This is a genomic window from Arenibacterium halophilum (assembly GCF_005938225.1).
Taxonomy (GTDB): domain Bacteria; phylum Pseudomonadota; class Alphaproteobacteria; order Rhodobacterales; family Rhodobacteraceae; genus Arenibacterium; species Arenibacterium halophilum.
In genome coordinates, this window is record NZ_VCPC01000002.1 from 1 (window position 1) to 227,087 (window position 227,087).

205 protein-coding genes, 1 tRNA gene, 1 pseudogene and 1 riboswitch (1 of these 208 running past the window's edge) are annotated in these 227,087 nt (G+C 63.6%); of the genes and pseudogenes, 130 read left to right on the forward strand and 77 right to left on the reverse strand.

The annotated features are described in order from the left end of the window. The 5 genes from FGK64_RS06890 to FGK64_RS06910 all read left to right on the forward strand — a co-directional run. A partial coding sequence (locus FGK64_RS06890; RefSeq protein ID WP_171054001.1) for a winged helix-turn-helix domain-containing protein occupies positions 1-233 on the forward strand: 233 nt, incomplete at its 5' end. A 144-nt stretch (positions 234-377) separates the two neighbouring features. Continuing rightward, on the forward strand, positions 378-626 hold the full coding sequence (locus FGK64_RS06895; RefSeq protein ID WP_138863091.1) for a hypothetical protein: 249 nt from the start codon (positions 378-380) through the stop codon (positions 624-626). A gap of 940 nt (positions 627-1,566) precedes the next feature. Beyond that, positions 1,567-2,010, forward strand: coding sequence for a GNAT family N-acetyltransferase (locus FGK64_RS06900; RefSeq protein ID WP_138863092.1), 444 nt, complete (start codon positions 1,567-1,569; stop codon positions 2,008-2,010). A 276-nt stretch (positions 2,011-2,286) separates the two neighbouring features. After that, a complete protein-coding gene (locus FGK64_RS06905) occupies positions 2,287-2,697 on the forward strand; it encodes a hypothetical protein (RefSeq protein WP_138863093.1) in 411 nt (136 codons plus the stop codon). A gap of 164 nt (positions 2,698-2,861) precedes the next feature. After that, complete coding sequence (locus FGK64_RS06910; RefSeq protein ID WP_138863094.1) at positions 2,862-3,401, forward strand: hypothetical protein; 540 nt, start codon at positions 2,862-2,864, stop codon at positions 3,399-3,401. A 1,060-nt stretch (positions 3,402-4,461) separates the two neighbouring features. On the opposite strand, the gene FGK64_RS06915 is transcribed toward FGK64_RS06910, so the two are convergent. Continuing rightward, positions 4,462-6,939 carry an AAA family ATPase gene (locus FGK64_RS06915; protein ID WP_210236550.1) on the reverse strand — a complete coding sequence of 826 codons (2,478 nt, stop codon included), beginning with the start codon at positions 6,937-6,939 and terminating at the stop codon, positions 4,462-4,464. Continuing rightward, positions 6,932-7,159 (reverse strand): hypothetical protein, encoded by a 228-nt coding sequence (locus FGK64_RS06920; RefSeq protein WP_171054002.1) that lies wholly within the window; start codon positions 7,157-7,159, stop codon positions 6,932-6,934. Before FGK64_RS06920 ends, FGK64_RS06915 begins: the two co-directional genes overlap by 8 nt. Positions 7,160-7,809: 650 nt before the next feature. On the opposite strand from FGK64_RS06920, the gene FGK64_RS06925 reads away from it, so the two are divergent. From FGK64_RS06925 to FGK64_RS06965, 9 genes are all read left to right on the forward strand, one after another. Continuing rightward, positions 7,810-8,490: an HAD family hydrolase gene (locus FGK64_RS06925; protein WP_138863097.1), complete on the forward strand. Its 681-nt coding sequence runs from the start codon at positions 7,810-7,812 to the stop codon at positions 8,488-8,490. A 29-nt stretch (positions 8,491-8,519) separates the two neighbouring features. Next, positions 8,520-9,479, forward strand: coding sequence for a sugar-binding transcriptional regulator (locus FGK64_RS06930; RefSeq protein ID WP_138863098.1), 960 nt, complete (start codon positions 8,520-8,522; stop codon positions 9,477-9,479). Between the two features lie 335 nt (positions 9,480-9,814). After that, entirely contained in the window at positions 9,815-11,131 is a 1,317-nt protein-coding gene (locus tag FGK64_RS06935) for an ABC transporter substrate-binding protein (protein ID WP_138863099.1), read from the forward strand. A gap of 114 nt (positions 11,132-11,245) precedes the next feature. After that, positions 11,246-12,118, forward strand: coding sequence for a carbohydrate ABC transporter permease (locus FGK64_RS06940; protein WP_138863100.1), 873 nt, complete (start codon positions 11,246-11,248; stop codon positions 12,116-12,118). Between the two features lie 3 nt (positions 12,119-12,121). Continuing rightward, positions 12,122-12,952: a carbohydrate ABC transporter permease gene (locus FGK64_RS06945; protein ID WP_138863101.1), complete on the forward strand. Its 831-nt coding sequence runs from the start codon at positions 12,122-12,124 to the stop codon at positions 12,950-12,952. Between the two features lie 11 nt (positions 12,953-12,963). Further along, positions 12,964-13,968, forward strand: a complete 1,005-nt coding sequence (locus tag FGK64_RS06950) for an ABC transporter ATP-binding protein (RefSeq protein WP_138863102.1) — start codon at positions 12,964-12,966, stop codon at positions 13,966-13,968. Between the two features lie 39 nt (positions 13,969-14,007). Further along, positions 14,008-15,489: a mannitol dehydrogenase family protein gene (locus FGK64_RS06955; protein WP_138863103.1), complete on the forward strand. Its 1,482-nt coding sequence runs from the start codon at positions 14,008-14,010 to the stop codon at positions 15,487-15,489. 264 nt (positions 15,490-15,753) lie between these two features. Further along, positions 15,754-16,107 (forward strand): MmcQ/YjbR family DNA-binding protein, encoded by a 354-nt coding sequence (locus tag FGK64_RS06960; protein WP_138863104.1) that lies wholly within the window; start codon positions 15,754-15,756, stop codon positions 16,105-16,107. 139 nt (positions 16,108-16,246) lie between these two features. Next, a complete protein-coding gene (locus tag FGK64_RS06965; protein ID WP_138863105.1) occupies positions 16,247-16,771 on the forward strand; it encodes a YHS domain-containing (seleno)protein in 525 nt (174 codons plus the stop codon). A 2-nt stretch (positions 16,772-16,773) separates the two neighbouring features. On the opposite strand, the gene purD is transcribed toward FGK64_RS06965, so the two are convergent. After that, complete coding sequence (gene purD, locus FGK64_RS06970; protein ID WP_138863106.1) at positions 16,774-18,039, reverse strand: phosphoribosylamine--glycine ligase; 1,266 nt, start codon at positions 18,037-18,039, stop codon at positions 16,774-16,776. A gap of 155 nt (positions 18,040-18,194) precedes the next feature. On the opposite strand from purD, the gene FGK64_RS06975 reads away from it, so the two are divergent. Together FGK64_RS06975 and xseA are read left to right on the forward strand one after the other, a co-directional pair. Beyond that, a complete protein-coding gene (locus FGK64_RS06975; protein ID WP_138863107.1) occupies positions 18,195-18,755 on the forward strand; it encodes a type 1 glutamine amidotransferase domain-containing protein in 561 nt (186 codons plus the stop codon). Between the two features lie 37 nt (positions 18,756-18,792). Then, on the forward strand, positions 18,793-20,343 hold the full coding sequence (gene xseA, locus FGK64_RS06980; RefSeq protein WP_138863108.1) for an exodeoxyribonuclease VII large subunit: 1,551 nt from the start codon (positions 18,793-18,795) through the stop codon (positions 20,341-20,343). 120 nt (positions 20,344-20,463) lie between these two features. Here the strand turns inward: xseA and FGK64_RS06985 are convergent, their stop codons facing one another. Continuing rightward, the gene (locus tag FGK64_RS06985) at positions 20,464-20,862 is read right to left on the reverse strand and encodes a hypothetical protein (protein ID WP_138863109.1); all 399 of its coding nucleotides are present in this window, start codon (positions 20,860-20,862) and stop codon (positions 20,464-20,466) included. A 192-nt stretch (positions 20,863-21,054) separates the two neighbouring features. Continuing rightward, positions 21,055-21,480, reverse strand: a complete 426-nt coding sequence (locus tag FGK64_RS06990) for a hypothetical protein (RefSeq protein ID WP_425456606.1) — start codon at positions 21,478-21,480, stop codon at positions 21,055-21,057. Between the two features lie 299 nt (positions 21,481-21,779). Between FGK64_RS06990 and FGK64_RS06995 the strand changes: the two genes are divergently transcribed. Then, positions 21,780-23,462, forward strand: coding sequence for an NAD(P)H-dependent oxidoreductase subunit E (locus FGK64_RS06995; RefSeq protein ID WP_138863110.1), 1,683 nt, complete (start codon positions 21,780-21,782; stop codon positions 23,460-23,462). Positions 23,463-23,546: 84 nt separating this feature from the next. Continuing rightward, the gene (gene ftsY / locus FGK64_RS07000) at positions 23,547-24,854 is read left to right on the forward strand and encodes a signal recognition particle-docking protein FtsY (RefSeq protein ID WP_138863111.1); all 1,308 of its coding nucleotides are present in this window, start codon (positions 23,547-23,549) and stop codon (positions 24,852-24,854) included. A gap of 5 nt (positions 24,855-24,859) precedes the next feature. Here the strand turns inward: ftsY and FGK64_RS07005 are convergent, their stop codons facing one another. Next, positions 24,860-25,360 (reverse strand): MgtC/SapB family protein, encoded by a 501-nt coding sequence (locus FGK64_RS07005; RefSeq protein ID WP_138863112.1) that lies wholly within the window; start codon positions 25,358-25,360, stop codon positions 24,860-24,862. A gap of 140 nt (positions 25,361-25,500) precedes the next feature. Between FGK64_RS07005 and FGK64_RS07010 the strand changes: the two genes are divergently transcribed. Further along, positions 25,501-26,403: an EamA family transporter gene (locus FGK64_RS07010; protein WP_138863113.1), complete on the forward strand. Its 903-nt coding sequence runs from the start codon at positions 25,501-25,503 to the stop codon at positions 26,401-26,403. A 4-nt stretch (positions 26,404-26,407) separates the two neighbouring features. Continuing rightward, a complete protein-coding gene (locus FGK64_RS07015) occupies positions 26,408-27,025 on the forward strand; it encodes an inner membrane-spanning protein YciB (RefSeq protein ID WP_138863114.1) in 618 nt (205 codons plus the stop codon). 90 nt (positions 27,026-27,115) lie between these two features. Here FGK64_RS07015 and FGK64_RS07020 read toward each other — a convergent pair whose 3' ends face one another. After that, positions 27,116-27,808 carry a glutathione S-transferase N-terminal domain-containing protein gene (locus FGK64_RS07020; RefSeq protein WP_138863115.1) on the reverse strand — a complete coding sequence of 231 codons (693 nt, stop codon included), beginning with the start codon at positions 27,806-27,808 and terminating at the stop codon, positions 27,116-27,118. A gap of 23 nt (positions 27,809-27,831) precedes the next feature. After that, positions 27,832-28,764, reverse strand: a complete 933-nt coding sequence (locus FGK64_RS07025; protein ID WP_138863116.1) for an alpha/beta hydrolase — start codon at positions 28,762-28,764, stop codon at positions 27,832-27,834. Between the two features lie 144 nt (positions 28,765-28,908). Next, a riboswitch (SAM riboswitch) is annotated at positions 28,909-28,987 on the forward strand. Positions 28,988-29,046: 59 nt separating this feature from the next. Between FGK64_RS07025 and metZ the strand changes: the two genes are divergently transcribed. The 7 genes from metZ to FGK64_RS07060 all read left to right on the forward strand — a co-directional run bounded on the left by metZ (position 29,047) and on the right by FGK64_RS07060 (position 36,347). Next, complete coding sequence (gene metZ, locus FGK64_RS07030; RefSeq protein WP_138863117.1) at positions 29,047-30,234, forward strand: O-succinylhomoserine sulfhydrylase; 1,188 nt, start codon at positions 29,047-29,049, stop codon at positions 30,232-30,234. A gap of 139 nt (positions 30,235-30,373) precedes the next feature. Further along, entirely contained in the window at positions 30,374-31,057 is a 684-nt protein-coding gene (locus FGK64_RS07035) for a hypothetical protein (RefSeq protein ID WP_138863118.1), read from the forward strand. A 151-nt stretch (positions 31,058-31,208) separates the two neighbouring features. Further along, complete coding sequence (gene folE2, locus FGK64_RS07040; RefSeq protein ID WP_138863119.1) at positions 31,209-32,318, forward strand: GTP cyclohydrolase FolE2; 1,110 nt, start codon at positions 31,209-31,211, stop codon at positions 32,316-32,318. Positions 32,319-32,423: 105 nt separating this feature from the next. Beyond that, positions 32,424-33,872, forward strand: coding sequence for a TrkH family potassium uptake protein (locus FGK64_RS07045; protein WP_138863120.1), 1,449 nt, complete (start codon positions 32,424-32,426; stop codon positions 33,870-33,872). 91 nt (positions 33,873-33,963) lie between these two features. Beyond that, positions 33,964-34,671: a DUF484 family protein gene (locus FGK64_RS07050; RefSeq protein ID WP_138863121.1), complete on the forward strand. Its 708-nt coding sequence runs from the start codon at positions 33,964-33,966 to the stop codon at positions 34,669-34,671. After that, a complete protein-coding gene (locus tag FGK64_RS07055) occupies positions 34,668-35,588 on the forward strand; it encodes a tyrosine recombinase XerC (protein WP_138863122.1) in 921 nt (306 codons plus the stop codon). The genes FGK64_RS07050 and FGK64_RS07055 overlap by 4 nt, the downstream gene beginning before the upstream one ends. A 57-nt stretch (positions 35,589-35,645) precedes the next feature. Continuing rightward, positions 35,646-36,347, forward strand: a complete 702-nt coding sequence (locus FGK64_RS07060) for a CDP-alcohol phosphatidyltransferase family protein (protein ID WP_138863123.1) — start codon at positions 35,646-35,648, stop codon at positions 36,345-36,347. 140 nt (positions 36,348-36,487) lie between these two features. Here FGK64_RS07060 and FGK64_RS07065 read toward each other — a convergent pair whose 3' ends face one another. Then, a complete protein-coding gene (locus FGK64_RS07065) occupies positions 36,488-36,964 on the reverse strand; it encodes a methylated-DNA--[protein]-cysteine S-methyltransferase (protein ID WP_425456631.1) in 477 nt (158 codons plus the stop codon). A 233-nt stretch (positions 36,965-37,197) separates the two neighbouring features. On the opposite strand from FGK64_RS07065, the gene FGK64_RS07070 reads away from it, so the two are divergent. After that, positions 37,198-37,488, forward strand: coding sequence for a hypothetical protein (locus tag FGK64_RS07070; protein WP_138863124.1), 291 nt, complete (start codon positions 37,198-37,200; stop codon positions 37,486-37,488). Positions 37,489-37,529: 41 nt separating this feature from the next. Here the strand turns inward: FGK64_RS07070 and fsa are convergent, their stop codons facing one another. Continuing rightward, on the reverse strand, positions 37,530-38,183 hold the full coding sequence (gene fsa, locus FGK64_RS07075) for a fructose-6-phosphate aldolase (protein WP_138864242.1): 654 nt from the start codon (positions 38,181-38,183) through the stop codon (positions 37,530-37,532). A 162-nt stretch (positions 38,184-38,345) separates the two neighbouring features. On the opposite strand from fsa, the gene FGK64_RS07080 reads away from it, so the two are divergent. Continuing rightward, positions 38,346-40,538 carry a primosomal protein N' gene (locus FGK64_RS07080; protein WP_138863125.1) on the forward strand — a complete coding sequence of 731 codons (2,193 nt, stop codon included), beginning with the start codon at positions 38,346-38,348 and terminating at the stop codon, positions 40,536-40,538. A 153-nt stretch (positions 40,539-40,691) separates the two neighbouring features. Here the strand turns inward: FGK64_RS07080 and FGK64_RS07085 are convergent, their stop codons facing one another. Beyond that, on the reverse strand, positions 40,692-41,204 hold the full coding sequence (locus tag FGK64_RS07085; RefSeq protein ID WP_138863126.1) for a hypothetical protein: 513 nt from the start codon (positions 41,202-41,204) through the stop codon (positions 40,692-40,694). Between the two features lie 133 nt (positions 41,205-41,337). Between FGK64_RS07085 and FGK64_RS07090 the strand changes: the two genes are divergently transcribed. The 4 genes from FGK64_RS07090 to FGK64_RS07105 all read left to right on the forward strand — a co-directional run bounded on the left by FGK64_RS07090 (position 41,338) and on the right by FGK64_RS07105 (position 45,403). Then, positions 41,338-42,588 carry an MFS transporter gene (locus FGK64_RS07090; protein WP_138863127.1) on the forward strand — a complete coding sequence of 417 codons (1,251 nt, stop codon included), beginning with the start codon at positions 41,338-41,340 and terminating at the stop codon, positions 42,586-42,588. Then, positions 42,585-44,006 carry an MATE family efflux transporter gene (locus tag FGK64_RS07095; RefSeq protein WP_246057698.1) on the forward strand — a complete coding sequence of 474 codons (1,422 nt, stop codon included), beginning with the start codon at positions 42,585-42,587 and terminating at the stop codon, positions 44,004-44,006. The genes FGK64_RS07090 and FGK64_RS07095 overlap by 4 nt, the downstream gene beginning before the upstream one ends. 64 nt (positions 44,007-44,070) lie before the next feature. Continuing rightward, positions 44,071-44,943, forward strand: coding sequence for a 50S ribosomal protein L11 methyltransferase (locus tag FGK64_RS07100; protein WP_138863128.1), 873 nt, complete (start codon positions 44,071-44,073; stop codon positions 44,941-44,943). Positions 44,944-45,049: 106 nt separating this feature from the next. After that, a complete protein-coding gene (locus FGK64_RS07105; protein ID WP_138863129.1) occupies positions 45,050-45,403 on the forward strand; it encodes a hypothetical protein in 354 nt (117 codons plus the stop codon). 265 nt (positions 45,404-45,668) lie between these two features. Here FGK64_RS07105 and FGK64_RS07110 read toward each other — a convergent pair whose 3' ends face one another. Beyond that, positions 45,669-45,887, reverse strand: coding sequence for a DUF1127 domain-containing protein (locus FGK64_RS07110; protein ID WP_138863130.1), 219 nt, complete (start codon positions 45,885-45,887; stop codon positions 45,669-45,671). 324 nt (positions 45,888-46,211) lie between these two features. On the opposite strand from FGK64_RS07110, the gene ruvC reads away from it, so the two are divergent. The 13 genes from ruvC (at position 46,212) to ftsH (ending at position 58,146) form a co-directional block, all read left to right on the forward strand. Further along, positions 46,212-46,715 carry a crossover junction endodeoxyribonuclease RuvC gene (gene ruvC / locus FGK64_RS07115; RefSeq protein ID WP_138863131.1) on the forward strand — a complete coding sequence of 168 codons (504 nt, stop codon included), beginning with the start codon at positions 46,212-46,214 and terminating at the stop codon, positions 46,713-46,715. Further along, complete coding sequence (gene ruvA, locus FGK64_RS07120; protein ID WP_138863132.1) at positions 46,712-47,401, forward strand: Holliday junction branch migration protein RuvA; 690 nt, start codon at positions 46,712-46,714, stop codon at positions 47,399-47,401. Before ruvC ends, ruvA begins: the two co-directional genes overlap by 4 nt. A 9-nt stretch (positions 47,402-47,410) precedes the next feature. After that, complete coding sequence (ruvB, locus tag FGK64_RS07125; RefSeq protein ID WP_138863133.1) at positions 47,411-48,427, forward strand: Holliday junction branch migration DNA helicase RuvB; 1,017 nt, start codon at positions 47,411-47,413, stop codon at positions 48,425-48,427. A gap of 178 nt (positions 48,428-48,605) precedes the next feature. Continuing rightward, positions 48,606-49,238: a hypothetical protein gene (locus FGK64_RS07130; protein WP_246057699.1), complete on the forward strand. Its 633-nt coding sequence runs from the start codon at positions 48,606-48,608 to the stop codon at positions 49,236-49,238. Beyond that, a complete protein-coding gene (ybgC, locus tag FGK64_RS07135; protein ID WP_138863134.1) occupies positions 49,235-49,639 on the forward strand; it encodes a tol-pal system-associated acyl-CoA thioesterase in 405 nt (134 codons plus the stop codon). The genes FGK64_RS07130 and ybgC overlap by 4 nt, the downstream gene beginning before the upstream one ends. A 105-nt stretch (positions 49,640-49,744) precedes the next feature. Beyond that, complete coding sequence (gene tolQ / locus FGK64_RS07140; protein WP_138863135.1) at positions 49,745-50,440, forward strand: protein TolQ; 696 nt, start codon at positions 49,745-49,747, stop codon at positions 50,438-50,440. 2 nt (positions 50,441-50,442) lie between these two features. Continuing rightward, positions 50,443-50,922, forward strand: coding sequence for a protein TolR (tolR, locus tag FGK64_RS07145; protein WP_138863136.1), 480 nt, complete (start codon positions 50,443-50,445; stop codon positions 50,920-50,922). 7 nt (positions 50,923-50,929) lie between these two features. Further along, positions 50,930-52,087 (forward strand): DUF2339 domain-containing protein, encoded by a 1,158-nt coding sequence (locus tag FGK64_RS07150; RefSeq protein WP_138864245.1) that lies wholly within the window; start codon positions 50,930-50,932, stop codon positions 52,085-52,087. Beyond that, on the forward strand, positions 52,087-53,415 hold the full coding sequence (tolB, locus tag FGK64_RS07155; protein WP_138864246.1) for a Tol-Pal system beta propeller repeat protein TolB: 1,329 nt from the start codon (positions 52,087-52,089) through the stop codon (positions 53,413-53,415). Before FGK64_RS07150 ends, tolB begins: the two co-directional genes overlap by 1 nt. A gap of 90 nt (positions 53,416-53,505) precedes the next feature. Continuing rightward, positions 53,506-54,018: a peptidoglycan-associated lipoprotein Pal gene (pal, locus tag FGK64_RS07160; RefSeq protein ID WP_138863137.1), complete on the forward strand. Its 513-nt coding sequence runs from the start codon at positions 53,506-53,508 to the stop codon at positions 54,016-54,018. Between the two features lie 3 nt (positions 54,019-54,021). Further along, positions 54,022-54,852 carry a tol-pal system protein YbgF gene (gene ybgF, locus FGK64_RS07165; protein ID WP_138863138.1) on the forward strand — a complete coding sequence of 277 codons (831 nt, stop codon included), beginning with the start codon at positions 54,022-54,024 and terminating at the stop codon, positions 54,850-54,852. Beyond that, positions 54,849-56,090: a tRNA lysidine(34) synthetase TilS gene (gene tilS / locus FGK64_RS07170; RefSeq protein ID WP_246057700.1), complete on the forward strand. Its 1,242-nt coding sequence runs from the start codon at positions 54,849-54,851 to the stop codon at positions 56,088-56,090. Before ybgF ends, tilS begins: the two co-directional genes overlap by 4 nt. 136 nt (positions 56,091-56,226) lie before the next feature. Beyond that, positions 56,227-58,146 (forward strand): ATP-dependent zinc metalloprotease FtsH, encoded by a 1,920-nt coding sequence (gene ftsH, locus FGK64_RS07175; protein ID WP_138863139.1) that lies wholly within the window; start codon positions 56,227-56,229, stop codon positions 58,144-58,146. A 52-nt stretch (positions 58,147-58,198) separates the two neighbouring features. On the opposite strand, the gene FGK64_RS07180 is transcribed toward ftsH, so the two are convergent. Beyond that, entirely contained in the window at positions 58,199-58,609 is a 411-nt protein-coding gene (locus FGK64_RS07180) for a winged helix-turn-helix transcriptional regulator (RefSeq protein ID WP_138863140.1), read from the reverse strand. Positions 58,610-58,712: 103 nt separating this feature from the next. Here FGK64_RS07180 and FGK64_RS07185 point away from each other — a divergent pair, with 103 nt between their 5' ends. Further along, positions 58,713-59,459: an SDR family oxidoreductase gene (locus tag FGK64_RS07185; RefSeq protein WP_138863141.1), complete on the forward strand. Its 747-nt coding sequence runs from the start codon at positions 58,713-58,715 to the stop codon at positions 59,457-59,459. A 353-nt stretch (positions 59,460-59,812) separates the two neighbouring features. Here FGK64_RS07185 and FGK64_RS07190 read toward each other — a convergent pair whose 3' ends face one another. Further along, the gene (locus tag FGK64_RS07190; RefSeq protein WP_138863142.1) at positions 59,813-60,781 is read right to left on the reverse strand and encodes a 2-hydroxyacid dehydrogenase; all 969 of its coding nucleotides are present in this window, start codon (positions 60,779-60,781) and stop codon (positions 59,813-59,815) included. Positions 60,782-60,784: 3 nt separating this feature from the next. Then, positions 60,785-61,633 (reverse strand): fumarylacetoacetate hydrolase family protein, encoded by an 849-nt coding sequence (locus tag FGK64_RS07195; RefSeq protein WP_138863143.1) that lies wholly within the window; start codon positions 61,631-61,633, stop codon positions 60,785-60,787. A 138-nt stretch (positions 61,634-61,771) separates the two neighbouring features. On the opposite strand from FGK64_RS07195, the gene denD reads away from it, so the two are divergent. Then, positions 61,772-62,752, forward strand: coding sequence for a D-erythronate dehydrogenase (gene denD / locus FGK64_RS07200; RefSeq protein WP_246057701.1), 981 nt, complete (start codon positions 61,772-61,774; stop codon positions 62,750-62,752). Here the strand turns inward: denD and FGK64_RS07205 are convergent. Further along, entirely contained in the window at positions 62,746-62,940 is a 195-nt protein-coding gene (locus FGK64_RS07205; protein WP_138863144.1) for a SlyX family protein, read from the reverse strand. The two genes, denD and FGK64_RS07205, sit on opposite strands and share 7 nt — an antisense overlap. A 132-nt stretch (positions 62,941-63,072) precedes the next feature. Here FGK64_RS07205 and hisS point away from each other — a divergent pair, with 132 nt between their 5' ends. Genes hisS through hisG form a run of 3 tightly spaced genes read left to right on the forward strand, consistent with a single transcriptional unit; the run spans position 63,073 to position 66,334 of the window. Continuing rightward, positions 63,073-64,557, forward strand: a complete 1,485-nt coding sequence (hisS, locus tag FGK64_RS07210) for a histidine--tRNA ligase (protein ID WP_138863145.1) — start codon at positions 63,073-63,075, stop codon at positions 64,555-64,557. Further along, positions 64,557-65,642 carry an ATP phosphoribosyltransferase regulatory subunit gene (locus tag FGK64_RS07215; protein ID WP_138863146.1) on the forward strand — a complete coding sequence of 362 codons (1,086 nt, stop codon included), beginning with the start codon at positions 64,557-64,559 and terminating at the stop codon, positions 65,640-65,642. Before hisS ends, FGK64_RS07215 begins: the two co-directional genes overlap by 1 nt. Further along, the gene (gene hisG, locus FGK64_RS07220) at positions 65,639-66,334 is read left to right on the forward strand and encodes an ATP phosphoribosyltransferase (RefSeq protein ID WP_138863147.1); all 696 of its coding nucleotides are present in this window, start codon (positions 65,639-65,641) and stop codon (positions 66,332-66,334) included. Before FGK64_RS07215 ends, hisG begins: the two co-directional genes overlap by 4 nt. A gap of 140 nt (positions 66,335-66,474) precedes the next feature. Here the strand turns inward: hisG and kynA are convergent, their stop codons facing one another. The 3 genes from kynA to FGK64_RS07235 all read right to left on the reverse strand — a co-directional run bounded on the left by kynA (position 66,475) and on the right by FGK64_RS07235 (position 69,389). Beyond that, entirely contained in the window at positions 66,475-67,308 is an 834-nt protein-coding gene (gene kynA / locus FGK64_RS07225) for a tryptophan 2,3-dioxygenase (protein ID WP_138863148.1), read from the reverse strand. Then, positions 67,305-68,498: a kynureninase gene (gene kynU / locus FGK64_RS07230; protein WP_138863149.1), complete on the reverse strand. Its 1,194-nt coding sequence runs from the start codon at positions 68,496-68,498 to the stop codon at positions 67,305-67,307. Before kynU ends, kynA begins: the two co-directional genes overlap by 4 nt. A 138-nt stretch (positions 68,499-68,636) precedes the next feature. Beyond that, positions 68,637-69,389, reverse strand: coding sequence for an SDR family NAD(P)-dependent oxidoreductase (locus tag FGK64_RS07235; RefSeq protein ID WP_138863150.1), 753 nt, complete (start codon positions 69,387-69,389; stop codon positions 68,637-68,639). Between the two features lie 332 nt (positions 69,390-69,721). Between FGK64_RS07235 and FGK64_RS07240 the strand changes: the two genes are divergently transcribed. Together FGK64_RS07240 and FGK64_RS07245 are read left to right on the forward strand one after the other, a co-directional pair. Then, the gene (locus FGK64_RS07240; RefSeq protein WP_138863151.1) at positions 69,722-71,296 is read left to right on the forward strand and encodes a Re/Si-specific NAD(P)(+) transhydrogenase subunit alpha; all 1,575 of its coding nucleotides are present in this window, start codon (positions 69,722-69,724) and stop codon (positions 71,294-71,296) included. 15 nt (positions 71,297-71,311) lie between these two features. Next, positions 71,312-72,745, forward strand: coding sequence for an NAD(P)(+) transhydrogenase (Re/Si-specific) subunit beta (locus FGK64_RS07245; RefSeq protein WP_138863152.1), 1,434 nt, complete (start codon positions 71,312-71,314; stop codon positions 72,743-72,745). Positions 72,746-72,952: 207 nt separating this feature from the next. On the opposite strand, the gene FGK64_RS07250 is transcribed toward FGK64_RS07245, so the two are convergent. Next, positions 72,953-73,387 carry a DUF1489 family protein gene (locus FGK64_RS07250; protein WP_138863153.1) on the reverse strand — a complete coding sequence of 145 codons (435 nt, stop codon included), beginning with the start codon at positions 73,385-73,387 and terminating at the stop codon, positions 72,953-72,955. Positions 73,388-73,519: 132 nt separating this feature from the next. Between FGK64_RS07250 and FGK64_RS07255 the strand changes: the two genes are divergently transcribed. The 4 genes and pseudogenes from FGK64_RS07255 to FGK64_RS07270 all read left to right on the forward strand — a co-directional run bounded on the left by FGK64_RS07255 (position 73,520) and on the right by FGK64_RS07270 (position 79,240). Next, positions 73,520-76,015, forward strand: a complete 2,496-nt coding sequence (locus tag FGK64_RS07255) for an adenosylcobalamin-dependent ribonucleoside-diphosphate reductase (RefSeq protein ID WP_138863154.1) — start codon at positions 73,520-73,522, stop codon at positions 76,013-76,015. 357 nt (positions 76,016-76,372) lie between these two features. Continuing rightward, positions 76,373-76,604, forward strand: a pseudogene (locus FGK64_RS07260) (sigma factor-like helix-turn-helix DNA-binding protein); the annotation flags it as partial. A 141-nt stretch (positions 76,605-76,745) separates the two neighbouring features. Then, on the forward strand, positions 76,746-78,596 hold the full coding sequence (locus tag FGK64_RS07265; RefSeq protein ID WP_138863155.1) for a heavy metal translocating P-type ATPase: 1,851 nt from the start codon (positions 76,746-76,748) through the stop codon (positions 78,594-78,596). 568 nt (positions 78,597-79,164) lie between these two features. Next, a tRNA-Thr gene (locus FGK64_RS07270) sits at positions 79,165-79,240 on the forward strand. A gap of 20 nt (positions 79,241-79,260) precedes the next feature. On the opposite strand, the gene FGK64_RS07275 is transcribed toward FGK64_RS07270, so the two are convergent. The 13 genes from FGK64_RS07275 to FGK64_RS07335 all read right to left on the reverse strand — a co-directional run bounded on the left by FGK64_RS07275 (position 79,261) and on the right by FGK64_RS07335 (position 96,773). Next, positions 79,261-79,464, reverse strand: a complete 204-nt coding sequence (locus FGK64_RS07275; RefSeq protein ID WP_138863156.1) for a helix-turn-helix domain-containing protein — start codon at positions 79,462-79,464, stop codon at positions 79,261-79,263. 1,528 nt (positions 79,465-80,992) lie between these two features. Continuing rightward, entirely contained in the window at positions 80,993-81,631 is a 639-nt protein-coding gene (locus FGK64_RS07280) for a hypothetical protein (protein WP_138863157.1), read from the reverse strand. After that, the gene (locus FGK64_RS07285) at positions 81,624-81,845 is read right to left on the reverse strand and encodes a helix-turn-helix transcriptional regulator (RefSeq protein ID WP_138863158.1); all 222 of its coding nucleotides are present in this window, start codon (positions 81,843-81,845) and stop codon (positions 81,624-81,626) included. The genes FGK64_RS07280 and FGK64_RS07285 overlap by 8 nt, the downstream gene beginning before the upstream one ends. Positions 81,846-81,911: 66 nt before the next feature. Beyond that, positions 81,912-82,526, reverse strand: a complete 615-nt coding sequence (locus FGK64_RS07290; RefSeq protein ID WP_138863159.1) for a hypothetical protein — start codon at positions 82,524-82,526, stop codon at positions 81,912-81,914. A 201-nt stretch (positions 82,527-82,727) separates the two neighbouring features. Further along, a complete protein-coding gene (locus FGK64_RS07295; RefSeq protein ID WP_138863160.1) occupies positions 82,728-83,891 on the reverse strand; it encodes a tyrosine-type recombinase/integrase in 1,164 nt (387 codons plus the stop codon). 207 nt (positions 83,892-84,098) lie between these two features. Beyond that, positions 84,099-85,856, reverse strand: a complete 1,758-nt coding sequence (locus FGK64_RS07300) for a type I restriction-modification system subunit M (protein WP_138863161.1) — start codon at positions 85,854-85,856, stop codon at positions 84,099-84,101. Beyond that, on the reverse strand, positions 85,853-87,085 hold the full coding sequence (locus FGK64_RS07305; RefSeq protein WP_138863162.1) for an AAA family ATPase: 1,233 nt from the start codon (positions 87,083-87,085) through the stop codon (positions 85,853-85,855). The genes FGK64_RS07300 and FGK64_RS07305 overlap by 4 nt, the downstream gene beginning before the upstream one ends. Beyond that, complete coding sequence (locus FGK64_RS07310) at positions 87,082-88,377, reverse strand: restriction endonuclease subunit S (protein WP_138863163.1); 1,296 nt, start codon at positions 88,375-88,377, stop codon at positions 87,082-87,084. Before FGK64_RS07310 ends, FGK64_RS07305 begins: the two co-directional genes overlap by 4 nt. Next, positions 88,367-91,408: a type I restriction endonuclease subunit R gene (locus FGK64_RS07315; protein ID WP_138863164.1), complete on the reverse strand. Its 3,042-nt coding sequence runs from the start codon at positions 91,406-91,408 to the stop codon at positions 88,367-88,369. The genes FGK64_RS07310 and FGK64_RS07315 overlap by 11 nt, the downstream gene beginning before the upstream one ends. Positions 91,409-91,537: 129 nt before the next feature. Beyond that, entirely contained in the window at positions 91,538-91,735 is a 198-nt protein-coding gene (locus FGK64_RS07320; protein ID WP_138863165.1) for a type II toxin-antitoxin system Phd/YefM family antitoxin, read from the reverse strand. A gap of 922 nt (positions 91,736-92,657) precedes the next feature. Then, positions 92,658-95,231, reverse strand: a complete 2,574-nt coding sequence (locus tag FGK64_RS07325) for an HWE histidine kinase domain-containing protein (protein ID WP_138863166.1) — start codon at positions 95,229-95,231, stop codon at positions 92,658-92,660. Continuing rightward, the gene (locus tag FGK64_RS07330) at positions 95,228-95,896 is read right to left on the reverse strand and encodes a biliverdin-producing heme oxygenase (protein ID WP_138863167.1); all 669 of its coding nucleotides are present in this window, start codon (positions 95,894-95,896) and stop codon (positions 95,228-95,230) included. Before FGK64_RS07330 ends, FGK64_RS07325 begins: the two co-directional genes overlap by 4 nt. 118 nt (positions 95,897-96,014) lie before the next feature. Beyond that, on the reverse strand, positions 96,015-96,773 hold the full coding sequence (locus FGK64_RS07335) for a DeoR/GlpR family DNA-binding transcription regulator (RefSeq protein WP_138863168.1): 759 nt from the start codon (positions 96,771-96,773) through the stop codon (positions 96,015-96,017). 136 nt (positions 96,774-96,909) lie between these two features. Here FGK64_RS07335 and FGK64_RS07340 point away from each other — a divergent pair, with 136 nt between their 5' ends. Continuing rightward, positions 96,910-99,333, forward strand: coding sequence for a GcvT family protein (locus tag FGK64_RS07340; protein ID WP_138863169.1), 2,424 nt, complete (start codon positions 96,910-96,912; stop codon positions 99,331-99,333). 27 nt (positions 99,334-99,360) lie between these two features. After that, positions 99,361-100,299: a choline/ethanolamine kinase family protein gene (locus FGK64_RS07345; RefSeq protein ID WP_138863170.1), complete on the forward strand. Its 939-nt coding sequence runs from the start codon at positions 99,361-99,363 to the stop codon at positions 100,297-100,299. On the opposite strand, the gene FGK64_RS07350 is transcribed toward FGK64_RS07345, so the two are convergent. Beyond that, positions 100,296-101,072, reverse strand: a complete 777-nt coding sequence (locus FGK64_RS07350; RefSeq protein WP_138863171.1) for an inositol monophosphatase family protein — start codon at positions 101,070-101,072, stop codon at positions 100,296-100,298. The two genes, FGK64_RS07345 and FGK64_RS07350, sit on opposite strands and share 4 nt — an antisense overlap. A gap of 182 nt (positions 101,073-101,254) precedes the next feature. On the opposite strand from FGK64_RS07350, the gene FGK64_RS07355 reads away from it, so the two are divergent. The 6 genes from FGK64_RS07355 (at position 101,255) to FGK64_RS07380 (ending at position 109,196) form a co-directional block, all read left to right on the forward strand. Beyond that, a complete protein-coding gene (locus FGK64_RS07355; RefSeq protein WP_138863172.1) occupies positions 101,255-102,199 on the forward strand; it encodes an ABC transporter substrate-binding protein in 945 nt (314 codons plus the stop codon). 86 nt (positions 102,200-102,285) lie between these two features. Then, positions 102,286-103,317, forward strand: a complete 1,032-nt coding sequence (locus FGK64_RS07360) for a quaternary amine ABC transporter ATP-binding protein (protein WP_138863173.1) — start codon at positions 102,286-102,288, stop codon at positions 103,315-103,317. Continuing rightward, on the forward strand, positions 103,314-105,356 hold the full coding sequence (locus tag FGK64_RS07365; RefSeq protein ID WP_138863174.1) for an ABC transporter permease: 2,043 nt from the start codon (positions 103,314-103,316) through the stop codon (positions 105,354-105,356). The genes FGK64_RS07360 and FGK64_RS07365 overlap by 4 nt, the downstream gene beginning before the upstream one ends. Next, positions 105,356-106,237, forward strand: coding sequence for a phosphotransferase (locus tag FGK64_RS07370; RefSeq protein ID WP_171054004.1), 882 nt, complete (start codon positions 105,356-105,358; stop codon positions 106,235-106,237). Before FGK64_RS07365 ends, FGK64_RS07370 begins: the two co-directional genes overlap by 1 nt. 7 nt (positions 106,238-106,244) lie before the next feature. Next, entirely contained in the window at positions 106,245-108,695 is a 2,451-nt protein-coding gene (locus FGK64_RS07375) for a GcvT family protein (RefSeq protein ID WP_138863175.1), read from the forward strand. A gap of 72 nt (positions 108,696-108,767) precedes the next feature. Then, positions 108,768-109,196, forward strand: coding sequence for a VOC family protein (locus tag FGK64_RS07380; RefSeq protein ID WP_138863176.1), 429 nt, complete (start codon positions 108,768-108,770; stop codon positions 109,194-109,196). 18 nt (positions 109,197-109,214) lie between these two features. Here the strand turns inward: FGK64_RS07380 and FGK64_RS07385 are convergent, their stop codons facing one another. Together FGK64_RS07385 and FGK64_RS07390 are read right to left on the reverse strand one after the other, a co-directional pair. Continuing rightward, positions 109,215-109,991 (reverse strand): DeoR/GlpR family DNA-binding transcription regulator, encoded by a 777-nt coding sequence (locus tag FGK64_RS07385; protein WP_138863177.1) that lies wholly within the window; start codon positions 109,989-109,991, stop codon positions 109,215-109,217. Between the two features lie 86 nt (positions 109,992-110,077). After that, positions 110,078-110,587, reverse strand: coding sequence for a MarR family winged helix-turn-helix transcriptional regulator (locus FGK64_RS07390; RefSeq protein WP_138863178.1), 510 nt, complete (start codon positions 110,585-110,587; stop codon positions 110,078-110,080). Between the two features lie 227 nt (positions 110,588-110,814). Between FGK64_RS07390 and ectA the strand changes: the two genes are divergently transcribed. Genes ectA through FGK64_RS07410 form a run of 4 tightly spaced genes read left to right on the forward strand, consistent with a single transcriptional unit; the run spans position 110,815 to position 114,547 of the window. Next, positions 110,815-111,366, forward strand: coding sequence for a diaminobutyrate acetyltransferase (ectA, locus tag FGK64_RS07395; protein ID WP_138864250.1), 552 nt, complete (start codon positions 110,815-110,817; stop codon positions 111,364-111,366). 34 nt (positions 111,367-111,400) lie between these two features. Further along, entirely contained in the window at positions 111,401-112,687 is a 1,287-nt protein-coding gene (gene ectB / locus FGK64_RS07400) for a diaminobutyrate--2-oxoglutarate transaminase (RefSeq protein ID WP_171054005.1), read from the forward strand. Between the two features lie 31 nt (positions 112,688-112,718). Further along, entirely contained in the window at positions 112,719-113,114 is a 396-nt protein-coding gene (locus FGK64_RS07405) for an ectoine synthase (protein ID WP_138863179.1), read from the forward strand. Between the two features lie 8 nt (positions 113,115-113,122). Continuing rightward, positions 113,123-114,547: an aspartate kinase gene (locus FGK64_RS07410; protein WP_138863180.1), complete on the forward strand. Its 1,425-nt coding sequence runs from the start codon at positions 113,123-113,125 to the stop codon at positions 114,545-114,547. Positions 114,548-114,565: 18 nt separating this feature from the next. On the opposite strand, the gene FGK64_RS07415 is transcribed toward FGK64_RS07410, so the two are convergent. The 4 genes from FGK64_RS07415 to FGK64_RS07430 all read right to left on the reverse strand — a co-directional run bounded on the left by FGK64_RS07415 (position 114,566) and on the right by FGK64_RS07430 (position 119,154). Then, the gene (locus tag FGK64_RS07415) at positions 114,566-116,182 is read right to left on the reverse strand and encodes a long-chain-fatty-acid--CoA ligase (protein WP_138863181.1); all 1,617 of its coding nucleotides are present in this window, start codon (positions 116,180-116,182) and stop codon (positions 114,566-114,568) included. 20 nt (positions 116,183-116,202) lie between these two features. Next, the gene (locus tag FGK64_RS07420) at positions 116,203-117,513 is read right to left on the reverse strand and encodes a TRAP transporter large permease (RefSeq protein WP_138863182.1); all 1,311 of its coding nucleotides are present in this window, start codon (positions 117,511-117,513) and stop codon (positions 116,203-116,205) included. Beyond that, complete coding sequence (locus FGK64_RS07425; RefSeq protein ID WP_138863183.1) at positions 117,510-118,031, reverse strand: TRAP transporter small permease; 522 nt, start codon at positions 118,029-118,031, stop codon at positions 117,510-117,512. Before FGK64_RS07425 ends, FGK64_RS07420 begins: the two co-directional genes overlap by 4 nt. Before the next feature lie 73 nt (positions 118,032-118,104). Then, positions 118,105-119,154 carry a C4-dicarboxylate TRAP transporter substrate-binding protein gene (locus FGK64_RS07430; protein ID WP_138863184.1) on the reverse strand — a complete coding sequence of 350 codons (1,050 nt, stop codon included), beginning with the start codon at positions 119,152-119,154 and terminating at the stop codon, positions 118,105-118,107. A 223-nt stretch (positions 119,155-119,377) separates the two neighbouring features. Here FGK64_RS07430 and FGK64_RS07435 point away from each other — a divergent pair, with 223 nt between their 5' ends. Beyond that, on the forward strand, positions 119,378-120,277 hold the full coding sequence (locus tag FGK64_RS07435; protein ID WP_138863185.1) for an MBL fold metallo-hydrolase: 900 nt from the start codon (positions 119,378-119,380) through the stop codon (positions 120,275-120,277). A gap of 3 nt (positions 120,278-120,280) precedes the next feature. Here the strand turns inward: FGK64_RS07435 and FGK64_RS07440 are convergent, their stop codons facing one another. Genes FGK64_RS07440 through FGK64_RS07450 form a run of 3 tightly spaced genes read right to left on the reverse strand, consistent with a single transcriptional unit; the run spans position 120,281 to position 122,716 of the window. Continuing rightward, the gene (locus tag FGK64_RS07440) at positions 120,281-121,063 is read right to left on the reverse strand and encodes an SDR family NAD(P)-dependent oxidoreductase (RefSeq protein ID WP_138863186.1); all 783 of its coding nucleotides are present in this window, start codon (positions 121,061-121,063) and stop codon (positions 120,281-120,283) included. Between the two features lie 21 nt (positions 121,064-121,084). Further along, positions 121,085-122,107: a LacI family DNA-binding transcriptional regulator gene (locus FGK64_RS07445; protein ID WP_138863187.1), complete on the reverse strand. Its 1,023-nt coding sequence runs from the start codon at positions 122,105-122,107 to the stop codon at positions 121,085-121,087. A 6-nt stretch (positions 122,108-122,113) separates the two neighbouring features. Then, on the reverse strand, positions 122,114-122,716 hold the full coding sequence (locus FGK64_RS07450; protein ID WP_138863188.1) for a carboxymuconolactone decarboxylase family protein: 603 nt from the start codon (positions 122,714-122,716) through the stop codon (positions 122,114-122,116). A gap of 248 nt (positions 122,717-122,964) precedes the next feature. Between FGK64_RS07450 and FGK64_RS07455 the strand changes: the two genes are divergently transcribed. The 6 genes from FGK64_RS07455 (at position 122,965) to FGK64_RS07480 (ending at position 128,400) form a co-directional block, all read left to right on the forward strand. Continuing rightward, positions 122,965-123,873 carry a LysR family transcriptional regulator gene (locus FGK64_RS07455; RefSeq protein ID WP_171054006.1) on the forward strand — a complete coding sequence of 303 codons (909 nt, stop codon included), beginning with the start codon at positions 122,965-122,967 and terminating at the stop codon, positions 123,871-123,873. Between the two features lie 19 nt (positions 123,874-123,892). Further along, positions 123,893-124,651 (forward strand): SDR family NAD(P)-dependent oxidoreductase, encoded by a 759-nt coding sequence (locus FGK64_RS07460; RefSeq protein ID WP_138863190.1) that lies wholly within the window; start codon positions 123,893-123,895, stop codon positions 124,649-124,651. A gap of 124 nt (positions 124,652-124,775) precedes the next feature. Further along, a complete protein-coding gene (locus tag FGK64_RS07465) occupies positions 124,776-125,297 on the forward strand; it encodes a VOC family protein (RefSeq protein WP_138863191.1) in 522 nt (173 codons plus the stop codon). Positions 125,298-125,312: 15 nt separating this feature from the next. Next, complete coding sequence (locus tag FGK64_RS07470) at positions 125,313-126,413, forward strand: acetoin dehydrogenase dihydrolipoyllysine-residue acetyltransferase subunit (protein WP_138863192.1); 1,101 nt, start codon at positions 125,313-125,315, stop codon at positions 126,411-126,413. Between the two features lie 9 nt (positions 126,414-126,422). Continuing rightward, the gene (locus tag FGK64_RS07475; protein WP_138863193.1) at positions 126,423-127,388 is read left to right on the forward strand and encodes a thiamine pyrophosphate-dependent dehydrogenase E1 component subunit alpha; all 966 of its coding nucleotides are present in this window, start codon (positions 126,423-126,425) and stop codon (positions 127,386-127,388) included. Between the two features lie 10 nt (positions 127,389-127,398). Beyond that, the gene (locus FGK64_RS07480; protein ID WP_138863194.1) at positions 127,399-128,400 is read left to right on the forward strand and encodes an alpha-ketoacid dehydrogenase subunit beta; all 1,002 of its coding nucleotides are present in this window, start codon (positions 127,399-127,401) and stop codon (positions 128,398-128,400) included. Positions 128,401-128,517: 117 nt separating this feature from the next. Here the strand turns inward: FGK64_RS07480 and FGK64_RS07485 are convergent, their stop codons facing one another. From FGK64_RS07485 to dctP, 3 genes are all read right to left on the reverse strand, one after another. Beyond that, on the reverse strand, positions 128,518-129,819 hold the full coding sequence (locus FGK64_RS07485; protein WP_138863195.1) for a TRAP transporter large permease: 1,302 nt from the start codon (positions 129,817-129,819) through the stop codon (positions 128,518-128,520). A gap of 16 nt (positions 129,820-129,835) precedes the next feature. After that, entirely contained in the window at positions 129,836-130,360 is a 525-nt protein-coding gene (locus FGK64_RS07490) for a TRAP transporter small permease subunit (RefSeq protein ID WP_138863196.1), read from the reverse strand. 92 nt (positions 130,361-130,452) lie between these two features. After that, a complete protein-coding gene (dctP, locus tag FGK64_RS07495; RefSeq protein ID WP_171054007.1) occupies positions 130,453-131,553 on the reverse strand; it encodes a TRAP transporter substrate-binding protein DctP in 1,101 nt (366 codons plus the stop codon). A 280-nt stretch (positions 131,554-131,833) separates the two neighbouring features. Between dctP and FGK64_RS07500 the strand changes: the two genes are divergently transcribed. Beyond that, positions 131,834-132,586, forward strand: a complete 753-nt coding sequence (locus FGK64_RS07500) for an SDR family NAD(P)-dependent oxidoreductase (RefSeq protein WP_138863198.1) — start codon at positions 131,834-131,836, stop codon at positions 132,584-132,586. On the opposite strand, the gene FGK64_RS07505 is transcribed toward FGK64_RS07500, so the two are convergent. Together FGK64_RS07505 and FGK64_RS07510 are read right to left on the reverse strand one after the other, a co-directional pair. After that, the gene (locus tag FGK64_RS07505; protein WP_138863199.1) at positions 132,583-133,377 is read right to left on the reverse strand and encodes a 2-keto-4-pentenoate hydratase; all 795 of its coding nucleotides are present in this window, start codon (positions 133,375-133,377) and stop codon (positions 132,583-132,585) included. The two genes, FGK64_RS07500 and FGK64_RS07505, sit on opposite strands and share 4 nt — an antisense overlap. Beyond that, positions 133,374-134,153, reverse strand: coding sequence for a hydroxypyruvate isomerase family protein (locus FGK64_RS07510; protein WP_138863200.1), 780 nt, complete (start codon positions 134,151-134,153; stop codon positions 133,374-133,376). Before FGK64_RS07510 ends, FGK64_RS07505 begins: the two co-directional genes overlap by 4 nt. Before the next feature lie 110 nt (positions 134,154-134,263). On the opposite strand from FGK64_RS07510, the gene ilvD reads away from it, so the two are divergent. The 8 genes from ilvD (at position 134,264) to FGK64_RS07550 (ending at position 142,260) form a co-directional block, all read left to right on the forward strand. Further along, positions 134,264-135,973, forward strand: a complete 1,710-nt coding sequence (ilvD, locus tag FGK64_RS07515; protein ID WP_138863201.1) for a dihydroxy-acid dehydratase — start codon at positions 134,264-134,266, stop codon at positions 135,971-135,973. A gap of 14 nt (positions 135,974-135,987) precedes the next feature. Next, a complete protein-coding gene (locus FGK64_RS07520; RefSeq protein WP_210236552.1) occupies positions 135,988-136,875 on the forward strand; it encodes an NAD(P)-dependent oxidoreductase in 888 nt (295 codons plus the stop codon). Between the two features lie 54 nt (positions 136,876-136,929). Beyond that, entirely contained in the window at positions 136,930-137,976 is a 1,047-nt protein-coding gene (locus tag FGK64_RS07525; RefSeq protein ID WP_138863203.1) for a TRAP transporter substrate-binding protein, read from the forward strand. A gap of 85 nt (positions 137,977-138,061) precedes the next feature. After that, positions 138,062-138,565, forward strand: a complete 504-nt coding sequence (locus tag FGK64_RS07530) for a TRAP transporter small permease (RefSeq protein ID WP_138863204.1) — start codon at positions 138,062-138,064, stop codon at positions 138,563-138,565. Then, positions 138,565-139,866, forward strand: a complete 1,302-nt coding sequence (locus FGK64_RS07535; RefSeq protein WP_138863205.1) for a TRAP transporter large permease — start codon at positions 138,565-138,567, stop codon at positions 139,864-139,866. The genes FGK64_RS07530 and FGK64_RS07535 overlap by 1 nt, the downstream gene beginning before the upstream one ends. Positions 139,867-139,914: 48 nt before the next feature. Next, positions 139,915-140,454 carry a MarR family winged helix-turn-helix transcriptional regulator gene (locus FGK64_RS07540; protein ID WP_138863206.1) on the forward strand — a complete coding sequence of 180 codons (540 nt, stop codon included), beginning with the start codon at positions 139,915-139,917 and terminating at the stop codon, positions 140,452-140,454. A 57-nt stretch (positions 140,455-140,511) separates the two neighbouring features. Beyond that, positions 140,512-141,189, forward strand: coding sequence for a Crp/Fnr family transcriptional regulator (locus tag FGK64_RS07545; protein ID WP_138863207.1), 678 nt, complete (start codon positions 140,512-140,514; stop codon positions 141,187-141,189). 186 nt (positions 141,190-141,375) lie between these two features. After that, positions 141,376-142,260, forward strand: a complete 885-nt coding sequence (locus tag FGK64_RS07550; protein ID WP_138863208.1) for an MBL fold metallo-hydrolase — start codon at positions 141,376-141,378, stop codon at positions 142,258-142,260. 15 nt (positions 142,261-142,275) lie between these two features. Here FGK64_RS07550 and FGK64_RS07555 read toward each other — a convergent pair whose 3' ends face one another. From FGK64_RS07555 to FGK64_RS07575, 5 genes are read right to left on the reverse strand one after another with little or no spacing between them, the layout of a single operon-like run. Then, a complete protein-coding gene (locus tag FGK64_RS07555; RefSeq protein ID WP_138863209.1) occupies positions 142,276-143,145 on the reverse strand; it encodes an amidohydrolase family protein in 870 nt (289 codons plus the stop codon). A gap of 13 nt (positions 143,146-143,158) precedes the next feature. Continuing rightward, positions 143,159-143,545 carry a RidA family protein gene (locus tag FGK64_RS07560; protein WP_138863210.1) on the reverse strand — a complete coding sequence of 129 codons (387 nt, stop codon included), beginning with the start codon at positions 143,543-143,545 and terminating at the stop codon, positions 143,159-143,161. 11 nt (positions 143,546-143,556) lie between these two features. Then, positions 143,557-144,360: a 2-oxo-hept-4-ene-1,7-dioate hydratase gene (gene hpaH, locus FGK64_RS07565; protein WP_138863211.1), complete on the reverse strand. Its 804-nt coding sequence runs from the start codon at positions 144,358-144,360 to the stop codon at positions 143,557-143,559. A gap of 3 nt (positions 144,361-144,363) precedes the next feature. Then, positions 144,364-145,224 (reverse strand): fumarylacetoacetate hydrolase family protein, encoded by an 861-nt coding sequence (locus tag FGK64_RS07570; protein WP_138863212.1) that lies wholly within the window; start codon positions 145,222-145,224, stop codon positions 144,364-144,366. Beyond that, positions 145,221-145,850 (reverse strand): flavin reductase family protein, encoded by a 630-nt coding sequence (locus FGK64_RS07575; protein ID WP_138863213.1) that lies wholly within the window; start codon positions 145,848-145,850, stop codon positions 145,221-145,223. The genes FGK64_RS07570 and FGK64_RS07575 overlap by 4 nt, the downstream gene beginning before the upstream one ends. A gap of 193 nt (positions 145,851-146,043) precedes the next feature. Between FGK64_RS07575 and FGK64_RS07580 the strand changes: the two genes are divergently transcribed. The 3 genes from FGK64_RS07580 (at position 146,044) to FGK64_RS07590 (ending at position 149,024) form a co-directional block, all read left to right on the forward strand. Continuing rightward, positions 146,044-147,003: a Bug family tripartite tricarboxylate transporter substrate binding protein gene (locus tag FGK64_RS07580; protein ID WP_138863214.1), complete on the forward strand. Its 960-nt coding sequence runs from the start codon at positions 146,044-146,046 to the stop codon at positions 147,001-147,003. Positions 147,004-147,069: 66 nt separating this feature from the next. After that, positions 147,070-147,522 (forward strand): tripartite tricarboxylate transporter TctB family protein, encoded by a 453-nt coding sequence (locus FGK64_RS07585; RefSeq protein WP_138863215.1) that lies wholly within the window; start codon positions 147,070-147,072, stop codon positions 147,520-147,522. Beyond that, on the forward strand, positions 147,519-149,024 hold the full coding sequence (locus FGK64_RS07590; protein ID WP_138863216.1) for a tripartite tricarboxylate transporter permease: 1,506 nt from the start codon (positions 147,519-147,521) through the stop codon (positions 149,022-149,024). Before FGK64_RS07585 ends, FGK64_RS07590 begins: the two co-directional genes overlap by 4 nt. On the opposite strand, the gene FGK64_RS07595 is transcribed toward FGK64_RS07590, so the two are convergent. After that, positions 148,990-149,790 carry an IclR family transcriptional regulator gene (locus FGK64_RS07595; protein ID WP_138863217.1) on the reverse strand — a complete coding sequence of 267 codons (801 nt, stop codon included), beginning with the start codon at positions 149,788-149,790 and terminating at the stop codon, positions 148,990-148,992. The genes FGK64_RS07590 and FGK64_RS07595 overlap by 35 nt on opposite strands. Next, the gene (locus FGK64_RS07600; protein ID WP_171054008.1) at positions 149,783-150,700 is read right to left on the reverse strand and encodes a LysR family transcriptional regulator; all 918 of its coding nucleotides are present in this window, start codon (positions 150,698-150,700) and stop codon (positions 149,783-149,785) included. The genes FGK64_RS07595 and FGK64_RS07600 overlap by 8 nt, the downstream gene beginning before the upstream one ends. 93 nt (positions 150,701-150,793) lie before the next feature. On the opposite strand from FGK64_RS07600, the gene FGK64_RS07605 reads away from it, so the two are divergent. The 7 genes from FGK64_RS07605 (at position 150,794) to FGK64_RS07635 (ending at position 158,892) form a co-directional block, all read left to right on the forward strand. Then, positions 150,794-152,053 (forward strand): NAD(P)/FAD-dependent oxidoreductase, encoded by a 1,260-nt coding sequence (locus FGK64_RS07605; protein ID WP_138863219.1) that lies wholly within the window; start codon positions 150,794-150,796, stop codon positions 152,051-152,053. A gap of 83 nt (positions 152,054-152,136) precedes the next feature. Beyond that, entirely contained in the window at positions 152,137-153,114 is a 978-nt protein-coding gene (locus FGK64_RS07610) for a Bug family tripartite tricarboxylate transporter substrate binding protein (protein ID WP_138863220.1), read from the forward strand. 62 nt (positions 153,115-153,176) lie between these two features. Further along, the gene (locus FGK64_RS07615; RefSeq protein WP_138863221.1) at positions 153,177-153,650 is read left to right on the forward strand and encodes a tripartite tricarboxylate transporter TctB family protein; all 474 of its coding nucleotides are present in this window, start codon (positions 153,177-153,179) and stop codon (positions 153,648-153,650) included. Continuing rightward, positions 153,650-155,164 carry a tripartite tricarboxylate transporter permease gene (locus tag FGK64_RS07620; protein WP_138863222.1) on the forward strand — a complete coding sequence of 505 codons (1,515 nt, stop codon included), beginning with the start codon at positions 153,650-153,652 and terminating at the stop codon, positions 155,162-155,164. The genes FGK64_RS07615 and FGK64_RS07620 overlap by 1 nt, the downstream gene beginning before the upstream one ends. Then, positions 155,161-155,649: an ureidoglycolate lyase gene (locus FGK64_RS07625; RefSeq protein WP_138863223.1), complete on the forward strand. Its 489-nt coding sequence runs from the start codon at positions 155,161-155,163 to the stop codon at positions 155,647-155,649. Before FGK64_RS07620 ends, FGK64_RS07625 begins: the two co-directional genes overlap by 4 nt. After that, positions 155,646-157,337: a hydantoinase/oxoprolinase N-terminal domain-containing protein gene (locus FGK64_RS07630; protein WP_138863224.1), complete on the forward strand. Its 1,692-nt coding sequence runs from the start codon at positions 155,646-155,648 to the stop codon at positions 157,335-157,337. The genes FGK64_RS07625 and FGK64_RS07630 overlap by 4 nt, the downstream gene beginning before the upstream one ends. Continuing rightward, the gene (locus tag FGK64_RS07635) at positions 157,330-158,892 is read left to right on the forward strand and encodes a hydantoinase B/oxoprolinase family protein (RefSeq protein WP_138863225.1); all 1,563 of its coding nucleotides are present in this window, start codon (positions 157,330-157,332) and stop codon (positions 158,890-158,892) included. The genes FGK64_RS07630 and FGK64_RS07635 overlap by 8 nt, the downstream gene beginning before the upstream one ends. A gap of 6 nt (positions 158,893-158,898) precedes the next feature. Here the strand turns inward: FGK64_RS07635 and FGK64_RS07640 are convergent, their stop codons facing one another. From FGK64_RS07640 to FGK64_RS07675, 8 genes are read right to left on the reverse strand one after another with little or no spacing between them, the layout of a single operon-like run. Continuing rightward, positions 158,899-160,068: a M20 aminoacylase family protein gene (locus FGK64_RS07640; protein WP_138863226.1), complete on the reverse strand. Its 1,170-nt coding sequence runs from the start codon at positions 160,066-160,068 to the stop codon at positions 158,899-158,901. A 3-nt stretch (positions 160,069-160,071) separates the two neighbouring features. Continuing rightward, positions 160,072-160,578, reverse strand: coding sequence for an L-2-amino-thiazoline-4-carboxylic acid hydrolase (locus tag FGK64_RS07645; protein WP_246057702.1), 507 nt, complete (start codon positions 160,576-160,578; stop codon positions 160,072-160,074). A 12-nt stretch (positions 160,579-160,590) separates the two neighbouring features. Then, positions 160,591-161,892: an NAD(P)/FAD-dependent oxidoreductase gene (locus tag FGK64_RS07650; protein WP_138863227.1), complete on the reverse strand. Its 1,302-nt coding sequence runs from the start codon at positions 161,890-161,892 to the stop codon at positions 160,591-160,593. After that, positions 161,889-163,514 carry an aminotransferase class V-fold PLP-dependent enzyme gene (locus tag FGK64_RS07655; protein WP_138863228.1) on the reverse strand — a complete coding sequence of 542 codons (1,626 nt, stop codon included), beginning with the start codon at positions 163,512-163,514 and terminating at the stop codon, positions 161,889-161,891. The genes FGK64_RS07650 and FGK64_RS07655 overlap by 4 nt, the downstream gene beginning before the upstream one ends. Before the next feature lie 9 nt (positions 163,515-163,523). Then, a complete protein-coding gene (locus FGK64_RS07660; protein WP_138863229.1) occupies positions 163,524-165,179 on the reverse strand; it encodes an ABC transporter ATP-binding protein in 1,656 nt (551 codons plus the stop codon). Then, positions 165,176-166,054 (reverse strand): ABC transporter permease, encoded by an 879-nt coding sequence (locus tag FGK64_RS07665; RefSeq protein WP_138863230.1) that lies wholly within the window; start codon positions 166,052-166,054, stop codon positions 165,176-165,178. Before FGK64_RS07665 ends, FGK64_RS07660 begins: the two co-directional genes overlap by 4 nt. After that, positions 166,051-167,040: an ABC transporter permease gene (locus FGK64_RS07670; protein WP_210236553.1), complete on the reverse strand. Its 990-nt coding sequence runs from the start codon at positions 167,038-167,040 to the stop codon at positions 166,051-166,053. Before FGK64_RS07670 ends, FGK64_RS07665 begins: the two co-directional genes overlap by 4 nt. 54 nt (positions 167,041-167,094) lie before the next feature. After that, positions 167,095-168,684: an ABC transporter substrate-binding protein gene (locus FGK64_RS07675; protein ID WP_138863231.1), complete on the reverse strand. Its 1,590-nt coding sequence runs from the start codon at positions 168,682-168,684 to the stop codon at positions 167,095-167,097. A 185-nt stretch (positions 168,685-168,869) separates the two neighbouring features. On the opposite strand from FGK64_RS07675, the gene FGK64_RS07680 reads away from it, so the two are divergent. Genes FGK64_RS07680 through FGK64_RS07690 form a run of 3 tightly spaced genes read left to right on the forward strand, consistent with a single transcriptional unit; the run spans position 168,870 to position 170,972 of the window. Further along, entirely contained in the window at positions 168,870-169,580 is a 711-nt protein-coding gene (locus tag FGK64_RS07680; RefSeq protein WP_210236554.1) for an SDR family oxidoreductase, read from the forward strand. A 22-nt stretch (positions 169,581-169,602) separates the two neighbouring features. Next, positions 169,603-170,463: a VOC family protein gene (locus FGK64_RS07685; RefSeq protein WP_138863233.1), complete on the forward strand. Its 861-nt coding sequence runs from the start codon at positions 169,603-169,605 to the stop codon at positions 170,461-170,463. After that, the gene (locus tag FGK64_RS07690; protein WP_138863234.1) at positions 170,460-170,972 is read left to right on the forward strand and encodes an Lrp/AsnC family transcriptional regulator; all 513 of its coding nucleotides are present in this window, start codon (positions 170,460-170,462) and stop codon (positions 170,970-170,972) included. Before FGK64_RS07685 ends, FGK64_RS07690 begins: the two co-directional genes overlap by 4 nt. On the opposite strand, the gene FGK64_RS07695 is transcribed toward FGK64_RS07690, so the two are convergent. Further along, positions 170,941-171,897 carry a LysR family transcriptional regulator gene (locus FGK64_RS07695; RefSeq protein ID WP_138863235.1) on the reverse strand — a complete coding sequence of 319 codons (957 nt, stop codon included), beginning with the start codon at positions 171,895-171,897 and terminating at the stop codon, positions 170,941-170,943. The two genes, FGK64_RS07690 and FGK64_RS07695, sit on opposite strands and share 32 nt — an antisense overlap. An 89-nt stretch (positions 171,898-171,986) precedes the next feature. Between FGK64_RS07695 and FGK64_RS07700 the strand changes: the two genes are divergently transcribed. Next, positions 171,987-173,657 (forward strand): GMC family oxidoreductase, encoded by a 1,671-nt coding sequence (locus tag FGK64_RS07700; protein ID WP_138863236.1) that lies wholly within the window; start codon positions 171,987-171,989, stop codon positions 173,655-173,657. Between the two features lie 12 nt (positions 173,658-173,669). On the opposite strand, the gene FGK64_RS07705 is transcribed toward FGK64_RS07700, so the two are convergent. The 3 genes from FGK64_RS07705 to FGK64_RS07715 all read right to left on the reverse strand — a co-directional run bounded on the left by FGK64_RS07705 (position 173,670) and on the right by FGK64_RS07715 (position 178,915). After that, positions 173,670-176,579 carry an FG-GAP repeat protein gene (locus FGK64_RS07705; protein ID WP_138863237.1) on the reverse strand — a complete coding sequence of 970 codons (2,910 nt, stop codon included), beginning with the start codon at positions 176,577-176,579 and terminating at the stop codon, positions 173,670-173,672. Between the two features lie 56 nt (positions 176,580-176,635). After that, entirely contained in the window at positions 176,636-178,234 is a 1,599-nt protein-coding gene (locus tag FGK64_RS07710; protein WP_171054009.1) for a caspase family protein, read from the reverse strand. 237 nt (positions 178,235-178,471) lie between these two features. Next, a complete protein-coding gene (locus tag FGK64_RS07715) occupies positions 178,472-178,915 on the reverse strand; it encodes a MarR family winged helix-turn-helix transcriptional regulator (RefSeq protein ID WP_246057703.1) in 444 nt (147 codons plus the stop codon). Positions 178,916-179,007: 92 nt separating this feature from the next. Here FGK64_RS07715 and FGK64_RS07720 point away from each other — a divergent pair, with 92 nt between their 5' ends. From FGK64_RS07720 to FGK64_RS07755, 8 genes are all read left to right on the forward strand, one after another. Continuing rightward, on the forward strand, positions 179,008-180,126 hold the full coding sequence (locus tag FGK64_RS07720; RefSeq protein ID WP_246057704.1) for a substrate-binding domain-containing protein: 1,119 nt from the start codon (positions 179,008-179,010) through the stop codon (positions 180,124-180,126). Between the two features lie 129 nt (positions 180,127-180,255). Continuing rightward, a complete protein-coding gene (locus FGK64_RS07725; RefSeq protein WP_138863240.1) occupies positions 180,256-181,866 on the forward strand; it encodes a flotillin family protein in 1,611 nt (536 codons plus the stop codon). A gap of 40 nt (positions 181,867-181,906) precedes the next feature. Beyond that, positions 181,907-183,127, forward strand: coding sequence for an urea ABC transporter substrate-binding protein (locus tag FGK64_RS07730; RefSeq protein WP_138863241.1), 1,221 nt, complete (start codon positions 181,907-181,909; stop codon positions 183,125-183,127). A 56-nt stretch (positions 183,128-183,183) separates the two neighbouring features. Beyond that, on the forward strand, positions 183,184-184,050 hold the full coding sequence (locus tag FGK64_RS07735) for an ABC transporter permease subunit (RefSeq protein WP_138863242.1): 867 nt from the start codon (positions 183,184-183,186) through the stop codon (positions 184,048-184,050). Next, complete coding sequence (locus FGK64_RS07740) at positions 184,050-185,093, forward strand: branched-chain amino acid ABC transporter permease (protein ID WP_246057705.1); 1,044 nt, start codon at positions 184,050-184,052, stop codon at positions 185,091-185,093. The genes FGK64_RS07735 and FGK64_RS07740 overlap by 1 nt, the downstream gene beginning before the upstream one ends. After that, on the forward strand, positions 185,086-185,802 hold the full coding sequence (locus FGK64_RS07745) for an ATP-binding cassette domain-containing protein (RefSeq protein WP_138863243.1): 717 nt from the start codon (positions 185,086-185,088) through the stop codon (positions 185,800-185,802). Before FGK64_RS07740 ends, FGK64_RS07745 begins: the two co-directional genes overlap by 8 nt. Beyond that, the gene (locus FGK64_RS07750) at positions 185,799-188,141 is read left to right on the forward strand and encodes an amidase (protein WP_138863244.1); all 2,343 of its coding nucleotides are present in this window, start codon (positions 185,799-185,801) and stop codon (positions 188,139-188,141) included. Before FGK64_RS07745 ends, FGK64_RS07750 begins: the two co-directional genes overlap by 4 nt. A gap of 37 nt (positions 188,142-188,178) precedes the next feature. Further along, positions 188,179-189,951 carry an AMP-binding protein gene (locus tag FGK64_RS07755; RefSeq protein WP_138863245.1) on the forward strand — a complete coding sequence of 591 codons (1,773 nt, stop codon included), beginning with the start codon at positions 188,179-188,181 and terminating at the stop codon, positions 189,949-189,951. A gap of 148 nt (positions 189,952-190,099) precedes the next feature. On the opposite strand, the gene FGK64_RS07760 is transcribed toward FGK64_RS07755, so the two are convergent. Continuing rightward, complete coding sequence (locus tag FGK64_RS07760; protein ID WP_138863246.1) at positions 190,100-190,546, reverse strand: MarR family winged helix-turn-helix transcriptional regulator; 447 nt, start codon at positions 190,544-190,546, stop codon at positions 190,100-190,102. 128 nt (positions 190,547-190,674) lie between these two features. Here FGK64_RS07760 and FGK64_RS07765 point away from each other — a divergent pair, with 128 nt between their 5' ends. From FGK64_RS07765 to FGK64_RS07785, 5 genes are all read left to right on the forward strand, one after another. Beyond that, entirely contained in the window at positions 190,675-192,540 is a 1,866-nt protein-coding gene (locus tag FGK64_RS07765) for an FAD-binding monooxygenase (protein WP_138863247.1), read from the forward strand. Positions 192,541-192,769: 229 nt separating this feature from the next. Then, positions 192,770-193,840 (forward strand): extracellular solute-binding protein, encoded by a 1,071-nt coding sequence (locus FGK64_RS07770; RefSeq protein ID WP_138863248.1) that lies wholly within the window; start codon positions 192,770-192,772, stop codon positions 193,838-193,840. A gap of 96 nt (positions 193,841-193,936) precedes the next feature. After that, complete coding sequence (locus FGK64_RS07775) at positions 193,937-195,037, forward strand: ABC transporter ATP-binding protein (RefSeq protein WP_138863249.1); 1,101 nt, start codon at positions 193,937-193,939, stop codon at positions 195,035-195,037. Continuing rightward, positions 195,037-195,906: an ABC transporter permease gene (locus FGK64_RS07780; RefSeq protein ID WP_138863250.1), complete on the forward strand. Its 870-nt coding sequence runs from the start codon at positions 195,037-195,039 to the stop codon at positions 195,904-195,906. Before FGK64_RS07775 ends, FGK64_RS07780 begins: the two co-directional genes overlap by 1 nt. A 4-nt stretch (positions 195,907-195,910) precedes the next feature. Further along, a complete protein-coding gene (locus FGK64_RS07785) occupies positions 195,911-196,774 on the forward strand; it encodes an ABC transporter permease (RefSeq protein ID WP_138863251.1) in 864 nt (287 codons plus the stop codon). Positions 196,775-196,779: 5 nt separating this feature from the next. Here FGK64_RS07785 and metG read toward each other — a convergent pair whose 3' ends face one another. From metG to FGK64_RS07810, 5 genes are all read right to left on the reverse strand, one after another. Next, complete coding sequence (gene metG, locus FGK64_RS07790; protein ID WP_138863252.1) at positions 196,780-198,492, reverse strand: methionine--tRNA ligase; 1,713 nt, start codon at positions 198,490-198,492, stop codon at positions 196,780-196,782. A gap of 139 nt (positions 198,493-198,631) precedes the next feature. Beyond that, positions 198,632-199,225: a lectin-like protein gene (locus FGK64_RS07795; protein WP_138863253.1), complete on the reverse strand. Its 594-nt coding sequence runs from the start codon at positions 199,223-199,225 to the stop codon at positions 198,632-198,634. Between the two features lie 167 nt (positions 199,226-199,392). Beyond that, a complete protein-coding gene (locus FGK64_RS07800; RefSeq protein WP_138863254.1) occupies positions 199,393-200,628 on the reverse strand; it encodes an MFS transporter in 1,236 nt (411 codons plus the stop codon). 90 nt (positions 200,629-200,718) lie between these two features. After that, positions 200,719-203,091: a mechanosensitive ion channel domain-containing protein gene (locus tag FGK64_RS07805; protein WP_138863255.1), complete on the reverse strand. Its 2,373-nt coding sequence runs from the start codon at positions 203,089-203,091 to the stop codon at positions 200,719-200,721. A gap of 36 nt (positions 203,092-203,127) precedes the next feature. Beyond that, positions 203,128-203,838, reverse strand: coding sequence for a hypothetical protein (locus tag FGK64_RS07810; RefSeq protein WP_138863256.1), 711 nt, complete (start codon positions 203,836-203,838; stop codon positions 203,128-203,130). A gap of 174 nt (positions 203,839-204,012) precedes the next feature. Between FGK64_RS07810 and FGK64_RS07815 the strand changes: the two genes are divergently transcribed. The 4 genes from FGK64_RS07815 (at position 204,013) to FGK64_RS07830 (ending at position 208,131) form a co-directional block, all read left to right on the forward strand. Continuing rightward, a complete protein-coding gene (locus FGK64_RS07815) occupies positions 204,013-205,056 on the forward strand; it encodes an aldo/keto reductase (RefSeq protein ID WP_138863257.1) in 1,044 nt (347 codons plus the stop codon). 160 nt (positions 205,057-205,216) lie between these two features. Continuing rightward, positions 205,217-206,125: a 3-dehydrocarnitine:acetyl-CoA trimethylamine transferase BcoG gene (gene bcoG / locus FGK64_RS07820; RefSeq protein ID WP_138863258.1), complete on the forward strand. Its 909-nt coding sequence runs from the start codon at positions 205,217-205,219 to the stop codon at positions 206,123-206,125. Beyond that, the gene (locus FGK64_RS07825) at positions 206,122-206,628 is read left to right on the forward strand and encodes a lipocalin/fatty acid-binding family protein (protein ID WP_138863259.1); all 507 of its coding nucleotides are present in this window, start codon (positions 206,122-206,124) and stop codon (positions 206,626-206,628) included. The genes bcoG and FGK64_RS07825 overlap by 4 nt, the downstream gene beginning before the upstream one ends. Before the next feature lie 30 nt (positions 206,629-206,658). Continuing rightward, on the forward strand, positions 206,659-208,131 hold the full coding sequence (locus FGK64_RS07830) for a carnitine 3-dehydrogenase (protein WP_138863260.1): 1,473 nt from the start codon (positions 206,659-206,661) through the stop codon (positions 208,129-208,131). Between the two features lie 84 nt (positions 208,132-208,215). On the opposite strand, the gene FGK64_RS07835 is transcribed toward FGK64_RS07830, so the two are convergent. After that, positions 208,216-209,076, reverse strand: a complete 861-nt coding sequence (locus FGK64_RS07835) for a helix-turn-helix domain-containing protein (RefSeq protein ID WP_138863261.1) — start codon at positions 209,074-209,076, stop codon at positions 208,216-208,218. A gap of 104 nt (positions 209,077-209,180) precedes the next feature. Between FGK64_RS07835 and FGK64_RS07840 the strand changes: the two genes are divergently transcribed. Together FGK64_RS07840 and FGK64_RS07845 are read left to right on the forward strand one after the other, a co-directional pair. Next, a complete protein-coding gene (locus tag FGK64_RS07840) occupies positions 209,181-210,101 on the forward strand; it encodes a fatty acid desaturase (RefSeq protein ID WP_138863262.1) in 921 nt (306 codons plus the stop codon). Positions 210,102-210,121: 20 nt separating this feature from the next. After that, complete coding sequence (locus FGK64_RS07845; RefSeq protein ID WP_138863263.1) at positions 210,122-211,021, forward strand: EamA family transporter; 900 nt, start codon at positions 210,122-210,124, stop codon at positions 211,019-211,021. Position 211,022: 1 nt separating this feature from the next. On the opposite strand, the gene FGK64_RS07850 is transcribed toward FGK64_RS07845, so the two are convergent. The 3 genes from FGK64_RS07850 to FGK64_RS07860 all read right to left on the reverse strand — a co-directional run bounded on the left by FGK64_RS07850 (position 211,023) and on the right by FGK64_RS07860 (position 213,181). Continuing rightward, positions 211,023-211,709 carry an NUDIX hydrolase gene (locus tag FGK64_RS07850; protein WP_138863264.1) on the reverse strand — a complete coding sequence of 229 codons (687 nt, stop codon included), beginning with the start codon at positions 211,707-211,709 and terminating at the stop codon, positions 211,023-211,025. Between the two features lie 29 nt (positions 211,710-211,738). Then, a complete protein-coding gene (locus tag FGK64_RS07855; RefSeq protein WP_138863265.1) occupies positions 211,739-212,152 on the reverse strand; it encodes a DUF983 domain-containing protein in 414 nt (137 codons plus the stop codon). A gap of 219 nt (positions 212,153-212,371) precedes the next feature. Next, on the reverse strand, positions 212,372-213,181 hold the full coding sequence (locus tag FGK64_RS07860; protein WP_138863266.1) for a helix-turn-helix domain-containing protein: 810 nt from the start codon (positions 213,179-213,181) through the stop codon (positions 212,372-212,374). 166 nt (positions 213,182-213,347) lie between these two features. On the opposite strand from FGK64_RS07860, the gene FGK64_RS07865 reads away from it, so the two are divergent. From FGK64_RS07865 to FGK64_RS07920, 12 genes are all read left to right on the forward strand, one after another. After that, a complete protein-coding gene (locus FGK64_RS07865; protein WP_138863267.1) occupies positions 213,348-214,898 on the forward strand; it encodes an ABC transporter substrate-binding protein in 1,551 nt (516 codons plus the stop codon). A gap of 70 nt (positions 214,899-214,968) precedes the next feature. Beyond that, positions 214,969-215,913, forward strand: coding sequence for an ABC transporter permease (locus FGK64_RS07870; RefSeq protein WP_138863268.1), 945 nt, complete (start codon positions 214,969-214,971; stop codon positions 215,911-215,913). Beyond that, complete coding sequence (locus FGK64_RS07875; protein WP_246057706.1) at positions 215,894-216,811, forward strand: ABC transporter permease; 918 nt, start codon at positions 215,894-215,896, stop codon at positions 216,809-216,811. Before FGK64_RS07870 ends, FGK64_RS07875 begins: the two co-directional genes overlap by 20 nt. Continuing rightward, positions 216,808-218,901 carry a dipeptide ABC transporter ATP-binding protein gene (locus tag FGK64_RS07880; RefSeq protein WP_138863269.1) on the forward strand — a complete coding sequence of 698 codons (2,094 nt, stop codon included), beginning with the start codon at positions 216,808-216,810 and terminating at the stop codon, positions 218,899-218,901. The genes FGK64_RS07875 and FGK64_RS07880 overlap by 4 nt, the downstream gene beginning before the upstream one ends. Next, positions 218,898-220,322: a C69 family dipeptidase gene (locus tag FGK64_RS07885; RefSeq protein ID WP_138863270.1), complete on the forward strand. Its 1,425-nt coding sequence runs from the start codon at positions 218,898-218,900 to the stop codon at positions 220,320-220,322. The genes FGK64_RS07880 and FGK64_RS07885 overlap by 4 nt, the downstream gene beginning before the upstream one ends. A gap of 281 nt (positions 220,323-220,603) precedes the next feature. Then, positions 220,604-221,542 (forward strand): LysR family transcriptional regulator, encoded by a 939-nt coding sequence (locus tag FGK64_RS07890; protein WP_138863271.1) that lies wholly within the window; start codon positions 220,604-220,606, stop codon positions 221,540-221,542. A 127-nt stretch (positions 221,543-221,669) separates the two neighbouring features. Further along, positions 221,670-223,199, forward strand: coding sequence for an amidase (locus FGK64_RS07895; protein WP_138863272.1), 1,530 nt, complete (start codon positions 221,670-221,672; stop codon positions 223,197-223,199). A gap of 11 nt (positions 223,200-223,210) precedes the next feature. Next, positions 223,211-224,494, forward strand: coding sequence for a TRAP transporter large permease (locus FGK64_RS07900; RefSeq protein WP_138863273.1), 1,284 nt, complete (start codon positions 223,211-223,213; stop codon positions 224,492-224,494). A 22-nt stretch (positions 224,495-224,516) separates the two neighbouring features. Beyond that, positions 224,517-225,491 carry a TRAP transporter substrate-binding protein gene (locus FGK64_RS07905; protein ID WP_138863274.1) on the forward strand — a complete coding sequence of 325 codons (975 nt, stop codon included), beginning with the start codon at positions 224,517-224,519 and terminating at the stop codon, positions 225,489-225,491. A gap of 66 nt (positions 225,492-225,557) precedes the next feature. Next, positions 225,558-226,097, forward strand: a complete 540-nt coding sequence (locus tag FGK64_RS07910; RefSeq protein ID WP_138863275.1) for a TRAP transporter small permease — start codon at positions 225,558-225,560, stop codon at positions 226,095-226,097. A 316-nt stretch (positions 226,098-226,413) separates the two neighbouring features. Then, positions 226,414-226,920 carry an EF-hand domain-containing protein gene (locus FGK64_RS07915; protein WP_138863276.1) on the forward strand — a complete coding sequence of 169 codons (507 nt, stop codon included), beginning with the start codon at positions 226,414-226,416 and terminating at the stop codon, positions 226,918-226,920. Positions 226,921-226,957: 37 nt separating this feature from the next. Further along, positions 226,958-227,087, forward strand: the beginning of a protein-coding gene (locus tag FGK64_RS07920; protein WP_138863277.1) for an RNA polymerase sigma factor. 479 nt of this gene lie beyond the right edge of the window; only the first 130 of its 609 coding nucleotides appear in the window; its start codon is at positions 226,958-226,960; its stop codon lies beyond the right edge, outside the window.

Genomic DNA, 227,087 nt, shown 5'->3' on the forward strand with positions numbered 1-227,087 from the left:
CAAAGTCGGAGAGCCGGGTCGCCAGGGCCTTGATGGATGCGGCCGGCGCTACCGTCTCGGTCGAGCGGCTGCATAGCGCCTGCTACGTCAACGCCATCCCCGGCGACGGGCTGCCGAAGCGGGGAATTGTCAGCGTCTACGTCTACAATGTCCGCAAGAAGATGCCGGCCGGGGCGGGGGAGATCGTTACAGTCTGGGGCGAGGGGTATCGGTATGAGGTGGGGAAGGGGTAAGGCGCTTGCTTATAACGGGCCTACAGGCCTATCTGGCCTTTGATTCTTTCTATCCATGGCAGTGCGGCATCGCGAGCACGCCAGCGGCAGCGCCGGGAAGCGTCGGTCAGCTTGCGGACGTCGGCAATGCGGACGGAGCCGCCATTGGCATATGTAAAGTCAATGGCGGCTTTGAAAAAAGAGAATTATTCAATTCCGTATGAGAGCACCTCAACGCCACATGTCTCGGCCATAGAAATTGCCAAAGAAGCAGCATCATTGCCTTTGCAGCTCCTCGTAAACCCGCAAATCGCGGCAGAAACGCTTATGTTGGAACAGTTAGAAGCGGAGCCACCTAACGCACGACAAATTCCTTCACCAAGATCATCGTGGCCGATACTACTGCACTGGTAGAGAGAATTTCCGCCCGCCATACAAATGGCGGTGCCAAGGCTCATCTCTGAGGAGCATTCGTAAGAAGCGTTTCCACCAGAAATGCAAACTCCCTGAGCATATTTCATCGTTGAGGGGCATTCATAAGAAGCACCCCCGCCTGCGATACAGATGCCAGCACCAAGACTCATTGTAGATGGGCATTCATAAGAAGCGCCTCCGCCTGCGATGCAGACCCCAGCACCGAGACTCATTGTAGATGGGCATTCATAAGAAGCACCTCCGCCTGCGATGCAGATCCCAGCACCGAGACTCATTGTCGTCGGGCATTCATAAGAAGCGCCTCCGCCTGCTTCGCACACCGCGCGGCCCTCAATATTTCCACCCCGTAAAAAAATTGGCGCTAACATCTGTGATACTTGGCAGAAGTTTACTAATTCATCATGCGACGGCCCGAAGCCGAGGCCGAAGCCGTGCGTGGGCAAAGCTATGGCCAATACTATGCTGATTGAGCACGTTTTATTCTTAGGCATTCAAGAACCTCAAAACTGAATCGGCTTGCACATATCGAGCTCACCACCCTTGGAGGCATGATAGAGAAAGTGGCGTTCTACAACACACGGTTTTGGGGTGTGCGCCAGGTATCTCGCTCAACGCTACCGTTATCATCGGCTTTTTTGAAAGCGGCTATCCGCAAAATGCCCCATTCGGCAAGCAGGGCTTGAGGCGGTCATGCGGAGTTGAGGCGACCTGAGGCACCACCCAAGGTTAGCAATATGACAATTGCGACCCGAAGTTGCCGTTCTATCCCTATGATCATCGATGCGGTGCAGCTTACTCGAACCGGCCGTTCGTGTGTCGCGCAGCATTCTCCTACGCCTAAGGGTAAGGTGAGCGAAAAACACTGATGTTGCGGGCAAACGCGGCATAGGTAAGCTACCGTCAGCGAGAGTTAGGAAGCATGATTAAGATCAGGGACGCAATGGCTGCCGATGCTGCTGAGGCGGTGAATGCCCTTCGCCGCTCAATCACCGAACTCTGCGTGGAAGATCATCAGAACGATCCAGCCGAAATTGAAAGTTGGCTCAGCAACAAGACCGTCGAGACTTGGCGCCAGTGGATTGCGCGAGATGATTCCGTGGTGCTGGTCGCCGAGCGGGATAGAGCGATTATTGGAGTTGGGATGGCTGCTCTGAGCGGCTACATCCTTTTAAACTATGTCCATCCCGAGGCCCGTTTTAGTGGCGTCAGCAAAGCTATTCTCTCAAGCCTCGAGGAGGTCTTACGCATCCGAGGCATCCGGTGCTGCCGTCTGGACAGCACTATTACGGCCCAATCTTTCTACGAAAGCCGCGGATTCCAGTCAGCAAGCTGTGATAGGCTCTCGCTTTCAAAGTCCTTGTAGTTGCGAGCTTATCAGGGCTCAGGGCAGTCAGGCGGTAGCCCGCCGATCAGCACCCGCAACTTGATTTGGTCTTCGTTGCAACCGGCCCAGAGCGGACCTTCTGGCCACCAACGGATGCCGCAGCGTAGCTTCCCCGAAGCGGACACACGCGGTTGCCCGCAGCATCGGCTGGCACCGGAGGTCCCCATGCGGAACCATTCTGTCTTTCGCCGCGCGCGCTGGATTCTCGCCGCAGCTGTAGACACCATTGAAAGTCGGCCGTAAAGAGAAGGTACGATGGCAACCAAAGCGCAGATAATCGCTAACCTCGACTGGCTTACCGAACGCATCTCTAACCGCGTTTGGACAATATCGGCCGGCATTGTTGTGATCTCGCTCGCCTATGTTGTTGAAGGAAGTGGTTCAAATGGCGTTGCCTTTTTAGAACCCGAGCAAGTTTCACTCCCAGCCGCAATCGCGCTTCTATCGTTGCTGTTCGATATGCTTCAATATGTTTTTGGTACGAAGTCGCATACACGCATCTTGGTAAGGATGGAGGCTGAAGACCAAGTGGACGCGAAATTTGATACTACTGAAATCTACTATCGAGCGCAAAAATTGAGCTTTTTCGCGAAGATTGGCTGCTGTATCACTGCGTCCGTCTGGATGATCCTGCTCATCTTCATTCGAGTTTTGGAGCTGATGTGATTCTGGCCTTGAACTTAAGAGCTCTTCCGAATTTCCAGTGGGCAATACTCGGCTGCGCTTGCATCTTGATTGTATCGGGATCTCCTGACCCGGCCCGAAGTCAAGGTGACACGGATTGGGGAGGGCCGAGGGATTTGCTATCGCTAGAGGACATTAAAGGGAGAATGGAAGAGCAAGCCGCGACGCTCAACCCTTATGCTTCACTACTAAACGATCCCGACCCAGCACGCAGCTTGGCGGCGATGCAAATCCTGATGGAAAGCGGAGACGAAGCACTTGTAAACATCGCTCTCGAGTTCGGCTTGCTGTCGGCAGACACAAATGTCCAGAAATTAGCATTGGACTCCTATTTGGCGACTGAACCTGTATTGTCGATAGTATTAGATGGCTCTAGCGTGAATGTGAGTGATTTCTCGGAAGCTTTGACTGGTGGTCGTGCCGGTGGCCATTTGAGTGGAGCTGTCGATGCCAATGGGATCGGAACTTTCGAAGTTCGAGTCGGGGAATATGATAGTTCACAGAACTGCTTCTTGCTAGGAGGACTCGACACCTGTCTGCTAATTACCACTCCGAGTAACGTAAATTTTACGCACCCTTTGATTAGGGGAAGTCTTTCGATTACGCCTGAGGGCACCTTGGCCGGCGATGTCCGCATCGGAGATTTTGGCGAAAACATCCCGATGGTAATCAATATTCTGGATTAGTTTACTCGGCTGAGAGCTCTTCTTATCTGTGTCCGGGGCAGCATTGTATCGTGCGTCCGAAAATTTCGGTTGACAAGCTGAACTCTCCTACGAGAGATTTTTTGTTAAACGCGCCCGAGGTCCGGTCTGGGCGGTCCTCGATGGCACGCACTTCGCTGCACTTGCGAACGGCGAATTCGGCGACACGGTCGGTAGGGCTCGAAGCGGTCATGTGGCGACGCAGCGGTTTGAGCGCCGTGCCGACAGCGTCGGCCGTTGCTCCCGACCCTTGGCGGACCTTCGGTCCTGGCGCAGCAGGTGGTCGGTTTCGGCCCATAGGCGACGTTCATCTTGGTTGCGGTCGCTGCGGTGCAGCTTCCGGAGAGCTGACCTTCGTATGGCCTACGCCGGCTCATTGGCGGCATACTTCGCAGCGCTTCAAAAAGCCCCCAATAGTCAATATTTGGTGGGGAGATACCATCCGGGGCTGACCAGCCTGAAGCGGATATGATCTGCATTTGCGGCGACGGATGTTGGTGAGGTGAGCAAGCGGTTGGCTGTCTCTTCCCTAAATGCGTGCAAACGAGTAAACCTAACCCTTCGGCTCCTACCGCGATTGGCTTAGGATGTAATTTCATCGGCAGAGAGGTCAAGTACTTGTCACATAACGGTAAATTCTGGATAGACGGTGGGTATATCTATGGCCCCGAAATGTCTGGTAAGTTTTGGATTGATGATGGGTGGATCTGGGGTCCAAAAAATAGCGGAAAATATTGGATTGACGACAACTGGATCTGGGGACCAAAAAACGGGGGCAAATTCTGGATCGCCGACGGGTGGATTTGGGGGCCGAGCCACCTCCGCATTCCGTGGCTTGATTGACTTCTCTCTCCCAACACGGTCTCGTCCATTGGACCCAAATGACGAGGTAGTCGTCCCGCTTCCATGGCAAACGGAACATGTTATTCGGACCTGACCTGCCTTTCTTCGGGTTGGTTGACCCTGGTGTACGGCTTGCTCAAACCGGCCATTGGTGAGACCTTGCAGCATGGTCTGGAAAGCCAAAGTCGGAAGAGCAGCCTCACTGAGCCGCTGCCGCCGCGAACTCAAATTGAGCCTCGCAGCCGTCATGAGCGCAGACTGGCTTTTTCAGCGTGAAGGGCCGCTGGAATTTCGTTCGGCTACACTTCTTGCATGCAAACTGGCTGCGGAAATTTTTGAACTCCTCCCAGCGCGCTTTCTCGTCACCCATCGAACCGTCCCCGTAGGGCCCGTCTTGGAAGTGGCTGCCAAAGTTCTCGATCTCACCTTTCACCAAACTGTCGAGGAACCGGTTGTTGACGCCCGGCACCAGCGTCGGCACTAGCTTGGCATCCTTGAGCAGGCCTGCAAGCGCCGAAGCCAACTCGCTGCGTTCGTATGAGTAGGCCCTCTCTAGCGGTCGGATGCGGACGCTGACACCGAAATCCCGACAGATGCCGAGAAGCCATTCCTCCTCGGCCTGGCGCATCTCGTTGGCTGCCGACTCGCCCTCCGCCCAACGCGCCTCAATCATCTCATCACTGACCTTATGATCGGCGAAACGCGGCCCGTAGGCCGGGTCGAGACCAATGATTCGGGTGAAGTGCCACGTCTTCGCTTCAAGCTGATCCTTCAGATAATTGAAGAACCGCTCGTCGTGAGTGGTGATCAGGATCTGGCAGTCACCGAACATAGTGGCGATGAGTCCGGCGATAGTGCGCCTGTGATCCGCATCATAGGAGGTTACGATGTCGTCGAGCGCGATGATGGGCGCGCGTGCATTAAATTGCTTGATCGCCGCCATGCGCAACGCGAGCGCCACCGAATGGATCTGTGAGTCGCTCAAGTAGCCGCCCGGCTGCACGCCCGTGCGGTTCTTGGCGAAATCGATCAGGAGGTTGAGCCGCTGCTGGTTTGTGTCTTCTTCCGCCGGCAGCTCCAGCCGGATCAGTGTGGCGCCAGCGCCCTGGATCAGCTTGTAAATATCGTTCATCGGCGCCTGAAGCTTGTCGAGCAGGGCCTGTACCTTCTTGCGGATCTCGGCCGAGACAGTCGTCGCCTGCGCCATCAAAGCGCCGGAGAGTTTCCCCAGTTCATCTTGCGTCCGCAGCGCGAGGTCCCGCTCGGTCTGTAACTCCAGAAACCGATCGATCTTCGCTTTGGCCTTGATGTAAGTGTGGTCGCCTTGCTTCGACTCGATGTCCGCTATAGCCTGATCGAGCGTGACGAGCAGCTTGGCAATCGCCGCGACAATATCAGTCGAGGCCGGAATGGCGCTCTCAGGCCAGCTGGCGATGGCTGCTTGATAGGCGGTAAGATCAGCTTTCAGTGCCGCCTCGTTGTCGCCGAGGTGTCCAATCAACCCCGGTAGCGCCGCTACCAACTGGGTATGGGCCTTGGTCGCCGCAGTCTTAGCCTCGTCGAGCGCCTTCTTGGCGGCAGCGTAGTCAGCCAACTCCTCAAGATGCTTGGTGATGTGATCTCGGATCGTCTCAGCGCTACCAGCCGCCGTGTCCGCGACAGGTGTCGAGCAGATGGGGCAACTGTCAGGTGCCGACACCCCTTCGGCAAAAAGCGGCTCCGCGGCTTTCCACAAAACTTGAAACACGGTGCTCGCCGCCTTGCCGCGCTCTTCGGTTTCTTTACTCTCAGCCGCCGCCAGGACCGCGACAGCCGCGTCAAAGGTCGGAATCGCACCACTGACGACTGCCTCGCCGCTCTCCGTGTCCGTCGTCTCCGCCCGCAAAGCGGCAGCCGCATTGCGGATCTGGCGCAGGCCTGCAAGCCCGATCTTGTTTTCCTCAGCCTTGGCGCGCGATTCCAGTTCGAGATAGGCCAGATCGCCGGCCGCCAGCGCCGCCAGCACTAGCGACGGATCGAGTGGCGCCAGCACCAGCGTGTTGGCGTGGGAGAGCATTGCCGCCGCATCCCAGGTTTTCACCGCCTGGGCCGTCTCCTTGGCTAGCTGGGTGTCCACGCGCCGCAGCGCCGTCTCGTCCTCGGCGGCGGCCTTCACCTGCGTGCGCAGCGAGCGAATGTTCTTCTGCACCTCAACTAGCGGGCCGAGCTGCAGCCAATTGGCGACATCCGTGTAGCGCTGTTCGGGAGTGTGGATTTCGACGAACGTGCGCAGCGTATGCCCGCGGATGATCGGCGGCACCGCGAAGCAGTCGTTCACAGTCGCGGCCACCGCCGGTATAGGTCGTTTCGCCCCCGTCGCCGCTCGGCTGCCGTTGGTGACTTCCTTGCCCAAGACCGCGCCGATCGTAACCGCCGCCACAATCTTCGCCTCCTCAGCCAGATTGTGCGCCAGCGCCACGGGTCCAGCCTGGTTGTTGATTGCGCGCTTCCCGAGCCTTTCGAGCGTGCCGTCCTTTGAGAACATGAATTCCAGCGCATCGATGACGCTGGATTTGCCGCGCCCGTTCGGCGCGAAGATCGCTAGGCAACGCTTCTTGCTGAAATCGAACGTCTTCGGTTGGAGATATGCGCGAAACCCAGAAAGGCTCAAGGATTGAAGGAAGTAAGGATCAGTCATTCGCCACCTCAGGTTTGGGAGGATTGGCACGTTCGCTCGCAAGTTTCAGGATCGCATCCTTGGCGTGAGTTACGGCATTCTGCGCTGGCGCCGCTTTCAGGATGTGAGACCCCAGGATGTCCGCCAATTCGACATCGACACCTTCATTTGCCTTAAGATTCTCTCCTAGTGCTATAAGAAATACGTCCGGCGTATCCGCCGTTTCTGCCCGGTCTTCCACGCGCACGTCCCCCAAGTTATTGCGCTCGAAGATACAGTCAGAACGTCCGCACAAGAAATGAAATTTTCTCCTCATTCGGGTCGATCTCAATTCGCTAATGCCGCGAGGCAATCGAACGGCCGAAATCACAGGACATGCGGCTGCCACGCCGCATTGCCTTTCGTCTGATTTCAGCCCTGCGACTAATTTCGGGGCAGGTCTACGTGGCTACCAATGTCCGCTTCCGCCGAAGACCGGCGGCTTCTTTGCGACCGCAATGAAAGTCCGCTTTCCGCCCATAGTAGGCGCTCATCTCGGAAGCTGCGGATTCTTCGTAGACGACTGCCAAAGAACACAGAAACCACAGTGTCTGAAGGGTGCACTAGGTCTCACGCTTTCAGTCGAGCGGGTGAGATCACCTGAGGCCAGTACTCCTTCTGAGCGCGGGTAGCTCAGTGGTGGCGGCCCAATCGATATGAGGCTTGAGTTGCAATGAAATTTTAAGGGGCAGTTTTACGCATAAATCTGTTGGCACTTGAAGCTCTAACTCATTGATTAATATAATGCAGTATGTTGACGCTTTTGTGGTGTAAGTATTTGAAATATAACAGATGTGGTGTTTCTCAAGGGATCGCCAGAATCGAAACGGCCCCTTGGCCAAGAGGCATACGATGGGCCCATTTGATCTCGTTATTTTCGACTGCGACGGCGTGCTGATCGACAGCGAGTTGATCAGCGCGCGCCAGTTGGTTGCTACACTGGCCCGCTTCGGCGTGCAGATTGACCTGCCATATGTCGCGAAACACTTTCTGGGGCGCAGCTATGGCGTGGTGCTCAGTCAGATTCGTGGCGATTTTGGTATCGACCTGCCCGAAGGGTTCGAGGCCACGTATCGTGAAACCCTGCTGGCTGCCTTCGCTCGCGACCTAAAGGCCATGCCCGGCGTGCGCGAAACAGTGACGCGTCTTGCAGTGCCCTATTGTCTTGCCACCAGCTCCAGCCCGCCTCGGGTGGAACGCTCGCTCCAGATCACCGGGCTGACCGATCTGTTCGCAGACCGGATCACCACCGCCGCCGAAGTCCGCGCCGGCAAACCCGCGCCCGATCTGTTTCTGCTGGCCGCGCAGAAACACGGCGCGGCCCCGGCCCGCTGCCTCGTCATCGAAGATAGCGCCATGGGCATCCGCGCCGGTCTGGCGGCGGGCATGACCGTGCTGCGCTTCACCGGAGGCGGGCATCTTGCCGGAGCGCCGGCGGATGCGCCCGGAGCGCAAGAGGCACACGGGACATTTGCATCCTTCGCGGAATTCTTTCACCTTGTCCCCCAACTGGAACGCCGCCCCGCGCGGTAAGGGCGCGGCGCAGGCCGACTGGAAGACAGATGAACCGACACCTCCCAAAAGAAGCAGACCCCTCGTCGCTGGATGAAGCGGCCAGGGCGGGATGGCTCTATTACGTCGGCGGCATGACGCAGGATCAGATCGCGCGCGAATTGGGCGTGTCGCGGCAACGGGCGCAACGGCTGGTGGCGCGGGCGATCTCCGATGGGCTGATCCGCGTGCGCATCGATCACCCGATCAGCGCCTGCATGGACCTGGCGCGTGCACTGCAACAGCGTTATGGACTCGACCTCTGTCGCGTGGCGCCGGGGCTTCCGGATGGCGCCGATCCGCTGGTCACGGTGGCGCCGGTGGCGGCGGCGGAACTTGAACGTATCTTCACCACACCCGATCCGCTGGTGGTGGCCTTCGGCACCGGTCGGACTCTGCGCGCCGTGATCGAAGAGATGCAATTCGTCGATGCGGCGCAGCACAGGGTGGTGTCTCTGATCGGGAATGTCGCGCCGGATGGCTCGGCCTCGTTCTACGAAGTCATCATGCGGGTGGCTGACAAGCTGCGCGCGCCGCATTACCCGATGGCGGTGCCTGTCATAGCCACCGACCCGGCCGATCGCGATCACTATCAACTGCTGCCCCACGTCAAGAACACCCGCAGCCTGGCCGCGCGCGCCGACGTAACCGTCGTGGGGATCGGGCAGATGGAAGACGACGCGCCATTGCACGTTGACGGCTTTATTTCCAAGGCGGAGCTCGACCACCTGCGCGCCGCTGGGGCAGCAGGCGAAATCGCAGGTCGCGCCTTTGACGGCGATGGGCGCTATATCGAGGACGGAACAAACCTGCTGTTGACCAGTGTGCAGGTGCCGGTGAACGACAATCCCGTCATCTGCATCGCCTCGGGTGAACGCAAACAGCCCGCCCTGCGCGCGGCGCTGCGCGGGCGCCTGATCACCGGGCTGATTACCGACGAACACACTGCGATGGCGCTTTTGTCGCGATAGTTTTGCGGTTCGCGCATTGTTTCGCGCTGCGCGCGAATGCCTCCGGCGGGGATATTTCGGGCCCAAAGAAGCCGGGGAATCAGGAATTCTTTGGGGTCAAATATCCCGGGGGAGGCCGGCGTAGCCGGGCGGGGGCAGAGCCCCCGCTACATCCGTCGAATGCTGCGTTGCAGCGGCGATTTATCGCAGGTGAGGCCCCAACGAGGTTGACACGACTCATGCCTGTGTGTGAGTAAATGCTCACAGTGCGGTCAAATGCTCATATTGGGCAGTGCGATCATCACGACGGAGATCGGGGGCAAGCCTCGGCTTCGGGACTTGTTTGGGAGGAAGTCATGAAAGGTTTTGGAACGGCCGCGTCCGTCGCGGGCCTGATTGCGGCCGGTGTTCTGGCAACGCCGTTGGCCGCGGAAAAGATCACCATCGCAACGGTGAACAACGGGGACATGATCCGGATGCAGGGTCTGACCGACGCCTTCACCGCGGCACACCCCGATATCGAGGTCGAGTGGGTCACGCTCGAGGAAAACGTCCTGCGTCAGCGCGTCACCACGGACATCGCCACCAAGTCGGGGCAATACGACGTGATGACCATCGGCACCTACGAGGTTCCGATCTGGGGCAAGCAGGGCTGGCTGCTGTCGCTGAACGATCTGCCCGACAGCTATGACGCCGGCGACATCCTGCCCGCCATCCGTGGTGGTCTGACCGTCGACGGCGAGATGTATGCAGCGCCGTTCTATGGCGAAAGCTCGATGGTCATGTACCGCAAGGACCTGATGGAAAAGGCCGGGCTGACCATGCCCGAGGCCCCCACCTGGGACTTCATCAAGGAAGCCGCCGCCGCGATGACGGACAAGGACGGCGAGGTCTATGGCATCTGCCTGCGCGGCAAGGCCGGCTGGGGCGAGAACATGGCCTTCCTGTCGGCCATGGCCAACAGCTATGGCGCGCGCTGGTTCGACGAGAACTGGAACCCGCAGTTCGATGGCGAGGCCTGGAAGGCGGCGCTGACCGACTACCTCGATCTGATGAACAACTACGGCCCTCCGGGGGCCTCGTCGAACGGCTTCAACGAGAACCTCGCGCTGTTCCAGACCGGCAAGTGCGGCATGTGGATTGACGCAACGGTTGCGGCCTCTTTCGTGACCAACCCGACCGACAGTCAGGTGGCCGATCAGGTCGGGTTCGCGCTAGCGCCCGACAAGGGGCTGGGCAAGCGCGGCAACTGGCTCTGGGCCTGGGCGCTGGGCGTTCCGGCAGGCACCGACAGCCCCGAGGCGGCCAAGGCCTTTGTCGAATGGGCGACCTCGAAAGAGTATCTCGAGCTGGTCGCCGAGAAGGAAGGCTGGGCCAACGTTCCTCCGGGCACGCGCACCTCGCTCTATGAAAACGAAGAGTACCAGAAGGTGCCCTTTGCCAAGATGACGCTCGACAGCATCAACTCGGCCGACCCGAACAACCCCACGGTCGATCCGGTGCCTTATGTCGGCGTCCAGTTCGTGGCGATCCCCGAATTCCAGGGTATCGGCACCGCAGTCGGACAACAATTCTCGGCAGCCCTTGCCGGCAATGTCAGCGCCGAACAGGCCCTGAACAACGCCCAGCAACTGGCGAAACGGGAAATGACCAAGGCTGGCTATATCAAATAGTCTCCTCCTGGGCGGGGCTGTGCCGAAAGGCCGGTCCCGCCCCCTTTGACCGCGCTGCTGCACGCTTGACCCGCAGCGCTACGCCATTTTCTTACCGATAGTTCGGGGGTCCCCATGGCCACGCAACATTCGCGCCTTGCCGCCCGCGTGATGATCTCGCCCGCCGTGATCCTTCTGCTGGGCTGGATGCTGATCCCGCTGTGCCTGACGATCTATTTCTCGTTCCTGCGCTACAACCTGCTGATGCCGGGGATGGAGGAATTCACCGGCTGGACCAATTACCGGTATTTCCTGACCGACCCTGCCTTCTTCGCCGCGATCGCCAATACGCTGGCGCTGGTTCTGGGTGTTCTGTTCATCACCATCGTGGGCGGCGTGCTGCTGGCGCTGCTGCTGGATCAGCCGATGTGGGGGCAGGGGATCGTGCGGATCCTCGTGATCGCGCCCTTCTTCGTGATGCCGACCGTCTCTGCGCTGGTCTGGAAGAACATGTTCATGAACCCGGTGAACGGGCTGTTTGCGCAGCTGTTCAAGGCGGTGGGGCTGCAACCCTTCGATTTCCTCAGCCAGGCGCCGCTGATGTCGATCATCGGCATCGTCAGCTGGCAGTGGCTGCCCTTTGCGACGCTGATCCTGCTGACCGCGATCCAATCGCTGGACAGCGAACAGTTGGAGGCCGCCGAAATGGACGGCGCCGGTCCGCTGTCGCGGTTCTTCTACATTATCCTGCCGCATCTGGGCCGGGCCATCACAGTGGTGATCCTGATCCAGACCATCTTCCTGCTGTCGATCTTTGCCGAAATCCTCGTCACCACCAATGGCGGCCCCGGCACGGCGACGACGAACCTGACCTACCTGGTCTACGTCCAGTCGCTGCTGCAATTCGACGTGGGCGGCGGCTCCGCCGGTGGCGTGATCGCCATCATCCTAGCCAACATTGTCGCGATCTTCCTGATGCGGATGATCGGCAAGAACCTGGATGCTTAAGCCATGTCGCGTGCCGTAACCCCGCAGCGAAAATTCGCCGTCACCCTTCTGGCCTGGGCGATCGGGCTGCTGATCTTCTTTCCGATCCTGTGGACCATCATCACTAGCTTCAAGACTGAGGCCGAGGCCATCGCATCGCCGCCGTCGTTCCTTTTCTTCAATTGGACGACCGAGGCCTATGAAGCGGTGAACCAGCGGTCGGACTACCTAAAGCACTTCATGAACTCGGTCATCATCTCGTTCGGGTCGACCGCGCTGGGGCTGTTGATCGCCATTCCGGCCGCATGGTCGATGGCCTTCGTGCCGGGGCGGCGGACCAAGGACGTGCTGATGTGGATGCTGTCCACCAAAATGCTGCCCCCGGTCGGCGTGCTGATCCCGATCTACCTGATCTTCCGTGACACCGGGCTGCTGGATTCGCGCATCGGGCTGGTGATCGTGCTGACGCTGATCAACCTGCCGATCATCATCTGGATGCTGTTCACCTACTTCCGTGAAATTCCGGGAGAAATCCTGGAAGCCGCGCGGATGGACGGCGCCACGCTGCGCGAGGAGATTGTCTATATCCTCACGCCGATGGCGGTGCCGGGCATCGCCTCGACGCTGCTTTTGAACGTGATCCTGTCGTGGAACGAGGCGTTCTGGACGCTGAACCTGACGGCGGCCAAGGCGGCCCCGCTCACGGCCTTCATCGCCAGCTTCTCCAGCCCCGAGGGCCTGTTCTACGCCAAGCTCAGCGCGGCCAGCACCATGGCCATCGCGCCGATCCTGATCATCGGCTGGTTCAGCCAGAAACAACTTGTCCGCGGCCTGACCTTCGGCGCGGTGAAATAGGGAGAGGGCGCATGGGACGTATCTCGCTTAACCAGGTCACCAAATCCTTTGGCGATGTGAACGTGATCCCGCCGCTGGATCTGGACATCAACGAAGGCGAATTCGTCGTCTTCGTCGGGCCGTCGGGATGTGGCAAATCCACCCTGCTGCGGCTGATCGCCGGGCTCGAGGATGTAACTTCGGGCGAAATCCGCATCGACGGGCAGGACGCCACGATGGTGCCCCCGGCCAAACGCGGGCTGGCAATGGTGTTCCAGTCTTACGCGCTGTACCCGCATATGTCGGTGGCCAAGAATATCGCCTTTCCGCTGCGCATGGCGGGAATGAACAAGGCGGAACAGGACAAGCGCGTGGCCCATGCGGCCAAGGTGCTGAACCTTGCCGACTACCTCGACCGCCGCCCCGGCCAGCTGTCGGGCGGGCAACGCCAGCGCGTCGCCATCGGCCGCGCCATCGTGCGCGAACCGGCCGCCTTCCTGTTCGACGAACCGCTGTCGAACCTTGATGCCGCGCTGCGGGTGAACATGCGGTTGGAAATCTCCGAACTGCATAACACGCTGAAAACCACGATGATCTATGTCACCCACGATCAGGTCGAGGCGATGACCATGGCCGACAAAATCGTGGTGCTGCAAGCCGGGCGGATCGAACAGGTCGGCTCTCCGATGGAGCTGTACCGCACCCCGCGCAACACCTTTGTCGCAGGCTTCATCGGCTCGCCCAAGATGAACCTGATCGAAGGGCCCGAGGCCGCGCGCCACGACGCCCACACCATCGGCATCCGCCCCGAACACCTGGCGATTTCGACAACCGAGGGCGCATGGAAAGGCGTGGTCGGCGTGTCCGAGCACCTGGGCTCCGACACCTTCCTGCATGTGCACCAGACAGGGCTGGCCGAAACCATCACGCTGCGCGCGCCCGGCGAGCTGGAGCTGCGCCACGGCGACACCGTTTACATGACCCCCGAGGCCGACAAGCTGCACCGCTTCGGCCCCGATGGGCTGCGGCTGGCCTGACCCTCAGGGCCGCCGCGCCCCGCGCAAGGAGACGATATAATGACCATCCGGCTGTCGCTTGACACGCTCGACCGGCTTCCCGAGGGCGTCGGCCGCCCCGGCTATTCCCGTGCCGACCTGAGCCCCGGCATCCTGCACATCGGCCTGGGCAACTTCCACCGCGCGCATCAGGCGTGGTATCTGGACCGGCTGTTTTCGACGGGGCAGGGGCATGACTGGGCCATCGTGGGCGCCAGCGTGATGCCGAATGATGCCAAGGGGCGCGAGGTGCTGGCGGCGCAGGATTTCCTGACCACCGTGGTCACGCAAGAGGCCGACAGCAGCGCCGCGCAGGTCACCGGCGCGATGATCGGCTACATCACGCCCGGCGACGGGCCTGCGCTGGTGGCGGCCATGGCCGATCCGGCTATCCGCATCGTGTCGCTGACCATCACCGAAGGCGGCTATTTCCTTGATTCCGATGGCCATTTCGACCCCGCGCACGCGGCCATTGCGGCCGATGGTGCCACGCCCGACGCGCCGAAAACCGTCTTTGGCCTGCTGGTCGCCGGCATCCGCGCCCGCCGCGCGGCAGGCCACGCGCCGTTTACCGTGATGTGCTGCGACAACATCCCCCACAACGGCGATGTCACCCGTGCGGCCGTCACCGGCACCGCGCGCCTGTCCGACCCGGCACTGGCCGACTGGATCGCGGATCACATGGCCTTCCCGAACGCCATGGTCGACCGCATCACCCCCGCCACGACCGACCGGGAACGCCGGCTGCTGGCCGAGGAGTTCGGCGTGGAAGACGGCTGGCCCGTCTTCGCCGAGGATTTCGCGCAATGGGTGCTGGAAGACGATTTTCCCCAGGGACGCCCCGCGCTGGAACAGGTCGGGGTGCAATTCGTGCCCGATGTGACGCCCTACGAGCTGATGAAGATCCGCATCCTGAACGGCGGCCACGCGGTGATCGCCTATGCGGCGGGCCTGCTTGACATCGAATATGTTCACGAGGCAATGGCGCACCCGCTGGTCGCAGGCTTCCTGCGCCGGGTCGAGCAGACCGAGATCCTGCCCCACGTCCCGCCCGTGCCAGATACCGACCTGCACGACTACCTCGCTTTGATCGAAACGCGCTTTGCCAACCCCAAGATCGGCGATACCGTCCGGCGGCTGTGCCTGGACGGCTCGAACCGGCAGCCGAAATTCATCATCCCCTCGATCCGCGCGGCCCTCGCCGCCGGCGCCCCGGTCGAAGGTCTGGCGCTCGAAAGCGCCCTCTGGTGCCGCTACTGCGCCGGAATCACGGACAGCGGCGCCGTGATCGCCGCGAACGACCCCGACTGGAACAGTTTGCAACAGCGCGCAACAAGGGCCAAATCCGACCCCGCCGCTTGGCTCGCCATGCGCGAGGTCTATGGCGATCTCGCCTCCGATGCCCGCTTCGCCCGAGCCTTCGCCACCAGTCTCACCGCGCTCTGGCAGGACGGCACGGCTGCGGTCCTGACCCGCTACCTCGATCACGATCAAAACGTCTGATCGGCGCCGTTGCTTCGGCCGGGTCACGGCCTTCGGTGGGCAATCTGGACAGGTAGGAAGGGGGCGCTGCCCCCTCTTGGCCTGCAGCCAATTCACCCCCGGGATATTTGTGGCCCAAAGAATGGGATCATTCTCGCTTCATTATTCCAAAAATACTCCGGGGGAGTCCCGAAGGGACGGGGGCAGAGCCCCCAAACTTCCTGTCTGCCCATCGATTTGGCCGCTAGGATTGCCTTATCAGATCCCCGGACAAGGTTCACGTCGATGACACGCGATGACTTCAATAGCTTTTGCGCCGCGCTGCCAGCCGTGACCCATGTGGTGCAGTGGGGTGGCGCCGACGTGTGGAAAGTGGGCGGCAAGGTTTTCGCCATTGGTGGCTGGGCCGATGGGCACGATGCATTCACCTTCAAGGTCACGCCACTTGCCTACGAGGTTCTTCGCGACATGGAGGGGCTGCGGCCTGCGCCCTATCTTGCCTCGCGTGGGTTGAAATGGATTCAGCATCACGGCACGCCCGGATTGTCGGATGACGAATTGAAGGTGCACTTGACTGCCTCCTACGACATGATTGTTGCAGCCTTGCCGAAGAAGCACCGCGCGGAGCTGGATATCTGAAACAATCCGGGCCCAATAGGCTCGGTTTCATCACGCCGCGCTGGCGCGCTGTCACGGTTGCGCGACAGGCGTATCATGCGGCTCGGGCTTGGGTATTCTGGCTTTATTGTCCCGCCCAATTCACATCCGAGGAGCCCTGATGAAACGCGCCATTCACACCCTGTCAGCACTTGCCTTTGCCATTTTCCCCGCCGGAGCGGCCTTTGCCGGGCCGCAGTTTGTCGATGCCACCGGGTTTGCCGTGTCGGGCTATGATGTCGTGGCCTATCGCGACCTGGATCAGTCCGCCCCGGGTGACGAGCAGCCCGCCGCCGTGCCCGGCCGCGCCGATATCACCGCCGACTACAACGGCGCGACATTTGCCTTTGCGAATGAGGCAAACCGCGACGCCTTTCTGGAGAACCCCGAATTCTACGCGCCGCAATATGACGGCCATTGCGCCTATGGTGTGTCAAAGGGGGGCAAGGTGCCGGGCAATCCGAACCTGTGGCGCATCGTCGATGACAAGCTCTACCTGAACATCACCAAGAACGTTGTGACCTTCTGGGAAGAAGATATTCCGGGGAATATCAACCTGGCCGAGGGCAACTGGCCGGGGATCGAACCCGATGCAGCCTCGACCAACCCGATCCCGAATTTCAGCTCGCCCGCACCTGAAAAATAGGGTCAGCCCAGCGCGCGCCATCCGATGTCGCGGCGAAAGACGCCTTCTGGCCAGTCGATCGCATCCGCCATCGCATAGGCGCGCGCCCGCGCTTCGGCCAGAGTCGCGCCGCGTGCGGTGACGTTCAGCACCCGGCCCCCTGTCGCCAGCGTGCGCCCGTCCTGGCGGGTGGTTCCGGCGTGGAAACACATCTGGGTGCTGGTTTCGGGCAACGCCTCGAGCCCCTTGATCTCGGTGCCTTTCACATAGCTGCCGGGATAGCCCTTTGCCGCCAGAACCACCGTCATCGCGTGATCGTCGGCCCAGTTCACCTGCATCTCAGACAGCCGACCCTCGGCGGCGGCGTGCATCAGGTCCAGCGCCTGCGCGCCCAGCCGCATCATCAGCACCTGGCATTCCGGATCGCCAAAGCGGACGTTGTACTCCACCAGACGCGGCGCGCCGTCCTTGATCATCAGCCCGACGTAGAGCACCCCCTGATAAGGCGTGCCGCGGCGGGCCATCTCGGCCACCGTGGGGCGCACGATCTCGTCCATGGCGCGGGCCACCACGTCATCGGTCATTACCGGGGCGGGCGAATAGGCGCCCATGCCGCCGGTGTTGGGGCCGGTGTCGCCTTCGCCGATGCGCTTGTGATCTTGCGCGGTGCCCACGGGCAGCACGGTGTCGCCGTCGCAGAGGACGAAGAACGACGCCTCTTCGCCCTCCATGAATTCCTCAATCACCACCTCGGCCCCTGCGCTGCCGAATTCGCCCCCGAACATATCGTCTATTGCAGCCAGTGCCTCGTCTTCCGTTATGGCAACGATCACGCCTTTGCCGGCCGCCAGCCCGTCGGCCTTCACCACGATGGGGGCGCCGTTGGAGCGCACATGGGCGCGGGCCGCTTCGGCATCGGTGAAATGGCCATAAGCGGCGGTTGGCGCGCCTGCCGCATCGCAGATTTCCTTGGTGAAGGATTTTGACGCCTCCAGCCGGGCGGCCGCGGCCGATGGCCCGAAGACCAGCACGCCGGCGGCGCGCAGATCGTCAGCGACCCCGGCGGCCAGCGGCGCCTCGGGGCCGACGATCACCAGGTCGATGCTGTTCTCGCCGGCGAATTCCACCACGGCCCCGCCATCGTTCACATCCAGCGATGCGCAATCGGCGATCCCTGCGATCCCGGCATTGCCCGGGGCCACGATCAGCTTGTCGCATTTCGGGTTCTGCATCACCGCCCAGGCCAGCGCGTGTTCCCGCCCGCCGCTGCCGAGAATAAGAATGTTCATTGCGCGGCTCCTTGCTGCCCGGGTTCGATGTCGCCGCCTCAATAGGCCGCAGACCGCCAACTGACAAGAGAGCGCCCCGGCAAGAGCATGTCGTGATGGAACATCGCCTGCCACTCCGCGTTCCTGCCCCAGACACAATGATAAGGAGTGAAGATATGTCCCGTCTGAATGGACAGAAGATCGCGATTCTTGCCACCCATGGGTTCGAGCAATCCGAACTGGAACACCCGCTGAAAGCTCTGCGTGAGGCAGGCGCAACCGTGCATGTCGTGTCGCCGGAAGAGGGCGAGATCAATGGCTGGGATGATAAGAACTGGGGCCGCGCGGTGCCTGTGGATGTAGTGCTGAGCGATGCCCAGCCAGGCGATTATGACGCGCTGGTGCTGCCCGGTGGGCAAATCAATCCGGACATCCTGCGCACGATCCCCGAGGCCGTGAGCTTCGTGAAATCGTTCTGGACCGAGGGCAAGGCCATCGGCGCCATCTGCCACGCGCCTTGGTTGCTGGTCGAGGCGGAGATCGCCAAGGGCCACAAGCTGACCTCGTACCACTCGATCCGCAAGGATGTGGAAAACGCCGGTGGTCTCTGGGAAGACAGCGAAGTGGTGACCGATCAGGGGCTGGTGACCAGCCGCAACCCCAACGATCTGCCCGCGTTCTGTGACAAGCTGATCGAAGAAATCGCCGAAGGCCGCCACACCAAGCGCGCGGCGTGATCTTCCCCTCGGCGGCGGGATCGGGCATTGATGGGTCATGACCGATCTGCTTGACGATCCCGCCCCGGGGGCCAATACGCCCGAATTCACCGTCTCCGAGGTGTCGGGGGCGGTCAAACGCACGCTCGAGGGCGAATTTGGCCGCATTCGTGTGCGCGGCGAGGTCGGGCGCGTGTTCCGCGCACGTTCGGGCCATCTGTATTACGACATCAAGGACGACCGGAACGTGCTGGCCTGCACCACGTGGAAGGGCCAGATTTCGCAGTTGTCTGTCGAGCCCGAAGAGGGGCTGGAGGTTGTCGTCACAGGGCGACTGACCGCATTTGGCGCGCAATCCAAATACAACCTGAACGTCGAAGAGGTCACGGTGGCAGGGCAGGGTGCCCTGATGGCGCTGCTCGAGAAGCGCAAGAAGCAGCTGGCCGCCGAAGGGCTGTTCGACGCAACCCGCAAACGCCCGCTGCCGTTCCTGCCCGAGATCATCGGCGTCGTCACCTCGCCCTCGGGCGCGGTGATCCGCGACATCCTGCACCGCCTGCGCGACCGTTTTCCGCGCAAAGTGCTGATCTGGCCGGTGGCCGTGCAGGGCGCGAATTGCGCGCCCGAAGTGGCCCGCGCCATCGCGGGCTTCAACGCGCTGACGCCCGGCGGCGCGCTGCCCCGGCCCGACCTGATTATCGTGGCGCGAGGCGGCGGTTCTGTCGAGGATCTCTGGGGCTTCAACGAGGAAATCGTCGCCCGCGCGGCGGCGGCCTCCGAGATTCCGCTGATCTCGGCGGTGGGCCATGAAACCGACACCACGTTGATCGACTTCGTGTCGGACAGGCGCGCGCCCACGCCCACGGCGGCGGCCGAACTGGCGGTGCCGGTTCGGCTGGACCTGCTGGCCTGGGTCGAGGCGCAGGGCGCAAGGCTCACCCGTGCCGCGGGCAATGCCACCGCGCAACGCCGTCAACGGCTGGCCGACCTCGCCCGCGCCCTGCCGCGTCCCGAAGGGCTGCTCGACACGCCGCGCCAAAGGCTGGATCGCGCCGCGGACCGCTTGCCGCGCGCGCTGATCGGCGGGCTTCAAACCCGCCGCCTGCACCTGTCGGAAACCACGGCCAGCCTGCGCCCCGCCACCCTGCAGCAACGGCTTGCCGCGCGTCAGGACAGATTGGACGGCTGGGCCCGGCAACTGCACCCCGCGCTGTTGCGTCTTGTCGCCCGCCGACGCGAGGCGCTGGCCGCCACCCGCCTGCGGGCGCAGCCGCTGACCATGGCACTTGCCACCGGGCGCCAGGACCTCGACCGCCTGTCCAAACGGCTGGACGCGGCCACCACGGCGCGGCTCGAACGGCTCGACACACGGCTCGCCTCCTCAGCGCGGATGCTGGAAACGCTCAGCTATCAGGCCACGCTGGATCGCGGCTATGCGGTGGTGCGCGCAGGCGATGCGCTGGTCACCTCGCGCGATACTGCCGCCGGGGCGCCGCAGCTCGACATCCAGTTCGCCGATGGCCATGTCACGGCCGTGCCGACCGACCCCGCACCGCGCAAGCCCAAGAAAACAGTGCCCAAACCGCCCGACCAAGGCTCGCTTTTCTGAAAAGCACGATGCGCCGCGCGCTGGTTCGCAGGAACCTGCCAGGCTCAGGATATCGAAACTATTTCGATGAGGTTAGGGCCTTCGCGATCAGAGTCCTGGCACTGTTCGATCACCGTCGTCTCAAACCGGCGTATCCGAAAACGGCTCCGCAACAGCCTGATGCGCGTCTTCATACACAATATACCCAACACGCTCAGTGCGAATGATTTCGATCGGATAGCCGTTGTCGCGCAACAGGTGGATCAAGTCATAGGCGCGCGCGATCACCTCGGTCGCGTCGTGCTTGAACCAGCTCAAACCGGCCGCGTTCCGGTCCAGCGAACCTTTTGACTTCGAACGATTGAACTTCCCGGGAATGGCGAGATGCTCGCGGAACCACCCGAGATGATCTTCGAGCCGATCGGACGTGTATTGATCAAGGCCAGGCCTGCTGCGCAAGTCATATGCCGCACAAAAGAACCCCTCCCGAGCGCCCAGGTGTTCAATCGCGTTGGGCCGGACGAATCGGAGATATTTCATTCATACTCATCTTGCCTACGAAGGGTCCGCAAGATGTGCATGAGGAATGTGACATTTTCCGGGATGTCATCCCCGACGCGGGCAATTCGTCGGCTGGCGGCCGCAGGACCAATGGGAGAAAACGAAGGCGTCCTTCTTCTCTTTGGTCCAAATACTCAAATCCGACCTTGGCGCCAACCACCGGTTTCCCGGCTAGACCCCAACATCCGGCCCGTGACACATCATATCCTGGCCCACATCTTGCGCTTCATAAAGCTCGGTCGCCAAGGGATCATTCTCGAACTGCGCAATTAACCCCGACCCCGTGTCGCGGAACGTCCAGCATTGCGGATCGCCGGGGCGATCTTCGTAGACAAAGCAGATCTGCCCCGCCTCTTCGTACCAGGTGCCGTCCTTGCACTTGCCGTCAAGGAACGACCACACGACGCGTCGGTTGCTCAGGTAACGCTCCACGCCGTAGGCTTGGCCACCATTGCCATAGAACAGCGTTTTCCCACGGGTGTAGGTGTCAAAGGCTTCGGCCGACATGCCGGGCTGCGCGTGCAATGTAGGTGCGACAAGGCCGATGGCACTCACGGTCAGGGCGCATAGGCCGGGAATCGATAGGTAATTTCTCATGCTCCAAAGTTTCGCAGATTGCGTCCGTGCTTTCCAGTTAATGGTTGCCAAAGGGTTAATGGCGGCCTGCCATCGCGCGTGCCGGTGATGGAACACGCAACCGCGCCGGGCGGCGGGCGCAGGTCGAATCGACATGCGCCCGCCGCCCGGCGCCCCCGCATCTCCGAAACGCATCACCCTGCCGCCGATCGGAAAACCCCGCGCAACGCAAAGCCGCGCCACCATGTCGCTTTTGGTCGAACCCGAGCGGGGCGCGCGGTATAGAACCGCACCGAACCGGCAATGGAAGGCACAGCATCATGTCGCAGCAGGGCACAGGCGTCTGGAAATCGGGTCGTGGCAAAGGCCGCGCCACGCCCAAGGGGCGCCAGCTGGACGATGCCGCCTGGGACGAGGTGCGCGCGCTGCTGGGCGACGCCCCACGACGCCGTGATCTGCTGATCGAACATCTGCACCTGATCCAGGACGAATTCGGCCAGCTCTCGGCCGCGCACCTGCGCGCCCTGGCCGAGGAAATGCGACTCTCGATGGCCGAGGTCTACGAGGTTGCCACCTTCTATGCGCATTTCGACGTGGTCAAAGAAGGCGAAACCCCGCCGCCCGCGCTGACCATCCGGGTCTGCGATTCGCTGTCTTGCGAGCTGGCAGGCGCGCAGGCGCTGAAAGCGGCACTGGAAGAGGGCCTTGACCCGGCCGAGGTGCGTGTGCTGCGCGCGCCCTGCATGGGCCGTTGCGACACCGCGCCGGTGCTGGAGCTGGGCCACGCCCATATCGACCATGCGACGCCTGAAAAAGTGCAGGCCGCCATCGCCGCGGGCGACACCCACGCCCATATCCCCGACTACGAAGCTCTTGCCGCCTACCGCGCGGACGGTGGCTATGCCGCGCTGGAACAGCTGCGTAGCTCAGGCGACTGGGAACAGGTGCAGGAGGCGGTGCTGTCTTCGGGCCTGCGGGGCTTGGGCGGGGCCGGGTTCCCGTCGGGCAAGAAATGGGGCTTCGTGCGAGCCAACGCGGGTCCGCGCTACCTGGCCGTGAACGGAGACGAGGGCGAGCCGGGCACCTTTAAGGATCGCTTCTACCTCGAACGCCAACCCCATCTGTTCCTTGAAGGAATGCTGATCGCCGCCTGGGCGGTCGAGGCGCAGACCTGTTTTATCTACATGCGCGACGAATATCCCGCCGTGCTGTCGATCTTGCGCCGCGAAATCAAGGCGCTGGAAGACGCAGGTCTTGTGGACAAGGGATATATCGACCTGCGGCGCGGGGCCGGGGCCTATATCTGCGGCGAAGAAAGCGCGATGATCGAAAGCATCGAGGGCAAGCGCGGCATCCCGCGTCATCGTCCGCCTTTTGTTGCGCAGGTCGGCATATTTGATCGCCCGACGCTGGTGCATAACGTCGAGACCCTGCTCTGGGTCGCGCGCATCTGCCGCGAAGGCCCCGAGGTGCTGTCGTCGACCGAAAAGAACGGCCGCAAGGGGCTGCGCAGCTTTTCGGTGTCGGGCCGGGTGAAACGCCCCGGCGTGCATCTGCTGCCTGCCGGCTCCACCATGCAAGATATCATCGAGGCTTGCGGCGGTATGGCCGAGGGCCACAGCTTCAAGGCCTATCAGCCGGGTGGCCCTTCGGCGGGGCTCTTGCCGGCGTCTATGGCCGATATCCCGATGGATTTCGATGTGTTGCAGGAACATGGCACCTTCATCGGCTCGGCGGCTATTGTGGTGTTGTCTGACAAGGACAGTGCGCGCGCGGCGGCGCTGAACATGCTCCGCTTCTTCGAGGATGAATCCTGTGGCCAGTGCACGCCCTGCCGCGTTGGCTGTGAAAAGGCGGTCAAGCTGATGCAGGCCGACACGTGGGATCAGCCGCTGTTGGAGGATCTCTGTACCGCCATGGCCGATGCCAGCATTTGCGGGCTGGGACAGGCGGCGCCCAATCCGATCCGCCTGACGATCAAACATTTCGCCGACGAGATCTGAACCTGGGGAGGGCGCCCTGTGCGCCAAGCCTTTCAAACCGGTCAAAACCGCATTAGGTGAAGGCAACACCCAGCGGAGTGGCCAATGGCGTTTTTTACCAAGCTGAAGGATCGGCTGTTCAAATCCTCGTCCAAGCTCGAAGAGGGGCTGGATGCGATTGTCAACGATGGCGGCACGCCCGAACACGATCCGGCCCCGGATGTGACGCCAAGCCCGGCGCCGCAGGAAGCGCCGCAACCCAAGCCCGAAACGCAGCCTGCACCGCCGGTCGAGCAGCCGCCTGCGCCAGCGCCCGAAGTGCCCGCACGCCCCGAACCGGCCGAGGCGCCGCAGCCAGAGCCCGAACTGCCGCAGCCTAACCCGGCCCCGCGCCCGGTTGATCCAACGCCCGCGCCGCCCCCGGCCGAGGTTCCGCCCGCCCCAGCACCACGCCCCGCGAGCCCGCCCGCCGAGGCGCCGCAACCGCGCGACCCCGCGCCGGAGCAGACCAAATCCGGCTTGCTGGGCCGCCTGCTGGGCCGCACGGCCCCCGCCGCGCCCGTGGTGCGTCGCACGCTGGACGATGCGATGCTCGAGCAGCTGGAAGAGCTGTTGATCACCGCCGACATGGGGGTGGATACCGCGCTGCGCGTCACCGCCAACATGGCCGAGGGGCGGTTTGGCCGCAAACTCTCGGTTGATGAAATCAAGCGCCTGATGGCCGATGAAATCGCCCGCATCATGGAGCCGGTGGCGCGTCCGCTGCCGCTCTATCCCAAGCGCCCGCAGGTGGTGCTGGTGGTGGGTGTCAACGGCTCGGGCAAGACGACGACGATCGGCAAACTGGCCAGCCAGTTCCGCGCGGCGGGCAAGAAGGTGGTGATTGCGGCAGGCGATACCTTTCGCGCGGCGGCTGTGGAACAGCTTCAGGTGTGGGGTGACCGCGCAGGGGTGCCGGTGCTGACCGCGCCGGAAGGCTCGGACCCGGCCAGCCTTGCGTTTGACGCGATGACCCGTGCACAGGCCGATGGGGCGGACCTGTTGATGATAGACACCGCCGGGCGGTTGCAGAACCGCGCCGATCTGATGGAAGAGCTGGCCAAGATCGTTCGCGTGATCCGCAAGAAGGACGACACCGCGCCGCACAATACGCTGCTGGTGCTGGATGCGACCACCGGGCAGAACGCGGTCAGCCAGGTCGACACTTTCCGAAAGATCTCGGATGTGTCGGGGCTGGTGATGACCAAGCTCGACGGCACCGCCAAGGGCGGCGTGCTGGTTGCGCTGGCCGACAAATTCGGGCTGCCGATTCATGCCATCGGCGTGGGCGAGCAGATCGACGATTTGGCGCCTTTCGATCCGCAGGAATTTGCCGCCGCGCTGACCGGGCTGGAGCCGGGCCCGCGCGGGTGAGGTTTCTAGCCCCGACGCGACTCGCGGTGCGTGCCCATCCAGCGTTCGACCTGCCGCAGGATCAGCAGCACGCCGACCACCAGAACCGCCGCCATCGCCGCCAGCGGCGTCTGGCCCGCGCCGCAGCCCAGCCCAATGGCGCCCGCCAGCCACAGCGAGGCCCCGGTTGTGACATTGCGCACCTCGCCTCCTGCGGTGAAGATCAAGCCAGCCGCAAGAAACGCCACGCCAGCTGTTACTGCCTCAATCATGCGCAGCGGGTCGTTGCGTTGTTCGCCGCTGCCGTTGAAATCAAGCTGTGTGATTTCCAGCCCGAGGATGATGAACAGGCAGGCCGCAACCGAGACAAGGATATGGGTGCGCAGCCCTGCCGGTTTGTTGCGCCATTCCCGTTCGAATCCGATCACCGCGCCAAGGATGACCGCCGCCAGCAGCCGGGCAAAGGATGCCGGCGCAGGCACCGCCGCGAAATTGGTGCTGAACTCGCGTGCAATTTCTTCGAACATCTTGTGCTGCGTGCCTCCATGATGCATTTCCCGTTCAATGAAACGCTTGGCCTGCGCGGCGGTTCCTGCCGCCGGGGACACGAGATCGCCCCCATGGTGCCATGGCGCGGCAGGGCGCAAGAACCCGGATCGAGCAAGACATGAGCGACTGGATCATCGCCCTCGAGGGCACAGAGGCCGGGCATCAGGCGGCCCTTGTGCTGGCCCTGATGGCAGCCTTCCTGCATGCGGTGTTCGGCGCGCTGCAGAAGGGGCGATACGATCCGTGGCTGTCGCGCGGGGCGATCGATTTCTGCTATGGCGTCATGGCCGCGCCCTTCGCGCTGTTCGTGGTGCCCTGGCCCGAGCCGCATATGTGGCCGATCTTTGCCGGGGCCTTCGTGATCCACGTCGGCTATAAGCTTCTGCAGGCCCTGGCCTATACCAAGGGCGCCTTTACGGTGGTCTACCCGGTGGTGCGCGGCATGGGGCCGCTGTTCACGGTCATCGGCGCCTATCTGATCTTTGACGAACGGTTCAACGCGGTCCAGTGGCTGGGGGTGGCCGTGCTGCTCGCGGGGATTTTCGGGCTGGCGCTGTACAACCTGTTGTATCTGGAAAGCGCGCGCGACACGCTTGGCGCTGCGCTGGGGTTGGCGGCGCTGACAGGGCTGTTCGTTGCGGCTTACACGACCTATGACGCCTATGGCATCCGCGCAACGGCCGATCCTTTCACCTTTCTCGCGTGGTTCTTCATGATCGACGGCATGGTGATGCCGGTGATTGCGATCCGTCGATGGCGACAGATGACGGACCGGCCCGCACCCGCGCCGCTTATGATGCGCGGGTTCATTGGCGGGATCGTCGCCTTTTTCAGCTTTGGAGCCGTCATGATGGCGACGCGGCTCGACAAGGTGGGCGAGGCAGCAGTGCTGCGCGAAACCTCGACCGTATTCGCCGCGTTGATCGGCTGGCTGGTGCTGCGCGAAACTGTCGGACCCCGCCGGATCGCGCTGATGGCCCTGATCGCGCTGGGTGCTGTAATCGTTGAAATGGGAGGCTGAGTGAATGCCCGAAACCAAACCGGAACGCGAAATCAACGTGTGGGTGAAACAGGCGCTCGAACTCGGGCCACCGATCCTGTTCTTCCTGATCTACATGCGGATCCGTGACGAAACCTATACATGGAACGGCGTTGACTATTCCGGCTTCATCGTCTCGACCCTGATCTTCGTGCCGATCATGCTGGTGTCGATGGCGGTGCTGTGGCGCCTGACGGGCAAGCTCAGCCGGATGCAGATTTTCACGGCGTTCATGGTGATCTTCTTTGGCGGCCTGACGGCGTGGTTCAATGACGAGCGGTTCTTCAAGATGAAGACCAGTATCGTTTACGGCGTCTTTGCCGCGCTTCTGGGAATCGGGCTGCTGCGGGGCCAATCCTGGCTGGCCTATGTGATGGGCGACATGATCCCGATGGAGCACGAAGGCTGGATGATCCTGACCAAGCGGCTGTGCCTGTGTTTCGCCCTGCTGGCGGCCGCGAACGAATTTGTCTGGCGCACCATGTCGACCGATCTTTGGGTCAAGATCGAAACCTTCGGCTTTCCGATCCTGCTGTTCGCCTTCCTGTGGTGGCAGATCGTGGCGTTGCAGAAGTACATGATCGACCCGGAAGAAAGCCGCTGAGCTTCGGGCGGGCAGGCCGCCGGCCCGGGGGAAATATTTCCGGGAAATATTTCCGATCCGGCGGATGCGGCGTTTGGGTCGGGCCGGTGTCTAGCGCTTGAATAGCAGGTCCTGCGCCGATTTCTCGGTCGGTGCCTTGCGCTTTTCCGCGTGCAGCGCGCGCCCTTTTAAAACCGCCGGGCGCTGGCCGACTTGCTCGACCCAGCGGGCAAAGTTCGGTTTGTCCTCGATCGTCTGTTCCTGACGTTTCCACAGGTGCGCCCAGGGCCAGATCGCCATGTCGGCGATGGTATAATCATCACCCGCAACGAATTCATTGTCTGCCAGTTGCCTGTCGAGCACGCCGTACAGGCGTCCGACCTCGGCGCGGTAGCGATCCTGCGCATAAGGGAGCACCTGTGGCGGATCCAGCTCGGGCGCGTAGTGCAGGAAGTGGTGCGCCTGACCGGCCATCGGGCCAACGCCACCCATCTGCCACATCAGCCATTGTTCCACCGCGATCTGCCCGCGCGCGCCTTTGCCGCCGAACTGCCCTGTCTTGCGGGCGAGGTATTGCAGGATCGCGCCGGATTCGAAGATCGACACTGGCGCGCCGTCTGGCCCGTCGGGATCGACGATGGCGGGCATCCGGTTGTTCGGCGACAGCTTGAGGAAGTCCGGCTTGAACTGATCCCCGGCCGAGATGTTCACGAGGTGGGTGTCATAGGCCAGCCCCATCTCTTCCAATGCGATCGAGATTTTCCAGCCGTTCGGCGTGGGCCAGTAATACAGGTCGATTGTCATGCGGTCCCCCTTTTGGGAGGCGATCATGTCGGATTTTGCGTCATCGGCAAGGCCAGACCGCCTTGTGGGGGCGCAATCAATCGTGACCAGCGCGGCGCACCCGCGTCGGGCAGGTCGCGGCGCAGCCGGTCCAGTGCCCATGTTTCGGGCTGGCGCAGCAGGTCGTGGTAGAACCGCAGGACCCCCTGCCGGGTATAGGACGACCAGTGGCAGATGCGCCGTTGCGGCGGGGCGACGGGCGCGCCGCGCCGGGCCAGCAGGGCCAGCGTGTCGTCGCAATCCAGTTGCAGCGTGACCGCATTGTGCGCGCTGAGGCCAAAGCCCAATGTCCGGTCGCCGCGGGCGGGTGGGGCGATCAGCCGTTCGTACAGAAACTCGAACAGGTCATTTTCGCGGCTGGTGACGTTGATGAAATCGCAGGCGCGGCCCGCAGGTGTGCCGAGCGCCGCCAACGCGCGCGTCGCATAGGCGGCGCCTGTCATCGACACGATCCGCTGTACGGCGCCAGCGGGCAGGTGGTGCAACGCCTCAAGCGCCAGCGCGATGCCCATGGAATGCGCGATCAGGTGGACGGGGCGGTCGGGCTGCTGGTCGTGCAGCTGCCGCAGCACCTGCGCCAGGGCGCGCCCCGCTGGCCGTGTGCGCCGCTCGGCCGACCAGAGCGCACCGCGCGACTCCCATCCAAAGGCGATGCCCAGCCCTTCGCCGACATGCCCTGTTCCAAACCCCAACTGGCGCGGCCAACTGGGCGCGCGCCACGGCATGTCGCGCGGGTGCAGTGCCATGATATGCAGATGCGGGCAGTGATCGGGCAGGTTGGGGCGGTACTTGTAGCCGTGGATCATCACGATCACCGGCCCATCCCCCCTGTGCATCCGTAGCACGGTGGCCACGTCGCGGGGGCTGTTATGCATCTGCGGCTGGTCACCGCAGGCGTTGATCCGGAGCAGGGGCATCGGGCACCTCTTGCTAGATATGGTGGTTCACCTATGGCCAAGGCAGATGACGCAGGCATGACGCGCGCGTTACAGCGATGTGACGCGCGCCCGTGGCGCGCTTGCGCGCTTGACCTGTGCCCGTGACAAGCGTAAGCGGGCCGCATCAGACACCGTGGCGATTTGTTACCGGATTGCGGGCCACGTTAAACAACTTCCGCTAAAAGGTCAGGATGAAAGACCCCCTTTCGCTTGACCGCGTCTGGGGTTTTTTGTTGTGCCCAAGAAGGGCCGGAGGACGATATGAGCGACGACTGGACCAACCGCACCAAGGCCATCCACGCAGGCACCCGCCGCAGCCAGTATGGCGAGTTGAGCGAGGCGATTTTCCTGACGCAGGGCTTTGCCTATGACAGCGCCGAATCCGCCGAGGCGCGGTTCATTCAGACGGGCGACGATGAATTCATCTATGCCCGTTATGGCAACCCCACGGTGCGCATGTTCGAGGAACGCATCGCCGCGCTGGAAGGGGCCGAAGATGCCTTTGCCACCGCATCGGGCATGGCGGCCGTGTCGGGCGCGCTGACGGCGATGCTGCGAGCCGGGGATCATGTCGTGTCGGCGCGGGCGCTGTTCGGGTCGTGCCTGTATATCCTCGAAGAGGTGCTGGGCCGCTACGGCGTCGAGGTGACCTTCGTCGATGGGACCGATCTGGACCAGTGGCGCGATGCGATCCGCCCCGACACCAAGGCGGTGTTCTTCGAATCCGTCTCGAACCCCACGCTCGAGGTGATCGACGTGGCGGGCGTGGCCGAACTGGCCCATGCGGCGGGCGCCAAGGTGGTGATCGACAACGTGTTTGCCACGCCGGTGTTTTCGAAGGCCTTCGCGCTGGGCGCCGATGTGGTGATCTATTCCGCGACCAAACATATCGACGGGCAGGGCCGGGCGCTGGGCGGCGTGATCCTTGGCAGCCGCGAATTCATCCGCAAGACGGTTGAACCCTACATGAAGCACACCGGCGGCTCGATGAGCCCGTTCACCGCGTGGATCATGCTGAAGGGTCTGGAAACCATGAGCCTGCGCGTGAATGCCCAGGCCGACTCGGCGCAGGCGATTGCCGAGGCGCTCGTGGATCACCCGGCGCTGGACCGCGTGATCTATCCGGGGCTGTCGGGCCATGCGCAGCACGCGTTGTGCGCGCAGCAGATGGGGCGGGGTGGCACAGTGCTTTCGCTGGACCTGAAAGGCGGGCAAAAGGCGGCCTTTGCCTTCCTGAATGCGCTGCAGATCATCCTGATTTCCAACAACCTGGGCGATGCGAAATCCATCGTCACGCATCCGGCGACCACGACGCACCAGCGTCTGAGCGACGCGCAGAAGACCACGCTGGGCATCACCCCCGGCCTGATCCGCCTGTCGCTGGGGATCGAGGATACCGGCGATCTGCTGGCCGACATCCGGCAGGCGCTGGATGCCGCCGCAGGTTGAGTGCAGGTTTCCGGCCCGTCACCAATGGTGGTATCTGCCGGAATTTAATGCCAAATCCGTCCATTTTTCTGGACACATTATTGCCATATTCCGCTGGGGCTTTCATAAAGAAAGCCTCAGTGGAATATGGAATTGTACGATGAAGACTTCTTTTTTCGCAGCTGCGGCGCTCGCCTTGCTCACAACCCCCGCATTTGCCGCCACGGTGACAACCACCGCCGTTGCAGATGTGACAGTTGGGGACGAAGATTTTGATGGCGTGATGGACTACGCCGGTCCGCAGGACGACGCGTACCTGCGTGTTTTTGGCAATTGGCGCACGGGCCGTGGCGTTCTGGAATACGATCTGTCGGGAATCGCTGCGGGTGACACGGTCGAATCCGCCTCGGTCAGCTTCAGCGTGCGCGGAACGCGCGTGCCGGGTGTTGTGAACCTGTACGGCTATTCCGGGGATGGCGTCGCAACGATCGCCGACGGCAACCTTGTGCAGACGCTGGTCGGGTCGTTTTCGGTTGTGGATATGAGCATGGATTACAACGTGTCGATCTCCGCCAGCTTCCTTCAGGGCCTGTTGGATGCCGGGGCGTCGCACCTGGGTCTGATCATGGTCAGCTCGGATGAAACACGCTTTGGCCCCGGTGCCGACTTCTGTTCGGTCGGCTCGACCACTACCGCCTGCGCGGGCAATCCCGGTTCGCAGCTGACGGTCAATTCCTCGCCCGCGGGTGTGGTGCCGGTGCCGGCTTCGCTGCCGCTGCTGGCTGGCGGTTTTGGCCTGTTCGGCGTCATGGCGGCTCGCCGTCGCGCTCGCCGCGCGGCCTGAGACATTTCAATCTGAAAGCAAGGGGCGTCCTTCGCTTGGGCGCCCTTTTGCGTCGGGTCCGGGTGATCCGGCCCGGGGCGTGGCGCGTAGAAGGCTTGGTATCGCCGGTCAAACGGCCTACATTATGGCCAACCGCCCAAGGAAACGCCCCATGAACGTGCACCTGCCCCCCTCTGCCCTGCCGGAACCCGACATGGATGATGCCGCCGACGCGCTGGCGCTGCTGCGGCGCTGGGCGCAGAAGTCCACCGACGAGGAACTGAGCGCGCTGGATCCGGCGTTGGCCCGGTTGTTGCCGGGGCGCGATCTGGGCAATTACCCGCCCCTGTCGCGCGACTACCCCGAGGGCTTCCATGCCGACAGCGCCTATCGCGCCACGCTGCCCGATCTGCAGAACGGCCCGGCCAGCCTGATCCGGGGCGCGCGCAAGCCGATCCAGCATGTGGGCATCTCCAACTTCCGCCTGCCGATCCGGTTTCACACCCGCGATGGCGACGACCTGACTCTGGAAACCTCGGTCACGGGTACTGTGGGGCTGGATGCCGACAAGAAGGGCATCAACATGAGCCGCATCATGCGCAGCTTCTATACCCATGCCGACAAGACCTTCAGCTTCGAGGTGATCGAGGCCGCGCTGGACGACTACAAATCCGATTTAGAAAGCCTTGATGCCCGTATCCAGATGCGGTTCTCGTTTCCCATGCGGCTGGGCAGCCTGCGCTCGGGCCTGTCGGGATATCAGTATTACGACATCGCTCTGGAGCTTGTCGAAAGCGACGGGCAGCGGCGCAAGTTCATGCATCTGGATTACGTCTATTCCTCGACCTGCCCCTGTTCGTTGGAACTGTCGGAACATGCCCGCGCGACGCGGGGGCAACTGGCAACACCGCATTCGCAACGTTCGGTCGCGCGGATTTCCGTGGCGCTGGATTGTGTCGAGGGCGATTGCCTGTGGTTCGAGGACCTGATCGGGCATTGCCGCCGCGCGGTGCCGACTGAAACGCAGGTGATGGTGAAGCGCGAGGACGAACAGGCCTTTGCCGAGCTGAACGCCGCCAATCCGATGTTCGTCGAAGATGCGGCGAGGCTGTTTTCCAGCGTGCTGCTGGAGGATCCGCGGATCGGTGATTTCCGCGTGGTGGCCAGCCATCAGGAAAGCCTGCACAGCCATGATGCCGTGTCGGTCCTGACAGAGGGCGAGACATTCGCCGCACAGAGCCTTGACCCAAGGCTGTTCGCCTCACTGTTCCACATCGGCTGATCCACAGCGCCAGATTGCCACGGTTTCAGACGTCCGGTGCCATGACACGGGGCCAACGCCTTTGCCCGCTTGACAGGGCAGGGGCGGCCATTCATGGCTTGCGCCATGTTTGATCTGCGCCCCGTCGGATATGTGATCGGCCTGTTGGTGTCCATTCTCGGGGCAACCATGTCGGTGCCGATGCTGGTCGATCTGGCGCAGGGCAACGGCCACTGGATTGTCTTTCTTGAAAGCGGCGTTCTGACCATCCTGATCGGCGGGCTGGTGGCGCTGGCCTGTGCCAACGGCGTGCAAGAGGGGCTGACCATCCAGCAGACGTTCCTGCTGACCACCGGCGTCTGGATCGCGCTGCCGCTGTTCGGTGCGCTGCCAATGATGCTGGGTGCCTCGGCGCTGAATTTCACCGATGCCTATTTCGAGGCCATGTCGGGGCTGACAACCACCGGGTCCACCGTCATCAGCGGGTTGGACGACCTGCCCAAGGGGCTGAACCTGTGGCGCGGTATCCTGCAATGGCTGGGCGGCATTGGCATCATCGTTGTCGCCATGGTGTTCCTGCCCGAACTTCGGGTTGGCGGGATGCAGATTTTCCGCTCGGAGGCCTTTGAGACGATGGGGAAAATCCTGCCCCGCGCCACAGCCATCGCGGCCCAGATCTCGGTGATTTACGTGGCGATCACCATGGCCTGCATGTTGTGTTACGCCGCGCTGGGCATGACGGTCTTCGATGCCACGATGCACGCGCTGACCACCGTTTCGACCGGCGGGTTTTCCAGCTATGACGCCAGTTTCGGGACGTTTTCGGGAAACATGGAATATGTCGCCTCGGTTTTCATGATCCTCGCGGCGCTGCCCTTCGTGCGCTATGTTCAGCTGATCAACGGCAACCTCACCAGCGTGCTGAAAGACAGCCAGGTGCGCGCCTTTCTGGCCACCATCGCAGTGCTGGTGGCAATCTCCACGGTGGTGCTGACGACGATCTTTCCGCACCACTGGGAAAAGTCGATGCGCGAGGCCCTGTTCAACATCGTTTCGATCATGTCGGGCACCGGATACGCCAGCGTCGACTACATGACCTGGGGGCCGTTCCTGATCACGCTGTTCTTCTTTATCGGGCTGATCGGAGGCTGCGCCGGCTCCACCGCCTGTTCGATCAAGATCTTCCGTTATCAACTGCTGTTTGCCTCGATCAAGGCGCAGCTCCGGCGCATCCGATCGCCGCACGGGGTGTTCGTGCCGCGCTACGCAGGCCGCCCGATCGAAGCCGATGTTCTGGGATCGGTGATTTCGTTCTTCGTGTTCTTCGTGGTCTCGCTGGGGCTGGTGTCGGTCGCGCTGGCGCTGACCGGGCTTGACCTGACCACATCTGTCTCGGGCGCGGCCACGGCGCTGGCAAATATCGGCCCCGGGTTGGGCGACACCATCGGCCCGGCGGGCAACTTCGCCAGTCTGAACGATACCGCGAAATGGATCCTGTCGGCCGCGATGCTGACGGGTCGGCTGGAAATCATGGCCGTCTACGTGATTTTCACCGTCCACTTCTGGCGCGCCTGATTTTCGCCGCTCGGGCCGCGACCGGGGGCAGTTTTTCTGCCCCTCGCCGGTTTCCCGTGCTATACCCCGGGCCAAGCAACAAGAGGCCGGCATGAGCAGTAGCCCGAAACTGGATTCAACGCTTCGAGAGGCGATTCTCTCGAAGCCCGATGCGATTCTCGACGACCACGACGTGATGCATGCGCTGATCGCCGCCAATGAACGCGCGATGGGCAGCAACATCATCGATCTTCGTGGAATCGCGATGGAGCGGCTGGAAACCCGCCTTGACCGGCTGGAAGACACGCACCGCTCGGTCATCGCGGCGGCCTATGAAAACCTGGCCGGAACCAACCAGGTGCATCGTGCCATCCTGCGGATGCTGGACCCGTCGGATTTTGAGCGTTTCCTGCGCGATCTGGGCGGCGAGGTGGCCGACATCCTGCAGGTCGACAAGATCACGCTGGTGCTGGAAAGCGATCAGGACGACAGCGCGCCCACGGTCAGCCGCCTGCACGGCGCGCTGTCGGTGATGCCGCCGGGGTTCATCGACGGCTATATCCTGAAAGGCCGCCGGGGCACGCCGCGCCAGATCACCCTGCGCCATGTGGCCGATCCGCTGCCCGCGCTGTTCGGCACCGATGCGGACTGGATCCGCTCCGAGGCCTGCCTGCGACTGAATTTCGGCGAGGGCAGGCTGCCCGGGATGCTGGTCATGGGCTCGGAAGACGCCCAGCATTTCACCCCGCAACAGGGCACCGACCTGCTGGCCTTCTTCGCGGGCGTGTTCGAACGTGCCATGCGGCACTGGCTGAAATGACGCTTATCTCGCCCGCCTGCCGTGACGCGCTGCAAAACTGGCTGGACGGCCGTCGCGCGCTGGCTGGCGCGGCGGATCACACGATCACCGCCTACAGCCGCGACGTGGCCGGGTTTCTGGCTTTCATGGCCGAACATCACGGCGGCGGGCAGGGGCTCGCCGCGCTGGAACGGATCACCGTGTCGGATATGCGCGCCTGGATGGCGCGGGAACGGGGCGAGGGGCTGTCGTCGCGCTCGCTTGCACGCAAGCTCTCGGCGGTGAAATCCTTCTACCGCTGGCTGGCCGAACGTGAAGGTTTTGAACCCACCGCCGTGCTGTCGACTCGCGCCCCCCGGTTCCAGCGCAAGCTGCCGCGCCCGCTGGCCGAACCCGCCGCACGCGACGTGATCGACACGATGGGGATGCAGTCGGAAACGCCATGGGTGGCGGCCCGCGACGTGGCGGTGGTGACGCTGCTTTATGGTTGCGGGCTGCGCATTTCCGAGGCGCTGGGCCTGACCGGCGCCGATGCGCCCCTGCCGCAGGTTCTGCGAATCCTTGGCAAAGGCGGGAAGGAACGGCTGGTCCCGGTGCTGCCGGCCGCGCGCGACGCGGTGGAAAACTACACGCGGCTCTGCCCCTTCAAGGCCGAGCCCACGGCGCCGCTGTTTCTCGGCGTGCGTGGCGGCGCGCTGTTGCCCCGCGCGATCCAGGGCGCGATGGCGCAGGCGCGGATGCAGCTGGGCCTGCCCTCCAGTGCCACGCCCCACGCGCTGCGCCATTCCTTTGCCACCCACCTGCTGGCCGCCGGAGGCGACCTGCGCGCGATCCAGGAATTGCTGGGCCATGCCTCGCTGTCCACCACCCAGGCCTATACCGGCGTGGAAACCGCGCAGTTGATTGAGGTGTACAACCGCGCCCACCCTCGCGCGTAATAGCAGAATGCCGGATTAGTCTTTGCATCGCGTTAACGGTTGCGGCAGACAGGGAGCATGACAATCCACCTCAAAGCCCTTGCCGTTCACCTGTTCACCGCCACCGGCGCGGTCTTTGCCATGCTCGCGATGCTGGCCGCGGTCGAGGGCAAATGGGACATGATGTTCCTGTGGTTGGTGGTGGCTTTCTTTGTCGATGGCATCGATGGCCCGCTGGCGCGCAAATACGACGTGAAAGCCAACGCGCCGGAATTCGATGGCGTCCTGCTGGACCTGATCATCGACTACCTGACCTATGTGTTCATCCCCGCTTTCGCGTTGTTCACCTCGGGTCTGATGTCGGGCTGGACGGGCTGGGTCGCGATCATCGTCATCACCTTCGCAAGCGCCATGTACTTTGCAGACACCCGGATGAAGACAAAGGACAATTCCTTTTCCGGCTTTCCCGGCTGCTGGAACATGGTCGTACTGGTGATCTTCGCGCTTGAACCCAACTTCTGGGTGATCCTCGGCCTTGTGACAGCACTGGCCGTGACGATGTTCCTACCGTGGAAATTCATCCACCCCGTGCGCACGGCACGCTGGCGCGCGATCAGCCTGCCGATGGCCCTGGCCTGGACCTTTTTCGCAGGCTGGGCGGCTTGGGTCGATTTCCATCCCGAAAGCTGGGCGCATTGGGGGCTGATCGTCACCTCCGTCTACCTGCTGTTCGCCGGCATCGCCCAGATGCTGATACCTTCGAAAGAAGAATCGCGCTGACGCGCGATGCCTCCGGCGGGGATATTTAAAGCCCAAAGAAGCAAGGCCATGTCTTCATTCTTTGGGCTCCAAATATCCCGGGGGAGTCCCGAAGGGACGGGGGCAGAGCCCCCTTTTTTGCTTCGGGTCGCCATCCAACCTCAGATCAGCAGGCCGGCGGCAACTTCGTGGCGCAGCAGCGCGACCTTGGTCTCGACCCCGCCGCGCGCGGAAAATCCTCCAAGGCCCCGGGCACCCAGCACGCGGTGGCAGGGAATTATGATGGGTATCGGATTGTTGCCGCAGGCCTGTCCAATCGCTTGGGCTGGTGCACTCAGCTGTTTCGCGATTTCGCCATAAGTGCGCGTTTCGCCAAAGGGGATCGCCTTCATCGCGGCGCAAACAGCGCGCTGAAAGTCTGACCCTTCGACAGAAAGTGGCAGGTCAAAATTCCGCAGGTGTCCGGCGAAGTAGGCGGCCAACTGGCGGGAGGCTTCGGATAGAAGCGGATCTGCATGCCTATCCGGCGCGGATGTCACCCAGGTGAGTGCCGTGATCCTATCGGCACGTGCGGTAATCGCAATCGGGCCGATCGGCGTGTCTGCGACGGTTCTGCGCATTTCTGCCATGGCTTGCATTCTGCTGACCCGGATCAGGAAACATTTAATTCGAATTGGCTTCGAATGACGCGGACTCTCTGGCGCTTCGCCCGGCTTCGTCAAGATTCGCGCACAGTTTTGCCAGAATTCTGCATCAGGGTCGCGGCCTGTGCTCCGGTGGCGATCTGCCCGCCATTCACGCCGGGGCGTTGTCAGACCGTTTCATGTTTCCGGCGTGCCCGATGGGGGCGGGCCCAGTTCAGGAGTAAAAAATGCTCAAGACATTTGCTGCCGCATTGACCATTCTGTCGCTCACGGCCGTGCCAGTCAGCGCCGACCTGTCGAACAAATTCGGGCGCGCCTCGAAGAAACCGGTAAAGACGGCGCGGGCCGAGATGCTGCCGCCGCCGGGCTACAAGGGGCAATGGTGGACCGCGCCGAACCGTTGCGAATATTCCCGCGCGGGGCGGCCCGGGGAAACCGTCTGGTATCTGATCATCAATACCGCGCATCGCAAATGCGATGCCTACCTGGTGCAGCGCGGATTTAAGGACGCCTACTAGGACGATCTGGCACGGCCCGTCGCCGGGCCGCGCCAAAGGCGTTACAGGATCGACTGACCCGTCTTGGCCCAATCGGCCATGAAGGCATCAAGTCCTTTGTCCGTCAGAACGTGGTTCGCCATCGCCTTGATGACGGCCGGCGGCGCGGTGGCCACATCGGCGCCGATCTTGGCGCAGTCGCTCATGTGGTTGGCCGAGCGGATCGAGGCGGCAAGAATGTTCGTCTGGAAGCCGTAGTTGTCATAGATCTCGCGGATATCCGCGATCAGCTCCATCCCGTCGAGGTTCAAATCGTCCAGCCGCCCGATGAAGGGCGAAATGAACGTGGCCCCGGCCTTGGCCGCCAGCAATGCCTGGTTGGCCGAAAAGCACAGCGTCACGTTCACCATGCGGCCTTCGTCGGTCAGCACCTTGCAGGCCTTCAGCCCGGCCCATGTCAGCGGCACCTTGATCGCGATGTTTTCGGCGATCTTGGCCAGCTCGCGGCCCTCGGCGATCATGCCTTCGGCGTCCAGCGCGACGGTTTCGGCCGACACGGGGCCATCGACCAGGTCGCAGATCTCTTTTGTCACGTCCTTAATGTCGCGGCCCGATTTCATGATCAGCGAGGGGTTCGTCGTCACCCCGTCGACCATGCCAAGGGCGTGCAACTCCTTGATGGCGTCGATTTCAGCGGTATCCACGAAGAATTTCATCTGGCGTCCTTTCATCTGTGGCGCGTGCGGTTGCGCCCCTGTTAGCGCATGACACGCGCGTGGGAAAGCGGAACCCGCCGCCCCGGCACCGCTTGCATTGCGCGCGCGGGCATGGTTCGTCGCAGTTATGGGCCGACATCCGCATTTCCCAGAGCCGGTCGCATGAGCGACGAAGGCTACTTTCCACAAGGCACGCTGATCGGCGTGCTGACCACCCAGCCGCTGGACCGGGTGCTGGATTACCGCGCGCCCGAAGGAGGCTGTTTCGCCGGCGCCTTTGTCGAGGTGCCGCTGGGCCCGCGCAAGGTGATGGGCGTGGTCTGGGGGCCGGGGCAGGGCGATTTCGATGCGTCCAAGGTGCGCAGCGTGATCCGCGTGCTGGATGCGCCGCCGATGCGCGAAGAGCTCCGCGATTTCCTGCGCCGCGCTGCCGATTACACGCTGACGCCGCTGTCGGCGATGTTGCGGCTGGCAACGCGGGCACCGGGCCTGGGCGATGCGCCCTCGATGCGGCGGGTCTATCGGCTGGGCGACGGGATGCCGGATCGGGCCACCGCCGCGCGCGCCCGTGTGCTCGAGGTGCTGCGCGAGTTTGGCGGGCTGTCCTTCACGCTGAAGGAACTGGCCGAGATGGCGGGCGTCTCGACATCGGTCGTCAAGGGCCTGGTGGCACAGGGTGCGGTGCGGGAAGAGGAAAGTCCTCGCGACACGCCGTTCCCACGCCTGGACACCGACCTGCCCGGCAAACCGCTGACCGACGACCAGGCCGCCGCCGCCGCGCATCTGCGCGCGGCGCTGTCGGGCGGCTATGGCACGACGCTGCTGAAAGGTGTCACCGGGTCGGGCAAGACCGAAGTCTACCTGGAGGCGGTGGCCGAGGCCGTGCGCGGCGGGCGGCAGGCGTTGGTGCTGTTGCCGGAAATCGCGCTGACTTCGGAGTTCCTGACCCGGGTCGAACAGCGGTTCGGCGCGCGCCCGGCTGAATGGCATTCGGGCGTCACCATGACGGAACGGCGCCGCATCTGGAAGATGGCGGCCCAAGGCGAGGTGCAGCTGGTCGTCGGCGCACGCTCGGCCCTTTTTCTGCCATTCCAGCACCTTGGGCTGATCATCGTGGATGAGGAACACGATACATCCTACAAGCAGGAAGACGGGGTGCTGTACAACGCCCGCGACATGGCAGTGCTGCGTGCCTCGATCGTCGGGGCGCAGGTGGTGCTGGCCAGCGCGACGCCCAGCCTGGAAAGCTGGGCCAATGCCGAGGCCGGGAAATACGCGCGGGTCGAACTGACGGCGCGTTTTGGCGATGCGGTGCTGCCCGAGATGCGCGCCATCGACATGCGCGCGGAAACGCTGCCCTCGGGGCGGTGGATTTCCCCGACGCTGGAACGCGCGGTGACGGCGCGGATGGAGCGGGGCGAACAGTCGCTTCTGTTCATTAACCGTCGCGGGTTCGCGCCGGTGACGCTGTGCCGCGCCTGCGGGCAACAGATCGGCTGTGACCACTGCGACGCCCGCATGGTCGAACACCGCTTCCTGAAACGGCTGATGTGCCACCAGTGCGGCGAGACTACGCCGATTCCCACAGCCTGTCCTTCATGCGGGGTCGAGGACAAGCTGGCCCCGGTCGGCCCAGGTGTCGAGCGGTTGGCGGAAGAGGCCATCGCCCTGTTTCCCGAAGCGCGCATCGTCACGCTGTCATCGGATCTGTTTGCCAGCGCGCGGGCGTTGAAGGCGGCGATCGACCAGATTGCGCAGGGCGGTGCGGATATCGTGATCGGCACGCAGCTGGTAGCCAAAGGGCACAACTTTCCCAATCTCACTCTGGTCGGGGTGATTGACTCCGACCTGGGGTTGCAAGGGTCCGACCTGCGCGCCGCCGAGCGGACGTTTCAGCTGATGCGGCAGGTGGCGGGCCGGGCCGGGCGCGCCGCGATTCCGGGGCAGGCGCTGTTGCAGACCTATCAGCCCGAACACCCCGTGATCCGCGCGATCCTGTCGGGGGACGAGACCGGGTTCTGGCAGGCCGAACTGCGCGAGCGATCGGCGGCGGGGGTGCCGCCCTATGGCCGGATGGCGGGGATCATCCTGTCGGGCGGCGATGTGGCGCGGGTGTTCGACGCGGGAAACACGCTGGCCCGCAATGATGGCGCGTTGCGCGAGATTGGCGCCCAGGTCTTCGGCCCCGCACCGGCGCCCATCGCAAGGGTCCGCGGCCGCCACCGGGTGCGGCTGCTGGTGAAGGCCGCCAAGGGCGCGCCGCTGCAAGGCGCCCTGTCACGCTGGATCGCTCCGCTGCGCCTGACCGGCGACCTGCGGCTTCAGGTGGACATCGATCCGCAAAGCTTTCTTTGAGTGGAAATGGGGAAGGGGGCTCTGCCCCCATCCGCTGCGCGGATTCCCCCGGGATATTTTGAGCCCAAAGAATTCAGAAGGTCCGCGCTTCTTTGGGCCTTAAATATCCCCGCCGGAGGCATCGCGCGGAGCGCGATCACTTTGGAACCTATTCTAGTTGCGCAAAGTCTCCATGAACCGCTCATGGTTCCTGTCCATCATCTGCTGCTGCTGCTGACCCCATTGCAGGCGTTCCTGGCCCCAGTTCTGGATTTGTTGCATGCGCTCTGCGTGGGTGGTGCCCATCTGCCCGCCGTAGCCGGGCGTAGGTTGCTGCATCTGGCCTTGCGTCATCGCCTGTTGGGTGGCGGCGTAGGCCTGGCTTAGCTGGGCATAGGCGTTCTGATAGAAGGCGCAGGCCTGCGGGTTGCCGTTGACCTGGCACTCATACCCCGCGTTCAGCATCATACCGCCCTGGCTCTGGACATTCTGGGCCATCCAGCAGGCTTGTTGATTGCCCATCTGGCAGGCATTTCCATAGACTATGGCCAGCTCGTTCAGCGCCTGAACCACCTGCGGATCGGCGATTTGCATCCAGTGATCGGCCGTGGCGGGGGATGCGAGTACAAGGGCCACAGCAAGGCACCGGGTGGGTTTGGCCGCAAGGCGGCGGATAAACGGGATCATGTGAAATACCTTCGAGAAATGGAGAGGCGGCGCTGGTCAGCCACATTCCAGACTGCCACGCTGTGCGGATTCGAACAAATCTTTCCCGGCACCGGGGCTATCCTTGTGGGACCGGCAGGCGTATGCCGTTAACATGAGTCGTTTCGTCCCCCTTGCCGAGGCGCAGTCTCTGCCCCTTTGGCGCCGCCCCATCACGCTGCTGTTTCTGACGGCGGTGGCCATGCCGATTGCCTTTTACGGCTGGAACGCGCTGCTGAACAATTTCGTCATCGAGGTAGCGCAGTTCGACGGGGCCGACATCGGGCTGCTGCATTCGGTGCGCGAAATCCCGGGGTTTCTTGCGATCGGGGTGATCGCGATCATCATCTTCATGCGCGAACAAGTGCTTGGGCTGGTCTCTCTGTGTCTGCTGGGCGTGGCGACGGCCTTTACCGCGTGGTTCCCGTCGTTGGGCGGGTTGCTGACGCTGACCATGCTCAGCTCGATCGGGTTTCACTATTACGAGACGGTGAACCAGTCGCTTCAGCTTCAGTGGATCCCGAAGGAAAAGGCGCCGCAGGTGCTGGGCTGGCTGTTGGGCGCGGCCTCGGCCTCGGCACTGGTGGTGTTCGTGCTGATCGTGCTGCTGTGGGAGCCGCTGAACCTAAGCTACAACATCGTCTTCATGCTGGCGGGGGGCACGACGGCCGCGCTGGCGCTGTTCTGCCTGATCGCCTATCCGCAGTTCGAAGCACCGCATCCGCAGCTGAAAACCTTTGTGCTGCGCCGCCGGTACTGGTTGTATTACGCGCTGCAATTCATGTCGGGCTCGCGGCGGCAGATCTTCATGGTTTTCGCCGGGTTCATGATGGTCGAACGCTTCGGCTTCGAGGTGCACGAGCTGACCTCGCTTTACCTGATCAACCTTGTGGTCAACATGGCGGCCGCGCCGTTTCTGGGCCGCGCGGTGGGGCGGTACGGCGAACGCCGGGTCCTGATCTTTGAATATGTCGGGCTGACGGCCGTGTTCACGCTATACGGTGGCATCTACTGGTTCAGCTGGGGCGTGGTGCTGGCGGCGGCGCTTTACGTGATCGACCATATCCTGTTCGGCTTGGCTCTGGCGTTGAAAACCTATTTCCAGAAGATCGCCGATCCGCGTGACATCGCGCCCACGGCGGCGGTGGCCTTTACCATAAACCATATCGCGGCGGTGTTCCTGCCGGCGCTTCTGGGGCTGCTCTGGGTCGTGTCTCCGGGGGCCGTCTTTGCGCTGGCCTCAGGGATGGCGCTGACCTCGCTGTGCCTTGCGCTGATGATCCCGCGCCACCCTGAACCGGGGAACGAGACGATTTTCGCAGCCCGAGGCACTCGCCCGCTGGCGGCGGAACGTCCGGCGGAATGACGCAGCCGCACCAGCGCGAGCGCGCCGACCGGCCGGGGCGGTTCGTGACCGGATCGGTCATGGGGCATGTGGTGCGGATGACCATGACGGGGGCCTTTGGCATCACCTTTGTCTTCGTGGTGGATGCGGCCAACCTGATCTGGATTTCGTGGCTGGGCGATCCCCGGCTGGTGGCGGCGGTGGGCTTTGCCTTTGCGATCCAGTTTCTTGCGGTGTCGTCCGGCGTGGGGCTGATGATTGCCTCGACCGCGCTGATCTCGCGCCGGATCGGGGCCGGGCAGCGCGCGCAGGCCCGGCGCGATGCCACCAGTGCCACGGTGATCGCCTTCGTCTGGCAAAGCGTGGTGGCGGCGCTGGTGATCGGGTTCCGGCACCAGATCCTTGCGCTCTCGGGGGCCGAGGGTGAAACCGCGCTGCTGGCGGCGCGCTACCTCGCGATGTCGATGCCCTCGCTGACCATCATGGCAATTTCGTTGGTGGCCAATGGCGCGTTGCGGGCGCAAGGCGATGGCGCGCGCTCGATGTATGTCACGCTGGTGTCGGGGGCGGTGGCCATGGTGGTCGATCCGCTGCTGATCTACGGTCTGGGGCTTGGGCTGGACGGTGCGGCGATGGGCATCAACCTGTTCCGTATCATCATGGTGGGCATGGCGCTGCGCTATGCCATCGGGACGCACGACCTGCTGGCGCGGCCTGCGCTGGCCGATGTGCGTACGACTCTGGCGCCCTTTCTGACCATCGCGCTGCCTGCGATCCTGACCCAATTGGCGACACCTTCGGGCAATTACCTGATGACAACCGTGATTGCGCGCTACGGAGACGAGGCGGTGGCCGGATGGGCCGTGGTGGGGCGGCTGACGGTGGTGGCCTTTGGCGGGATCTTCTCGCTCGCGGGGGCGATCGGCGGCATCTTCGGCCAGAACTTTGGCGCCGGGCAACACGACCGGCTGCGCACGATCTATCGTGACGCGCTGGTGTTCGGTCTGGTCTATACGGCGATCACTTGGGCGGTGCTGGTGATGGTCAGCCCGGCCGTGATCGCGGGCCTGCATCTGGGAGAGACGGGGGCGCAGGTGGTACGCGCCTTTGCCCATGTCGGTGCGGGCGGGTTCCTGTTCGCCACGGCGCTGTTTGTCAGCAACGCCGCCTTCAATGCGCTGGGCCGCCCGCTGTGGGGCACGCTGACGACATGGGCGCGTGACGGGGTGTTCAGCCTGCCGCTGGCACTGTGGCTGGCGGCGATCTATGGCGCGGCGGGGGTGATCTATGCGCAGGCGGCGGCCAGTGCGCTGGTCGGCGTGGTGGCGGCGGTGCTTGGCTGGCGCTTTGTGCAAGGGCTGGCCGCGGGCCAGCTGGTGCCCGAGGCGCCACTGGTGACCCGCAGCCTTGCGAATGCAGACCGGGTGCGCCGCCGCTAGCCGCGAATTGCGCTTGCGCCGGAATTGAGGCAGAAGGCGCGGGCAGCCGCAACAGGAACGCCCGATGCCTACTTTCACCGCCCTGACAACCCTTCCCGGAAAATCACAGGCCGAGGCGCTGGGCGAGGCGATGGAGCGGCTCACACCCGCACCTACCGGCGTCGGCGTGATGGAGATCGAAGATGGAAGCGGGCTGTGGGAAGTCGGCGGGTACTTCACCGAACCGCCCGAACCCGTTTCGCTCAGCCTGCTGGCCGCTGCGTTCGACGCGAAGCCTTTCGTGATCTCAGAACTGCCCGACACCGATTGGGTCGCCCATGTGCGACGCGAACTGGCGCCGGTGCAGGCCGGGCGGTTCTTTCTCTTTGGCAGCCATGATGCCGACAAGGTGCCGGAAGACGCCATCGCCCTGCGTATCGACGCGGCCATGGCTTTTGGCACCGGCCACCACGGCACCACTCTGGGATGCCTGAGGGCGCTGGACCGGCTGGCGGATGGCACGCCGCCTGCGCGCGTCGCCGATATCGGCTGTGGCACCGCGGTGCTGGCCATGGCCGCGGCCAAAATCTGGCCGGACGCTCAAATTCTGGCCAGCGATATCGACGAAGTCGCCGTTGATGTGGCCAAGGCCAATCTGGACATCAACGACATGCCCGGCGCGGTAACCTGCCTCGAGGCCGCAGGCTTCGATCACCCCGAACTGGCAAAGGCAGCGCCCTATGACCTCATCTTCGCCAACATTCTGAAAGGCGCGCTGGTGGCCCTGGCCTCCGACATCGCTGCGGCTCTCGCGCCCGGTGGAACGGTGATTCTCTCTGGCCTGCTGAATGAACAGGCCGAAGAGGTCCGCGCAATCTACGCCGAGGCAGGCATTCAGCCGGTCGCGGACGAGCAGATCGGCGACTGGACGACACTGATGATGCGGAAACCGGCCTGACCGCATTGACTGCGGCGCTTTTGCGGCGCCTGCCCAACTGTCGCCGCAATTCTGCGGTAACCAATTCATCATGCTGGTGGGGGCCAGTCTGCCGGAGGACGCCGCCGTGTCTGGCCATGCTGAATTCGAAACCCGACTAAGCCGCCTGTTGCGCAAGCACCGCGCCATGGCGAAAGGCTATACCACGGTCATGCGCTCGGACGGGCTGATCGTGGTCAAGCCGAAACCCCAGGGTGCCCAGATCTCTGGACGATCCGTGCTTGTGGTCGTTGTGGCGTTCGTTCTGTTCAAGGCCATGTTGATCGCCAGCCTTGGACACAAGGTCTATTCCGAGCGTGTGGATAGACTTGGCGTCGGTACGCCGGTCGAACGCGCCGGAGCTTTCATCATGCAGATCGATCCGGTGTCCGGGGCGGTCGCCGGTCAGATGTCGGACATCCGCACCCAACTGCTGCACTGATTGCAGGTATCCCCGCCGCGCGATGTCGTGTCGGCGGGAAGACCTCAGCTGCCGAAAACCTGGCGAATCTTTCGCTTTTCACTATTCTCAAAATACTCCGGGGGAGTGCGCGCAGCGGGCGGGGGCAGCGCCCCCATCCGCCGTTCGTCGGCATGCGACAACGTCGGCCCCCCTCATACCATCCTCACCCAAAAGAAAAACGCCGTGGCCCGAAGGCGCGCGGCGTTTGTGCAAGGGTGATGACCGGCGGCGGTGCCGCCGGGGATCAGAACAGGCGACGTGCGGTTGCGACGTCGTCAATGTCTCCACGGACCAGACCGATATCTTCGAGTTCACGGTCTGTCAGCGCCGCCAGCGCGTTGCGGGTCACGCGGGTGTCATTCCAGTCGATGACGGCAGCATAGACATTGGCCAGAACGGCGCCGATACGGCCGGCGACGACATCAATGCCATAGGTGGAGCGGGTCGAGTGGTAAGCAGCCATATCCATTGTCCTTTTGTATGGGGTTGCAATTATCTTTGCGATGGGCGGCATGTATTGCGGAAAATATGATCCGGCAAGACAGCTTTGTGCATAGTTCTTATGCAGTTTTTGCATGGGTCTGAAATTGATTTAAATAATTGAAAAATAATATAAATATAGAAAAATATCATTTCCCTTCTGGCAAGTTTCGGGTCTGTTTGGGGTGGCTTTCGCCGCAAATGCCTCGAAATGTGTCGGAATTGAAACTGTCGCTTGGGGCTTGGCCGATGTTCGCCTTTCGTGCTAGTGCTGGAAACAAGAAACAATGGGTCAAAAGGCCGGGCAGTGATGCGGATATTGGGAATTGATCCCGGGCTCAGAAACATGGGCTGGGGCGTGATCGAGCAGGACGGGCCAAGGCTGCGGCACATTGCCAATGGAATCTGCCACTCCGAGGGGGCGGATCTGGCCGTGCGGCTGATGTCACTTTACGACCAGATGTCCGAAGTGGTGCGCGCGTATGCGCCGGATGTCGCCGCCGTGGAGCAGACCTTCGTGAACAAGGACGGCGCTGGCACGCTGAAGCTCGGACAGGCGCGCGCCATTGCGCTGCTGGTCCCGGCGCAGGCGGGATTGCAGGTGGGCGAATATGCCCCGAATTCGGTCAAGAAAACGGTGGTCGGCGTCGGCCACGCGGACAAGCGGCAGGTCTTGCACATGGTATGCCTGCAACTGCCGGGGTGCAAACCGGCGGGGCCGGATGCAGCCGATGCGCTGGCGATCGCGATTTGCCACGCCCACCATGCCGGGCATGGCGGAGCGGCCCGTCTGCGGCGGAAAATCGCATGATCGGGCGGCTGCGCGGGCGGCTGGCCTATCGCGCCGGCGATCATGTGATGATCGACGTCGGGGGGGTCGGCTATCTTGTCTATTGCTCCGACCGGACGCTTGCCGCTTTACCGCGCGTGGGAGAGCCGGTGTCGGTCTACACTGATCTTGTCGTGCGCGAAGACCTGATGCAGCTGTTCGGCTTCCTGAGCCTGGTCGAAAAGGAATGGCATCGCCTGCTAATGGGCGTGCAGGGAGTGGGCGCCAAGGTCTCGCTGGCAATACTTGGCGCGCTGGGCCCCGACGGGGTCAGCCGTGCGATCGCGCTGGGCGACTGGTCGGCGGTCAAAGCGGCGAAAGGCGTGGGGCCCAAGACGGCGCAGCGAATCGTGCTGGATTTGAAAGATAAGGCTCCGGCGGTCATGGCGCTGTCCGGAGAGGGGGGCGGCGCGCTCGATCCTGCTGCCGCACCGGAAGATGCGGATGTTCTGGACGATGCCGATGACGCGGCCGCCCCGGCGCCTGTGGCTTCTGCCGCGCGCCACGGCGGTGCGGCGCAGGCCGATGCGCTTTCGGCTCTTGGCAACCTGGGGTATGGCCCGAGCGATGCCGCCGCCGCGGTCGCCACTGCGCGGGCAGAGGCGCCCGATGCCGATGCCGCCGCGCTGATCCGGGCGGCGCTGAAGCTGCTGGCTCCGAAAGGGTAGGGACTGACGATGGCTGAACCCGATCCCGATCTGCGGCCCGGCGAACGGGACGAGAATGATCGCGCGTTGCGTCCGCAGATGCTTGACGAATTCATCGGTCAGGCCGAGGCGCGGGCGAACCTGAAAGTGTTCATCGCCTCGGCGCGCGCCCGGGGTGAAGCAATGGATCACACGCTGTTCCACGGCCCGCCTGGGCTGGGCAAGACAACGTTGGCGCAGATCATGGCGCGCGAATTGGGCGTTGGCTTTCGCATGACCAGCGGGCCGGTTCTGGCAAAAGCAGGCGATCTTGCGGCGATCCTCAGCAATCTTGAAGCGCGGGATGTGCTGTTTATCGACGAAATCCATCGCTTGAACCCGGCGGTGGAAGAGGTGCTTTATCCGGCGCTCGAAGATTTTGAGCTGGACCTGGTGATCGGGGAGGGACCGGCGGCGCGTACGCTGCGGATCGAGCTTCAACCGTTTACCTTGGTTGGCGCGACCACGCGCATGGGGCTGCTGACCACGCCGCTGCGTGACCGGTTCGGTATTCCGACGCGGCTGCAGTTCTATACGGTGGATGAACTGCATGAAATCGTCAGTCGCAATGCCCGCAAGATGGGCGCCCCGGCCGAAGATGCCGGCGCGCTGGAAATCGCCCGCCGCGCACGTGGGACGCCCCGGATTGCCGGACGGCTGCTGCGCCGCGTGGTGGATTTTGCGGTAGTCGAAGGCGATGGGCGCATCACCCGCGATCTGGCCGACAATGCGTTGACGCGCCTTGGCGTGGATCACCTTGGGCTCGACGGGGCCGATCGCCGCTATCTTCGGCTGATCGCCGAAAGCTATGGCGGTGGACCTGTCGGCATCGAAACCCTGAGTGCCGCGCTCAGCGAAAGCCGCGACGCGTTGGAAGAGGTGATCGAACCCTACCTGTTGCAGCAGGGTCTGATCCAGCGCACGCCGCGCGGCCGGATGCTGGCGGCAGCTGCCTGGCGGCATCTGGGGCTCGAGGCGCCGCGCGGGCAGAATGATCTGTTCGGCTAGGCGATCTCGGCGCCGCCCCTACTTCTTTTCGGCAAAAATACTCAATCGCGATACATCGGCCGCAGACGGAGCACTTGAAGCAGCTGTCGCGCAGGTGAGTATTTGCACCGAAAAGAAGGGGCTGTTTGACCTGTGAATGCCCCGGCGGTATGTCCGGCGCGGGCTGATGGAGACTGGCATGACACCGGCAGAAATCGAGACGCTGTTCGACCGGGGCGATGCGGGGTACGTCTTTGCGCGCTGGGGCCGGCCATTGGCGCCCGTTGTATTTGGCGTGCAGGAACAGACGCTGGGGGTGATCAAAGGTGCGTTCGAGGCGATTGTCGCGCTGGCCGGGCACAACATGGCCGAGGTTGACCCCGAGCTGGGCAGCAATGTCATGGTCTTTTTCCTGCGCGATTGGGACGAGCTTTTGGCGGTGCCGGATCTGGCGCATATGCTGGGCGATCTGCCGGACTTGGTGGCGCGTCTGAACGGCGGCGATGCCTCGCAATACCGGACGTTTCGATTTGACGATGGGGGGGCGATCCGCGCGGCTTTCGTGTTTTTGCGGATGCGGGGGGCACTGGCCGAGATGGCGGCCGAAGACCTCGCGCTGTCGCAGGCGGTGCAGGTCATGCTGCTGTGGTCGGACCAGGCCTTTGCCGAGGTGTCGCCCTTGGCTGTCGCGCATGGCCAGACGATCCTGCGCCCCGAGATTGCCGGCGTGATCCGGGCGGCCTATGATCCGGTGATGCCGGCAGCGGCGCGGGATGCGAGCCATGCGCTGAGGCTCTCGGCGCGACTGGCGGCGGGCGAGGGCGCGCAATGACCCATCGTTTCGACATTCGCGTCTATTACGAAGACACCGATATGGGCGGGGTGGTCTATCACGCCAACTACCTGCGGTACATTGAGCGCGCGCGCAGCGACTACGTGCGCGAATTGGGCAACGACCAGAACGCCATGCGCGAGGGCGGCGTGGTCTGGGTCGTGCGCCGTCTGGAGTGCGACTATCTCGCTACTGCAAAATTCGACGATCGGCTGGTCGTGGAAACCGAGGTTGCAGATGTCAGCGGTGCGCGGCTGACGATGACGCAGACGGTACTGCGCGAGGGTCAGTCGATCTTTACCGCCACCGTTACGGCCGTCTGCATGAACGCGGCGGGGCGGCCGGTGCGGCTGCCGGCGGAAATTCGCACACAGCTGGTGCCAACGCGCCCCAAAACGTGACCGAAAACGTGAGTGTGAACGCGCATTCATTGGCAATTGGCGTTCAACTGCTGTAGGGATCGGAAAAAGGCCGAAGCAATACGGCCGCTGATCGAGAGCAGATTTATGGAAACTGAGACACTTGCGGCCGCGCAGGGGATGGATTTCTCGATGTGGGCGCTGTTTGCCCGCGCGACACTCACCGTAAAACTGGTGATGCTGGTGCTGATCGCGGCGTCGGTCTGGTCATGGGCGATCATCATCCAGAAGCACATCCTGTTCCGCTGGGCCCGTCGCGAGGCGGCGGTGTTCGACCGGTCGTTCTGGTCGGGCGAGCCGCTGGACGGGCTGTTTGACCAGATCGGGCCCGATCCCGAGGGCAACTCGGAAAAGATTTTTGCCGCCGGGATGAGCGAATGGCGCCGGTCGCATCGCGACGACGGCGCGCTGATCGCCGGGGCGCAGGCGCGGATCGATCGCAGCATGGATGTGGCGATCAACAAGGAAACCGAGGATTTGCAGCGCGGGTTGCCGGTGCTGGCGACCATCGGCTCGACCGCGCCGTTTGTCGGCCTCTTCGGCACCGTCTGGGGCATCATGCATGCGTTCATCGAGATCGCGGCGCAGCAGAACACCAACTTGGCTGTTGTCGCGCCCGGTATCGCCGAGGCGCTGCTGGCGACCGGGCTGGGCCTGATCGCGGCGATTCCGGCGGTGGTTTTCTACAACAAGCTGTCGGCCGACAGTGACCGGATCGTGGCGGGCTATGAGGCCTTTGCCGACGAATTCGGCACCATCCTGTCGCGCCAACTGGACGCCTGACGATGGGCGCTGCGGTACAGCAACCGGGCGGAGGCGGCGGCGGACGTCGCCGCAGACGGTCGCGCCGGGCCTCGCGCCCGATGTCCGAAATCAACGTGACGCCCTTTGTCGACGTGATGCTGGTGCTGCTGATCATCTTCATGGTGGCCGCGCCGCTGTTGACGGTCGGGGTGCCGGTCGAGCTGCCGAAAACCGCCGCCGGGGCCTTGCCGTCGGACAACGAGGAACCCTTGACCGTGACCATCACCGCCGAAGGGGCGGTGCAGATCCAGACGACCGAAACGCCCCGCGATCAGCTGGTGCCCAAGCTGCGCGCCATCGCGGCCGAACGGGCCAGCGACCGGGTGTTTCTGCGTGCCGACGGGGCGATCCCCTACGAGGTCGTCATGCAGGTGATGGGTGCCCTGAACGCGGGCGGGTTTTCCAATGTCGGCCTGGTGACCGACATCGGTGGCCCCACGCTTGACGGCGGCGACAGGTGAGGCCGCGGTGCAGACCGGCACAAAAATTTCGCTGGGGGCCCACGGGGCTCTGATCCTGTTCGTGCTGTTCGGCCCGGTGCTGAAAGGCGATCCGCCACCGGTCGAGGTGGCGGAGGTGTCGATCCTGTCCTCCGAGCAGTTCGCGGCGCTGACGTCGCAATCGGCCCAGGCCGAGGTCGAAGGCGCGCCCGAGGTGCAGCCCGAACCGGAACCCGCACCCGAGCCCGCGCCGCAGCCTGACCCAGCACCAGAACCCGAGCCACAGCCCGAACCCCAGCCGCAGCCCGAACCTGCACCCGAGCCCGAACCGGAAACGCCTCCGGCGCCCGAGGTAACGGAACAGGTGCCCGAGCCCACGCCCGATGCGCCCGAAGTCATTCAGGCGCCAGCCCCCCCGCGCGAGGATGCGACGCCTCCGCAAGTGGATCGCGTTGCGCCCGAAGTGGTGGCCCCGCCGCCGCCAGATGCGCGCCCCGATGTAGTGGAGACGCCGCAGGTGTCCCCCGATCCGGGCGAGGCCCCGCCGCAAGAGCCGCAAGAGGCGACCGCGCCGGAACAGGCGACAGACCGTATTCGCCCCGAGCCGGTGCCAGATCCGGTGATTGCCGCGCTGGCGCCGCCCGCGTCGCGGCGTCCGCCGTCGGCCCGGCCCGACCGGCCACAGCCGACCGCGGCTCCGGCGCCAACTCCGGCGCAAATTCCGACGCCGACGCCCGAGCCAACGCCCGAACCGCAGCAAACCGAAACGCCCACGCCAGCGCCAGCGCCGGCTGAAACGCGCGATGCGGTGGCCGATGCGCTGGCCGAAGCCTTGGGCGGCGCCACACAGGCGCCTGCCGGCCCGCCCCTGTCGGCGGGCGAAAAAGAGGCAATGCGCGTGGCCGTGTCGCAATGCTGGAACGTTGGTTCCTTGTCTTCTGCCGCGATGGCCACAACTGTAGTCGTGGCGGTGGATATGGGGCAGGATGGGATGCCGGATGCAAATTCGATCCGGCTGCTGTCCAGTTCGGGGGGCGATGACTCCTCGGCGCGGCAGGCGTTTGAAGCGGCGCGGCGAGCCATCATTCGCTGCGCGCGCGGGGGCTATGCGCTTCCGGCCGAGAAATACGCGCATTGGCGCGAAATCGAGATGACCTTCAATCCGGAGAGGATGCGGATCAGATGATGATGAAACACCTGGCAAGCCTGTTTCTGGGCGCGGTCTGCCTGTTTGGGGCAACGGGTGCGGTCGTGGCCCAGGACGGGCCGTTGCGGATCGAGATCACCGATGGCGTGATCGAGCCCTTGCCCTTTGCGGTGCCCGATTTCGTGCCCGGCTCGGGCGAGGCAGGGGAAACCGCTCGCCAGATTTCGCGGGTGATTGCGGCGGATCTGACGGGTACCGGCCTGTTCCGCGAGGTGCCCGCCAGCGCCTATATCAGCCAGGTTGCCGATTTCGGCGCGCCCGTGGCCTATGCCGACTGGAAGGCGATCAACGCGCAGGCGCTGATCACTGGAGCGGTCAACGTGGCGGGAGGCAACGTGACGGTGCAGTTCCGGGTGTATGACGTGTTCTCGGATTCCGAAATTGGCAACGGGTTGCAGTTTTCCGGGCCCGTCGCGGGCTGGCGGCGCATGGCGCACAAGGTGGCCGACGCGGTTTACAGCCGGATCACGGGCGAGGGCGCCTATTTCGACAGCCGCGTTGTCTATGTCTCGGAAACCGGGCCCAAGGACGACCGGCGCAAGCGTCTGGCCGTGATGGATTACGACGGCGCGAATGTGCAGTACCTGACCGACAGTTCGTCGATCGTGCTGGCGCCCCGGTTCTCGCCCAATGGCGACCGGGTGCTGTACACCAGCTATGAATCCGGCTTTCCGCGCATCTATGTGCTGGACGTGGGCGCGGTGCAGCAGCGCGGGTTGCAAAGCACCGAAGGCACGATGAGCTTTGCGCCCCGCTTCGCGCCCGATGGGCAGACCGTGGTTTATTCGCTGACCGAAGGTGGCAACACCGACATCTATTCCATGTCCATTGCCACCGGCCAAAGCACCCGGCTGACCACGGCGCCCTCCATCGAAACCGCGCCAAGTTTTTCGCCAGATGGCGGGCGGCTGGTGTTCGAAAGCGACCGCTCGGGCACGCCGCAGCTGTACATCATGCCGGTGGGCGGGGGCGAACCCACGCGGATCAGCTTTGGCCAGGGGCGCTATGGCACGCCGGTCTGGTCGCCGCGCGGCGATCTGATTGCCTTTACCAAGCAAAGCAAGGGCCGCTTTCACATTGGCGTGATGCGCACCGACGGGTCTGAGGAACGTCTGCTGACCGCGTCGTTCCTTGACGAGGGCCCGACATGGGCACCGAACGGCCGCGTGTTGATGTTCGCGCGCGAAACGCAGGGCGCGCAGGGGCAATCCTCGCTGTATTCCGTGGATATCACGGGCCGCAACCTAAAGGCCGTCCCCACGCCCGAAGGCGCGTCGGACCCGTCGTGGTCGCCATTACAGAACTGAAACATGCCCCGTCATGGCCCAAGCCGCACGTTCACAAGGGCGGTGGGCTATGGTAAACGGGGTCCATAACAAACGGTAACGAGGCGCGAGATGAGCACCCTGACCAAATTTCTGATGATCGGTTCGATGCTGGCCATGGCGGCCTGTACGAACGCGGGCCGCTTTGGCGCCGATGGCACCGGCGCCTCCGGCGTGGGCTCGGGCGCCATCGTGCCCGGTTCGGCCAATGATCCGACATCGCCGGCCTATTTCAACCAGACCATCGGCGACCGCGTGCTGTTCCTGGTGGACCAGTCGAACCTGTCGCCCGAGGCGCAGCAGATCCTGAATGGTCAGGCCCAGTGGCTGAGCCAGAACGTCGACTATGTCGCCGTGATCGAAGGCCATGCCGACGAACAGGGCACCCGCGAGTACAACCTTGCGCTGGGTGCGCGCCGCGCCAATGCCGCCCGCGAATACCTGATCTCGCGCGGCGTGGCGGGCAACCGGCTGAAGGTTGTCAGCTACGGCAAGGAACGCCCGATCGAGATTTGCAGCGAAGAGGCCTGCTATGCCAAGAACCGCCGCGCGGTGACGGTGCTGTCGGCCGGGGTGCTGGGCTAAGCCATGCGGATTGCGGTTCTGGCAGTTGCGGCCCTGACATTGGCCGCCCCGCAAGCGGCGCTGGCGCAGGACCGCGAGCGTACACTGGCCGACATCCGGCAGGAACTCTCGGTTCTGTATGTCGAGGTTCAGAAGCTCAAGCGCGAGCTATCGACCACGGGCGGGGCATCCACGCCCACCGTGGGTGGCAGCGTGCTGGACCGCGTCGCCGCGATGGAGGCCGAGTTGCAGCGGCTGACCTCGCAGACGGAATCGCTTGGCAACCGGGTGAACCGGGTTGTGAGCGACGGCACCAACCGCATTGGCGACCTGGAGTTCCGCCTGTGCGAGATGGAGGCCGCCTGCGATGTCTCGACACTGGGCGAAACCTCGACTCTGGGCGGGGCACAGGAAGGCGCGGCGCTGACCGCGCCCGTGGCCGAACCGACCGGCGCGCCCACAACCGAAATGGCCGTGGGTGAGGAAAGCGATTTCAACGCTGCCAAAGCCGCCTTCGACTCGGGCGATTTTGCCGGGGCAGCGCAAAAGCTGTCGGCTTTCGCCATGGCTTATCCCGGCAGCCCTTTGGCGCCCGAGGCCGAGGTGATGCGCGGCCGCGCGCTGGCCCAGCAGGGCGACACCCGCGAAGCGGCCCGCGCCTATCTGGCCGGGTTCAGCGCGAACCCCGCCGGGCCGCGTGCGCCCGAGGCGCTGCATCTGCTGGGCGCGGCACTGGGCACGTTGGGGCAGACGGAACAGGCCTGCATAACCCTGGCCGAGGTTGGGGCGCGATTCCCCGGGCAACCGGCGGCCGCCAGTGCACAGGCTGACATGGCGCGCCTGGGCTGTAGTTGACCAACACCGGCGATATTCCGCGCGCCGTTCTGCGCGGAGTGCCGCCCGATCTGCCCGCCCTTGGATTTGCGGTGTCGGGGGGCAGCGATTCCCTTGCCATGATGTATGCTGCCCATGCTGCCTTTGCCGGAACCGGCACGCGGCTGGCGGTGGCCACGGTCGATCACGCCCTGCGCGATGGCTCGGCTGATGAGGCGGCCGGGGTGGCTCGGGCGGCTGCGGCGCTGGGGCTGGATCATGACATCCTGACATGGGGCGCGGGCGATGTGCCCGGCTGGGACGGGCGCGGCAACCTGCAAGATGCGGCGCGGCGCGCACGCTATGCTTTGTTGTCGGAATGGGCCGCGCGGCGCGGGCTTGCCGCGGTGGCACTGGCCCATACCGCCGACGATCAGGCCGAAACCGTGCTGATGCGGCTGGCGCGTGCGGGCGGGGTCGACGGGTTGGCCGCGATGGCCGCTGACAGCCACCGTAACGGGCTGCGCCTGCTGCGCCCTTTGCTGGCCGTACGCCGGGCCGAATTGCGCCGCTATCTGACCGCGCTTGGCGTGGATTGGGTTGATGACCCCAGCAACGACAACCCCGCATTCGACCGCATCCGCATCCGTAAGGCGCTGGAAACGCTGGGCGAACTGGGCATCTCTGTGCCCGCGCTGGCGCAGGTCGCGCAGCATATGCAAAGCGCCCGCACCGCGCTGGAAGGACAAGCCAGCGCCGCGATGGCCGCGCTGGCGCAATCCGACAGCGGAGATCTGCTGCTCGACCGCGCCGGACTGCTGGACTTGCCCGCGGAAACTGCGAGACGCGTTTTGATCCGCGGGTTGCGCGCGGTCACAGGGCAGAACGGATACCCACCACGTGGCGCGGCCATCGACCGGCTGCTGGCTGCGGTGTCCGAGGGGCGAGACGACACGCAGGCAGGCTGCCGGTTGCTGGTGCGTCACGATCGGGTGCGCCTGTGCCGTGAATATGACGCCGTGCGTGATCTGCGCGCCGAACCGGGGCAGGCGTGGGACGGGCGCTGGCGCCTGATCGGCCCGGCCGAAAGTGACACCCACGTTGCCGCCCTTGGCCCGGAAGGCGCGCGCCAATGCCCCGACTGGCGCGTAACCGGGCGGCCGCATGCTTCTGTCATCGCGACGCCTGCTGTCTGGCAGGGTCAGCGGCTGATTGCCGCCCCCTTGGCCAATCTGCCGCAAGGTTGGCGCGCAGAACCGGCTTTTCCGAGTGATGCCTGAATTTGGGCGCATTTATCGCATTGAACCCGCCTGCATGATCTCTATTTTAGGTACAGGCTGCGGGGCCGGGTGACAGGCGGTCATCCGGTGCCCGACGGGTCCGCAAGCGGGCCGCACTAGGTTAGGAGTTTTCCCTTTGGGCAATGCACGCAATATCGCGTTCTGGGTCGTTCTGTTTCTGTTGGTGCTGGCGTTGTTCAACCTGTTCAGCGGATCCGGCGGCACGTTGCAAAGCCGCGAGATCACCTATTCCGATTTCGTGACGGCGGTGAAATCCGGCGAAGTCGGGCAGGCCACGCTGGATGGCGAACAGGTTCGGTTCCGGGGCACCGACAATCAGGACTATGTGACGATCAAGCCGGAAGATGCTGAAATCACAAGCCTTCTGATCGACAACAACGTTCCGATCCGGGCCGAGAAACAACAGCAGTCGATGTTCCAGTCGTTCCTGATCACGCTGTTGCCGTTCCTGTTGCTGATCGGCGTCTGGGTCTACTTCATGAACCGGATGCAGGGCGGCGGCAAAGGCGGCGCGATGGGCTTTGGCAAATCCAAGGCGAAGATGCTGACCGAGAAACATGGCCGCGTGACGTTCGACGACGTGGCCGGTATCGACGAAGCCAAGGAAGAGCTGGAAGAGATCGTCGAATTCCTGCGCAACCCTCAGAAATTCAGCCGTCTGGGCGGCAAGATCCCGAAAGGCGCTCTGCTGGTGGGCCCTCCGGGCACCGGCAAGACGCTGCTGGCGCGCGCCATCGCGGGCGAGGCTGGCGTGCCGTTCTTCACCATTTCGGGCTCGGATTTCGTTGAAATGTTCGTGGGTGTTGGCGCAAGTCGCGTGCGCGACATGTTCGAGCAGGCCAAGAAGAACGCGCCCTGCATCGTGTTCATTGACGAAATCGACGCCGTCGGCCGCCACCGTGGGGCCGGTTATGGCGGCGGCAACGACGAACGCGAACAGACGCTGAACCAGCTTCTGGTCGAAATGGACGGGTTCGAGGCCAACGAAGGCGTCATCATCATCGCCGCCACCAACCGCAAGGACGTGCTGGACCCGGCGCTGCTGCGCCCCGGCCGGTTCGACCGTCAGGTCACCGTGGGCAACCCCGACATCAAGGGCCGCGAGAAGATTCTGGCCGTGCACGCGCGCAAGACTCCGCTCAGCCCGGATGTCGATCTGCGCGTGATTGCGCGCGGCACGCCCGGCTTTTCGGGGGCGGATCTGGCGAACCTTGTGAACGAGGCCGCGCTGATGGCCGCGCGTCTTGGGCGGCGTTTCGTTGCCATGGTCGATTTCGAAAACGCCAAGGACAAGGTGATGATGGGGGCCGAGCGGCGCAGCATGGTGCTGACCTCGGAGCAGAAGGAACACACCGCCTATCACGAGGCCGGGCACGCCATCGTCGGGCTGGAACTGCCGAAATGCGATCCGGTCTACAAGGCCACGATCATCCCGCGCGGTGGCGCGCTGGGGATGGTGGTCAGCCTGCCGGAAATCGACCGGCTGAACTGGCACCGCGACGAATGCACCCAGAAGCTGGCGATGACCATGGCGGGCAAGGCCGCCGAGGTGATCAAGTGGGGCGAGGATGCCGTGTCGAACGGCCCCTCGGGCGACATCCAGCAGGCCAGCGGGCTGGCCCGCGCCATGGTGATGCGGTGGGGTATGTCCGACAAGGTCGGCAACATCGACTATCAGCAGGCGCACGAAGGCTACATGGGCAATGGAGCTGGCGGCTTCTCGGTCTCGGCCCACACGAAAGAGCTGATCGAGGAAGAGGTGAAGCGTCTGGTCGACGAAGCCTATGCCTGGGCGCGCCAGATCCTGACGGACAAGCACGACGAATGGGAACGGCTGGCGCAGGGCTTGCTGGAATACGAAACCCTAACCGGCGAGGAAATCAAGCGCGTGATCCGGGGTGAACCGCCCCATGCCGACGATGGCGAGGATGACAGTGCCGATGCCGGCAACGCCCCCAGCGTCACGGCGATCCCGAAGACCAAGCCGCGCAAGACCCCGCCCGAAGGCGGGATGGAGCCGGAGCCCTCGGCCTGATCCGGGTGGGGTAGGATACGAAAGGCGGCCCGCAACGGCCGCCTTTTTCATGTCAGCCGGGTTTGGGCGGGTTGTCGCGGGCATAGGCCGCACGGGCGGATTCGATGGCTTCGAAATTCGCCTCGGCCCACAGCCAGACACCGCAGAACGCCTTGCTGAGGCCAAGGCCCAGTTCGGTCAGCCGGTATTCGACCTTGGGCGGCACCACCGGATACACCTTGCGCGTCACCAGCCCGTCCCGCTCCATCGCGCGCAGGGTTTGCGTCAGCATCTTCTGGCTGATCCCGGGGCAGGCGCGCGACAGTTCCTTGAACCGGCAAACCTCGGTCTCGGTCAGGATCTCGATCAGCAGCATCGTCCACTTGTCGGCCACGCGGCCGATGATCTGCTCTACCAGCCTGTCAACCGCCGGGTCGGTTGGGGGCAGGGCCTGCAATTCGTCGCGCAGCGAGGGGTTCGGCATGGCTCATGCTCTCTTTTAGGTAAGTATAAATCTTTCGGGTGCCTTCTTTCGCAAGGGTAGCGCGATCTGCATCTAGGGGCCAGACAGAACGAAAGGACACCAGATGAGTTTCACAAATCGCACCATCCTGATCACCGGCGGCAATTCCGGCATCGGCCGCGCGCTGGCCGAGGCGCTGCAAGCGCAGGGCAACAGCGTTATCGTCACAGGGCGCAATCCCGAGAGCTTGGCCGGTACACTCGCCGACAACCCTGACATGGCGGGCTATGCGCTGGATGTGACCGATGCGAGTGCCGTTGACTCCTTCGCCGCGCAGGTGGTGGCCGATCACCCAACCCTCGACACGATAATCCTGAACGCCGGGATCATGGAGCCCGAGGATTTCACCGCCGACACCATATCGCTGGACGTGGCGCTGCGCACCATTGCCACCAACCTGCTGGCCCCGATGCAACTGGCGGCGGCGCTGCTGCCGCATTTGCGCAGTCAGCCACAGGCGGCGCTCATCACGGTGTCGTCGGGTCTGGCGTTCGTGCCCAAGGCGGGCAACCCGGCCTATTCCGCCAGCAAGGCGGCGATCCATTCCTGGACGCAATCGCTGCGCCACCAACTGCGCGCCACGCCGGTCGCGGTGCATGAAATCGCTCCGCCGCTGGTCGCGACCGAGCTGACACCCGGTCAGTCGCAGGTCGCTGCCGCCATGCCTCTGCAAGAATTCATCGACGAGGTGGTGGGGATCATGACGCAGGACAGCGTGCCGAATGAGATTCTGGTGCAGCGCGTCAATTTCCAGCGCCGTGCCGAAGCCGAAGGCCGGTTTGACGCCGCCTTTGCCACGATAAACGGCTGACGACTCGCGGCAGGCGTTTCTGCGGGTGCGAAGGCTCCCTTATCAGCGCCAAGCGTGCTGACCGGCTCGGTACGGTGACCGGCTGCCACGCGTTTGAGCAGCTGCGGCGGCAGTCGCCCGCCATATGGGCAAAACGGGCGCTGGGGCAGGCGCGTTCAGGCAATCACAGCTGCGTTAACAAAACGTGATTATGCAGTTGCAGCAATACGTGTATGTTGCACGTGGTGAAGGGGTTTGCGGGATGTAATCTTGTTAAACTTCTGTTTCCCGTGGTGTGGGGCCTGTGTGGCGGCGTAAACACCCTTTGCCACCCCAAGAATATGCCCGGGCTTGTCCGGCCCGGGCAACAGGGCTCAGCCTTTGGGCGACAGATGCGCACACTCCGGCACCGGCGCGATCACGGTACCATCTTTCATGAACTGGCTCAGGTTGTCGCAGGTCAGATCGCCCATCGCCTGACGGGTTTCGACCGTGGCGCTGGCGATATGGGGTTGCAGTGTCACGTTTTCCATTGAAAACAGCGCCTCGGGCACCTTGGGTTCTTCCTCGAACACGTCCAGACCGGCGCCCGCAATGGTGCCATCCTGCAGGGCTGTGACCAGCGCCGACTCGTCCACCACCGATCCACGCGCGACATTCACCAGAATGCCTTGCGGCCCCAGCGCCTTCAGCACCTCGGCGTTCACCATGTGCCGCGTTTCCGGCCCGCCAGGCGTGATGCAAATCAGCACCTCGCAATCGCGCGCCATCTCGACCAGATCGGCGTAATAGCGATAGGGCACATCCTTTTTCGACCGCCCGTGATAGACGATGGTCGCACCAAAAGGCGGCAGCCGGTCGGCAATCGCCTGCCCGATGCGGCCCAGACCGATGATGCCCACGGTGCGGTTCTGCGGGCTGGTGGTGAGCGGCGGATAGCCCTCGGCCTCCCACCGGCCGGCGCGAAGATAGGTGTCATAGGCCACCATCTTGCGCGAGGTTGCGAGCCACAGCAGGATCGCGGTGGTCGCCACATCGTCGTTCAGCACATTGGGCGTATGGGCGACGATGATCCCCCGACTCGCCGCCAGATCCGCGTCGATCGTGTCATAGCCAACGCCATAGCTGGAAATTACGCGCAGCTTGGGCAGCTGGTCCATGATCGGCGTTGGCAGGCCCAGCCCACCGCCGGTGCAGACGGCGACAATCTCGGCCCCATGTTCGGCCAGCACCGCGCCTTGCGCCTCGGGGTCGGCGGGCAGCCGGTGCACGCTGAATTCGGCGTCCAGCCGCGCCTGCATTCGGGGCGTCACAGGGCCAATCAGCAAAAGGTCTGGTTTCATTGCTCAGGCGTCCTGTTCCAGAATTTGCGTTTGGCGGCCAAGGCCTTCGATCGTCAGTTCCATCCGGTCGCCGGCATTCAGAAACACCGGCTGCGGCTTGATCCCAAGCCCCACGCCCGGAGGCGTGCCGGTGGCGATCACGTCGCCGGGGTGCAGCGTGAACAGCTGCGACAGGTGAGAGATGATCTGCGCGACCGTAAAGATCATGGTCGAGGTGTTGCCCGTCTGGCGGCGTTCGCCGTTTACATCCAGCGCCATCGACAGCTCTTGCGGGTTTTCAACCTCGTCCCGGGTCACCAACCAGGGGCCGATGGGGCCGAAAGTGTCGCAGGATTTGCCCTTGGTCCACTGGCCGGTCAGCTTGTTCTGGAAATCGCGTTCGGACACGTCGTTGACGATGCAATAGCCCGCAACGTGGGTCAGCGCCTCCGCCTCGGTGACGTATTTCGCCGGGGTGCCGATCACCACGCCCAATTCCACCTCGTAATCCACCGCGGTCGAGTTGCGCGGGATCAGCACGGTGTCATCGGGGCCCACCACGGCCGAGGTCGCCTTCATGAACAGGATGGGATGCTCGGGAATGGGCGATCCGGTTTCGGCGGCGTGGTCGGAATAGTTCAGCCCGATGCACATGAATTTGCCGATCCCCGCCACACAGGCCCCCATACGCGGGCTGCCAGTGACCAGCGGCAGCGTAGCCGTGTCCAAAGCGCGCAGACGGTCCAGCTCGGCATCTGACAGGGCCGCGCCGGTGATGTCGTTCACATGCGCCGACAGATCGCGCAGCGCGCCGTCACCATCGATCAGGCCGGGTTTCTCCAGGCCGGGTTCGCCATAGCGGACCAGTTTCATGGGCATTCTCCTTGCCGTCATTCCCTTGCGGGAAAGTGGTAGATCACGCCGGGGTGAATGACCAGAGTATGCAATTGCAGATAGCCAAGCGCCGGGATTGGTGAAAGGGTGCCCGCGGTCTTAAAGGGAGTGACTACGGTGAAAAAACGGGTTCTGGTACTGGGCGCGGGCGGGATGATCGGGCAGAAGCTGCTGGCGCGGCTGGTGCGCGACGGGATCGACGGGGCCAAGGTGCAAATCACCGCCCATGACATCGCCTTTCCCGACAATGCCGTGCCGGTTGACCGCCAGATCATCGGCAGCGTGACCGAACCCGGCGTGATGGAGCGGCTGGTCGCCGACGACCCGGAATATGTCTTTCACCTTGCCGCCATCGTATCGGGCGAGGCCGAGGCCGATTTCGACAAGGGCTGGCAGACCAATATGTTCCCTTGCTGGTCGTTGCTTCAGGCCCTGCGCGCCCGGCACGAGGCGACGGGCGGCAGCTATCGCCCCCGTTTGGTGTTCACCTCGTCCATTGCCGTCTTCGGCGCGCCTTTCGAGGACGAGATTTCCGATACCTTCCTGACCGCTCCGCTGACCAGCTATGGCGCGCAAAAGGTGATCTGCGAACAGATGATCTCGGATTTCTCGCGCAAGGGGTTCATCGACGGTGTGGCGATCCGCCTGCCGTCGATCTGCGTGCGCCCGGGCAAGGCGAACCGCGCGGCGGCGGGGTTCTTTTCCGGCATCATCCGCGAGCCGCTGAACGGGGTTCAGGCCGTGCTGCCGGTGCCCGATACGGTGGTGCACACCCATGCCTCGCCCCGCTCGGCCGTGGGGTTCCTGTGCCACGCCGCCACGCTGGACACCGACCGCCTGAACGGGCGACGCGCGATCAACATGCCGGGCGTCGCCTGCACCGTGGCCGAACAGATCGAGGCGCTGCGTGATGCGGCGGGGGAACAGGCGGTCGCGCTGATCCGGCGCGAGGATGACCCGGCGGTGGCGCACATCGTCGATAACTGGCCCACGCGGTTCAATGCAGCGCGCGCCCATGCGCTGGGGTTCCGCGCCGAAACCGAATTTCGCGAGATCATCCAGACCTATATCGAGGAAGACCTGAAACCGGCTCAGTAATGCGGTGGGCGTTCGTCGCCCATCACCACCCCGCCTGACCCTTCGGCCTCGCGCGCGGCTTCGCGTTCCATCAGCATCTGTACCCGGCGCTTCAGTACGTCGATGTCCGATTGCTGCCGGGTCACGATCTCGTTCAATTCGTCCACCGTTCGGGTCAGGTGGGCGATCTGTTCTTCCAGCTGCTGCATCGTGTGCTCCTGCGTTTGGGGCGTCATAGCGTGAGTTGCCGCGCGAAGCCAGAGAGCGAGGGGCCAGTCGCTTGCCCCCGGGCGGGGCTTGGGCTAGACCGCGCCGCAAGTGACGCGGCGAGGAACACGCAGATGGCCAAGGTCAAGAAACAGCCCCGCCCCAAGGCGGAAACGCCCAAGGGATTCCGCGACTATTTCGGCGCCGAGGTGACCCAGCGCACCGAGATGCTGCGCCAAATTGCCGAGGTCTATCACCTCTACGGGTTCGACGCGCTGGAAACCAGCGCCGTGGAAACGGTCGAGGCGCTGGGCAAGTTCCTGCCCGATGTTGACCGCCCGAACGAAGGTGTCTTTGCCTGGCAAGAAGCGGACGAGGATGACAAGGGCGACTGGCTGGCGCTGCGCTATGACATGACCGCGCCGCTGGCCCGCGTCTACGCCCAGCACCGCAACGATCTGCCCACGCCCTACCGCCGCTATGCGATGGGCCCGGTCTGGCGCAACGAAAAGCCCGGGCCGGGGCGGTTTCGCCAGTTTTATCAATGCGATGCCGATACTGTCGGCACTGCCAGCATGGCCGCCGACGCCGAAATCTGCGCGCTGCTGGCCGACACGCTCGAGGCTGTCGGGATCGCGCGCGGCGACTATGTGGTACGCATCAACAACCGCAAGGTGCTGAACGGCGTGCTGGAAACCGCCGGCGTAAGCGACGAGTCGCAGGCCGCCGACGTGCTGCGCACCATCGACAAGTTCGACAAGGTGGGCGAAAGCGGCGTGCGAGAGCTGTTGGGCAAGGGCCGTCTGGATGCCTCGGGCGCCTATATCGACGGCGTGGGGCTGGGCGACGATCAGGCCGCGCCGGTGCTGGCCTTCCTGACCGCGAAGGGCGCCGACAACGGCGAGACGCTGGACCGGCTGTCTGCCGCCGTGGGCGGCAGCGCGATGGGCGCCGAAGGCGTGGATGAGCTTCGCCAGATTGCCGATCTGCTCTCGGCGCAGGGCTATGGCCCCGACCGGATCGTGATCGACCCTTCGGTCGTGCGCGGCCTTGGCTATTACACTGGCCCGGTCTACGAGGCCGAGCTGACCTTTGACATCCTTGACGAAAAGGGCCGCAAGCGGCAGTTCGGTTCGGTCGCGGGCGGCGGGCGCTATGACGGGCTGGTCAAACGCTTCACCGGGCAGGACGTGCCGGCCACCGGCGTATCGATCGGGGTCGACCGGCTGCTGGCCGCATTGCGCGAAAAGGGCCGTATCAGCGCCACGGCGCAGGGCCCGGTGGTGGTGACGGTGATGGATCGCGCCCGCATGGCCGACTATCAGGCGATGGTGGCCGAGCTGCGTCAGGCCGGCATCCGCGCCGAGGTTTACCTGGGTAATCCCAAGAACTTTGGCAATCAGCTGAAGTACGCAGACCGCCGCAACAGCCCCGTCGCGGTGATCGCCGGGGGCGACGAATTTGACGCGGGTAAGGTGCAGATCAAGGACCTGATCCTTGGCGCGCAGATCGCCGAAAACGCCACGCTTGAGGAATGGAAGGAACGCCCCAGCCAGTTCGAAATGCCCCGCGCCGAGCTGGTCGCCAAGGTGCGCGCCATCCTGGACGGGCAAGGCTGATGGTGACCAAGGCCGAGGTTCTGGCGCGCGCCGCCTCCTTGCGCGCGCGGTTCGAGTCGGCGGGCGCCGTGCCGGTGGAAACCCCGGTTCTGCAACCGGCAGATCTGCTGCTGGACCTGTATGGCGAAGACATCCGCGCGCGCGCCTATGTCACGTCGGACGCGCTGCGCGGCGAACAGATGCTGCGCCCCGATTTCACCGTGCCCGTCGTGCAGATGCACATGGCGCAGGGCGCCGAACCCGCGCGTTATACCTATGCGGGCGAGGTGTTTCGCCGGCAGGAGCTGAACGAGGACCGTGCCAACGAATACCTTCAGGTCGGATACGAGGTGTTCGACCGCGCCGATGTGGCCGGTGCCGATGCCGAGGTCTTCGCGCTGTTTTCCGAAACGCTCGCCGGGCTGGGCCTGCGCGCGGCGACGGGCGACATCGGGATCCTCACGGCGGCGGTGCAGGGCCTGAAAACCACCGAACGCCGCAAGGTCGCGCTGATGCGCCACATCTGGCGCCCGCGCCGGTTCCGCGCGCTGCTGGACCGGTTCTCGGGCCGCACACCCATGCCCGAGTCGCGGCGTGCCTTGCTGGATGCCGCCGATCCGATGGCCGGGCTGACCCACAGCGGGCTGCGCACCCGCGCCGAGGTGGCAAACCGCATCGCCGCCCTGCGCGAAGACGCGGAGGCCGCCCCGATTTCCGAACTGGAAATGCACGGGCTCGAAGCGCTGTTGTCGGTGCGTGAAACCGCGCCCTTCGCGCTGGAACACCTGCGCGATATCGCGGTCGATCTGCCTGCGATCACCCCGGCGCTGAACCGGCTCGAGGCAAGGATTACCGCGATGGCCGCCCGCGGGATCGACACCGAGCGTTTGGACTTCGAGGCCAGCTATGGCCGCACATCGATGGAATATTACGATGGCTTCGTGTTCGGCTTCTACGCCGAATTCAAGCCCGACCTGCCGCCCATCGCCACCGGGGGCCGCTATGACGCGCTGACCCGGCGGCTGGGAGGCGGTGCGGAAATCCCGGCCGTGGGTGGCGTGCTGCGCCCCGGTCTGATGCTGGAAATCGAGGGTCTTGCGACATGACGCTGAAGCTGGGCGTGCCGTCCAAAGGGCGGCTGATGGACAAGACATTCGCATGGTTTGCCCGTCACGGGATCGAACTGTCGCGCGCCGGGTCCGACCGCGAATATGCCGGGGCCGTACAGGGCATCGACGGCGTATCGCTGGTGCTGCTCTCGGCCGGGGAAATCCCGCGCGAACTGGCGGCAGGACGCATCCATCTGGGCGTCACCGGCACCGACCTGGTGCATGAACGATTGCCGCGCTGGGAACAGCAGGTCGAGGAAATCGAACCGCTGGGGTTCGGCCGCGCCGACCTGATCATCGCGGTGCCGAATTGCTGGGCCGATGTCGATAACCTCGACGATCTGGATGCCGCCGCCGCCGCCTTCCGCGCGCGCCACGGCTTCCGCCTGCGGATCGCCACGAAATACCACCGGCTGGTCCGCGACTTCCTGCGCGATTCCGGCGTGGCCGACTACGCGCTGGTTGACAGCCAGGGCGCGACCGAGGGAACGGTAGCCAATGAAACCGCAGAAGCCATCGCCGATATCACCTCGACCGGCGAAACACTGCGCGCCAACCACCTGAAAATTCTGGAAGACGGGCTGATCCTGCAAAGCCAGGCCACACTCTGGCGCAGCCGTGTCGCAGAATACGACACAACGCAAGCAGCCGCGCTGAAGGCGCTTCTGTCACGTATTCACGGGCACTGACTGCAAAATTCGCGCGTGCCGCGCGAAGCCTCCGGCGGGGATATTTCTAGCCCAAAGAAGCAAGGACTCGGCCGCCCTTCATTATTCCGAAAATACTCCGGGGGAGTCCCGCAGGGACGGGGGCAGCGCCCCCTCCACGCCTACAAATTCGTGCGCAGGTGCCAGAGTTCGGGGAACAGTTCCACATCCAGCATCCGCTTGAGATAGCTCACGCCGCCCGTGCCGCCGGTGCCGCGTTTGAAGCCGATAACCCGCTCCACCGTGGTAACGTGGTTGAAACGCCAGCGGCGGAAGTAATCCTCGAGGTCGACCAGTTTTTCCGCCAGTTCATACAGCGCCCAATGTGCGGCCGGGTCGCGGTAGACGCGGGCCCAGGCCTCGGCCACCGCTTCGTTTTCGGCGTGGGGCAGGGCGGTATCGCGGGTCAGAACTTCGGGGGGCAGGGGGAAGGTCTCAGAGAGGGCCGCCAGCGCCACGTCGTACAGCGATTTGCGCGCCAGTTCATCGTCGAGCAGTTTCATCAGGTCGGGGCGGTGGGCGTGCGGGCGTACCATCGCCTTGTTCCGGTTGCCTAGGATGAATTCGATCTGGCGGTATTGGTGCGACTGGAACCCCGAGGACTGGCCCAGCGTATCACGGAAGGTGGTGTAATCGCTGGGCGTCATCGTGCGCAACACGTCCCAGGCGCTATTGAGCTGTTCGAAGATGCGGCTGACCCGGGTCAGCATCTTGAAGGCCGGGCGCATATCGTCGCCGCGCAGAGTGGCGCGGGCCGCGCCCAGTTCGTGGATCGCCAGCCGCATCCAGAGCTCTGATGTCTGGTGTTGGATGATGAACAGCATCTCGTCATGGGCGTCGGAAATCGGATGCTGTGCGTCCAGCAGCGTCGACAGGCCAAGGTAGTCGCCGTAGGACATGCGCCCGTCGAACGACATCTGCGCGCCCTCGGTCGAGGGGTCGTAACGCTCGCTCATGTGACGGCCTTCCGTTCCATGTATTGCGGCTGATCCCATAGGGCGTTGTCGATCACATCAGCGATGATCTCGATCGCGCGGTCGATGTCGGCCTCGTCCAGATACAGAGGAGTGAAACCGAACCGCATGATGTCGGGAGCGCGGAAATCGCCGATCAGACCACGGTCGATCAGTGCCTGCATGGCGGCATACCCCTGGTCGAACCGGAACGATACCTGGCTGCCGCGGTTTTGCGGGTCGCGCGGGCTGGCAAGGGTCAGCGTGGGGCAGGCCGCTTCGACGCCGGCGATGAAGCGTTCGCTCAATTCGATCGAGCGGGCGCGCAGGGCGGCCATGTCGACGCTGTCCCAGATGTCGAGCGCGCAGTCGAGCGCGCGCATCTGCAGGATCGGCGGCGTGCCGACGCGCATCCGTTCGATCCCGGCGCCGGCGCGATAGTCCAGATCGAAGGCAAAGGGCGCCGCGTGGCCCAGCCAGCCCGACAGCGCGGGCGGCGCCTGATCGGCGTGGCGGGGCGCGACGTAGATAAAGGCAGGCGCGCCGGGGCCGCCATTGAGGTATTTATAGGTACAGCCCACCGCGAAATCGGCGCCTGCACCAGCGACATCAACCTCGATCGCGCCGGCGGAATGGGCCAGATCCCAGATCGCCAGCGCGCCCACGGCGTGGGCCTTGGCCGTCAGCGCGGCCATGTCGTGCTTGCGCCCGGTGCGGTAGTCGACCTCGGTCAACAGGGTCACGGCGATGTCGTCGGTGATCGCCTCTGCCACCTCTTCGGGCGCGACAAGGCGCAGTTCATACCCGTCGCCCAGCATCTTCACCAGGCCTTGGGTGATATAGAGATCGGACGGGAAATTGCCGGTATCCGACAGGATCACGCGGCGGTCGGGGCGCATGGCCAGCGCCGAAGCCAGCGCCTGATAGACCTTGATCGACAGCGTGTCGCCTGTCACCACATGGCCCGGCTCGGCGCCGATCAGGCGGCCGATGCGGTCGCCCAGGGCCATCGGCAGGGCCATCCAACCGGCCTTGTTCCAGCCGGTGATCAGCATCTCGCCCCATTCATCGGTCACCGTCTGCGAGACGCGCGCGGCGGCGGCGCGGGGCAGGGGGCCAAGCGAGTTGCCATCGAGATAGACGATGCCGTCGGGCAGATGAAACAGAGCTTTCGTCGCGGCGAAATCGGTCATGGGCGCCTCGGATGCTTTATGCTTAAAGTAAAATCCGTGTAGCGCGTTTGCGCGTGGCTGTCCAGCGCTCGCGCAAACGCGCGCGGTAGTCCAGCGATTTCGCGGCCCGGGCCAGGTCGAGCAGGCCCGGGCCACTCCTTACATCTGGCCGCCTGCGATCTCGATCGACTGGCCGTTAATGCTTTGCGAGCCGGGGCCAACCAGCCACATGGCGGCGGCGACAACCTCTTCGGGTTCGATCAGGCGCTTGTGGCGATTGGCGTTTACCATGATATCGCGCGCAGCTTCGGCGTCGATCCCGGCGCGCTGCGAGATACTGTCGATGTTCCGGGTGACGATGGGCGTGTCGACATACCCCGGGCAGATCGCATTGAAGGTGAACGGCTGGCCGATATAATCCTCGGACAGGGAGCGGGTCAGCCCGATCAACCCGTGTTTTGAGGCCGAGTAGCAGGCTGCGCCCTGAAGTCCGCGCAGGCCCGCCATCGAAGACACGGTGATCACCCGGCCCCAGTCGGTTTGCCGCATCGAGCCAAGGCATTCGCGGATCGTGAGAAAAGCGCCATCCAGGTTGGTGGCCATCATGTTGCGCCAGAAGTCCATCGTGGTCTTATGAACGGCCTTGCCCTCGGCTATGCCAGCGTTGGCAACGCAAATTTGCACCGGTCCGCGCGCCTCGACTGCGGCGGCGATCTTCGCAACCACATCAGCCTCGTCGCGCACATCCATCGCCATGCCGGTGATGCCGTTTCCGGCGACCTCGTCCAGCACCTCTTGCCTGCGCCCGGTGATGGTGACCTGCGCGCCCGCCTCGGCGAATGCGCGGGCAATGGCAAGGCCGATCCCGGTGCCGCCGCCGGTGATGAGTGCGTGTTTGCCAGCTAGTGTCATCTTCGTCCTCCGCTTTGTCTTTGGCGTGACAGTATCGGGCCACGACCTGCTGGCAAGCCGCGAAAGGGGGTCAGAACGTAAGGGCATTGGGTGAATTTCCGGGCCGCATGCTGCAAATTTGGGCGAACCGACGTGCCAAATCTGGCGTAAGGGTAAGAGCGTATGTCTTACATCTGGGGCTTTTGTAAGAAAATTGTTCTGAGGTGGCGAAAGTTGTTCGAAAATTACCGATGCAAATTCGACCATTGCTTGCGCATTCCCGACCTGCACGTTAGGAAAAATTCAACTGCAATACCGGTCGAAACCGTCGCAGACCACGAAAGGATGATGATTTGAAGATAGGGACTCCAAAGGAGATCTTCGAGGGCGAGAACCGGGTGGCCATGACTCCCGACAGCGCGCTGGCCCTGCAGAAGCTGGGCCATAGCTGCCTGATCGAAACCGGCGCGGGAGAAAAGGCCGGGTTCAGCGATCAATTGTATCGCGATGCCGGGGTCGAGGTCGTCGACAGTGCCGAGGCGCTGTATTCGGGTGCCGACATCATTGCCAAGGTGCGCCCGCCCAGCGATGCGGAAGTTGCCCGGCTGAATGCCTCCAAAACATTGATTTCGTTCTTCTATCCGGGGTCGAGCGAGGCCCTGATGAAAACCGCGTCCGAGACTGGCGCCAGCGTTATCGCCATGGATATGGTGCCGCGCATCAGCCGCGCCCAGAAGATGGACGCGCTGAGTTCAATGGCCAATATCGCAGGCTATCGCGCGGTGATCGAGGCGGGGAACAACTTTGGCCGCTTCTTCACCGGGCAGGTGACGGCGGCGGGCAAGGTGCCCCCGGCCAAGGTGCTTGTGGTTGGCGCGGGCGTGGCCGGACTGGCCGCGATCGGCACGGCAACCTCGCTTGGCGCGATCACCTACGCCTTCGACGTGCGCCCCGAAGTGGCCGAGCAGGTCGAATCGATGGGCGCGCAATTCGTGTTCCTTGATTTCGAGGAAGCGCAGCAGGATGGCGCGGCCACTGGCGGCTACGCCAGCGTGTCGAGCCCCGAATTCGCCGCTGCGCAGCTGGCCAAGTTCCGCGAGCTGGCGCCCGAGATGGACATCGTGATCACCACCGCGCTGATCCCGAACCGCGAGGCGCCCGAGCTGTGGACCGAGGACATGGTGAAAGCCATGAAACCCGGCAGCGTGATCGTCGACCTCGCCGCCGAGCGGGGCGGCAACTGCAAGATGACGGTGAAGGACGAAAAGATCGTGACCGACAACGGTGTCACGATCATCGGCTACACCGATTTCCCCAGCCGGATGGCGGCACAATCCTCGACGCTCTACGCCACAAACATCCGCCACATGATGGCCGACCTGACGCCCGAGAAGGATGGCGTGGTCAACCACAACATGGATGACGACGTGATCCGCGGCGCGACCATCGCCCACGCGGGCGAGGTGACCTTCCCGCCGCCGCCGCCAAAGGTAAAGGCAATCGCGGCGCAGAAGCCGAAGGAAAAGGCGAAAGAGCTGACGCCCGAGGAAAAGAAGGCAGCCGAGGCGGCGGCCTTCAAGGCGCAGACGAAACAGCAGGTGATCCTGCTGGCCGTCGGCGCGGTGCTGCTGCTGGCGGTGGGGCTGGTCGCCCCGGCCAGCTTCATGCAGCATTTCATCGTCTTCGTGCTGTCGGTCTTCGTCGGCTTCCAGGTGATCTGGAACGTGTCGCATTCGCTGCACACGCCGCTGATGGCCGTCACGAACGCGATTTCGTCGATCATCATCCTTGGGGCGCTGATGCAGATCGGGTCGGGCAGCTTCATCGTGATCCTGCTGGCCGCACTTTCGGTGTTCATGACCGGAATCAACATCTTCGGCGGCTTCCTTGTCACCCGGCGCATGCTCGCCATGTTCCAGAAATCGTAAGCGGGGGTCGGGTAAATGGATTACGGATTCACCACGGCGGCCTATGTGGTTGCGGCTGTTCTTTTCATCCTGTCGCTGGGTGGCCTCTCGGGGCAGGAAAGCGCCAAACGCGCGGTCTGGTACGGCATCGTCGGCATGGCGCTGGCGGTGTTTGCCACGCTGATCGGCCCCGGTTCTGGCCTGTGGCTGTTGTCGCTGCTGCTGATCGCGGCCGGTGGCGCCATTGGCTGGTACGTCGCCAAGAAGGTCGAAATGACCGAGATGCCCCAGCTGGTCGCCGCGATGCACTCGCTGGTCGGTCTGGCGGCGGTTTTCGTTGGCTTCAACGCGCATTTCACCATGAAGGCAGTACAGAAAGCCCATGCGGCGGGCGAGGCGATTACCGGCGAGTTCGCACAGCTGGTGGCGCACAAGACGCCGGTTGAGCTGAGCATCCTGTCGGTCGAGCTGTTCCTTGGCATCTTCATCGGCGCGATCACCTTTACCGGCTCGGTCATCGCCTACGGCAAGCTGGCGGGCAAGGTGACCTCGACGGCGACGAAACTACCGGGCGGCCATGTGCTGAACGCTTCGGCGGCGGCGATCTCGGTGCTCTGCCTGTTCTGGTATGCGCAGTCGGGCGGGTTCCTGCCGCTGCTGCTGATGACTCTGGCCGCGCTGTTCATCGGCTATCACCTGATCATGGGCATCGGCGGCGCCGACATGCCGGTGGTGGTGTCGATGCTGAACAGCTATTCCGGCTGGGCGGCGGCGGCCATCGGCTTCAGCCTTGGCAACGACCTGCTGATCGTGGTCGGCGCGCTGGTCGGCTCTTCCGGGGCGATCCTGTCGTACATCATGTGCAAGGCGATGAACCGCAGCTTCATCTCGGTGATCCTGGGCGGCTTTGGCGGGACCACGGGCCCGGCGATGGAAGTCGAGGGCGAGCAGGTGGCAATCGAGGCCGACGGCGTCGCGCAGGCCCTGAACGAAGCTGACAGCGTCATCATCATCCCCGGCTACGGCATGGCGGTGGCCCAGGCCCAGCAGGGCGTGGCCGAACTGGTGCGCAAGCTGCGCGCCAAGGGCAAGAATGTCCGCTTCGCCATCCACCCGGTGGCGGGCCGTCTGCCCGGCCACATGAACGTGCTGCTGGCCGAGGCCAAGGTGCCTTATGACATCGTGATGGAGATGGACGAAATCAACGACGACTTCCCCGACACGGATGTCGCCATCGTCATCGGCTCGAACGATATCGTGAACCCGGCCGCGCAGGAAGACCCCAACAGCCCCATCGCCGGGATGCCGGTTCTGGAATGCTGGAAGGCGAAACAGGTCTTCGTGTCGAAGCGCGGGCAGGGCACCGGCTATTCGGGCATCGAGAACCCGCTGTTCTTCAAGGACAACACGCGGATGTTCTACGGCGATGCCAAGGCCAGTTTGGACAAGCTGCTGCCGATGATCGATTGATCTGCGGCTGACTAAAACCAAAAGAGGCGGTGCCACCACGTTGCCGCCTTTTTCAATTGCAGGCTAGGGGGCTCTGCCCCCGTCCCTGCGGGACTCCCCCGGAGTATTTTGGGAATAATGAACGCGCGCCGGACACCCTGCTTGTTTGGGGTTTAAATATCCCCGCTAGGGAGGCATCGCGCGGAGTGCGATTTGGCAGCGCTTGGATCAAAGCACTCCGATTTCGGCCAGCGCCCGGTTCAGATCGTCCGGCAGGCTGTCTTCGCCCTGGCGGTGGTCCGGCAGGTCGGGCGGGGCGTCGGAGGCGGGCAGGTAGCGCCACCCTTGGAAAGGGCGTTTCGGGGCGGTCTGGGTGCGGATCAGGCTTGGGTCCAGCACGATGGCGCAGCGGCGGGTGCCGTCTTCGCCGGTCACCTCGTCTAGGCGAACGATGCGCTGGCGGCATTGCACCAATCCCTTGATGACCCAGTAGATCGAGCCGCCTTTCAGGATGTCGTCGGCGCGTTTGGGCCACATCCGCGTGACGTGCCGATTAAGGCCGTCTGCGTGGGCGGTGGCGCGGCGCATGGCCTGCCATTCGTCCAGTTGCTCGACACTGTCGGTGCCGACCGACAGCTTGATCAGATTGATGTAGTTATCCACAGAGTCGTCCCCAATCCACCCGGTATATTGTAGGGCGGCAGGCGGGAACTGCAAACCGTGGTGTGGAAGGCGGTTGCCGGGCAGGCGCGCAGGCTTTATCTAGGGTGCCTGTCGACAGATATGGATTGCGCCATGACCCGTTTTTCCGCCCCGATTGCCGAACAGATCTGGGATATGAAATACCGCTTCAAGCAAGGCGATGGCACGCCCATCGACGCCACTGTGGAAGACAGCTGGCGGCGAATCGCGCGTGATCTGGCGCGGGTCGAGGCAGACCCCGATCTGTGGGAAGACAGGTTTTATGCCGCGCTTGAAGATTTCAAATATTTGCCCGCGGGCCGCATCACAGCCGGCGCGGGTACGGCGCGGCAGGTGACGCTGTTCAACTGTTTCGTCATGGGCACCGTGCCCGACAGCATGGGCGGCATCTTCGACATGCTGAAAGAGGCCGCGCTGACCATGCAGCAGGGCGGCGGTATCGGCTATGATTTCAGCACCATCCGCCCCAAGGGCGCGGATGTGAAAGGCGTGGCGGCCGATGCCTCGGGGCCGCTGTCGTTCATGGACGTGTGGGATGCGATGTGCCGCACCATCATGTCGGCCGGGTCGCGCCGGGGGGCGATGATGGCGACGATGCGCTGCGATCACCCCGACATCGAGCAGTTCATCACCGCGAAATCCGACAGCGCGCGGTTGCGCATGTTCAACCTGTCGGTGCTGGTGACCGATGATTTCATGGCAGCGGTGAAGGCCGACGGGTCCTGGGATCTGACCTTTGACGGCAAGGTCTATCGCACTTTGCAGGCCCGCGATCTGTGGAACCGCATCATGCGGGCGACCTATGATTATGCCGAGCCGGGGGTGATCTTCATCGACCGGATCAACGCGGCCAACAATCTGAATTACTGCGAGACCATCGCCGCCACCAACCCTTGTGGCGAGCAGCCCCTGCCGCCCTATGGCGCCTGCCTGCTGGGGTCGATCAACCTCGCGCGGCTGGTTGCCGAACCGTTCGAGGAGGGCGCGCATCTGGACGGTGACGCGCTGGCCGAGTTGGTCGCCACCGCCGTGCGGATGATGGACAACGTGGTCGACGCCTCGAAATTCCCGCTGCCGCAGCAGGCGGCCGAGGCCGCGGCCAAGCGGCGGATCGGGCTGGGCGTGACCGGGCTGGCGGATGCTCTGTTGATGCTGGGCCTGCGCTATGGCAGCGACGAGGCGGCGCGTCAGACCGAGGATTGGCTGCATGCGATCGCCCGCGCCGCCTATCTGGCCTCGGTGGACTTGGCGAAGGAAAAGGGCGCCTTTCCGCTGTTCGACGCCGAGGGGTACCTGGCGTCGGGCACCATGCGCGCGATGGACGACGACGTGCGCGAGGCCGTGCGCGAACATGGCATCCGCAACGCGCTTTTGACCTCGATCGCTCCGACGGGGACGATTTCGCTCTACGCCGGGAATGTCAGCTCGGGGATCGAGCCGGTCTTTGCCTATGCCTATACCCGCAAGGTATTGCAGAAGGATGGATCGCGCACCGAGGAAGAGGTGGTCGATTACGCCGTGCAGATGTGGCGCGAGAAATTCGGCGAGGCCGAGCTGCCCGACTATTTCGTGAACGCCCAGACGCTGGCGCCACTGGAGCATGTCAAGATGCAGGCGGCGGCGCAGAAATGGGTGGATTCGTCGATTTCCAAGACGATCAACTGCCCCGAGGATATTTCATTCGAGGCGTTCAAGGACGTCTACATGGAGGCCTGGGACACCGGGTGCAAGGGCTGCACGACCTACCGGCCGAACGACGTGACCGGGTCGGTGTTGAGTGTTGCCGAGGAGAAGAAGGCAGAAGAAGCGCCGGCAGCTTGGTTGGCAACTGCGCTGGAAAATTCGGGTAAGTCGCAAGCTGAACTCGCCAGAAATCTCGAAGCGCGTATGGAGCGCAGTTTCGACCGCAGCATTGTCAACAAGATGGTGTTGGGAACCCGAACGATCAAAGCCGACGAAGCGGTTGCGATTGCCGAGATCCTTGGAGTTACGCCATTTTCGGCAGCAGCTCCCGAAGTCATCACCACCTCCGACTCCGAGCCGCAGGTGCCCCATGGCGACGTGATCTACATGTCCGATCCGCTCGACCGGCCGCAGGCGCTGGAAGGGAACACGTACAAACTCAAGTGGCCCGACAGCGAGCACGCCATTTACCTGACGATCAACGACATCGTCATCGGTGGCCGTCGCCGCCCGTTCGAGGTGTTCATCAACTCGAAAAACATGGAGCACTTCGCCTGGACGGTGGCGTTGACCCGCATGATCAGCGCGGTGTTCCGGCGCGGCGGCGACGTGTCCTTCGTGGTGGAAGAGCTGAAAGCCGTCTTCGACCCGCGCGGCGGGGCCTGGGTGCAGGGCAAGTACATCCCCTCGATCCTCGCCGCCATCGGTGGCGTGATCGAGCGCCACATGATCGCCATCGGCTTCTTGGAAGGCGAGGGCAAGGGCCTGAAATCCGACCCCACCGCCAAGGTCGTCGGCCTCGACGCCCCCCGCGGCAAGGCCTGCCCCAGTTGCGGCCAGTATTCGATGATGATGGTCGAAGGCTGCATGACCTGTTCCAGCTGCGGGCATTCGAAGTGCGGATAGGGGCTGCGTGGGTTGAAGTTGTATGACCCACTACCGATTAGTGGCCACCGGCGGGTTCTAAAAGCCCATTCTGCAAGAGAATATGGTCAATCGGGCGTAAGCGCCCGATTTTCCGTTTTTCGGCTTTCTCTCGCGTGACCGAGGGTTCGATTCTGTCCTGAGGAATATAGGTGGCCGAAACGGTTTCGGAATTTTTCTTGGGCTTCGCCGTGGCCGGTAACGTCTTTGGCTTGGTGGCGTAGCTTGTTGATTTCCACCCAGAACTGACCCTGGAAAGCGCGTAATTTCCATTGAGAATTGACCCATGTAACCCTTCCCGCGACGCAGCTTGCAGCGGGGGATTTCGGAGTGATCCACATGGGGCTTTTGAACGTCATCCTCCGCATGGCCTTGCTGGAAAAGCTGCCGATCCGAGAGATCGCACGCCGAACCGGCCTGTCGCGGAACACCATCAAGAAATATCTGAGAGCAGGCACGTTCAAGCCGACGTTCAACGTTCCGGCTCGGTCGAGCAAGCTTGATCCCTAAGCTGAAAAAGCTTGCTGCGTGGCTGAAGACGGAGTCTGAAAAGTCACGCAAGCAGCGCCGAGGAGACGCTGGCACGACGAAGCAGGCTCGACGAACCTGTTGATCTTACGCAATGATGATGCGAGCGAACGAGGCGTGGGGGCGGGTGGCTATGCTCCGCGGAACCAGCGGCAATCGCCTCAGCCAAGAGGAGATCATCCGCATGGAAACGACCGGCGCCGACAGGGTGAAGACCGCTCTCCTGCTTATCGCTCTGGCTGGCCTGGTCATCGGACTTGCGATCTACTTTGCGGGAGAACACGGCGTCGCCAACCTGGTCTGGATCGCCGGTGTCATTCCTGCGCTGGCCGCTCTGGTGATAGAGATTTTGCGCAGCCTGCGCTCGGGTGAAGTGGGTCTTGATATCGTCGCCGCGCTGTCAATGTCAGCGGCCCTTGTCTTCGGTGAGACCCTCGCGGCGGCTGTGGTCGCCGTGATGTATTCCGGCGGCACCTTCCTTGAGGCGTTTGCCGAGGGCCGTGCCCGCCGTGAGATGCGCGATTTGCTGTCCCGCGTGCCCCGGACCACCACCCGGCATCGCGACGGCGGGCTCGAGGAGGTCACGCTTGCCGAGATCACACCCGGCGACCGTCTTTTGATCCGGCAGGGTGACGTGGTGCCGGTCGATGGCACCGTGGCCTCGGAAACAGCGTTCGTTGACACCTCTGCGCTAACGGGAGAGTCGTTGCCGGTGCGCCTTGCGCAGGGCGCCGAAGCCATGAGCGGCTGCACCAACGCAGGCGAGGCATTTGACCTGACAGCGACGCGGGAGGCCAAGGATAGCACCTATGCCGGAATTGTCCGGCTGGTCGAGAAGGCGCAGGCCTCGAAGGCGCCGATGTCGCGGCTGGCCGACCGCTGGTCGCTCGGGTTTCTGGCGGTTACGGTCAGCATCGCCTTCGCTGCGTGGTGGCTGACCGGAGACCCGATCCGGGCCGTTGCCGTGCTTGTCGTCGCCACGCCCTGTCCGTTGATCCTCGCCGTGCCTGTGGCGCTGGTGGCCGGCTTGTCGCGGGCGGCGCGTTTCGGTGTGCTGATCAAGGGCGCGGGACCGCTCGAGGCGATGGCGCGGATCCACACGTTGATCCTCGACAAGACCGGAACGCTGACCGACGGGCGGCCGCAGATTGTTTCGATCGACAGCCACGACGGCATGGCGGAAGGCGACATTCTGCGCTTTGCTGCGGCGCTTGATCAGGCGTCCAAACACCCGGTCGCGCAGGCCGTCGTTGCCGCAGCACAGCAGCGGGGCTTTGCGCTGCCGGTTCCGTCGGAGGTGGCGGAATTTCCGGGCGAAGGCGTCGAGGGGTATGTCGAAGGTCGGAAAGTCATCGTCGGCGGCGATGATTTCGTGGCGTCCCGCGTCGGACATCAACCCGGCAATGACTCCGTCGTTGCCTCCGGATCGGTCCACGTCGCCGTCGCTGTTGACGGTAAACTGGCGGGGCGCCTTGTGATGGCCGACCCGCTGCGCAAGGGCGCTGGCGCCATGCTCGACGGTTTGCGCCGCGAAGGGATCGCGCGCATCCTGCTTGCAACCGGCGACAGGGCAGATGTGGCCGAGCGGGTGACAGAGGGGTTGCGGCTGGACGGGGTGAGCGCCGGGTTGACGCCCGATCAGAAAGTTCTTCTGGTCCTGACCGAACGTAAGCACGGGCCGGTGATGATGGTGGGCGATGGCGTCAACGACGCGCCTGCGCTCGCGGCGGCCGATGTTGGCGTGGCCATGGGCGCGCGGGGCGCGGCCGCCTCGGCCGAGGCGGCAGAGGTTGTGCTGCTGGTGGATCAGCTGGACCGCCTCGGGACGGGTATCGAAATCGCCAACGGCGCGCGGCGTATCGCTGTCGAAAGCGTCGTGGCGGGGATTGGTCTGTCGGTCTTGGGCATGATCGCCGCCGGTTTCGGTTATCTTAGTCCGGTGCAGGGCGCACTCTTGCAAGAGGTCATCGACATCGCCGTGATCCTGAATGCGCTCCGCGCCCTGCGCATCTCGCCGCGAAGGCCAGTCGCTTAACGGCCGTAACGGCCCACCCGGTCCGGGCCCGCGAATTCTGGCCGCAATCATCATTGTGGGCGCTATCGTTGCATTGTTTATCGATCTAATGGCGTCCGAAAGTTCGACCAAACTGTTCGGGGCACATCCAAAGATTATCACTCTCGCGATTCTCGCCGGCAGGGCACCCTCGGCATCCAACCGGTTTGCGCAACAGACGGCGGCTGGCCCCTCATGAAGACAGTAAGATTCTCGCTATGTTCCAAGTGAAATCGCTTGAAGGGGGCGCACACTGCGTTTAAACGCACGGTCGGTGCGACCTAACCGCCCGGCTGGTAGGGCTTGTCCTTCGCAAATAGCGGCACCCCGCTGGAAGGAAAGGCAAAGCCAGTCGCTTTCAGGCAGCACCATTTGTTTGGTTGGCCGTGGCTCATGCCACGGTGAGAGAAGAATGCCGCTGTAGCTCAGCTGGTAGAGCACGTCATTCGTAAGTAGCGGGTCCCCGCTGGAATGACATGTAAAACCAGTCACTTATAAGCGGCAGAGTGTAACTAGTAGGGCCATAGTAGGGCCTCGACGAGAGAAGAATGCCGCTGTAGCTCAGCTGGTAGAGCACGTCATTCGTAATGATGGGGTCGGGGGTTCGAGTCCCTTCAGCGGCACCATTCTTCTCAATTTAATAGTTCTATTCCAATAGCTTATATGGCTTCACGCCTAGTGCGCTCGCGAGCTTCGCGACAATAAGCACGGTAGGATTTCGTACACCACGCTCGACGCCACTGACATATGTGCGGTGAAGATCAGCCTCGAACGCAAGCTGCTCCTGAGAAAGGCCCTTCGCCTCCCGGTACTGCTTCACATTTCGACCCACGACCGCCTTTATATCCATGCCGGTATAGCGAGGATATGCAGCCTATTGATCTACAGACTATGAGTCTCATTTTTGATCACTACTCCTTGTCACATCGATATTCCGAGAAGTAGACTATGAGTAACAACTTATGCGCGTGAGAGAAGTTATGGAAGCTGGATGAAGTCTCGCGCAGCAAGCAAGAAGAGCGGGAGAACCTAGATGAAATGCCCAAAGTGCAAAGGAACAAACCTATCCGCCCAGAAGCGTGGATTTGGAATAGGAAAGGCGCTGGTGGGCGCGGCGGCAACAGGAGGGGTCGGGCTGGCCGCAGGGTTTATCGGAAGCAACAAGATCAAGGTCCACTGCTTGAAGTGCGGCCATAAGTGGGACCCCACGACACAAGCCAAAGCCGAAGAGGCTGAACGTAAGAGAATTAAGCGCGAACGATCAGACGCCCGCTGGGCTGAACGGAAGGCACAGCGGAAGTGACGCATCATCCCTAAGTATAGCGCCTCCTTCATAGTCGCGCCTAGCTTACGCGGATTATGGGAAGTTCAGGCTGAGCGCCTTAGGTGGCTACCCCTGCAGAAGTTACCAGTAGGCCGCAGGATAAGCCCGCGCGAGGCCACTAAGGCGCCCATAGAAGCCCATAGAGCGCTACAACACCGCCTCCCTGCCCATTTGTCAGTACGGGCCTCCACGCCCGACGAGGGTGACTTACCACGGGATTTTTCCTCCACCATGGTTGGGAGTCCGGCCCAAGTTGAGGGCGGACGATGAAGCGAACGAGATTTGCAGACGAACAGGTCATCACCATCTTGGCCGAGCATAAGGCAGGGGCGCACCGTACTGCATTTGGGGCTAGCTGAAAGCCCCATAGCATGCCACCGCCAGCAGCTATTATACAGGTGCTCAGCCCAACTAGGATGATCGTCCGTGCGGCTGTTTTGGCGGCCAGACACGCTAAGTAGCCGCTGGGCTATGCCAGGTGCCGCGCAACGCCCCCAATGCGCCCTACAGCCCCGCCCAGTGCCTTGCAGCAACCAACGCTTGCAACGCTGCACGGTGGGCGCTGACAAGTACAAAGGTAAGCTACAGCCCTGGCCCGAAAGAGCCCAGAAATAAGGAAGAGGCTTCGACATTGACGGTTTGCCAAAGCAAGCTTGACGCGCCCAAGCACCGTACTTGCCGGAACTATTAGTGGTGCCGCTAATGCATAACACGGGACGCTTGTAAGGTGCTGTAATTGCATAACTTTATAGCTCTGCGCGCCAATTAAACGCTAAATGGCACTAGGCACTACCCAGCGCAGGTTGCCAGCTACGGTGCGTTTTGCTGGCGGTTAGGTTGGGGGTGTCTAGTGCCACTTACTATTATCTCTTATTTATTATAAAAAAAAATTGATAAATAACAATGCCTTACGATAAGGGCGCCGCCCTAGGCTGACTTCACTGGCATTACTGCTGTTTGGCTTGGGCTGCGGTGGCTGCCATGGACACCATCCTCGCGCGAAAAAGCACCCACATGCATCTCGCATGTGGGTGCTTGGCTTTTGTTTGTTTGCTCAAAAAAGGCTGCGAAGAGCTGGGGGCGACTTCACCATTGATCGACGTAACTGAACCTCGAGTTCGTGCTGACGCCAAAGAGATTTCCAGTTGAACTCTCGAATTGTCGCCCTCACGACCGGTTGCATGATCGGGTCCCAATACAAACTCGCGAGGTCTTCATCTTGGGCCTCAGTGAGTTCCGTCAGAGCTTCTTCTACTTCCTTCATGTTATCGGCTAGCACTACCCGTCTGATCCAAATGCAGATCATCCATTCCAGGCCATACTCAAGGTCTTTCGCGTTATGAAAGAAATAGGTCATGCAGGCCTTCGGGTTATTCTTCGTTACACCTTTCAGTTTCCGGGGGTCATACGCGACCGCTTGAAGGATGGTCGATCCAAGATGTCGTTTAGAAACCGTTGGATGATCCTGAAACAAGTAACCATGCAATGCGGATATTGATACCCCGTTTACAAACTCGCTCTTCACCCAGCGGTACAGCTTTACTTGGGCTATGATATTCCGCTGGTCATAAAGGTCGTATCCTGCGTCCGGTCGCGATATATGCGTCCTAAACCAAAGTGGCTCCCCGTTTTCATCTGAGATCGGTCGTCTGGGCTGATACTCGTTGGGATATTTTATATTCTGATCAATCATTTACATCTCCTTTCGGGGCGCACATTTGATCAGAAAGCCACTGTTCGACATCGATGCGGCGATAGAGAATTTTGCCCGAGCGTTTTCCAGGATTGACCCGAATAAAGTTCGGGCCGTAGCCCAAAATGCGCCCTTTCTCGAAAAAGCTGATGCTGAGACCAGTTATATCGGGAAGCTGTTTGGTTGTGAGAAGTTGGTATTTTGTATGTGTCATCGTGACCACCTGTCATTGTTGTAGTGGTCACTTATTTGCAGTTCTTTCTTATTTTAATCCAAGGATCTATACTACCCCCTTCAAATCCCTAGTGAAGTCTGAAACTAAGCTCATTGGTACAGACGTCGGCCCCAGCAATACTTGGAGCTGGCGCGTCTTTTCCGCGATTAGCTGAACTCCGCTGTTGTCCTCGGCGAACCGAATGAGTTCGTCGAATTCACCTACGAACTTCCGAGACAATCGCTTCACCGAACTTTCGAGGGTTCCAATTTCCGTAGCCCCCCTGTTTGCGAGCCCTTTCTCCAATGCGTCCAAAGCAAGGCCCTTGAGTGAACGGCAGCCGGTCCTTTTGGGCTCGTAGAGGTATGTTCCCGTCTCATCTGCTGGGATCTCTCCGCTGCGGTCTTCAAGATAACCCAGAGCCATGTCGTGTAGTGCGGCGTAGTCGGCGTAGTACTTGTTGCGCGTTCCTGCGGGAATGCCAAATAGCGCAAGGCGAGCATCGCGAAGACGCTCTGCCTCGCCAAGGCCGGTATCTTCTTCCATCAGGGGATGCGCTCGGATAAATGCGAGAAGCATTGCGTCAACGAAGGCGTTGCTAAGCACGCTTCCTCGCCAGTCGTGTTCATCGACGTGATTGCTCAGAACCCACCATTCGTCGTCTATTGAAGAATCTATCATGATGTCCCTGCATTTCGTCCAAGCAAAGTTGCACGAAGCACGCGCACGTGCGCGCGCGAATGGGCAACCAGATGATCACCTGTTTAAAACATGAATTTCGTCTTTTCTGTGGTCAAGGATGCCCCAAGCTTCCTTCGGAGACGGATTATCCGACGCCCTCACCTTTCTAGGTGTCATCAATGGGGCAGGGTCACTTAAGTTTCAGTCACGAGGTTCCTTGAGTTCAAGGATGCGCTTGGCCACCAGTTCGACCGGCTCACGCAGGCGCTCGGCGTTCACCACGATGTAGCCGCCGGTCACGTCGCCATTGGTGCGGTGGTTCAGCAGGCGCTTGAGCGCGTAGTAGGGTACATCGAGGCTTTCTGCGATGGTGATAAAGGTGCGCCGCAGATCGTGCAGGGTGAAGCTGACGCCGGAGCCAGCAGACACACGCAGCAGGAATTTCTTGGTCTCGACCAGATGGCCGCTCTTGCCCGGTCCAGGAAACACCCAAGGCGAACCGTTGTTGCGTGCCAAGCGCTCGCTCAGCAGGTCGGCCAGAAACTCCGAAAGCGGGAGGTACAGCGGGTCGCCGTTCTTCGTGTTGGGCAGGTGCAGCACCTTGCTTTTCAGGTCCACGTTCTCCCAGCGGAGCGTGGTCAGCTCACCCCGGCGCAATCCCGTGAACAGCGCAGTCAGCAGGAAGTCGCGCGAATACTCCGGCTCAGCCATCACGGCTTCCCACCACGCGGGCAGGTCTAGCGCGGTAATTACTGTCTGACGCCGCCGCTCCTTGTACCAAGCGCGCGCCTGCGTGAGGATTTGCACCGGGTTGGGCGGGAAGTCATCTTGGGTAGCGGCAACGAAATTGTAGATCGACCGGAAATGCCGCATCACGTTGTTAGCCGTGGTCTCGCCATGCTTCTTGCCAATATCCTGATGCTTTTTCAGCACCAGCTGGCGGGTGATCTCGTTCAACGGTTTCTTGCGCCAAGTCTTGAGGTAAAGGCGTTCGGTGCGTTGGTAATGGCTGATTGTGTGCGCGGACAGGCTGCGGACCTCCAAGAAGCGTGTCAGCGCCAATTCCAGTGTTACCTGTTCGGCAGCTTCTTGGCGCTTCTCAGCGTTGGGGTCGTGCCCATCGGCCATGTCACCCAAGATCGTCAATGCCTTCTTGCGTGCAACTTCCGGTGCAAAGACATCGGCACGGCCAATCGTGACGCGCCGCGTGCGGCGGTTCACCTGTCCCTCGGCAAAGAACACCTTGGATTGCGCGCCGACACGCAACCCAAAACCTGGGAGCATCGTATCGCGGTACAGAACCTGCCCCTTCTGGGCGAAGGGGATTTCATCAATCGCGCGGCGGGTAAGACGTAAACTGGGCATCGTGACCTCCTTCTGGCCACGCTCCATTATAGGCATATCCCGAGGAAAGGCTCGACTTTTCATCGTGTTATGAAACAATGGGTGATGCCGTGCGAGAGAATGAAAGCTTGTCGTACTGAAACGGTATTCTTCGCAGCAGCTCAGTACTCCGCTGCCAATGATGTCCGCGATATGGAAAACAAACTGAGCCGAAGCGCGATTGAAAGGTCAATTGGAGCCTGGCAAGAGGGAAAGCCCGAGTTCGCTCAGAAATGAGTTGTGCTTCGACGTTGCCTCCCGGACCTGTTTTTCGACCGAGACCAATTCCTTCTGCGTGGCACTCAAGTCTATTTCTTCCTCGGCCACGGCTGTACTGATGTAGCGAGAGATATTGAGATTGAAGCCTTCTTCGGCAATGCGCTCCATGCTAACGCGCTTGGAGTATCGATCCTCTTCCGTACGGAATTGGTAGGTCGAAACTATCTTTCCGATATGATCCGGCGTCCCGTTCTTACCATCTCCCAATTGGTTCTGGCGCTTGCCCTTCACGTAATGCTCAGCCGCATTGATGAAGAGAACGTCGTCCGGTTTTTTGCATTTTTTGAGCACCAGAATGCAGACAGGTATGCCAGTGGAGTAGAACAAATTCGCAGGCAAGCCAATGACCGTGTCGATGTGACCGTCCTTCAGCAGTTTCGTACGGATGCGTTCCTCAGCCCCGCCTCTGAACAGCACGCCGTGCGGTAGGATGATTGCCATCACGCCTTCATCCTTTAGATAGTGAAAACCGTGCAATAGGAAGGCGAAGTCAGCGGCCGATTTGGGCGCTAGCCCGTAGTTTTTGAACCGAACATCGTCACCCATCGCCTCGGTGGGATCCCATCGTAAGCTGAACGGCGGGTTGGCCACGACAGCATCAAAGGCAGGCTTCTTGGCGGGGTTCAACTCGCGGAGGATGTCCCAGTCATTGGCCAAGGTGTCGCCGTGGAAAATCTCGAACTCGGTATCCTTCACCCCATGCAGCAGCATGTTCATGCGGGCGAGGTTGTAGGTCGTGATGTTGCTTTCCTGGCCAAAAATCTTGCCGATGCCATGTGTGCCCATGCGCTTCCGAACATTCAGCAACAGTGAGCCCGATCCGCAGGCAAAGTCCAGCACGCTAGCCAATCGAGCCTTCTGGCCCGTCGCGGGTTCCTGGCTGTCCAGCGTCACGATCGCCGAAAGAATATCGGAAATCTGCTGCGGCGTGTAGAACTCGCCTGCCTTTTTGCCCGAACCGGCAGCGAACTGGCCGATCAGGTATTCATAAGCATCGCCCAGATGATCCACTTCGTCCGAGAACTCAGCCAGCCCCTTCGCGATCTCGGCGATGATCGAACAGAGCCTCTTGTTTTTGTCCGCCTGTGTCTTCCCCAGCTTTTCCGAGTAAAGGTTGATCTCTGAGAACAGCCCACCAAAGGTGCTCTGGAAGGACTCGTTCTCGATGTACTTGAAGCCGTCATACAAAGTTTGCAGCAGTTCGTCGCTCTGGACGCGGGCAAGTTCGGCGATGTTGCTCCACAAATACGGCGGCTGAATCACATAGTGGACCTTACGCCGCATCTGCTTCTCAAACTCGGAGACATCCTCGGGATTGCGGCTATACCACAGTTGCAGCGGTGTCGTGATCTCGGACGGTCCCGCATCTTGAGGCTCGAAGCTGATGTCCTCCATACTGCGCGCCTTTTCCCGAGCTTTTGAGGCGCTCTGCGCGGCTTCGGCCCTTCGGGCTGCAAACCGCGCTCGTTCAGCATTGACGTCGGCATCGCTTGGGTAATCACCGCCCAGTTCCCGTTTTGCCGCAGCTTCGTAGTTGTCCGACAGGTATCGCAGGAACAGGAAGGACAGCATGTAATCGCGGAAGTCATCGGCGTTCATCGCCCCGCGCAGCGTGTCGGCGATGTTCCAGAGCGTCTTGCCTAGTTGCTTTTGGATTTGGTCGTTCATTGTGCAGGTGCTTCCTCGGGGGCGGGCGCGGGCGCCGGGGCCGGTGGCCGGGCGGGTGCGTTGCCCGGCAGAGCGAACTCGAACCGCGTGATGAATTCTCTAAGGATGCGGCGGAAGAGTTCCTTGTTGTCCTCGCCCATCTCGGTTGGTTCATGGATGGCATAGGCACCGTGGCTCAGCAGGTTTAGGGCACGGTTGAACAGCGCCCGGTCTTCCTCGTTGTCCAGCGCCCTCAGGCAAAAGGCGATGCTCGGGTGCCCGAAGAAGGATGCTGTTTTCTCCATTACGCTGCGCAGCGCGTTGAAGTGGAAGGTGTAGAGCTTGCCCTTCTTCGGGTCTGCCGCACGCTGCAATTCGGCGAGTGTGGCCACATGGTGAAAGAAAGGCGTGTCTTCCGTCGATTGAAGCATATAAGTGCCGTCGCCGCTTGGTCGGTGCAGGAAATAGCGCCGATGGGCAACCGAAGGCGCGTCGTCAATCTTCCGGCCGACTTCGTTGCACATCACGTTGAAGAACAGCGCATGGTGCGAAGAGAAGATCACCTTTATAGGAGCCGGTGCACCGTCGGCGTTCTTTCGCGTTGCCGCCCGGCGAAGGAGCTTGGCCAAGTCGCAGGCCACCGAAATCGCGTTGTTGTCGTCCAGCGACGAGATCGGGTCATCGATGTAGAGGTATTTCTTCCCCTGATAGGATTCATGCCCATCCAGCATCCGTTCGCAGATGGCCATGAAGACGCACCAGATGAAGATATTCTGTTCGCCGCGCGATACCTTGATGTTTGCCTCCCCGCCTTTGCTGAAGCTCACATAGTCCGGCTTGAACAGCGTCTCGCCTCCCTCCTGGACCTCCTTGTAGGTGAAGTCGAAATCGAAGTCGGCGTAACGGGAAAGGTAGCGGGCGATGGTTTCGTCCAGCGCAAGCTCTGTCATCGCGTTGAAGAAGGACGACTGCTCGTTCAGCTGCAGACGGCGCACGCTGTCGCCGTCGAGGTCATTTTCCCAGACGAACAGGTCCTCGGTGAATGCGTTGAAATAGAGCGTGTCGGGGGTTCCGGTCGGGTTCTTCGTCTTATGCTTGCGCTTGCCGGCGTCCTTGAACTCCATCGACAGGCGTGTCTTTCCAGTGCGGTTGTAGGCGTAAATCAAAACGAGCGCAGTCGGCTTTGTGGGGTTATTCAAGTCATCACGCAACCGGATAACCAACGTTTTCAGGTTCTTGTACTTGCTCATGCGTCACGCTCCCCGACCTGGGGGAAAAGCTGTTGCATCAGCCCCTTCTTGTGGGTCTTGAGCGTTTCGAGATTTCGGGCCTCGGCGTCAATTAGCTCGTCTAGGGAGATGAGGCTTTCAGCTATACGCCGTTGTTCGCGGGGCTCAGGAAGCAGGGCTCTATACGATAGTAGGCCAGCTCGATTAATTTTTGGGATTTTGCCTCGTTCAGAATTCCGCTTGGCGTGTTCGAGAAAACCATCGGATAGAAGCAAATACAGAAGATAGTCTCGGAGCAACCTATCGTCAGAAGGGCGAACTGGATATATGTCAGCGCTGCAAATGCCATTGAAGTTTGGGGCTGCAACCTTGTTCAACGCGGGCCGGATCTTTGAGTAAAGAATATCTTCTTCGTCGAAGACATAATTCCCGCTCGAGATGCCCTTGTCGCCGGCCGTCTTCAGATCAATCAGTTTGCTAGTGTTGGCTTCTATGTTCTCACTGCCTATCTGCGGCAGACTTCGGTAAGGCATCTGCGTCGGATCAATTTGACCGGAAGCAACGACAACAATTTGCCCCAAGGATATTTCTTGCCAATCCCCTGCCCCTACAAACTCAGGGAAGCGGACGCGGGGTTGGGTTTCGCCTTCCAGGGGAAAGATTTGCTGCATGAGGCCCTTCTTGTGGACCCTCAGCGCTTCGACCTTCTTTCCCTGCAGGGCAATCAACGCATCGGCAGTGTCGAGGCACTCTGCAATTTTCTGTTGTTCGACAAGGTCAGGAACGCAGATATCACCCTTTAGAACGTCAGCGTTATTGACCTTCATGTCATTCTTTGCGCCCTTTCTCACAATGGGCTGCAGATACGAATTCAAGTGATAATCGACAGAAAAGAAGTGATCCAAATAGGTTGATGAGCATTTAGGAAATGGGCGATAGACCGCATACAAAGTTGAAACGATCCCTCGCTTCCCTTTGTTTTCCTTGATGATCCCATACGGGTTTTTCTTGAGAGGACTTTTAGTATAGACAATGTCGCCTTGCTCAACGACATGATATTCCTTCACTGATGCCCCCGCATAAGAGCGTCCCAAAAACTCAATCTGATTAACACAGCCATGCTCACCCGATACGGAAAGGACATCCTCGCGGCCAAGCTCAAGCGATCGGTTTCGATGCTTGGTCTCGAACAAGAGAGAGTTGAGCTTTGTGATACGCCAGCCGGGTGCTCCCCGGAACTCCGGAAAGCGTAGCTTAGGCCCCAAGGCAGCCGCACCGCTTCTCGCGGCTGACGATTTCCCCTTACTGCTCATAAGCGCTCAGCCCCGAAATCTCGCGCTCGCCGGCGCGCTTCAGCAGCAGCGGTATGAGGTCGGCCATCAGGTCCAATTCCTTCACCCGCCGCGCCTTCCAGTTCAGGCCAAGGGGTTCCATCAGGTCGGTGAGCCGCTCGCCGTCAAATATCATGCGCTGCAGTATGGTGTCGACAAAGCCTTCCAGCGCCTCGGTGCCCAGCCCGTGCTTGTCCGCGATCCCCGCAAGTTCCGCCGCGTTCTTTTCCGCCTTGAAGCGGCTGTAGCCGTCGCGGATGGCCTTTTCGCTTAGGCCCTCCCCCGCCTTGAGGGTGTTGATATAGGCTGCGATATCCTCCCGCTCGTCCATGAACTTGGCGTCGGACTGGATTAGGCCGATCAGCTCCTCGCGGCTCATCTTTTGCTTGCCGGGGGTGGCATCCGAATAACGGGCGATCAGACCCATGATGTAGTCATAGTCGATGACCGCCGAGGCGAAGAGGACGAATTCGAAGTCCAGTTGGTCGGCATCCTGACTCGGCGCGCCATCGCCCCGATCGTGGCCTTTGCCCTGCTGAGCCCGCAGGCGTTGGGCGGTTTCCAGATAGGCACCCCGGAAGCCCAAGAGGTTGTCGCGCGGCAGGACCTGTTCGATGTCACTGCGGTTTTCGTCGGTCAGATCGGTGTACTGGTCAAGCTGGGTCTTGAGCCGCTGGACCTCTTTGAAGTGTTCAATGAATGCCGCACGGGCCGCGTCGCCCTTGAGGTTGGGCACGGCTTCCGGGGCGCAATCGAGGCCCTGCGATTTCATGAACGCGTCGAGCTTGTGGACGGCAGCTCCCAGTTTCTGGATGACCACAGGGGCCTTGTCGACGAGCCAGATCTCGCGGGCCTTTTCGGCAGCTGCTTCGCCGGAGAACAGCGCGATGGCAGTATCTACCGCGCCCTGTTGCTGGCGGAAGTCGAGGATGTTGCCATAAGGCTTTGTGGCGTTCAGCACGCGGTTGGTGCGCGAGAAGGCTTGGATCAGGCCGTGATGCTTCAGATTCTTGTCGACGTAGAGGGTGTTCAGGAACTTGGAGTCAAAGCCGGTCAGCAGCATGTCCACGACAATTGTGATGTCGATCTTATGATGCGGCTGATTGGGATAAGCCTTCTTCAGGTCGGCATCCGGCCATTGCTGGTCTTTGATGCGCTTCTGCACGTCCTGATAGTACAGATCGAATTCGCCGATCTTGTGGTTAGTGCCGTAGTGGGCGTTGTAGTCGGCGAGGATGGCCTTCAGCGCCTCCTTCTTCTTCTCCGGCTCAACCGCGTTGTCTTCCTTCTCCTGCGGGAGGTCCTCCTGGATCTGCTTGACGTCCGCATTACCCTCGGCGGGTGGTGAAAAGACGCAGGCGATGTTTAACGGTCGGAAGCCGGGGTCGTCTGCCAGTTTCTCGGCCTGCATCGTCTTGAACAGGGAATGATACTCGATGGCATCATTGATCGACGATGTGGCAAGCAGGGCGTTGAAGCGGCGTTGACCAGTGGCGGCATCATGCTTAGCAAGGATCGCCTCGATGACTGCTCGTTTTGCCAGAGGTTCACCCGGCTTTGGCAAGGTTTTGCCCTGCGGCTTGAAATAGTCGACATGGAACCTGAGGACGTTGCCGTCCTCGATGGCGTGAGTGATCGTGTAGGTGTGAAGACGCTGCTGGAAAAGGTCTTCCGTTGTCTTCATGCTGGCTTGGGTGCCTTCGATCTTTTGCTGTGCGGCGTTCTGATCGAAGATGGGCGTTCCCGTAAAACCGAAGAGCTGGGCGCGCGGGAAGAACTCTTTGATGGCCTTGTGGTTCTCGCCGAACTGGGACCGATGGCATTCGTCAAAGATGAAGGCGATGCGCTTCTCGCGCAGGGGCTCCAGCTGTTCCTTGAAGCTCTTCTTGCCGCCCTTTTTTTGTTGCTTGTTGCGCTTGCTGTCCTCGTCTAGCGCAAGTCCCAGCTTCTGAATCGTGCAGACGATAACCTTGTCGCCGTAGTCGTCCGAAAGGAGGCGACGTACAAGGGAAGCGGTGTTCGTGTTTTCTTCGACGCAGCCTTCCTGAAACTTGTTGAATTCGTCGCGCGTCTGCCGGTCGAGATCCTTTCGGTCCACGACGAAAAGGCATTTTTCGATGTCGGGATTGTCCTTCAAGAGCGTTGACGCTTTGAAGGAGGTAAGCGTCTTGCCGCTGCCTGTTGTATGCCAGATGTATCCATTGCCACAGTCTTGCGCGATGGAGTCTACAATCGCCTTCACCGCGTAGACCTGATAGGGCCGCATCATCAGGAGTTTTTGCTCGCTTGCGACCAAGACCATGTAGCGGCTGATTGTCTGGCCGAGGGTGCACTTCGCAAGAAACGTTTCGGCGAAGCTGTCGAGGTGTACGATCTTCTTGTTGTCGACATCCGCGAACTCATAGACCGGCAGAAAGCGTTCGTCGGCATTGAAGGCAAAATGGCGTGTATTGTTGTTCGCGAAATAGAATGTTTGATCGCGGTTGCTGACTATAAAGAGCTGAAGAAAGCATAGGAGCGTCTTAGTATAGCCGTTTCCAGGATCGTTTTTGTAATCAACGATCTGCTCCATCGCCCTGCGGGGGCTGATGCCGAGGGTTTTCAACTCTATTTGGACAGCAGGCACGCCATTTATGAGAAGAAGGACGTCGTAACGGTGGTGGCTATTGTCTGTGTTTATACGCAGTTGATTGATTACTTCGAAGCTGTTCTTGCACCAGTCCCGGATGTTGACGAGCGTAAAATTGAGCGGAGTGCCATCGTCACGAATAAAGCTGTTTCGTTCACGGAGTGTTCGAGCTGCGGTGAAGACATCAGGTGTCACGATCTCGTCTAGGAGCCGCTGAAATTCAGCGTCGGTGAGCGATACTCGGTTAAGGGCTTCAAACCTTTTCCTGAAATTTGCTTCCAGAGTAGCTCGATCGCGGATGTCGGGGCGGAATTCGTACTTGAGATCCTCCAGCTTCGCGACTAGGGCCTCTTCGAGATTGCGTTCGAGTTTATTCGTTACCATCGCAGTCTCAGTGCTCTCTTGTAGCTGCTTTGTCTGCCAAGTAATCGGGTGTGGTAATTAAGATCGAATTGCGAGCGTGCTCGGCTCTAAGGCCGCAGAAGACGATCTGGCTGAAAGAGTCGTAGCCTGTCATTTTGCCTCCCCTTTCGAACTTTTTTGGATCGGCATTCGGTCTGTTTCAATGTTCTTCAACCGTTCATATTCCTCGATAGCCATGACCACTACTACTGGCCGACCGTGCTTGGCTACGGCCACCGGCTCAGCTCTTGCGAGGTCGATCAACCTCCCAAAGCCATATTTCGCGTCTTTCGCGCTTAGGGTCTGCATACGACCGCCCGCCTTTTCTCCGCCACTTTTGGCCAATTTGGCCAAATTAAGCAATAGCTGTAGTAGACTGAGGTGCATGTCGCGAGGTGATCAGATGTAGTACAGGGGGGAGGTCGGCAAGAATGCGTTGCTCCTTCTAATGTGTTCTACTTTGCTCCAGAGAGGCCTCAACCCGAGAGGGCCTACCCCGCCTAGCCTCGCTGTCGCCGTGCTTGGGGTGGGGTGTAGGGGGGGGCGTCAAGCAAGTGGCCCCAGCGCCGTCCCGGCATAGGCTTTTGTCGGATTAGTAGGGCAAACAGAAATCCGTAGGGGATTAGTAGGGGAGCGGGGTACAACTGATGACGGCATGGTGCGACACCGTGCAAGATAAAGACTAGAAAATTGCGTTTCGTACCAGAGTGTTGTATGGATTGTGCAGGTGCCGTGCGCCTGCGTGCAACTCGGTCCACCAAACCCGACAAACAATTCGTAATGATGGGGTCGGGGGTTCGAGTCCCTTCAGCGGCACCATTCTTCTTGAACATCAGATTTACTGGAAATCGGCCCACAGGTGCGGTGCGCGGCATGACTGTTGCGCGGTGCTCTTGGTTCGGGCTCGGGGTACAGCGGGGCCGTAACGTGCTCCTTTCATTTTGAACGAGGCTGCCAGCACATACCCGGCGAAGCCGACGAGGCCCCATCGAGGAGCCGAGGGGGGATCCAGGTGCCAGGGGCTCCAGAAGTCAGAGTTCAGGCGCGAAGCGGCGTGATTACCGTCAAAAGCGGTAGAACTGATTGAGACGTTGCCGACAATCGGGGTGCCGGACCACTTAGGCATTCAATCCAAATGGTCGCGGGGCACCGGTTGGCCGGCCTGTCCAGAAGTGGCCTGCCTTTTCTGAATTGGCGCCTGCTGTAGCAGGCGCCATCCGGTTCCGGAAGGCTAGCCCGTGCCTTTCAGGTCGAGCTTCGACAACCCGCGCGACAGCGTTTCGATCGTGAAGGGTTTGCTGACCACCGGGGCGGGGGGAAATTGCGACAGGGTGGTGCCCGCGCCGCTATAGCCGCTGGCCAGAACAAAGGGCACTTTGCTTGCCGACAGGTATTCTGCCACGGGTTGGCTTGTTTCGCTGCCCAGGTTCACGTCCAGCACTGCCAGCGACAGCGTGTTGGCCGAGGCGATGCGCAGGGCTTCGGCCACGGAAGAGGCAACATGCACGGTGTCCGCACCCAATTCGCTCAGGATTTCCGAGGCGTCCATCGCGATGATCATGTTGTCTTCGACCACCATCGCAACGCCTGAGAGTTGCGGTTTTTCAAGCGGCGCGGTCACAGCGGTGCCTTCCGGCGCAAGAGGCGCAAGTTGGCGGAATTCGACCGTCCGTTCAGGCAGTGTGAATTCCGCGCGCAGACCCGACATGGCAAAGTGGATATCCGAGGTGCCTTTCAATTCGAACTCCACCGATTTCTCGATGATGGTCGACCCGAAACCGCGCCGCGTGGGGGCCTGTACGCTGGGGCCGCCGGATTCGACCCATTTGATGCGGGCATAGCCATCCGGGTCCTGCGACACGGTGACATCGACCCGGCCGACATCGGATGACAGGGCTCCGTATTTCACCGAGTTCGTGACCAACTCGTGAAAGACCAGCGCCATGGTCGAAAACGCCTCGGGCGCAAGCAGGAGCACGGGGCCGGTGACGATCAGCCGGTCCGCCTGGTTCGTGACATAGGCCGAAAACTCGACCGCCAGCAGCTCGCGCAATGCAACAGGGCGCCATTCCGTCGCGGTCAACTGGTCATGCGCTTGCGCCAGCGCGTGGATGCGGCCATCGACGGCGCGGGTGAAATCGTCGATCGAGGTTGTCGTTTTGCGCGATTGCGAGACCAGAGAACGGATCAGCCCAAGCACGTTGCGCACGCGGTGGTTCAACTCGGCAATCAGCAGTTCCTGCTGGTCCTGCGCGCGCTTGCGTTCGACATTGGCTTCGTCCGCCAGTTTCAGCACGACTTCGAGCAGGGTGACGCGGATCGCCTCGGCGGCACGCAATGCGGTGGGCGACCACTGTTCCGAGCGGTTGGCGACATCTTCCTTCCAGACGTCAAAGCTTTTGCGCGGTGTAAGGCGGGCGCCGAAGGCACCGACATCGACAGGCTTGTGCGGATTGCCGGCCCATTGCACCTGATGCGCGATTTCGCGGCGGAACAGCACGATATAGTCACGTGGTCGGCGCGAGATCGGAATGGCGAGCACGCCCGCGCATGTATCCTGAAACGCCCCGATCGACGGCATCCGGGCTGCAAGGTGGTCGGTTGCATAGACCCGAGAGGCGGCGGCGGTGTTCAGGAATCGTGCGATGCGCTGAAAATCGGCTTTATCGGGCGTAGAGCCTTCGGTCAGGTATGCCCCATCGGAATACAGCGCGATGCCGTCGTAGGGGATCGTCTTTGCGATCTCGCGTGCCATCGTCGGGAAGGCGCTGATCAGGCTGTCGCCCGAGGACACCTGCATCATGATGCGATCATGCAGCCGCTGGGCTTGCTGGATCGCATCGGCAGTGGTTCGGGATTCCTGCCGCTCAAGCTCGTAGGCATAGAACTGGGCGAACAATTCGATCGCGGTGCGGCGCTCGTAGTCGATGTAAAGCGGTTCGCGGTGGTGGCAGGCAAACAGCCCCCAGAGTTCGCCGCGGATGACGATCGACACCGACATCGACGCCTTGACCTTCATGTTGCGCAGGTATTCCAGGTGGATCGGCGACACAGCCCGCGTGACGGCCATGGACAGGTCCAGCGGTTCACCCTCGGGGCTGGTTTGCGGCACGATGGGAGACACGGTGGCATCCACGTCGGAGATCAGGCGCAACAGGTTCTTCTTGTACAGCGCGCGCGCCTGGCGGGGAATATCGGAGGCGGGGAATTGCAACCCGAAGTAGGTTTCGTCGTCGGTCTTGTCCTTGGCTTCGGCGATGACCTTGCCGTCGCCTTCGGGGCCAAAGCGATAAACCATGACACGGTCGAACCCGCTGAGCGCCCGCAGTTGACGCGCGGCCTGATCGGCGGAAGAGGCGATGTTAGACTCGGCCGATATGCGTTGCAGCATCGGGGTGACAAGGGCCAGTTCATCGTGTTCGCGCCCACGCGCCTTGGCTTCGAATTCGAAGACATAGCTTTGGCCGGATTGGTGAATGCTGATGTCGAAAAGTCGGGAATCACTAAAGAGCGGAAAGCCGAACAGTCGGGTCACGGCGTTTTCGTGCGTTGAGGCAGACAGTTTCCGGCGCAGTTTTTCCACGGATGTGGCGGGCAGAAAGCTGGCCAGCGGCGCTCCGATCATGTCTCCAGCCTCGGTGCCGGTGATCTTGTCGATATTGGCCGAGGCATGTTGGATCAGCCAGTCGGATGAGACGGCGATCAGCGCCCCGAACGGCTGAACATTGCCAAGCAGGTGGATCGGTTCACGGTCGCAGTTCGTAAGGTCGACCGGCGTGTCTGTCGAAATAAAAGAGTCGTTCATAGGCTGGCTATCGCTGTATCCACAGTCGTTTTGCTGGCAAGGGTCGGGTCGAAGAGACCAAAGGCGGTGCGGGCGTCCGCGATCACGCGGCGGGCGAGCGGGCTGTCGGTTGGTTGCGTTGACATGCGTTGGCAGAATTGGCGCCAGAGCGCGGTGTCGGCTTTCATGCCGAAAAATCCGGTTTGCTGATCTTCGGGCAGGGCGCGGCGCAGGACAGTTGCCCCTAGCTGAGAACCAAGGACAAGATACGCGACCGCGTCGGGATGCAGGGTCAGGCCGGGAACGGCGAGGGGTGGATAGACCGTCATCGCGCGTTGGGCCGGGGTGATATCCTGTTCAAGCGCCGCGATCGCGTTGCGCAACACCGGCGTCGCTTCGGCGGCCTGCCAGTTGCAGGCCGTTCCCATCAGGTAAAACCCGTGGGCCTGAATGGCGCAGAATGCGCGACGTTGTTCCGGGTCGCGCAGGTCCAGCCGTGACAAGGCCCGATCCAGTTGCGCGTGCTCTTCCGATGTCTGATGTCGCAACGCATCGCGGAGTGTTGGTGCGGTGAGGGTGTGTTCAGTCATAAACGTTGCTGATCTTCCGGTCTGTCCCGCTCCGATACTGTCGAACGCGTCGACTATGAATGATTCGTGCAGACCGAGTCCTTGTTTATGAATCACTGGTAAACGCCGCGCCCCTCGAAATGGTTCCGAACAGCAAAATTTTTTTGAAAAAATTTGTCTGCCGCACCCGCGTGGCACGCAAACCGGGCGGGTGCAGATGCGACTGTGGAGACGATCAGGCCGGGGTTCGCACGTCCAGCGCGGTGAGAAGCGTGGCGAAGTCCTCGGGCGGGCGCGCGTCGGTGACCACAAGGCTGCCGTCACGCAGGGGGGGCAGGCGCAGCGGAGAGCCGGCGCCCTGAAGAATCCATTTCGACTGATCGACCGCCATCAGTGATTGCGACGCGATATCTTGCAGGGCCAGGGACATTTCGACTTCGTTCTGGTCATTCACCAGAAAGCCGTGGTGCGGGTGGACGCGCGATGCCGAGAGGATCGCCCAATCGACGGAGAAGCTGGCCACCGTGTCGAAGGCATTTCTGTCGAAAGCGGCGCCGTCGTGGGCGCGCAGTTGCGTGCCGGCCATGAAGACGCGATTGCCGGGGATCACGGCCAGCGTGGCGGCGATGATGGAAGAGTTGCTGACCACGGTCAGGTTGCGCCTTTGGCACAGCGCCTGCGCGATGATCCCCGAGGTCGACCCGGTGTCGATGGCCAGCGACGCGCCATCGGGGATAATCTGCGCGACCATTTCGGCGATACGCGCCTTGGCGGCGCGGTTTTCGACGAGGCGCGCGGGCAGGGGCGGGTCGTTTGGTCCATCGACCGAGACGATGGCGCCGTGCACCTTGCGAATGCGCCCCTGCGCAACCAGTGGCTGGACTATCCGGCGCACGGTCTGATCGGTCACATCCAGCGTCTGCGCGATGTCTCCGACCGAGACGGTGCCATGCAGCGCCACCATGGCCAGAATATCCTGATCGTATTTTGACATGGCCGGTCCTTTCCTTGCGGGGGCAGGATAGGGCAGAAGCGTGAGGTGATACAGAATTTTTGTTCGAACATGTCGTTTTTTGTTGCTTTTTGTTGATCTGACTTCAAGCTGCCGGTGAAATCTTTGGGAAAATGATATGGCGCACCATTCTGCACGGCATCTGATCATCGGCGGTGGCATCATCGGCTGTTCCGTGGCCTATCATCTGGCGCGCGCGGGCGAGAGCGACGTGGTCGTGCTGGAAAAGGCCTCGATCACCGAAGGCGCGACGTGGCATGCGGCGGGCTTGGTCGGGCAGCTGCGGTCAAGCCGGAACACCACCCGGATGCTGCAACGCTCGGTCGCGATGTATGACCGGCTCGAAGCCGAGGTCGGCATGGCGTTCGACTGGAAAAAGGTCGGCAGCCTGCGGCTGGCCGCGACGCCGAACCGGATGCTGGAAGCGCGACGGCTGGCGACCATGGCGCAGAGTTTCGGACTTGAGATGCACATCATCTCGCCTAGCGAAGCGCAGGATCTGTTCCCCTATATCGACACAAAGGGGCTGGAAGGCGCGGCCTTCATCCCCTCGGACGGGCATGTGGATCCGGCCGGGCTGTGCCAGGCGATTGCGGCGGGGGCGCGGCGGCATGGCGCGCAGATACGCCAAGGCGTGAAGGTGCTGGATTTCACCCTGCGCGATGGCCGCATCACCGGGGTTGAAACAACCGAGGGCACATGGGAGGCCGAGACCGTGACGCTGGCCGCCGGCATGTGGAGCCGCGAGCTGGGCGACAAGCTGGGCCTGCGGGTGCCGGCCTGCGCGGTCGAGCATCAGTACATCGTGACCGAACCCTTGCCCGATACCGACAGCGTCGCCGCCTTGCCGACGCTGCGCGACCCCGAGCGGTTGGTCTATTACAAGCCCGACGCGGGCGGGCGGCTGGTGATTGGCGGCTACGAGGAAGGCACGTTGCCCTTTGGCGAAAAGGGCATTCCGGGCGACTTCGTGCGGCAACTGCTGCCCGACAACATGGATCGGTTCGCCCCGCTGGCCGAACTGGCGGCGCAGGTGACGCCGGTGGTGAACGAGGTTGGCGTGCGCTCTGTCATCAACGGGCCGATCCCCTATTCGGCGGATGGCGATTTCGTCATGGGCTGGCAGCCCGGCATCGACAACCTGATGATGGCGACGGGGTTCCTGTACGGGATCGCGGCGGGCGGTGGCGCGGGCGAGATGATTGCCGAGTGGATTCTGAATGGCCGCCCCGGGCTGGACCTTTGGCCGCTGGATGTGCGGCGGTTTTCGCATCACCACGGTACGCGGGCCTTCATGTATCCGCGCGCGGTCGAGCATTACGAATACCACTACAAGGAACGGTTCCCGGGGCAGGAATACACCAGCGCCCGAAACCTGCGCCTGTCGCCGCTGCATGACGTGCTGGACGGGCACGGCGCGATTTTTGGTTCGAAAAACGGGTGGGAGCGGCCGCTGTGGTTCGCGCCCGAAGGTGTGCCGCAGGAAGACCAGCTTGGATTCCTGTCGCCGGGGTACAAGCCATACGTGGCAGAGGAACACCGCGCGGTGCGCGAGGGTGTGGCGCTGATCGACCAGAGTTCGTTTTCCAAGTTCGAGCTGATCGGCCCCGGTGCCCTGGCGCTGCTGCAACGGCTGGCGGCCTGCAACATGGACAAGCCCGACGGCTCGGTGATCTATGCGCAGTTCTGCAATGAAACCGGCGGGATCGAGGCCGACGTGACCGTGATCCGCCTGTCGCGCGACCATTTCTACCTTGTCACCGGGTCGGGGTTTGGCGTGCATGACAGCGACTGGATCCGCCGTCACATGCCCGCCGATGGTTCGGTTCACCTGATCGAGGTGACCTCGGGCCGGGCGGTCCTCAACATCGTCGGCCCGAAATCGCGCGAAGTGCTGGCCGCAGTCAGCGAGGACGATCTGTCGAACGCGGCCTTCCCCTTTGCCACCGCTCGGGACATCACCGTGGGGGCGGCCCCGGTGCGCGCGGCGCGGATCGGGTACGTGGGCGAGCTGGGGTATGAGCTGCACGTGCCGACCGAATATGCGCGCCACGTCTATCAGGCGCTGTGGCAGGCGGGGCAGGGGCACGGCATTCGCAATGTTGGCTATCGTGCCATTGAAACGCTGCGGCTGGAAAAGGGCTATCTGTATTGGTCGGGCGACATCACGCCGGATTATTCCCCGATCGAGGCCGGGCTTTCGTTCCGGGTGCATCTGAAATCCAAGGGCGATTTCATCGGCCGCGCCGCGCTGGAGCGGCAGAAGGCCGAAGGGCCAGAGCGTGTGCTGTGTACCTTTGTGACGCCCGAAACCCTGCCTGTGTCCGGAGGCGAGCCGATCCTGCATGGGGGCGAAACCGTCTCTCTCGCCACATCAGCGGGGCGCGGGCATACGGTGGGACAGACGATCCTGTTCGGCTATCTGCCTGCCGCACTGGCGCAGGAAACGGCATTTGAGTGTATTGTCTATGGCGAGCGCCATACGATCACCCGTGTCGATGGGCCTTTGTACGATCCAGAAAACACCCGCCTAAAAGGGTGACACACCGACAAAACAACAGGGAATGCGATGAGCGAAAAGGACAAAGCCACGATCAGGGCCGCATTGGCCCGGACCCCGGGTTACGACGATGCAGACCCGGCCACATTGGACATCATGCGCCTTGGCGGGCTGACAAACCTTGTCTACCGCATCGGCGTCCCGGGGCGGGCGCCTTTGGTGGTGCGGCTGCCGGGGGCGGGGACCGAGGATTACATCGACCGCAAGGCCGAGCTGGTGAACGCGCAGGCGGCGGCGCGGGCCGGTGTGTCGGCGCGTATCCTGCATGCCGAACCAGAGGCGGGCATTCTGGTGATGGACGCCATCGAAGGTGTCACCACAATGACGCCCGACAATTTTCACACCATCCCCGGCGCCCCGGCCCGTGCGGGACAGGTGCTGCGCCAGTTGCACGCCTCGGGCGAGGAATTCGCTGCACGGTTCGAATTGTTCGCCATGATCGAGGATTATCTGGGCGTACTCGCCAAGAAAGAAGGCTCGACCCTGCCCGAGGGTTATCACGATGTGGTCGCTGCCGCCGAGCCGGTGCGCGCCGCGCTGGATGCCAATCCGGCACCACTTGCGCCCTGCCATTGCGACCCGTTGTGCGAGAATTTTCTGGACGATGGCACCCGCATGTGGGTGGTCGATTACGAATATGGTGGCATGAACGATCCGCTGTGGGACTTGGGCGATCTGTCGGTCGAGGCGGGCATGACGCCCGAGATGGAGGCCGAGATGCTGGCCGCCTATTTCGGGCGCGCGCCCACGGCGGCCGAGCTGGGGCGCGTCGTGATCTACAAGGCGATGTGCGATCTGCTGTGGACGTTGTGGGGCCTGATCCAGCATGCCGACGGCAACCCGGCCGAGGATTTCTGGGCCTATGCCACGGGGCGGTTCGACCGGTGCAAGGCGCTGATGAACGCCTCCGGTTTCGATGATCACGTGGCTGCGGTGCGCGCTGGCTAGGCGTTCAGCAACGCCAGCACCTCGCGGTGCAGCTCGGGCGTGGCGGCCGACACGACCCGCCCGTCCGAGTTGAAATCCAGCGCTTTGCCTTGCCAGTCGGTCATCACGCCGCCCGCGGCCTCGATCAGCCCCAGCACGGGCAGATAGTCATAGGGCTTCAGGTCGTAATCCACCACCACGTCCACCAGTCCTTCGGCCAGCAGGGCGTGGGGGTGGCAATCGTATCCCATGCGGCGCAGGCGCCCGGCGCGGGTCAACCGCGCAAAGGTTTCGGGGACCGCAGCAAAAATCTTGTCGCCTTCATTGATGTACAGCGTGGCCTCCGCCAGTTGCGTACACCTTGAGACGTAGATCGGCGCCCCGTCGCGGGTCGCGCCCAGCCCCGGCGCCCCGGCATAAACCTGCCCCAGCGCCGGAAACCGCACCACGCCCAGCCGCGTGCGATTGTCCTGCACCAGCGCCATCAGCATTCCGAACAGCGGTACGCCCGAGACAAAGCTTTTGGTGCCGTCGATCGGATCAACCACCCAGATGCGCGCCCGGTCTTGCCCGGTCACGCCATGTTCCTCTCCGAATATCCCGTCGTCGGGGAACTGCTGTTCCAACTGCTGCCGGATCGCGGTTTCGGTGTCGCGGTCGGCCTGGGTAACCGGGCTTTCATCTGACTTGGAAAAGACATCCAGCGGCGCGCGAAAGGCCGCCCGAGGAATCGCCGCCGCCGTTTCGGTAATCGCGATAGCGGCCTGCAACAGGTTTTGTGTGTCGTCCGACATGGCGATCCTCGCTCCGTCTTGCCTCATACCCCGAAAAAAGCCACAAAAGACCGCGAATAGCCAAACAAAAATCACCAAAGGCAATAAAAACTATTGATTTTTTGCCGCTCGTTAAGGACCGTAACAACGCAGCCGCAACAAAAACCACAGATTAGGCGCGACGATACCAACAGGAGAGAGAAATGAAATTTGCACCACTCATGGGCGCCGGTCTTTTGGCGCTGGCCTCAGTGGCCCCGGCCTTGGCCGAGGTTGAAAGCACCGACCCGATCAAGCTGACCCTGCACGACTGGACCGGCCAGTTGCTGACCACCAAGATCATGGGCAGCGTTCTGGAAAAGGCCGGCTACAATGTCGAATACGTTCAGGCCGACTACATCGCGCAGTTTGCGGGCCTGAAAACCGGCGATCTGCACGTCGCCATGGAAATCTGGGCCACCACGGGGCAAGAAGCGATGGACGAAGCCATCGCCACCGGCAACGTCGTATCCTATGGATCGACCGGGATGCAGGCGATCGAGGAATGGTGGTTCCCGGCCTATATGAAGGAAGATTGCCCCGGCCTGCCCGACTGGCAGGCGCTGAACGATTGTGCGGATCAATTTTCCACCGCTGAAACCGCGCCCTTTGGCCGCTACCTTGGCGGCCCGGTGACATGGGGCGGCTTTGACGAAGAACGTGTCGAGGCGCTGGGCCTGGATTTCGAGGTGGTGCACGCGGGCACCGACGCGGCTCTGTTTGCCGAGCTGGAATCGGCCTATCAGCGCAAGGCGCCCATCGTTCTTTGGGTTTACGCCCCGCATTGGGCCGTCGCCAAGTATGAAGGCGAATTCGTGCAGTTCCCGGCCTATACGCCCGAATGCTACACCGATCCGGCCTGGGGCTCGAACCCCGATGCCGCCTATGACTGCGGCAAGCCGACCGGCCCGATCTACAAGGTCGGCTGGGCGGGCGTCTCCGACAAGTGGCCGGGCGCGGCCTCGGCCATCGAAGCCTTCACCATCGACAACGCCGCCATGGGCGACATGGTCGGGCAGGTCGATCTGGACGGCAAGGATTTGGACGCTGTCGTGGCCGATTGGGTCGCCAACAACGAAAGCACATGGCAGGGCTGGATTACCCAGTAAGCGCCACCTGCGGGCCTGCGCCCTGTCGCGGGCCCGTCACCAAAGATGCCCGGCCCGCAAGCCGGCCCAACCCCAAGAGCGTCGCAATGGAAAGACCGGTTCTGCTGGAATGCCGCAATCTGTGGAAGGTCTATGGCCACCGGCCTGACCAGTTCCTGAAGGAACATGGCGGCAACCCGTCGGGCGATGCGCTGCGCCGCGCGGGCATGATCGGGGCGGTACGAGATGCCAACGTGAAGATCCGGCAAGGCGAGATTTTCGTGATCATGGGGCTGTCGGGTTCGGGCAAATCGACGCTGGTGCGCTGCCTGTCGCGGCTGATCCGCCCCGACGCCGGAGAACTGATTTTCGACGGGCAGAACATCCTGCCCTATACCGACAAACAGATGCTGGATATTCGTCGCCGCCGCATGGGGATGGTGTTTCAGCACTTCGCCCTGTTGCCGCATCTGACCGTGCTGGAAAACGCGGCCTTTCCTCTGGAAATTCAGGGCGTGCCCCGGGCCAAACGCGAAGCGCAGGCGCGCGAGGTGATCGAACTGGTCGGGTTGAAGGGGCGCGAGGATTACTACCCCTCGCAACTATCGGGCGGTCAGCAGCAACGTGTGGGCATCGCCCGTTCGCTCGCGGTAGAACCCGACCTTTGGTTCCTGGACGAACCGTTTTCCGCGCTCGACCCGCTGATCCGCCGCGAGATGCAGGACGAATTCATGCGCCTTCAGGCGATGTTGAAGAAAACCATCGTTTTCATTACCCACGATTTCGACGAGGCGATCCGCCTGGCCGACCGCATCGCCGTGATGCGTGATGGGCGCATCGTACAGGTCGCCACGCCGCAGGATCTGGTGCTGTCGCCCGCCGACGATTACGTCGCCGAATTCACCCGCTACGTGCCGAAATCCAAGGTGCTGACCATGGGCGCGATCATGGCGCCCGGCGCCGCCGCGGGGGACGTGGCGGGCGAATTGATCGTGACCGACCGGGTCGAGGCCGTCGCCGACCGGATCGAGCGCGCCGATGGCATGTTCAACATCCGCGACGAAGAGGGCCGCATTGTTGGCCATGTCGGGCGTGCGGTCATTATCGACATCCTTGTCGGGCGGAGCTCGGCCGCATGAGCGTGAGCGAGACCAGCGCAACACCGCCCGCGCCGCGTCGTTGGCAGGGCGTGCCATCGGTGCCGGGCTGGGCGTTCTGGGTGGTGCTTCTGGGGGTCACCTGGGCCGCCTCGCATTACGCGATGGACATCTACAAGGCGCTGGATGCGCGCTGGATCATCCGTTTCCCTGCCGCGTGGCAGCCCGATTTCGAAGGGCGCATCTCGGCCGGCATGAAATGGCTGCTGGAAGAGGCCGAGCTGTTTGGCATCCTGTTCCGCGACGTGACCCGCGCCATCGCGCGGTTGATTGAAATCCCCTATGACCTCGCCGTCGATCTGCTGGTGACGGGCGTCCTGCAAGGGCAGGGGCAGCAGGCGCAGCAGGTGCTGCCGCCGCTCAGCTGGATCGCGGTCACCTATATCTTCTGCGCGCTGGGGCATTATGCCAAGGGCTGGCGGCTGGCGGCGCTGATGGGGGCCTGTTTCCTGTACCTTGCGGTCTTCGGGCAATGGGCCAGCGCGATGCTGACGCTGGCCTCGGTCCTGATCGCCGTGCCGCTGGCGGCGGTGGGCGGGCTGCTGCTGGGCATCCTGGCCTTCCGCGTGCCGATGGCCGAGCGCATCCTGCGCCCGGTGCTGGACCTGATGCAGACGGTCCCTATCTTCGCCTACCTCGTGCCGATCCTGTTCATGTTTGGCTTTGGCCCGGTCGCGGCGCTTGCGGCGACGGTGATCTATGCCATGCCGCCGATGATCCGCGTGACCATCGTGGCGCTGCGCGGCGTGCCCGAGGAGCTGGGCGAGCTGGGCGTGATGGTCGGCGCGACTTCGGGGCAGCAGATGTGGAAAGTGCTGGTGCCTGCCGCGCGGCCGACCCTGATGGTGGGGCTGAACCAGGTCATCATGCTGACGCTGAACATGGTCATCATCGCCTCGATGATCGGGGCCGGGGGGCTGGGTTATGACGTGCTGACCGCGCTGCGGCGGCTGGACATCGGCGGCGGGGTCGAGGCGGGGTTGGCCATCGTGGTGCTGGCCATCGCGCTGGACCGGCTGAGCCAGGCGTTTTCGGCGCGCACCGTTACCCTGCGCGCGTCGCAATCGCGGGGCGGCTGGGCGATGCGGCACCGCTGGTTGCTGTCGTCGTTGGCGGTGGTGCTGGTGACGGCACTGATCGGGCTGGCACTGCCCTGGGTGCAGACCTATCCCAAGGCTGCGGTGATCAGCACCGGGCAGATCTGGGCCGATGCCATCGGCTATATCAACGTCAATTATTTCGACACGCTGGACGCGATCAAGACGGTCCTGCTGACCTGGGTTTTGCTGCCGGTGCGCCAGTTCTTCACCGGCATCCCGTGGCCTTGGGGCCTGGCCGCGATCACGCTGATCGGCGCCCGCGTGGGCGGCTGGCGGCTGGCGGCGCTGGTCTTTGCGCTGACCGGGCTGGTGGTGCTGACGGGGCTGTGGACCAAGGCGATGATGACCGTGTACCTCTGCGGTGTGTCGGTCGTGATCGCCTCGATCATCGGGATTCCCATCGGCATCCTTGCGGCCCGGAACGAGATGTCGAACCGCGTGGTGGGCGTGTTCATCGACACCCTGCAAACGCTGCCCAGCTTCGTCTACCTGATCCCGGTGGTGATGCTGTTCCGGGTCGGCGATTTTTCTGCGATGATCGCCATCGTCGCATATGCGCTGGCCCCGGCGGTGCGCTATGCCGCCCACGGCATCCGCTCGGTCGATCCGCAGATCGTCGAGGCGGGGATCGTGTCTGGCTGCACGCCCTGGCAGATGCTGCGCCGGATCAAGCTGCCGATCATCGCGCCGGAACTGCTGCTGGGGCTGAACCAGACGGTGATGCTGGCGCTGTCGATGCTGGTCATCACGGCGCTGGTGGGCACCCGCGATCTTGGACAAGAGGTGTATATCGCACTGACCAAAGCCAACGTGGGGCAAGGCATCGTGGCCGGGCTGGCCGTGGCCTTCATCGCCATTATCGCTGACCGCCTGCTGGAAGCGGCCGCGCGGCGGATGCGCAACCGGGCCGGGGGTGCGTGATGGACATCGACCAGGCCATCGCCCGCGCCATGGCGCTTCCCGTCTGGCAAGCGCCCAGCGATCCGCGCCCGCTGTCGGGCGGGATCACCAACCTGAACGTCCGGCTGACCGACCGGGGCCGCGATTACGTTGTGCGCGTGGGCGGTGACATTCCCGAACATCAGGTGATGCGCTTCAACGAACTGGCCTGTCACCGCGCAGCGCAGGCCATCGGGCTGACGCCTGCGGTGGTGCACGCCGAACACGGCATCCTTGCGATGGACTTCGTCGAGGGCCGAACGCTCGATGCCGCCAATGTGCGCGACGCGGCGATGCTGGCGCGCATTGTGCCCCTGCTGCGGCAGTTGCACGACCAGGGGCGCGCCGCGCTGCGCGGTCCGGTGCTGATGTTCTGGGTCTTTCACATCGTCAACGACTATGCCGCCACGCTGCGCGCGGGCGGGTCTGCCCATGTGCCCGCCCTGGATACGCTGTTGCAGGCGGCGACCGATCTGGAGCGCGCGATTGGCCCGGTCGATGTGGTGCTGGGCCACAACGATCTGCTGCCCGCCAACCTGATCGACGCGGGCGACCGCCTGTGGCTGATCGACTGGGATTACGGCGGGCTGAACAGCCCCCTTTTCGACCTCGCGGGCCTCGCGTCAAACGCCGAGCTGCCCGAGGACGGCGAGCGCGAGATGCTGGCGCAATATCTCGGCGCAGCCCCCGATGCGGCGCTCTGGCGGCGGTATGTGGCGATGAAATGCGCCTCGCTGCTGCGCGAAACCATGTGGAGCATGGTGTCGGAACTGCATTCGACGCTCGATTTCGACTACGGCGCCTATACCGCCGAAAACCGGGCGCGTTTCGACGCGGCCCTGAGTGAATTCAAAGGCTTGTGAGGGACTTATGAGCGATTTTCCGACCAGCGCGAAGGCTGTCATCATCGGCGGCGGCATCGTGGGCTGTTCGACGGCCTATCATCTGGCCAAACTGGGCTGGACCGAGGTTGTCCTGCTTGAGCGCAAGAAGCTGACCTCTGGCACCACCTTCCATGCCGCGGGGCTGGTGGGTCAGCTACGCAGCAGCGCCAACATCACCCAGCTGCTGGGCGAATCCGTGCGCCTCTACCGGACATTGGAAGAGGAAACCGGGCTGGGCACCGGCTGGAAGATGAACGGCGGGCTGCGGTTGGCCTGTAACGAGGAACGCTGGACCGAGGTGAAGCGGCAGGCCACCACCGCGCGCAGCTTTGGCTTGGATATGCAGCTGCTCACGCCGTCTGAGGCGCAAGAGCTGTGGCCGCTGATGACAGTGGACGACGTGGTAGGCGCGGCCTTCCTACCAACCGACGGGCAGGCGAACCCGTCCGACATCACGCAGGCGCTGGCCAAGGGCGCGCGCATGTCGGGGGCCTCGATTTTCGAGGATACCAAGGTCACCGAAATCGACGTGCAGGATGGCGTGATCAAAGGCGTGAAGACCGAAAAGGGCTATATCGCTTGCGAAAAGGTGATCCTTTGCGGCGGCCAGTGGACCCGCGCGATGGCGGCGACGGTGGGCGTGAACGTGCCGCTGGTGCCGGTCGAACATCAATACATGGTGACCGAACGCATTGACGGCGTGACGCCCGACCTGCCCACCCTGCGCGACCCGGACCGGCTGACCTATTACAAGGAAGACGTGGGCGGGCTGGTGATGGGGGGCTATGAGCCGAACCCGATCCCATGGGCGCTGGACGGTATCCCAAAGGGGTTCCACTATACCCTGCTCAGCTCCAACTTCGACCACTTCGAACAGCTGATGGAGCTGTCGCTGCCGCGCGTGCCCGCGCTGGAAACCGCCGGGATCAAGCAGCTGGTGAACGGGCCGGAAAGCTTCACGCCCGATGGCAATTTCATCCTAGGCGAAGCGCCCGAGCTGAAGAATTTCTACGTTGGCGCCGGGTTCAACGCCTATGGCATCGCCGCCGGGGGCGGGGCCGGGATGGCGCTGGCCGAATGGGTCGCCAAGGGCGAACCGCCGTACGATCTGTGGCCCGTCGACATCCGCCGCTTTGGCCGCCCGCATTTCGACACCGACTGGGTGCGCACCCGCACGATGGAGGCCTACGCCAAGCACTACACGATGGCCTGGCCGTCCGAAGAACACAGCTCGGGCCGGCCCTGCCGAAAATCGCCTCTGTATGACACGCTGCTGTCGAATGGGGCCTGTTTCGGCGAAAAGCTGGGCTGGGAACGCCCGAACTGGTTTGCCGACACGGCGGCCGGGGAAGAGGCGAAGGATGTCTATACCTTCGGCACCCCGAACTGGGAAACCGCCGTGGCCCGCGAACACAAGGCCGCGCGCGAGGCGGCGGTGCTGTTCGATCAGACCTCATTCGCGAAATTCACGCTGAAGGGCCCCGACGCCGAAGAGGCGCTGAGCTGGATTGCGGCGAATGACGTGAAAAAGCCGGTGGGGTCACTGGTTTACACGCAGATGCTGAACGACAACGGCGGCATCGAATGCGATCTGACCTGCGTCCGGGTCCGGCAGGATGAATATTACATCGTCACCGGTACCGGCTATGCCACCCACGATTTCGACTGGATCGAACGCAACATTCCCAAGGGGCTGAACGCGCAGCTTGTGGATGTGACCTCGGCCTGGTCGGTGCTGTCGCTGATGGGGCCGCGCGCGCGCGACATTCTGGCCGCCGTCACCAATGACGACGTGTCGAACGATGGGTTCCCATTCGGCACTGCGAAAACCATCGGCATCGCCGGCTGTCCGGTGCGGGCGCTTCGCGTGACCTATGTGGGCGAGTTGGGGTGGGAACTGCACCTGCCTGTCGAATACGCCACCACCGTTTACGCCGCGCTCAAGGCGGCAGGGGCCGAACATGGGCTGATCGACGCGGGGTATCGCGCGATTGAAAGCTTGCGGTTGGAGAAAGGCTATCGTGCCTGGGCGGGCGACATCAGCCCCGATTACACGCCCTTCGAGGCCGGTCTTGGCTGGGCCTGCAAGCTGCGCGGCAACCAGCCGTTCAAGGGGCGCGAGGCCGTCGAGGCGCAGCGCAGCGGCGGCGTGAAGCGGATGCTGGCGACCTTCACCACCGACGATCCCGACACGGTGATCTGTTCGCGCTCGACCATCTATCGCAACGGCACGCGCGTCGGCTACCTGGCCAGCGCCGGGTTCGGGCATACGCTGGGGAAATGGATCGGCATGGGTTATATCCGGTCGGATGACGTGATCGACCGCGATTTCGTGCTGTCGGGCGACTATGAACTGGAGGTCGCGACACAGCGCATCCCCTGTTCCGTTTCGCTTGCGCCGCTGTACGACCCCAAGATGGAGCGGGTGAAGGCCTGACGCGCGAAAGCCATTTCCAGCGGTGAGATTGCCCGGTATCACCCGGGCAAACGCCACCCAAGGAGATGCGTCATGACACAGCGCGAGATTAGCCCCTTTCACCTTGCCTTCCCGGTCGATGACCTCGACGCGGCCCGCGACTTCTACAAGGGGTTGCTGGGCTGCGGCGAAGGCCGGTCCTCGCCCGAGTGGGTCGATTTCGATTTCCACGGCCACCAGATCGTCGCCCACCTCGCGCCCGACGAATGCGGTTCCTCGGCCACCAGCGCGGTGGACGGCCACGGCGTGCCCGTGCGCCATTTCGGCTTGGTGATGACGATGGATGACTGGCAGGCGACCGCAGACCGTCTGAAAGAGGCGGGCGTTAAGTTCGTGATCGAACCCTATGTGCGCTTCAAGGGGCAGCCCGGCGAACAGGCGACGATGTTCTTTCACGACCCGGCGGGCAACGCGGTGGAGCTGAAGGCCTTTGCCGATCTGAACCAGCTGTTCGCCAAATAAATCCCGAGGTGGTCGGGGTCAGCCCTCGGCCACCACCAGCTCGATCTCTTTGTCATCCAGCATGGCGGAAATCGCCGCACTGGGCGGCGTATCCGTAAACATCAGGTCTATCCGCTCTTGCCGCTGCATGGTGATCGGGGCGCGTTTGCCAAGCTTTTCGCCATCGGCGACTACAACGCGCACTTGCGCGCGGTCCATCGCCAGATCGGCCAGGTTCGCCTCTTGCATGTCGTGCAGCAGGAAGCCCTGTTCGGCGTTCACTGCCCCCACGGAAAACACGGCAAAGCGCACGTTCAGGCGGCGGATGAAATCATGCGCCTCGGCGCCAAAGGCCCCGCCATCGTGGCTGCGCAGCTCGCCCCCGGCCATAAACACCTTGTTGTTGTTCCGCGTCGCCAGCGTTTGCGCCACGAAGACGGAATTCGTGGCCACGAACAGGTTGGAATGGCTCTGCAACGCCAGCGCCACATAGGCGGTGGTGGAGCCTATATCCAGGAACAGGGAATCCCCGTCGCTGATGGTGCCCGCCACGGCGCGGGCGATGCGCGTCTTGGCGTCCACCTCGCGGGTCAGGCGGTTTTCCAGCGTGGGTTCAAGAATATCCTCGACCAGATGCACCCCGCCATGCACCTTGCGCACGATGTTGCGATCTTCCAGCGTGCGGACGTTGCGGCGGATGGTTTCGTTAGTCACGCCCAGCTGCCGGGCCAGCGCGCTGACACGGCACGACCCGCCCACGCGGGCCAATTCGCGCAGGATCTCTTCTTCGCGCTGGTTGGTGGTTTTCCGGATCATGTCACGCCTGTGGTTGTCGGAAAACTCTGACCGGCTTTCCCACATATTGCAACAGAAAGCCGCGCCGGTGTTGTGGGGTATCGGCGCTAACTTGTGCGATGTGCCGGTTTTGCAGCGCGGATTTCGCCCGTCGTCAACACCGGCGAGGCGTCGATCTCATGCGCATCCAGCATCGCCGCCACACGTTCCAGCGAGGCGACCAGCTGCGCCTGTTCCCAATCCGCCAGCCCGGCAAAAGCGGTGACATAGCGTTGTTGCAAGGCATCCGGCGCGCCCTTCAGCGTCTCGCGGCCCGTGTCCATGATGACCACATTGGTCTGCCGCCGGTCCGTCGCCGAGGCTTCGCGCCTGACCAGACCGCGCGCCACCAGCTTGTCGACCAGCGTGGTGATCGTTGCCTGGCTGACACCCATGCGCGAGGACAGCGCCGTTGGCGTGGTTGAACCGGTCACGCCCACCAATTGCAACACCCGCAACTGCACCGAGGTCAGACCCGCCGCCTGCGCCAGATCGCGTTCATACATCTCGGTTGCGCGCAGAATCCTGCGCAGTGCGATCAGGCTTTGGTCGATTCTATCTCGGTGCGGTTCGGTCATGACGGGGAAATGTGACATATCCGCAGCAATGCTTCAATCCGCGAAGGATCATTCGATTCGCTTAGGAATGCTAAGTAAATACTGCGTGCTTTCCTTTGATTTCCTGCTCAAGATATTGCGAGATTTTCGCTGAAAGGCCGCTATGAGCGGAATATTTTGCTTAGAATGTTGAAATGAACCCAGGGGTGCGCTACTTAGCAAACCGAACAAACATGGAGCCTGAAATCGTGCCGAAAGACATGATCACGACCGAAAAAGACCTGCCCCGAACGCGGGCGCCCCTTCTGCGCAAACCTGAAGCGACAGACGGGGCCGCGATCTGGGACCTTGTCCGCGCGTGCAAGCCGCTGGACGAGAACTCCATGTATGCGAATCTGATCCAGGCGGATCATTTTCGCGACACCTGCGTGCTGGCCGAACTGGACGACGAAGTTGTCGGCTGGATTTCGGGGCACATGATCCCGCAGCAGGATGCGTTTTTCGTCTGGCAGGTTGCCGTCGGCGAACAGGCGCGGGGCTTGGGCCTTGGCAAGAAGATGCTGAAGGAACTGATCTCGCGTGATGTCGCGCGCGATGCCTGCGAACTGAAGACCACGATCACCAAGGACAACGATGCGTCCTGGGGGCTGTTCCGCAGCTTTGCCCGCGACATTGGCGGTGATCTGGACGACGAACCGCACTTCACGCGGGACGAGCACTTTGACGGCGCACATGCCACCGAGCACATGGTGACAATCGCGCTGCCCACCCGTGCAGGCACCCTCCGCCGCGCGGCGTAACCCAACCGACATTACTGAATTTGAAGGAGTCACCATGCCCAGAGACATGGCAAACGACCCGTCGATCTATGAGCGCCGCGAAAGTGCGGCCCGTTCCTATTGCCGCGCCTTTCCGGCCAGCTTTACCCGTGCCCGCGGATCCGAGCTGTTTACCGAGGATGGCACGCGTTACATCGATTTTCTTGGCGGCTGTTCCTCGCTGAACTACGGCCACAACGACCCCGACATGAAGGCCGCGCTGGTGCAGCACCTGGCCGGTGACGGGCTGGCCCATGCGCTGGATTTTCACACCGACGCCAAGGCCGCGTTCCTGACCGCGTTCGATGATCACATTCTTGCGCCGCGTGGCATGGATTACCGCATCATGATGACCGGCCCGACCGGCACCAACGCGGTTGAGGCCGCGATCAAGCTGGCGCGCAAAGTCACTGGCCGTCGCAACGTGATCGCCTTTACCAATGGCTTTCATGGCATGACGATGGGCGCGCTGGCGCTGACCGGCAATGCCGGGAAACGCGGTGGAGCGGGTGGCGGCGCGCTGGGCGACGTGACCCACATGCCGTATGAGGGCGCGCTGGGCGAAGGCGTCGACACGCTGGCCGTGATCGAGGAACTGCTGGGCAACCCGTCGTCGGGTGTCGATGCCCCGGCGGCCTTCGTGTTCGAGCCGATCCAGGGCGAGGGCGGGCTGAACGCCGCCTCGGACGACTGGATGCGCGGGATAGAGAAGCTGGCCCGCAAGCACGGCGCGCTGGTGATCGTCGATGACATCCAGGCCGGGATCGGCCGCTCGGGTACCTATTTCTCGTTCGAGAAGGCAGACATCAAGCCCGACATGATCACGCAGGCGAAATCGCTGTCAGGCTTTGGACTGCCGTTTGCTGCGCTGCTGATCAAGCCCGAACTGGATGTGTGGAAGCCAGCCGAGCACAACGGCACCTTCCGGGGCAACACCCATGCCTTTGTCACCGCCCGCGTGGCGATTGAAAAGTTCTGGAAGGACAAGAGTTTCGAGCGGGAGCTGACCGCCAAGATCGACCTGCTGAGCGGCGAGATTCAGGCCGTGGCCGACATGGTCGAAGGCGCCAAGCCCAAAGGCCGTGGCATGATGCAGGGCGTTGACGTGGGCGATGGCGATCTTGCGGGCAAAATCTGCGCGCGCGCCTACGAAAAGGGCCTCGTGATCGAAACCTCGGGCGCCCATGACGAGGTGATCAAGTTCCTCGCCCCGCTGACCACACCGAATGACCTGATCCGCGAAGGGTTCGCGATCTTGCAAGAGGCCACCCGCGAGGTGCTGGCCGAAACCGCAGGCGCCTGACCCCGAACCCGGACGACAAGGAGAGAAGACAATGATTGTACGTGATTTCAACGAACTGAAGAAAACCGACCGTCACGTGGCCGACGCGCGCTGGACCTCGACCCGGATGCTGCTGGCCAGCGACGAGATGGGGTTTTCGTTCCATATCACCGTGCTTGAGGCGGGTTCGGAACACCAGTTCCACTACAAGAACCACTTTGAAAGCGTCTACTGCATGAAGGGCAAAGGCTCCATCACCGATATCGCCACGGGCGAGACCCACGATATCAAGCCCGGAGTGATGTATGCGCTGAACCTGCATGACAAGCACATTTTGCGCGCCGAGGAAGAGCTGCATATGGCCTGCGTGTTCAACCCGCCGGTCACGGGCGCCGAGGTGCACCGCGAGGATGGGTCCTACGCCCCGGCCGAAGAGGCCGCAGCCTGAGGTACGCCATGGCACATACAGTTGAAAAAATTGGCGGGACAAGCATGTCCCGCCTGAACGAGCTGCGCGACACGCTGTTCGTCGGCACCCGCAAGGGCGAAGCGTTGTATAACCGCATCTTCGTGGTGTCGGCCTTTGGTGGCATCACCAACCTGTTGCTGGAACACAAGAAAACCGGCGATCCAGGGGTGTATGCGCGCTACGCCGATGCCGATACCGATCATGGCTGGCACGACAGCCTTGCGCAGGTGTCCGATGCAATGGGCAAGGCACACCGCGAGGTGCTGGAGCACCCGCTGGATATCGCGCAGGCCGACAGCTTTGTCGCCGAGCGGATCGAGGGCACGCGCAACTGTCTGATCGACCTGCAACGCCTGTGTTCCTATGGCCATTTCCAGCTGTCCGAGCACCTGTTGCAGGTGCGCGAGATGCTGTCGGGCCTGGGCGAGGCGCATTCGGCCTTTGTTGCCGCGACGCTGCTGCAACGCGCGGGCGTGAACGCACGGTTCGTTGACCTGACAGGCTGGCGGATGCCGGGCGATGTATCGTTGGACGAACGGATTTCGGGCGCGCTGACCGATCTGGACGTATCGGGCGAAATGCCCATCGTCACCGGCTATGCGCAATGCGCCGAAGGGCTGATGCGCGAATTCGACCGGGGCTATTCCGAGGTGACGTTTTCGCGCATGGCGGCGCTGACCGGCGCGAAAGAGGCGATCATCCACAAGGAATTCCACCTGTCCTCGGCTGACCCGGGGATCGTGGGCGAAGGCGTGGCGCGCAAGCTGGGGCACACGAACTATGACGTGGCCGATCAGATGTCGAACATGGGGATGGAGGCGATCCACCCAAAGGCGGCGAAAACCCTGCGCCAGGCCGATGTGCCGCTGCGGGTGACGAACGCCTTTGAACCCGAAGACCCCGGCACGCTGATCGACGACAAGCCCGCCGAGGCGCCTGCGGTCGAGATGGTGACCGGGCTTGACATCATCGCGCTGGAGCTGTTCGAGCAGGACATGGTGGGCGTCAAGGGCTATGACGCCAAGGTGCTCGAGGTGCTGACGCGCCACAACGTGCGCATCGTGTCTAAGAATTCGAACGCCAACACGATCACGCATTACGTCGATTCCTCGCTGAAAGTGATGCGCCGGGTCGAAAGCGATCTGGCCAAGGCCTATCCGAATGCCGATGTCTCGGCACGGCCGCTTGCGATGGCCTCGGTCATCGGGCGCGATCTGGCGGGGCTGTCGGTGCTGACACACGGGTTGCAGGCACTGGCCGAGGCGGGGCTTTATGCCCTTGGCGCCTCGCAGGGGCCGCGCAACGTGGATGTGCAGTTCATCCTTGAACGTGACGCGCTGGAGCCTGCCATCACCGCCCTGCACGGGGCGCTGGTGGAACAGGGCGAAACCCCGCTGCCCAAGGCTGCCTGAACATCGCGCCGCGCCGGATCACTTCGGCGCGGCGTATTTTTCGCGCAGGCGTTTCTTGTCGATCTTGCCGACGCTGGTGCGGTCCAGCGCCTCGACCGCGATGAACCGGTCGGGGATCGCGAAGCGCGAGAGTTTGCCCTGATCGACGAACCCTTGCAGGTGCCGCGACAGCTCGGCGCTGTCGATCGCGCCATTCGCCACGATCAGCGCCAGCGGGCGTTCGCCCCACTTGGCGTCTGCCACTCCGATGACCGCGCATTCCGTCACGCTGGCGTGCCGGGTCAGCAGATCCTCGACATCCACCGAGGACACCCATTCGCCGCCGGTTTTGATCACGTCCTTCAACCGATCCACGATCTTCACATAGCGGTCGGGCGTGGCGGTCGCGATGTCGCCGGTGTGCAGGTATCCGCCCTGCCACAGGGCGCGGCTGGCCTCGGGGTTGTTCATGTACCCCCGAGTCAACCACGGCGCGCGGGCGACCAGTTCGCCCCGCGAAACTCCATCGGCGGGCACGTCCTGCATCGCCTCATCTACTATTCGCACGTCCGTCAGGATCGCAGGCCGCCCGGCCAGGATGCGCAGGCCGATGTCGTCCGCGCCTTCGGGCAGCGACTGTGTGTCGACATGGGCGATCAACAGCAGCGGGCAGGTTTCCGACATGCCATAGCCGCAGAAAATGTCGATACCCCGCGCCTGCGCCTGCTCGGCCAGGCTGCGGGTCAGAACCGCGCCGCCCACCACGATTTTCCACCCGGTCAGATCGGCCCCGCCCGGTGCGGCCAGCAGCATTTGCAGGATCGTCGGCACGCAATGGGAAAAGGTCACGCCTTCGCGTTGTTGCAGGGCCAGCAGGCGATCCGGCTCGTAGCGGCCGGGGTAGACCTGTTTCACCCCCAGCGCCGTCGCCATGAAGGGCACGCCCCAGGCGTGAACATGGAACATCGGCGTGATCGGCATGTAGACATCGGACTGGTCGAACCGGCCCTGATCGGTCTTGGTGGCATAGGTCGCGATCAGCGACAGCGTGTGCAGCACGATCTGGCGGTGGCTGTAGAACACCTGCTTCGGCTGCCCGGTGGTGCCGGTGGTGTGAAAGGTGGTGGCGGTGGTCGTCTCGGGCAGTTCGGGGAAATCGTAACGGTCGGACGCCCTGGCCAGCAGCGGCTCGTAACAGATCGCGCCGTCGATCGGGCCATCGTCGGGCAGCATCACAATGCCGCAGGGAAAGGCGATGTGTTCGGCCAGAGCCGTGACAACCTCGGCAAAATCCGGATGCACCATCAGCAGGGCAGGGCGCGTCTGTGTCAGCGTGAACAGGATCTGGTCAACACTCAGCCGCACGTTCACCGTTTGCAACGTCGCCCCCATCATCGGCACGGCAAAGAAGCATTCCAGATAGCGGTGGCTGTCCCAGTCCATCACCGTCACCGTGTCGCCCGGGCGCACGCCCAGGCCCGCCAGCCCGTCCGCCAGCCGCTGCACCCGCGCGCGCAGCTCGCGATAGGTGAACCGCAGATCGTCGCGATAGACGATCTCCTGGTCGGGGTCATAGCGGGCAGGCGAAAACAGCAGTTGCCCGATCAGCAGGTTCTGCTGTGGCATCAGCCCGGTTTCCGGGTCGGTGTCGTGCATGTCTGGTCTCCGGGGGCGGGCTACATCATCGTGTCGGGCAGATAGGTCGAGATCTCGGGGATCAGGATCAGCACCGTCAGGATCACCAGTTCGATCAGGATGAAGGGCAGGATGCCGACGTAAACCTCGCCTATCGTCACGCGCCCTTCGGACGCGCCGACCACGGCAAACAGGTTCAGCCCGACGGGGGGCGTGATCACTCCGATCTCGATCATCTTGCACAGTATCACGCCGAACCAGATCGGGTGCATCCCGTAGGCCTGGATCACCGGAAAGACGAAAGGCACCGTCATCACCAGCATCGACAGCGGGTCGATGAACATGCCCAGCACGAAATACATCAGCACCATCAACAGGATGAACATGCCCGGCGACAGCCCGCTGCCGGTGACGAACCCGGTCAGGTCCGACACAAAGCCTGACAGCACAAGAAAGCGCGAAAACAGCAGCCCGGCGATGATCAGCACGAATAGCACGGCTGTCAGTTCCGCCGTTTCCCGGGCCGAAGCCCAGACCTGCCCGGCGGTGATGCGTCGCCGCAGCACCGCAATCGCCAGCGCCCCGGTCGCGCCCAACGCGCCTGCGGTGGTGGGCGGCGTGATGCCCGAATAGATGCCCCCCAGCACGATGAACACCAGCACCAGCATCGGCCAGATGCCCCGCAGCCCCAGCACCTTTTCCCGCAGGGTTGACCGTGCCTCGGACCGGGGAATCCAGTCGGGCCGGATGCGCGCGATCAGCGGGATCGCCGCCATATAGCAGGCGGCGGTGAAGATGCCCGGCAGAATACCCGCCATGAACAGCTTGCCGATGCTTTGTTCAGTCAGGATGCCGAAGATCACGAAGGTTAGCGAAGGCGGGATCAGCGCGGCAAAGGTGCCGGCGGCGGCGATCACCCCTGCACTCAGCCCCTTGTGATAGCCGCGCGCGATCACCTCGGGCAGGGCGATGCGGGTGAACATTGCCGCGTTCACGATGGTGGACCCGGAAATCGCGGAAAACCCGGCCGAGGCCATGGTGGTCGCCATCAGAAGGCCCCCGCGCAGCCCCTCCATCCAGCGGTTCACGGCCGTGTAAAGCTCGGATATGATGCCGGAAAAGGCGGCGATGGTGCCCATCAGGACAAACATCGGAATGACGGCGAAGGAATACTCGCTGGCGACCGAATAAGGCAGCGATTGCACCATCACGAACAGAAAGGTCGCGCCGCCCGTCATATACAAACCTACGGCGCCCACGATGCCGATGGAAAAGGCGATGGGAATGCCGAACCCCGCCATGGCGATCATCGCGGCAATCGCGATCAGCCCGTTTGTCAGCACGTCCGTCATGGCTGGGCCGCCTGTTGCGTGACGGTGTGGCCGGCCAGCACATGCACCAACTGCCGCGCGGCTTCGAGCGTGGCGACCGCGCAGCCGAAGGCCAGCAGGAATTTTCCCGGGTAGATCGGGATCGGAGTCCCGCCCGAGGCATATTCGTTGATCGCAAGACTGTGCAACGCCTCTTGCCCGCCGAACCATGCGATGGTGCCGAAAAACGCCATCGCGGCAATCCGTGCGCTGGCCTGCGACAGGCGCATCAACCAGCCGCGAAAATGACCCGAGACGATGTCGACCGCGATATGCGCGCTTTTCATCTGCGCAGCGGCAAGGCCGGTGAAGACGACGATCACCAGTGCGACCTCGGACACTTCAAGCGCGCTGGGCAGCGGTTTGCCCAGAACCGAGGTGCCGATGATGTCGGCGGTGCCCACCACCGCAAGGATGGCGATGAACGCCGACGCCAGCGCCAGCGCGGCGCGGCAGAGCCATTGGATGCCAGTGTCGAGAAAGGCAAGTATCTGCCGCATATGGGAATTTCCGTTCTCTCAAAATCCGGGGCAGGGGCCGCGCGGGCCCCCGCCTGTGCCGCTTGGGCGCGGATCAGTCCTGCGCGGCCTTGTCATAGGCGGCCATCAGCGCCTCGGCATAGGCTTTGCCTTCGTCGCCCATGCCGCGGTCTTCCATCGCCTGCACCCACAGGGCGACCATGTCGGGCACGGCGGCGTGCAGCGCCTCGGGGTCGTCAAAGGCGACCATCTCGGCCCCGGCGGCCAGCATCGCCTGCTTCGCGCGGGCGCTGTCGGCTTCGGATTGTTCGTTCCACCACAGCGTCACCTCTTCCCCGACACGGGTCAGCAGGGCCTGCGTGTCAGGTGTCAGCTTGTTGAAGGCATCAAGGTTCATGCTGTCGGAATAGGCCACGATCCCGCCCATGGGCACGTCGACGATATATTTCGCGACCTCATGCAGCTTGTAGGCCTCCATGTCGGGGAAGGACGAATAGGTGCAATCCAGCGAGCCGCGTTTCATCGCCTCGTAGGCATCTGCGACGATCACGTTGACGGGGGTTGCGCCAATCGCTTCCAGCATCTTGGGGATATAGTTGCCAAAGGATTTGACTTTCAGCCCCTTGAAATCATCCATGGTTTTCACCGGCTGAGTGCAGAGGAAATAGAAATTGTCCAGCGCCCGGAAAATCAGCGGCTTGATATTGTTGGCTTCATATTCCGCAATTTGAGATTCGTTCGTTTTGCCCATTTCGATCAGGGCTTCAATTGCTGCGGCGGGATCCATGAATGTATGTGGAATCGCATTTGTCATGGAATACAGTGGCAATTGCGATATGAAATACCCGGGAACGATGTCTGAAATATCAACCGCGCCTTTCGATACCAGATCAAGCGCCTCTTTCATTCCGCCAAGCGAGCCGCCCCAGAACATCTGGAACTTGACCTTGCCATCGCTTTGTTCGGTCACCTGTTCGTTGAAGCGTTCGGTGGTCACGACCATCGGATAGGTCTGCGGCAGGCCGGTGGCGTGGCGCAGCGTGACATCGGAATAATCTTCTGCGGCAAGGTGTTGTCCAAAGCCAGCGGTGAGCGTAGCGGCGACAAGCCCGGCGCGCAGCAACGGGTTCGCGAATGGTGCCATTGGTATGATCCTCCCTAGATCGTGGTGCGGCGCGCGGATCTTCTTGCCCGGCTCCCGCGTGACAATTTTCAAGCTGTGAAAATAATGTTTGCGGTTCTCCGATTTCTATTCCATTCAATACAGGGTCCGCGACCGGTCGCAAAGCCCCGAGTGGCGAGGCGGTATGAAATCTGATAAATCCGCGACATGAGGCGCGGCCGGGCGGGTAAATCGGGAGGGTGCGATGAAAACCTTGGACCTGGGGAATGTTACGGTCGACAAGATTGTCGAAAATGAACATATGTGGCTTGATCCGTTCTGGCTGTTTCACAATATTGACCAGCCGACAATCGATCGCAATTTACACTGGATGCAGGATTTCCTGTTCGACCGGGCGGCCAACCGGATCAGCCTGAGCTTTCACAGCTTCCTGATCCGGGCGGGCGGGCGCAACATTCTGGTCGATACCTGCGTCGGCAACCACAAGGAGCGGCCCGGAACGCCGTTCTGGAACAAGCTGAAAACCACGCAGTACATGCGCGATCTGGCGCGCCACGGGTTGACTCCGGCGGATGTTCACATGGTGATGTGCACACATCTGCATGTCGATCACGTCGGCTGGAACACCCAGCTTGAAGATGGCCGCTGGGTGCCGACCTTTCCGAACGCGCGCTACATCTTCGGGCGCGCCGAGTTCGACGGCCACGCCGCGCGGCAGGCGGACACACCGGACACGCCGATCAACCGCGGGTCCTGGGCCGACAGCGTTCTGCCTGTGGTCGACGCCGGTCTGGCCGAGCTGGTCGAGGATGATTTCACCGAAGCTCTGGGGCTGGAAGAACGGATTACCCTGTTGCCGACACCGGGTCACACGCCGGGGCATTTCTGTATCAATGTCGAAGGGCGGAACGATGCCGGGCTGATCACCGGCGACGCGATCCATCACCCGATCCAGCTGCGTGAACCGCATCTGGTGAACAATGGCGACATGGATGTGCCCCATGCCCGCCGCACGCGCGAGGCACTGATCCGGCAACTGGCCGACAGTGGGCAGGTGATGCTGCCTTGTCATTTTGCAGGCCCGACCGCCGGTCGTATTCGCGACGATGGGGCGGGGCTGCACTGGTTCGATTTCCTCGACTAGGTGCTACAGCGTCGCGCCGCCATCCACCACAAGTTCCAGCCCGGTGACATAGCGCGACTCGTCCGAGGCAAGGAACAACGCCGCATTCGCGATATCCTCGGGAGTGCCCTGATGGCCCATTGGGCAGCGGGCATCGCGGGCGGCCATCGCGGCGTCACGCTCGGCGTCGGTTTTGAACAGGGCGGCGGCGTGGGGCGAATTGATCAGCCCCGGCAGGATCACGTTGGCGCGAACATGGTGCGGCGCATATTGCCGCGCGATCACCCGGGTCATCCGGTTCAGCGCGGCCTTGGACACGTTGTAGGACAGGAACTGCATCGGGCTCCACCGCAGGCTGGCGATGGACGACACCATGATGATCGAGCCGGATTTCTGATCTATCATGTGCGGCACGGCAGAACGCGCGGCGGCCATCGCGCCCTTCAGATTGATATCGAACACCCGGTCCCAGCTGTCGTCAGTGACTTCGATCAGCTCGCCAAAGGCTTCGATGCCGACGTTGTAATGCAGAATGTCGATGCGCCCGTAGCGGTCGATGCAGGCGGCGATGGTGGCGTCGATCTGGTCGGTTTTGGCCACATCGACCTGAAACGCGCTGGCTGTGCCGCCAAGGGCCTCGATTTCCGTCACCGTGCGGTCAGCGGCCTGGGGCGAGATATCGGCGCACAGCACCGTGGCCCCGTGGCGCGCGAATGTGACGGCAGCGGCCGAACCGTTGCTGGCGCCCTCTCCGATGGACCCGGCGCCGATCACCACGGCAATCTTGTCGTTCAGTCGCTGGGTCAATCTGTGGTCCTTTTGAAACGGTTACGCTCCAGGCGATCCGCAGGATTCGCGTTCGATGAGCTGGGTCGGGATGATGATGCGCTGGGGGGCGCCGTCTTCGGATTTGTCGAGCCGGCGCAGCATCAACTCGGCCAGCATCTGGCCCACCAGCTCGAGGTCCCATGTCACGGTGGAAATCGACGGGGCGTGCAGGCGGGCCAGATCGGTATCGCCGACGGTCAGAACGCTGACATCCTGCGGAATGCGCAGCCCGTTCTGACGCAACCCCTGCAGTGTTCCGGCCAGCATCCGGGTGCCGAGCGTGAGAAATGCGGTGGGCGCAGGGCGCAGCGACATTAGTGACAGCGCCTCGCTTGCCACGAAATCCATTGAGGATTTATGCGCGCGGATCAGGTCGTCGCGCGGCTCGAATCCGCGCTCGGCCAGCGCCTCGGTGTACCCGGCAATCCGTTCGCGCCCGGGGCTGAGTTTGCTGGACGAAGACAGCAGCGCAATGCGTTCATGTCCAAGGTTCAGCAGGTGGCGCGTGGCCTCGTAAGCGGCGCGGCGGTGATCCACGTGCAGCCCGCTTTGATCGCTGCCAACGTCGCGGTCGTAGCCGACGATCGGCACGTCGTTCTGGTCAAGGTCTTCCAGCAGCGGCACGTTTTCCGCCGCGCAGGGGCCCATGATCAGCCCATCGACCCGGCGGCGGCGGAACAGGTCGATCAAGGCGCCCTCCCGCTCACTTTCATTGTCGGTATTGCCCACCAGCAGCGCATAGCCCGCCTGTTGCAGCCGCTTTTCCGCGGCCCGGATCACCCCGGCAAAGAACGGGTTCGACAGATCGGTGACCAGCATCCCGATCACCATGGTGGATTTCAGCCGCAGGCTTTGCGCAATCGCATCCGGTTGATAACCCAGCTTTTTCGCCGCATTCGTGACCCGGATCACCGTGGCTTCGCTGACGCGGCCGCGCCGGTTCAGCGCGCGAGAGGCGGTTCCGATGGAAACGCCCGCTGCGGCGGCAACATCCTTGATCGTCTTGCGGCTGCGGTTGGTCACGGCGGGTTACGTCCTGCGATAGTCCTTCGGGAAATGCGCCTGCCCGATTTCAAGCGGCACGCCCGTCGTTTTAGTGTAATACGACGCCAACCGATATACGCCACAGGCAAAAACCAGCTCGATCACCTGCGGACTGTCCCAGATCCGCGTCAGCTTGGCCCAGGTTTCGTCCGAGACGTTGCTGTTTTCATGCAACTCGTCCGCCATGCGCACCACCAGCCTGTCTTCGTCGGTCCAGTTCGGGTGGGCCAGATCGGCGTCACTTTCAGCAACAGCGAGTTCATCCGCCATTGCATCGTCCAGATCGCAGCGTTTGCCGAAAATCGCGACATGCATCCCCCAGGGGTATTCGGCACCGCTGCGCGCGGTGGTGCGCATGATGGCGATTTCCTTGGGGCGTAGCTCGACCTTGGCGCCGAATAGTACCGCATGGGCCAGCGCCTGAAATTTGCCCGCCAGTTCCGGGTGATGCGCCATCGACAGCCGCAGATTCTGAGGCGAGAGGCCTGTAAAGGCCGTATTCTCGATCGCCTGTCGGGTCGCATCGTCATAAGGCGGCTGGCGCAGGGCCAGCCGTTCGGATCGAGGCGGGTTCTGTTCGGCGGTCATTGTGGCTCCAGGCGTGTGTAAAAACGTTTGTGCTTTTTGTCTGAAAAGTTGCGCGCCTGTCAAGGGTGGGATTTGCGCGGCGCGCAGGGAGAGCCGGGGCGTCCCCGAGATAATTGCATATTTACCCGTCTGTATGGCCAGTCTTCATCTTCTTGACAGGAAATATGGGGCGCCGTAGCTTGCGCAAACGTTTTTGCAATATTGCGACTCGCGAATGTCGCATCGGCGCCAGGAGAGGGCGGTACAAGATGAGACGGCCCGATCTGAACATCCTGGTGATCCTTTGCGCGGTCTACCGCGAGGGCAGCGTGACCCGCGCCGCCGAGCGCCTGAACCTGACGCAATCCGCGATCAGCCACGGGCTGGGGCGGTTGCGGCTGCTGTTCGATGACCCGCTGTTCGTGCGCAAGGGCAACCGGCTGGTGTCGACCCCGCTGGCGCGCAGTCTGGCCGAGGATGCGGCCGAAGGGCTTGACCGGCTCGAGGCGCTGTTCGAGCGGCAAAGCAGCTTTGATCCGGCGGGCAACGTGCGCACGTTTTCCATCGGCGTGCGCGACGTGCTCGAGGCATCGCTGGTGCCGCCGCTGATCGACATGATGATGGAGGACGCGCCGCAATCTTCGCTGGTGTCGATGCATGTGCGCCGCACCTCGATGGAAACGCGGCTGGCCTCGGGCGCGGTGGACGCGGTTGTCGATGTTTGTCTTGAACAGCCCGAAGAGGTGATGAGCGAGCGGATTTCCGACGAGGAATTCTGTGTCGTGGCCCGGCGCGGGCATCCGCTGGCCTGCAAGCCGCTGGATCTGTCGGCCTATCTGGACAGCGAACATGTGCTGGTCAGCGTGCGGCAGGAAGGCGACGCCTTTGAGGACGCCAAGCTGCGCAGCCTTGGGCACCGCCGCACAATCCGTCTGCGGTGCCAGCACTACCTTGCCGCCTATCGCGCCGTGCGCAATTCCGACCTGATCGCCACGATGCCGATGCGGCTGGCGGTGATGTTCCACGACCCGGAGGAGGTTGACCTGCTGCCGGTGCCGTTTGAAATCGGGCGGATGGATTTTCACCTGTATTGGCACGCGACCCGCGATGCCGATCCGGGCAACCGCTGGTTCCGCCAGATGGTGCGGCGCGCGGTGCGCTGGCGTCAGGCGGCCTGAGACACAATCGGAGAGGGACATGACAGGATTGATGGAGGGCCGCGTCGCGGTCATCACCGGGGCAGGGCGCGACACTGGCATCGGATTTGCCACCGCGCGGCTGTTCATCGAACACGGCGGCCGGGCGGTGCTGTGCGATCTGCCGTCGGAATCGCCCAAGGACCGTGCCGCCACGTTGGGCGACAATGCCATAGGGGCCGAGTGCGACGTGACCGATGCCGCGTCCTGCGCGGCGGCGGTGCAGGCGGCGATGACGGCCTGGGGCCGCGTCGATTGCGTGGTGAACAACGCCGGGCTGACCCAGCGCCGCAAGGTGGCCGAGGTGACGCCCGAGGATTACGACCTTGTCACCAACGTGGTGCTGCGCGGCACCCTGCTGATGACTCAGGCGGCGCTGCCGCATCTGTCGCGCGATGGGTCCGGTTCCATCGTCAACGTGTCGTCCCTGTCGGCGTTGCAGGGTGGCGGCATCTTTGGCGGGCCGCACTACTGCGCGGCCAAGGCCGGGGTGTTGGGGCTGACGCGCGCCATGGCCAAGGAATTCGGCCCCGACGGCATTCGCGCCAATGCCATCGCGCCGGGGCTGATCATGACCGATTTCTCGCGCCGGGGCCCCTCGGCCGATCCGGGCAAGATCGAGGCCGCCAAGTCCTATCCGCTGGGCCGTCCCGGCGCGCCCGAGGATATTGCCAATGCCGCGCTTTACCTCGCCTCGGACCTGGCAAGCTATGTCACCGGGGTCACGCTCAGCGTGAACGGCGGATCCTTCATCGCCTGAGCGCGGCGCGTTTCGCGCATGAAACAGCCTCATGCCGCAAATGAGCGAGCCATCATTTGCGGTGTGACCCCGCTCTCCGGCATCACTGTTTCAGATTGAAAAGAAACGAAAAAGGAGCGCGCGGATGAGCCGGATTTTCGGCCCGGTGCGGCAGCTGGGCTATGTTGTCCACGATATCGAGGCCGCGATGGCCCATTGGACGGGCACGCTGGGCATCGGGCCCTTCTACCTGTTCCGGGATGTGCGGATCGAGGATTTCGAATACCGCGGCACGCCGCAGCCGGTGCAGCTGAAGATCGCGATGGCCAACGACGGCGACATGCAGGTCGAACTGATCGAACAGATCAACGATGTGCCCTCGGGCTACCTCGATCATCTGCACGACCATGGGCAGGTGCTGCACCATACCTCTGCCTGGACCACGGATTTCGATGCCGCGATGGCGCGCATCCTGAAGGCGGGGCACCGGGTGCTGCAATCGGGGCGGATCGGCGACAACCGGCTGGCCTATTTCGAAACGCAAGGCGCCTATGGCTCCACCACGATGGAGCTTTACGACGTGTCGGGCCGCGCCACGCGGCTGAACGACAAGCTGCGGCAGGCCGCCCGCGACTGGGACGGCAGCGACCCGGTCATCCGGTTTTAGACACAGGAGAGAACGATGGCCATCAAGGCGATCCGCATGCCCAAATGGGGTCTTGCGATGGAAGAAGGCACGATCATCGACTGGCTGATTGCCGAAGGCGATGCCGTGGCCGAGGGCGACGAGATCCTCGAGATTGAAACCACCAAGATCACCAATGTGCTCGAGGCGACGAACGCCGGCCAGCTGGCCCGCATCGTCGCCCGGACGGGCGAGGTGATGCCCGTGGGCGCGATCATCGGCGTGCTGACCGAGGGCGAGGTGAGCGAGGGAGAGGTCGATGCCTTCCTGGCCGACAGCCCGGCGGTCGAAGTCGCCGCCGAGGACGACGAAGACGACACCGCACTGGCGTTGCAAACCGTCACCGTGAACGGGCGACGCATGAACGTGGCGCAGGCCGGGTCCGGGCGCGCGGTGGTTCTGCTGCATGGGTTTTCGGGCGATCACGGCAACTGGCTGTTCGCCATCGAGGATCTGAAAGGCGCGGCGCGGGTGATCGCGCCCGATCTGCCGGGGCATGGCGCCTCGGAAAAGGATGTGGGCGACGGCTCGCTTGCCACCCTGGCCGATACGGTCGCCGCGATGCTGACCGGGATGGAGGTGTCGGACGCCATTGTCGTGGGGCATTCGCTGGGCGCGGCGGTTGCGATGCGGCTGGCGCTGGATCACCCCGCGCTGGTCGGGCAACTGGCGCTGGTCTGCCCGGCGGGTCTGCCCGGTGGGGTGGTGAATGACGATTTCCTGTCGGGGATCGTGCGTGCCGAAAAGGCGCGCGATGTGAAAAAGGCGCTGCAACTGCTGGTGCGCGACCCCGCGACTGTCAGCCGCGACATGGTCGACGGCGTGACCCGCGCGATCCGGCTGGACGGGGCGCAGGCCGCGCTGGGCGTGCTGCGCGACCGGATGCTGGACGGCGCCGATTTCGCCGCGCTGCACGGCGCGCTGGATGCGCTGCCGCCTGTCACGCTGATTGCCAGCCGCAACGACACCATCGTCGGTGCGCCCGATGTCGCCGCGTTGCCCGATGGCTGGGCCGTGCACTGGCTGGATGACGCGGGGCACCTGCCGCATCTCGAAACCGCGGCAGAGGTCAACGCCCTGCTGCGCGCCCTGATCTGAGGAGAGACCATGCAACTGAGCCGAGACGAGCTGAAACGGGCCTATACCTCGATGTATGCGATCCGCGCGTTCGAGGAACGGGTGGAAAAGGAATTTGCCGATGGCACCATCCCCGGGTTTGCCCATGTGTATCTGGGGCAGGAAGCCTCGGGCGTGGGGGTGTGTTTCGATCTGACCGACGAGGACCAGATCGGGTCGACCCATCGCGGCCACGGGCATTGCATCGCCAAGGGCTGTGAAATCGAGGGCATGTTTCTTGAGATCATGGGTCGCGATGGCGGCATCTGTGGCGGCAAGGGCGGGTCGATGCACATTGCCGATATGGACAAGGGCATGTTGGGTGCCAATGCCATCGTGGGGGGCAGCCCGCCCATCGCGGTGGGCGCCGCGCTGACGCAGAAACTGCGCGGCACGGATCGCGTGGCGGTGGCGTTTTCGGGCGATGGCGCGTCGAATCAGGGCACCACGCTCGAGGCGATGAACATGGCCGTCATCCTCAAGGTGCCGATGATCTTTGTCTTTGAAAACAACGGCTATGGCGAATTCACCGCGTCTGAATACTCGGTCGGTGCGCCGTCGCTGTCCGATCGCGCGGCGGCCTTCGGGATGCCCGCGCAATGCGTGGACGGGGGCGATTTCTTTGCCGTGCACGCGGCCATGCGCGAGGCGCTGGCCCATGTGCGCGCGGGCAAGGGGCCCTATACGCTGGAAACCCGCTGTTCGCGGTTCCTGGGGCATTTCGTGGGCGACCCCCAGAAATACCGCAGCCCCGAGGAACTGGCGCAGGCGCGCGCCAACGACCCGATCCAACGCTTCCGCGACAAGGTGACGACGGCCGCCCTGCTGGACATATCCGAGCTGGACGAGATCGAGCAGCAGATCCGCGCGCGGGTCGAGGCGGCGGCAGCAGCGGCACGGGCCGCGCCGATGCCCGCGCTCGAGACGCTCGAAACCGATGTTTACGTGACATACTGAAAGAGCTGACATGGCCAGAATATCCTACCGCAAGGCGGTCAATCAGGCGCTGGACCAAGAAATGACCCGCGACGCCAGCGTGATCCTCATGGGGATCGACGTGGGTGGCGGCTCGGGCGGGTCGGGCGATGTCGGCTCGGTCGGGGGCGTGATGGGGGTGACCAAGGGGCTTTACCCCAAGTACGGTCCCAACCGGGTGATCGACACGCCGATTTCCGAGAGTGCCATCATCGGCGCGGCCGCAGGCGCGGCGGTGACGGGGATGCGCCCAGTGGCCGAGCTGATGTTCGTCGATTTCATCGGCGTCTGTCTTGACCAGATCTACAACCAGGCGGCCAAGTTCCGATACATGTTCGGAGGCAAGGCGCGCACGCCGCTGGTGATCCGCACGATGGGCGGGGCAGGAATGCGGGCCGGGGCCCAGCACAGCCAGAACCTGCACCCGATCCTGACGATGATCCCGGGGCTGAAGGTGGTAATGCCGTCGAACCCCTATGATGCCAAGGGCCTGCTGATCCGCGCGATCCGCGACGACGACCCGGTGGTGTTCCTGGAATCCAAGGCGCTGTACGACATGAAGGGCGAAGTGCCGGAAGAAGCCTATGAAATCCCCTTTGGCGAGGCGAATTTCCTGCGCGACGGGGGCGATGCCACCATCGTCGCCTTTGGCGCGATGGTGCCGCGCGCGATGCAGGCCGCCGACCGGCTGGCCAAGGACGGCATTCGCGTCACCGTGATCGACCCGCGCACCACCTCTCCGCTGGATGAAGAGGCGATTCTGGACAGCGTCGATGAAACCGGGCGGCTGGTGGTGGTGGATGAAAGCCCGCCGCGCTGCTCGCTGGCCGCCGATGTGGCCGCGCTGGTCGCCTCGCAGGCGTTCGACGCGCTGAAGGCGCCGGTGGGCATGGTGACCTGCCCGCACACGCCGGTGCCGTTCGCGCCGAACCTTGAAGATGCCTATATGCCCAGCGCCGAAAAGATCGAGGCCGCCGTGCGCAAGACGCTCTGATCCGGCGATCCTCCCAAGGACCGGACACAGCAAGACCCCGCCGGGTTCCTCCCCGGCGGGGTCTTTTTTATCTCGGATGGGGGAAGGAGAGGCAGCGGCGGACCGCTGCCAACCCGGTCAGATCAGGATCAGCGCGATGTCGTTGAAGGCGATCAGCAGCGCGATGATCAGCACCTCGACCAGAACAAACGGGATCGCGCCCTTGAACGCCTGCATCACGTCGATCTCGGGCACCGTGTTCTTGACCACGAAGATGTTCAGCCCAACAGGCGGCGTGATGGCCCCGATCTCGGCGCATTTGGTGACAAGGATCCCGAACAGCACCGGGTGAATGCCTGCATCGAGAACCACCGGAAAGATGATCGGCAGAGTCAGCAGCATCATGGTGATGGCATCGACAAAGAAGCCAAGGAACAGGTAGGGCAGCAGCAGAAGCAGCGTCAGCTGCCACACCGGCAGGTCGAACTGCGTCAGCCACAGCGTCAGCTGTTGCGGCACCTGCGTCGTCGTCAGCGCAAGGCCGAAGAACCCCGCCCCGATGATCAGCAGGAACACGCTGGAGGTGGTCACTCCGGTGTCGACCAGCCCGCGCCAGATGATCGCGCGCCGGTCGCCGCCGCGTACCAGCACGATCAGCACGGCCCCCGCGGCGCCAAAGGCGGCGGCCTCGGTCGCGGTGCCGATGCCAAGATAGATGGTGCCCATCACGATCAGGAACAGCAGCAGGATTTCCCAGCTGTCGAGCGCGGCGCGCGCCTTGGCGCGCAGGCTGGTGCCCTGGCCGCGCGTGTCGGGCCCGGCGCCCGGCACAAGCTTGACCCAGCCGAACAGCATGATGGCATACAGAACCGCCGTCAGAACCCCCGGCACGATCCCGGCCAGGAACAGGTCGGGGACAGAGGTTTCCGTGGCAATCGCATAAACGATCAACAGCCCCGAGGGCGGGATCAGCACGCCCAGCGTCCCGGCGGCGGCCACGCTTCCGGCGGCGATGGCCTGCGAATACCCCTCGCGCAGCATGCGCGGCACGGCGACCTGCGCCACCGTGGCGGATGTCGCAAGGCTCGACCCGGACACGGCGGCAAAGCCCGCGCAGGCAAAGACGGTCGAAATCGCCATGCCGCCCGGCAGGGCGCCCACCCAGACGCGCGCGCTGTCAAAGGCGCGATGCGCGATGCCGGCGGAAAAGCTCATATGCCCCATGAACAGGAACAGCGGCAGCACCACATAGGCCAGATTGGCCGAGGCCGAATAGGGAAAGGTCGAGACAAGGAATTCGGTCGCGATCCACGGCCGGGTCAGCATCAGGCCGATCAGCCCGGCGGTCAGCAGCGAATAGGCAATCGGAATGCCGATCACCAGCAGGACAAGCATCCCGCCCAGAAGGCCGAAGCCAAGTGCAAGGTCTACGGATTGCATGGATGGTATTCTTTCTTCAAAGCGAGCCGCTGTGATCGGGCAGGCCGGATTTCAGCCTCTCCTGCCCCCAGATGGCCGAGCCGACGAGGTCCGACAGAATTTGCAACGTCAGAAGGCAAAGCCCGGCGGCAAGAATGATACGCTCGGGCCAGATCGGCCAGGGATGCACCCCGAACGACGTTTCGCCCATTTCGGTGGCCTCGATGGCATAGGCGGTGGCGAGCCATGCAATCATGCCGATCCCCACCAGAGCGACCGACAAGGACACGATGCGCTGCAGGTATTTCCAGCGTGGCGACAGCAGATCGGTCAACACGGTGACCTGAAAGTTCGAATCCGTTGCTTGCGCGCCCGCCATGCCCAGAAACACCTTCACGATCAGCAGCATCACGCTGATCTCGGTCGCCAATGGCAGCGGCGCCGCGAAAAAGGCGCGCCCGATCACATCGGTCAGGATCACCACCATCATCGCCCCGGTCGCCAACCCGCTGAGCGAACCGACGGCGACGCTAAAGCGTGACATCCAGATAAACAGTTTCATTTCAGCGGCCTCCCTTGCCTGTCGTGTCCTGCCTCATGCAAACGGGCCACGGCGTATGACTGCCGTGGCCCGCCCGCCTGCCCGTTGTCAGGTCAGTTGCCTGCCTTCATCTTGGCGTAGGTGGCCAGACCGGGGGTATAGACGGCGTCGGCCTCGTATTTTTCGACCAATTCGACAAACTGATCGTACAGTGCGCCGCCATTCTCTGTCACCTCGGATGCGGTTTCGATGTACTTTTCGCGCATCACCGGGCCCATGACCTTCTTCCACTCGGCGGCTTCCTCGTCGGTGGATACGATGACCTCGACGTTGGTATCTTCCTCGATCCACTTCTTGGCGGCGGTGGCGATGGCATCGTTGATTAACTCGACATAGCGGCCCGGTACTTCGGCAGCGACCTCTTCGATCACGGCTTTCTGCTCGTCGCTCAGCTTGTCAAAGCTTGCCTGGTTGAACGACGCGATCGAGACCGAGTTGATGCCCAGACGGCCCGCGTCCGAGGCATAGGCGACGATCTTCGGCACGCCGTTGTTCACCGCGCTGTCAAAGGGAGTGTTCGCCATTGCGTCGATGGCCTGACGGTTCACGGCTTCCACCGCGTCGGCAAAGCTCATCGGGACCGGCGAGGCGCCGCCCTTTTCCACACCCCAGGCGATGGCGGCCACGGCGCGGATGCGCTTGCCATCCATGTCGCTGGGCACGCGCACCGGGAAGCTGCCCCAGATACCGCCATCCGGGAAGGGCAGGGCCCACATCATCTGCACACCCTGCGAAGTGAATTCGTTCTGCAGGTCGGCGTTGGAGTCGTACAGGTCCTTGAAGGCATAGACGACCGCGTCGGCCTTTTCGGTGATCCAGGGCAGCACCACGTTCGACAGCGGATAGACCTTGGGGTTGTAGGCCTGCGGCACGCCGGTGGAAAAGTCGATCGCCCCGCGTGACAGGCCGGGGTAAAGGTCGGGTGCTTTCATCAGCGACCCGCCGTAGTAGCGTTCAAAGGTGATATCGCCGCCGCTGCGCTCTTCCACCTGATCCATGAACCACTTGTCCAGCGTGGTCGCGATCGACCGTTCACTGATATAGCCGGCATAAACCAGCTTGGTCTCGGCCAACGCGGCGCTGGCAAGGCCGGAAAGCGCCGCGGCTGCCGCAGTTGCGCAAACGATATTGCGGATATTTAGATTGAATTTCACTTTGTCCTCCCTTTCCCGGAGCGGTGCGTCCGGGGTTCTCCTGTCGCGCTTGCGGCGGGCGGTTCTGCCGAATGTCTGCAGAATTCTGCCGCGCAAGCTGCGCATTACTCAATCTTATCACGGCTTTTGCGATTTGTATCAAGTGAACTGACTTCAATCCGCGAAACATGCGGGGCTAATGGCGCGTGGTGTTTTTGGGGCGTCTGATGGATTTCGGTTGTCATTGCGCGGGGTGTCGGGGCAAGTTTGTGAAAACGTTTTTACAATGATGAGGGGCGGGATGGAGCCAAGTGGATACGCCGGACGGGTAGCCGTGGTGACGGGGGGCAATCGCGGCATCGGGTTGGAATGCGCGCGGCAGCTGGCGCAGGCGGGGGCGCGGATCAGCCTTTGGGCGCGGGATGCCGCCGCGCTGGAGCGCGCCGCGCAGGAACTGGCTCCGCTGGCGCAGGTGCATACGGCAGTGGTGGATATCGGGCAGGAGGAGGCGGTGCGCGGCGCTGCCGCCGATACGCTTGCGCACTTCGGCAAGGTCGACGTGTTGGTGAACAACGCCGGCATCCTTGGTCCCCGCGCCCCGGTGCAGGATTACCCGGCCGAAGAGTTCGAGCGGGTGATGCGGATCAACCTGTTCGGCACCTTCCATTGTTGCGCGGCGCTGGTGCCCGCGATGGTTGCGGCTGGATACGGGCGCATCGTCAACGTCGCCTCGGTCGCGGGCAAAGATGGCAACCCCTTCGTTTCGGCCTATGCGGCGTCAAAGGCGGCGCAGATCGCCTTCACGAAATCGCTGGGGAAAGAGCTGGCCGACAAGGGTGTGCTGGTGAACGCCGTCACGCCCTCGGCCAGCCCGACCGAGATTTTCGGCGCGCTGGACGAGGCGCGCAAGGCCGCGCTGTTGGCGAATGTGCCGATGCGCCGCTTTGTCGAACCCGAGGAGGTGGCCCGTCTGATCCTGTGGCTGGGTAGCGAGGCCTGTTCCTTTTCAACAGGCGCCACCTTTGACATCTCGGGCGGGCGGGCGACCTTCTAGGCCAGGGTGATCTCGACCTGGCCCAGCTGCGTCATCTCAACCGTGATCGTGCCGGGCGCGTCGCAATGCCAGATCGGGCAATGGGTGCCACACAGCACGATCTGCCCGGCCTCTAGCGTCAGCCCGCGTGCGGCAAGGTGATTGGCCAGCCATGTCACGGTTTCAATTGGCGGCTGCGGCGCGGCGCCGGTCACATCGTGCTTGCGGGTTCCGCCAATGTCGATGGTGGTGCGCAGCGACAGCGTATCCAGATCGGCGGGCGCACAGCCGGGCCCGCCGATCACGCAGCCCACGTTGGAAATATTCTGCGCGATCACATCGGCAATCTGCGCGTTGGGCATGTCGATCCCGCGCATGTCGAGCAGCTCGAACGCGGGCACAAAGCGGTCGATAGCGGCGGTCACGGTGTCAGCATCGAATGGCCCATCCCCGGGTGCCAACGTGGTTTTCATCACGGCGGCGATTTCCGCCTCGAACGCGAATTGCGCGTAATCACCCAGCGCCAGCTGCGCCGGTCCGGTGTGGCATTGCTGCGCGAACATCCGGCCCGAGGCCGGCTCGGTCAGGTCAAAGCGATCCATCAGCGCCTGCGAATTCGCCGCGATCTTCCACCCGGCAATCGCGCCATGGCGGGGCGAGGCGGCAAGTCCAGCGGCGACCGCGTCTTGCAGCGCATAGGCCTGCGCCAGAGTGCGCGGCGGGGTCGTGGCATAGGCGTCGAACGTCGCGTTCCCAAGGGTGTCGGCGACGATTCGGTCGGCGATAGCGGCGTCGGCGGGGGTGGTGGTCATGCTAGTATCCTCTTGAAGTCGGGGATCCAGCCCAGCTGGTCCGTGGTGGCCCCGGCGGGGCGGTATTCGGCGGATACCACATCGGCGTATCCGGTGGCGCGCAGCGCGTCGAAGGCGCGCGCAAAATCAATGGTCCCGGTGCCCGGTTCATGGCGGCCGGGCGTATCGGCGAATTGCACATGACCGATGCGTTTGCCCGCAGTGCGGATGGCCTCCAGCAGGTCAGGCTCGGTGATCTCCATGTGATACAGGTCGAACTGCAAGGCCAGATTGTCATGGGCGGCTTCGTTCAGAACCGACAGGGCGGCGCCGAGCGAGGGCAGGAAGAAGCCCGGCACATCGCCCGGATTGACCGGCTCGACCATCACGCGCACGCCGATACCGGCAAACACCTCTGCGGCGTGGCGCAGGTTCGCCACCAGCGTGGCACGGCAGGCGGCCGGGTCGGCCCCCTCTGGCGGGCGTCCTGCCAGAACATTTACCTTCCGAACCCCCAGTGCTTTAGCCTGACGCGCGCAGGTCTCGACCGCGCGGGCAAAGGCGGGTTCTTCGCCGGGAAGCGAGGCCAGCCCGACCGCATCGCCCGGGCCCCGCGGCACGTTTATCAGAACGACGGGCAGGCCGGTGTCGCGAATCGCGGCCTGCAACGGCGCGATGTCGGCATCATCGGGGAACTGGATTTCGACACCTTCGAACCCCGCCGCGCGCGCCTGGTCCAGCCGCTGCGCCAGCGCGACCTCGGTGAACATCATCGAGATATTCGCGATCAGCTTCATCCACCCCTCCACTGGAAAAACCCGGAAAAACCCCGTTGACAGCTAACGCCATCCCCGCATTTAATTCAAATGTAAAATGTCTGATTATAAACCTTCTTGGGAGCAAGCAATTGACGTCAAGCAAGCCAAAGCTGCGGTCGCGCATCACCACCGATGGAATCGACCGCACCCCGCACCGTGCCTTCATGCGGGCGATGGGCCTAGATGACGCGGCGATTGCGAAACCGATGGTGGGCGTGGTCAGCCAGAAGGGCGAGGTGACGCCCTGCAACATGACCCATTACACCCAGGTCGAATATGCCAAGGAAGGCGTGGCGATGGCGGGCGGCACGCCGCGCGAATTCACCACGATTTCCGTGTCGGACGGCGTGGGCATGAACCACGAAGGCATGAAATTCTCGCTCGTCAGCCGCGAGCTGATCGCCGACAGCATCGAGGCGGTGATCCACGGCCACGCCTATGACGGGCTGGTGGGCTATGGCGGTTGCGACAAGACGCTGCCGGGCGTGATCATGGGCATGGTGCGCTGCAACGTGCCGTCGGTTTTCGTCTACGGCGGCTCGGCGCTGCCGGGGCGGTTCGACGGGCGCGACGTGTCGGTTCTGGACACCTACGAGGCCGTCGGCGCGGTGCAGACCGGCACCATGACACAGGACGAGCTGACCCAGATCGAGGAAGCCTGCAAACCCACCATCGGCGCCTGCGCGGGCCAGTTCACCGCCAACACCATGGCGATGGTGTCCGAGGCGCTGGGACTGACGGTGCCGAATTCGTCAATGATCCCGGGCGTGTATTCCAGCCGCAAGGGCGTGGGCCACAAGGCGGGCGAGTTGGTGATGCAGATGATCGAACGCGGCGGCCCGCTGCCGCGCGAGATCGTGACGCGCAAGGCGCTGGAAAACGCCTGTGCCATCGTCGCCGCGACGGGTGGCTCGACCAACACCGCGCTGCATATTCCCGCCATCGCCAACGAGGCCGGGATCAAGTTCACCGCCGACGACGTGGCCGAGGTGCTGCAACGCACGCCTTTCATCGGCAACCTGCGTCCGGGCGGCAAGTATCACGCCAAGGACGTGTACGAGATCGGCGGCGCGCATGTCGTCATCAAGGAACTGATCGCCCATGGCTTCATGCACGGCGACACGCTGACAGTGACGGGCCGCACTCTGGCCGAGGAAGTCGCCGACGCCCCCGCGCCGGACGGAGAGGTGATCCGCACCGTGGAAAGCGCGATCATGAGTTCGGGCGGGGTGGTCGTGCTGAAGGGCAACCTGTGCCCCGATGGCGCGCTGCTGAAGGTGGCCGGGCTGAAATCGTTGACCTTCACGGGCACCGCCCGCGTGTTCGAGAGCGAGGATGAGGCGGTGATCGCCGTACACAGCCGCGATTACGAGGCCGGGCAGGTGCTGATCGTGCGCAACGAAGGCCCCGTCGGCGGCCCCGGTATGCGCGAGATGCTGGGCCTGACCGCGCTGATCTATGGGCAGGGGATGGGCGAAAAGGTCGCCCTGCTGACCGACGGGCGGTTCTCGGGGGCGACGCGCGGCATGTGCATCGGCCATGCCTCGCCCGAGGCGGCAACCGGCGGGCCGCTGGGCCTTGTCCAGAATGGCGACACCATCACCATCGACGGCAAGGCCGCGACGATCACGCTGGATGTGTCAGAGGCCGATCTGGCCAAGCGCCGCGAAAGCTGGACCGCGCCGGAAACCCGGCACAAGGCGGGGCTGCTGTCGAAATACGCGAAAACGGTGGGGCAGGCGCATGAAGGCGCGGTGACCCATCCGGGCAATGCCCAATGGCCCGAAACCAAACGCTGATCCGAGGAACGATGATGACCGATAAACTCACCCTTGGATATGTCGGCACCGGGCTGATGGGCGCGCCCATGGCGGGCCGTCTGCTGGCCGCGGGCCACAGCGTGCATGTCTGGAACCGCACCGCCGCCAAGGCGCAACCGCTGATCGACAAGGGCGCCGTGGCGGCCGAAACCATCGCCGACTTGGTCCGCGCCGCCGACGTGGTGTTCATGTGCCTGACCGACACCGCCGCCGTGCGCGAGGCGGTGTTCGGCGAAAACGGCGTCGCCGCCGGGGCAAAGCCCGGTTCGGTGCTGGTCGATTTCTCGTCGATCCAGCCCGAGGCCACGCGTGAGATGTCGGCGCGGCTGAAGGCTGAAACAGGGATGGACTGGATCGACGCGCCGGTTTCTGGCGGCGTGCCGGGCGCCGAGGCCGGAACGCTTGCGATCATGGCGGGCGGGGACGAAGCGGCGTTTGCCCGGGTCGAACCCTATGTTCTAAACATGGCCGCGCGGTTCACGCTGATGGGGCCCAGCGGGGCAGGGCAGACGACGAAGCTGTGCAATCAGGTGATCGTCGGCTGCACCATGGCGGTGCTGGCCGAAGCGACGCGGCTGGCCGTGAACGCAGGTGTTGATGCCTCGCGCCTGCCCGAGGCGCTGGCCGGAGGCTTTGCCGACAGCAAGCCGTTGCAACTTTTTGTGCCACGAATGCTGAACGCACAGCACGAACCGCCCCTTGGACACGCCTATACCATGCTGAAAGACTTGGATTCGGTGCACGATCTTGCCAAGGCTAGCAAATCGTCGGCGCCCTTCGCCGCCATGGCGGCGGAACAGTTCCGGCTTCTGACGGCGCGTGGCGGCGATACCGCCGATGCGCTGGAAATTTACAAGCTTGGCGCGCCCACCGCGCTCTAGGCAAAACCGCAATCCCGGGAACGGGTATAACAACTGAAAAATAGGGAGATTTCAATGAACTGCATCAAAGGCCTCATGCTGTCGGCGGCCTTCAGCCTTGCGGCTGTGCCCGCGCTGGCCCAGGACGTCACGACCATGCAAATCGGCTCGTGGCTGCCGCCGCACCACCTGATCGTATCCGGGATCATCAAACCCTGGGCCGAAGCCATCGAGGAAGAAACCGGCGGCTCGCTCAAGTTTGAAATCATGACCTCGCCGTTGGGCCCGCCCCCGGCACAGTTCGACCTGCTGCTGGATCAGTCGTTCGACGTGGGCTATGGCGTCAGCGGTCACAACGCGGGACGGTTCACCATGACGCAGGTGATCGACCTGCCGTTCATGTCGCCTGACCCGTGGGCCGGGTCTGCCGCCTCGTGGCTGACCTATCAGAAGTTCGGCGCCGAATACGGTGAACACAACGGCGCCCATGTCGTCGGTCTGTTCGCGCATTCCAACCCCAACGTGAACATGGCCAAGGGCCGCGTCGAAAAGCTGTCGGACCTCGAAGGCAAGACGATCCGCGTGGGCGGCAACGTTACCGGCCGGATCATGTCAGAGCTGGGTGCCTCGCCGGTGCAGCTGCCCCCGACCGAAGCGCAGACCGCCATGTCGCGCGGTGTGGCCGACGGCATCACCTTCCCCTCGGAATCGATCGACTTCTTCGGGATCACCCCGGTCATCAGCTCGATCACCCGTATCCCGGGCGGGTTGTACACCGACACCTTCTGGGTGGCCTTCAACCAGGACAGCTGGGACAGCCTGACCGACGAGCAGCGCGCCGCGGTTGAAAAGCACTCGGGCATGGGCATTGCCATGCTGGCCGGCTGGGCCTGGACCAACGGCGACACCTACGGCGAAGCCAAGCTGACCGAGAACGGGGTGGAATTCATCTCTCTGTCCGAGGAAGACGTGGCCGCCGCGCAGGAAAAGCTGAAGCCGCTGGAAACCGAATGGCTGGCACAGGCCAAGGAAAAGGGCTTCGACGGCGAGGCGATCCTGGCCTATACCCGCGCGATGGTTGAAAAATACCGCGCCGACAAATCGGTGAACGTGGTCAAGTAAGGCCCTCACCGCGCGGCGCCGCACCCGTGGCGCCGCACACCCAGACCCATGCGGCCCGGCCCGCACAGGACACGGTATTCTTTTCATGTTCAAGACCTTCGACAGGATCTGCCTTGCGCTGGCCTGGCTGTCTGGTGGCATTGCCGCCTTTGTGATGGCGGTGACCTTCGTGGGCGTGGTGATGCGCTACCTGTTTCGCGCGCCGCTGATGGGCGGGTTCGAGATGATCGAGATCGGCATGGGGCTGATCGTGTTTACCGCGCTGCCGCTGATGGTGCTGCGGCGGGGCAATATCGCCGTCACCATCCTGTCGGATCGCTTTCCACCGCTGCTGGCGCGCGGTGCCACGCTGCTGGGCGACCTGATCGGCGCGGTGCTGATGGGGTTCATCGCCTGGCGCGTCTGGCTTCAGGGCGCGCGGCTGCTGACCTATGGCGAGGTCACGATGGAGCTGCGCATCCCCAAGGGGCTGATCGCGCAGGGCATGTCGGTTCTGCTGGCAGTGACTGCCGTATCGTTCCTTGTCTGCGCGATTGCCGCGCTTCGCCGCGCCGAGGGGCTGCGCACATCGGGCACGGGGGGCCTGTAATGGGAGTTTGGGAAATCGCGCTGCTGTCGTTCGGCGGCGTCTTTGCACTGATGATGGTGGGCATTCCGATTGCCATCTCGATGCTGCTGATCGGGCTGTCCGGCATCTGGCTGACCATCTCGGAACGCACGGCCATGGGCATGATCGGGCAGCTGCCGATCAACGCGACAATGTCTTACGAACTGTCGGTGCTGCCGATGTTCATCCTGATGGGTGTCTTCGTGACCCGCGCCCGCATGTCCGAGGATCTCTACCGCCTGTGTCACGGCTTTGTCGGGCATATGCGCGGCGGTCTGGCGGCTGCCACCATCCTGGCCTGTGGCGGCTTTGCCGCGCTCAGCGGGTCGTCGATTGCGACGGCGGCCACCATGGCCAAGGTCGCCGTGCCGGAGATGCGCCGCTATGGCTATGCCGAGGGGTTCGCGGCGTCGGCCGTGGCCGCTGGTGGCACGCTGGGCATCCTGATCCCGCCGTCGGTCATTCTGGTGCTGTATGGCATCGCCACGGGCACCGACATCGGGCTGCTGTTCATCGCCGGGGTCGTGCCCGGCATCCTTGCCATCGCGCTGTACCTTGTCGCGATCCGCATCGCCGCGCAGCTGGATGCCAGCTGTGCCCCCGCCGCGCCGCGCGCGGATTGGGCCGTGCGGATGCACTACATGCGCAGCGTCGGGCCGATCCTTCTGCTGTTCCTTGCGATCATCGGCGGGCTTTACAAGGGCGTCTTTACCCCGACCGAGGCCGGGGGCGTGGGCGCGACCGGCGCGCTGGCCTTCGCGCTGTGGCGGCGCGCGCTGTCGCTGTCGGGCTTTGTCGATGCGCTGCTGGAGACGGTACTGACCACGGCCAGCCTGTTCCTTGTGCTGATCGGGGCGCTGGTGTTTTCCAACTACATGAACCTGATCGGCCTGCCCAAGGCGCTGTCCGACCTCATCATCTCGGGCGGGTTCGGGCCGATGCAGGTAATCCTGATGATCCTGCTGATCTACCTCGTTCTGGGGATGTTCATGGAAAGCCTGTCGATGATCCTGCTGACGATCCCGATTTTCTTCCCGATCGTCACCGCCATGGGGTTCGACCCGATCTGGTTCGGCATCTTCGCCGTGATGGTCACGGAACTGTCGCTGATCACGCCGCCGGTGGGGCTGAACCTGTTTGTCATCAAATCCGTGGTGCCAGACCTCTCGGTGGGGCAGATGTATCGCGGGATCCTGCCGTTCGTTCTGGCCGATGTGGCGCGGATTGTCCTGATCATCCTGTTTCCGGCCATCGTCATGTTCTTGCCGCTGCTGGCGCAGTAACGCGCGCCCGCCGCCAATCAGGCCAACCCAGCACAGGGAGCTGCGTCAATGCCCAAACAAGAAGAGCATACCGCGCTGGCCTATGAACCCGTCACGGCGCCCGACACGGACACACTGGACCTGGGCATCCTTGACGATTTCATCGGCATGCACCTGCGTGTGGCATACGAGGTGGCCTATGACGATTTCGCCTGGCGGCTGGGCGATGTGGCGCTGCGGCCGGGGTATTTCACCATCCTCACCCTGATCGTGCGCAACCCGCGCATCAGCCAGACGCAGATCGGGCTGGCGTCGTCACGGGACAAGTCCAGCATCACCAACGCCCTGCGCTGGATGGAGGACAATGGCTATGTCACGCGGCTGCGCTCGGCCCACGACAGGCGCACGCATCTGAGCGTGGCGACGGACAAGGGCAAGGCACTGCAGGCCGAGATGGAGGCCAAGGCGACCGCCCATATCGACGTTCTGAACGCCGCCATCGGCCCCGGCAAGCGCGACGAATTCGTTGCTCAGCTGAAGCGGCTGATCGAAACGCTGCGCCAGGCCCAGACCGAGGCCAACACCGAGGCCTGCGCCCAGACACGCTGAATCCAACGCTTGCATACCACCGCAGCGTGGCGTCATCTGGTGCAAAGGCGGGTGCGCATGACCAGAACACCAGATACGGCGGATTGGACCGCATTGTTTCAGGGCACCCGTGCGTTACCGGATGCCGTGCGTGCCCGCCTGCGGGCCGAGGCGCGGACGACAACCTATCACGAGGGGGCGGTGGTATTCAGCCCCGACCGCGTGCCCGACAGCTTGCTGTTTCTGGTCTCGGGTACGATCCGGGTGTCGCAGACGTCGGACAGCGGGCGAGATATCGTGTTGTATCGGGTCGAGGCGGGCGAAAGCTGTGTTCTGACAACTGCCTGTATGCTTGCGGAAGAAGCTTATAACGCCGAGGGCCTTGCCGAAACAGAGGTGCGGGCCGTGGCTCTGCCACGTGCCGGGTTCGACAGGCTGGCGGCCGAGGAACCGGCCTTTCGCAGCTTTGTCTTTGCCGCTTATTCGCGGCGGCTGATCGACCTGTTGCGCGTGATCGAAGATGTCGCCTTTGGCCGGATCGACGTGCGTCTGGCCGAGAGGCTGCTGACCCTGGCGGGCGAAGAGCCAACGCTGACCACGACCCATCAGCAACTGGCGTCGGAACTTGGCACTGCGCGCGAGGTGATTTCGCGGGTGTTGCAGGATTTTCAGAAACGCGGGTTGATCACCCAGACACGCGGACATGTCACGTTGACCGACCGGGCGCGGTTGATGGCGCTGGCCAGGGCCGCCTGAACGGCTTTGGCGGCGTGTCGATACTCGTGCCTTGCGCCGCTGCTGGGGCAGGGCATGTGACGATAGAGGTTCTGGCCTTTGTCGCGGCGCGGATTGCGGGTATCGTTCGGACCAAGGTTCTGACGTCCGATCCGATCACACAGGCGCGCGGATCGGCGCGTGGCCGCTACAAGGGAGACCGCCAAGATGACAGACTATCCCGTGGATATGAACGTCCGGCCCGAGGTTGCATCCTTTTTCGATCCATCAACAAACACGATCAGCTATGTCGTGACCGACCCGGAAACCCGCACCTGCGCGGTGATCGATTCAGTGATGGACATCGACTATGCCGCCGGGCGGATCACCCACGATCACGCCGACCAGATGATCGCCCATATCCGCGACAAGGGGTTGACGCTTGAGTGGATCATCGAAACCCATGTCCACGCCGACCACCTCAGCGCCGCGCCCTATATCCAAGAAGCGCTGGGCGGCAAGATCGGGATCGGCGCCAAGATCATGGTCATTCAGGATACCTTTGGCAAAATCTTCAACGAAGGCACCGAATTTCAGCGCGACGGGTCGCAGTTCGACGCGCTGTTTGAAGACGGCGACACCTATCGTATCGGCAACATGACCGCCTTTGCCATGTATACGCCCGGCCACACGCCCGCCTGCATGGTGCATGTGATCGGCAATGCGGCGTTCGTGGGGGATACGCTGTTCATGCCCGATGGCGGCTCGGCACGTGCAGACTTCCCGGGCGGCGATGCGGGCGTTCTGTATGACAGCATCCAGAAGGTACTGGCGCTGCCCGACGACATGCGCCTGTTCATGTGCCATGACTACGGCCCGAACGGGCGTGACATTCAGTGGGAAACCAGCGTGGCCGAGGAAAAGGCCCACAACATCCACGTGGGCGGCGGCAAGACGCGCGAGGAATTCGTCACATTCCGGACCGAGCGGGACGCGCAGCTGGACATGCCCAAGCTGATCATCCCGTCGATTCAGGTCAACATGCGCGGCGGCACCGTCCCGCGCGACAAGGATGGTCGCGCGATGCTGAAGGTGCCGCTGAACGGGCTGTAACGGGGCAGGGCGGGCCTAGAATCCGAACAGCTTGGCCGGGTTGTCCACCAGGATCTGTTTCTGCACGGCCTCGTCGGGGGCATAGCGATAGAACAGCTCCAGCAACTCGGCATCGTTGGGGGGCTGTTTCGGCGATACCGGGTGTGGCCAGTCCGAGGCCCAGACACAGCGTTCCGGCGCATGGGCAATCAGTGCCTGCGCCAGCGGCACCACGTCATCCCAGGGCGCGCCGGTTTTCGAGATCTTCTCGCCCAGCGACAGCATCACCCAGAAGTTGCCGCGATCCAGCAGCTTTTTCAGGGCGGTGATGTTCACGTCATCCGCGCCCTTGGCGGCATCGGGGCGGCCCATGTGGTCGATCAGCACCGGGATGTCGACGCCGTCCAGCTTGCCCACGCTGTCGGCGATGCCGGTCTGCTCTGGCTGCACCTTCATGTACCAGCCCAGATCGCGCAGCTTGCCCACCGCCGCGTCGAACGCGGCATCGTCCAGCACCGCGCCCAGCGCCTGCCGAAAACTGAAGCGCGCGCCATTGATCCCGGCGGCATTCATCGTTTCCAGATAGGCGTCGTCCTTCTCGGCGAACACCAGCGCATTGGCGCAGCCCTTGTAGTTCGGACCCATTGAGGCCAGCCCGTCCAGCACCACGCTGTGATCGGCGCCATAGGTCGTTGTCTGCACGATCACGCCGCGCTCGATCCCCAGTTGGCGGTGCATGTGCAGCGCGCGCTCCCACGTCGCGGACGGCATGTGATAGGCCGCGCCGGGCCGGGTGGGGTAGGTTTCGGGGTCGCCCAGCACATGGAACTGGCTGTCGCAGGTCAGCGGCGGCGGCATCTTCGACGGTTTGCGCGGCTCGGGGTGGAACGGTTTGTAATCAGCCATCTCGGGTGCCTTCCTAAATTGCCGCGCGCGCGGTCACGTTGCATTGGATCAGTTTGCCGTTGTCCAGATCGGCCTGCATGGCCTGCCGGACGGGGCGGTTGTCGGGGTCGGGGAACATCGCCTCCCACTGGGCGTTCAGCGGCCCGCGCTGCGAGCGGTCCAGCAGCAGCACGTCAACCTTCAGAATATCTTCCGTTGTCATCCCGGCGGCGTCCAGAATGGCGCGCAGATGGGTGAACATCAGCTCGGTCTGCCGCTCCAGCCCTTCGGCTGCCTTGCCGGTCTCGGGGTCCTGCCCATAGATGATCCCGGTCATCAAAAGCCCGTCGATCATGCAGGCCGCGGGAATCGGGTTCTTGTGGCCGAACCCGTCCAGATAGATGCTGCGCCGTCTTTGCATGTGCGTTCCTTTCAGGTGAAGCTGACCGAGACCGAGCCGAGATCGCCGTAATCGGCGGTAAAAGTATCGCCGGCGCGGGCGTCTATGGGCCGGATAAACGACCCGGACAGCACGGTTTCCCCGGCGCGCAGACCTTCGCCCCATTGGTGCAGGCGGTTCGCCAGCCATGCGATGCCGTTGGCCGGGTGGTTCAGCACGCCCGCCGCCACGCCGGTTTCCTCGATCACGCCGTTGCGGAACACCAGCGCCTGCTCGCGGCGCATGTCGAAGTCCATCGGGCGCATCGGCCGTCCGCCACAGATGATCGCGCAATTCGCGGCATTGTCGGAAATCGTGTCGAACACCCGCCGCCGCGCGCCGGTGGTGCCGGAAATCCGTTCGATCCGCGCATCCAGCAGTTCCAGCGCGGGGATCACATAGGCGGTGGCATCCAGCACATCGAAGATGGTGCAGTCGGGGCCGGTCAGATCGCGGTTCAGCACGAAGGCCAGCTCGGCCTCGATCTTGGGCTCGATCAGGCGCGACGTGTCGATCTTTGCGCCTTCGCCCAGAAACATCTCGTCCGTCAGAAACCCATAGTCGGGTTCGTCGATGCCCACGGCCTGCTGCATCGCGCGCGAGGTCAGACCGATCTTGTGCCCCCGGATCACCCGGCCCGAGGCGATTTTCAGCTCGCGCCAGGCGTTCTGGATGGCATAGGCGTCCGCCATTTCCATGTCGGGATAGGTTTCCGACACCTGGGCGATCTGGGTTGCATTCGCCTCGGCGTCTTCCAGTTTCCGGGCGATGCCCTGAACGGTCTCGCGGTCCAGCATGGCCTAGCCTTTCACTTCGTCGGCCACGCCGTTGCGCAGCGTTCCGATGCCCGACACCTCGACTTCGACCACGTCGCCGGGGGCCAGCCAGACCGGCGGATCCATCCGCACACCGGCGCCCGTGGGCGTGCCCGTCACGATCATGTCGCCCGGTTTCAGGGTGGCAAAGGTCGACAGGTAGGACAGCAGGTAATCAAAGGGGAACATCATGTTGGCGGTGGTGTCGGATTGGCGCACCTCGCCATTCACGCGGGTTTCCAGCGTCATCTCGGATCCCGGGTCCAGCTCGTCGGTGGTCACGATCCACGGCCCGATCGAACCGGTGCGGTCAAAGTTCTTGCCCTGCGTCACGTTGAACTTGCCGTGGCGCAGCCAGTCGCGGATCGTGCCTTCGTTGCAGATGGTCAGGCCAAAGATATGGTCCAGCGCCGACTCGCGCGGGATGTGGCGGCCGCCCTTGCCGATCACAATTGTAATCTCGCCTTCGTAATCCAGCTGCTCGGACACCTCGGGCCGTTCCAGCGGCACGTCATGGCCCACGAAGGACGACGCCGAGCGCACGAACAGGCTGGGATATTTCGGCAGGTCCGAGCCGTCTTTGTACTCGGCGTTGCGGTTGCCGTAGTTCACGCCGATGCACCAGATCTTCTCGGGCGCGCGCACCGGGGCGGTCAGCGTGACCTGATCGAAACTCAGCGTCGGCGCGGTGTCGGCCAGCGCACGGGCCTGGTCCAGCGCATCGGCGGCGATCAACTGCGCCATGTCGGCGATGCCGTCGATCTTTCCGGTCAGGTCGATGATCCCGCCGTCGGTTGCAATGCCAAACCCGGGCGTGCCGCCCTGTTCAAAGCTGACCAGTTTCATCGTTTTTCATCCTTGTCTGTTTTTGGCGTCTGCCTGACGGACGCCATCGTTTCGATTTCGCCCAGCGTGGCATAGTTCGGCCCGCCAAGGCGGCAGATCGGGTCAAGGTCCAGCGTCTGGATCTTGCCGTTGTTCAACAGCCCGTCGCGGACGTGAAAGCGCAGGATTTCCCCCACCATGAAGCGGCTGCGCGTGTCACCGAATTCGATCACGTGGCGCAGGCGGCATTCCAGCGCGACAGGGGCGGCCTTCAGTCGCGGTGTCGCGATGATATCGCTGGGGCAGGTGTCCAGCCCCAGATGCTCTGTCTCGCTGATCTCGGGCGGGAACTCCTCGGAACTGGCGTGCACCGCCGCGATCATGGAACGGTCGGCGATATGCACGGCGAATTCCTCGCGCGCCATGATATTTTGCGCGGTATCTTTATAGGTTTGGCCCTTGCGGCCCACACTGATCCCGATCATCGGCGGTTTGGGCGACACGAAGGTGAAGGCACTGAAGGGGGCAAGGTTCACGCGGCCCTGGGCGTTCAGCGTAGTGACCCACGCGATCGGGCGCGGCACCACGATTCCCGTGAGCAGCTTATAGCTTTCCTCGGCCGAAATGTCGCCCGGATCAACAATCATGCCTGTCCTCCCAATTGCGTTACATATCAATATCGGTGCTCGGAAACGGCAAGCCGAAAACCTAATTTATTCCACGATGTGAAATTTTTCAGTTTTCATTCTTGCAAGATGAGGCCTGTTGCGGCGTCATTCACAACAGGACACGGCCAGCGGAGGAGACGGTGGCCGGAACAATTCAATGGGAGGATCCTAGATGTTGAACTGGAAAAAGTCGCTCGCCGTGCTGGCGGCCCTGTTGCCCGGCACCGTGATGGCTGCCGATTTCCCGAATGCGCCGGTCACGTTGGTGGTGCCCTATCCGCCGGGCGGCAACGTCGACAGCGCGGCGCGCATCATCGCGCCCGGGTTGGAAGAACGTCTGGGCCAGCCCATCGTCGTGGAAAACCGCGCCGGGGCAGGGGGCATGATCGCCGCCGAATACGTCAAGAACGCCGATGCCGATGGCTATACGCTGTTCATGGCCGCCAATGGCCCTCTGCTGTTTGCGCCAATGACGATGAACCGCCCCGATGCCTATGACTGGAAAACCGATTTCGCTCCCATCGGTTCGGTGTCGATCACGCCGATGGCGCTGACCGTCCGGACCGATCAAGAGGTCTCGACGCTGGAAGAACTGGTCGAGAAATCGAAATCCAGCCGCATGCTGCTGGCCTCGCCCGGGGCAGGTACGACCAACCACCTCGCCGCCGAAAAAATGAAGGCCGTTGTGGGCGCCGACTGGCGGATCGTGCACTACAAGGGCAACGCGCCGTCGATTGCCTCGCTGATCGGTGGCGAAACCGCGTTCAGCTTTGACCAGATGTCGGTGATCCTGCCGCATATCAAGGACGGTGCGGTTGTGCCGCTGGCCGTCACCTCGGCCGAACGGGTCGCGGCGCTGCCCGACGTGCCGACGCTGCGCGAAACTGGCGTGGTGGATTTCACCGCCATCACCTTTACCGGGCTGCTGGCCCCCGCCGGAACGCCGGACGATGCGATCGCCAAGATCTCTGAGGCGCTGAACGCCACGCTGGCCACCGACGAGGTCAAGAAGCGGTTCGAGGATCTGGGCTCCATCGCTTCGCCCAAGTCGCCGGCTGAATTCACCGACCTTCTGAACGAAGTCGACGAAACCTGGCGCCCCGAGGTCGAAGCCGTCAACGCGAACCGCTAAGACGGTGCTTGTGACACGGGCCGCCGGTTCACGCTGGCGGCCCGACTGACTCGTTGGGGGGGGAAGATGAACGGATTTCTCGCAATCGGAAAACGGGCCGAGCTGGCCTTTGCTGCCTTCCTGTTCGCGTTGGGCGCGATCAGTGCCTGGAATGGCTGGGCCTATGGCATCGGCCAGTGGAACGACATCGGCCCGGGCGCCTTTCCTTTTGGCCTTGGCGTGGTGTTGATGGGGCTTGCTGCGCTTGCGGCGCGCGAAGCCGGGGCCTCGGGCAGTATCGAACGCCGTCTGGCCCCCGCCATGATGCTGCTGCCGGGAATCATCCTCTGGGCGCTGCTGATCGAGCCCGTCGGGCTGATCGGCGCCACGCTGGTGCTCTGCCTGTGCTATTCCTTGGCCGAGGAACGGCTGAACCTGGTGCAGGCCGCGCTGCTGGCGCTTGCGCTGAGCGCCATGGGCTATGTCGTCTTCATCCTTGGCTTCCATCTGAACATCAATCTTCTGGGTGATCTGCTATGAGCGTGCTGTACGATCTTGCCGCCGGATTTCAGGTTGCCCTGACATGGCAGGCGCTGCTGATCTGTTTCGGCGGTGTCATGCTGGGCACCTTCGTCGGGGTGTTGCCGGGCATCGGTGCGTTGGCCGCGATTTCGCTCTGTCTGCCGCTGACCTATTACATGCTGCCGGTGCATGGGCTGATCCTGCTGGCCGGCATCTTCTACGGTGCGCAATACGGCAGTTCGACCTCGTCCATTCTGTTGAACATTCCCGGCACCCCGGCGGCGGCGGCCACCTGTATCGACGGCCATCCGATGGCCAAGAAGGGTCGCGCCGGGCAGGCGCTGTTCATCGTCACACTCAGTTCGTTCTTTGGCGGGTGCGTTGCCATCATGATACTTGTGGCCTTTGCTCCGCCGCTGGCCCGCTTTGCGCTGACATTCGGCGCGCCGGAATATTTCGCCGTGATGCTGCTGGGTCTGGTCGCGGCGTCGACCGCTTCGCCCGGTTCGCCGGTCAAGGGGCTGGCGATGATGGTGCTGGGGCTGATCTTTGGCATGGTGGGCACCGATGTGACCTCGGGCGCCTATCGCTTTACACTGGGCTATGTCGAGCTGACCGACGGCATCAACCTTGTCGCCATGGCGATGGGGCTGTTTGGCATTGGCGAGGTGCTGAGCAACCTGGCCGAGCGTGAAACCCCCGCCCCTCCGCGCAAGGGCTTTTCCCTGCGCGAGATGCTGCCCACGCGGGAAGAGGCGCGAAGCTCGGTCATGCCCGCGGTGCGCGGCTCGCTGCTTGGGTCATGGATTGGCGCGCTGCCGGGCACGGGGCCGTCGATTGCCGCCTTCATCGCCTATGCCACGGAAAAACGTATTTCGCGCACGCCGGAGCGGTTCGGCACTGGCGCTGTCGAAGGCATCGCCGCGCCGGAAGCCGCGAACAACGCCTCGGTGCAGGCGGCGTTCATTCCGACGCTGTGCATCGGCATTCCGGGCGATGCGGTCATGGCCTTCATGCTGGGCGCGATGATCATTCACGGCATCGTGCCGGGGCCCGGGTTGATTACCGAACAGCCTGATATGTTCTGGGGGCTCGTCGCCAGCTTCTGGGTCGGGAATGTGTTGTTGCTGTTGCTGACGCTGCCGCTGATCGGCATGTGGGTGCGGATCCTGTCGATCCCGCGGCAGGTGCTGTACCCGCTGATCATCTTCTTGATCTGCGTGGGCGTCTACAGCGTCAATTCCAACGTCTTCGACATCTTCGTGGCGGTGGCCTTCGGGCTGGTCGGCTTTGCCATGTCGTTGTTTAAATACCCCGTCGCGCCAGTGTTGCTGGGCTATATCCTTGGTCCGCTGGTCGAGGAAAACTTTCGCCGGACGCTGTTCATCTCCGACGGCGATTTCAGCGCCTTCGTGTCCTCTCCGGTTTCGATCACCTGCTTGGTGCTCTCGCTTGTCGCGCTGGTTCTGCCGCCGCTGCTGATGCTCAGAAGCCGGAGGCTGGCGGCGGCTCGGGGCTAGTGGCGCGGCGCGCGGCTTCTCCGATCTCGCTGGCGGCGCGGGTCAGTTGCGCCACGAGATCCGGCACCCGGTCGGCGCGCTGACGGGATGAGATCGCAATGGTGCTGACGGCCGCCACCGGGCGGCCCAGCACGTCGATGATGGGCACTGCGATTGCGCTGGTGCCCTTCACGATGGCGCGGGGAATATGCACATAGCCGCGCCGCCGTGCCTCGGCAATGCGGGCATCCAGCGTCCCGCGCGAGGTGCCGAACGGCTCCAGCCGCTCGCGGTTGTGATCCAGGATCGCCGCCACCGTGCGCCCGCTTTCCCGAGACAGCATCGCCGCGCCATTGGCGCTGATCCCCAGCGGCCGACGTGAACCGATTTCGATCGATAGCACCTGGATCGGGAATTGCCCGATGCGCCGGTCGGCACACACGGTGTCATGCCCGCTGCGGACCGACAGAAAGATCGCATCGCCCACCGTCTCGCTCAGCCACGACAGCGAGGGCGAGGCAATCTCGCGGAACCGCCGCAGTTCCGACGACAGCCCCAGAAGTGTCAGCTCGCGCCCGACGACGTAACGTTTGCCCCCTGACAGCCGCTCGACAATCCCGCGATCCAGCAGGATGCCCAACATGCGATGGGCGGTTGCAGGCGACAGCCCGGCAATGGCGCAGATGTCTTTCAGCGTGACTCCATGGGGCGATTGCGCGGCGATCACGTCCAGAATGTCGAACGTGCGTTCAATGCTTTGCGTGCCGCGCCGGGGGGTATCAGCCATGGTCCGCCCTTTCGGGATGCCCGGCGGCGATCTGGGCGCGGGTCAGATCGACAAACGCCTGTGCCACCGGCGACAGCGCCGCGCCGTCGCGTTGATAGAGGTAGAATGCCCGGTCGGCCTCGGGGCCGGAGAGGGGGCGGAATTCCACGTTGAACTGCTGGGCAAAGACGCGGGCATAGCGTGGCGCGGCAGTCAGCCCCTGGCCCGCGCCCACCATTGCCAGCGCCGTGGTCAGGTTGCGCACCCGCACCTGCGCGGCCCGTGCCCCGGGCGCCCGCGACCACAGCGTGCGCTCCAGGTGCAGGCTGAATTCGTCGGAATAGTTGATCCACTGCGGCGCGCTGCCCTCCGTCGCCTCAAGCATCGCCTCGGGCGACAGGATCGGGCTGCCGCGCGGCACCACCAGCTGCATGGTTTCATGCCAAAGCGGGGCGCGCGCCACGCCGCTGGGCAGGCTGCGTTCCGGTCCGATGCCGATCTCGGCGGCGCTGTCGGCAATGGCACTCACAACGCTGTCCACCGTCACGTCCGACAGGTCCAGCTCGATCGCGGGGTGCTGGCGGGTGAACCGGGCGAGCAGGGGCGGAAGCCACGAACAGGCCAGCATCGGCGGCACTGCCAGTCGCAGCGTGCCGCGATGCAGGGCGCGCAGGTCGGCGGCGGCCTCCACCACGTTGCCTACGTCGCCCAGGATGCGCGCCACGGTCGGCAGAAGCCGCGCGCCGGTCTCCGTCAGTCGGGCCGAGCGGTGCACCCTGTCAAACAGCACAAGGTCCAGTTCCTGTTCCATCTGCCGCACCAGCATGCTGACCGCCGATTGCGTCAGGTTCATCCGCTGCGCCGCCTCGGTAAAGCTGGATCCGGCGGCGACCGCATGGAATGCCTGCATTTGACGCAACGAGATACGCATAAGGTTATCTGATCCAACTATCCGATTAATTCGTTTGTATTGTGATTTCATCGCGCTGACAATGATCCTGACCAAGCAGGAAAAGGGCAGCGCGTGCATCTGGCAGTTATCGGAACCGGCATCGTGGGCGTGGCGACCGCTGCATGGGCGCAGCGCGACGGGCATCGCGTCACCTTCATCGACCCGCGCGAGGCGGGCGAGGCCTGTTCCTTTGGCAATGCCGGGTCGCTGTCGCCCAGCGCGGTGCTGCCGGTGGGGATGCCCGGCATGTGGAAGAAGGTGCCGAAGTGGCTGCTGGATCCGACCGGGCCGCTGGTCATCCGCACCAGCTATCTGCCGCAGGTTCTGCCCTGGCTGATGCGGTTCCTGCGCCATTCGACCGAGTCCGAGGTGACGCGCATCGCCACCGCCATGCGGGGCCTGCTGGCGCCGGTGTTCGATGCCTACATGCCGCTGGTGCAGCGCGCCGGGAACGGCGCGGGCGATCTGATACAGCGCGAGGGCTGTCTGTATGTCTATTCCTCGCGCGAGGTGGCGCAGCGCTGGAAGTGGGGCGCCGACCTGCGCCGCAGCCTTGGCGTGACGATGGAGGAAATCGAGGGCGAGGCGCTGTTTGCGTTGGAACCTGACCTCCGCGGCAGTTTCGCCTTTGGTCAATTCGCGCCCGACAATGGCGCGACGACGGACCCCTCGGCGCTGGTCAAGGCGATCTACGATCAGGCGATGCGCGACGGTGCGGTGCACCTGCGCCAGCGCGTCACTGGCTTTACGCGCGGCAACGGCGGGGTCCGCGCGGTGCAGCTGGATGGCGGTCCGCCGCTGGATGTGGACGGCGTGGTGGTGGCGGCCGGGGCGTGGTCGGCCGTGCTGGCCGCCGAACTGGGCACGCGGCTGCCGCTGGAAACCCAGCGCGGCTATCACGTCACGCTGCCCAATCCGACGGTGCAGCTGCGCCGCAACGTGATGGCGGTGGAACAGAACATCATGGTCAACCCCATGCGCATGGGGCTGCGGCTGGCAGGCACGGTGGAACTGGCCGGGCTGAAGGCCGCGCCGAATTACGACCGCGCCGCGGCGCTGCTGAAGAAGGGGGAACAGATTTTTCCCCGCCTCACCTCGGATGGGCATACCGTCTGGATGGGGCACCGCCCGTGCTTCCCCGACAGCATGCCGGTGATCGGACGCGCGCCGAAGGCCGACAACGTCTGGTTCGGCTTTGGTCACGGACACGTCGGCATGTGTGGCGGCGCCTCGACCGGGCGCGAGCTGGCGAACCTGATTTCCGGGCGCGCACCCGAGATCGATCTGGAACCGTTCCGCGCGGATCGGTTCAATGGCTGGGTCGGCCTATGACCCGCAAGACCCATCGCATCACGATGGCATACAAGGGGGCGACGCAAATGGGCGCCCCGACACCTCAACAGGGAACCAGAACCATGATCCATACCGTCAAGACCCTGCTGGCCGGCGCCTCGCTTGCGCTTGGGCTGGCCGCGCTGCCTGCGCTTGCACAGGATGACTATCCGACCAAGCCGATCTCCTTCGTCGTGCCGTTCAACCCGGGCGGGTCGACCGACCTGCTGGCGCGCAAGATCGGAGAATCCCTCGCCTCGCAATTCGGCCAGCCCGTTGTGGTGGAAAACCGCGCCGGGGCCGGGGGCACGGTGGGGGCGAACTATGTCGTCCGCTCGGACGCTGATGGCTATACGCTGCTGATGGGCGTCACCGGCGCCAACGCGATCAGCGCCGCGCTGCGCAGCGATCTGCCCTATGATCCGGTGACGGAATTTGACCCGGTCAGCATCGTCATCAGCTCGCCCCTCGTGCTGGTCGTGCGCGCCGACAGCGATTTCAACACCGTGCAGGACGTGATCGATTATGCCAAGGCGAACCCGGGTACCTTCACCCACGGCACGCCGGGCGTTGGCACCTCGATGCACATGACGGGCGAGCTGTTCGCGCTGGAAACCGGGACCGAGCTGCTGCACATCCCCTACAAGGGCAGCGCCGAAGCCCTGCAGGATTTGCTGGGCGGTCAGCTGGATTCGATGTTTGCCGACATTCTCGTGACCTCGGAATACGTGAAATCGGGCGATCTGCGCCCGCTGGCGGTGACCGGCACGCAAGAGCATTTCCTGCTGGAAGGTGTGCCCACCATGGCCGAGGCCGGTATTCCGGGATTTGCCGCCTTCTCGTGGCAGGGTGTGTTCGCCCCCGCTGGCACCCCGCCCGCAGTGCTTGACAAGCTTTATGCCGGTGTGTCGGCCGCGCTGGAAACGGAAGAGCTGAAAGAGATGTTCGCCCAGCGAGGGTTCCTCGTGGAAGGCATCGACCCGGCCGCGTCGAAGGCCTTTATTGCCGACGAGGTGGCAAAATGGACCAAGGTTGTCGAGGCCGCGGGCCTGCGTCAATAATCCATGGTGATGCGGGGCGGGCCTTGGCCCGCCCCTTCGCGTGATACGGTGAAGGCAGGGGCATGGGGCAAGGTGCAGTGAACAAACGGCAGATCGCCGCGCTGGTGGTGGTGCTGGGGGGCGTGGGGTTCGCCGCGCTGGCACATGGCTATCCACAGGGCAGCCTGCTGCGCCCGGGGCCCGGGTTCCTGCCATTCAACATTGGCATCCTGTTTGCGGCGCTGGGCGTTGCAATCCTGATCGAGGAAATCCGCGCCGCCCGCCGCGGCGGTGAGCCGGCCCCCGAGTCGCCCGACGAACCCGGCAGCCTGCGCGCGGTGCTGGCGATTTCCGCCGGCATGATCGCGCTGGCGCTGCTGCTGGAACGCGGCGGGTTCATCCCGGCGATGGCAGCGATGTTCGTGATCGTCGGGATGGCCGAGCGGGGGCGCAACTGGGCCGCGCTGGCAATCAGCTGCCTGTTGATGGCGGTGTTTGGTACCGTGCTGTTCATCTGGCTGCTGGGCGTGCCGGTGGCCGTGCTGGGGGCGTCGTGATGGAGGGGTTTCTGGCGCATGTCCAGTTGGGCCTTGCCACCGCGCTCAGCGCCGAGGCTCTGCTGTTCTGCTTCCTTGGCGTGACCGTCGGCACCATCGTCGGCGTGCTGCCCGGCATCGGCGCGCTGGCGGCGATTTCGCTGGCGCTGCCGCTGACCTATTACCTTGATCCCACCGTTGCGCTGATCATGCTGGCGGGCATCTTCTATGGCGCGCAATACGGTGGCTCGACCGCATCGATACTGCTGAACCTGCCGGGCACGGCGACTTCGGCGATCACCTGCCTTGATGGCTATCCGCTGGCGCAGAAGGGCAAGGCGCCACTGGCGTTGTTCGTGACAGCCATCAATTCGTTTGTCGGATCGTCGTTTGCCATCGTGCTGGTGATGGGGTTCGCCCCGATGATCGCGGCGATCGCGCTGAAATTCAGCTCGGCCGAGTATTTCTCGGTCATGCTGTTCGGGCTGATCGCGGCCTCGACCATGTCTGTCGGCTCGCCGCTCAAGGGGCTGGCGATGGTGGTTTTCGGGATCGCGCTGGGGCAGGTCGGGACCGATGTGAACACGGGCATGTTCCGGTTCAACTTTGGCATACTGGAGCTGGCCGACGGATTCAGCCTTGTCGCCGTCGCCATGGGCCTGTTCGGCGTGGCCGAGATAATGTCGAACGTGGGCCAGCCCTCGGGCGCGCCGATGAACGTGAAAGGCATGCGGTTTCGCGACATGCTGCCCACCCGGCCCGAGTGGCGCCAGATCTGGATGCCGACGCTGCGCGGCTCGGCCATCGGGTCGTTCATAGGCGCGCTGCCGGGCACAGGGCCGGGGATAGCCTCGCTCATGGCTTATGCCACCGAAAAGCGCGTCTCGCGCGCCCCGTCGGAGTTCGGACAGGGCTCTCTGGCCGGGCTGTCGGCGCCCGAGGCGGCCAACAACGCCTCGGTGCAGGCGGCCTTCATCCCGACGCTGAGCCTTGGGATCCCGGGCGATGCGGTGGTGGCGGTGCTGATGGGGGCGATGATCCTGCATGGCATCCAGCCGGGGCCGAACCTGATCAATGACCAACCCGCGATGTTCTGGGGTCTGATCATGAGCTTCTGGATCGGGAACCTGATGCTGCTGGTGTTGAACGTGCCGCTGATCGGGTTGTGGGTGCGGCTGCTGTCGATCCCCTACAGCCTGCTGTATCCGGCGATCATCCTGTTCATCTGCATCGGGGTCTACAGCGCCGACAACAACGTGTTCGACATTTACGTCGTTCTGGGGTTTGGCGTGCTGGGCTATCTTATGCGGCGCTATGGCTACCCGGCGACTCCGGTCTTGTTGGGGTTCATCCTGGGTCCGCTGCTCGAGGAACATTTCCGCCGGGCCATGCTGTTTTCGCGCGGCGATCTGACGGTGTTCCTGCAACGCCCGATCAGCGCGGCGTTCCTGCTGCTGGGGGCAGTCTTCCTGCTGTCGATCTTCCTGCCGGGGCTGCGGCGGCGGTTTGCCCTGCGGCGCGGAACGCGGGGATGAGGCCGGTTCCGGTCGAGCCGTTGACGGCACAGGCGTTTGCCCCATTCGGCACGGTGCTGGAGCCGGGCGGCGACAGCGCGCGGCTGATCCGGGATGGTGCGGTGCGTCTGACGCAGTTTCCGGGGGTTCTGGGCCATGATGCGGCGGCATCTGATGTGGCGTTCGATTACTACGACGTGCAGCCGCAGGACGGGCCGCTGACCCTGCACCAGGCCGAGCGGCACCCGTTTTCCGACCAGCTGTTCGTGGCGCTGAACGGCGCGCGGTTCCTGGCGGTGGTCTGGCCGGAGGATCCGGCCACCAGCGACCCCATCGGCTTTGTCGGCGCCCCGGGGCAGGCGGTGATCTATCGTGCGGGCGTCTGGCATCACGCCATCGTGGCGGTTGCGGGCGAGGCGCTGTTCGGCTCGCTGATCTGGCGTACCGGGCGCGGGGATGACACCGTGTTTGCCGCGCTGGATAGCGGCTGGACCGTCGCGCCATGACTTTGGTGGCGGTTGACCTCGGGGCGGAGTACGTCGACGTGGCCGTGCTGTCGGGTGGAGAGTGTTCCGTGTGGAAAGCGGCGGCCGACACCACCGATCCGGCTGGTTCGGTGGTGTCGGCCGCCGCGGTTGCGCTGGAACGCACCGGTCTGTCCCTGTCGCAGGTGGCCGAGATGCGGCTGGGAAGCACCACAGGCGTCAACGCCCTGTTGCGCCGCGATGGGGCGCGGGTGGCGCTGATCACGACGCGGGGGTTTGGCGATGTGTTGACCTTGGCGCGACAGAACCGGGCCGATCTGTATGACCCGGTCGCGCGCTCGCCCGCGCCGGGGTTTCTGGCGGCGCGGGCCGATACATTCGAGATCGGCGGCCGGATCGGCGCGGACGGCGGTGAGGTGGAGCCGCTGGAGCGTGCCGCGATCACCGCCATCGCAGAAGCCTGCCGTGCGCGGGGGATCGCGGACATCGCGATCTGTCTGCTGTTTGCCCATGTAAACCCGGCTCACGAAGTGCAAATTGAAGAGATGCTCCATTCGGCGGCCCCTGAGCTTCGCATGTCCCTGTCGCATCGGGTTGATCCGCAGCCGCGCGAATATGAACGCACCGTCTCGACCTGTCTCGAGGCGTTCCTGTCCCCGGCCGAGACGCGCCTATTGGAAGAGATCAACATCGGGTTAGGCGCGCGCGGCTTTGCCGGGCGGTTGATGTTAGCCAATTCGCGCGGCGGGTTGGTGCCGGTCGATATCGGCCGGGCCACAGTCTCTCGCCTGCTGGGCGGAGGACCGGCAGCGGTTCTGCGGCTCGCATCGGCCGTGGCCACCGAGGCTGGCGCTGGCATCGCGATCTCGCTGGATGTTGGATCGACCAGCAGCGACATCGGGTTGATCCGGCGCGCCGAGCCGCCCGAGGTGGAAGAGGCGGTGTTCGCCGGTGTGCCCCTGCGCCAGCCGATTGCGGATATCACCAGTGTCGCCTTGGGCGCGCGCAGCCTGTTTGACGGCGTGCCTTTGGGTGAGGCCACAGACACGCTGCCGAACGCCGCGCGCGACCTGCTGGTGCAGGCCATCGTGAGCCATTGCGTGCGCCGCAATGCGGATCCGGCTCAAGCTGCTTTGATCGCCAGCGGCGGGTTGGGCCCTGCGCTGGCTATACACGTGGCCGGGGTGCTGGGGATAACGCGGATCCTGCTGCCTGCCGCGCCCGAGGTGGCGGGCGCGCTCGGGTTACTTCTCTCGGCGTCGCTGGCCGAGTCACGGGTGTCGCTGCAAGCAGGGTTTGACGTGCTGGAAAATGGCGCTCTGGCGCGGTCTTGCGCCGAACTGGCCGAGGGCCTTCCCAGCGGGCAGGTCTTGTTTTTTGCACAGGCTGCGCCGACGGCGAACATGCATCGGGTTACCCTCGGGCTGGGCGCTGATGTGCCAACCGCCACGTCGCTGCGCGGGGCGTTGAACGATTATTTCCGCGAGATGTTCGGGATCGACTGTCCGGGCGAAGGGTACCTGTTTGCCCTGATCGCACGGGTAAAGGGCGATGATGCGCAACCGCTGCCGCAGGTCAGCCCGCCGCCTCGGGCCGAACCGGGTGGGGTGCGCACCGCGCTTGGCGCGGTTCCGGTGCCGGCGGGCTGGTTAGTGGCCGCAATCACGCCAAGCCACTTGGAACTGCGCAAGGATCACGCCGATGGATGATGCCGGGCTGAGGGTGTTCCAGCTGCGGCTGGATGGGATCGCGCAGATGATGCAGGAAACGCTGTTCCGCTGTGCCGTGTCGCCCGTAGTGCGCGAGGGCAACGATGCCTCGGCCGCGCTGTTTGCAACGGATGGAGAGGTGCTGGCACTGTCCGATGCGATCCCGCTTCTGCTGGGCGCGTTGCAGGGCACGGTGGCGGCGATCACCGGCATCTACCCGGTGGCGCAGATGCGCTCGGGCGACCTGTTCGTGATGAACGACCCCTACAGCGGCGGTACCCATCTGCCCGACCTGACGGTGGTGATGCCGGTGTTTCACCAGGGCACGGTGATCGCGCTGGCGGCGACGATCCTGCACCATCAGGACGTGGGCGGCAGTCGCGCCGGGTCGGTCCCGCCTGATGCGACCGAGATTTACCAGGAGGGATTGCGCCTGCCGCCGATGCGGCTGGGGCAGGGTGGGCAGATCGATGATGGGATGCGCCGCCTGATCGCGGCCAACTCGCGCGCGCCCGACACGGTGCTGGGCGATATCGGTGCACAGATCGCCGCCGCCAATCGCGCGGCCACGGCGCTGGGCGCGCTGGCGGGGGAAACCGGGGCGCAGGCGTTCATCGCGCGCGGGCTGGCCTGCCGCGACATGGCCGAGCGGCTGATCGGGCGGGTACTGTCGGCGCTGCCGCCGGGGCCGTTTGACGGGCTGGACGGGCTGGATCCGCACCCCGATTTGGGCCAGATCGACATTCGCGTGCGGCTGTCGCTTGAGGGCGGCAAGTTCGATGTGGATTTCACCGGCACGTCACCGCAGGTCAAGGCGCCGATCAACTGCGTGCGCTCGGGGCCGCTGGCGGCAGCTTTCTACAGCCTGCTGTCACTGGCCGGGCCCGACGTGGCGCGCAATGGCGGTGTGCTGCGGGCGCTGCGGCTGACGCTGCCCGAGGCCTGCGTGATCAACGCCAGCCCCCCGGCGGCGGTGAATGCGCGCATGGGGGTGGTGCGGGCCACGACCTCGGCGGTGTTGCGGGCGGTGGCGCAGGCCGCGCCGAGCCGGATGCCCGCGGCGAATTCGGGCATGTCCTATGTTCTGGCCTTTTCCGGGAAGGGGGCCGATGGCGCACCGTTCCTGGTGACCGAGATCATCGCAGGCGGGGCAGGCGGCGGCCCCAACAGGCATGGCACGCCGGGCGTTTCCACCGATGTGGGCAACGCGATGAACATGCCCGGCGAAGGGCTGGAGGCGATGGCACCGGTGCGCCTGCTGCGCGCCGAAGTGCGCGCCGGGTCAGGTGGTGACGGGCTGTTCAAAGGCGGCGACGGGATCACCCGAGAATACCTTGCGCTGGCCGATGACATTGCCGTGTCTCTGCGCGGCGACAGGTTCCTGCGCGTGCCCGAGGGGCTGAACGGCGGCGGCGCGCCACGCCCAGCGCGGGCGCGTTTGATCGCGGCGGATGGCTCCATGCGCGCGCTTGCCTCGCGCTCGGCGGTCGTGCTGATGCAGGGAGACCGGCTGCTGGTGGAAAGCAGCGGCGGCGCCGGGTATGGCGCCGCCTGATCCGTCCTAGCCCAGCGGCAGGCGTTGGCGCACCAGCGTGGTCCAGTAGGAACAGCCCCAGGCGATCACGTCGTCGTTGAAATCGTACTTGGGGTGGTGCAGCCCGGCCGAGGGGCCGTTGCCCACGTTGATCATCGCGCCCGGCACCTCGTTCAGCATGAACGAGAAATCCTCGCCCCCCAGCACCGGCGGCATGTCGAGCGAGACGTTCTCGACGCCCGCCACCTCTTGCGCGGCCTGCGCGGCCAGCTGGGTTTCGTGGTCGTGGTTCACCGTCACCGGGTACATGCGGATATAGTCGAGCGTTGCCGTCGCGCCAAAACCGGCGGCGATATTGGGCACGATGGCAGCCAACTGGGCCTCGATATGGCTGCGCACCTCTTCACGCAGGGTGCGCACGGTGCCGGTGATGTCCAGCGTCTGGGGGATCACGTTGAAGGCGTTGCCCGCGTGGATCGTGCACAGTGACACCACCGCGTTGTCCATCGGATCGACGGTGCGGGCGGTGATCGTCTGCACCGCGTTGATGATGGCGGCGGCAATCGGGAAGGTGTCGATGGTTTCATCGGGGCGCGCGGCATGGCCGCCCCGGCCTTCGATGTGGATGCGCACCTCGTCCACCGAGCCCATGATCGGCCCGGGCGCGATGGTGAACTGCCCGACCGGCAGGTTGGGGCGGTTGTGCATCCCGTAGACCTCGTCGCAGGGCCAGCGGGTGAACAGCCCGTCGTCGATCATCGCCTTGGCCCCGGCGCCGCCTTCCTCGGCGGGCTGGAAGATCACGATCACCCGGCCATCGAACGCGCGGCTTTCGACAAGGTGGCGCGCGGCGCCCAGCAGCATGGTGGTGTGCCCGTCATGGCCACAGGCGTGCATCTTGCCATCCACGGCCGAGGCCCAGGGCTTGCCGGTTTCCTCGTGGATCGGCAGCGCATCCATGTCGGCGCGCAGCCCGATGGTGCGCCCCGAGGTGTTGCTTTGCCCGTGGATCACGCCCACCACGCCGGTGCGCCCGATGCCTTCGATCACTTCATCCACGCCCGCGGCGCGCAGCGCCTCGGCCACCGTGGCGGCGGTGCGGGTCACATCGTACAGCAGTTCCGGGTTCTGGTGCAGGTCGCGGCGAAACGCCGTCAGCTGCTCGACTTCCTTGGCGACCCAGTTTTCAACGGCCATGGCTTACGCGTCCTTCTTCATGCGGTAGCGGAAATCGCAGTGGCTCGCGCCCTTCATGATGGTCTGGGTGCGGGTCAGTTCGATATCGGGGTTGTAGCCGATACAGAAATCGCCGTCGCGGTTGCACGACAGCAGGTGCCCGATGTCGCCCAGCCCCATTTCCTTGTACATCTCGGAGTAGCGGCAGCGCACCACGTTGAAATCCATCTTGTCCTCGGTCGCCTCGACCATCTCGATGCGCAGCGCGTCCTCGCGGGTCCAGTTCGGCTGGATCGCGGCGAAATCGGTCAGGTCGGGGGCGTGGTCCAGCATCGCGGCCAGCTGCTTGCCCTGTTCAATGGCCGAGCGCGAACAGGTTTCGCCGATCACGGCTTCGCCTTCCTCGCGGCTGGTGCGTTCGGTGATCACGTCCAGCACATGCTTCAGGATCATCGCCTCGATCTTGCGGCGCAGCAGGATCGGGATGTCGTTGATGTCCATCCCTTCGGGAATGTCTGGCTTGGCGCTCATTGGGTCATGTCCTCACAGTTTCGGTTCAACCTGGTCCTTGCGTTTCAGCCAGGCCAGATAGGTCGGGGCGACGCGGCGCACGATCCCGTGCAGCGGGAAAGGCGTCGGTTCGGTGATCGGCAGGGCCAGCTCGTCTTCGGGGCGGCCCATGGCGGCGCGGGCCAGCTCGCGCCCCAGCGCGGTGCCAAGCGCGACGCCGCGCCCGTTGCAGCCGATCCAGGCATAGCCATCGGGGCCCAGCCGGTGGACGCGCGGGAACCGATCCCAGTTCATGCCGATATAGCCCGACCAGACATGCGTCATCTCGGGCGTGCCAAGGGCCGGAAACGCCTCGGCCAAGCTGGCGGCGGCCTTGCGGCGCACGCGATTGGCAATGTCGTGGCTGCCCATCACCGCGCCGCCGGTGATCAGCCGGTTGCGCGCGTCATAGCGGAAGAACCGCAGATCGCCGCGCGTGTCCGATACCGCCTGACGGCCCGGCAGAATGGTCTGGCGCAGGTTGTCGCCCAGCGGTTCCGTCGACATCTGCCAGCTGAGCACCGGCACGACCGAGCGCGCGATGCGCGGGGCGAGCGATGGCACCAGTTCGCCGGTATAGGCGTTGGTGGCCAGGATCAGCGCGCGCGCCTTTACGGTGCCGGTCGCCGTGCGGATCACCCATTGCGCGCCCTCGCGGTCGAAGCTGGTAACCGGGGATTGTTCGAATATCGTCGCGCCCAGCCCCTCGGCCGCCGCAGCCATGCCGCGCGCCAGCGCCAGCGGGTTGATGTGCCCGCCGGTGGGGTTGTACATGCCACCGTACCAGAAATCGCTGCCCAGAATCTCGCGCGTCTCGGCGGCCGATTTCAGCTCGGCGGGAAAGCCCGCGCGCTGCCATGCCTCGACCCGTTTCTGCGACAGCTTCACGCGGCCCGGGCTGTGGGCGGGCTGGAACCACCCGGCCTGCTCGGCCTCGGCGGGCATGTCGAATTCGCGCACCAGATCGAACAGGATGCTGGCGGAATTGCCGATCAACTGGACCATGCGTTCGCCCGCCGCGCCATAGCGCGACACCCATGCCGCAGGTTCGGCAGAGGTCAGGATCGGGATCACCTGGCCGTTGTTGCGCCCCGAGGCGCCCCAGCCCACGGCCTTGCCTTCCAGAACGGTGACCGATCGGCCATCGCGCGCGGCCTCGATCGCGGCCGAGAGCCCGGTGAACCCGCCACCGATGATCGCAACGTCGGTGTCATGCGCGCCATTCAGCGCGGTGGCGGGCACGCGCTCGGGCGCGGTCGCGGCCCAGAGCGAGGGTGGGAATTCCACGCCGCTCATGGCCGGGCGCCTTCGCCACAGCCCAGCTCGTGTGGGAGCCAGAACCAGCGCAGCGCCTCTTCATCGGCCAGCAGGGCAGGCGGAGTGTCGGTGACAGGCGGCGCCGCCTGCGCGGCCAGCGCGCGGGCCTCGGCCATGCAGGTGTCGAAATCGGGCGCGGTTGCCGTGGCATCGCCATAACCGTTCCAGAGATCCGACAGGCTGTCGGGCGGCGTATCGGCCACCGGGCGCTGGGCGCGCCAGACACCGTTGCACACGTCCAGCCGGTAGTGCGGCAGCATGTCCAGCCCGTGTTCGGCGACGAATCCGATGGCGGCGGCGATGCGATCCACGTCGGACTCGGAGAAGAACCAGTTCACGCCCAGCCGCGCCCAGCCGGGGCGGAAGGCGGAATGGCCAAGGCTGACGGCTTGTTCGTGCCGCTCGGTCGTCGCGGGGTCAATGTGCAGCAATTCGTGGCCGTAAGGACCGGCGCAGGAACAGCCGCCACGCGCCTGGATGCCGAACAGGTCGTTCAGCAGGGCAACGACGTAATTGTGGTGCAGCAGCTTGCCCTGAACGCGGATGTTGAAGGAAAAGATGCCAATGCGCGGTGCGTCCTCGGGGCCCAGCAGCTCGACCCCCGGGATGGCGCGCAGGGCGGCGTTCATCCGCTCGGTCATCGACATCTCGCGCCGCTCGACCTCGGCCTCGTCCATGTCGCGTTTGAGTTGCAGCACCATGCCTGCGCGGATGTTTTCCACGATGGACGGCGTGCCCGCTTCCTCGCGGCGTTCCGGGTCGGTGACATAGTTGTGCCCCGCCGCGGTGACATAGGACACGGTGCCGCCGCCGGTGACGGTGGGGCGGTCGGTTGCCAGCAGGCGGCGGTCGGCGATCAGGATGCCCGAGGCACCGGGGCCGCCCGGGTATTTGTGCGGCGACAGGAAGGCCGCGTCGATCCGGTCGCCCGCGCCGGGGGCGGTTTCGCCCAGCCGCACGGGCAGGTAGGGCGCGGCAGCGGCAAAATCGGCCACACACCACGCGCCATTGGCGTGCAGCAGTTTCGCGATGGCGCGCAGATCGGTGCGCACGCCGGTGACGTTCGAGGCGGCGGAAAACGCGCCCACTTTCAGCGGTGCATCGGCATGGGCCGCCAAGGCATCGCGCAGCGCGTCAAGGCAGATGGTGCCGCGGTCATTCAGCGGCACCCGCACCACCTGCGCTCCGCTTTCGCGCCACGGCAAATCGTTCGAGTGATGTTCATAGGGCCCGACAAAGATCACCGCGTCCGGCCCAAGCCCCAGCAGCGCCAGCGCGCGGGTCAGCTTGTCGGCAGCGCCGGTGGCGCCCGACCCGGTAAAGATCACCGCGTGGCCGTCATCGGCATCCACCGCGCGGCGCACCGACGCCCGCGCCAACTCGCGCAGCTGGGTGGACCGGCGCCCGGTGAACGAGGTTTCGGTGTGGGTGTTGCCGTAGAAGGGCAGCACATGGGTGCGGATCGCATCCTCGATAAATGCCAAGGACCGCCCCGAGGCGACGTAATCGGCATAAAGCAGCGCGCGCGGGCCGAAGGGGCCGGGGATCGTCGTGCCTTCGCCGATGATCTGGCTGCGGATGGTATCGAATTGAACGGTCATGCGGGTCTCTCAGGCGGCATCGGTGTTTCGAACCGGGGGCGTCCAGTCGCGGCCCGGAATCGATGACATAAGGGTTTGGGTGTAGGGGTGTTGCGGATTGGTAAAGACCTCGGCGGCGGTGCCGCTTTCGACGATCTCGCCCTTTTGCATCACGATCACACTGTCGCACAGCTGGGCGGCAACGCGCAGGTCGTGGGTGACGAACAGCAGCGACAGGTTCATGCGGTCGCGCAGATCGGCCAGCAGCTTCAGAACCTGCGCCTGCACGCTGACATCCAGCGCCGAAACGGGTTCATCGGCCACGATGACCTTGGGCTCCAGCGCGAGCGCGCGGGCAATGCCGATCCGCTGACGCTGGCCGCCGGAAAATTCATGCGGAAAGCGGTTGGCGGCAGCGGGGGACAGTTCAACCAGCTCCAGCAGTTCGCGCGCATTCTCGCGGGCCTCTGCCGGGTTCGCGCCATGCACGATGGGCCCTTGCGCGATCAGATCGACCACCCGCTTGCGCGGGTTGAGCGAGGCCATCGGATCCTGAAACACCATCTGGATATTCTTGCGCATCGCGCGCATCTGCGCAGGCGTGCAGGCCAGAAGATCGGCGCCGTCCAGTTCCACGGCGCCGGAATCCGCTTCCAGCAGCCGGGTCACCAGCCGCGACACGGTTGTCTTGCCGGACCCGGATTCGCCCACAACGCCAAGGGTTTCGCCCCGGCGCAGCGCAAAGCTCAGATCCTTCACCGCCGTCACCGCCTTGCGTTTGCCAGTCAAAAGGCCACCGCGCGCGGCAAAGGTTTTCTTCAGCCCGGTGCCTTTCAGCACCACGGGGCTGTCACTCAGCGGCTTCGGCGCGGGCGGGGCCAGATCGGGGACCGAGGCAATCAGCGCCTGCGTATAGGGGTGGCGCGGGTCGTTCAGCACCTGCGCGGCGGGGCCCTGTTCGACCACCTCTCCGTGGCGCAGCACCACGACGTGATCGGCGATTTCCGCCACCACGCCAAAGTCGTGGGTGATGAACAGGATGCCGGCGCCGTCTTCGCGCTGCAACTCGCGGATCAGTTTCAGGATCTGCAACTGCGTGGTCACGTCCAGCGCGGTTGTGGGTTCATCCGCGATCATCAGGCGCGGCGACAGGGCCAGCGCCATGGCGATCATCACGCGCTGGCGCTGTCCGCCGGAAATTTGGTGCGGATAGGCGTTATAGGCCGACTCGGGGTCGGGAATCTGTACCCGCGCCAGCATGTCGAGCGCGTGTTTGCGGCGCTCGGCCCGTTTCGCGGGCATGTGCAGCTTCAGCACCTCGTCGATCTGCCAGCCCACGGTTTTCTGCGGATTCAACGCCGTCATCGGTTCCTGGAAGATCATCGAGATACGGTTGCCGCGAATGCCGCGCATCTCGGCCTCGGACTTGGCCAGCAGGTCGTCGCCTTCGAAATGAATCGAGCCGTCCGCCACATACACATGCGGTTCGGGCAACAGGCGCATCACCGCCCCCGCCGACAGCGATTTGCCCGAGCCGGATTCGCCCACCATGCAGACGATTTCGCCGGGGTTGACCCGCAGGCTCAGCCCGTCGAGCGCGAAGGGCCGGTCGGATCCTTCGGGCAGGGCGATCTTCAGGTCACGGATCTCAAGTATAGGGGCCGTATCTTGGCGGTCTTGGCTCATTGCTTCTGCCTTGGGTTCAGCGCGTCGTTCAGCCCTTCGCCCAGCAGCGAAAAGGACAGCACGGTCAGGACGATGGCGATGCCGGGGATCGCGGCGCAATACCACGCGGTACGCAGCACGGCGCGGCCTTGGCCGATCATGTTGCCCCAGCTGGCATAGTTCGGATCGCCGAGGCCAAGGAAGGCCAGCGCGCTTTCCAACAGGATCGACAGCGCCATGATGACCGAGGCATAGACGATAATCGGCGGCAGCGCGTTGGGCAGGATCTCGCGGAAGATCAGCGAGGTGTTCGACACGCCAAGATTCCGCGCCGCATCGACGAATTCGCGGTTCCTTAGCGACATGAACTCGGCCCGGACCATGCGCGCCGGGGCGGTCCAGCTGACGATGCCGATGGCCAGCGTGATCCATTCGATTTTCGACCCGAGGATCGCGACAAGCGTCAGCAGCAGCACGAAGTTCGGGATGGTCTGGAACGCCTCGGTGATGCGCATTAGCACGTCATCGACCCAGCCGCCGAAATACCCGGCCAGCGCGCCGATCACCACGCCGATGGCAATGGCGACCAGCGTCGCAACCACGCCCACCAGCAGCGAAATCCGCGCGCCATAGAACAGCCCCGACAGGATGTCGCGGCCCAGCTGGTCGGTGCCCAGAGGCGTCGCCATGTCGACAAAGGGCGCGGTTAGCGGGGCTCCGGCGCGGCGCAGCGGATCGCCCGGATCGACCAGACCGGCGGTCAGCGCCATCAGGACAACCACGGCAAACAGGACCAGCCCCAGCAGCGCGGCGCGGTTGCGGCGATAGCGGTTCCAGAACACCACGGCGCGAGAGGGTTCGGCGGGGCGCAGGCGGGTATCGTCGATGATGCTCATGACAGTTCGATCCGGCTGTCGAGACGTGCGTAAAGCAGGTCGGTCAGGAAGTTCACGACAACCACGATGATCGAGCACAGGAAGATAATGCCCATCAGCGTGTTCATGTCGCGCTGGATGACGGATTGATAGGCCAGCTGGCCCAGGCCCGGCAGGGTAAAGATGGTTTCCACCACCACGGAACCCCCCAGCACGGTGGAAAACTGTAGCCCGAACAGGGTCACCACCGGCAGCAGCGCGTTGCGCATGATGTGGTGAAACATCAGCCGGGTTTCGCCCGCGCCCTTGGCCCGCGCGGTGCGCACGAAATCAAGGTCGGCCACCTGCAGCACTGATGACCGCATCAGCCGCAGGTAGAACGACAGGTAGATCAGCGACAGCGCCGCCGTTGGCATGATCAGGTGCAGCGCCACGTCCCAGACGTGATCCCAGCCGGTGTAAAACCCCGCGATGGTCTTGATCCCGCCCACCGGAAGCCAGCCGAGTTTCACCGAGAACAGCAGCATCATCATCAGCGACAGGAAGAAGCTGGGCGTGGCATAGAACACCAGCCCCAGCGTCGAAATCACGTTGTCGGTCAGCGAATAGGCGCGCCGCGCGGCAATCGCCCCCAGCGCCACGCCCACGGTAAAGGCGATCGACAGCGAGGTCGCCATCAGCAGCAGCGTGGTGCCCAGACGGTCCATCAGCACGGTCGCCACGGGCTGTTCATAGACGAAGGACCAACCGAAATCGAAGGTGGCCAGTTTCGACATATACCGCCACAGCTGGACCCACACCGGCTGATCCAGACCGTATTCGATGCGCAGCCGCTCGATGAACTGCGCATCCGCGCCGCCCATGTCGCCCACCAGCGCGTCAACGGTATCACCGGGCGCCAGTTTCAGCAGAAGGAAGGTGCCCACCATGATCAGCACGATCACGGGCACCGCCTGCACAAGGCGGCGCAGGGCGTATGTCAGCAATGGGGGGATGGGCAGGGACATCTTTTAACCTTGATGGTGCAGGTGGGCCCGCACGGGGCCCACCCAACTGTGGTGTTACTGGTCAAGCCAGAGGTCGTACCAGCTCGACGAATTCCACCGCGGGGTGTTGTGGTGGTTCATCAGCTTCTTGGACGTGACCGAGATGAAAGGATGCTCGATCGCGAAGATCACCGGCAGCTCTTCCATCGCCTTGCGCTGGATCTGGTGATACATCTCGGCGCGCGTCTCGGGGTCAAGCTCCGAGGCCGCATCGTCGATCATCTGGTCCATTTCCTCGCTTTTCCAGCCGAACTGGTTGGTCCACGGCGTACCGTTGGGCTGACCCGACCGCAGCCAGACCATCGTCGAAACCGCCGGGTCCGAGCGGAACTGGTGCCAGCCGTTCGCGGTGTCGAAATCGTGGTCGCGATACACGCCGTTCAGGAAGCCGGGGGCATCGTTGGTCAGGATTTCAACGTCGATGTCGATCTCCTTCATCGCCTGCGCGAAATACTCGGCCCACAGCTGGGTGTATTCGCCCCAGGGCGCGGGACGGTGGCGCAGCTTGAAGCGGAAGCCATCGTCTTTCACCGGGTAACCGGCCTCGTCCAGCATGGATTTCGCCAACTCGGGGTCGTAGTCGTAAGTCTTCACGTCATCGGTGTAATTCTCCCCACCGGCCGACGGCACGGGGCCACGGCCGGGCTTGGCAAAGCCGCGCATGATCGTGTCGATGGCATAGTCGATATCCAGCCCGTGATACATCGCCTGACGTACCTTCAGGTCGGCCATGATCGGGTTGCGGTGGTTGAATTCGACGGTCGAGTGGGCGACGTTGTTTTCATAGCCCGTGGTGCCCACGTCAAAGCGGTCGTCGTTGCTCAGCCGTTCGACATCGGCCATCGACACGCCGATAAAGCCCGACTCGTGCACTTCGCCCGCTTCCAGCGCGGCAGCCGCAGCGGATTTGTCCTTGATGAAACGCCAGACGATGCGGTCGAGATAGGGATAGCCCTCGCGCCAGTAGTCTTCGTTTTTCACGGCCATCACGTATTGGCCACGCTCGTATTCGACAAACTTGAACGGTCCCGTGCCCACAGGCGCGGTGTTGTATTCGCTTTTCAGGATGTCGGTGCCTTCATACAGGTGCTTGGGCATCGGGTGCCCAAGATCGGGCATGGCGGCCACGAACAGGTCGATCGGCATCGGCTTGGAATAGTTGAACACGGCGGTGTGCGGATCGGGGCAGTCGACCGACTCCAGATTGGCCTGCAGCGCCGAAGAGTAGTTCAGCAGCGGCTTCCACATTTCCATTGCGGTGAATGACACGTCATCGCAGGTGAAATCTTCGCCATCGTGCCAGCGGACGCCTTCGCGCAGCTTGACCGTGATCGCCAGACCATCTTCCGAGCTGCTCCATTCGGTGGCCAGCACGGGTTCATAGCCGTCATAGCTTTTGTCGATCAGCGGTTCGACGATCTTGCCGCTGATGTTGTACACGCCGGTCGAGGCGCGCAGCGCCGGGTTCAGCGTGCGCTGTTCGGAAATCATGTGTACGATGGCGGTGCCGCCGGTTTTCACGTCCTGCGCCACGGCCGTTTGCGGCGCCAGTGCTCCCGCCGTTCCGGCAAGCGCGACGCCCAGGCCCAATAGTCGTTTCTTCATGTGATTTTCCCCAGTCGGTTTCAATTTCGCGGACTTCCCGGATCCGCCGTAGGGTCAGTTTGAGAACCTGTTGGCGGAGCGTCAATATAATTTCTAAGTTTTTTCCCTTGGAAGGAATGAAATCCTATGTATTCTGACTTTACGGGAAACATAGTCCAATTTTTTGGCGAATGAAAGGCCACTACATGCAAGGAGCGGTTTGGATCACCGGCGCGGGATCGGGAATCGGGGCGGCGATGGCGCGCAGGTTTGCTGCCGAAGGCTTTGCCGTCGCGCTGACAGCGCGCGGGCGCGACGCGCTGGAAGAGGTCGCCGACTCGCTGGGCGACGGCGCGCGCTGCCTTGTGGTGCCGGGGGATGTCACGGATCGGGCCGGAATGGCAAGCATTGCGCAGCAGGTGGCCGAGTGGGGCGGTGGCCTTTCGGTGCTGTGCAACAACGCCGGATTGAACATTCCCAAACGCACCTGGGCCGAACTGGACTGGGACAGCTGGGACAATGTGCTCAAGGTCAACATCACCGGCGCGCTGAACGTGATCGCCGCCTGCCTGCCGGTCATGCGCACGCAGGGCGACGGCGTCATGATCCACACCTCAAGCTGGGCGGGGCGCTATCATTCGTCCGTCAGCGGCGTGGCCTATGGGGCATCGAAGCACGCGCTGAGCGATATTTCGGCCAGCCTGAACGATGAAGAAGGCAAGAACGGTATCCGCTCGACCGCGCTGTGCCCGGCCGAAGTCGCGACGCCCTTGTTGGCACAACGCCCGGGATTTGATCACAGCCGCCTTGCGGCGATGATTCAGCCCGAAGATATGGCGGAAACCGCGCTGTACGTTGCCCGCATGAGCCCGGGTGTTACGGTACATGAAATCGTGCTGGCGCCGGTGCGCCGCTAAGTCATTGATAAAGGAACGTTGAATGTCTCACCCTGTCAAAGGTATCGATCACTGTTTCGCGCTGGTTCAGGACTTGGACCTGGCGGCGCGCCAGTATGCGGCGCTGGGCTTTACGCTCTCGCCGCGCGGCCTGCATTCCGAGGCGAAGGGGTCGGCCAACTACACGATCATGTTCCCTGACGACTATTTTGAACTGCTGGGCCTGCTGCGCGAAACGCCCGGCAATGCCTCTCGGCGCGAGTCGCTGGCGACGATGGGGCAGGGGCTGCACGCCATCGCCTGCCGGATCGACACGGCCGAGGGCGCTGCCGCCGATCTGGCCGAACTTGGGATTGCCACGCATGGGCTGGGCAGCTTTGAACGCCCCGTGCCGCTGCCGGGAGGGGGCACGGGGGTTGCCGCCTTTTCGACGGTGGCCTTCGAGCCCGCCGAAGTGCCGCGCGGTACGGTTTTCATGTGCCAGCACAAGACGCGCGATACCGTCTGGCTGCCCGAGCTGCTGAGCCATGCCAACACCGCTTGCGGGCTGGCCGAGATCGTTGCCATCTCGGACGAACCCGAAGCCGAGGCGCCGCGCTTTGCCCGGCTCTGGGCCGATGGCGCTGTCAGCGCGCGTGGGATGGGGCAGGTGGTGCAGACCGGAGAAAACTCTGCCCCGCTGGTGCTGATGCCGCGTGATGCCCTGGCCAAGGAGTTTCCGGGCATCGACCTGTCGCAGACGGCGCAGGGGGCGTTTACCGTGCTGCGGGTCAAGGTGGCCGATCTGGATGCCGCCCGTGGCTGTCTGGACTCGGGCGGCGTGCCTCCGATTGATACCGCAAACGGGGTTGCGGTGGCACCGGAACATGCCTCGGGCGTGATCGTCGAATTCGTGCCGGTATGAGTGGGGCAAAGGGGCGCAAAACGGGCACCAAACCCGCCGAAAGCCTCAGCTTTGACGAGATCGACCAGAAGATCCTGGATATCTTGCAGGAAGACAGCGACACGGTGATCAGCGCGATTTCCGAAGCTGTCGGCCTGTCGGCCACCCCCTGCTGGCGGCGCATCAAGCGGATGGAGGAGGCGGGGCTGATCAAGGGCCGCGTGGTGCTGGTGGATCAGGAGCGCGCCAACGTTCCGATGACCGTCTTCATCAGCGTCAGCACCCCGCGCCATGAAATTTCCTGGCTTCAGCAGTTCTGCGAGTTGATCGACGAGATCCCCGAGGTGGTGGAAGCCTACCGCCTTAGCGGGACGGTGGATTATATCCTGAAGGTCGTGGTGCCCGACATCGCGACCTATGACATGGTCTACAAGAAGATGATCGAGCGGCTGGAATTCCGGCAGGTGAATTCGATGATCTCGATGGAAGAGCTGAAATTCACGACGGCAATTCCGACGCGCTACCTGTAGGCACGGCGTCCGCCGTGGGCCAGATGCGCGGCAGCAGGGCGAACAGCGCGGCTGTGGTTGGCGCCTGCAGTCGTGCCGCCGGTGCGATCAGCGACAGACACGCGGGCACGGTCACCGCTTCGCACAGCGCCAGCCCGTGCGACTGGCGCTGATGCAGCGCAATGGAATCGCGGCACAGCGACAGCCCGACGCCCGCGCGTACCATTTCCAGCATCGACGCCTCTTGATCGACCAGTGCGACGATATTCTGCTGCGTGCCTGCCTTTCCCAGCGCGCGGGCCAGTAGGCGATTGTGGACAGACCCGGGCGGCGTGCCGATCCACGGCATTGCGGCCAGACTTTCCCAATCTGCGCGGGCTATCCGCCCCTCCCACCCGGCCGGGCCGATGACGCGATACGTGAAATCGGCCAGAGCGACGGCATGTAGCGGTGTCTCGCGTCGCGCCAGCGCGGAAAGGTCTTCGCGTGCCGACAGGTAGAACCCTGCGTCGATCCGGCCCCGGTCCAGCCTCTCGATGCTGTCACCGCTGACGCCATGCACCAGTTCGGTCTGCACCTCTGGGTGATGAGCCCGCAACAATCCAAGCATCTGGCCCAGCCTCGTGAATTCGGGATCGACGATGGTGCCGATGCGCAGGCTGCCGGAAATCTGCCGCCGCTGGCGCCCGGCGCTGGTGCGAAACTCGTCCAGCGCGTCGATCACCTGCCGCGCCTTCACCAGCAGCGCCGCGCCATCCGGCGTCAGATGCACCCCATGCGGGCCACGTGTGAACAGGGTCAGGCCCGTTTCACTGGCCAGCTTGCGCAGTTGGTGGCTGATTGCCGGTTGTGTCAGGTTCAGAACCTCGGCCGCACGCGACACGCTGCCTTCGCGGGCAGTGGTGACAAAGGCCAGAAGATTGCGCTGGTTGGGCAGGTGATCCATATTACGAACCTTTATATCAGTCGATGCTATTCGTCATTGGCAATCTTCCCAGGCCCCCGCTACTCTGCGCGCCGAACGGGGAGGCAGCCATGACAGAAAAAACAGCGGAAACCTTTGATTTCATCGTTGTGGGGGCAGGGACGGCGGGATGCCTTCTGGCCAATCGGCTCAGCCGCGACCCGAATGCCCGGGTACTTCTACTGGAGGCCGGCAAGCCCGACACCTATCCGTGGATTCATATCCCTGTCGGCTATCTCTACTCCATCGGCAACCCTCGGGTCGATTGGCTCTATCGGACAGAACCCGATGCCGGACTGAACGGGCGCAGCCTGCTGTACCCGCGCGGCAAGACGCTGGGGGGCTGTTCGTCGATCAACGGCATGATCTACATGCGCGGGCAGGCGCGCGATTATGACGGCTGGGCGCAGCTGACCGGCGATGCGGACTGGAGCTGGGAGAATTCGCTGGACGATTTCCGCGCCCACGAAGATCACTACAAGCTCGACAATGGCGCCGATCCCGCCATCGGAGACAATCAGCGGTTTTCCGACATGCACGGCCACGGGGGCGAATGGCGGGTCGAGAAACAGCGCCTGCGCTGGGATGTGCTGGACAGCTTTGCCGAGGCCGCGACCCAGATCGGCGTGCCCCGCACCGACGACTTCAATTCCGGCGACAATTCGGGCATCGGTTATTTCGACGTGAACCAACGCTCGGGCTGGCGCTGGAACACCTCAAAGGCGTTTTTGCGGCCCGCAAGAAACCGCCCCAACCTGACCGTCTGGACAGAGGCGCAGGCCGAGCGGCTGACCTTTGAAACGGGTGACGATGGCCTCCCGCGCTGCACGGGCGTGATGGTCAACCGGGCCGGGCGCAGCCTGTGGGCCGAAGCTCGGCGCGAGGTGGTGCTGTCGGCGGGCGCGGTGAATTCGCCCGCGATCCTTCAACTGTCGGGCGTGGGGCCGGGCGCTTTGCTGAATGAACACGGCATCGAGGTGGTGCACGACCTGCCGGGGGTGGGCGAGAACCTGCAAGACCACCTTCAGGTGCGCGCCGTGTTCAAGGTGACAGGCACCCGCACCTTGAATGCACTGGCGAGCACCTTGTTCGGAAAGGCGGCGATCGGGCTGGAGTATCTGTTGAAACGCAGTGGCCCGATGAGCATGGCCCCCAGCCAGCTGGGCGCCTTCACCCGGTCCGACCCGGGGCAGCCCCATGCCAACCTGGAATATCATGTCCAGCCGCTTAGCCTTGAAGCGTTCGGAGAGGACCTGCACCCGTTTCCGGCGATCACGGTGTCGGTGTGTAACCTGAATCCCACCAGCCGGGGGTGCATTACCATCGGGTCGTCCGATTTCCGCCAGCCGCCGAAGATCGCGCCGAATTACCTGGCCACGGACGAAGACCGCAAGATCGCTGCCGACAGTCTGCGGCAGGTGCGCCAGATCATGGCACAGCCCGCGATGGCGGGATATGCGCCCGAGGAATTCAAACCCGGCGTTCAGTATGAGACGGATGACGATCTGGCGCGGCTGGCCGGTGACATCGCCACTACCATCTTTCACCCCGTCGGCACCGCAACGATGGGTCGCGAGGACGACCCGATGGCGGTTTGCGATCCGCATCTGCGCGTGCGCGGCATATCGGGTCTGCGGGTCGTGGACGCCAGCGTGATGCCCCGCATCACCAGCGGCAACACCAATGCACCTACGCTGATGATCGCCGAAAAGGCGGCAAAGTGGATCGCCGCCGGGCAATGACCGAACCGAATCCTAGCCGTGCGTACCGGGTTCTTCCGGAGCGAAATTGAAATCGGCGTTGGTCAATTCGGCCAAGGTTGTGTTCAGGATCGTGATCGAATTGCCGCCAAAGGCCAGCACGGCGTCGTTTCCGTTCATCGTGCGAATGAACGCTCCGGTCGATTGAACCCCGGTGTCGTACACGTCGATAATGTCGACGCCATCCTCAAAGTCCACGATCGTGTCGTGCCCCCAGTTTCCCTGCATCACGAATGTGTCGGCCCCGGCGCCGCCGCGCAACGTGTCGTCCCCACTTCCGCCAAACAGGGTGTCAGCTCCGCCACCGCCGATCAGGGTGTCATTGCCATTGTGACCGTACAGGTCATCGGCTCCGTTGCCGCTGTTCAGTCGGTTGTTGCCCCCATCACCATGCAACAGATCGCTGCCCGCACCCGAGGTGACGTGCTCGATGCTGATGAGCGTGTCCATCCCCTGCCCGGTGTCCTGGGGGCCGGTAATCCGAAGGTCGACAGAGATGTCGGACTGGCCCGTGAACTCGGCCGTGTCGCGGCCTGCGCCGCCGTTCAAAATATCGTCGCCCACGCCGCCATTCAACGTGTCGTTGTTGGCACCGCCGCGCAGCGTGTCGTTTCCGGCCTCGCCGTGAAAGGTGTCGTGCCCGCCGCGGCCGTTGAAGATATCGTTGCCTTTTCCGCCATACACGGAGTCAGACCCGGCGTTGCCCTTTTGTTTGGCATCGACGAAGGTATCGGCCCCATCGCCCATATAGACGGTATCGCGCCCATTACCGCCCAGAATGCGGTCGTTCCCGGCGTCGCCGTACAGCGTATCGTCATCTGCGCCGCCGTCGATCTGGTCGTTGCCGGTTCCGCCGCGGATTTCATCCGTGCCCGCATCGCCATTCAGCGTGTCGTTGCCGCCGCCACCATTGATCGTGTCGTCGCCAGCGCCGCCATGAACCGTGTCGGCGCCCGCTTTGCCAGATTGATTGGTATCGACGTAGACATCGTTGCCATTGCCAAGGAACGCCGTGTCGCGGCCGTTGCCGCCCCAGACACGGTCATTGCCGTTGTCGCCATACAGCGTGTCGTTGTTCTTGCCGCCATACAGGCGGTCGTGACCGGCAAAGCCGCGAAGCGTATCGTTGCCGTCATTGCCTTTCAGCGTGTTGCGCCCGCCTTTCCCAAGCAAGCTGTCATCGCCGCCACCCGACGTCAGGTTTTCGATACGGATCAAGGTGTCCGTGCCGCGGCCTGTCGCCTGGGGGCCCGCGATCCGAAGGTCGACGTTCACAGCGCCCGGACCCGAGAAGACAGCGGTATCCTTGCCGGCGCCACCGTCGATTTCGTCATCACCATGCCCGCCGTTCAGCGTGTCGTTGCCGCCGAAACCGCGCAGGATATCGTTGCGTGATGTTCCGGTCAGCGTGTCTGCCCCGGCCGTGCCGTTGATTGGGGCGGGGCCGCCAAACAGCACATAGGCTGCGCCCGATTTGTTGCCGTTCTCCGCCGCCGTCGGCGCGCCGACGCCGATATCGTCGTATCCGTCGCCGTTCACGTCGCCCAGTGCCGAAACGGAAAAGCCGAATTCGCCCCCGGCCAGCGTACCGTCTATTACGAAGCCGGTATCCTCGGTCAGCGACGACAGATCGAACTGACGCGCGAAGGGGCCATCGTGACCGTACACCACATAGGCCCGCCCCGCGCTGGCGTTGACACCTGTTGCGCCGATCAGCAGGTCGTCGATGCCGTCACCGTTTACATCTCCGGCCGAAGACACGCTGCGCCCGGATTGTTCGTCCAGCACCTCTCCGTCCAGCCGGAACCCGTTGGTGCCGTCCAGCGAGGACAGCGACAGGTCTGACGGAAACCCCGAGGTGCCCCCAAAAACCACATAGGTTGAACCGGACTGGCCCGAATGCGGATCGGCCAGAAAGGCGCCAACGGCCAGATCGTCGAAACCGTCGTTGTTGATGTCGCCCACGTTGTTGACCGAAAAGCCCGAGAAGTCGTTGGAGTTGGTGCCGCGCAGGCGGAATCCATCGGTGCCGTCCAGCCCGTTCAGATTGATCGTCGCGCTGAAGTCATCCGTGGCGCGCCCGAAGACCACATAGGAATCCCCCGTGTTCGTGCGGGCGCGGAACGCCCCGATCAGGATGTCGTCGACCCCGTCGCCGTTGATGTCCCCGGCCGAGGACACGCTGCGCCCCATATCTCCATCGGTTGTGCGCCCGATGATGCGAAAGCCGTTTGACCCGTCGAGCGTCGACAGATCGACCTCGGCCGCAAATCCGGTCGTGGTGCCGAACACCACATAGGTTTCGCCCCGCCCGTTGTTGTGGGCCGGTGCGCCGATGATCAGGTCGTCGATGCCGTCGCCATTCACGTCTCCGGCCGAGGATACCGCGCGCCCGGCGGTTTCATCCGTCGCCGCGCCGCCCAGTTTGAAGCCGTTGGTGCCATCCAGCGCTGACAGCGAGAACGTGGCCGAGAAACCGCCAGTATCCCCGAAAATCACATAGGCGGCGCCATTCCTGCCATCGGCGCCCGGCGCGCCAACGATCAGGTCGTCCAGCCCATCGCCGTTCACATCGCCCGCGTGCGACAGCCCGCGCCCGGCGATGTCATAGGCGGCGGCGCCGTCGATGCGAAAGCCGTTGGTGCCATTCAGGGTGGTGACGTCAAGGTTGGTCGGGAACCCGGCATCGGTGCCATATATCACATAGGCAGCGCCAACGTTCACAGTTGCGCCCAATTCGCGCCCGAAGGCGCCGACGACTACATCGGCAAACCCGTCGCCATTCAAGTCGCCCGCATAGGTGATGGTTTCGCCAAAGTTAGCCGCCGCGGCTTCGCCCAGCATCCGGAACCCGTTGGTGCCGTCCAGCGCTGCCAGAGTGAACAGGGGATCGAGGATATTCATCGGAAGTCTCCGGTCAGGTAGGGTCTGTACTTGGGCGTGGGTCGGCTCTGGGCGGATCAGTCGCCAATCGGCGTTCCGTTGCGGCAGCCACGCGTGACGCCGTAGTCAGGGCAGAACTTGGGCCTGGACGATTTGGCCGGTGCAGGGGCCGCGGGCTTGGGCTTGGGCGCGGGCGCAGGCGCGGTTGTTTTGCGGCGCACCGGGGCAGGCTGTGTTGCCTTGCGGGGCGCCGGACGCGACACGGCCGCCACCTGCGGGCAGTCTGCATCCGGGTGGCGTTCCAACAGCGCAAGCGTGGATTCCAGCGCCACCACATCCGGACGGCGTGCCAGGACGATCCGTTCGCCGATGACATCCGACAGCCGCTCGATGCCCGAACTGGAACCACGCCCGTATATGCCGTCGATCGCACCGCGGTAGCAGCCGCGCCGGCGCAGATCGACTTGCAGCGCGCGCACGGCCTCGTCGTAGGTCATCTCCGGTTCGGGCTCTGGGTCCGGTTGCGGGGCGGCAGAGACGTCTGGCACGGGCTCGGGCGCAGCCTCGGGCAAGGGGGCGGGTTCCGCTCGGGCGGGCGTCTGGATGCGGGGCGCCTCGGGGCGCGGCTCGGCCAGGGTTGCGATCCGGTCATCGCGGGCGGGGGGCGTGTCATCGCGTGGTGCGGCGCCCGCCGGGGGCTGGGCGGCAATTGCCGCGTCTTGGCCCACCATCTGCAACCCGCGGCGGTCGGTCGCCGCCTCGATCGCCTGACGCTTCTCCAGCGCGAGGCTATAGAGGACGTGGAAGTTCAGCGTGGCGTATTGCGCCAGAAATCCATCCCAGGCTTCAGCGGTTCCCAGACGGTCGGCAATCGCGAAATCCGCAAGGATCGTGGTGGTCGCGGTGGCCAGATCGAACGTGGCCTGTGGTGCGGGTTCCGGCTCGGGTTCCGGTTCGGGCTGCACCAGTGGTTCGCTGTTGGGGTTGATCACATACTCCCGCCCCCCGATCGAGGAGTAGACGAACGGCGCGGCGCCCGGCACGCTTTGGCGCATTTCATCGCGGACCGCCCCAAGCAGGCGGCGCACGTCCTGCGGAGGGCCGTCTATCGCGTTCAGAAAGGCGCGGGTGAAAGGCGAATTGCCGCCCGCGACACCGTCGGGCGTGATCTCTCCGGCGGCAGCGGCATAGGCGATCAGCGTGTCCGCCTCGGCGTATTCGATATTGGCCAGCCCGCTGCCGACGTTGCGCCCGGCGTCTTCACGCTGCATCCGCGCCACGAAGGGGTTGTTACGGCAGGCGTCCAGCACCAGCATCTTCATTGACCGCGCGCCCGACATCTGCCGCAGCAGCGCATCGACATGGATCATCTCGACCGGGGCATCGCGTTCATCGACCAATTCGGCATCGACGGGCACAAGGTAGTTGCGGCCCTCTATCTCGATCCCGTGACCTGCATAGTAGATCAGCGCGATGTCGGCCTCGTCCGCCTTGTCACGGAAGGCGCGCAGCGCATCGTACATATCGTTGCGGTTCAGGTCGTCCATCCGCACCACGTCGAACCCTTGCCGCGTCAGCGCGTCGGCGATGGCGGCGGCATCACGGCGCGGGTTGGGCAGTTCCGACACAGATTGGTAGGCAGAGTTGCCGATCACCAGCGCGGCATTGGTGGCCATCGCCCGGTTGCCCGTGGCTAGGCCGAGAACGGCACAGAAGAAGATGAAAACAAACGCCCGCACAGCAACAGCCCCGTCAAAATAACTCCGGCCGAAAATAGCCAACCTTGAACAAACACGGCAACTCTACCTCAGATTGCCGTGCGGTGCAAAACCGAGACGGCCCCGGGAAGGGGCAATTTTAGGCAATCGCGCAGATTTTATTGGGGAATGGACGTATCGGCAGTGCCGAAAGGGTCAGTGCGGGGAATCAGGCAGCCGCGCAAGGTCGGCCAATATCGCCTGCACTTGCATGGCACGGCCCTCGCCCAATGCAGCGCGGACTCCGGCATCGTGATCGACCATCGCGCCGCGCACCTGCATCATCCGCTTGCGCCCCAGATCCGTCAGCAGCAGATTCACCTGCCGCTGATCGCTGCGCGAGGGCTGCCGATGCACCAACCCTTCCGAGACCATGCGATCCACCAGCTTGCTGAGCGCGGGCAGCTTCATTGCCACCGCCTGCGCGATCTGCCCCATGGTCAGCCGCTCGCCCGCCTCAAGTGTTTCCAACACGCTCCACGCCTCGATCTGCAGCCCGTTGTTGCGGGCACAGCGCGCGGCCTGATCATACAGGCGGCGATAGGCCGAGGTCAGCGACAGCGCCAGTATCTCGGGCGGGGATGATCGGTTTTCACTCACGCGGGGCTGTCCTGATGCTGTTTGTCCAGAAAATAGTTGACCGGGAAAGTAATTTCAATTGTGATCCTTGGAAAAATTCAGGGAGCCGGATCGTGGGGGGCGACACGTGGGATCGCACGGACACGCTGTATCTGACGGAACTTGACGATATCGCCGACCGGCAGGGCGGCGCGCGCGCCGAGTTTCGCATTGGCCTGCTGTTGCCGATGTGCGGCGCGGCGGGGCTATGGGCGCCCAGTTGCATTTCTTGCGCACAGGTCGCGCTACGCGAATTGAACCGGGGTGACGGGATCGCGGGGCGGCCCGTGCGGCTGATCCTGATCGACGCGGCCGAGGAAACCGCCCAGCCGGTCGAGGCGGTGATCAACGATCTGATCGACACCGGCGCCATCGACGCCATCGTGGGGATGCACCTGTCGGCCACGCGGCAACGCCTTAGCAAGATCATTCGCCAGCGGATTCCTTACGTCTATACGCCGCTTTACGAAGGCGGCGAAACCACGCCCGGCATCTATGCCATCGGCGACACGCCCGACCGCCATCTTGGCCCCGCGCTGGCGGCGTTGCAGCGCATGTACCGCCCCCGGGGCTGGGCGCTGATCGGCAACGATTACGTCTGGCCGCGCACCTTCAACGCCTTCGCCAAGACCCGCCTGCGCGAGATGTCGGTGCCTGTCCTGCACGAGGAATACCACGGCTTCGGCACCTCCGGCATCGACCAGGCAGTCGAACGGGTCGCCGCCTCTGGGGCCGAGGGGGTGCTGGTCTCGCTCATCGGGCAGGACGCGGTGAATTTCAACCGGGCCTTCGGGCGCGCAGGGCTGCAAGATCAGATGATCCGCCTGTCCTGCGCGTGTGAGGAAAACGCTCTGCTGGCCTGCGGGGCGCGGAACAACCAGCGCATGTTCTCGGCCTCGTCCTATTTCGGGAATATCCCCACCGAAGCGAATGCCGCCTTCCGCGAAAGCTACCACACGCTGCACGGCGACAGCGCGCCGGTGCTGAACACGCTGGGACAGTCGACCTATGAAGGCGTGCATTTCCTGGCCGGGCTGATGCAGCGCGGCGCGCCGGACTGGCGCATGGGCAGCTTCGACTCGGCCCGCCGGATGCGGCGGCGTTCGGTGCGGCGCGAAACGGGTCTGGGTCACGCGCCGGTCTACTTGTCCCGTGCGGATGGACTGCAGTTCGAGGTGATCGAAACCTTTTAAAATCAGCGGCTTGTGTAAAATAGTTTCCATAGAAAATATTTTACTTGAAATGGAAACTAAATTCTCCCACGGTTCCTGTGCCGGGCGGCCCTGTGCCCCCGCTGCGCGTGTTCCAACGGGAGAAACCGAATGGTCTGGGTCTTGTCGCTGTTCGTTCTGGCCATCGTTCTGGCTGTGGCGATCTGGTTCCTGTCACGTTTTTACGCCAAGGCGACGTTGGACACAGCGCTGGTGCGCACCGGCTTTGGTGGCCGCCGCGTCGTGATGGATGGTGCCTGTCTGGCGCTGCCGATCCTGCATCAGGTGCAAAAGGTGTCTATGGGTACGATCCGCTTTGGCATCGCCCGGAAAGGACGCGAGGCGCTGATGACGCGCGACCAGCTGCGCGCCGATGTCGAGATGGAATTCGAACTGCGCGTCGAGGCGACGCCCGAGGGCATCGCCACCGCCGCGCAATCGCTGGGCTATCGTGTGGCCCGGGGCGGCGAGGCGGTGCAGGACGCCATCGGCGGCGCGCTGATCGACGCGATGCAGGCCGCCGCCGCCGCGCGCAGCCTGACCGATGTGCATCTGGATCGCGCCGGATTCAGCCGCGAGGTGGGCGAAAGCGTCGCCACGCAGGCGCGCAAGCTGGGGCTGGAACTGGTCAGCGCCTCGCTTCTTTCGGTCGATCAGGCCGATTTCTCTCAGATGAACGAAAACAACGCCTTCATCGCGCAGGGGATGCGGCGGCTGGCCGAGCTGGTCGCAGACGAACGCAAGACCCGTGTTGCCGTGGAAACCGGAACCGAGCTGGCAATCCGCGAAAGCCGCCTGGCACAGGTGCAACGGCAGTTGGAAATCGAGCGGACAGAGCGCGAGGCGCAGATTGCCCAGCGCGAGCATCTGGACCGGGTCGAGGCCGATGCCAAATCGCGCGCCGAACAGGCCGCCGCCAAGGCGCGCATGGCGTCCGAGGTGGGCCGGATCGAGGCCGAGCGCGCCGCCAAGGCCGCGCAGGTGGAAAACGACGAAACCCTGCGCCGGGCCGAAATGGCCGCGATCCTTGCGCTGGAAGAGGCGCGGATTGCCAATGACATCGCGCTATCACGCAAGCGGGCCGAGGAATCCGCCGCTAAGGCGGAAGAGGAAACCGCCCGCGCACAGGTGCTGCTGGCCAGCGAATCCGTGCAGGCCCAGAAAGATCGTGCCGTGGCCGAACGCGAACGCGAAACCGCCAAGCTGCGCCAGCTGAAAGACATCGAGCTGGAAGACGCCAAGGTGAAAAGCGAGGTCGACACCCTGCTGGCCCGCGCCCGGGCCGAGGCTGCTGCGTCGAAAACCGGCGCCGATGCCGAAAAGGCGCGGATGGAGGCCGAAGCCGCTGGCCGCACCGCCCTGAACGGGGCCGAGAATACGCTGAGCGAGGCGGTGATCCGGATGCGGCTGGAGGAGCGCAAACTGGATCGCCTGCCCGAGATCATGACACAGATGATGAAGCCGGTCGAAAAGATCGATTCAATCCGCATCAACCACATCGGCGGTCTGGGCGGTGGTGGCTCCAGCAGCGAAGGCGGCGCAGATGGCGCCTTTGGCTCGGCGATGGAGCAGATCCTCGGGATGGCCGTGCGGCTGCCCGCGATGAAGCAGATGGGCGAAGAGATCGGGCTGGACTTCGATGCCAACCTGGCGGGCCGGACCGCCGACTATGCCAACCGGATCAAGAACAAGGACCCGCGCAGGGATGGCGACGACAAGTAGCGCGACCAGACGGGCCATTTTCCAACAGAAGGAACACGACATGACACTGAACCGACGCCACTTCCTTGCCGGAACGGCCGCGCTGACCGGCACCGCGCTGGTCCGCCCCGCCTTTGCCGCGGGCGATGCGATCAAGCTGGGCTCGATCCTCGATACCTCGGGCATCTTTGACGCCTATGGCAAGCCGATGGACATGGCCGCGCGGCTGGCGGTCAAGGAAATCAACGCCGCCGGGGGCCTGTTGGGCCGCGAGGTCGAGCTGATCGCCTATGACACGCAATCCGACATGGCGCTTTACACGCAATACGGCCAGCAGCTGACCCGGCAGGACAAGGTGGATGTCGTGCACGGCGGCATCCTCTCGGCCAGCCGCGAGGCGATCCGCCAGACCATGCGCAAGACGAAAACGCCCTATTTCTATAACGTCCTGTACGAGGGCGGGGTCTGCGACCGCAACATCTTCATCAATGGGGTCACGCCCGCCCAGCAGGTCGAGGCGCTGGTGCCGCACGCGATGAAGAACTCGGGCCCCAAGGTCTATATTCTGGCGGCCGATTACAATTACGGCCAGATCACCGCGCGCTGGATCCAGAAATACGTTGCCGACAACGGGGGCGAGGTGATCGCGACCGATTTCTTCCCGCTGGATGTGTCGGATTTCGGCGCAACCATCGCCAAGATCCAGACCGAAGCGCCCGATCTGGTGTTTGCCCCGCTGGTGGGCGGCGCGCATCTGTCGTTCTTCCGCCAATGGGCCGCATCGGGGATGAAGGACAAGATTCCGCTGGCTTCGACCACGCTGGGGCTTGGCAACGAACAGAAGGTGCTGACGGCAGAAGAGGGCGACGGCATCATGATCGCCTTCACCTACAGCCGCGAGCTGGACACCCCCGCCAACGTCGATTTCAAGAAACGCTGGGCGGCGGAATATGGCGATGACAGCGCGATCCACGAACCGGCGGTGACCAATTACCAGGGCATCATGACATGGGCCGAGGCCGTGCGTCAGGCCGGATCGGTCGACCGTGACGCCCTGACCGAAGCGATGGAAAGCGGCATTTCGATCGAAGGCCCGGCGGGCAAGCTGACCGTCGATCCGAAGACCCACCACGCGGTGCTGGACGTGCACCTGATGCGGATCGAGAACCAGCAGATGACGGTGCTGGAGACGCTGCCCCAGCGCCAGCCGATCGACACGCAGGCGGTGTGCGATCTGGAGGCAAACCCCGACGACAATACGCAATACGAAATCCAGCTGTAAGCGCGCCGGGGGCGGCATCGCCCGCCCCCATGGCCCCTCTGACCTGTTAGGCCCCCATGGATCTGTCTGTCGTCATACTGGTTGAAATCCTCTACGCGGTTGCCTCGCTGATCCTGATCAGCGCGGGGCTGGCGGTTGTCTTCGGCATGATGAAGGTGATCAACCTGGCCCATGGCGAATTCATGATGATGGGGGGCTATGCCACCATCACCGCCGTGAACCTTGGGGTGAACGTCTTTGTCGCCATGCTGGTGATCGCACCGCTGATCGTGGGGCTGATCGGGCTGGTGGTGGAACGGCTGGTGATCCGGCACCTCTATGGGCGGCTGGTCGACACGATGCTGGCGACATGGGGGCTGTCGCTGCTGTTCATCGGGTTGGCCACGATGATCTTCGGCAATACGACAACCGGGATTTCCACGCCGATCCAGGGCTTTGCTGTCGGAAGCTACCAGATCAACGGCTATAACTTCTTCATCATCCTGGTCGCTATCCTGCTGGTCGCGGGGCTGTATCTGGTGCTGAAAACCACCCGCGCCGGGCTGATTGCGCGGGGCACGATGCAGGGCGCCGACATGGCTTCGGCGCTGGGCTACAGCCCCGGGCGGGTCTATATGGCGACGTTCTTCTGCGGTGCGGCGTTGTCGGGGCTGGCGGGGGCGGTGATCGCGCCGCTTGTCGGGCTGGCCCCCACTTCGGGCGGCGCCTATATCGCCAAGGCCTTCATCACCGTGATCGCGGGCGGGCCATCGCTGATTGCCGGGCTGCTGAGCAGTGCAGGGCTGTTCGGCGTGGTCAGCCAGGTGTTCACCTTTGCCTTCAGCAACGTGATCGGAGAGGTCGCGCTGCTGGTGGCCGCCGTGATCCTGCTGCGCCTGCTGCCGCAGGGCGTGACCGGCAAGCTGTTCAAGGGGCGGCTGTGATGGGGGGCGTGCAAATGGGCAGCGGACGCGACATTGCCGCGATCCTGATCGTGTCGGCGCTGCTGATGCTGCTGGCGCCGCTGGTGATCGGCACCTACACGCTGACGCTGCTGGTGATCTACGGGATGCTGGCGCTGAGCCTTGGCCTGATCTGGGGCTTTGGCGGCATCCTGTGCTTCGGGCAGGCGGCGTTCTTCGGGCTTGGCGCCTATACCTATGCCATTGCCGCCATCAACATCGGCGAAAGCACGTTGCCGATGATCCTGGCCGTGCTGGTGCCTGCGGGGTTCGCGCTGCTGCTGGGCGCGATGATGTTCTACGGGCGGCTGACGGACGTGTACCTTGGGGTCATCACGCTGGTGGTGACGCTGATCCTGTTCCGCTTCATCAACTCGACCGCCGGGCCGCAGTACACGATCGGAACGGCGCGGCTGGGTGGCTACAACGGCATCCCCGGGTTTCAGACGCTGAACGTGCCGGGCGATCCGGATGCCTATATCTGGGGCGATGCCTATTTCTATGTCTGCGCGGTGGCGCTGGTGCTGGTGGCGCTGCTTGTGACCTGGCTGTTGCGCAGCAGCTTCGGCCGTATCGCGCTGGGCATCCGCGAAAACGAAACCCGCGCCTCGCTGATGGGCTATGACGTGGCTGCGCGCAAGACGGTCCTGTTTGCCATTGGCGCGGGCATCGCGGGGCTGGCGGGGGCGCTGTTTGCCAACTGGGCGGAAATCGTGACGCCGGCGCTGTTCTCGCTGGGCCAAAGTGCCGAGATCATCATCTGGTGCATCGTCGGCGGGCTGGGCACGCGGTTCGGCCCCGTGCTGGGCGCGGCGGGGCTGGCCTATCTGAAATTCCTGCTGGGTCAGCAAAGCGTGTTGGACAACACGCTGATCATGGGCGCGGTTCTGGTGATCTTCGTGCTGTTCCTGCCGCGCGGGTTGGTGCCGGCCATCGCGGCGCTGTGGCAGCGGGCCACACGCGGGCGGGGGCGCCGCGCGGCCTCGCTGGCGCGGCGGCGCAGGGCAGAGGTGCCATATGGCTGAGATCGTTCTGGAAACCCGGGGGCTGACCAAGCGGTTCGGCGGAGTCACCGCCTCGGACAACGTGGATTTCACCCTGCGCGCGCGCGAATTGCGCTGCCTGATCGGGCCGAATGGCGCGGGAAAATCGACCTTTTTCAAGTGCGTGACGGGGCTGCACACCCCCACCACGGGCGAGGTATACATGCGCGGGCAGGACACGACCGGCTGGGCGCCGCACCAGATCGCCAGCCTTGGCGTGGGCATCAAGACGCAGGTGCCCAGCGTGATGGATGCGCTGAGCGTGCAGGAAAACATCTGGCTGGCCGCGCGCCGTTTCATGCCCGTGGCAGAGGCGAACCGGCGCACCCGCGACATGATCGAACGGCTGCGGCTGGGCGCGCTGGCGCGGCGCGACCTGGGGCAGTTGGCGCATGGCGAACGCCAGCGGGTCGAACTGGGGATGGTCGCGGTGGCCGATCCTTGGCTGGTGCTGCTGGATGAACCCGCCGCCGGGATGAGCGCCGAGGATGTCGAGCGCATGACCGAAATCCTGCACGAGCTGAACCAAACCACCGCCATCGTGATCGTGGAGCATGACATGCAGTTCATCCGCGCCATCGCCTCGACCGTGACGGTGTTTCACCAGGGCCGGGTGCTGATGGAAGACCAGGTTGACAAGGTCATGGCTGATGCCACCGTGCGCAACGTCTACCTGGGGAAAGCGGCATGAGCGGGGCAGGGGATACCCCGGCGCTGCTGGAGGTGCGCGGGCTCTCGGGCGGTTATGGGCGTGTGCCGATCCTGCACGGGCTGGGTTTTCAGGTGGCTGAAAACGAAGTCGTCGGCGTGCTGGGCCACAACGGCATGGGCAAGACGACGCTGCTGAAGACGCTGATGGGGTTTCTTGCCCCCACCGCCGGAACGGTGCGGTTCCGCGACAGCGACATCACCACCGCCACGCCCCATGCCCGCGCTCGGAGCGGCATCGGCTATGTGCCCCAGGGGCGCGGGATTTTCCCGCAGCTGTCGGTGCGCGACAACCTGGCCTTTGCCTGGCAGGACTATGCCGCGGGCAGCGCGGCCGACGTGATGGACACGGTGCTACAGGATTTCCCGCGCCTTGTGCCGCTGCTAGATCGCGCGGGCGGGGCGCTGTCGGGGGGCGAACAGCAGCTTCTGGCACTGGCGCGCTGTCTGATGGGCGACCCCGAATTCCTGCTGCTGGACGAACCGACCGAAGGCATCCAGCCCTCGATCATCGACGAGATGGCCGACACGCTGCTGCGCATCCGCAAGCGGCGCGGGCTGTCGATCCTGCTGGTGGAGCAGAACCTCGACTTCATCGCCGACCTGTCCGACCGGGTGCTGGTGCTGGAACGCGGCGCCATCGCCGGCGAACTCAGCCGCGCCGACTTGTCCGACACGGCGAAGGTCAACGCCTTCCTTGGTTTTGGCGCCGCACGCTCGACCCGGGGCAAGCCCGGCGCGGCGCAGGCGCGGCCTGACAGCGCTAGTGTCAGTGCGATACCGAACACACCAACTCCTGCGGGGACAAGCATGACAATCAAACGCCCGACGCTTGCGCAGATGCGCGACATGGCGACCCGTTTCGGCATGTCGCTGAGTGACGCCGAACTGGAGGAATACCGCCAGCTGATGGAGCCCTACATGGAATCCTACGACAGGCTGGACGCGATGCCCGACAACCTGCCCGAGGTGCGATACCCGCGCGCGCCGGGTCGCTTTCCAGACTATTCCGAAAACCCGCTGAACGCCTGGTATGTGAAAACCGAAGTGCGCGGCGCCCCCGACGGCCCGCTGCGCGGCAAGCGGATCGTGCTGAAGGATACGGTATGCCTGGCCGGGGTTCCGATGATGAACGGATCGTCCGTGATGGAGGGCTATACCCCCGAGATCGACGCCACCATCGTCACGCGCATGCTCGACGCCGGCGCGGTGATCGTGGGCAAGGCGCATTGCGAAAACTTCTGCCTCTCGGGCGGGTCGCACACCAACGCCAAGGGCCCGGTGCACAACCCGTGGAAACGCGGCTACATGGCGGGCGGGTCGTCCAGCGGCTCTGCCGCGCTGGTGGCGGCGGGCGAGGTCGACATGGCCATCGCCGGGGATCAGGGCGGCTCGATCCGAATTCCGTCTGCCAATTGCGGCACCTACGGAATGAAGCCAACGCACGGGCTGGTGCCCTATACCGGCGTGATGGGGGTAGAGCAGACCATCGACCACGTCGGCCCCGTCACCTCGAACGTCAGTGACAACGCGCTGCTGCTGGAAGTGCTGGCAGGCGAAGACGGACTGGACCCGCGCCAGTACAAACCCAAGGTGTTCCGCTATACCGAGGCGCTGGGCCGCGGCGCGCACGGGCTGCGCATCGGACTCCTGAAAGAGGGCTTCCACCGCCCCGAATCCGAGCCGGACGTGGACGCCAAGGTGATGGCCGCCGCAGAGCGGTTCCGCGAGCTGGGCGCGCGGGTCGAAGAGGTCTCGATCCCCGAACACCTGACGGCCATCGACGCCTGGACTGCGATCACGATGGAGGGGATGCAGGACCAGATGCTGTGGGGCAACCATTTCGGCACCAATTATCGCGGGTTGTTCCTGCCCTCGATGACCGACCACATGGCGCAATGGCGGGGCCGGGCGGATGAGCTCAGCAATTCGCTGAAGGTCTGCATGTTCACCGGCGAATACTTCCAGACCCAGTATCGCGGGCGGTTCTATGGCAAGGGCCAGAACATCATGCGCCGGGTAAAGGAACGCTATGGCGCGGCGCTGAAGCAGTTCGACCTGCTGTTGATGCCGACCCTGCCGATGAAGGCGCAGGAAATACCGCCGCCCGACTGTTCGATTTCGGTCTATGTTCAGAAGGCGTTCGAAATGGTCGGCAACACCGCGCCCTTCAACAACGGCCTGCCCGCGATGAGCGTGCCCTGCGGGCTGAGCGAGGGGCTGCCCATCGGCATGATGCTGGTCGGGCCGAACTATGGCGAGCTGAAGATATATCAGGCCGCCCACGCCTTTGAGCAAAGCGGCGACTGGCGCGCGATGTAACACCCCGCGCCCAGATACAGCAGGAGGAGGACCGCCGATGTCGATTCTGACCGAAAGCCAATCGGGCCGCATTTCCGGGATCGGGCGCGACAAACGCGCCGACACGGGCGAAGCCGGGCTGCCCGAAGATGGCAAGAGCTATGTGCGGGGCGCCACCGAACCGCCGCTCGTCTACGCCACGGTGCCGCAGATGCTGCGCGACACCGTATCGCGCTATGGCCCGCGCGAGGCGCTGGTGTTCTGCGAAACCGGGGCACGGCTGACATATTACGACCTGGATCGGCGGGTCGACGCGCTGGCAGGCGGCTTTCTGGCACTGGGCGTGGAAAAGGGCGACCGCGTCGGCATATGGGCGCCAAACCGGCTGGAGTGGGTACTGACACAGTTTGCCACGGCGCGGATCGGGGCCGTGCTGGTCAACATAAACCCGGCCTACCGTGTGAACGAGCTGGAATATGCGCTGAAGGTGGTGGGGTGCAAGGTGCTGGTGACGGCGCCGGCGTTCAAATCCTCAGACTACCTAGGCATGATCGCCGAACTGGTGCCGGAACTGGCCTCGTCACGTCCGGGGCACCTGCGCGCCGCTCGGCTGCCCGCCCTGCGCGCGGTGGTGTCGATGGAGGACACCCCGTCGCCCGGATGCATCGCCTTCGCGGCGCTGGAAACCATGGGCGGCCCGGCTCAGCAATTGCGGCTGCCGACGATCGACGCCACCTTGTCGCCAGACGATGCGATCAACATCCAGTTCACCTCGGGCACCACCGGCAGCCCGAAGGGCGCGACGCTGTCGCATTATTCGATCACCAACAACGCGCGCTTCGTCACCGACCGGATCGGGCTGACAGAGGCCGACCGGCTGGCGGTGCCCGTGCCGCTCTATCATTGCTTTGGCATGGTGATGGGGGTGCTGGGCGCGGTCAGCAAGGGCGCGGCGCTGGTGTTTCCGGCGCAGGGGGTCGACGCCGAGGCCGTGCTGGATGCCGTGGCGGCGGAACGCTGCACCGCGCTTTACGGCGTACCGACGATGTTCGTGGCAATGCTCGCCGCGCTCGATGCCCGTCCGCGAGATCTGGCCAGCCTGCGCACCGGCATCATGGCAGGCGCGCTCTGCCCGGTCGAGGTGATGCGTCGCGTACAGCGCCAGATGCATATGACAGAGGTCACGATCTGCTATGGCATGACGGAAACCAGCCCGGTGTCCTTCCAGAGTTTTACCGACGACCCGCTCGAGAAACGCTGCGAAACCGTGGGGCGCGTGCACCCGCATCTTGAGGTGAAGATTGTCGATGGCGAGGGCCAGATCGTGCCGGTCGGGATGGCGGGCGAACTCTGCACCCGCGGCTATTCCGTGATGAAAGGCTATTGGCAGGATCGCGACAGGACGGATGAAAGCGTGCGGGACGGCTGGATGCACACGGGCGATCTGGCCACGTTGGATGCAGACGGCTTCTGCACCATCACCGGGCGGCTGAAAGACATGATCATCCGCGGTGGCGAGAACATCTATCCGCGCGAGATCGAAGAGATATTGAACGCCCACCAACAAGTCAGCGATGCGCAGGTTTTTGGGATCCCCGATCCAAAATACGGCGAAGAGGTCTGCGCCTTTGTTCTGGCCGCTGCCGGTCCGGCGCCCGACCCTGAGGCGCTGCGCGGCCATTGCCGCGCGAAGATGGCGTATTTCAAGGTGCCGAAACATATCCGCGTGGTCGAGTCCTTCCCGGCGACGATCACCGGGAAGCCGCAGAAGTTCGTGATGCGCGACATGATGACAAAGGCGCTTGGCGTCGTGGCTGATCCGCCTGCCTGAGCGTTTGAAGGGGGCTCTGCCCCCGCCGCCCTTCGGGCGACTCCCCCGGGATATTTGAGCCCAAAGAAGGCAAAAGACGCCCTCCTTCTTTGGGCCCTAAATATCCCCGCCGGAGGCATCGCGCGGAGCGCGATTTGAGGGGATGGCGTCAATCGGCGGCTTGGGCGGCTTTTGCGGCGAGGTGGATGAAGGTCTGGTATTCGTCGGGGGTCAGGCCAGGCAGGATGTCGGATTGCAGGGACATGACGATGGGCTGCATCGCTTCGACCACCTCGCGCCCTTTTTGCGTCAACTCCAGTTCGCGTGCGCGTTTGTCGCGGGGGTTAACCACGCGGGTGACAAGCCCCTTTTGCTCCAGTCGGTCGGCCACCGCGCCCAAGGTGGCGCGGTCCTTGGCGATTGCGTTTGCAAGGCTGGCCTGATCGATCCCGACGTTCTCGCGCAGCGTGTCGAGCGCGATGAACTGGACCGGGGTCAGGTCGAAGCCCGCCGCGTGGGTGCGTTCGGTGAAGATGCGGGTCGAGATCTGGTGCAGCCGGCGGATCAGGTGGCCCGGCGTGAGGGCGCTGTCGGGTCGCGTGATGGGATCGGGCATTGCTGGCTCTTCCTGATGACGGTGATCCCGTCGTAGACCATAATTCGTAAGTCGTCATACTATTTCTTGACTCTGGGCTTCGCTGCGCGCATTTAATATGTTGTCTTATCATTTTCGGAGGGCAGGCGATGCAGTACCATCTGGACGGGTTCCGCCCGGGCGATCCCGAGGTTCAACTGGCGGCGGACCGGGTGGGGCAGGGCAAGGACCGGGTTGATGTTCTGATCGTCGGCTGCGGCCCTGCCGGTCTGACGCTGGCGGCGCAACTTGCGGCTTTCCCGGACATCAACACCCGCATCGTCGAGCGCAAGCCAGGCCCGATGGAGAAAGGGCAGGCCGACGGGATATCTTGCCGGTCGATGGAGATGTTCAACGCATTCGGATTCGCCGAAACTGTGCTGAAACAGGGCTATTGGGTGAACGAGACCACGTTCTGGACGCCGAACCCGGAGGCGCCGGGCCAGATCCGGCGCAATGGGCGGGTGCGCGACGTGGAAGAGGGGCTGTCGGAGATGCCCCATATCATCCTCAATCAGGCGCGCGTGCATGATATGTATCTGGACCGCATGGTGAAATCGTCTTCGCGGTTGGTGCCGGATTACGGGCTGGAGCTGTCTGAACTGACGGTCGATCCAGAGGCCGAGTACCCGGTGACAGCCACACTGACCCCGGTCGATGGCGGTACGTCAGAGGTGGTGCAGGCGCGCTACGTCGTGGGCTGCGACGGGGCGCGCAGCAACGTGCGCCGTGCCATCGGGCGGCAGCTGGTGGGCGACAGCGCGAACAAGGCATGGGGTGTCATGGATGTGCTGGCCGTCTCCGATTTCCCCGATATCCGCTGCAAGACGCTGGTGCAGTCCGAGGAGGAGGGCAACATCCTGATCATCCCGCGGGAAGGCGGCTACCTCGTGCGGCTGTACATCGAATTGGACAAGCTGAACGCGGGCGAGCGGGTGGCCCAGCGCAACCTGACCGAAGAGCACCTGATTGCGGCAGCCAAACGGATTTTTCAGCCCTATTCCTTTGACGTGAAGCAAGTGGCGTGGTGGTCCGTCTATGAGATCGGGCAGCGGCTGACCGACCGGTTCGACGATGTGCCCGAGGGCGCAGAGGAGTCGCGGATGCCGCATGTCTTCATCGCAGGCGATGCCTGCCACACCCACAGCCCCAAGGCGGGGCAGGGCATGAACGTGTCGATGGGCGATGCCTTCAACCTTGGCTGGAAGCTGGCCGCCGTGCTGCGGGGGCAATGCCCGCCCGCGATCCTGCACAGCTATTCCGCCGAGCGGCACGCGGTGGCCGACGATCTGATCCGGTTTGACCGCGAATGGTCGCGTATCATGAGCGAGCGTCCCGAGGGCGACAGCGGCGATGCGCCCTTGATGCAAAGCTATTTCATCGAACACGGGCGCTATACGGCGGGCATGTCGGTAACCTATGCGCCGTCCATTCTGACGGGGCCGGGGACGTGGCAGGGCCGCGCGACGGGCTTTCCGATCGGGGCGCGGTTTCATTCGGCCCCGGTGCTGCGGGTATCGGATGCCAAGCGGGTCGAACTGGGTCAGACCGTGCTGGCTGACGGGCGCTGGCGACTGTTCGCCTTTGCGGGCAAATCGGGCGATCTGGACGGGTTGTGCCGTTACCTTGCCGAGAATCCGGCCTCTCCGGTACGGCGTTACACGCCTGCGGGGGCCGATCCGGATGCGGTGTTCGACCTGCGTGCAATCCTGCCGCTGCCACGGCCCGAGTATGCGCCGCAGGACCTGCCGCCGCTGCTGTTCCCGACCAAGGGCGCGCTGGGGATCTCGGATTACGAAAAGCTGTTCTGCGCCTGCGACGATACCGATATCTACAGCCAGCGCGGGATCGACGCCGAACAGGGATGTCTGGTGATCGTACGTCCCGATCAATATGTCGCCCATGTCTTGCCGCTGGACGCGCATGATGAACTGGCCGGCTTTTTCGACGGCTTCATGCTGGATCAAGCCAGCTAAAACCGGTGTCCAATCAATGACGTTTCTTCCTGCGCGCAGGGTTGGCCTGTGCGCAGTTGTCTTGCGTTGTGGCGCGATTGGTCGTTTACTTTGCCCATAATGGATCTGTCCAACGGGGCACCGTGCATCTTTTTTATATCCGTTACATCCAGGCGATAAGCACCGGCTCGCACCATTGCGGACGATAAGATCGGGAACGGACCCGATTCCAATAACAGAGGAGAACGTAATGAAAAAATTCGGATTGTTGTCGACAGCGGCGGCTGTTCTGACGGTGGCCGCCGGCGCGGCCCAGGCCGAAACGCTGCGACTGCTGACGTGGGGCAGCTACGCTCCGGAAGAAGTTGTTCGTCTGTTCGAAGAGAAATACCCCGACATCGACGTCGAGGTGACCTATTCCAACAACGAGGAAATGATCGCCAAGCTGCGCGCCACGCGCGGCGCCGGGTTCGATCTGGCCCAGCCCAGCCATGACCGTATTTTCGCGGTTCAGGAAGAGTACGGCATCTACAAGCCGCTCGATCTCTCCAAGATCGACACCGCAAGCATGCAGGAAAGCCTGCTGGAGGGCGTGAAAGCCAACACCACTATCGACGGCGAGGTTTACGCCGTGCCGCACCAGTGGGGCACCTCGGGTCTGATGGCCGATATCACCAAGGCGCCCGATCTGAACAGCTGGGACGATCTGTGCGATCCGCAATATGCCGGTCAGACCTCGATGCGGCTGCGTCGCACGATCCTGCTGGGCATGGCCTTTGCCGCCGGCAAGGACCCGTTTGCCGCCTACAACGATCTGGACGAATACCAGAAGTTGATGGACGAGGTGACCGAGACGCTGATCGCCTGCAAAGCCAACCTCAAGGCCTACTGGAACGGTGGCGACGACCTGTCGAACCTGATGCTCTCGGGCGAGGCGGTGGCCTCGGAGACATGGGATTCGACCGCATATAAACTCTACGCCGAGAACCCGAACATCGTGTTCATCCCGCCGGAAACCGGCGCGCTGGCCTGGATCGACACCTTTGCGATCCCCGCCAAGGGCGAAGCGGACGATGCCGCCTACAAGTGGATCAACTTCGTGCTTCAGCCGGAAATCGTCACGATGATGTCGGCCTCGACCGGCGCCATCGCTTCGGTCAAGGGGGCGATCGACCTGCTGCCCGAGGACAAGAAAGCCGCCGTGCAGGCCGCCTTTGACGAGGACGATCTGAACAACCTGAAGTTCTTTGCCAACATCCCCGCCGGGATCGAGGAAATCGAAGGCAAGGCGCTGGACCGGATCAAGGCCGCGTCGGAATAACGTCGGCCGACATGACACGGGCAAGAGGGGCACGCGCCTCTCTTGCCGCTTTGGCCCCCGCGTGGGCCCAACAAACTACCGACAGGCGACAGTTCAATGTTCGATTTGCAGGGCGACAGCCTGACAAAACGTTTCGGGTCCTTCACGGCCGTGCGCGATGTTTCCTTCGAGGTGCCAAGCGGGTCGTTTTTTTCGATCCTCGGGCCGTCGGGCTGTGGCAAGACCACGCTGATGCGGATGATCGCGGGGTTCGAGGAGCCGACCTCGGGCGATATCCGGATCAAGGGCACTTCGGTGGTTGGAACGCCGCCAAACAAGCGCAACGTCAAGATGGTGTTCCAGCATCTGGCGCTGTTTCCCATGATGAACATCGGCGAGAACATCGCCTATGGGCTGAAATGCCGGGGCGAGAACAAGGTCGATATCCGCCGCAAGGTGGGCGAGGTGCTTGACCGCATCGGCTTGCCGGGCGTCGAGGAAAAGCAGGTGTCGCAGCTGTCGGGCGGGCAGAAACAGCGGATCGCGATTGCGCGCTGCATGGTGCTGGAGCCCGACGTTCTGCTGCTGGACGAACCGCTGGGCGCGCTTGACCTGAAGCTGCGCGAGCACATGAAGATCGAGCTGAAGCAGTTGCAGCACCAGTTCGACACGACATTCCTTTACATCACCCACGACCAGTCCGAGGCGCTGGTGATGTCCGACAACGTGGCCGTGATGAAATCCGGCCGGTTCGAACAGATAGGCCCGCCGGAACAACTCTACCACGCGCCGCAAACCGCCTTTGTCGCGGGCTTCGTGGGCGACAGCAACCGGTTTGAGGGGCGGCTGTCCGCCCGCGCCGGCGATGAGGCCCGCGTGACGCTGGACGCCGGTGGCGAGATGGTCGCCCGGCTGGGGCAAGAGGGGCTGTCTGACGGCGCGGCGGTATCGGTGTTCGTCCGCCCCGAGGCGATTTCGGCCCATGCCACGCGCGGCGCGGCGGCGGCGGATATGGTGGCGGTTGAGGGGACGGTTGACAGCCTGTTGTTCAACGGCGCCAACAGCCGCCTGCTGGTCAAGCTGGACGATGGTACCCAGATCGAATCCAGCCACACCACTGGCGCTGGCGCTGGCGCGCGGTTCGCCCCCGGTGACCGGGTGACGCTGACATGGGCGGTGGCCGACGGGCTGTGCTTTGCCGCCGAAGGTGGCGCGTGATGGCGCGCTCGGACGCGGGCAAGCTCTCGCTCATCCTGTTGATGACGCCGTTCCTGATGTGGATCGTGCTACTGATCATCCTGCCGCAAATCGGCATCGGCTACCTGTCGTTTCAGGAAAAGGTCGGCCCCCGGCAATATGTCTTTGGCGTTGGCAACTACGTCGAGTTTCTAAGCGAACCGATCTATTGGAACACGCTGCTGCGTACGGCGTGGATGTCGATTTTGGTCACCATCCTGGCGCTGATGATCGGCTTTCCGGTGGCCTATTACATCGCCAAGATCGCGCGCAAACGCTCGCGCGCGGCGCTGTTCCTGCTGTGTTTGATCCCGCTGTGGGTGTCGGACCTTGTGCGCGCCTTCGGCTGGATCGTGCTGCTGCGCGAAACCGGCGTGATTTCCGGCGCGCTGCAATCCGTCGGGCTGATCGGCGGGCCGGTCGAACTGCTGTACAACGACATCACGGTGGTGATCGGGCTGGTCTATACGGTTGTGCTGTTCATGATCGTGCCGCTGGTGTCCACGTTGGAGGGCATGGATAATTCCCTGCTGGAAGCGGGGTACAACCTTGGCGGCACGCGATTCACCGTCTTCCGCATGATCGTGGTGCCCTATGCGATGCCCGGCATCGTCGCGGGCTGCATCATCGTGTTCATGCTGACGGCGGGCAGCTACCTGACGCCGATCCTGCTGGGCGGCAAGAACAGCATGTGGTTCACGGAACAGATCTATACCCAGTTCATCACCCGCTATAACTGGGAATCCGGGTCCACCTTTGGGGTTCTGCTGCTGCTGTTCACCTCTGCCGTGGTCTGGCTGGGCCTGCGGCTGACGGGGCAGAACCTTGCCTCGACCGTGGCGAAGGAGTGAGCTCATGAACGTCGCCGCCCCGCAATCCCGGTTCCTGCGCGCCACCTATTCCGGCTATCTGGTGCTGTTCTTCATCTACCTTGCCGCGCCGCTGGTGGCAGCCGGGGTCTTTGCCTTCAACGATTCCACCTTTTCGGCGCTGCCTTGGAAGGGCTTCACGCTGGATTGGTTCTTTGGCACCACCGACCCCAAGGTCGGCATGTTCCACGACCGCCGCCTGCTGCGCGGCATGGGCAATTCGCTGTATATCGGCGTGATCGTGGCGGCACTGTCCGTCGTTGTGGGCACCTGCAACGCCTTTCTGTTTGAACGCAAGGAATTCCCTTTCAAATCGGTGCTCTATATCCTGATGGTGCTGCCGCTGGTGATCCCCGGCGTGATCCTTGGCATCTCGATCCTTGTGTTCGCCAGCATGGTCGCCAATGGCGTGGAAAACGGCACGGGGATCGACCTTGGGTTCCTGCGCCCCGGGCTGTTCCTTGTCATCATCGGGCAGTTCTCGTTTCTGACCACCATCACCTCGCTGGTGATCGCGGCGCGGCTGCGCAAGTTCGACGTGGCGCTTGAGGAAGCGGCGCTGAACCTTGGCGCGACGCGGGTACGGGTGCTGGCGACGATCACGCTGCCCTATCTTGCCCCGGCGCTGTTTTCGGCCTTTATCGTCGGCTTCCTGATCTCGTTCGAGAACTTCAACACCACGCTGATGCTGGTGGGATCCGACGCGCCGCTGACGATCACCATGTATGACCGCATGGTCAAGGTCGGCTCGACCCCGGTGCTGAACGCGGTGTCGTTCTTCCTGATGGTCGGCTCGGGGCTGCTGGCGCTGATCAGCGTGCTGGCGCAACGCCAGCGCGCCGATGATTAGGGCGCTTAGGTCCGCACCCCGGCAAAGCGCGCCTGCCAGTCCTCGCGCTGATCGTCGGTGATCTTGGCGAACAGCACGTCGGGCACGGTGAATGCGTGGCCGGCGGGCAGGGCGGCAAGTGCCGCGTCGATGTCGCCGGGCCATTCCATATCCAGCGTGTTCATCGCCGAGAGCATCCGCGCGCTGGCCTCGGGGATGAACGGGGCAGACAGCACCGCGTAAAGCCGGATCAGGTTCAGACCCAGCCGCACCTGCATGGCCGCCTGTTCGGGGTTTTCCTTGAAGGTGGTCCAGGGTGCGGCGGCTTGCAGGTATTCGTTCCCGGCGGCCCAGATCGCGCGGAGTTCCTGCGCCGACTTGCGCACCTCCATCGCCTGCATGAAGCCCTCGTAGGCGCGCACGCGGGTTGTCAGCTCGGCCAGCAGCGCGGCCTCGGCCTCGCCTTGGGTCCCACCTTCGGGCACCACCTCGCCGAATTTCGAGCGGCAGAATTTCGTGATCCGGCTGACGAAGTTGCCCAGCACGTCGGCCAGGTCCTTGTTTACGGTGGCCTGGAAATTGTCCCATGTGAATTCGGCATCCGACGATTCCGGCGCATGGCTCAGCAGCCACCAGCGCCAGTAATCGGCGGGCAGGATATCCAGCGCCTGATCCATGAACACGCCGCGCCCGCGCGACGTGCTGAACTGGCCACCATCGTAGTTCAGGTAGTTGAACGACTTGATGTAATCGACCAGCTTCCACGGCTCTTTCGAGCCAAGGATCGTCACCGGGAAGGACAGCGTGTGGAAGGGCACGTTGTCCTTGCCCATGAACTGCACATAGGTCACGTCATCCGCGCCCTTGTCGGTGCGCCACCAGCGCGCCCAGTCGTCGCCCTTGCCCGCGTCGACCCATTCCTGCGCGCAGGCGATGTATTCGATGGGGGCGTCGAACCAGACATAGAACACCTTGCCCTCCATGCCGGGCCAGGGCGCGTCGCCCTTCATCACCGGCACGCCCCAATCCAGATCGCGGGTGATGCCGCGATCCTGCAAGCCGTCGCCATCGTTCAGCCATTTCTTGGCGATCGAGGTGGTCAGCACGGGCCAGCCCTCGCGGGTGTCGATCCACTGCTCCAGCTCGTCCTTCATCTGGCTTTGGGCAAGGTACAGATGCTTGGTTTCGCGCATCTCCAGATCGGTCGACCCCGAGATGGTGGAATGCGGGTTGATCAGGTCGACCGGGTCCAGCTGCTTGGTGCAGTTGTCGCACTGGTCGCCGCGCGCGCTGTCGAAGCCGCAGTTGGGGCAGGTGCCTTCTATGTAACGGTCGGGCAGGAACCGCCCATCGGCGTGGGAGTACATCTGCTTTTCCGACACTTCGCGGATCAGTCCGGCGTCGTCCAGACGGGCGGCGAAATGCTGGGTCAGCTTGCGGTTCTGCTCGGACGAGGACCGCCCGAAGTGATCGAACGACAGGCCAAAGCCATCCGCGATCCTGGCCTGAACCTCCCACATCTCGGCGCAATATTCGGCCACCGGCTTGCCCGCCTTGGCGGCGGCCAGTTCGGCGGGGGTGCCATGTTCGTCGGTGGCGCAGAGGAACAGCACCTCGTTGCCGCGTCCGCGCTGGTAGCGGGCGAACAGATCGGCCGGAAGCTGCGAGCCGACAAGATTGCCCAGATGCTTGATCCCGTTGATGTAGGGGATTGCCGAGGTGATCAGATAACGTGCCATGTCGCGCCCTTGCAGATTTGCGCCCTCATAGCGCAACCACCACGCAAGGGCCAGCATCGGAATGGGCGCTACCGCCGCGCCCGCAAACGAAAATGCCGCCCCCGAAGGGACGGCATCGCAACCTTGCGCCTGTGGGCGATCAGGCTTTCTTGCGGCGACGGCCGATCCAGCCCATGATGCCGAAGCCGGCAGCGGCCAGTGGCAGCGAGGCCGGGACCGGGACCTGCGAGGGCGAGTTGTATTCGACGACGTACTTCTGCAGCGTGGCGCCCGAGCCGTTGTCGTTCCACTGGTTGCCGGACCACCAGCCCTGAACATAGTCTTCGTTGCCGCCGTAGTTGTTCGGCTCGCCCGACGACCAGTTGGTGTAGCTGAACGCTTCGCCCGATGTCCACTCGAACGACCCTTCGGTGTTCTTGTCGTGCCCGCCGATCCATGCGGTGACATAGGTGCCACCATGCGAGGGCGACGAGGTGGTGAAGGCGTTGTTCACGCCGTCCAGGAACGATTGTTCCCCAGCCGAGGTGATCGACGCGAGATAGCCGTTCTGACCATTGAACGACATCGCCATTGCGGCGGCGTTGGCTTGTTCCCAGGTCAGGTTGACCCGTGCCCAGATCACTTCGTACCAGTGATCGTTGCCACCGCTTGCGGCGGTCCACTGTGTCGGCGCGGCCTGTGCAGCGCCCGCCAGCAGCGCGAGGGCGGCGGAGGCGTATAGTGCTTTTTTCATTGGTGTCCCCTTGGAGTGACTCGTTACCCGTTGAATCGTGAAAACGGTGACACAGCACTAATCGAAATGTGGCGAAAATAAAGCTATATTTTACAATAGTTTACCGTGCATTTACAGTGACGGCTCGTTCGGGGGGACTGTTGCTGTCCCGGCGACACTTTACCAATTCAGCGGTCGCGAGGTTTGTCTGTTTCTCGGCTGCGTCCGGTCAGCCGCCCGATCAGGAATGAGGTTCGTGGTGCATATTGATAGCGGGTGCGACGCTGGGCCGGTCGGGCACGCATCCGGGCCAGACCAAAGATGACCAGCCCGACATGGCCGATCGCGATCATGGTGAACATTGCCCCCGGTCCGTAGGATTTGATGAGTTCAGAGGCAAGGTAGGGTGCGGCGATGGCCCCCAGCGCGAAATAGAACATCAACGCGGCCGACAGCTCGACCCTCTCGCTGCTGCTGGCAAAGTCATGGGCATGGGCGGCGGCGACGGAATAGATTGGATAGGTGGTCAGACCAAAGATCATCGCTGCCGCCATGACGCCGAAGGTCCCGGTGCTGGAGATCCACATGGTCAGGCCGGAACTGGCCACTGCCGCGACCGACAACCAGATCAGCACCCAGCGGCGGTCGTATTTGTCGGCCAGCCATCCCACCGGGAATTGGGCCAATGCGCCGCCCAGAACGAAACAACCCAAAAACCAGCCTATCTGCCCTGCGTTCAGCCCCACCTCTTGCCCGTAGATCGGCCCGACCATGCGGAACGACGCCGAGGACAGCGCCGCCACGACCACCGCCGCGGCTGCAAGGGGCGAACGTTGCACCGCCAGACGCGGGCGCAGGCGCGGGGCATCGGGGGTTTCGGGCTGCGGATTGGTGGTCAGCGTCAGCGGCAGCAGGGCCGCGCAGCACAGGATCGCCAGCAGGTTGTAGGACACATAGCTGGCGGGCGTCAGGATGCCGATAATCAGCTGCGCCGCCAGCGCGCTGGTCATGTCGACCACGCGGTAAACGCCCATCGTGCGGCCGCGGGTCTCGTTCGTGACCTTGTCCTGCAACCACGCCTCGATCACCGTGTAGCACCCGGCAACGCACAGCCCCGACATGGTGCGCATCGCGATCCAGGCCAGCGGGTCGATCACCAACATATGCGCCATCAGCCCGATGGCCCCCGCCGCCGTAAAGGCGGCAAAGGCGCGCGAATGCCCGACGCTGCCCATCAGCCGGGGCGCCCACCAGCAGCCCACGAAGAAGCCAAGAAAATGCGCCGAGCCGAGCAGGCCGATCTGCGTGGTCGTGAACCCAAGTTCCAGACCCGAGAGCACATCCAGCGGCCCCACGCCCCCCGAAGACAGCTGCAGCAGCATGACCGACAGGAACAGGGCGGCGAAGGAGATCAGAAGACGCATGACGCCCCCTTCAAACCTGTGCCGCCCGGCGAGTGCTTGCGGGTTTTCGACGAAAACATGTCGCTCCCGGCGCTTTCTGCCCTTTGGATGTTATGCCTTCGCCGGGGTGGCGGTGCCTTCGATGCGGATCGGCTGGGTCGAGCCATCCTTGGCCTCGCCAAAGAAGATGGTCTGGTGTGGGAAGGGAATTTCGATCCCGCGTTCATCGAACACCCGCTTGAGGATGCCGTTATAGGCGCGGCCCGTGGCCCATTGCTTGCCCGGGATCGTCTTGATCCGTGCGCGCAGAACCACGGCGCTGTCGCCAAAGCTTTGCAGGCCGAACCATTCCAGGTCGCCGGTGATGGCCGCGCCCTGATCGGCGTCTTCGCGCAGCTCCTCGAAGCTGTCGACCATTGCGGCTTTCACTTCGTCCACGTTCTCGCGATAGGCCACGCCCATGTCGCAGACAAAGTACGAGAAATCGCGCGTGAAGTTCGACACCATGTCGACCGAGGAAAACGGGATCAGGTGGAAACAGCCCTGCACGTCGCGCAGGCTGACCGAACGGATCGTCAGCTTTTCCACCGTGCCGGTGGTGCCGCCCACGGTGATCACGTCGCCCACGTTGATCGCGTTCTCGAACTGGATGAAGATGCCGGTGATGATGTCCTGCACCATCTTCTGGGCGCCGAAACCGATGGCCAGGCCCAGCACCCCGGCCGAGGCCAGCAGCGGCCCGATATCCAGCCCGATTTCCGACAGGCAGAACATCAGCGCAAGGATGAAGATGGCGATGGTGCCCGCGTTGCGCAGCAGCGTCAGCAGCGTGGTTTCCCGCGCGGTGGCGATATTGCCGTAATCCGGGTTCAGGCGGTAATCGACCCAGCTGGTCATCGCCAGCCAGACACCATAGGCCACCAGAAGGATCCCGGCCAGCGAGATCAGCGACGAGGTGACGCGATAGCCCAGCTGGCTTTCCATCCAGTCACGCAGCGCGATCAGCCCGATCACATCCAGCGCGAACAGCACCACGATCAGCATGATGACAAAGCGCACAGCCATCAGCACGCGCGGCACCACGCGGTTCAGGCGCGGTTCAAGCAGGGGCAGCTTCAGGCTCAGATCCTGCGGCAGGCGCACGCCGCGCCCCACCATGCCCGACAGCAGGCCCGACAGCAGAGAGGCCAGGATGAGGGCAAGGATGATCTTGCCCGAGGCGATCAGCGCCGCAAAGGTCACATTGGGCGGCTGGGTCATGACAACGGCGAACATGCAGGCCAGATAGGCCAGCATGAACCAGTGCCAGTTCGCGGCCAGAGGGCGCAGGAATCCCCCGCGCCGGCGGGACTGTGTTTCCACGGCGTCAGGGCCGGTAAAGGCGGGGGCAAAGCCGGTTTCGGTGGCGACCTCGGCCTCGGTTTCGCGGCGGGCGTCCTCTTCGGCGGTGGCGGCCGGATCGGTCAGGCTCAGCTGCGCCATGATCCAGTCGGCGACGGCGGCGCGGTGACGGATTACCAGAACCACCAGATGCAGAAGCACGATCAGCGCCAGCAGGGCCGACACGGCGTTTCCGGCGGCAAAGCTGACACCCTGGTTGATGATCGGCACCACCAGAAGCTGGCCGTAGCCGATCACCGACACGATCACGTTGAAATTGCGTGCCAGTCGGCGCGCGGCCCGGTTCGACAGTGGCAGCACGCGCAGCCCCGCCGCGCTGGGCGACAGCATCGCGCGCATCGCGACCTTGAACATTTCCACCAGCAGGAAGGCGTTCAGATACATCGTCTGGCGAATGCCGATCTGGCCGAATTCCCCCACGACCAGCACGGTCACGGCATAGCCAATGGCCCAGGCCAGCATCACGACAACCGCGTCCATCGCGACCGAGCCAAGGAAGATCAGAACGGTGCGCACCGGCCCCGCGGCCTCGGCCCGGTGGCCCATGCGGCGATAGACCGGAATGGCGGCGCGTCGCAGGATCAGGAAGGTCGCGATGGTCAGCACGATCACCAGCCCCAGGTCCCACAGGGCGTCGCCAAGGATCGACAGTTCGTTGCCGCCCAGCCCGTTGAACACGGCGCCGGATGTGCCCATCGCCGCCCAGATCGTCGAGAGCTCGGCCACGGCGGTTTCGGCCACGTCCTGCGTTACCAGCGCGATGCGACGGCCCAGAGAGATATCGCTTTCGGTGTCGGCAACAGCTTCGGCCACTGTATCAGCGGGAATTTCAGCCGCGGCAGAGGTGCCTGCAAGCCCTTGTTCCAGCTCAGAAATCAGCTCTGCCCGGGCGGTGTCGTCCTTGAGGATCTCCAGCAGCGTCTGCAACCGGCCCGACGGTTCGCCTGCAGCAGATTCGCTGGTCTCGGGCTCTGCGCTGCCACCTGTGCCGGGCAGGATTTGTGCCGTGGCCCCGGACCCAAGGCCCAGTGACGCAAACAAAAGTGTGACAAGGGCAAGGGCGGCAAAAAGGTGGTGGCGCATGAGATCCGGTGCTGACTGTGTCTTTGGACGTACCGGCTATAGGCTAGTGTTTGGATTGGCAACGGCAAGGGCATCCACGCCCGTGCGACCGGTCGGCGGGGGTTCGCCCCGGCCGACCGCCTTGGCGCGGACAAGATCAAGCCCCCGGCGCGGGCCGGTCTGGGTGGCCTCCCATGCCATCGGCGGCTGCATCCGGGCGCGCCGCCGCTCCAGCCGCCAGCGCCGGGCGTCGCCCGCGTGGGCCGGGGCCATGTGCCAGCGGGTTTCCACCCCCGGCGCCCCGCCGTCACCCGGGGTCAGCAGCAGGCCCAGCGGCGGGGTGGCGGCATGGCGCGCGCCGGCCTCGGCCGCCAGATGCATCCGCCGCACCGCCGTCAGCCCCGGGGGGCCGGGCAGATCGGCCACCATCAGCGCCACCGCCCCGGCGCGCAACACCTCTTCCGCGCACCACAGCAGATCGGTGTCGCGGCGCGGGGCCACGAAGAGGAAGCGGGCCGGATCGGCAAAGGCCATCATCCCGTCGGGGTTGGGGGCGTCGGGCTGACGGTCGGGCGCGATCCAGATCACCGGGCCCTGCGTCAGCCCGGCCAGCCAGATCGCCAGCGTGCGCCGCGCCGGGCCGCAGGCCTCGTGCACGCGCATCAGCGACAGGCGCGCCTCGGCGCCCAAATGCAGCGCGGGCCCGGCGGGGTCGGGGGCGCTGTGCGACAGGGCGACAAGGCCGGGAAGGGGGGATCGATTCGCCATGGGTCATGGTGGCATGTTCGCTATTTGTTCTCAACCTGGGGGATGCGGTTTTGCAGTTGCCTTCGGCGGCGCGACAGGGATAGCCTTTGCGCTTATCCTCCATGCTGACGGTGCTGGCCCGTGGCACATCCGACGGGCAAGACTGAAATGGGCCGGACTGAAAGGACAAATCCAATGCAGATGAACCCGCTTGGCCGTACCGGCCTGACCGTTTCCGAACTGTGCCTTGGCACGATGACCTTCGGCAACCAGACCCCCGAGGCCGAGGGCCATGCCCAGATCGACCGCGCGCTGGCGGCGGGGATCAATTTCATCGACACCGCCGAGATGTATCCGGTGGCCCCGATCCGGGCCGAAACCGTGGGCCTGACCGAGCAGATCATCGGCAACTGGAACGCTGCCAACGCGGCGCGGCGGGGCGACTTCATTCTTGCGACGAAACATTCCGGCGAAGGGTCGCTGGCGCGTGGAGGTGAGCCGATCACGTCGGAGTCCATCCCGCGCACGATCGAAGGCTCGCTGAAGCGGTTGCAGACGGATTACATCGATCTTTACCAGTTTCACTGGCCCAATCGCGGCAGCTACATGTTCCGCAAGAACTGGGGCTATGACCCTTCGGGCCAGACGGCCGCCGACACGCGCGCCCATATCGAAGACGTGCTGGGCGCGCTGCAACGCGAGGTCGAGCGGGGCACGATCCGTCATTTCGGGCTGAGCAACGAAAGCGCCTGGGGCACCTCGCAGTTCCTGCGCGTGTCCGAAGATCGCGGCTGGCCCCGGGTGGCGACGATCCAGAACGAATATTCGCTGCTGTGCCGCCTATACGATACCGACTTGGCCGAGCTGAGCGTGAATGAAGACGTTGGTCTGATTGCGTTTTCGCCGCTGGCGGCGGGCTTCCTGACCGGCAAGTACCAGGGCGATGTGACGCCCGAAGGCTCGCGCCGCGAACGCACGGCGGATATGGGCGGGCGCGTCACCCCGCGCGTCTTCGACGCGGTCGAGGCCTATCTGGACATCGCGCGCCGCCACGGGATCGACCCGGTGCACATGGCGCTGGCCTGGTGCCGCACGCGGCCTTTCATGACCTCGGCCATTTTCGGCGCCACCACGATGCCGCAGCTGGAACAGGCGCTGGGGTCGGTCGAGGTGGTGCTGGGCGAAGAGGTGCTGAAAGAGATCGCCGCCGCGCATAAGGCGCATCCGATGCCCTACTAGGCTGGGGGCGGAGCCTCCGGCGGGAGTATTGGCGCCGAAAAGAAGCAGGGGCGCGGGATTTTCCGCGAATGTCGCGGCTGGACCCCAAGGCGGGTCGCATCCGGTTGCGCGTGACTGCGAATCGTGACTCCTTTGCGGCGCAAGAACAAGGAGACCTGCGATGCCCCTAGCGATGAACAAATCGGTTTTCATCACCTGTGCCGTGACCGGATCGGGGGGGACGCAGGACCGCAGCCCGCATGTGCCCCGTTCGCCCCAGCAGATCGCCGAGAGCGCGATCGCGGCGGCCAAGGCCGGGGCGGCAGTGGTGCATTGCCACGTGCGTGACCCGGAAACCGGCGCGCCGTCGCGGCGCTTGGATTTGTACCGGGAGGTGACGGATCGCATTCGCGACGCCGATGTTGACGTGGTGCTGAACCTGACAGCCGGGATGGGCGGCGACATGATCTTTGGTCCGACCGACAGCCCGCTGCCTTTGACCGAAGGCACCGACATGGTGGGCGCGGCCGAGCGGGTGGCCCATATCGCGGAATGCCTGCCCGAGATCTGCACGCTGGATTGCGGCACGATGAATTTCGCCGAGGCCGATTACGTGATGACCAACACGCCGGGAATGCTGACGGCGATGGGGCAGATGATGACCGACCTGGGCGTGAAGCCCGAGATCGAGGCCTTTGACACCGGGCATCTGTGGTACGCCAAGCACCTGGTGGAAAGCGGCGTGCTGGACGCGCCCGCGCTGTTGCAGCTTTGCATGGGCGTGCCGTGGGGCGCGCCGGACGATCTGAACACCTTCATGGCGATGGTGAACAACGTGCCGAAGGACTGGACCTTTTCGGCCTTCGCGCTGGGGCGCAACCAGATGGCCTATGTCGCGGCCAGCGTGCTGGCAGGCGGCAACGTGCGGGTCGGGCTGGAAGACAACCTGTGGTTGGACAAGGGCGTGCTGGCCGAGAACTGGCAGCTGGTCGAGCGCGCGCATGACATCATCGAGAACATGGGCGCGCGGGTCATTGGCCCGGCCGAGGTGCGTGAACAGCTGGGTCTGGTGAAACGGGCACCGAAGTGATTGCACGGGCGGCGGTTGGGGCGGTTCTGCTGGCGCTGGCGGGATGTATGCCCGGCGGCGGCGGATCGCCCTATCGCGACGCGGCGGCTCCGATTGCCGCGACCACCCGGTTCGAACCTGCCCGCATGGCGGGGCGGTGGGACGTGGTGGCGCTGTTTGCCGAAGGTGACGTGGCCGCCCCGCCGCCGGTTACCTATGCTTGGGATGCCGCGGCGGAGCATCTGGTGGTGGTGCCCGAGGCGGACGGCCCGCAGGCGCGGTTCGCTCCTCTGCGGGTGGTGGCGCCGGGGCGGCTGCGCCCGCTGGGGCGTGACGGCGTGGATGACGAAATCTGGGTGCTATGGAGCGATGCGGATTACCGCACCGTGGTGCTGAGCAATCGGGCGGGCAGCTTTGGACAGATCCTGAATCGGGGGGCGCTGGCGCCCGACCGGCTGGCCGCCGCGCGCGAGATACTGGATTGGTACGGGTTCGACTTGAGCCTGCTGCGGCAGGTGAACTAGGCGATCAAAAACACAACAGGAGACAGGGACATGAGCAAGGTGGCGGCCATCATCGGTGGCGGTGTGATCGGCGGCGGCTGGGCCGCGCGGTTTCTTCTGAACGGCTGGGATGTGCGGGTATTCGACCCGGACCCCCAGGCCGAGCGCAAGATCGGCGAGGTTCTGGCGAACGCACGCCACGCGCTGCCGGGGCTGTCGGATGTGGCGCTGCCCGAGGAAGGGCGGCTGAGCTTTCATGGCTCGATCGCCGAGGCGGTCGAGGGGGCCGCCTGGATTCAGGAGAGCGTGCCCGAACGGCTGGACCTGAAGCACAAGACATTCGCCGAGATTCAAGCGGCCTGCGGAGCGGATGCGTTCATCGGTTCGTCCACTTCGGGGTTCAAACCGAGCGAGCTGCAAGAAGGCGCGACCAATCCCGGGCAGATTTTCGTCGCCCATCCGTTCAACCCGGTCTACCTGCTGCCGCTGATCGAGATCGTGGCGACACCCGAGACCCCGACCGAACGGCTGGAAGAATTGCGCGCGCTACTGGTGGGGCTGGGGCTGTATCCGCTGATGGTGCGCAAGGAAATCGACGCCCATATCGCGGATCGCTTCCTTGAGGCTGTCTGGCGCGAGGCGCTGTGGCTGGTGAAGGATGGCGTGGCGACGACCGAAGAAATCGACAACGCGATCCGCTATGGATTCGGCATCCGCTGGGCGCAGATGGGTCTGTTTGAAACCTATCGCGTGGCCGGTGGCGAAGCCGGAATGAAGCATTTCATGGCCCAGTTCGGACCGGCGCTGAAATGGCCCTGGACCAAGCTGATGGATGTGCCCGAGTTCACCGACGAGCTGGTCGACCTGATCGCAGGGCAGTCGGACGAACAGTCGGGCGCCTATTCGATCCGCCAGCTGGAGCGCATTCGCGACGATAATCTGGTGGCGATGATGCGCGCGCTGAAGGCACAGGATTGGGGCGCCGGGGCACTGTTGAACGCCCATGACGCCACGCTGCGCGCGGGCACCGATCTGGACGGGCGCGCGGTGGACGGGTTGGCGCCGGGTGCCGTGGTGACGCTGCGCCGCGCGGTGCCGCCGGATTGGGCCGATTACAACGGCCACATGAACGAAGCGCGCTATCTGGATGCCTTCTGCGCTGCGACGGACCGGTTCATGGAGCTGGTGGGCTGTGACAGCGACTATATCGCGGCGGGGATGAGTTACTTCACGGCCGAGACCCATATTCGCCACCTGGGCGAGGTGCATCTGGGCCAGAAGATCGAGGTGCGCACGCAGATGTTGCTGGGCGAGGGCAAGAAGCTGCATCTGTATCACGAGATGCGTGCAGGCGAGGACCTTGTCGCGACGGGCGAGCATTTCCTGTTGCATGTCGATCTGTCCACGCGCCGCCCGTGTGACCCGGGCCCCGAGGTTGTGACGGGCCTTGCGCTGGTGGCAGCGGCCCAGTCCGATCTGACCTGGCCCGAGGGCGCGGGGCGGGCGATCCGGCGTCCGGGCTGAACGCGGGCCGTCGGTTTTGCGGCTGGTGGCAAGATTTTGAGCATTTGAGCCCAAAAGAAGGGGCGGGGTGTCCTGCCCCTTTTGTCATCCGATGCCCTCGCGCAGGCGTTTCAGGTGCGTGGGCAGATGGCGCGCCGAGAGGTCGGCCTCACGTACCAGAAGATCGAAATGGCCGGTGAAGGTGGCGATGCGTTCGCTGTCGCGGAAGGCCATGTAGTGGCCCCCGGCATAGAAGACGCAGAGCAGCGGGCCGAAGATGGTGATGGGCGCGCAATACAGTCGCCGGGCATCGAAAAGATAGATGCGCAGGCGCGGGTAAAGTTGATCACAAAGCGCGAGCAGTTGGTCGATCTGCTCGCGGCGGGTGTCGGCGGGAAGCCCGTGGTAATAGCCGATGCCATGAGCAAAACAGTGCAATTCGTGGATCGGCAGGCAGATTTCGTAGTCTGACCCGGACGAGCGCATCCAGTGCAGGCGGTCTTCAGACGCGCCGATGGCCTGGTCGGCGGTGCGGCCCAGGTGGGGGCTGTATTCCCATTCGATCAGCGCGCGGGTTTTCAGCATGTCGGGCAGGGCTGCGGGCACGTGGCGGATTTTGTAGCCCGCGGCTTCCTTGTGCCATTCAAAGATGCGTTCATCGACAAGGGCGCGCGGCGCTTCGGACATCGACAGGGCGCTGGCCATCAGTTCGGCCGCGCTTTCGGGTCGGTCCGAAAGCGACAGCAGCCAATCGGCCGAGACACCCAGCCGCGCGGCGCAGGCGCCGACCACATGGGCGTTGGGCAGGCGCGCGCCATCGCCGGATATCAGCTGCGAAATGGTCGAACGGTCGACGCCGATATCGCGGGCCAATTCGCTTTGGCTGAGGCCAGCGGCGCGCATGGCCTGAGCCAGCCGGCTGCGAAACCGGGCGGATCTGTCGCGCTTGTCGAGTTTTTCAATCATGTGTTTAATTTTATCACGGATAGCGGTTTTTGTTCACCATATACGGAATGGTCACGGTTTTGTGACTGTGTTGATCTGGGGGTGGGACAAGAACGGAAAATTGAATGGCACTGGCGACACAGACCGCCGGGCACGATGGTGTTCGGGCGGTGGAATGGGGAACGTTTTCACTTATATCAGCATGTTACATCGGGTGGGCCGTGGCGCTGTTCTGGCTGCCGGGGATCACGCTGGCAGGGGCGACCCTTGCCATGGCGGTGCTGATCACATTGCATTCTTCGCTGACGCATGAGGTGCTGCATGGCCATCCGTTCCGGTCGCGGTTCTGGAACGAGGTCACGATGTGGCTGCCGCTGGGGCTGCTGGTGCCCTATGGGCGCTTCCGCGACCTGCATCTGGCGCATCATCGCGATGCGCAGCTGACCGACCCTTATGACGATCCCGAAAGCAACTACCTGGACCCCGAGGTATGGCAGCGCCATCCGGGCTGGCTGAAACGGGTGCTTCTGCTGAACAACACACTGGCAGGGCGAATCCTGATCGGGCCGGTGGTTGGGATGGCGGTGTTCTATCGCAGCGAATGGCGCCAGATCCGCGGCGGCGACCGGGCGGCGCTGGCATCCTGGGGCGCGCATCTGCCCGGTATGGCGGCGGTGCTGGCGCTGGTACTCGCCTCGGGGATGCCGCTGTGGGCCTATGGGATCGCTGTTTATGCCTCTACCGGGATCCTGCGCATTCGGACGTTTCTGGAGCATCAGGCGCATGAACGCTGCCGAGCCCGCACTGTCATCATCGAAGACCGTAGCATACTGGCATTTCTTTTTCTGAACAACAACTTGCACGTCGTGCACCATATGCATCCGGGGGTGGCCTGGCACCGGCTTCCGGCGCTGTACCGGTCGGGGCGCGCGCGGTTCGTGACCATCAATGACGGGTATGTCTATCGGTCCTATGGCGAGGTGTTTCGCCGCTACCTCTTCCGCCGCAAGGATCCGGTGGCCCATCCGCTCTGGCGTCGGGACTGAAAGGCGGGCATGACGGGCCCATGGACATGTGGATTCCCGTCACCATCGCGGCCGCAGGGTTTCAGACCCTGCGGTTCATGCTTCAAAAAACGCTCAGCTCGACCCGGCTCAGCGCCTCGGGCGCGACATTCGCGCGGTTTGCCTATTCGGCGCCGATCGTGCTGGTGGGACTGGCAGTGGCGCTTTGGGCAACGGGCCAAGACCTGCCCGAAATGGGCGCTCGCTTCTGGGCCTTTGCGGCGCTGGGCGGGCTGACGCAAATCCTGGCGACACTGTTCGTGGTGATGCTGTTCAAGCAGCGCAATTTCGCCGTCGGCATCACCTTCAAGAAGACCGAGGTGATCCAGACCGCGCTGGTGGGGTTCATTCTGCTGGGCGAGGGGATCAGCCCGATGGCCTTTGGTGCGATCTGCATCGGGTTGGTGGCGGTTCTGGTCCTGTCTCGAACGCCCGAGGTGGCGGGGCCTTGGTGGCGTCATCTGACCACGCCTGCCTCGATGCTGGGGCTGGGATCGGGTGTGTTGTTCGCGATGTCGGGGGTCAGCTATCGCGGGGCATCGCTGGAGCTGGCGCTTGACCCGGCGTGGCGCGCGGGGGTGACGCTGGCGGCGGTGGTGACGATGCAAGCCGTGGCGATGGGACTGTGGCTGGCGCTGCGCGACGCGGGCGAACTGCGCGCAGTCTGGTCGGCGCGGCGCACGGCCGTCTGGGTCGGGCTGACCAGTCTTGCCGGATCGTTTTGCTGGTTTCTGGCGTTTACGCTGCAGAATGCCGCCTATGTGAACGCGGTTGGCCAGATCGAGATGATCTTTAGCCTGATCGCCACCGTACTGGTGTTCCGCGAACCCGTTACGCGGCGCGAACTGACCGGGATCGGGCTGTTGCTGTTGTCGATTCTGGTGCTGATCGTGGCGATCTGACCTAAGGCTGCGGGTAGCCGCGCAGGCGCAGGAAAAGGCTTTCTTCGGCGCCATTGTGGAAATAGGGCACGCTGGCGGGCGGCTCGTCGCTGGTGATGCGATCCGCCACCTCGGCCAGAACCACTTCGGTGATGAACGGAAGGTCGAAGTTGCGCGCGTCACCCAGACGGATCCATTGCAGATGCGAGAGTTCATCGCAGGCATGGGTGAAATCGTCCAGGTCGCCCTGAATATGCGCGGCGTCCACCAGGAAAAACCGCGCATCGAAGCGGCGCGGGCGGCCCGGAGGCGTCAGGGCGCGAAACACGAATTGCAACGCGCTGGCCGTAGGCAGGTTGCCGGTGGCGGCAAAGCGTTCCCAATCGGGCGGTGGGGGCGTTTCCCACGCGCCCGGCGTGCCCAGCACCAGCCCGGTTTCCTCCCACAGCTCGCGAATGGCGGCTGCGGCGAGCGCGTGTTGCAGGCCATCCTCTGATTCGTCCGTAAGCCGGGTGTGGCAGGGCTCGGGCAAGGCGGTGGCGAGCGGGACAGTGGCATCGGCTGCATCCACGGCCCCGCCGGGGAACACGAACTTGTTCGGCATGAAAACCGCCTTGGCGCCGCGCTGGCCCATCAGGATCGCCGGATCTGTGTGCCGGTCGCGCACCACGATCACCGTGGCGGCATTTCTGACTGCGGATTTGTCCATCTGTCCTGCCCCTTTGCGGGGCGTGCGGGCTAGTCGGGTTTTCCGAACCCGTACAGCCGCTTGGACCATTGATAGCCCACGATTGCCCCTTTCAATCGGGGTAGAAGGTAAAGCGAGAGCGCGACACAGCCAACCGCAAAAATCGTGAACAGAGTCAACGGCTCGGGCCGCCATGTCACAAAGGCGAAATGCAGCAGAGGCGCCATCAGGTGGCCGACGATCAGAATGGTCAGATAGGCCGGACCATCGTCGGCACGGTGATGAAACAGCTCTTGTTCGCAAGATTGGCAGCTGTCGTTGACCTTGAGATAGCCGTGCAAAAGCGGACCCTTGCCGCAATTCGGGCACTTCCGGCGCCATCCGCGCGCCAGCGCGGGCCAGATAGGGCGATCGTCGGCCTGCACCGACGGCGGGCTGGATTCGATATACGTCTGATCAGTCATGGCACCTGTTACTCCCGCGGCCAACATAGTGGGGATGGGCATGATTGATAGGGGCTGTGGCGGCTTGCGGCGCCATGTCGCAAAGCCTGTGCGAGAGGCAAGGGGGCTCGGGGCCCACCACAACCGTTACTTGGACACATCCAATCGCATCGATTGAGTTTTGCGCGACACCAGAGCCGTCCGGGCAGCCGGCCAACCTGCCAGGCGCTCCGCCAGACCTCATGGCTCATCCACTTCAAGCACGAAGGCACCGGGATCGATACGGTTGTCTATGGCGTCCACGATCTCTGGCCGCAGCGACGGGTCGTCCGGGTAGAACATACCCGTCTGACGCATCGCCCGCAGCACGCTGATATCGGTTCCCAGAAACTCCAGCGCGACGCGCGAGGCACCGGGTTTGCGGCCCCGGCGTGTCGGGCCGCCGGTCTGTATGCCCAGCAGGAAATCCACGCGGCTGCGATAGCTGGGATAGAGTGTCATCTGCGTGACCGAGTTCATTTCCAGTGTTTCGTACTCGAACAGCTGGATACGGTCGGCCAGTTGGAACAGCATGCCCTCGTACTTGTTCGACCGGAACCAGCGCCCGGTATCCGGGTCGCGGAGGATCTCGACGTTCTTGAAATAGCCGCGGCCATCGCGGACCACGATCCGGGCCAGCGATTTGATGATGCAGCCCTTGTTCCCGAAGGAATAGAAGTAACGGAAGTAATACCCTTCGTATCGGTCGACGGGGCTGGATCGTGCAAGCAATGCCTCGAGCCGTTGCATCGGCAATTCAAGCTGGGGGCGTGGAACTGGCTGGCGGCGCAGGCCGATGAGCTGCGCAAAGCGGCTTTCCTCCATCAGCATCTCGGAGTCCGTGACTCCAATAAAATCGCAAATCCGGCGCATGTTGTGCCGCGACGGGTGCACCTGCCCGTTGAGGTACTTGTTGAACTGCTGACGATTGATCCCGATCCGGCGGCATACGTCCGAGATCGAAGCGTGATAGCTGCAAGCGAGCGTCAGGTTCTTGGCGAAATTGGACATAGCTCTATCGCATATTGAAGCACCTTGTGTGTCAAGTGGCGCATAGGTGCGAAATTGTCATGCGCAGGGCCTTCGCTCATCCTGCGGTCATAAAAAGATTACAAACTCCGGCCCGACGGCACTCTGATTTGCCGTTACGACGGAAAGACCAACAGGAGCGACGACCTTGACCCTCACCAACACGACACGACGCACCTTCCTGACCTCGGCGGCAGCGCTTGGCGCGGCTGGTTTCTTTCCCGGCGGCGTTGGCATGCTGCGCGCGCAGGAAGGCCGGGTTCTGAACCTGCGTCTTGATGGCGACAACTCGATCCTTGATCCCGGCTACATGGTCGGTGGCACCGAGATCGAAGCCCAGAAGCAATGTCTGCCCTTCCTTGCCGAATACGTCCGTGATGGCGACACGTTCAGCTGGCAGCCCACGGCCTATGTGACCCGGCTGGAATATGTCGATGACACCCATATCGAATTTGAACTGGCCCCGGGGCTGGTTTGGTCTGGTGGGCACGGCACGCTCAAGGCATCGGACGTGGCTTATTCCTATGCCCGAATGAAAGACAGCGAATGGTCGGGCTATTTCGATGCGCTGGAAACCGTCGAGGTAACCGGCGAGCTGACAGGCACGCTGGTACTGAACAAGCCCTTCGCGCCCTTCATCATGGTCACGCTTTGCCATGGTCCGGGCGCCATCGTCTGCGAAGCGGCAACCGAAGCGGCGGGCGGCCGGTTCACCACCGAGTTTCCCGCGATTTGTGGCCCCTACACCTATTCCGCCACCCCCGGCCAGCGCGCCGTGTTCGAGAAAAACCCCGAATGGACCGGCCCGGCGCCGGGCTTTGATCGCGTTGTCTGCCATGTCATCACCGAGGTGCAGGCAGCCGAACTGGCCTACGAAGCCGGAGAGATCGACTGCACCGAACTGGGCCCCGACAGCCTCGCGCGCTATTCCAAGGAAATGCCCGAGAACACGGCGATCACCACCGCCGGACAGCTGCAGTATATGTGGATGGGCATGAACACCCAGCACCCGAAACTGCAGGACATCAAGGTGCGGCAGGCGATCCAGCACGCGGTCGATGTCGACAGCATCCTGGCGGGCGCCTTCGCCGGCACCTCGGCCAAGTCGCACGGCATTGTCTGCCCCGGCTTGCTGGGCGCGCGGTCCGATCATGGCTATACCTATGACCCCGCAAAGGCGCGTGAGCTGATGGCCGAATCCGGCGTGACCGGGCTGGAACTGACCCTGCGCACGCTGAACTGGCAGGAACGCCTTCTGACCGCGCAGATCATCCAGGCCAACCTGGCTGCGATCGGCATCACCGTGAACATCCTGCCGATGGAAAGCGGGCCATTCTGGGAAATGGGCATGGAAGAGGCCGGCGACACCTGGCAGGATCTCGAGCTGTGGATCATGCGCTTCGCCACCGTGCCCGATCCCTACGAGGCCACCCAGTGGTTCATTTCGGGTCAGGTTGGCATCTGGAACTGGGAACGCTGGACCGACGAGGAGTTCGACAGCCTTTATGACGAGGGCCTGTCCGAGACCGACACCGCCGCGCGCGAGGCGATTTACGTCCGCATGCAGGAGATCATGGATGCGACGGGCGCCTACGTCTGGATCAACCACGAGCCCGAAACCTATGCCCACAAGACCAGCATCGAGGTCGTGGCGGCGCCGTCAGGTGAACTGAACTATCACCGGTTCAAACCGGTCTGAGGCGTGACGCCTTCCTTCACGCCGTGATCGGCGCGGAGGAAGGCCAGCACGAACCGGGGGCAAATCCGGCATGATACCTTACCTGACAAAGCGACTGGGGCTGGCGGCGATTGTCGTCATGGCTGTCCTGTTGCTGCTGTTCTCGATGCTGCACATGATCCCGGGCAACCCGGCGATCCTGGCGCTCGGCACACGGGCCACGCCCGAGGCGATCGCGGAATACACCGCACGGATGCGTCTGAACGAACCGGTCGTGACGCAATTCTTCCATTTTCTCGGGAATGCGGTGCAGGGCGATCTTGGGCAGGATGTCTTCTCGAACCGACCGGTGACCGCGATCATCGCAGAGCGCATCGGCTTTTCGCTGGCGCTGATCTGCACCGGCATGGGCTGGGCGGTATTGCTGGGCGTGCCCCTTGGCTGCTTGGCGGCCGTGCGGCCGGGGTCGTGGCTCGACCGGGTAACCGGCATTTTCTCGGTCGGCATGATCGCGATACCGTCGTTCCTTGTCTCGATCTGGGCGCTGTTGCTTTTCTCTCTGGAACTGCGCTGGCTGCCAGCCATCGGCGCGGGCGAGCCCGGCGATTTCGCCGACCAACTGAGCCACCTCGTGCTGCCCGCCTTCGCCATCGGCTTGGGCTGGGTGGGCTACCTGGCCCGCATGGTCCGCGCCTCCATGCTCGAAGTGTTGGGAGAGCCCTACATCCGTTCGGCCCGCGCCTTCGGCCTGACACCGCGCCGCGTGGTGCTGGGTTATGCGCTGCGCGTTGCCATCTTGCCCACGATCACGCTGATCGGCATGGGCTTTGGCGGGCTGATTTCATCGGCCGTCTTCGCCGAGATCATCTTTTCCCGGCCCGGCGTCGGCAAGATGATCTTCGACGCGGTGTCGGACCGCAACTTTCCGATCGTGCAGGGCGGCGTTCTTGTCGCCACCTGTTTCTACATCCTCGTCGTCCTGATCTCAGATCTTCTCATTGCCTGGCTTGATCCCCGTGTCCGCTCTTCCCTCTGACCCCGTCGTTTCCGACACGACCGCCACCTCCGACGCCCTGCGCGAAAGCGCCGGCCGTGAACGGCGCGAGAAACTGGTGCGTTTTCTGACCGACTGGCAGGGGGTAACCGGCCTGTTGCTGGTGGTGATCTTCTTCGCCTCAGCCATCTTCGCGCCGTGGATCGCGCCCTACGATCCAAATGCGATGGACATCCCCGCCCGCATGTCGGGCCCCACCTGGGCCCATATCGCCGGAACCGATCAACTGGGCCGTGATACCTTCTCGCGTATCCTGCACGGCGGGCGCGTGGCGCTTTATATCGCGGCGATCGGGGTGTCCGCGTCGCTGTCGATCGGGCTGGTGCTGGGGATGATCGCGGGCTACGGGCCGCGCTGGCTGGACAACCTGCTGCTGCTGGCCTTCGATGCGGTGCGCTCGTTCCCGGCGGTCATCCTGGCGCTGGCCACGGTCGCCCTGACAGGACCAAGTCTGACGGTCGTGCTGGCCATCGTTATCCTGACCACGATCCCCAGCTACGGCCGGGTCGCCCGGACGGCGACGCTGGCCTTGCGTCACACCGAATTCATCCTGGCGGAACGCTCGCTAGGCGCATCGACGGGGCGGATCCTGTTCCAGCACGTCATGCCCAACGTCATCGGCCCGCTGCTGATCCTGGCCGCGATGGAGGTGCCTGTTGTCGTGTCGATCGAGGCCGGGCTGTCGTTCCTTGGCATCGGCGTGCTGCCGCCGCAGGCCAGCTGGGGCACGATCCTGAACGAAGGCTACCTTGTGATCCGCGATGCGCCCTGGATGGTGATCGCGGGAGGCATCCCGCTGATCCTGACGACGCTCGGTTTCACCTTCCTGGGCGAGGCGCTGCGCGACATCTTCGACCCGCGCATGGGGAGGGGACGATGAAGGACATGGTTTCCCGCACGGGCAATGACACGCTGCTGAGCATTGATGGCCTCACCCTCGATTTCCGCACCAACCGGGGTCGGGTGAAGGCGCTGCGCGACATATCGTTCCCGGTAAGGAAGGGCCGCATTCTTGGCATTGTCGGCGAAAGCGGATCGGGCAAAAGCACCGTATTGTGGTCGATCCTTGGCCTGCTTGCCGGGAATGCCGATGTCACGGCGGGCCGCATCGACTATGGTGACAAGAACCTGCTGACCCTCGATGCCGAGGGGCTGCGCGCCCTGCGCGGCGAGGAGGTCAGCGTTGTCTTCCAGGATCCGATGACCTCTCAGATCCCGGTGCTGCCCTATGCGCGCCAGATGTCGGATATCCTTTACCGTCGGTCCATGTCCGAGGCCGCCAAGCGTGCCGCCGCCGTGGACATGCTGCGCCGTGTCGGCATTCCTGACCCTGAAAGCAGGGTCGATGCCTATCCGCACCAGTTCTCGGGCGGGATGCGCCAGCGCGCGGGCATCGCGATGTCGATGCTGACCGGGCCGAACCTGCTGCTTGCGGACGAACCAACCACTGCGTTGGACGTCACCATGGAGGCCCAGATGATCGGCCTCATGCGGGGGCTGCGAGATGATTTCGACACCACGATCGTGGTGGTTTCGCACAACCTTGGCCTTATCGCCGAGATGTGCGACGACGTGGTGGTGATGTACGCGGGCGAGGTGGTTGAGACCGGCGAGGTTCACGACATCTTCCACAACGCCCGCCACCCCTATACGCGCGCCCTGCTGGAATGTGATCCGGCCCGAATCGCCGATGTCACGCGCAAGCTGCCGGTGATCCCTGGCGATATCCCCGACCTGACCAAGCCGCTGGCGGGCTGCATCTTCGCCGGCCGCTGCCAGAAGGCCATGCCCGCCTGCGTTACCACTGCACCGCCGCTGATCAAGCGCGGGACCGGTGCCGCCCGCTGTCACCTGCTGGAGGGGCCGCTGGCTGATCCCTCATGGCCGCCAGCGCCCGAGGTGCCCACTGTCGCGCGGGACACCGGGACTGCGACCGTGCGGGGTGCAGCAAAGGGCGAGCCACTTTTGGAGGTGCGCGATCTGAACGTCCAGTTCCGCACTATGGGCGCGTTGAAGGCGCGGATGAACGGGGTCGCGCGGCCCTTCGTCGATGCGGTGCTGGACGTCTCGCTCGATATTCGGCCCGGTGAAACGCTGGCGCTGGTGGGCGAAAGCGGATCTGGCAAGACGACGCTGGGCCGGACCATCCTGAACCTGCAATCCGCCGCCGGCGGTTCGGTCCGCTTCGACGGGGCCGAGATCGGCAACATGGCCGAACGCCGGTTCAAGCCGCTGCGCCGCGACATGGCCATGATGTTCCAGGATCCGGTCGGTTCGCTCTCGCCGCGCAAGTCGGTGCGCGCGCTGATCTCCGAGCCGCTGCTGATTCACGGCGCCGAGGGCCGCGACCTGGATGCCGAAGCCGAGCGGCTGGCAGACATGGTGCGCTTGCCGCGCGGTTTCCTGTCGCGCTACCCGCACGAACTGTCGGGCGGGCAGGCGCGCCGGGTCGGCGTGGCCCGTGCGCTGGCGCTGAACCCGCGCCTGATCGTGGCAGACGAGCCGACGGCGGGGCTGGACGTTTCGGTGCAGGGCGAGACCCTGAACCTGATGGCGGACCTGCAGGCCGAACACGGTCTCAGCTATCTGATCATCACCCACAACTTGCCGGTGGTGCGCCATATCGCGGACCGGATCGCCATCATGTATCTGGGCCGCATCGTCGAGGACGGGCCTGCGGCCGAGGTCTTTGCAAAACCCGCGCATCCCTATACCCGCGCGCTGGTCGAAGGGGTGCCGCAGCCCGATCCCGACCGCCGCCGTCCGCCCTCGGCTGCGATCGAGGGCGAGGTGCCCAGCCTGCTGCGCCGCCCCAAGGGCTGCGATTTCGCCACCCGCTGTCCGCTGGCCCGCGACGCCTGCCGCGTGGAGAAGCCCGAACACCGCCAACTCACGCCGGATCGCAGGCATGCCTGCCTGTTCCCGCTGATCGACACGCAAGACAACAAGAACAAGACGGAGACCCCATGAGCTACGGGATCTATATCGGACGAAACCTGACCGCAGACGGGCACGCCTGGCTGGCCGGCTACGGCGACGAGCCGTCAAGCCACTGGCTCGAGATCATCGACCGGGCCGAGCACGCCGCAGACGCCACCATCACCGTGGGCGTCGGCCCCGATAGCGACATGCCCGGTCATCGTACCGAAATCCCGCAGGCCGCGCGGACGGCCCGGCACATGCGCGTCAGCTACAGCTATTACCTTGGGGTGCCAGCACCGATTACGAATGGTGGGTTGAACGAACACGGCGTTGCGGTGCGCGATATCTGGTCGACATCCCGTAAGGCGCTGATCGAGATGACGCCTAAGGACCAGACCGGCCCGAATTATTCCGACCTGGCGCGGATCGTCGTCGAACGCGCCACCACCGCGCGTGAGGGCGTCGACATCATGGCCCGGTTGATCGCCGAGCACGGCTATTCCTGCTACGGCGGCAATTCGCATATCATCGCCGACCCGGACGAAGCCTGGGTGGTCATCCAGTTCTCGGGCGGCAAAGGGCTGTGGGTCGCGGAACGGCTCGGGCCGGACGACATCCGCGCCTCGCGCCCCGGCTATGTCGGTGTCGTGCCGCTGGAGCCGGACGAAACGTATTTGTATCCCGAGCACTTCATACAGACGGCAGTGGATCTTGGCTGGTACGACCCTGCGAGCGGTGCGCCCTTTGACGTGAATGCAATCTACGGCGACGGCAAGGGCCCGTGGAAGGGCATGGCCTGGGTCGAAGAGCAGATGCGCCAGCGCGCCGCCGCCGCGCCGCTGACCTTTGCCGACGTCTGCTGGTCGATCCAGACCGAGACGCTGACCGGGGACACTGCCGGTTACGGACAAGTCGTGCCACTGGTGCACCCCTCGCATTCCGACCTGCGGATGATGTGGCACGCCCCGGTCGGCCCCGTCACCGCGCCGCTGGTGCCGGTTTTCCTTGGCCAGACCGAGGTGCCGGACGAATTCGGTCAGCATCGCTATCTGACAACCGGAGAAGCGCACCGCTTTCTCGACCGTCGCAAGGAGGTCACGGACCCCGACACCGTCAGCCACGTCCCGCAGGGAGTCGAGGTCGCCGACAGCGCGGTCTACCAGTACAAGCGACTGATGCATCTGGCTTTTCAGGACGATGCCCTGCTGCGCGAGGTGTGGGATCACTGGCGCCTGATGGAGACGAAGCTGGCAGAGGACGTGCCCGCCGTCCTGCGTAGCGCCGAACTGCTGCTGGAGGCCGGTGAACCCGCTCTTGCCCGCCGCCTTATGACCCGAGAAAGCCATGCGTGGCTTTCAAAGGGCCTGGAGGATTGCCGCGCCCTGGTTGCTTCGGGATACGCCCGCCTGCGTCTGCGCGACGCGCTCAACCGCCACGGCAAGCCACTGGCGCCCGAGCAGTACTGGTAAGGGGCCGGGCCGACGTCGGGTGGTTGCGGGCACGCGGGTAATCGAAGGCGTCAATTTGGCTGCTTTTGCCCGATCCCCGTGCCACAGGGTCCAATGCCGGACGCGGGCGCTGCGCTGCCGATAACCCGAGTTTGCGCGGCTGGCAGGGCGGCTCCCATCAAACAGCGGTGCCTTCCGGAGGTGCCGGCGGGGTATCGCCCCGGCTGGCGCCGTCTGCATTGATGTTGAAATCGCAGCTGCAAGCGGCATAGTTCCAGCGCCTGGGATGGGGAGCAGCGGTCATGGCGAATTTGCAGCGCGGAACTCTCTCCCGGCAATTGACGCTCCGCCATCTGCGCGTGATCCACGGCCTGGCCGAGCATCGCCTTGTCGCGCGCGTTTCGGCGGCGCTGAATGTCACGCAGCCTGCGGTATCCAAACAGATTGCCGAGCTGGAAGAGATTGTCGGAACCCCGATCATCCGGCGCGAGCGGAACCGGCTGCACCTGACTCCGGTCGGGCTGCGGCTGGCAGATCATGCGCGTCAGGTGCTCAATCAGCTGGACCGGGCAGAATTCGATCTACAGGCGATGGCGAGCGGCGTTGCAGGCACCGTCAATATCGGCGTGGTCAGTTCCGTGGCGCCGATCGTGCTGCCCCAGGCGATTACCCTGTTCAAGAACGCCGCGCCCAATGCCAGCCTGTCGATCACCGAAGGGCATTTTGTTTCGCTCTATCCGCGGCTGGATGCAGGGCAGTTCGATCTGCTGATTGCCCGGACCTGGCAGCCGCAGGATCTTGAGGGGATCGACCAGACGGTCCTGCTGACCGAACCGCTGGTGGTGATCGCCGGGCGCAATCATCCGTTGGCGAAAATGGAGCAGATCGACTGGACCGAAGCGGTCGGCTGGCCCTGGATTCTGCCGCAGCCGGATTCGGTGGCGCGCCGGGCTGTGGATGCGATGTTTGCCGAACGCGGGGTGACGCCCCCGGGCAATACGATCTCGTCACTGTCCCTGTCGCTCAACCTTGAGCTTTTGCAGCAGATGCCGACGCTTGGCATGTTCCCGCAGAGCCTTGCAAAAGCCCATGTCGCCCGTGGCGATCTGGTGGTTCTGCCGCTGGATACCGGGGATTTCCTGTCCGAAGCGCGATGCTTCTGGAAGACAGGCGCGCCGCAGAACAACAGCGCCTTCGCCCTGTTTATGCAATGTCTGAGCCAGGTGTCGGAGCGCGGATAAACCATTCCGTTTGGTTAAGGTTGTGGGCGAAAAACTCATTATTTTTGCCCAAATCTTCATCATACCCTGAGCAGAGTTTCTGGGAGGAGCTGGCGTTCACGCACCGTGGAGGCCAGTTGGAGAGAATATGGACATTTCGACACCCACCGGGCTTTCGGCCCGGACGGTCCTGGCTGCCTTTGCGCGGGGGGACCTGACCCCAAGCGCCTATCTTGAGGCCTGCCTGTCCCATATTTCGCGCGTGAACCCCTTCATAAATGCGCTCACTGCCTTCAACACTGAACGCGCCGTGGCCGAGGCTGCCGCGGCCACGGCGCGCTGGCAGGATGGGGCGCCCAAGGGGGCGCTCGACGGTCTGCCGCTTGGGGTCAAGGACCTTCAGGACACCGCCGGGTTGCTGACCACCCACGGCAGTCCCCGGGCTGTTGCGAATGTGCCAAGCACCGATCTGCCAATGGTGGCCCGGCTGCGGGCGGCGGGGGCGATCGTGCTGGCCAAAACCAACGTGCCCGAGATGGGGGCCGGCGGAAACACCCGCAACCCGGTCTGGGGGGCGACGGGCAACCCGTTCAATCCGGCGCTGACCGCGGGGGGCTCTTCAGGGGGGTCGGCGGCAGCGCTCGCCGCGGATCTGCTGCCGATCTGCACCGGTTCCGACACTGGCGGGTCGCTGCGCCTGCCGGCCGCGATCTGCGGCATCGTCGGGTACCGCCCCTCGGTCGACGTGGTGGCACATCCGACGCGGCCGCTCGGGTGGTCCGGGATCTCGGTCCTTGGGCCGATGGCGCGGGATGTGGAGGATCTGATCCTGATGCTGCGCGCGGTGCATGGCGGCCATCCGAATGATCCGCTGTCGATGTCCTATCCGGCGGATCGGTTCGACAGGCTGGCCGAGAGGCCTCTGAGCACGCTTCGCCTGGGTTATTCCGAAGATTTCGGCGGCGCCCCCATCGATGCGGATATCCGGGCGACATTCCTGAAACGCATAGAGGCCATCGCGCCGCAGGTGTCCGAGTGCCGCGCGGTCGATATGGGCCTCGGCGCGATGGACCGAGTCTTTGACATCCTGCGCGCTGAAAGTTTCCTGACGGCTTTCGACGGGCCAGCGCGAGAGACACCCGAGTTGTTCGGGCCAACGATCCACGCCAATCTCGAACTGGGGCGCAGTTTCACGCTGACCGACCGGGGCTGGGCGCATGCCGAACAGACCCGCATCCTGCGCGCCTTCAATGCACGGATGGAGGGGCTGGATGCGATCCTTACACCAACCGTACCTGTCTCGCCCGGGCCCTGGAGCGCGCCGCACGTGACCCATATCGACGGCGAGGAGATGGATATCTATTACCGCTGGCTGGCGCTGACTTATCGCGGTTCGCTGACCGGTGGCCCCGCAATTACGCTGCCCGCCGGGCGGGACGGATCGGGGATGCCGTTTGGGCTTCAGATGCTGGGGGCTTCGCGCGGCGACACCGATCTGCTGGCCGTAGCGCGGAGTATGGAATCTTTCCTTGAGGCCGATCCCGAAACCGCCCGCCCGCGTCCCGACCTGTCAAAGCTGCGGGCCGTGACGCCCGCACTTCGGTCCATTGTGACGCATCCGCCCGTCCTTCATCCGCAACGCAGGGGCGCTGACCCGTCCGTGCACACCGCTGTCTGAGGCTCTCGATCATGTGGTTACTCCCCGTCCTCTTCGTCATGCTCCTGATCAGCGGCACGGCCTTTGCCTACCTCATGGGGGCGGTGTCGGTCTTTGCCTTCATCCTGGCGGGCAAGGCGCAGTTCCTTTCGGTGATGCCACAGAGGATCTTTGCGCAGCTCGATGTCTTTGCCTTCATGGCGATGCCGCTGTTCATCCTGACAGCCGAGATCATGACCAGGGCCGGCGTGACCCGCAGCCTGATCGACTTTGCCCTGTCCATCGTCGGGCGGCTGCGCGGCGGGCTTGGGCACGTCAATATCCTGACGAGCGTCTTCTTCGCCGGTATCTCGGGCTCTGCCATCGCAGACAGTGCCGCCTTGTCGCGGACCTTCGTGCCCGAGATGGAGGCACGGGGCTACGACCGCTATTACGCAGGCGCGATCACCGCGGCCTCGTCGATGATCGGGCCGATCATTCCGCCATCGATCATCATGATCATCTACGGCGGGCTGACCGGGGCTTCTGTTGCCGCGCTTTTCACCGCTGGCGTCATTCCCGGCGTGCTTCTCGCCGTGTCGCTTATGATGCTGAACGCGGTAATCGCGCGGGTGCGCCACCATCCGGGCGGGCCGTCGCCGGATCTGCCCAGGTTCTGGCCCAGCCTGCTGCGCGCGGCCCCGGCGCTGCTGCTGCCGGTGGTGATCCTGGGCAGTCTGGTGCTGGGCCTCGCCACGCCGACCGAAGGCTCTGCGGTGGCCGTGCTGTTCGCGCTGATCGCGGGGCAGTTCTACACCGGGCTGAGCCGCGAGATGATCCTGGACGCGCTTGAGGCGACCGCGCGGTTGACCGGCACGATCTTCGTCATCCTGGCCGCCATCTCGATCCTTGGGTTCCTGGCGGGCCAGCTGGGATGGAGCGAGGCCCTGGCCGGCTGGGTTGCGAGCTTTGGCCTGACGGGAACCAAGTACCTGTTCTTCCTTCTCGTCATCTTCCTGATCGCAGGTATGTTCATGGATACGCCGGTCGCGCTGACGCTGCTGATCCCGCTGTTCGCCCCGCAGGCGCTGGAGCAGGGGATCAACCCGACGCACCTGGGGATCGTGCTGTGCTTCAACCTCTGTGTTGGCCTGATCACACCGCCGCTTGGCAAATGCCTCGTCGTCGTCTCGGCGCTGACCAACCTCAATTACTGGAGACTGGCCTATACCGCGCTGCCGTTCGTGGCGGTCCAGGTCCTGCTGCTTTTCTCACTCGCCTACTGGCCGGAACTCTGCCTCTGGCTGCCGCGCCTTGCAGGCTTTTCCGTCGATTGACACCATTCAGGGAGGACCAAGAATGAAACTGAAACATATCGCACTGGCCGCACTCATGGCGACGGCCTCGGCCGCGTCTGCCGAAGTGAAGATCGCGCTTGATGGGGCACCCGATCCGAAGGTTTCTGGCACCTATAACTGGGTCATGGGCTTCAGCGAAGTTCTGGACAAGGCAGGGATGAAGGTGCGCGAGATGCCGCGGGATTCCGTGGGCAACGAGGCCGAGAAGTTCGATCAGCTTTCGACCGGGCTGCTGGAGCTTTCGCTGTCGGATGTGCGCGCTATTGCGCAGGTCGATCCGTTTATCTATGGGCTGCGTCTGCCCTATATGTTCGACGATGCGGCGCATATGCAGCGCGCACTGGCGGACGGCAAGATCTTCGACCGCGTGAACGAAGCCGTAGCAGGCCAGGACGTCATGCTGCTGGCCATCGTTCCGATCGGTCCCTCCTCGGGCATCATCACCACGAATGCCGCCGTGCGCACGCCGGACGACATGGCTGACCTGCGAATGCGGGCCCTGGATGACGCGCAGATCGCGATGTACAAGGCCTGGGGCACCACCGGGACTGTCGTGCCCTGGGGCGAAGTGCCCGCGGGTCTGCAAACCGGCGTGATCGACGGCTATCTGAATTCACCCTTCGTGCCGATTTCCTTCGGTCAGACCGATTTCGTCAAAAACTTCTCGGATTCGCGCGCGATCATCCCGATCCGGGCCGTGATCGCGTCGAAAATGTGGTATGACGGGCTGTCGGACACAGAGCGGAGCGCGGTGACGGACGCTATCGCGGCCGGCAATGCGGCGACTCAGGCCTGGCTTGACGTGGTCTCGAGCACCTCACTTGAGGCGTTGGAAGCGAAGGGCGTGACCGTGCAGCGCCTGACCGACGAGGAGCGAGGCGCTTTCCGCGAGCGTTCCAAGCAGGTTTACGAGTCCGGCCTGATGCCGTCGGATGACGTGAAAGTCTGGACGGACCTGTCCGACGCCACCCGCTAAGCCGATCCCGGGGCGCCGCAACCGGCGCCCCACGTCTTTTCTCCAGATCAGACGGAGTTGCACACCGTGTCCAATTTGATCATCAGCCTCAGCAACGGCCTTCACCGTATCGCCCGCAGCGTCGCCATGTTTGCCGTGGCTGGCATGTTCATCACCGTCATGATTCAGGTCGTGGCCCGCTATGTCTTTTCGTCTCCGCCGATCTGGACCGAGGATGTAGCGCGTTACATGATGGTCTGGACCGGGCTTCTGGGGACGACGCTGTCGTTCAAAGGCCGGTCGGATGCGGTGCTGATGAAGAGCGTGTTCCCGCCGCGCCCGGCCTTCATGGGTCTGGTGTCCGAGGCAATCCGCTCGGCTGCTGTGCTGAGCTTCATCCTGCCAGTGATCTGGTTTTCCTTCATGGGTTTGCGCGGGGGGCTCGCCAAGGGCTACCTGGCGCGGCAGGCGGGGCTGACGGCGGATACCCTGGGTATCGCCATGGTCTGGATCGCCGTGGTCGTGCCGATTGCCATGATCATCATCCTGATCCATCTTGCCGCGCAATGGGCGGAGGGCAGGGCCGAGGCGCCTGACACCCGCGATGCCGTCGTGGGGCTGGACTGAGACCCGACGGAAGATGGCCCTGACGCGAATGCGCCTTGGCCGCGCGTCGGGGAGCGGGCGCTGCCGAAACGCTGTTTGGAGACCCGCACAGGCTTAGTTCACGTGCCGGACGTTCGAATGGACCAGGGGCGCTGCCCCCGCCGCCCCTTGGGCGGCTCCCCCGGGATATTTGAACCCCAAAGAAATTGGGTGGCTCGCTGGCCGACCGCAGGGCGCGCATAAAAAAAGTTGCGGGTTTGGCGACGGAACGGCGGGGGCGGTCCGTTTGAGGGTGTGTCTGGCGGCGAAGGGCTGCCTGCGATAAAAGGAAAACACCATGACGAGCAAGTCGATCATTACCACCCTTCTGGTGGCCGGTCTGGCCGTGACAGGCTCCACGGCTCTGGCGCGGGGCGAGGGCGATGGTTCGCGCCACGGGATGAACTTCGAGGCGCTGGATGCCGATGGCAATGGCGAGGTTACACGAGAAGAGATGCGTGCCGCGCGCGAGGGTCGGTTCATGGAGGCCGACGCAGATGGCGACGGCAAGCTGAGCCGTGACGAGATGATTGCAGCGGCGCAGGAGCGGGCCGCGAAACGGGTCGACCAGATGATCAAACGGTTCGACACGGATGGCGACGGCGCCGTGTCGGCCGCAGAACTGCCGCAACCGGACGAAAAGCGCGCCGCGCGCATGTTCGACAAGATTGATGCCGACAACAGCGGTGGCATCTCGGCCGAGGAATTTGCTGAAGCCCGCGAGATGCGACGCGGCCATGGCAAGCGTCATCACAAGCGCGGGCCGGGTGACGCGGGCGAAGATTCGGCGCCCAAGGCCGACTGAGCGATTGGAGGGCATCCGTGCACGACCGTTTGATTGCATGGCCCGGGTGCCTGCGCGGGTGAGTGTTTCGCCCGCGCCTCTTGATGATCCGGATGCGGATCTACTGGCCCGGTTCGCGGGTGGCGACAGCACGGCGGCGCGCGCGTTGACCGACGGGTTGGGCGCGC

What these genes read in the sequence shown, in the direction of transcription:
- FGK64_RS06900 (WP_138863092.1), top strand. Translation starts at nt 1,567, where the DNA reads ATGATTAAGATCAGGGACGCAATGGCTGCCGATGCTGCTGAGGCGGTG.
- FGK64_RS06905 (WP_138863093.1), top strand. Translation starts at nt 2,287, where the DNA reads ATGGCAACCAAAGCGCAGATAATCGCTAACCTCGACTGGCTTACCGAA.
- FGK64_RS06910 (WP_138863094.1), top strand. Translation starts at nt 2,862, where the DNA reads ATGGAAGAGCAAGCCGCGACGCTCAACCCTTATGCTTCACTACTAAAC.
- FGK64_RS06915 (WP_210236550.1), bottom strand. Translation starts at nt 6,939, where the DNA reads ATGACTGATCCTTACTTCCTTCAATCCTTGAGCCTTTCTGGGTTTCGC.
- FGK64_RS06925 (WP_138863097.1), top strand. Translation starts at nt 7,810, where the DNA reads ATGGGCCCATTTGATCTCGTTATTTTCGACTGCGACGGCGTGCTGATC.
- FGK64_RS06930 (WP_138863098.1), top strand. Translation starts at nt 8,520, where the DNA reads ATGAACCGACACCTCCCAAAAGAAGCAGACCCCTCGTCGCTGGATGAA.
- FGK64_RS06935 (WP_138863099.1), top strand. Translation starts at nt 9,815, where the DNA reads ATGAAAGGTTTTGGAACGGCCGCGTCCGTCGCGGGCCTGATTGCGGCC.
- FGK64_RS06940 (WP_138863100.1), top strand. Translation starts at nt 11,246, where the DNA reads ATGGCCACGCAACATTCGCGCCTTGCCGCCCGCGTGATGATCTCGCCC.
- FGK64_RS06945 (WP_138863101.1), top strand. Translation starts at nt 12,122, where the DNA reads ATGTCGCGTGCCGTAACCCCGCAGCGAAAATTCGCCGTCACCCTTCTG.
- FGK64_RS06950 (WP_138863102.1), top strand. Translation starts at nt 12,964, where the DNA reads ATGGGACGTATCTCGCTTAACCAGGTCACCAAATCCTTTGGCGATGTG.
- FGK64_RS06955 (WP_138863103.1), top strand. Translation starts at nt 14,008, where the DNA reads ATGACCATCCGGCTGTCGCTTGACACGCTCGACCGGCTTCCCGAGGGC.
- FGK64_RS06960 (WP_138863104.1), top strand. Translation starts at nt 15,754, where the DNA reads ATGACACGCGATGACTTCAATAGCTTTTGCGCCGCGCTGCCAGCCGTG.
- FGK64_RS06965 (WP_138863105.1), top strand. Translation starts at nt 16,247, where the DNA reads ATGAAACGCGCCATTCACACCCTGTCAGCACTTGCCTTTGCCATTTTC.
- purD (WP_138863106.1), bottom strand. Translation starts at nt 18,039, where the DNA reads ATGAACATTCTTATTCTCGGCAGCGGCGGGCGGGAACACGCGCTGGCC.
- FGK64_RS06975 (WP_138863107.1), top strand. Translation starts at nt 18,195, where the DNA reads ATGTCCCGTCTGAATGGACAGAAGATCGCGATTCTTGCCACCCATGGG.
- xseA (WP_138863108.1), top strand. Translation starts at nt 18,793, where the DNA reads ATGACCGATCTGCTTGACGATCCCGCCCCGGGGGCCAATACGCCCGAA.
- FGK64_RS06985 (WP_138863109.1), bottom strand. Translation starts at nt 20,862, where the DNA reads ATGAAATATCTCCGATTCGTCCGGCCCAACGCGATTGAACACCTGGGC.
- FGK64_RS06990 (WP_425456606.1), bottom strand. Translation starts at nt 21,480, where the DNA reads ATGAGAAATTACCTATCGATTCCCGGCCTATGCGCCCTGACCGTGAGT.
- FGK64_RS06995 (WP_138863110.1), top strand. Translation starts at nt 21,780, where the DNA reads ATGTCGCAGCAGGGCACAGGCGTCTGGAAATCGGGTCGTGGCAAAGGC.
- ftsY (WP_138863111.1), top strand. Translation starts at nt 23,547, where the DNA reads ATGGCGTTTTTTACCAAGCTGAAGGATCGGCTGTTCAAATCCTCGTCC.
- FGK64_RS07005 (WP_138863112.1), bottom strand. Translation starts at nt 25,360, where the DNA reads ATGTTCGAAGAAATTGCACGCGAGTTCAGCACCAATTTCGCGGCGGTG.
- FGK64_RS07010 (WP_138863113.1), top strand. Translation starts at nt 25,501, where the DNA reads ATGAGCGACTGGATCATCGCCCTCGAGGGCACAGAGGCCGGGCATCAG.
- FGK64_RS07015 (WP_138863114.1), top strand. Translation starts at nt 26,408, where the DNA reads ATGCCCGAAACCAAACCGGAACGCGAAATCAACGTGTGGGTGAAACAG.
- FGK64_RS07020 (WP_138863115.1), bottom strand. Translation starts at nt 27,808, where the DNA reads ATGACAATCGACCTGTATTACTGGCCCACGCCGAACGGCTGGAAAATC.
- FGK64_RS07025 (WP_138863116.1), bottom strand. Translation starts at nt 28,764, where the DNA reads ATGCCCCTGCTCCGGATCAACGCCTGCGGTGACCAGCCGCAGATGCAT.
- metZ (WP_138863117.1), top strand. Translation starts at nt 29,047, where the DNA reads ATGAGCGACGACTGGACCAACCGCACCAAGGCCATCCACGCAGGCACC.
- FGK64_RS07035 (WP_138863118.1), top strand. Translation starts at nt 30,374, where the DNA reads ATGAAGACTTCTTTTTTCGCAGCTGCGGCGCTCGCCTTGCTCACAACC.
- folE2 (WP_138863119.1), top strand. Translation starts at nt 31,209, where the DNA reads ATGAACGTGCACCTGCCCCCCTCTGCCCTGCCGGAACCCGACATGGAT.
- FGK64_RS07045 (WP_138863120.1), top strand. Translation starts at nt 32,424, where the DNA reads ATGTTTGATCTGCGCCCCGTCGGATATGTGATCGGCCTGTTGGTGTCC.
- FGK64_RS07050 (WP_138863121.1), top strand. Translation starts at nt 33,964, where the DNA reads ATGAGCAGTAGCCCGAAACTGGATTCAACGCTTCGAGAGGCGATTCTC.
- FGK64_RS07055 (WP_138863122.1), top strand. Translation starts at nt 34,668, where the DNA reads ATGACGCTTATCTCGCCCGCCTGCCGTGACGCGCTGCAAAACTGGCTG.
- FGK64_RS07060 (WP_138863123.1), top strand. Translation starts at nt 35,646, where the DNA reads ATGACAATCCACCTCAAAGCCCTTGCCGTTCACCTGTTCACCGCCACC.
- FGK64_RS07065 (WP_425456631.1), bottom strand. Translation starts at nt 36,964, where the DNA reads ATGCAAGCCATGGCAGAAATGCGCAGAACCGTCGCAGACACGCCGATC.
- FGK64_RS07070 (WP_138863124.1), top strand. Translation starts at nt 37,198, where the DNA reads ATGCTCAAGACATTTGCTGCCGCATTGACCATTCTGTCGCTCACGGCC.
- fsa (WP_138864242.1), bottom strand. Translation starts at nt 38,183, where the DNA reads ATGAAATTCTTCGTGGATACCGCTGAAATCGACGCCATCAAGGAGTTG.
- FGK64_RS07080 (WP_138863125.1), top strand. Translation starts at nt 38,346, where the DNA reads ATGAGCGACGAAGGCTACTTTCCACAAGGCACGCTGATCGGCGTGCTG.
- FGK64_RS07085 (WP_138863126.1), bottom strand. Translation starts at nt 41,204, where the DNA reads ATGATCCCGTTTATCCGCCGCCTTGCGGCCAAACCCACCCGGTGCCTT.
- FGK64_RS07090 (WP_138863127.1), top strand. Translation starts at nt 41,338, where the DNA reads ATGAGTCGTTTCGTCCCCCTTGCCGAGGCGCAGTCTCTGCCCCTTTGG.
- FGK64_RS07095 (WP_246057698.1), top strand. Translation starts at nt 42,585, where the DNA reads ATGACGCAGCCGCACCAGCGCGAGCGCGCCGACCGGCCGGGGCGGTTC.
- FGK64_RS07100 (WP_138863128.1), top strand. Translation starts at nt 44,071, where the DNA reads ATGCCTACTTTCACCGCCCTGACAACCCTTCCCGGAAAATCACAGGCC.
- FGK64_RS07110 (WP_138863130.1), bottom strand. Translation starts at nt 45,887, where the DNA reads ATGGCTGCTTACCACTCGACCCGCTCCACCTATGGCATTGATGTCGTC.
- ruvA (WP_138863132.1), top strand. Translation starts at nt 46,712, where the DNA reads ATGATCGGGCGGCTGCGCGGGCGGCTGGCCTATCGCGCCGGCGATCAT.
- ruvB (WP_138863133.1), top strand. Translation starts at nt 47,411, where the DNA reads ATGGCTGAACCCGATCCCGATCTGCGGCCCGGCGAACGGGACGAGAAT.
- FGK64_RS07130 (WP_246057699.1), top strand. Translation starts at nt 48,606, where the DNA reads ATGACACCGGCAGAAATCGAGACGCTGTTCGACCGGGGCGATGCGGGG.
- ybgC (WP_138863134.1), top strand. Translation starts at nt 49,235, where the DNA reads ATGACCCATCGTTTCGACATTCGCGTCTATTACGAAGACACCGATATG.
- tolQ (WP_138863135.1), top strand. Translation starts at nt 49,745, where the DNA reads ATGGAAACTGAGACACTTGCGGCCGCGCAGGGGATGGATTTCTCGATG.
- tolR (WP_138863136.1), top strand. Translation starts at nt 50,443, where the DNA reads ATGGGCGCTGCGGTACAGCAACCGGGCGGAGGCGGCGGCGGACGTCGC.
- tolB (WP_138864246.1), top strand. Translation starts at nt 52,087, where the DNA reads ATGATGAAACACCTGGCAAGCCTGTTTCTGGGCGCGGTCTGCCTGTTT.
- pal (WP_138863137.1), top strand. Translation starts at nt 53,506, where the DNA reads ATGAGCACCCTGACCAAATTTCTGATGATCGGTTCGATGCTGGCCATG.
- ybgF (WP_138863138.1), top strand. Translation starts at nt 54,022, where the DNA reads ATGCGGATTGCGGTTCTGGCAGTTGCGGCCCTGACATTGGCCGCCCCG.
- FGK64_RS07180 (WP_138863140.1), bottom strand. Translation starts at nt 58,609, where the DNA reads ATGCCGAACCCCTCGCTGCGCGACGAATTGCAGGCCCTGCCCCCAACC.
- FGK64_RS07185 (WP_138863141.1), top strand. Translation starts at nt 58,713, where the DNA reads ATGAGTTTCACAAATCGCACCATCCTGATCACCGGCGGCAATTCCGGC.
- FGK64_RS07190 (WP_138863142.1), bottom strand. Translation starts at nt 60,781, where the DNA reads ATGAAACCAGACCTTTTGCTGATTGGCCCTGTGACGCCCCGAATGCAG.
- FGK64_RS07195 (WP_138863143.1), bottom strand. Translation starts at nt 61,633, where the DNA reads ATGAAACTGGTCCGCTATGGCGAACCCGGCCTGGAGAAACCCGGCCTG.
- FGK64_RS07205 (WP_138863144.1), bottom strand. Translation starts at nt 62,940, where the DNA reads ATGCAGCAGCTGGAAGAACAGATCGCCCACCTGACCCGAACGGTGGAC.
- hisS (WP_138863145.1), top strand. Translation starts at nt 63,073, where the DNA reads ATGGCCAAGGTCAAGAAACAGCCCCGCCCCAAGGCGGAAACGCCCAAG.
- FGK64_RS07215 (WP_138863146.1), top strand. Translation starts at nt 64,557, where the DNA reads ATGGTGACCAAGGCCGAGGTTCTGGCGCGCGCCGCCTCCTTGCGCGCG.
- hisG (WP_138863147.1), top strand. Translation starts at nt 65,639, where the DNA reads ATGACGCTGAAGCTGGGCGTGCCGTCCAAAGGGCGGCTGATGGACAAG.
- kynA (WP_138863148.1), bottom strand. Translation starts at nt 67,308, where the DNA reads ATGAGCGAGCGTTACGACCCCTCGACCGAGGGCGCGCAGATGTCGTTC.
- kynU (WP_138863149.1), bottom strand. Translation starts at nt 68,498, where the DNA reads ATGACCGATTTCGCCGCGACGAAAGCTCTGTTTCATCTGCCCGACGGC.
- FGK64_RS07235 (WP_138863150.1), bottom strand. Translation starts at nt 69,389, where the DNA reads ATGACACTAGCTGGCAAACACGCACTCATCACCGGCGGCGGCACCGGG.
- FGK64_RS07245 (WP_138863152.1), top strand. Translation starts at nt 71,312, where the DNA reads ATGGATTACGGATTCACCACGGCGGCCTATGTGGTTGCGGCTGTTCTT.
- FGK64_RS07255 (WP_138863154.1), top strand. Translation starts at nt 73,520, where the DNA reads ATGACCCGTTTTTCCGCCCCGATTGCCGAACAGATCTGGGATATGAAA.
- FGK64_RS07265 (WP_138863155.1), top strand. Translation starts at nt 76,746, where the DNA reads ATGGAAACGACCGGCGCCGACAGGGTGAAGACCGCTCTCCTGCTTATC.
- FGK64_RS07275 (WP_138863156.1), bottom strand. Translation starts at nt 79,464, where the DNA reads ATGGATATAAAGGCGGTCGTGGGTCGAAATGTGAAGCAGTACCGGGAG.
- FGK64_RS07280 (WP_138863157.1), bottom strand. Translation starts at nt 81,631, where the DNA reads ATGATTGATCAGAATATAAAATATCCCAACGAGTATCAGCCCAGACGA.
- FGK64_RS07285 (WP_138863158.1), bottom strand. Translation starts at nt 81,845, where the DNA reads ATGACACATACAAAATACCAACTTCTCACAACCAAACAGCTTCCCGAT.
- FGK64_RS07290 (WP_138863159.1), bottom strand. Translation starts at nt 82,526, where the DNA reads ATGATAGATTCTTCAATAGACGACGAATGGTGGGTTCTGAGCAATCAC.
- FGK64_RS07295 (WP_138863160.1), bottom strand. Translation starts at nt 83,891, where the DNA reads ATGCCCAGTTTACGTCTTACCCGCCGCGCGATTGATGAAATCCCCTTC.
- FGK64_RS07300 (WP_138863161.1), bottom strand. Translation starts at nt 85,856, where the DNA reads ATGAACGACCAAATCCAAAAGCAACTAGGCAAGACGCTCTGGAACATC.
- FGK64_RS07305 (WP_138863162.1), bottom strand. Translation starts at nt 87,085, where the DNA reads ATGAGCAAGTACAAGAACCTGAAAACGTTGGTTATCCGGTTGCGTGAT.
- FGK64_RS07310 (WP_138863163.1), bottom strand. Translation starts at nt 88,377, where the DNA reads ATGAGCAGTAAGGGGAAATCGTCAGCCGCGAGAAGCGGTGCGGCTGCC.
- FGK64_RS07315 (WP_138863164.1), bottom strand. Translation starts at nt 91,408, where the DNA reads ATGGTAACGAATAAACTCGAACGCAATCTCGAAGAGGCCCTAGTCGCG.
- FGK64_RS07320 (WP_138863165.1), bottom strand. Translation starts at nt 91,735, where the DNA reads ATGCAGACCCTAAGCGCGAAAGACGCGAAATATGGCTTTGGGAGGTTG.
- FGK64_RS07325 (WP_138863166.1), bottom strand. Translation starts at nt 95,231, where the DNA reads ATGAACGACTCTTTTATTTCGACAGACACGCCGGTCGACCTTACGAAC.
- FGK64_RS07335 (WP_138863168.1), bottom strand. Translation starts at nt 96,773, where the DNA reads ATGTCAAAATACGATCAGGATATTCTGGCCATGGTGGCGCTGCATGGC.
- FGK64_RS07340 (WP_138863169.1), top strand. Translation starts at nt 96,910, where the DNA reads ATGGCGCACCATTCTGCACGGCATCTGATCATCGGCGGTGGCATCATC.
- FGK64_RS07345 (WP_138863170.1), top strand. Translation starts at nt 99,361, where the DNA reads ATGAGCGAAAAGGACAAAGCCACGATCAGGGCCGCATTGGCCCGGACC.
- FGK64_RS07350 (WP_138863171.1), bottom strand. Translation starts at nt 101,072, where the DNA reads ATGTCGGACGACACACAAAACCTGTTGCAGGCCGCTATCGCGATTACC.
- FGK64_RS07355 (WP_138863172.1), top strand. Translation starts at nt 101,255, where the DNA reads ATGAAATTTGCACCACTCATGGGCGCCGGTCTTTTGGCGCTGGCCTCA.
- FGK64_RS07360 (WP_138863173.1), top strand. Translation starts at nt 102,286, where the DNA reads ATGGAAAGACCGGTTCTGCTGGAATGCCGCAATCTGTGGAAGGTCTAT.
- FGK64_RS07365 (WP_138863174.1), top strand. Translation starts at nt 103,314, where the DNA reads ATGAGCGTGAGCGAGACCAGCGCAACACCGCCCGCGCCGCGTCGTTGG.
- FGK64_RS07370 (WP_171054004.1), top strand. Translation starts at nt 105,356, where the DNA reads ATGGACATCGACCAGGCCATCGCCCGCGCCATGGCGCTTCCCGTCTGG.
- FGK64_RS07375 (WP_138863175.1), top strand. Translation starts at nt 106,245, where the DNA reads ATGAGCGATTTTCCGACCAGCGCGAAGGCTGTCATCATCGGCGGCGGC.
- FGK64_RS07380 (WP_138863176.1), top strand. Translation starts at nt 108,768, where the DNA reads ATGACACAGCGCGAGATTAGCCCCTTTCACCTTGCCTTCCCGGTCGAT.
- FGK64_RS07385 (WP_138863177.1), bottom strand. Translation starts at nt 109,991, where the DNA reads ATGATCCGGAAAACCACCAACCAGCGCGAAGAAGAGATCCTGCGCGAA.
- FGK64_RS07390 (WP_138863178.1), bottom strand. Translation starts at nt 110,587, where the DNA reads ATGACCGAACCGCACCGAGATAGAATCGACCAAAGCCTGATCGCACTG.
- ectB (WP_171054005.1), top strand. Translation starts at nt 111,401, where the DNA reads ATGCCCAGAGACATGGCAAACGACCCGTCGATCTATGAGCGCCGCGAA.
- FGK64_RS07405 (WP_138863179.1), top strand. Translation starts at nt 112,719, where the DNA reads ATGATTGTACGTGATTTCAACGAACTGAAGAAAACCGACCGTCACGTG.
- FGK64_RS07410 (WP_138863180.1), top strand. Translation starts at nt 113,123, where the DNA reads ATGGCACATACAGTTGAAAAAATTGGCGGGACAAGCATGTCCCGCCTG.
- FGK64_RS07415 (WP_138863181.1), bottom strand. Translation starts at nt 116,182, where the DNA reads ATGCACGACACCGACCCGGAAACCGGGCTGATGCCACAGCAGAACCTG.
- FGK64_RS07420 (WP_138863182.1), bottom strand. Translation starts at nt 117,513, where the DNA reads ATGACGGACGTGCTGACAAACGGGCTGATCGCGATTGCCGCGATGATC.
- FGK64_RS07425 (WP_138863183.1), bottom strand. Translation starts at nt 118,031, where the DNA reads ATGCGGCAGATACTTGCCTTTCTCGACACTGGCATCCAATGGCTCTGC.
- FGK64_RS07430 (WP_138863184.1), bottom strand. Translation starts at nt 119,154, where the DNA reads ATGGCACCATTCGCGAACCCGTTGCTGCGCGCCGGGCTTGTCGCCGCT.
- FGK64_RS07435 (WP_138863185.1), top strand. Translation starts at nt 119,378, where the DNA reads ATGAAAACCTTGGACCTGGGGAATGTTACGGTCGACAAGATTGTCGAA.
- FGK64_RS07450 (WP_138863188.1), bottom strand. Translation starts at nt 122,716, where the DNA reads ATGACCGCCGAACAGAACCCGCCTCGATCCGAACGGCTGGCCCTGCGC.
- FGK64_RS07455 (WP_171054006.1), top strand. Translation starts at nt 122,965, where the DNA reads ATGAGACGGCCCGATCTGAACATCCTGGTGATCCTTTGCGCGGTCTAC.
- FGK64_RS07460 (WP_138863190.1), top strand. Translation starts at nt 123,893, where the DNA reads ATGACAGGATTGATGGAGGGCCGCGTCGCGGTCATCACCGGGGCAGGG.
- FGK64_RS07465 (WP_138863191.1), top strand. Translation starts at nt 124,776, where the DNA reads ATGAGCCGGATTTTCGGCCCGGTGCGGCAGCTGGGCTATGTTGTCCAC.
- FGK64_RS07470 (WP_138863192.1), top strand. Translation starts at nt 125,313, where the DNA reads ATGGCCATCAAGGCGATCCGCATGCCCAAATGGGGTCTTGCGATGGAA.
- FGK64_RS07475 (WP_138863193.1), top strand. Translation starts at nt 126,423, where the DNA reads ATGCAACTGAGCCGAGACGAGCTGAAACGGGCCTATACCTCGATGTAT.
- FGK64_RS07480 (WP_138863194.1), top strand. Translation starts at nt 127,399, where the DNA reads ATGGCCAGAATATCCTACCGCAAGGCGGTCAATCAGGCGCTGGACCAA.
- FGK64_RS07485 (WP_138863195.1), bottom strand. Translation starts at nt 129,819, where the DNA reads ATGCAATCCGTAGACCTTGCACTTGGCTTCGGCCTTCTGGGCGGGATG.
- FGK64_RS07490 (WP_138863196.1), bottom strand. Translation starts at nt 130,360, where the DNA reads ATGAAACTGTTTATCTGGATGTCACGCTTTAGCGTCGCCGTCGGTTCG.
- FGK64_RS07500 (WP_138863198.1), top strand. Translation starts at nt 131,834, where the DNA reads ATGGAGCCAAGTGGATACGCCGGACGGGTAGCCGTGGTGACGGGGGGC.
- FGK64_RS07505 (WP_138863199.1), bottom strand. Translation starts at nt 133,377, where the DNA reads ATGACCACCACCCCCGCCGACGCCGCTATCGCCGACCGAATCGTCGCC.
- FGK64_RS07510 (WP_138863200.1), bottom strand. Translation starts at nt 134,153, where the DNA reads ATGAAGCTGATCGCGAATATCTCGATGATGTTCACCGAGGTCGCGCTG.
- FGK64_RS07520 (WP_210236552.1), top strand. Translation starts at nt 135,988, where the DNA reads ATGACCGATAAACTCACCCTTGGATATGTCGGCACCGGGCTGATGGGC.
- FGK64_RS07525 (WP_138863203.1), top strand. Translation starts at nt 136,930, where the DNA reads ATGAACTGCATCAAAGGCCTCATGCTGTCGGCGGCCTTCAGCCTTGCG.
- FGK64_RS07530 (WP_138863204.1), top strand. Translation starts at nt 138,062, where the DNA reads ATGTTCAAGACCTTCGACAGGATCTGCCTTGCGCTGGCCTGGCTGTCT.
- FGK64_RS07535 (WP_138863205.1), top strand. Translation starts at nt 138,565, where the DNA reads ATGGGAGTTTGGGAAATCGCGCTGCTGTCGTTCGGCGGCGTCTTTGCA.
- FGK64_RS07540 (WP_138863206.1), top strand. Translation starts at nt 139,915, where the DNA reads ATGCCCAAACAAGAAGAGCATACCGCGCTGGCCTATGAACCCGTCACG.
- FGK64_RS07545 (WP_138863207.1), top strand. Translation starts at nt 140,512, where the DNA reads ATGACCAGAACACCAGATACGGCGGATTGGACCGCATTGTTTCAGGGC.
- FGK64_RS07550 (WP_138863208.1), top strand. Translation starts at nt 141,376, where the DNA reads ATGACAGACTATCCCGTGGATATGAACGTCCGGCCCGAGGTTGCATCC.
- FGK64_RS07555 (WP_138863209.1), bottom strand. Translation starts at nt 143,145, where the DNA reads ATGGCTGATTACAAACCGTTCCACCCCGAGCCGCGCAAACCGTCGAAG.
- FGK64_RS07560 (WP_138863210.1), bottom strand. Translation starts at nt 143,545, where the DNA reads ATGCAAAGACGGCGCAGCATCTATCTGGACGGGTTCGGCCACAAGAAC.
- hpaH (WP_138863211.1), bottom strand. Translation starts at nt 144,360, where the DNA reads ATGCTGGACCGCGAGACCGTTCAGGGCATCGCCCGGAAACTGGAAGAC.
- FGK64_RS07570 (WP_138863212.1), bottom strand. Translation starts at nt 145,224, where the DNA reads ATGAAACTGGTCAGCTTTGAACAGGGCGGCACGCCCGGGTTTGGCATT.
- FGK64_RS07575 (WP_138863213.1), bottom strand. Translation starts at nt 145,850, where the DNA reads ATGATTGTTGATCCGGGCGACATTTCGGCCGAGGAAAGCTATAAGCTG.
- FGK64_RS07580 (WP_138863214.1), top strand. Translation starts at nt 146,044, where the DNA reads ATGTTGAACTGGAAAAAGTCGCTCGCCGTGCTGGCGGCCCTGTTGCCC.
- FGK64_RS07585 (WP_138863215.1), top strand. Translation starts at nt 147,070, where the DNA reads ATGAACGGATTTCTCGCAATCGGAAAACGGGCCGAGCTGGCCTTTGCT.
- FGK64_RS07590 (WP_138863216.1), top strand. Translation starts at nt 147,519, where the DNA reads ATGAGCGTGCTGTACGATCTTGCCGCCGGATTTCAGGTTGCCCTGACA.
- FGK64_RS07595 (WP_138863217.1), bottom strand. Translation starts at nt 149,790, where the DNA reads ATGGCTGATACCCCCCGGCGCGGCACGCAAAGCATTGAACGCACGTTC.
- FGK64_RS07600 (WP_171054008.1), bottom strand. Translation starts at nt 150,700, where the DNA reads ATGCGTATCTCGTTGCGTCAAATGCAGGCATTCCATGCGGTCGCCGCC.
- FGK64_RS07610 (WP_138863220.1), top strand. Translation starts at nt 152,137, where the DNA reads ATGATCCATACCGTCAAGACCCTGCTGGCCGGCGCCTCGCTTGCGCTT.
- FGK64_RS07615 (WP_138863221.1), top strand. Translation starts at nt 153,177, where the DNA reads ATGGGGCAAGGTGCAGTGAACAAACGGCAGATCGCCGCGCTGGTGGTG.
- FGK64_RS07620 (WP_138863222.1), top strand. Translation starts at nt 153,650, where the DNA reads ATGGAGGGGTTTCTGGCGCATGTCCAGTTGGGCCTTGCCACCGCGCTC.
- FGK64_RS07625 (WP_138863223.1), top strand. Translation starts at nt 155,161, where the DNA reads ATGAGGCCGGTTCCGGTCGAGCCGTTGACGGCACAGGCGTTTGCCCCA.
- FGK64_RS07630 (WP_138863224.1), top strand. Translation starts at nt 155,646, where the DNA reads ATGACTTTGGTGGCGGTTGACCTCGGGGCGGAGTACGTCGACGTGGCC.
- FGK64_RS07635 (WP_138863225.1), top strand. Translation starts at nt 157,330, where the DNA reads ATGGATGATGCCGGGCTGAGGGTGTTCCAGCTGCGGCTGGATGGGATC.
- FGK64_RS07640 (WP_138863226.1), bottom strand. Translation starts at nt 160,068, where the DNA reads ATGGCCGTTGAAAACTGGGTCGCCAAGGAAGTCGAGCAGCTGACGGCG.
- FGK64_RS07645 (WP_246057702.1), bottom strand. Translation starts at nt 160,578, where the DNA reads ATGAGCGCCAAGCCAGACATTCCCGAAGGGATGGACATCAACGACATC.
- FGK64_RS07650 (WP_138863227.1), bottom strand. Translation starts at nt 161,892, where the DNA reads ATGAGCGGCGTGGAATTCCCACCCTCGCTCTGGGCCGCGACCGCGCCC.
- FGK64_RS07655 (WP_138863228.1), bottom strand. Translation starts at nt 163,514, where the DNA reads ATGACCGTTCAATTCGATACCATCCGCAGCCAGATCATCGGCGAAGGC.
- FGK64_RS07660 (WP_138863229.1), bottom strand. Translation starts at nt 165,179, where the DNA reads ATGAGCCAAGACCGCCAAGATACGGCCCCTATACTTGAGATCCGTGAC.
- FGK64_RS07665 (WP_138863230.1), bottom strand. Translation starts at nt 166,054, where the DNA reads ATGAGCATCATCGACGATACCCGCCTGCGCCCCGCCGAACCCTCTCGC.
- FGK64_RS07670 (WP_210236553.1), bottom strand. Translation starts at nt 167,040, where the DNA reads ATGTCCCTGCCCATCCCCCCATTGCTGACATACGCCCTGCGCCGCCTT.
- FGK64_RS07675 (WP_138863231.1), bottom strand. Translation starts at nt 168,684, where the DNA reads ATGAAGAAACGACTATTGGGCCTGGGCGTCGCGCTTGCCGGAACGGCG.
- FGK64_RS07680 (WP_210236554.1), top strand. Translation starts at nt 168,870, where the DNA reads ATGCAAGGAGCGGTTTGGATCACCGGCGCGGGATCGGGAATCGGGGCG.
- FGK64_RS07685 (WP_138863233.1), top strand. Translation starts at nt 169,603, where the DNA reads ATGTCTCACCCTGTCAAAGGTATCGATCACTGTTTCGCGCTGGTTCAG.
- FGK64_RS07690 (WP_138863234.1), top strand. Translation starts at nt 170,460, where the DNA reads ATGAGTGGGGCAAAGGGGCGCAAAACGGGCACCAAACCCGCCGAAAGC.
- FGK64_RS07695 (WP_138863235.1), bottom strand. Translation starts at nt 171,897, where the DNA reads ATGGATCACCTGCCCAACCAGCGCAATCTTCTGGCCTTTGTCACCACT.
- FGK64_RS07700 (WP_138863236.1), top strand. Translation starts at nt 171,987, where the DNA reads ATGACAGAAAAAACAGCGGAAACCTTTGATTTCATCGTTGTGGGGGCA.
- FGK64_RS07705 (WP_138863237.1), bottom strand. Translation starts at nt 176,579, where the DNA reads ATGAATATCCTCGATCCCCTGTTCACTCTGGCAGCGCTGGACGGCACC.
- FGK64_RS07710 (WP_171054009.1), bottom strand. Translation starts at nt 178,234, where the DNA reads ATGGCCACCAATGCCGCGCTGGTGATCGGCAACTCTGCCTACCAATCT.
- FGK64_RS07725 (WP_138863240.1), top strand. Translation starts at nt 180,256, where the DNA reads ATGGTCTGGGTCTTGTCGCTGTTCGTTCTGGCCATCGTTCTGGCTGTG.
- FGK64_RS07730 (WP_138863241.1), top strand. Translation starts at nt 181,907, where the DNA reads ATGACACTGAACCGACGCCACTTCCTTGCCGGAACGGCCGCGCTGACC.
- FGK64_RS07735 (WP_138863242.1), top strand. Translation starts at nt 183,184, where the DNA reads ATGGATCTGTCTGTCGTCATACTGGTTGAAATCCTCTACGCGGTTGCC.
- FGK64_RS07740 (WP_246057705.1), top strand. Translation starts at nt 184,050, where the DNA reads ATGGGGGGCGTGCAAATGGGCAGCGGACGCGACATTGCCGCGATCCTG.
- FGK64_RS07745 (WP_138863243.1), top strand. Translation starts at nt 185,086, where the DNA reads ATGGCTGAGATCGTTCTGGAAACCCGGGGGCTGACCAAGCGGTTCGGC.
- FGK64_RS07750 (WP_138863244.1), top strand. Translation starts at nt 185,799, where the DNA reads ATGAGCGGGGCAGGGGATACCCCGGCGCTGCTGGAGGTGCGCGGGCTC.
- FGK64_RS07755 (WP_138863245.1), top strand. Translation starts at nt 188,179, where the DNA reads ATGTCGATTCTGACCGAAAGCCAATCGGGCCGCATTTCCGGGATCGGG.
- FGK64_RS07760 (WP_138863246.1), bottom strand. Translation starts at nt 190,546, where the DNA reads ATGCCCGATCCCATCACGCGACCCGACAGCGCCCTCACGCCGGGCCAC.
- FGK64_RS07765 (WP_138863247.1), top strand. Translation starts at nt 190,675, where the DNA reads ATGCAGTACCATCTGGACGGGTTCCGCCCGGGCGATCCCGAGGTTCAA.
- FGK64_RS07770 (WP_138863248.1), top strand. Translation starts at nt 192,770, where the DNA reads ATGAAAAAATTCGGATTGTTGTCGACAGCGGCGGCTGTTCTGACGGTG.
- FGK64_RS07775 (WP_138863249.1), top strand. Translation starts at nt 193,937, where the DNA reads ATGTTCGATTTGCAGGGCGACAGCCTGACAAAACGTTTCGGGTCCTTC.
- FGK64_RS07780 (WP_138863250.1), top strand. Translation starts at nt 195,037, where the DNA reads ATGGCGCGCTCGGACGCGGGCAAGCTCTCGCTCATCCTGTTGATGACG.
- FGK64_RS07785 (WP_138863251.1), top strand. Translation starts at nt 195,911, where the DNA reads ATGAACGTCGCCGCCCCGCAATCCCGGTTCCTGCGCGCCACCTATTCC.
- metG (WP_138863252.1), bottom strand. Translation starts at nt 198,492, where the DNA reads ATGGCACGTTATCTGATCACCTCGGCAATCCCCTACATCAACGGGATC.
- FGK64_RS07795 (WP_138863253.1), bottom strand. Translation starts at nt 199,225, where the DNA reads ATGAAAAAAGCACTATACGCCTCCGCCGCCCTCGCGCTGCTGGCGGGC.
- FGK64_RS07800 (WP_138863254.1), bottom strand. Translation starts at nt 200,628, where the DNA reads ATGCGTCTTCTGATCTCCTTCGCCGCCCTGTTCCTGTCGGTCATGCTG.
- FGK64_RS07805 (WP_138863255.1), bottom strand. Translation starts at nt 203,091, where the DNA reads ATGCGCCACCACCTTTTTGCCGCCCTTGCCCTTGTCACACTTTTGTTT.
- FGK64_RS07810 (WP_138863256.1), bottom strand. Translation starts at nt 203,838, where the DNA reads ATGGCGAATCGATCCCCCCTTCCCGGCCTTGTCGCCCTGTCGCACAGC.
- FGK64_RS07815 (WP_138863257.1), top strand. Translation starts at nt 204,013, where the DNA reads ATGCAGATGAACCCGCTTGGCCGTACCGGCCTGACCGTTTCCGAACTG.
- bcoG (WP_138863258.1), top strand. Translation starts at nt 205,217, where the DNA reads ATGCCCCTAGCGATGAACAAATCGGTTTTCATCACCTGTGCCGTGACC.
- FGK64_RS07830 (WP_138863260.1), top strand. Translation starts at nt 206,659, where the DNA reads ATGAGCAAGGTGGCGGCCATCATCGGTGGCGGTGTGATCGGCGGCGGC.
- FGK64_RS07835 (WP_138863261.1), bottom strand. Translation starts at nt 209,076, where the DNA reads ATGATTGAAAAACTCGACAAGCGCGACAGATCCGCCCGGTTTCGCAGC.
- FGK64_RS07840 (WP_138863262.1), top strand. Translation starts at nt 209,181, where the DNA reads ATGGCACTGGCGACACAGACCGCCGGGCACGATGGTGTTCGGGCGGTG.
- FGK64_RS07845 (WP_138863263.1), top strand. Translation starts at nt 210,122, where the DNA reads ATGGACATGTGGATTCCCGTCACCATCGCGGCCGCAGGGTTTCAGACC.
- FGK64_RS07850 (WP_138863264.1), bottom strand. Translation starts at nt 211,709, where the DNA reads ATGGACAAATCCGCAGTCAGAAATGCCGCCACGGTGATCGTGGTGCGC.
- FGK64_RS07855 (WP_138863265.1), bottom strand. Translation starts at nt 212,152, where the DNA reads ATGACTGATCAGACGTATATCGAATCCAGCCCGCCGTCGGTGCAGGCC.
- FGK64_RS07860 (WP_138863266.1), bottom strand. Translation starts at nt 213,181, where the DNA reads ATGTCCAATTTCGCCAAGAACCTGACGCTCGCTTGCAGCTATCACGCT.
- FGK64_RS07870 (WP_138863268.1), top strand. Translation starts at nt 214,969, where the DNA reads ATGATACCTTACCTGACAAAGCGACTGGGGCTGGCGGCGATTGTCGTC.
- FGK64_RS07880 (WP_138863269.1), top strand. Translation starts at nt 216,808, where the DNA reads ATGAAGGACATGGTTTCCCGCACGGGCAATGACACGCTGCTGAGCATT.
- FGK64_RS07885 (WP_138863270.1), top strand. Translation starts at nt 218,898, where the DNA reads ATGAGCTACGGGATCTATATCGGACGAAACCTGACCGCAGACGGGCAC.
- FGK64_RS07890 (WP_138863271.1), top strand. Translation starts at nt 220,604, where the DNA reads ATGGCGAATTTGCAGCGCGGAACTCTCTCCCGGCAATTGACGCTCCGC.
- FGK64_RS07895 (WP_138863272.1), top strand. Translation starts at nt 221,670, where the DNA reads ATGGACATTTCGACACCCACCGGGCTTTCGGCCCGGACGGTCCTGGCT.
- FGK64_RS07900 (WP_138863273.1), top strand. Translation starts at nt 223,211, where the DNA reads ATGTGGTTACTCCCCGTCCTCTTCGTCATGCTCCTGATCAGCGGCACG.
- FGK64_RS07905 (WP_138863274.1), top strand. Translation starts at nt 224,517, where the DNA reads ATGAAACTGAAACATATCGCACTGGCCGCACTCATGGCGACGGCCTCG.
- FGK64_RS07915 (WP_138863276.1), top strand. Translation starts at nt 226,414, where the DNA reads ATGACGAGCAAGTCGATCATTACCACCCTTCTGGTGGCCGGTCTGGCC.